Origin of the sequence: Natrinema sp. SYSU A 869, assembly GCF_019879105.1 — an archaeon.
In the GTDB taxonomy this organism is placed as follows: Archaea; Halobacteriota; Halobacteria; order Halobacteriales; family Natrialbaceae; genus Natrinema.
Genome location: NZ_CP082247.1, coordinates 173015 through 403700 on the forward strand (window position 1 = coordinate 173015; position 230686 = coordinate 403700).

At 56.3% G+C, this 230686-nt stretch carries 201 protein-coding genes and 43 pseudogenes (2 of these 244 cut by a window edge); 114 read left to right on the forward strand and 130 right to left on the reverse strand.

Annotated elements, in window-relative coordinates; all coding sequences use genetic code 11:
- The 4 genes from K6I40_RS00645 to lonB form a co-directional block, all read right to left on the reverse strand.
- Window positions 1–1179, reverse strand: the 5' portion of a protein-coding gene (locus tag K6I40_RS00645; RefSeq protein WP_222913114.1) for an RNA-guided endonuclease TnpB family protein. 63 nt of this gene lie to the left of the window's left edge; only the first 1179 of its 1242 coding nucleotides appear in the window; the start codon lies at window positions 1177–1179; its stop codon lies beyond the left edge, outside the window.
- A 4-nt stretch (window positions 1180–1183) separates the two neighbouring features.
- Window positions 1184–1588 (reverse strand): IS200/IS605 family transposase, encoded by a 405-nt coding sequence (gene tnpA, locus K6I40_RS00650; RefSeq protein WP_222913116.1) that lies wholly within the window; start codon window positions 1586–1588, stop codon window positions 1184–1186.
- 286 nt (window positions 1589–1874) lie between these two features.
- The gene (locus tag K6I40_RS00655) at window positions 1875–2726 is read right to left on the reverse strand and encodes a transcription initiation factor IIB family protein (RefSeq protein ID WP_222913118.1); all 852 of its coding nucleotides are present in this window, start codon (window positions 2724–2726) and stop codon (window positions 1875–1877) included.
- A gap of 439 nt (window positions 2727–3165) precedes the next feature.
- The gene (gene lonB / locus K6I40_RS00660) at window positions 3166–5325 is read right to left on the reverse strand and encodes an ATP-dependent protease LonB (protein ID WP_222913120.1); all 2160 of its coding nucleotides are present in this window, start codon (window positions 5323–5325) and stop codon (window positions 3166–3168) included.
- A gap of 316 nt (window positions 5326–5641) precedes the next feature.
- On the opposite strand from lonB, the gene K6I40_RS00665 reads away from it, so the two are divergent.
- Window positions 5642–6670, forward strand: a complete 1029-nt coding sequence (locus K6I40_RS00665) for an LLM class flavin-dependent oxidoreductase (RefSeq protein WP_222913122.1) — start codon at window positions 5642–5644, stop codon at window positions 6668–6670.
- Window positions 6671–6737: 67 nt separating this feature from the next.
- Here K6I40_RS00665 and K6I40_RS00670 read toward each other — a convergent pair.
- Window positions 6738–6923, reverse strand: a pseudogene (locus K6I40_RS00670) (DsrE/DsrF/DrsH-like family protein); the annotation flags it as partial.
- Between the two features lie 233 nt (window positions 6924–7156).
- On the opposite strand from K6I40_RS00670, the gene tnpA (K6I40_RS00675) reads away from it, so the two are divergent.
- The 3 genes and pseudogenes from tnpA (K6I40_RS00675) (at window position 7157) to K6I40_RS00685 (ending at window position 10124) form a co-directional block, all read left to right on the forward strand.
- Window positions 7157–7528, forward strand: coding sequence for an IS200/IS605 family transposase (gene tnpA, locus K6I40_RS00675; protein ID WP_255681399.1), 372 nt, complete (start codon window positions 7157–7159; stop codon window positions 7526–7528).
- Between the two features lie 20 nt (window positions 7529–7548).
- Window positions 7549–8834 (forward strand): annotated as a pseudogene (locus K6I40_RS00680) (transposase).
- 729 nt (window positions 8835–9563) lie between these two features.
- The gene (locus K6I40_RS00685) at window positions 9564–10124 is read left to right on the forward strand and encodes a TATA-box-binding protein (protein ID WP_222913124.1); all 561 of its coding nucleotides are present in this window, start codon (window positions 9564–9566) and stop codon (window positions 10122–10124) included.
- 132 nt (window positions 10125–10256) lie between these two features.
- On the opposite strand, the pseudogene K6I40_RS00690 reads toward K6I40_RS00685, so the two are convergent.
- Window positions 10257–10565: pseudogene (locus K6I40_RS00690) on the reverse strand (DUF302 domain-containing protein); the annotation flags it as partial.
- A gap of 117 nt (window positions 10566–10682) precedes the next feature.
- Here K6I40_RS00690 and K6I40_RS00695 point away from each other — a divergent pair.
- The 3 genes and pseudogenes from K6I40_RS00695 to K6I40_RS00705 all read left to right on the forward strand — a co-directional run.
- Window positions 10683–11339 carry a methyltransferase domain-containing protein gene (locus K6I40_RS00695; protein ID WP_222913127.1) on the forward strand — a complete coding sequence of 219 codons (657 nt, stop codon included), beginning with the start codon at window positions 10683–10685 and terminating at the stop codon, window positions 11337–11339.
- 317 nt (window positions 11340–11656) lie between these two features.
- Complete coding sequence (gene trxA, locus K6I40_RS00700; RefSeq protein WP_222913129.1) at window positions 11657–12016, forward strand: thioredoxin; 360 nt, start codon at window positions 11657–11659, stop codon at window positions 12014–12016.
- A pseudogene (locus K6I40_RS00705) lies at window positions 12013–12191 on the forward strand (thioredoxin-disulfide reductase); the annotation flags it as partial. The gene trxA and the pseudogene K6I40_RS00705, both read left to right, overlap by 4 nt.
- Window positions 12192–12351: 160 nt before the next feature.
- Here K6I40_RS00705 and K6I40_RS00710 read toward each other — a convergent pair.
- The 7 genes and pseudogenes from K6I40_RS00710 to K6I40_RS00740 form a co-directional block, all read right to left on the reverse strand.
- Entirely contained in the window at window positions 12352–13797 is a 1446-nt protein-coding gene (locus tag K6I40_RS00710; RefSeq protein WP_222913131.1) for a hypothetical protein, read from the reverse strand.
- 569 nt (window positions 13798–14366) lie between these two features.
- Window positions 14367–15653 carry a PQQ-binding-like beta-propeller repeat protein gene (locus tag K6I40_RS00715; RefSeq protein ID WP_222913132.1) on the reverse strand — a complete coding sequence of 429 codons (1287 nt, stop codon included), beginning with the start codon at window positions 15651–15653 and terminating at the stop codon, window positions 14367–14369.
- On the reverse strand, window positions 15646–16671 hold the full coding sequence (locus K6I40_RS00720) for a PQQ-binding-like beta-propeller repeat protein (RefSeq protein ID WP_255681400.1): 1026 nt from the start codon (window positions 16669–16671) through the stop codon (window positions 15646–15648). Before K6I40_RS00720 ends, K6I40_RS00715 begins: the two co-directional genes overlap by 8 nt.
- A 365-nt stretch (window positions 16672–17036) precedes the next feature.
- Window positions 17037–17513, reverse strand: coding sequence for a hypothetical protein (locus tag K6I40_RS00725; protein ID WP_222913564.1), 477 nt, complete (start codon window positions 17511–17513; stop codon window positions 17037–17039).
- Window positions 17500–17769, reverse strand: a pseudogene (locus tag K6I40_RS00730) (ArsR family transcriptional regulator); the annotation flags it as partial. The gene K6I40_RS00725 and the pseudogene K6I40_RS00730, both read right to left, overlap by 14 nt.
- Before the next feature lie 186 nt (window positions 17770–17955).
- Window positions 17956–18657, reverse strand: coding sequence for a hypothetical protein (locus tag K6I40_RS00735; protein ID WP_222913134.1), 702 nt, complete (start codon window positions 18655–18657; stop codon window positions 17956–17958).
- 14 nt (window positions 18658–18671) lie between these two features.
- On the reverse strand, window positions 18672–19337 hold the full coding sequence (locus K6I40_RS00740; RefSeq protein ID WP_222913136.1) for a helix-turn-helix domain-containing protein: 666 nt from the start codon (window positions 19335–19337) through the stop codon (window positions 18672–18674).
- 191 nt (window positions 19338–19528) lie between these two features.
- Between K6I40_RS00740 and K6I40_RS00745 the strand changes: the two are divergent.
- Window positions 19529–19832 (forward strand): annotated as a pseudogene (locus K6I40_RS00745) (hypothetical protein); the annotation flags it as partial.
- Between the two features lie 1301 nt (window positions 19833–21133).
- On the opposite strand, the gene K6I40_RS00750 reads toward K6I40_RS00745, so the two are convergent.
- The 7 genes and pseudogenes from K6I40_RS00750 to K6I40_RS00780 all read right to left on the reverse strand — a co-directional run.
- The gene (locus tag K6I40_RS00750; RefSeq protein ID WP_222913138.1) at window positions 21134–21973 is read right to left on the reverse strand and encodes an ArsR family transcriptional regulator; all 840 of its coding nucleotides are present in this window, start codon (window positions 21971–21973) and stop codon (window positions 21134–21136) included.
- A 121-nt stretch (window positions 21974–22094) separates the two neighbouring features.
- Complete coding sequence (locus tag K6I40_RS00755; RefSeq protein ID WP_222913140.1) at window positions 22095–22883, reverse strand: helix-turn-helix domain-containing protein; 789 nt, start codon at window positions 22881–22883, stop codon at window positions 22095–22097.
- Window positions 22884–22992: 109 nt separating this feature from the next.
- On the reverse strand, window positions 22993–23343 hold the full coding sequence (locus K6I40_RS28835) for a DUF2267 domain-containing protein (RefSeq protein WP_222913566.1): 351 nt from the start codon (window positions 23341–23343) through the stop codon (window positions 22993–22995).
- A gap of 584 nt (window positions 23344–23927) precedes the next feature.
- Entirely contained in the window at window positions 23928–24374 is a 447-nt protein-coding gene (locus tag K6I40_RS00765) for a hypothetical protein (RefSeq protein ID WP_222913142.1), read from the reverse strand.
- A gap of 736 nt (window positions 24375–25110) precedes the next feature.
- Window positions 25111–25812 carry a hypothetical protein gene (locus K6I40_RS00770; protein WP_222913144.1) on the reverse strand — a complete coding sequence of 234 codons (702 nt, stop codon included), beginning with the start codon at window positions 25810–25812 and terminating at the stop codon, window positions 25111–25113.
- A 195-nt stretch (window positions 25813–26007) separates the two neighbouring features.
- Complete coding sequence (locus K6I40_RS00775; protein ID WP_222913146.1) at window positions 26008–26217, reverse strand: hypothetical protein; 210 nt, start codon at window positions 26215–26217, stop codon at window positions 26008–26010.
- A 327-nt stretch (window positions 26218–26544) separates the two neighbouring features.
- Window positions 26545–26697: pseudogene (locus K6I40_RS00780) on the reverse strand (IS5/IS1182 family transposase); the annotation flags it as partial.
- A gap of 248 nt (window positions 26698–26945) precedes the next feature.
- Between K6I40_RS00780 and K6I40_RS00785 the strand changes: the two are divergent.
- A pseudogene (locus tag K6I40_RS00785) lies at window positions 26946–28273 on the forward strand (cytochrome P450).
- Window positions 28274–29458: 1185 nt separating this feature from the next.
- On the opposite strand, the gene K6I40_RS00795 reads toward K6I40_RS00785, so the two are convergent.
- From K6I40_RS00795 to K6I40_RS00835, 9 genes and pseudogenes are all read right to left on the reverse strand, one after another.
- Window positions 29459–30136, reverse strand: coding sequence for an IS6 family transposase (locus tag K6I40_RS00795; protein ID WP_222913152.1), 678 nt, complete (start codon window positions 30134–30136; stop codon window positions 29459–29461).
- Window positions 30137–30142: 6 nt separating this feature from the next.
- Window positions 30143–30544 carry a hypothetical protein gene (locus tag K6I40_RS00800; RefSeq protein WP_222913154.1) on the reverse strand — a complete coding sequence of 134 codons (402 nt, stop codon included), beginning with the start codon at window positions 30542–30544 and terminating at the stop codon, window positions 30143–30145.
- A gap of 36 nt (window positions 30545–30580) precedes the next feature.
- Complete coding sequence (locus K6I40_RS00805) at window positions 30581–31138, reverse strand: CPBP family intramembrane glutamic endopeptidase (RefSeq protein ID WP_222913156.1); 558 nt, start codon at window positions 31136–31138, stop codon at window positions 30581–30583.
- A gap of 532 nt (window positions 31139–31670) precedes the next feature.
- The gene (locus K6I40_RS00810; RefSeq protein ID WP_222913665.1) at window positions 31671–31985 is read right to left on the reverse strand and encodes a hypothetical protein; all 315 of its coding nucleotides are present in this window, start codon (window positions 31983–31985) and stop codon (window positions 31671–31673) included.
- A 408-nt stretch (window positions 31986–32393) separates the two neighbouring features.
- Window positions 32394–32609 (reverse strand): hypothetical protein, encoded by a 216-nt coding sequence (locus K6I40_RS00815; protein ID WP_222913158.1) that lies wholly within the window; start codon window positions 32607–32609, stop codon window positions 32394–32396.
- Complete coding sequence (locus K6I40_RS00820; RefSeq protein WP_222913160.1) at window positions 32602–33540, reverse strand: ArdC-like ssDNA-binding domain-containing protein; 939 nt, start codon at window positions 33538–33540, stop codon at window positions 32602–32604. The genes K6I40_RS00815 and K6I40_RS00820 overlap by 8 nt, the downstream gene beginning before the upstream one ends.
- Window positions 33541–33862: 322 nt before the next feature.
- On the reverse strand, window positions 33863–35065 hold the full coding sequence (locus K6I40_RS00825; protein WP_222913162.1) for an orc1/cdc6 family replication initiation protein: 1203 nt from the start codon (window positions 35063–35065) through the stop codon (window positions 33863–33865).
- A 419-nt stretch (window positions 35066–35484) separates the two neighbouring features.
- Window positions 35485–36407, reverse strand: a pseudogene (locus tag K6I40_RS00830) (transcription initiation factor IIB family protein).
- Window positions 36408–36631: 224 nt separating this feature from the next.
- Window positions 36632–37066, reverse strand: coding sequence for a TRAM domain-containing protein (locus K6I40_RS00835; RefSeq protein ID WP_222913164.1), 435 nt, complete (start codon window positions 37064–37066; stop codon window positions 36632–36634).
- A 151-nt stretch (window positions 37067–37217) separates the two neighbouring features.
- Between K6I40_RS00835 and K6I40_RS27560 the strand changes: the two are divergent.
- Window positions 37218–37477: pseudogene (locus K6I40_RS27560) on the forward strand (DNA polymerase I); the annotation flags it as partial.
- 471 nt (window positions 37478–37948) lie between these two features.
- Here K6I40_RS27560 and K6I40_RS27565 read toward each other — a convergent pair.
- Window positions 37949–38271: pseudogene (locus tag K6I40_RS27565) on the reverse strand (hypothetical protein).
- 370 nt (window positions 38272–38641) lie between these two features.
- Between K6I40_RS27565 and K6I40_RS00840 the strand changes: the two are divergent.
- Window positions 38642–39193, forward strand: a complete 552-nt coding sequence (locus tag K6I40_RS00840; RefSeq protein WP_222913166.1) for a helix-turn-helix domain-containing protein — start codon at window positions 38642–38644, stop codon at window positions 39191–39193.
- A gap of 270 nt (window positions 39194–39463) precedes the next feature.
- Window positions 39464–39757: a PadR family transcriptional regulator gene (locus K6I40_RS00845; protein ID WP_222913167.1), complete on the forward strand. Its 294-nt coding sequence runs from the start codon at window positions 39464–39466 to the stop codon at window positions 39755–39757.
- 645 nt (window positions 39758–40402) lie between these two features.
- On the opposite strand, the pseudogene K6I40_RS00850 reads toward K6I40_RS00845, so the two are convergent.
- A pseudogene (locus tag K6I40_RS00850) lies at window positions 40403–42305 on the reverse strand (transposase).
- Window positions 42306–42431: 126 nt separating this feature from the next.
- On the opposite strand from K6I40_RS00850, the gene K6I40_RS00855 reads away from it, so the two are divergent.
- From K6I40_RS00855 to K6I40_RS00880, 7 genes and pseudogenes are all read left to right on the forward strand, one after another.
- Window positions 42432–43067 carry a TetR/AcrR family transcriptional regulator gene (locus K6I40_RS00855; protein WP_222913169.1) on the forward strand — a complete coding sequence of 212 codons (636 nt, stop codon included), beginning with the start codon at window positions 42432–42434 and terminating at the stop codon, window positions 43065–43067.
- Window positions 43060–43970 (forward strand): annotated as a pseudogene (locus tag K6I40_RS27570) (PEP/pyruvate-binding domain-containing protein); the annotation flags it as partial. The gene K6I40_RS00855 and the pseudogene K6I40_RS27570, both read left to right, overlap by 8 nt.
- A gap of 1401 nt (window positions 43971–45371) precedes the next feature.
- Complete coding sequence (locus K6I40_RS27575; RefSeq protein WP_255681436.1) at window positions 45372–45821, forward strand: PEP-utilizing enzyme; 450 nt, start codon at window positions 45372–45374, stop codon at window positions 45819–45821.
- Window positions 45822–46412: 591 nt separating this feature from the next.
- Window positions 46413–47675: an Nramp family divalent metal transporter gene (locus K6I40_RS00865; protein WP_222913171.1), complete on the forward strand. Its 1263-nt coding sequence runs from the start codon at window positions 46413–46415 to the stop codon at window positions 47673–47675.
- 1316 nt (window positions 47676–48991) lie between these two features.
- Window positions 48992–49198, forward strand: coding sequence for a hypothetical protein (locus K6I40_RS00870; protein WP_222913173.1), 207 nt, complete (start codon window positions 48992–48994; stop codon window positions 49196–49198).
- 216 nt (window positions 49199–49414) lie between these two features.
- Window positions 49415–50911 (forward strand): NADH-ubiquinone oxidoreductase-F iron-sulfur binding region domain-containing protein, encoded by a 1497-nt coding sequence (locus K6I40_RS00875; protein WP_255681402.1) that lies wholly within the window; start codon window positions 49415–49417, stop codon window positions 50909–50911.
- Window positions 50908–54366, forward strand: a complete 3459-nt coding sequence (locus K6I40_RS00880; protein WP_222913175.1) for a molybdopterin-dependent oxidoreductase — start codon at window positions 50908–50910, stop codon at window positions 54364–54366. The genes K6I40_RS00875 and K6I40_RS00880 overlap by 4 nt, the downstream gene beginning before the upstream one ends.
- Window positions 54367–54431: 65 nt before the next feature.
- On the opposite strand, the gene K6I40_RS00885 is transcribed toward K6I40_RS00880, so the two are convergent.
- From K6I40_RS00885 to K6I40_RS00910, 6 genes are all read right to left on the reverse strand, one after another.
- On the reverse strand, window positions 54432–54590 hold the full coding sequence (locus tag K6I40_RS00885) for a hypothetical protein (RefSeq protein ID WP_255681403.1): 159 nt from the start codon (window positions 54588–54590) through the stop codon (window positions 54432–54434).
- 130 nt (window positions 54591–54720) lie between these two features.
- Window positions 54721–55425: a DUF2270 domain-containing protein gene (locus K6I40_RS00890; RefSeq protein WP_222913178.1), complete on the reverse strand. Its 705-nt coding sequence runs from the start codon at window positions 55423–55425 to the stop codon at window positions 54721–54723.
- Between the two features lie 53 nt (window positions 55426–55478).
- The gene (locus K6I40_RS00895) at window positions 55479–55649 is read right to left on the reverse strand and encodes a hypothetical protein (RefSeq protein WP_222913181.1); all 171 of its coding nucleotides are present in this window, start codon (window positions 55647–55649) and stop codon (window positions 55479–55481) included.
- A gap of 675 nt (window positions 55650–56324) precedes the next feature.
- Window positions 56325–57311: an asparaginase gene (locus K6I40_RS00900; RefSeq protein WP_222913182.1), complete on the reverse strand. Its 987-nt coding sequence runs from the start codon at window positions 57309–57311 to the stop codon at window positions 56325–56327.
- A 166-nt stretch (window positions 57312–57477) separates the two neighbouring features.
- Window positions 57478–59247: a Na+/H+ antiporter NhaC family protein gene (locus K6I40_RS00905; protein ID WP_222913184.1), complete on the reverse strand. Its 1770-nt coding sequence runs from the start codon at window positions 59245–59247 to the stop codon at window positions 57478–57480.
- A 194-nt stretch (window positions 59248–59441) separates the two neighbouring features.
- Window positions 59442–60206, reverse strand: a complete 765-nt coding sequence (locus K6I40_RS00910; RefSeq protein ID WP_222913186.1) for an IclR family transcriptional regulator — start codon at window positions 60204–60206, stop codon at window positions 59442–59444.
- 1047 nt (window positions 60207–61253) lie between these two features.
- Between K6I40_RS00910 and K6I40_RS27580 the strand changes: the two are divergent.
- Window positions 61254–61682: pseudogene (locus K6I40_RS27580) on the forward strand (IS6 family transposase); the annotation flags it as partial.
- 534 nt (window positions 61683–62216) lie between these two features.
- On the opposite strand, the gene K6I40_RS00915 reads toward K6I40_RS27580, so the two are convergent.
- The 11 genes and pseudogenes from K6I40_RS00915 to K6I40_RS00965 form a co-directional block, all read right to left on the reverse strand.
- A complete protein-coding gene (locus K6I40_RS00915) occupies window positions 62217–63686 on the reverse strand; it encodes an aldehyde dehydrogenase family protein (RefSeq protein WP_222913570.1) in 1470 nt (489 codons plus the stop codon).
- A gap of 29 nt (window positions 63687–63715) precedes the next feature.
- Window positions 63716–64570: a class 1 fructose-bisphosphatase gene (locus K6I40_RS00920; RefSeq protein ID WP_222913188.1), complete on the reverse strand. Its 855-nt coding sequence runs from the start codon at window positions 64568–64570 to the stop codon at window positions 63716–63718.
- Between the two features lie 57 nt (window positions 64571–64627).
- Entirely contained in the window at window positions 64628–65104 is a 477-nt protein-coding gene (locus tag K6I40_RS00925; protein ID WP_222913190.1) for a PTS fructose transporter subunit IIB, read from the reverse strand.
- A 10-nt stretch (window positions 65105–65114) separates the two neighbouring features.
- Window positions 65115–66808 (reverse strand): annotated as a pseudogene (gene ptsP, locus K6I40_RS00930) (phosphoenolpyruvate--protein phosphotransferase).
- 12 nt (window positions 66809–66820) lie between these two features.
- Complete coding sequence (locus K6I40_RS00935) at window positions 66821–67111, reverse strand: HPr family phosphocarrier protein (protein WP_222913192.1); 291 nt, start codon at window positions 67109–67111, stop codon at window positions 66821–66823.
- Entirely contained in the window at window positions 67108–67584 is a 477-nt protein-coding gene (locus tag K6I40_RS00940) for a PTS sugar transporter subunit IIA (protein ID WP_222913194.1), read from the reverse strand. The genes K6I40_RS00935 and K6I40_RS00940 overlap by 4 nt, the downstream gene beginning before the upstream one ends.
- Before the next feature lie 37 nt (window positions 67585–67621).
- Window positions 67622–68812, reverse strand: coding sequence for a PTS fructose transporter subunit IIC (locus K6I40_RS00945; RefSeq protein WP_222913196.1), 1191 nt, complete (start codon window positions 68810–68812; stop codon window positions 67622–67624).
- 246 nt (window positions 68813–69058) lie between these two features.
- Complete coding sequence (gene pfkB / locus K6I40_RS00950; protein ID WP_222913198.1) at window positions 69059–69967, reverse strand: 1-phosphofructokinase; 909 nt, start codon at window positions 69965–69967, stop codon at window positions 69059–69061.
- A complete protein-coding gene (glpR, locus tag K6I40_RS00955; protein ID WP_222913200.1) occupies window positions 69964–70731 on the reverse strand; it encodes an HTH-type transcriptional regulator GlpR in 768 nt (255 codons plus the stop codon). Before glpR ends, pfkB begins: the two co-directional genes overlap by 4 nt.
- Before the next feature lie 177 nt (window positions 70732–70908).
- Window positions 70909–71697 carry a class I fructose-bisphosphate aldolase gene (locus K6I40_RS00960; protein ID WP_222913201.1) on the reverse strand — a complete coding sequence of 263 codons (789 nt, stop codon included), beginning with the start codon at window positions 71695–71697 and terminating at the stop codon, window positions 70909–70911.
- Window positions 71698–72233: 536 nt separating this feature from the next.
- The gene (locus K6I40_RS00965) at window positions 72234–72992 is read right to left on the reverse strand and encodes an IclR family transcriptional regulator (RefSeq protein WP_222913203.1); all 759 of its coding nucleotides are present in this window, start codon (window positions 72990–72992) and stop codon (window positions 72234–72236) included.
- A gap of 532 nt (window positions 72993–73524) precedes the next feature.
- On the opposite strand from K6I40_RS00965, the gene K6I40_RS00970 reads away from it, so the two are divergent.
- Window positions 73525–74916 (forward strand): SLC13 family permease, encoded by a 1392-nt coding sequence (locus K6I40_RS00970; RefSeq protein ID WP_222913205.1) that lies wholly within the window; start codon window positions 73525–73527, stop codon window positions 74914–74916.
- A gap of 164 nt (window positions 74917–75080) precedes the next feature.
- On the opposite strand, the pseudogene K6I40_RS27585 reads toward K6I40_RS00970, so the two are convergent.
- Together K6I40_RS27585 and K6I40_RS27590 are read right to left on the reverse strand one after the other, a co-directional pair.
- Window positions 75081–75536: pseudogene (locus K6I40_RS27585) on the reverse strand (metal-dependent phosphohydrolase); the annotation flags it as partial.
- A 375-nt stretch (window positions 75537–75911) separates the two neighbouring features.
- Window positions 75912–76124 (reverse strand): annotated as a pseudogene (locus K6I40_RS27590) (metal-dependent phosphohydrolase); the annotation flags it as partial.
- A gap of 567 nt (window positions 76125–76691) precedes the next feature.
- Here K6I40_RS27590 and K6I40_RS00975 point away from each other — a divergent pair.
- The 4 genes from K6I40_RS00975 to K6I40_RS00990 all read left to right on the forward strand — a co-directional run bounded on the left by K6I40_RS00975 (window position 76692) and on the right by K6I40_RS00990 (window position 80052).
- Entirely contained in the window at window positions 76692–76985 is a 294-nt protein-coding gene (locus K6I40_RS00975; RefSeq protein ID WP_222913207.1) for a PadR family transcriptional regulator, read from the forward strand.
- Window positions 76986–77414: 429 nt separating this feature from the next.
- Complete coding sequence (locus tag K6I40_RS00980) at window positions 77415–77831, forward strand: VOC family protein (protein WP_222913209.1); 417 nt, start codon at window positions 77415–77417, stop codon at window positions 77829–77831.
- A 349-nt stretch (window positions 77832–78180) separates the two neighbouring features.
- The gene (locus tag K6I40_RS00985) at window positions 78181–78351 is read left to right on the forward strand and encodes a hypothetical protein (RefSeq protein WP_222913211.1); all 171 of its coding nucleotides are present in this window, start codon (window positions 78181–78183) and stop codon (window positions 78349–78351) included.
- 516 nt (window positions 78352–78867) lie between these two features.
- Window positions 78868–80052, forward strand: coding sequence for an aminotransferase class I/II-fold pyridoxal phosphate-dependent enzyme (locus K6I40_RS00990; protein WP_222913213.1), 1185 nt, complete (start codon window positions 78868–78870; stop codon window positions 80050–80052).
- Window positions 80053–80164: 112 nt separating this feature from the next.
- Here the strand turns inward: K6I40_RS00990 and K6I40_RS00995 are convergent, their stop codons facing one another.
- Complete coding sequence (locus K6I40_RS00995; protein WP_222913216.1) at window positions 80165–80656, reverse strand: MOSC domain-containing protein; 492 nt, start codon at window positions 80654–80656, stop codon at window positions 80165–80167.
- Window positions 80657–80915: 259 nt separating this feature from the next.
- Here K6I40_RS00995 and K6I40_RS01000 point away from each other — a divergent pair.
- A pseudogene (locus K6I40_RS01000) lies at window positions 80916–82572 on the forward strand (transposase).
- Window positions 82573–82933: 361 nt separating this feature from the next.
- Here the strand turns inward: K6I40_RS01000 and K6I40_RS01005 are convergent.
- Window positions 82934–84013, reverse strand: coding sequence for a pyridoxal-phosphate dependent enzyme (locus tag K6I40_RS01005; protein WP_222913218.1), 1080 nt, complete (start codon window positions 84011–84013; stop codon window positions 82934–82936).
- 190 nt (window positions 84014–84203) lie between these two features.
- On the opposite strand from K6I40_RS01005, the gene K6I40_RS01010 reads away from it, so the two are divergent.
- The gene (locus K6I40_RS01010; RefSeq protein WP_222913220.1) at window positions 84204–85172 is read left to right on the forward strand and encodes an asparaginase; all 969 of its coding nucleotides are present in this window, start codon (window positions 84204–84206) and stop codon (window positions 85170–85172) included.
- A gap of 38 nt (window positions 85173–85210) precedes the next feature.
- Here the strand turns inward: K6I40_RS01010 and K6I40_RS01015 are convergent, their stop codons facing one another.
- Entirely contained in the window at window positions 85211–86326 is a 1116-nt protein-coding gene (locus K6I40_RS01015; protein WP_222913222.1) for an alanine racemase, read from the reverse strand.
- Window positions 86327–86927: 601 nt separating this feature from the next.
- Here K6I40_RS01015 and K6I40_RS01020 point away from each other — a divergent pair.
- From K6I40_RS01020 to K6I40_RS01035, 4 genes and pseudogenes are all read left to right on the forward strand, one after another.
- The gene (locus K6I40_RS01020) at window positions 86928–88532 is read left to right on the forward strand and encodes a transposase (RefSeq protein WP_222913223.1); all 1605 of its coding nucleotides are present in this window, start codon (window positions 86928–86930) and stop codon (window positions 88530–88532) included.
- Window positions 88533–88901: 369 nt separating this feature from the next.
- Window positions 88902–89096, forward strand: a complete 195-nt coding sequence (locus K6I40_RS01025; RefSeq protein ID WP_222913225.1) for a hypothetical protein — start codon at window positions 88902–88904, stop codon at window positions 89094–89096.
- Window positions 89093–90202, forward strand: a complete 1110-nt coding sequence (locus K6I40_RS01030) for a tyrosine-type recombinase/integrase (protein ID WP_222913227.1) — start codon at window positions 89093–89095, stop codon at window positions 90200–90202. Before K6I40_RS01025 ends, K6I40_RS01030 begins: the two co-directional genes overlap by 4 nt.
- A 173-nt stretch (window positions 90203–90375) precedes the next feature.
- Window positions 90376–91616: pseudogene (locus tag K6I40_RS01035) on the forward strand (transposase).
- A gap of 41 nt (window positions 91617–91657) precedes the next feature.
- Here the strand turns inward: K6I40_RS01035 and K6I40_RS01040 are convergent.
- The 3 genes from K6I40_RS01040 to K6I40_RS28840 all read right to left on the reverse strand — a co-directional run bounded on the left by K6I40_RS01040 (window position 91658) and on the right by K6I40_RS28840 (window position 92960).
- Window positions 91658–91960, reverse strand: coding sequence for a hypothetical protein (locus tag K6I40_RS01040; protein WP_255681405.1), 303 nt, complete (start codon window positions 91958–91960; stop codon window positions 91658–91660).
- A gap of 258 nt (window positions 91961–92218) precedes the next feature.
- Entirely contained in the window at window positions 92219–92656 is a 438-nt protein-coding gene (locus K6I40_RS01045; protein WP_222913231.1) for an ester cyclase, read from the reverse strand.
- A gap of 19 nt (window positions 92657–92675) precedes the next feature.
- Window positions 92676–92960 carry a cytochrome P450 gene (locus K6I40_RS28840; RefSeq protein ID WP_345779364.1) on the reverse strand — a complete coding sequence of 95 codons (285 nt, stop codon included), beginning with the start codon at window positions 92958–92960 and terminating at the stop codon, window positions 92676–92678.
- A 16-nt stretch (window positions 92961–92976) separates the two neighbouring features.
- Between K6I40_RS28840 and K6I40_RS01055 the strand changes: the two genes are divergently transcribed.
- Window positions 92977–93570: a GNAT family N-acetyltransferase gene (locus K6I40_RS01055; protein ID WP_222913233.1), complete on the forward strand. Its 594-nt coding sequence runs from the start codon at window positions 92977–92979 to the stop codon at window positions 93568–93570.
- A gap of 342 nt (window positions 93571–93912) precedes the next feature.
- Here K6I40_RS01055 and K6I40_RS01060 read toward each other — a convergent pair whose 3' ends face one another.
- Window positions 93913–94272, reverse strand: coding sequence for a DUF5946 family protein (locus tag K6I40_RS01060; protein WP_222913235.1), 360 nt, complete (start codon window positions 94270–94272; stop codon window positions 93913–93915).
- Between the two features lie 61 nt (window positions 94273–94333).
- On the opposite strand from K6I40_RS01060, the gene K6I40_RS01065 reads away from it, so the two are divergent.
- From K6I40_RS01065 to K6I40_RS01090, 6 genes are all read left to right on the forward strand, one after another.
- Window positions 94334–95506, forward strand: a complete 1173-nt coding sequence (locus K6I40_RS01065) for an ISH3 family transposase (protein WP_222913236.1) — start codon at window positions 94334–94336, stop codon at window positions 95504–95506.
- A 389-nt stretch (window positions 95507–95895) separates the two neighbouring features.
- Window positions 95896–96234: a metalloregulator ArsR/SmtB family transcription factor gene (locus K6I40_RS01070; protein ID WP_222913238.1), complete on the forward strand. Its 339-nt coding sequence runs from the start codon at window positions 95896–95898 to the stop codon at window positions 96232–96234.
- Entirely contained in the window at window positions 96231–97220 is a 990-nt protein-coding gene (locus K6I40_RS01075) for an SRPBCC domain-containing protein (protein WP_222913240.1), read from the forward strand. The genes K6I40_RS01070 and K6I40_RS01075 overlap by 4 nt, the downstream gene beginning before the upstream one ends.
- Window positions 97221–97358: 138 nt before the next feature.
- On the forward strand, window positions 97359–97565 hold the full coding sequence (locus K6I40_RS01080; RefSeq protein ID WP_222913243.1) for a hypothetical protein: 207 nt from the start codon (window positions 97359–97361) through the stop codon (window positions 97563–97565).
- Between the two features lie 66 nt (window positions 97566–97631).
- Window positions 97632–97790: a hypothetical protein gene (locus tag K6I40_RS01085; protein ID WP_222913244.1), complete on the forward strand. Its 159-nt coding sequence runs from the start codon at window positions 97632–97634 to the stop codon at window positions 97788–97790.
- Entirely contained in the window at window positions 97787–98056 is a 270-nt protein-coding gene (locus tag K6I40_RS01090) for an SRPBCC domain-containing protein (protein WP_255681407.1), read from the forward strand. The genes K6I40_RS01085 and K6I40_RS01090 overlap by 4 nt, the downstream gene beginning before the upstream one ends.
- A 4-nt stretch (window positions 98057–98060) precedes the next feature.
- Here K6I40_RS01090 and K6I40_RS01095 read toward each other — a convergent pair.
- A pseudogene (locus K6I40_RS01095) lies at window positions 98061–98306 on the reverse strand (ABC transporter permease); the annotation flags it as partial.
- Between the two features lie 45 nt (window positions 98307–98351).
- Here K6I40_RS01095 and K6I40_RS27600 point away from each other — a divergent pair.
- The 3 genes from K6I40_RS27600 to K6I40_RS01105 all read left to right on the forward strand — a co-directional run bounded on the left by K6I40_RS27600 (window position 98352) and on the right by K6I40_RS01105 (window position 99178).
- Complete coding sequence (locus K6I40_RS27600; RefSeq protein WP_255681451.1) at window positions 98352–98525, forward strand: hypothetical protein; 174 nt, start codon at window positions 98352–98354, stop codon at window positions 98523–98525.
- 166 nt (window positions 98526–98691) lie between these two features.
- Window positions 98692–98781: a helix-turn-helix domain-containing protein gene (locus K6I40_RS27605; RefSeq protein ID WP_255681408.1), complete on the forward strand. Its 90-nt coding sequence runs from the start codon at window positions 98692–98694 to the stop codon at window positions 98779–98781.
- A gap of 148 nt (window positions 98782–98929) precedes the next feature.
- On the forward strand, window positions 98930–99178 hold the full coding sequence (locus K6I40_RS01105; protein WP_222913247.1) for a hypothetical protein: 249 nt from the start codon (window positions 98930–98932) through the stop codon (window positions 99176–99178).
- An 84-nt stretch (window positions 99179–99262) separates the two neighbouring features.
- Here K6I40_RS01105 and K6I40_RS01110 read toward each other — a convergent pair whose 3' ends face one another.
- From K6I40_RS01110 to K6I40_RS01115, 3 genes and pseudogenes are all read right to left on the reverse strand, one after another.
- A complete protein-coding gene (locus K6I40_RS01110; RefSeq protein ID WP_222913249.1) occupies window positions 99263–99688 on the reverse strand; it encodes a universal stress protein in 426 nt (141 codons plus the stop codon).
- Between the two features lie 261 nt (window positions 99689–99949).
- A pseudogene (locus K6I40_RS27610) lies at window positions 99950–100168 on the reverse strand (MBL fold metallo-hydrolase); the annotation flags it as partial.
- A 280-nt stretch (window positions 100169–100448) separates the two neighbouring features.
- The gene (locus K6I40_RS01115; protein ID WP_222913251.1) at window positions 100449–100697 is read right to left on the reverse strand and encodes a hypothetical protein; all 249 of its coding nucleotides are present in this window, start codon (window positions 100695–100697) and stop codon (window positions 100449–100451) included.
- Here K6I40_RS01115 and K6I40_RS27615 point away from each other — a divergent pair.
- Window positions 100657–100950 (forward strand): annotated as a pseudogene (locus K6I40_RS27615) (heme-binding protein); the annotation flags it as partial. The gene K6I40_RS01115 and the pseudogene K6I40_RS27615 sit on opposite strands and share 41 nt — an antisense overlap.
- Here K6I40_RS27615 and K6I40_RS27620 read toward each other — a convergent pair.
- The gene (locus K6I40_RS27620; RefSeq protein ID WP_255681409.1) at window positions 100937–101419 is read right to left on the reverse strand and encodes a universal stress protein; all 483 of its coding nucleotides are present in this window, start codon (window positions 101417–101419) and stop codon (window positions 100937–100939) included. The pseudogene K6I40_RS27615 and the gene K6I40_RS27620 sit on opposite strands and share 14 nt — an antisense overlap.
- Window positions 101420–101568: 149 nt before the next feature.
- On the opposite strand from K6I40_RS27620, the pseudogene K6I40_RS01125 reads away from it, so the two are divergent.
- Together K6I40_RS01125 and K6I40_RS01130 are read left to right on the forward strand one after the other, a co-directional pair.
- Window positions 101569–102029, forward strand: a pseudogene (locus tag K6I40_RS01125) (DUF2267 domain-containing protein).
- A gap of 297 nt (window positions 102030–102326) precedes the next feature.
- The gene (locus tag K6I40_RS01130) at window positions 102327–103211 is read left to right on the forward strand and encodes a universal stress protein (RefSeq protein ID WP_222913253.1); all 885 of its coding nucleotides are present in this window, start codon (window positions 102327–102329) and stop codon (window positions 103209–103211) included.
- A 139-nt stretch (window positions 103212–103350) separates the two neighbouring features.
- Here K6I40_RS01130 and K6I40_RS01135 read toward each other — a convergent pair whose 3' ends face one another.
- Window positions 103351–103908, reverse strand: coding sequence for a hypothetical protein (locus K6I40_RS01135; protein WP_222913256.1), 558 nt, complete (start codon window positions 103906–103908; stop codon window positions 103351–103353).
- Between the two features lie 271 nt (window positions 103909–104179).
- Window positions 104180–104284 (reverse strand): annotated as a pseudogene (locus K6I40_RS01140) (universal stress protein); the annotation flags it as partial.
- A gap of 632 nt (window positions 104285–104916) precedes the next feature.
- Between K6I40_RS01140 and K6I40_RS01145 the strand changes: the two are divergent.
- On the forward strand, window positions 104917–105342 hold the full coding sequence (locus K6I40_RS01145; protein WP_222913258.1) for a universal stress protein: 426 nt from the start codon (window positions 104917–104919) through the stop codon (window positions 105340–105342).
- A 194-nt stretch (window positions 105343–105536) separates the two neighbouring features.
- On the forward strand, window positions 105537–105986 hold the full coding sequence (locus tag K6I40_RS01150; protein WP_222913260.1) for a universal stress protein: 450 nt from the start codon (window positions 105537–105539) through the stop codon (window positions 105984–105986).
- A gap of 383 nt (window positions 105987–106369) precedes the next feature.
- Here K6I40_RS01150 and K6I40_RS01155 read toward each other — a convergent pair.
- Together K6I40_RS01155 and K6I40_RS01160 are read right to left on the reverse strand one after the other, a co-directional pair.
- Window positions 106370–107657, reverse strand: a pseudogene (locus K6I40_RS01155) (MFS transporter).
- Window positions 107658–107660: 3 nt separating this feature from the next.
- Window positions 107661–108770, reverse strand: coding sequence for an MBL fold metallo-hydrolase (locus K6I40_RS01160; RefSeq protein ID WP_222913262.1), 1110 nt, complete (start codon window positions 108768–108770; stop codon window positions 107661–107663).
- An 89-nt stretch (window positions 108771–108859) separates the two neighbouring features.
- Here K6I40_RS01160 and K6I40_RS01165 point away from each other — a divergent pair, with 89 nt between their 5' ends.
- The 3 genes from K6I40_RS01165 to K6I40_RS01175 all read left to right on the forward strand — a co-directional run bounded on the left by K6I40_RS01165 (window position 108860) and on the right by K6I40_RS01175 (window position 111631).
- Window positions 108860–109594: a helix-turn-helix domain-containing protein gene (locus K6I40_RS01165; RefSeq protein WP_222913264.1), complete on the forward strand. Its 735-nt coding sequence runs from the start codon at window positions 108860–108862 to the stop codon at window positions 109592–109594.
- 81 nt (window positions 109595–109675) lie between these two features.
- The gene (locus tag K6I40_RS01170) at window positions 109676–109930 is read left to right on the forward strand and encodes a pyridoxamine 5'-phosphate oxidase family protein (protein WP_222913266.1); all 255 of its coding nucleotides are present in this window, start codon (window positions 109676–109678) and stop codon (window positions 109928–109930) included.
- Between the two features lie 144 nt (window positions 109931–110074).
- Window positions 110075–111631, forward strand: a complete 1557-nt coding sequence (locus tag K6I40_RS01175; RefSeq protein ID WP_222913268.1) for an AarF/UbiB family protein — start codon at window positions 110075–110077, stop codon at window positions 111629–111631.
- A 207-nt stretch (window positions 111632–111838) separates the two neighbouring features.
- On the opposite strand, the gene K6I40_RS01180 is transcribed toward K6I40_RS01175, so the two are convergent.
- The 4 genes from K6I40_RS01180 to K6I40_RS01195 all read right to left on the reverse strand — a co-directional run bounded on the left by K6I40_RS01180 (window position 111839) and on the right by K6I40_RS01195 (window position 116314).
- Entirely contained in the window at window positions 111839–112738 is a 900-nt protein-coding gene (locus K6I40_RS01180) for a universal stress protein (protein WP_222913271.1), read from the reverse strand.
- A gap of 278 nt (window positions 112739–113016) precedes the next feature.
- Entirely contained in the window at window positions 113017–113679 is a 663-nt protein-coding gene (locus K6I40_RS27625) for a hypothetical protein (protein ID WP_255681410.1), read from the reverse strand.
- Window positions 113680–114535: 856 nt separating this feature from the next.
- The gene (locus K6I40_RS01190; RefSeq protein ID WP_255681411.1) at window positions 114536–115042 is read right to left on the reverse strand and encodes a helix-turn-helix domain-containing protein; all 507 of its coding nucleotides are present in this window, start codon (window positions 115040–115042) and stop codon (window positions 114536–114538) included.
- A 588-nt stretch (window positions 115043–115630) separates the two neighbouring features.
- Entirely contained in the window at window positions 115631–116314 is a 684-nt protein-coding gene (locus K6I40_RS01195) for an IS6 family transposase (protein ID WP_222913274.1), read from the reverse strand.
- A gap of 429 nt (window positions 116315–116743) precedes the next feature.
- Here K6I40_RS01195 and K6I40_RS01200 point away from each other — a divergent pair, with 429 nt between their 5' ends.
- From K6I40_RS01200 to K6I40_RS01220, 5 genes and pseudogenes are all read left to right on the forward strand, one after another.
- Window positions 116744–117454 (forward strand): plastocyanin/azurin family copper-binding protein, encoded by a 711-nt coding sequence (locus K6I40_RS01200; protein ID WP_222913277.1) that lies wholly within the window; start codon window positions 116744–116746, stop codon window positions 117452–117454.
- 523 nt (window positions 117455–117977) lie between these two features.
- Window positions 117978–118334 (forward strand): SHOCT domain-containing protein, encoded by a 357-nt coding sequence (locus K6I40_RS01205; RefSeq protein ID WP_222913279.1) that lies wholly within the window; start codon window positions 117978–117980, stop codon window positions 118332–118334.
- Window positions 118335–118509: 175 nt separating this feature from the next.
- The gene (locus K6I40_RS01210) at window positions 118510–118950 is read left to right on the forward strand and encodes a thioredoxin family protein (protein WP_222913282.1); all 441 of its coding nucleotides are present in this window, start codon (window positions 118510–118512) and stop codon (window positions 118948–118950) included.
- A gap of 100 nt (window positions 118951–119050) precedes the next feature.
- Window positions 119051–119589: pseudogene (locus tag K6I40_RS01215) on the forward strand (DUF1684 domain-containing protein).
- 77 nt (window positions 119590–119666) lie between these two features.
- Window positions 119667–120013: pseudogene (locus K6I40_RS01220) on the forward strand (DUF393 domain-containing protein).
- 248 nt (window positions 120014–120261) lie between these two features.
- Here the strand turns inward: K6I40_RS01220 and K6I40_RS01225 are convergent.
- The 5 genes from K6I40_RS01225 to K6I40_RS01245 all read right to left on the reverse strand — a co-directional run bounded on the left by K6I40_RS01225 (window position 120262) and on the right by K6I40_RS01245 (window position 125441).
- On the reverse strand, window positions 120262–121905 hold the full coding sequence (locus K6I40_RS01225) for an NAD-binding protein (protein ID WP_222913285.1): 1644 nt from the start codon (window positions 121903–121905) through the stop codon (window positions 120262–120264).
- A 95-nt stretch (window positions 121906–122000) separates the two neighbouring features.
- Complete coding sequence (locus K6I40_RS01230) at window positions 122001–123173, reverse strand: inorganic phosphate transporter (RefSeq protein WP_222913287.1); 1173 nt, start codon at window positions 123171–123173, stop codon at window positions 122001–122003.
- A 45-nt stretch (window positions 123174–123218) separates the two neighbouring features.
- On the reverse strand, window positions 123219–123680 hold the full coding sequence (locus K6I40_RS01235) for a DUF6691 family protein (protein WP_222913289.1): 462 nt from the start codon (window positions 123678–123680) through the stop codon (window positions 123219–123221).
- Window position 123681: 1 nt separating this feature from the next.
- A complete protein-coding gene (locus K6I40_RS01240; protein WP_222913576.1) occupies window positions 123682–124179 on the reverse strand; it encodes a YeeE/YedE family protein in 498 nt (165 codons plus the stop codon).
- A 20-nt stretch (window positions 124180–124199) separates the two neighbouring features.
- The gene (locus K6I40_RS01245; RefSeq protein WP_222913291.1) at window positions 124200–125441 is read right to left on the reverse strand and encodes an MBL fold metallo-hydrolase; all 1242 of its coding nucleotides are present in this window, start codon (window positions 125439–125441) and stop codon (window positions 124200–124202) included.
- A 244-nt stretch (window positions 125442–125685) separates the two neighbouring features.
- Between K6I40_RS01245 and K6I40_RS01250 the strand changes: the two genes are divergently transcribed.
- The 5 genes from K6I40_RS01250 (at window position 125686) to K6I40_RS01270 (ending at window position 129152) form a co-directional block, all read left to right on the forward strand.
- Window positions 125686–125931: a sulfurtransferase TusA family protein gene (locus K6I40_RS01250; RefSeq protein WP_222913293.1), complete on the forward strand. Its 246-nt coding sequence runs from the start codon at window positions 125686–125688 to the stop codon at window positions 125929–125931.
- Window positions 125931–126521: a DsrE/DsrF/DrsH-like family protein gene (locus K6I40_RS01255; protein ID WP_222913296.1), complete on the forward strand. Its 591-nt coding sequence runs from the start codon at window positions 125931–125933 to the stop codon at window positions 126519–126521. The genes K6I40_RS01250 and K6I40_RS01255 overlap by 1 nt, the downstream gene beginning before the upstream one ends.
- Window positions 126522–126523: 2 nt before the next feature.
- Window positions 126524–126721 (forward strand): HalOD1 output domain-containing protein, encoded by a 198-nt coding sequence (locus tag K6I40_RS01260; RefSeq protein WP_222913298.1) that lies wholly within the window; start codon window positions 126524–126526, stop codon window positions 126719–126721.
- Between the two features lie 586 nt (window positions 126722–127307).
- The gene (locus K6I40_RS01265; protein ID WP_222913301.1) at window positions 127308–128354 is read left to right on the forward strand and encodes an MBL fold metallo-hydrolase; all 1047 of its coding nucleotides are present in this window, start codon (window positions 127308–127310) and stop codon (window positions 128352–128354) included.
- An 18-nt stretch (window positions 128355–128372) separates the two neighbouring features.
- Window positions 128373–129152, forward strand: a complete 780-nt coding sequence (locus K6I40_RS01270) for an MBL fold metallo-hydrolase RNA specificity domain-containing protein (RefSeq protein WP_255681437.1) — start codon at window positions 128373–128375, stop codon at window positions 129150–129152.
- A 499-nt stretch (window positions 129153–129651) separates the two neighbouring features.
- Here the strand turns inward: K6I40_RS01270 and K6I40_RS01275 are convergent, their stop codons facing one another.
- Entirely contained in the window at window positions 129652–130803 is a 1152-nt protein-coding gene (locus tag K6I40_RS01275) for a hypothetical protein (RefSeq protein WP_222913303.1), read from the reverse strand.
- Window positions 130804–130881: 78 nt separating this feature from the next.
- A complete protein-coding gene (locus K6I40_RS01280; protein ID WP_222913274.1) occupies window positions 130882–131565 on the reverse strand; it encodes an IS6 family transposase in 684 nt (227 codons plus the stop codon).
- Window positions 131566–131702: 137 nt separating this feature from the next.
- Between K6I40_RS01280 and K6I40_RS01285 the strand changes: the two are divergent.
- A pseudogene (locus tag K6I40_RS01285) lies at window positions 131703–132298 on the forward strand (IS6 family transposase); the annotation flags it as partial.
- On the opposite strand, the gene K6I40_RS01290 reads toward K6I40_RS01285, so the two are convergent.
- Entirely contained in the window at window positions 132237–132419 is a 183-nt protein-coding gene (locus K6I40_RS01290; RefSeq protein ID WP_222913669.1) for a hypothetical protein, read from the reverse strand. The pseudogene K6I40_RS01285 and the gene K6I40_RS01290 sit on opposite strands and share 62 nt — an antisense overlap.
- A 313-nt stretch (window positions 132420–132732) precedes the next feature.
- Window positions 132733–133293 (reverse strand): hypothetical protein, encoded by a 561-nt coding sequence (locus tag K6I40_RS01295; RefSeq protein WP_222913305.1) that lies wholly within the window; start codon window positions 133291–133293, stop codon window positions 132733–132735.
- Between the two features lie 231 nt (window positions 133294–133524).
- On the opposite strand from K6I40_RS01295, the gene K6I40_RS01300 reads away from it, so the two are divergent.
- From K6I40_RS01300 to K6I40_RS01310, 3 genes are all read left to right on the forward strand, one after another.
- The gene (locus tag K6I40_RS01300) at window positions 133525–133788 is read left to right on the forward strand and encodes a hypothetical protein (protein ID WP_222913579.1); all 264 of its coding nucleotides are present in this window, start codon (window positions 133525–133527) and stop codon (window positions 133786–133788) included.
- A 613-nt stretch (window positions 133789–134401) separates the two neighbouring features.
- Window positions 134402–134980 carry a helix-turn-helix domain-containing protein gene (locus tag K6I40_RS01305; RefSeq protein ID WP_255681413.1) on the forward strand — a complete coding sequence of 193 codons (579 nt, stop codon included), beginning with the start codon at window positions 134402–134404 and terminating at the stop codon, window positions 134978–134980.
- A 452-nt stretch (window positions 134981–135432) separates the two neighbouring features.
- Complete coding sequence (locus tag K6I40_RS01310; RefSeq protein WP_222913312.1) at window positions 135433–135735, forward strand: HalOD1 output domain-containing protein; 303 nt, start codon at window positions 135433–135435, stop codon at window positions 135733–135735.
- Between the two features lie 514 nt (window positions 135736–136249).
- Here the strand turns inward: K6I40_RS01310 and K6I40_RS01315 are convergent.
- The 3 genes and pseudogenes from K6I40_RS01315 to K6I40_RS01325 all read right to left on the reverse strand — a co-directional run.
- Window positions 136250–136501, reverse strand: a pseudogene (locus tag K6I40_RS01315) (hypothetical protein); the annotation flags it as partial.
- On the reverse strand, window positions 136498–137388 hold the full coding sequence (locus K6I40_RS01320) for a winged helix DNA-binding protein (RefSeq protein ID WP_255681414.1): 891 nt from the start codon (window positions 137386–137388) through the stop codon (window positions 136498–136500). The gene K6I40_RS01320 and the pseudogene K6I40_RS01315, both read right to left, overlap by 4 nt.
- 696 nt (window positions 137389–138084) lie before the next feature.
- A complete protein-coding gene (locus K6I40_RS01325) occupies window positions 138085–138342 on the reverse strand; it encodes a hypothetical protein (protein ID WP_255681415.1) in 258 nt (85 codons plus the stop codon).
- Window positions 138343–138426: 84 nt separating this feature from the next.
- Between K6I40_RS01325 and K6I40_RS01330 the strand changes: the two are divergent.
- A pseudogene (locus tag K6I40_RS01330) lies at window positions 138427–138534 on the forward strand (epimerase); the annotation flags it as partial.
- A 70-nt stretch (window positions 138535–138604) separates the two neighbouring features.
- Here K6I40_RS01330 and K6I40_RS01335 read toward each other — a convergent pair.
- Window positions 138605–139084, reverse strand: coding sequence for an ester cyclase (locus tag K6I40_RS01335; protein WP_222913317.1), 480 nt, complete (start codon window positions 139082–139084; stop codon window positions 138605–138607).
- An 873-nt stretch (window positions 139085–139957) separates the two neighbouring features.
- Here K6I40_RS01335 and K6I40_RS01340 point away from each other — a divergent pair.
- Window positions 139958–140149, forward strand: a complete 192-nt coding sequence (locus tag K6I40_RS01340; RefSeq protein WP_222913320.1) for a hypothetical protein — start codon at window positions 139958–139960, stop codon at window positions 140147–140149.
- Between the two features lie 199 nt (window positions 140150–140348).
- Entirely contained in the window at window positions 140349–140636 is a 288-nt protein-coding gene (locus tag K6I40_RS01345) for an amphi-Trp domain-containing protein (RefSeq protein WP_222913324.1), read from the forward strand.
- Window positions 140637–140966: 330 nt separating this feature from the next.
- On the opposite strand, the gene K6I40_RS01350 is transcribed toward K6I40_RS01345, so the two are convergent.
- The 4 genes and pseudogenes from K6I40_RS01350 to K6I40_RS01365 form a co-directional block, all read right to left on the reverse strand.
- Window positions 140967–141836, reverse strand: a complete 870-nt coding sequence (locus K6I40_RS01350; protein ID WP_222913327.1) for a universal stress protein — start codon at window positions 141834–141836, stop codon at window positions 140967–140969.
- A gap of 345 nt (window positions 141837–142181) precedes the next feature.
- Complete coding sequence (locus K6I40_RS01355) at window positions 142182–142394, reverse strand: hypothetical protein (RefSeq protein WP_222913330.1); 213 nt, start codon at window positions 142392–142394, stop codon at window positions 142182–142184.
- Window positions 142387–142995 (reverse strand): annotated as a pseudogene (locus K6I40_RS01360) (ImmA/IrrE family metallo-endopeptidase); the annotation flags it as partial. The gene K6I40_RS01355 and the pseudogene K6I40_RS01360, both read right to left, overlap by 8 nt.
- 128 nt (window positions 142996–143123) lie before the next feature.
- Entirely contained in the window at window positions 143124–143312 is a 189-nt protein-coding gene (locus tag K6I40_RS01365) for a hypothetical protein (RefSeq protein ID WP_222913333.1), read from the reverse strand.
- A gap of 94 nt (window positions 143313–143406) precedes the next feature.
- Here K6I40_RS01365 and K6I40_RS01370 point away from each other — a divergent pair, with 94 nt between their 5' ends.
- From K6I40_RS01370 to K6I40_RS01400, 8 genes and pseudogenes are all read left to right on the forward strand, one after another.
- Entirely contained in the window at window positions 143407–143688 is a 282-nt protein-coding gene (locus K6I40_RS01370; RefSeq protein ID WP_222913335.1) for a hypothetical protein, read from the forward strand.
- Between the two features lie 66 nt (window positions 143689–143754).
- A complete protein-coding gene (locus K6I40_RS01375; RefSeq protein WP_222913338.1) occupies window positions 143755–144144 on the forward strand; it encodes a hypothetical protein in 390 nt (129 codons plus the stop codon).
- Between the two features lie 584 nt (window positions 144145–144728).
- A protein-coding gene (locus tag K6I40_RS01380; RefSeq protein ID WP_222913340.1) for an IS630 family transposase occupies window positions 144729–145729 on the forward strand; the annotation gives its coding sequence in 2 pieces (ribosomal slippage) (window positions 144729–145221 and window positions 145221–145729; 1002 coding nt in all).
- A 10-nt stretch (window positions 145730–145739) separates the two neighbouring features.
- Window positions 145740–145937, forward strand: a complete 198-nt coding sequence (locus tag K6I40_RS01385; RefSeq protein WP_255681438.1) for a helix-turn-helix domain-containing protein — start codon at window positions 145740–145742, stop codon at window positions 145935–145937.
- 426 nt (window positions 145938–146363) lie between these two features.
- A pseudogene (locus K6I40_RS01390) lies at window positions 146364–146654 on the forward strand (response regulator); the annotation flags it as partial.
- A gap of 78 nt (window positions 146655–146732) precedes the next feature.
- Window positions 146733–147563: an IS5 family transposase gene (locus K6I40_RS01395; protein ID WP_222912741.1), complete on the forward strand. Its 831-nt coding sequence runs from the start codon at window positions 146733–146735 to the stop codon at window positions 147561–147563.
- Between the two features lie 33 nt (window positions 147564–147596).
- Window positions 147597–147779: pseudogene (locus tag K6I40_RS27630) on the forward strand (response regulator); the annotation flags it as partial.
- Window positions 147780–148566: 787 nt separating this feature from the next.
- Window positions 148567–149946: a hypothetical protein gene (locus K6I40_RS01400; RefSeq protein WP_222913342.1), complete on the forward strand. Its 1380-nt coding sequence runs from the start codon at window positions 148567–148569 to the stop codon at window positions 149944–149946.
- 311 nt (window positions 149947–150257) lie between these two features.
- Here the strand turns inward: K6I40_RS01400 and K6I40_RS01405 are convergent.
- Window positions 150258–151258 (reverse strand): IS630 family transposase gene (locus tag K6I40_RS01405; RefSeq protein WP_222913344.1). Its coding sequence is split into 2 segments (ribosomal slippage): window positions 150258–150766 and window positions 150766–151258, totalling 1002 coding nucleotides; the frame shifts between segments, so codons are not numbered across the junction.
- 44 nt (window positions 151259–151302) lie between these two features.
- On the opposite strand from K6I40_RS01405, the gene K6I40_RS01410 reads away from it, so the two are divergent.
- The 3 genes and pseudogenes from K6I40_RS01410 to K6I40_RS01425 all read left to right on the forward strand — a co-directional run.
- Window positions 151303–152085, forward strand: coding sequence for an IS5 family transposase (locus K6I40_RS01410; protein ID WP_222913586.1), 783 nt, complete (start codon window positions 151303–151305; stop codon window positions 152083–152085).
- Between the two features lie 780 nt (window positions 152086–152865).
- Window positions 152866–153123 (forward strand): hypothetical protein, encoded by a 258-nt coding sequence (locus K6I40_RS01420; protein ID WP_222913348.1) that lies wholly within the window; start codon window positions 152866–152868, stop codon window positions 153121–153123.
- 1142 nt (window positions 153124–154265) lie between these two features.
- A pseudogene (locus K6I40_RS01425) lies at window positions 154266–154374 on the forward strand (IS5/IS1182 family transposase); the annotation flags it as partial.
- Between the two features lie 253 nt (window positions 154375–154627).
- Here the strand turns inward: K6I40_RS01425 and K6I40_RS01430 are convergent.
- Together K6I40_RS01430 and K6I40_RS01435 are read right to left on the reverse strand one after the other, a co-directional pair.
- Window positions 154628–155227 (reverse strand): hypothetical protein, encoded by a 600-nt coding sequence (locus K6I40_RS01430; protein WP_222913350.1) that lies wholly within the window; start codon window positions 155225–155227, stop codon window positions 154628–154630.
- A 329-nt stretch (window positions 155228–155556) separates the two neighbouring features.
- Window positions 155557–155811 (reverse strand): DUF2080 family transposase-associated protein, encoded by a 255-nt coding sequence (locus tag K6I40_RS01435; protein ID WP_222913588.1) that lies wholly within the window; start codon window positions 155809–155811, stop codon window positions 155557–155559.
- Window positions 155812–156213: 402 nt separating this feature from the next.
- Between K6I40_RS01435 and K6I40_RS01440 the strand changes: the two genes are divergently transcribed.
- The 4 genes from K6I40_RS01440 to K6I40_RS01450 all read left to right on the forward strand — a co-directional run bounded on the left by K6I40_RS01440 (window position 156214) and on the right by K6I40_RS01450 (window position 158218).
- Window positions 156214–156852, forward strand: a complete 639-nt coding sequence (locus K6I40_RS01440; protein ID WP_222913352.1) for a CHRD domain-containing protein — start codon at window positions 156214–156216, stop codon at window positions 156850–156852.
- A 346-nt stretch (window positions 156853–157198) separates the two neighbouring features.
- A complete protein-coding gene (locus K6I40_RS27635) occupies window positions 157199–157417 on the forward strand; it encodes a nuclear transport factor 2 family protein (RefSeq protein ID WP_255681417.1) in 219 nt (72 codons plus the stop codon).
- A 38-nt stretch (window positions 157418–157455) separates the two neighbouring features.
- Window positions 157456–157602 (forward strand): hypothetical protein, encoded by a 147-nt coding sequence (locus K6I40_RS27640; RefSeq protein WP_255681418.1) that lies wholly within the window; start codon window positions 157456–157458, stop codon window positions 157600–157602.
- Between the two features lie 301 nt (window positions 157603–157903).
- Window positions 157904–158218: a hypothetical protein gene (locus K6I40_RS01450; protein ID WP_222913354.1), complete on the forward strand. Its 315-nt coding sequence runs from the start codon at window positions 157904–157906 to the stop codon at window positions 158216–158218.
- A gap of 281 nt (window positions 158219–158499) precedes the next feature.
- Here the strand turns inward: K6I40_RS01450 and K6I40_RS01455 are convergent, their stop codons facing one another.
- Window positions 158500–158781: a helix-turn-helix transcriptional regulator gene (locus tag K6I40_RS01455; protein WP_222913356.1), complete on the reverse strand. Its 282-nt coding sequence runs from the start codon at window positions 158779–158781 to the stop codon at window positions 158500–158502.
- A gap of 135 nt (window positions 158782–158916) precedes the next feature.
- Between K6I40_RS01455 and K6I40_RS01460 the strand changes: the two genes are divergently transcribed.
- From K6I40_RS01460 to K6I40_RS01470, 3 genes are all read left to right on the forward strand, one after another.
- Complete coding sequence (locus K6I40_RS01460; RefSeq protein WP_222913358.1) at window positions 158917–159222, forward strand: HalOD1 output domain-containing protein; 306 nt, start codon at window positions 158917–158919, stop codon at window positions 159220–159222.
- 105 nt (window positions 159223–159327) lie between these two features.
- The gene (locus K6I40_RS01465) at window positions 159328–159585 is read left to right on the forward strand and encodes a CBS domain-containing protein (protein WP_222913360.1); all 258 of its coding nucleotides are present in this window, start codon (window positions 159328–159330) and stop codon (window positions 159583–159585) included.
- Between the two features lie 1018 nt (window positions 159586–160603).
- Window positions 160604–160822 carry a TRAM domain-containing protein gene (locus tag K6I40_RS01470; protein ID WP_222913362.1) on the forward strand — a complete coding sequence of 73 codons (219 nt, stop codon included), beginning with the start codon at window positions 160604–160606 and terminating at the stop codon, window positions 160820–160822.
- Window positions 160823–161347: 525 nt separating this feature from the next.
- Here the strand turns inward: K6I40_RS01470 and K6I40_RS01475 are convergent.
- Both K6I40_RS01475 and K6I40_RS01480 read right to left on the reverse strand, forming a co-directional pair.
- Complete coding sequence (locus K6I40_RS01475) at window positions 161348–162079, reverse strand: GNAT family N-acetyltransferase (protein ID WP_222913364.1); 732 nt, start codon at window positions 162077–162079, stop codon at window positions 161348–161350.
- 104 nt (window positions 162080–162183) lie between these two features.
- The gene (locus K6I40_RS01480) at window positions 162184–163146 is read right to left on the reverse strand and encodes a transcription initiation factor IIB (protein WP_222913366.1); all 963 of its coding nucleotides are present in this window, start codon (window positions 163144–163146) and stop codon (window positions 162184–162186) included.
- Window positions 163147–164140: 994 nt separating this feature from the next.
- Between K6I40_RS01480 and K6I40_RS01490 the strand changes: the two genes are divergently transcribed.
- Window positions 164141–164548, forward strand: a complete 408-nt coding sequence (locus tag K6I40_RS01490) for a DUF555 domain-containing protein (protein ID WP_222913370.1) — start codon at window positions 164141–164143, stop codon at window positions 164546–164548.
- 303 nt (window positions 164549–164851) lie between these two features.
- Here K6I40_RS01490 and K6I40_RS01495 read toward each other — a convergent pair.
- Both K6I40_RS01495 and K6I40_RS01500 read right to left on the reverse strand, forming a co-directional pair.
- Window positions 164852–165537 (reverse strand): annotated as a pseudogene (locus K6I40_RS01495) (SOS response-associated peptidase).
- Between the two features lie 1189 nt (window positions 165538–166726).
- Window positions 166727–167919: pseudogene (locus tag K6I40_RS01500) on the reverse strand (M50 family metallopeptidase).
- Window positions 167920–168989: 1070 nt separating this feature from the next.
- Here K6I40_RS01500 and K6I40_RS01505 point away from each other — a divergent pair.
- On the forward strand, window positions 168990–169559 hold the full coding sequence (locus K6I40_RS01505) for a PAS domain-containing protein (RefSeq protein WP_222913372.1): 570 nt from the start codon (window positions 168990–168992) through the stop codon (window positions 169557–169559).
- 220 nt (window positions 169560–169779) lie between these two features.
- Entirely contained in the window at window positions 169780–172089 is a 2310-nt protein-coding gene (locus K6I40_RS01510; protein ID WP_222913374.1) for a PAS domain S-box protein, read from the forward strand.
- A 561-nt stretch (window positions 172090–172650) separates the two neighbouring features.
- Here the strand turns inward: K6I40_RS01510 and K6I40_RS01515 are convergent.
- The 4 genes and pseudogenes from K6I40_RS01515 to K6I40_RS01530 form a co-directional block, all read right to left on the reverse strand.
- Window positions 172651–172827 (reverse strand): hypothetical protein, encoded by a 177-nt coding sequence (locus K6I40_RS01515; protein WP_222913376.1) that lies wholly within the window; start codon window positions 172825–172827, stop codon window positions 172651–172653.
- A gap of 120 nt (window positions 172828–172947) precedes the next feature.
- Entirely contained in the window at window positions 172948–173379 is a 432-nt protein-coding gene (locus tag K6I40_RS01520; RefSeq protein WP_222913378.1) for a CBS domain-containing protein, read from the reverse strand.
- 158 nt (window positions 173380–173537) lie between these two features.
- Complete coding sequence (locus K6I40_RS01525) at window positions 173538–173897, reverse strand: nucleic acid-binding protein (protein WP_222913380.1); 360 nt, start codon at window positions 173895–173897, stop codon at window positions 173538–173540.
- Window positions 173894–174688 (reverse strand): annotated as a pseudogene (locus K6I40_RS01530) (thiolase family protein); the annotation flags it as partial. The pseudogene K6I40_RS01530 and the gene K6I40_RS01525, both read right to left, overlap by 4 nt.
- 534 nt (window positions 174689–175222) lie before the next feature.
- Here K6I40_RS01530 and K6I40_RS01535 point away from each other — a divergent pair.
- Window positions 175223–175657 (forward strand): nuclear transport factor 2 family protein, encoded by a 435-nt coding sequence (locus K6I40_RS01535; protein ID WP_255681420.1) that lies wholly within the window; start codon window positions 175223–175225, stop codon window positions 175655–175657.
- Between the two features lie 70 nt (window positions 175658–175727).
- Here the strand turns inward: K6I40_RS01535 and K6I40_RS01540 are convergent, their stop codons facing one another.
- Window positions 175728–176558 carry an IS5 family transposase gene (locus tag K6I40_RS01540; RefSeq protein ID WP_222913026.1) on the reverse strand — a complete coding sequence of 277 codons (831 nt, stop codon included), beginning with the start codon at window positions 176556–176558 and terminating at the stop codon, window positions 175728–175730.
- A gap of 264 nt (window positions 176559–176822) precedes the next feature.
- The gene (locus K6I40_RS01545; RefSeq protein WP_222913382.1) at window positions 176823–177863 is read right to left on the reverse strand and encodes an NAD-dependent epimerase/dehydratase family protein; all 1041 of its coding nucleotides are present in this window, start codon (window positions 177861–177863) and stop codon (window positions 176823–176825) included.
- Window positions 177864–178021: 158 nt separating this feature from the next.
- Between K6I40_RS01545 and K6I40_RS01550 the strand changes: the two genes are divergently transcribed.
- Window positions 178022–178624 (forward strand): cupin domain-containing protein, encoded by a 603-nt coding sequence (locus K6I40_RS01550; RefSeq protein WP_222913384.1) that lies wholly within the window; start codon window positions 178022–178024, stop codon window positions 178622–178624.
- A gap of 526 nt (window positions 178625–179150) precedes the next feature.
- Here the strand turns inward: K6I40_RS01550 and K6I40_RS01555 are convergent.
- The 4 genes from K6I40_RS01555 to K6I40_RS01570 all read right to left on the reverse strand — a co-directional run bounded on the left by K6I40_RS01555 (window position 179151) and on the right by K6I40_RS01570 (window position 181733).
- A complete protein-coding gene (locus K6I40_RS01555; RefSeq protein ID WP_222913386.1) occupies window positions 179151–179468 on the reverse strand; it encodes a hypothetical protein in 318 nt (105 codons plus the stop codon).
- A gap of 95 nt (window positions 179469–179563) precedes the next feature.
- Window positions 179564–179839 (reverse strand): PadR family transcriptional regulator, encoded by a 276-nt coding sequence (locus tag K6I40_RS01560; protein ID WP_222913388.1) that lies wholly within the window; start codon window positions 179837–179839, stop codon window positions 179564–179566.
- A 235-nt stretch (window positions 179840–180074) separates the two neighbouring features.
- Window positions 180075–180494, reverse strand: coding sequence for an ester cyclase (locus K6I40_RS01565; RefSeq protein ID WP_222913390.1), 420 nt, complete (start codon window positions 180492–180494; stop codon window positions 180075–180077).
- Window positions 180495–180896: 402 nt separating this feature from the next.
- Window positions 180897–181733, reverse strand: coding sequence for a hypothetical protein (locus K6I40_RS01570; protein WP_222913391.1), 837 nt, complete (start codon window positions 181731–181733; stop codon window positions 180897–180899).
- A gap of 222 nt (window positions 181734–181955) precedes the next feature.
- Here K6I40_RS01570 and K6I40_RS01575 point away from each other — a divergent pair, with 222 nt between their 5' ends.
- The 3 genes from K6I40_RS01575 to K6I40_RS01585 all read left to right on the forward strand — a co-directional run bounded on the left by K6I40_RS01575 (window position 181956) and on the right by K6I40_RS01585 (window position 184431).
- Complete coding sequence (locus tag K6I40_RS01575; RefSeq protein WP_255681421.1) at window positions 181956–182756, forward strand: transcriptional regulator; 801 nt, start codon at window positions 181956–181958, stop codon at window positions 182754–182756.
- Between the two features lie 228 nt (window positions 182757–182984).
- Complete coding sequence (locus K6I40_RS01580) at window positions 182985–183845, forward strand: IS5 family transposase (RefSeq protein WP_222913395.1); 861 nt, start codon at window positions 182985–182987, stop codon at window positions 183843–183845.
- A 154-nt stretch (window positions 183846–183999) separates the two neighbouring features.
- Entirely contained in the window at window positions 184000–184431 is a 432-nt protein-coding gene (locus K6I40_RS01585) for a cupin (RefSeq protein ID WP_255681422.1), read from the forward strand.
- Window positions 184432–184893: 462 nt separating this feature from the next.
- Here the strand turns inward: K6I40_RS01585 and K6I40_RS01590 are convergent, their stop codons facing one another.
- Window positions 184894–185175 carry a helix-turn-helix transcriptional regulator gene (locus tag K6I40_RS01590; RefSeq protein WP_222913397.1) on the reverse strand — a complete coding sequence of 94 codons (282 nt, stop codon included), beginning with the start codon at window positions 185173–185175 and terminating at the stop codon, window positions 184894–184896.
- Between the two features lie 126 nt (window positions 185176–185301).
- Here K6I40_RS01590 and K6I40_RS01595 point away from each other — a divergent pair, with 126 nt between their 5' ends.
- On the forward strand, window positions 185302–185616 hold the full coding sequence (locus K6I40_RS01595; protein WP_222913399.1) for a HalOD1 output domain-containing protein: 315 nt from the start codon (window positions 185302–185304) through the stop codon (window positions 185614–185616).
- A 60-nt stretch (window positions 185617–185676) separates the two neighbouring features.
- Here the strand turns inward: K6I40_RS01595 and K6I40_RS01600 are convergent, their stop codons facing one another.
- The 6 genes and pseudogenes from K6I40_RS01600 to K6I40_RS01625 all read right to left on the reverse strand — a co-directional run bounded on the left by K6I40_RS01600 (window position 185677) and on the right by K6I40_RS01625 (window position 191584).
- Entirely contained in the window at window positions 185677–186153 is a 477-nt protein-coding gene (locus K6I40_RS01600; RefSeq protein WP_255681423.1) for a hypothetical protein, read from the reverse strand.
- A gap of 267 nt (window positions 186154–186420) precedes the next feature.
- A complete protein-coding gene (locus K6I40_RS01605) occupies window positions 186421–188061 on the reverse strand; it encodes a PQQ-binding-like beta-propeller repeat protein (protein ID WP_345779366.1) in 1641 nt (546 codons plus the stop codon).
- 65 nt (window positions 188062–188126) lie between these two features.
- Window positions 188127–188864 (reverse strand): annotated as a pseudogene (locus K6I40_RS01610) (PQQ-binding-like beta-propeller repeat protein); the annotation flags it as partial.
- A gap of 750 nt (window positions 188865–189614) precedes the next feature.
- Window positions 189615–190049, reverse strand: coding sequence for an ester cyclase (locus tag K6I40_RS01615; protein WP_222913407.1), 435 nt, complete (start codon window positions 190047–190049; stop codon window positions 189615–189617).
- Between the two features lie 24 nt (window positions 190050–190073).
- Window positions 190074–190487, reverse strand: a complete 414-nt coding sequence (locus K6I40_RS01620; protein ID WP_222913409.1) for a carboxymuconolactone decarboxylase family protein — start codon at window positions 190485–190487, stop codon at window positions 190074–190076.
- A gap of 614 nt (window positions 190488–191101) precedes the next feature.
- A complete protein-coding gene (locus K6I40_RS01625) occupies window positions 191102–191584 on the reverse strand; it encodes a hypothetical protein (RefSeq protein ID WP_222913411.1) in 483 nt (160 codons plus the stop codon).
- Between the two features lie 387 nt (window positions 191585–191971).
- On the opposite strand from K6I40_RS01625, the gene K6I40_RS01630 reads away from it, so the two are divergent.
- The 5 genes from K6I40_RS01630 (at window position 191972) to K6I40_RS01650 (ending at window position 194826) form a co-directional block, all read left to right on the forward strand.
- Entirely contained in the window at window positions 191972–192184 is a 213-nt protein-coding gene (locus K6I40_RS01630) for a hypothetical protein (RefSeq protein WP_222913413.1), read from the forward strand.
- 77 nt (window positions 192185–192261) lie between these two features.
- A complete protein-coding gene (locus K6I40_RS01635; RefSeq protein WP_222913415.1) occupies window positions 192262–192504 on the forward strand; it encodes a hypothetical protein in 243 nt (80 codons plus the stop codon).
- Window positions 192501–192905 carry a hypothetical protein gene (locus K6I40_RS01640; protein WP_222913417.1) on the forward strand — a complete coding sequence of 135 codons (405 nt, stop codon included), beginning with the start codon at window positions 192501–192503 and terminating at the stop codon, window positions 192903–192905. The genes K6I40_RS01635 and K6I40_RS01640 overlap by 4 nt, the downstream gene beginning before the upstream one ends.
- A 5-nt stretch (window positions 192906–192910) precedes the next feature.
- A complete protein-coding gene (locus tag K6I40_RS01645; protein WP_222913419.1) occupies window positions 192911–194401 on the forward strand; it encodes a ThiF family adenylyltransferase in 1491 nt (496 codons plus the stop codon).
- Window positions 194398–194826 (forward strand): hypothetical protein, encoded by a 429-nt coding sequence (locus K6I40_RS01650; protein WP_222913421.1) that lies wholly within the window; start codon window positions 194398–194400, stop codon window positions 194824–194826. The genes K6I40_RS01645 and K6I40_RS01650 overlap by 4 nt, the downstream gene beginning before the upstream one ends.
- 134 nt (window positions 194827–194960) lie before the next feature.
- On the opposite strand, the gene K6I40_RS01655 is transcribed toward K6I40_RS01650, so the two are convergent.
- Together K6I40_RS01655 and K6I40_RS01660 are read right to left on the reverse strand one after the other, a co-directional pair.
- Window positions 194961–195428, reverse strand: a complete 468-nt coding sequence (locus K6I40_RS01655) for a hypothetical protein (RefSeq protein ID WP_222913423.1) — start codon at window positions 195426–195428, stop codon at window positions 194961–194963.
- 671 nt (window positions 195429–196099) lie between these two features.
- On the reverse strand, window positions 196100–196486 hold the full coding sequence (locus K6I40_RS01660) for a DUF6141 family protein (RefSeq protein ID WP_222913425.1): 387 nt from the start codon (window positions 196484–196486) through the stop codon (window positions 196100–196102).
- Window positions 196487–196670: 184 nt separating this feature from the next.
- Between K6I40_RS01660 and K6I40_RS01665 the strand changes: the two genes are divergently transcribed.
- The gene (locus K6I40_RS01665; RefSeq protein WP_222913428.1) at window positions 196671–198026 is read left to right on the forward strand and encodes an FAD-dependent monooxygenase; all 1356 of its coding nucleotides are present in this window, start codon (window positions 196671–196673) and stop codon (window positions 198024–198026) included.
- A gap of 389 nt (window positions 198027–198415) precedes the next feature.
- On the opposite strand, the gene K6I40_RS01670 is transcribed toward K6I40_RS01665, so the two are convergent.
- The gene (locus K6I40_RS01670; RefSeq protein WP_222913431.1) at window positions 198416–198853 is read right to left on the reverse strand and encodes a hypothetical protein; all 438 of its coding nucleotides are present in this window, start codon (window positions 198851–198853) and stop codon (window positions 198416–198418) included.
- Window positions 198854–199441: 588 nt separating this feature from the next.
- On the opposite strand from K6I40_RS01670, the gene K6I40_RS01675 reads away from it, so the two are divergent.
- The 5 genes from K6I40_RS01675 (at window position 199442) to K6I40_RS01695 (ending at window position 203150) form a co-directional block, all read left to right on the forward strand.
- A complete protein-coding gene (locus tag K6I40_RS01675; RefSeq protein WP_255681425.1) occupies window positions 199442–200233 on the forward strand; it encodes a CPBP family intramembrane glutamic endopeptidase in 792 nt (263 codons plus the stop codon).
- A 396-nt stretch (window positions 200234–200629) separates the two neighbouring features.
- Entirely contained in the window at window positions 200630–200779 is a 150-nt protein-coding gene (locus K6I40_RS01680; protein WP_222913436.1) for a hypothetical protein, read from the forward strand.
- Between the two features lie 792 nt (window positions 200780–201571).
- Window positions 201572–201844 carry a hypothetical protein gene (locus K6I40_RS01685; protein WP_255681426.1) on the forward strand — a complete coding sequence of 91 codons (273 nt, stop codon included), beginning with the start codon at window positions 201572–201574 and terminating at the stop codon, window positions 201842–201844.
- Window positions 201845–201879: 35 nt separating this feature from the next.
- The gene (locus tag K6I40_RS01690) at window positions 201880–202332 is read left to right on the forward strand and encodes a hypothetical protein (RefSeq protein WP_222913439.1); all 453 of its coding nucleotides are present in this window, start codon (window positions 201880–201882) and stop codon (window positions 202330–202332) included.
- Between the two features lie 122 nt (window positions 202333–202454).
- Complete coding sequence (locus K6I40_RS01695) at window positions 202455–203150, forward strand: class I SAM-dependent methyltransferase (protein ID WP_222913442.1); 696 nt, start codon at window positions 202455–202457, stop codon at window positions 203148–203150.
- Between the two features lie 284 nt (window positions 203151–203434).
- On the opposite strand, the gene K6I40_RS01700 is transcribed toward K6I40_RS01695, so the two are convergent.
- A complete protein-coding gene (locus K6I40_RS01700) occupies window positions 203435–203908 on the reverse strand; it encodes a DUF1330 domain-containing protein (protein ID WP_222913444.1) in 474 nt (157 codons plus the stop codon).
- Window positions 203909–204629: 721 nt separating this feature from the next.
- On the opposite strand from K6I40_RS01700, the gene K6I40_RS01705 reads away from it, so the two are divergent.
- From K6I40_RS01705 to K6I40_RS01725, 5 genes and pseudogenes are all read left to right on the forward strand, one after another.
- Window positions 204630–205232 carry a cupin domain-containing protein gene (locus tag K6I40_RS01705; protein WP_222913447.1) on the forward strand — a complete coding sequence of 201 codons (603 nt, stop codon included), beginning with the start codon at window positions 204630–204632 and terminating at the stop codon, window positions 205230–205232.
- Window positions 205233–207960: 2728 nt separating this feature from the next.
- Window positions 207961–208191: pseudogene (locus K6I40_RS01710) on the forward strand (integrase); the annotation flags it as partial.
- A gap of 251 nt (window positions 208192–208442) precedes the next feature.
- Complete coding sequence (locus K6I40_RS01715) at window positions 208443–208751, forward strand: thiamine-binding protein (protein ID WP_222913448.1); 309 nt, start codon at window positions 208443–208445, stop codon at window positions 208749–208751.
- 739 nt (window positions 208752–209490) lie between these two features.
- Window positions 209491–210282: a helix-turn-helix domain-containing protein gene (locus K6I40_RS01720; protein ID WP_222913451.1), complete on the forward strand. Its 792-nt coding sequence runs from the start codon at window positions 209491–209493 to the stop codon at window positions 210280–210282.
- A 116-nt stretch (window positions 210283–210398) separates the two neighbouring features.
- Complete coding sequence (locus K6I40_RS01725) at window positions 210399–210671, forward strand: HalOD1 output domain-containing protein (protein ID WP_222913453.1); 273 nt, start codon at window positions 210399–210401, stop codon at window positions 210669–210671.
- Between the two features lie 52 nt (window positions 210672–210723).
- Here K6I40_RS01725 and K6I40_RS27650 read toward each other — a convergent pair.
- Both K6I40_RS27650 and K6I40_RS01740 read right to left on the reverse strand, forming a co-directional pair.
- Window positions 210724–211255, reverse strand: a pseudogene (locus tag K6I40_RS27650) (TATA-box-binding protein).
- A gap of 102 nt (window positions 211256–211357) precedes the next feature.
- Window positions 211358–212154 (reverse strand): annotated as a pseudogene (locus K6I40_RS01740) (IS6 family transposase).
- A 177-nt stretch (window positions 212155–212331) separates the two neighbouring features.
- Here K6I40_RS01740 and K6I40_RS01745 point away from each other — a divergent pair.
- Window positions 212332–213207, forward strand: coding sequence for a hypothetical protein (locus K6I40_RS01745; protein ID WP_222913458.1), 876 nt, complete (start codon window positions 212332–212334; stop codon window positions 213205–213207).
- Window positions 213208–213533: 326 nt separating this feature from the next.
- On the opposite strand, the pseudogene K6I40_RS01750 reads toward K6I40_RS01745, so the two are convergent.
- From K6I40_RS01750 to K6I40_RS01800, 12 genes and pseudogenes are all read right to left on the reverse strand, one after another.
- Window positions 213534–214045, reverse strand: a pseudogene (locus K6I40_RS01750) (PD-(D/E)XK nuclease family protein); the annotation flags it as partial.
- A 64-nt stretch (window positions 214046–214109) separates the two neighbouring features.
- A complete protein-coding gene (locus K6I40_RS01755; RefSeq protein WP_222913670.1) occupies window positions 214110–214289 on the reverse strand; it encodes a hypothetical protein in 180 nt (59 codons plus the stop codon).
- 356 nt (window positions 214290–214645) lie between these two features.
- The gene (locus K6I40_RS01760) at window positions 214646–215851 is read right to left on the reverse strand and encodes an orc1/cdc6 family replication initiation protein (RefSeq protein WP_222913460.1); all 1206 of its coding nucleotides are present in this window, start codon (window positions 215849–215851) and stop codon (window positions 214646–214648) included.
- Between the two features lie 648 nt (window positions 215852–216499).
- A complete protein-coding gene (locus K6I40_RS01765) occupies window positions 216500–216763 on the reverse strand; it encodes a hypothetical protein (RefSeq protein WP_222913462.1) in 264 nt (87 codons plus the stop codon).
- A 518-nt stretch (window positions 216764–217281) separates the two neighbouring features.
- Window positions 217282–217437: pseudogene (locus K6I40_RS27655) on the reverse strand (DUF955 domain-containing protein); the annotation flags it as partial.
- Window positions 217438–217673: 236 nt separating this feature from the next.
- Complete coding sequence (locus tag K6I40_RS01770; RefSeq protein WP_255681427.1) at window positions 217674–218015, reverse strand: hypothetical protein; 342 nt, start codon at window positions 218013–218015, stop codon at window positions 217674–217676.
- Window positions 218016–218442: 427 nt separating this feature from the next.
- Window positions 218443–219366, reverse strand: coding sequence for a transcription initiation factor IIB family protein (locus tag K6I40_RS01775; RefSeq protein ID WP_222913464.1), 924 nt, complete (start codon window positions 219364–219366; stop codon window positions 218443–218445).
- A 183-nt stretch (window positions 219367–219549) separates the two neighbouring features.
- Complete coding sequence (locus tag K6I40_RS01780) at window positions 219550–220179, reverse strand: hypothetical protein (RefSeq protein WP_222913467.1); 630 nt, start codon at window positions 220177–220179, stop codon at window positions 219550–219552.
- A gap of 66 nt (window positions 220180–220245) precedes the next feature.
- Window positions 220246–220728, reverse strand: coding sequence for a hypothetical protein (locus K6I40_RS01785; RefSeq protein WP_222913469.1), 483 nt, complete (start codon window positions 220726–220728; stop codon window positions 220246–220248).
- A gap of 2 nt (window positions 220729–220730) precedes the next feature.
- A complete protein-coding gene (locus tag K6I40_RS01790; protein WP_222913471.1) occupies window positions 220731–222761 on the reverse strand; it encodes an AAA family ATPase in 2031 nt (676 codons plus the stop codon).
- Window positions 222761–222916 carry a hypothetical protein gene (locus K6I40_RS01795; RefSeq protein WP_222913473.1) on the reverse strand — a complete coding sequence of 52 codons (156 nt, stop codon included), beginning with the start codon at window positions 222914–222916 and terminating at the stop codon, window positions 222761–222763. Before K6I40_RS01795 ends, K6I40_RS01790 begins: the two co-directional genes overlap by 1 nt.
- 94 nt (window positions 222917–223010) lie before the next feature.
- Complete coding sequence (locus K6I40_RS01800; protein ID WP_222913475.1) at window positions 223011–224420, reverse strand: DEAD/DEAH box helicase family protein; 1410 nt, start codon at window positions 224418–224420, stop codon at window positions 223011–223013.
- 416 nt (window positions 224421–224836) lie between these two features.
- On the opposite strand from K6I40_RS01800, the gene K6I40_RS01805 reads away from it, so the two are divergent.
- The 4 genes from K6I40_RS01805 to K6I40_RS01820 form a co-directional block, all read left to right on the forward strand.
- The gene (locus K6I40_RS01805) at window positions 224837–225790 is read left to right on the forward strand and encodes a hypothetical protein (RefSeq protein WP_222913477.1); all 954 of its coding nucleotides are present in this window, start codon (window positions 224837–224839) and stop codon (window positions 225788–225790) included.
- 1235 nt (window positions 225791–227025) lie between these two features.
- Window positions 227026–227586, forward strand: a complete 561-nt coding sequence (locus K6I40_RS01810) for a hypothetical protein (protein ID WP_222913478.1) — start codon at window positions 227026–227028, stop codon at window positions 227584–227586.
- A 235-nt stretch (window positions 227587–227821) separates the two neighbouring features.
- Complete coding sequence (locus K6I40_RS01815) at window positions 227822–229909, forward strand: hypothetical protein (protein WP_222913480.1); 2088 nt, start codon at window positions 227822–227824, stop codon at window positions 229907–229909.
- A protein-coding gene (locus tag K6I40_RS01820; RefSeq protein ID WP_222913482.1) for a hypothetical protein crosses the window boundary here: on the forward strand, window positions 229906–230686 show its 5' portion. It continues 356 nt past the right edge of the window; the window shows 781 of its 1137 coding nt (coding positions 1–781); its start codon is at window positions 229906–229908; the stop codon falls past the right edge of the window. The genes K6I40_RS01815 and K6I40_RS01820 overlap by 4 nt, the downstream gene beginning before the upstream one ends.

Sequence of the window (230686 nt, forward strand, 5' to 3'; positions counted from 1 at the left end):
CTTTGCAGATACCGAGGTATCCACAGGGAGCGCAGTCTCCACAGGCGTTTGTTCGGAGTGTCCCACTCCTACATCTTCGAGGCCGCGAGAAAGGATGTTCCACGCCGCGTTCGCGTCCCTGTCCGCCTCAAACCCGCAGGCAGGACAGGAGTGTTCACGGACCCATAATGGCTTCTCAGTCGAAACGCCGCACGCCGCGCACTCTTTAGTCGTTCCCCTCGGGTTGACCGCCACGAAGTACGTCCCCTCGCGTTCGCACTTGTACTCAAGTAGACAGAGGAACGTTCGCCACGCCGCCGACGCCGTGTTGCGGCTGTTCGACGGCGATTCCATCATCCCCTTCACGCTCAAGTCTTCAACCGCCACAAGGTCGTACTCTTCCGCATAGTAGTTTGAGAGCTTGTGTAAGAAGTCGCGGCGCTTTCGCTTGAGGTCGGCGTGACACTCCGCGACCCGCCGCCGTTGCTTCTCGTAGTTGGCAGAGCCGTGTTCCTTCCGCGAGAGTTTCTGTTGCTCGCGTTCCAAGCGTTCACGTTCGTCGGAAAGGTCGAGTGACCCGACCGCCGTGCCGTCGGTGTCGTGGGCGTACGTGAGAATCCCCACGTCGATGCCAACGCACTTCTCAGGGTTCTCAGGCGGTTCGGGCGGTTCACGGTCCATTTCGACGCCGAACGTGGCGAACCACTCATCCGTCGGTTCCTTCTTGACCGTAACCTGCTTGAGTGTCGCGTCGTCGGGGATGGAGCGGTGGAGCCGAATCGGTATGTCCGCGAGTTTCGAGAGTGACAGGATAGTCTGACCGCCCTTCTTGTCGAGCTTGAAGCCAGACTGGCTGTACGTGAAACTGCGAAACTTCCGTGGCGGTTTCCACTTGAGTTGGCCAACTCCGTAGCCGTTCTCCTTGAGTTTGGAGAGTCCTTTGAGGTTGTCGAACAGACGTTCGACGACGGTTTGGAGAACCTTCGAGTACACGTCCGAGAGGTCGTCCCACCACTGCTTGAGATCGGGTAGTTCCGACCGAAGCGTGGTCATGGACGGTAGTTCGCCGTGGTTCTCTTGGTACTCGTTGAGGCGGTAGAGCGTGTGGTTGTACAGTTGCCTGCAAATATCGCGGTGGCGGTCCAACTCCTCGCGGTGGGAGTCGGACGGCTTGAGGCGGTACTTGTAGGCGTAGTACATGGCGCTACTCGCGTTGGTTCTCAACGTACTGTTTCAGTACATCCAGCGACACCTGTCCCGTCGAGATGAGGCAGTACGAGTCATTCCAGAACGAGTCGCCCCATAGCTCAGTCTTCAGTTCGTCCGCGTACTCGTTGCGGATACGGCGGGTGGTTGCACCCTTGACCGTATTGATGAACGTCACGAGGTCAGTGGTTGGTTTCGCTCGGAACAGGATGTGTACGTGGTCGTCCTCTCCGTCGAGGTTCGTCAGTTCGGCACCGTAGTTGTCCGTGAACCCGCTGATGACCTCGTAGATGAATTGGGTTCGCTCCTCAGTTAGCACTCCGCGCCGATATTTTGTGGTGAGTATCAGGTGGTAGTGCAAGGAATACGTTGAGTGCGCTCCCGAGTCGAGATCATACACCATTGGGTTCGTTCAATATTATAGTACCCTACTGCAAAGACATTGCGACTGCGTGGGCCTGTGAGGCAGCCACCGAATCGTGTATGAGAACCGTGCGGCGTTGACGAGACATCTCACGTCTCGTTCGCACACCGGAACGCGGAGCGCTCTGGGGACGCTGTATCTCCTCCCTGCTCGCGCCTTCCCTTTCGGTCGGCACTCGCTGAGGAAGGGGGCTTAGCGCCTACTTTCAGCTAAACCGGATCCGTTTCCGTTTCGCAGACGGAACGGTCGTCCCGTTCAAGGGAACTCATCTCTGCTCGAGGGAAGCGATAACGGGGGCTCGGTTCGCACTATCGACGTATTCGACGAATTGCTCGTAGCGAGCCCGAATCGTGGAGTCACTGACTCCGATGATGGTCGCCAATTCCGTCGCACTCGTGTATATCTCGGCGGCGTTTGCAACGTACAACCATGCACCGCCGAGAATTCCCAAACTCCGCTTGTTCCGTGCCCACTCGGTCGTCCGCGCCTCCGTGAGAAGGTCATCGACCAGCGACACTGCCTCGGGAGACGCATCGGGAAACTGGATCTCGAACAATTTGCTTCCCGTCGCCTCGAGGAGGTCGTCTCGTCGTTCACGAAGGGTGGCAGTCGAAACGTCAAAGTGAGCTGCGATATCGGCCTGTGAGAGGTCCACGTCGGTCGGCGAGCAGACGACGTAGAGCACTGCGGCGGTATAGGTGTATGGAGAAACGCCGCTCGTCACGCTAACGTCATCACCGATTCGGGCGAGACGTACGGCCCGGTCCCGAACGGGTTCCGGCAACGCGAGTTCGTCACAGCTTTTCTCGATGAGTCTCTCTGGATCGGCAAGTGGAACTCCAATCTCGAGTTCTCGCGAGAGACGCTGCATTTCACCGAGGATCTGCTCCTTCGAAACGGCTGTCTGATCGGCTATGACGGTCACTCGTACCGGCTCCTCGCGAAGCCGACACGCGGCGAGCAAACACGCAGCGGCAGTCCGTTCCGATGTTGTAACCTGGACATCTCGGTGCTGCACCTCTTCGGCGATTATCGCTGCGTACTGCCCGATCGAATCGTCGGCCTCGAGTTCCGTTGCTATCGCCGTTATCTCCGCCGTAACTGATTCGCGTGTCATTTTATACAGATATTTCGGTAGCGGGTACTTCGTGGTCGTTCGTCCCGGTGACCGTTTCTGTGGACTCGGCCGTAATCTCCGTACAGGTATCCTATTATCATCAGTCCATATGAACTTTCCCTCGCTTTCGTTTCCGCGATTAACGGAGCCCCCGGCGAACCTCGAGCGGATCGATCGCACAGCGGCCGCTACCGTTAGATCTACTCTTCCCCGAGAACGAGACAGATTGCTCGCTTTTCCGCGCCGCATATTTATCGGTATCGTGAGCTTTCATACCGGTCGGATCGTTGGAATTTCGACTGGCGATGGCGGCCTCGTTGACTTGCTCTCTCGATCGAATCTCGGATGGCGTTTCCCATCGCTCGGTCCGGTCGCTCGGTCGTCTCGATTCGTCCAGCGGATAATTGAGTAGCGGACCGAACGTCGCTCGCCGAGTCAGTTACTGGAGACTCGGGTTCGAGCTGCCGGCGGAGCCGACAGTGTTCTGGTCGAACGTCGTTCCTGTGATCGACCTGAGCCGATCGATCAGCGAGTCCTTCTTGGGTTCGCCTATCAGGGCGACGTCCAGGACCTCGCTGATGTTCGAGCAGGGGATGATCTCGATCATCTCTTCGTACTCGTCTTCGATCATCACGTCCTGTTCGTTCGCTTCGGGGATGATGACCTTCGTACAGCCGGCCTTCGCGGCGGCTTCGATCTTGTGGGTGACCCCGCCGACCGGAAGCACGTCACCGCGGACCGACAGCGACCCGGTCATCGCGATTGACTGGTCGATTGGGATATTTTCCAGTGCGCTGATGACGGCGGTCGCCACCGTGATGGAGGCGGAGTCGCCGTCGACACCACCTTCGCCGGCCTGAACGAACTGGATGTGGATGTCCTTCTCCGAAAGGTCGACATCGGAGAACTTCTTGATAATCGCGGAGACGTTCTGGACCGACTCCTCGGCCATCTCCTGAAGCTTCCCGGTGGCGATCACTCGCCCACCACCCTGTGTGGGGGCGATTTCAGCCATGACGGGGAGCATGATCCCGGAGTCCTCGCCCATGACGGCGAGGCCGTTGACGCGGCCTTCGACGCCGCCTTCGTTGACCTGCAGTTCGTAGTCCTTGCGGCGCTCGATGTAGTCGTCGGCGAGCTGTTGCTCGATCGAGCGCGAGCGGTCTTTGGCCCGTAGAACGTCGTCTCGAGTGGTGTGCTCACGTTCCTCGGCGCGGGCGATGTCGCCTGCGACCCGGATCAGACCACCGAGGGTCCGGAAGTGCAGCGTGAGGTGGTTCTTCCGACCCGACCGACGCTTTGCCTCGAGGAGGAGTTCCTCGACGGCGTCGTCGGTGAAGTGGGGTAGGCGGCCGTCACGTTCGACCTCCTGGGCGACGAAGCGGGCGTACTTGCGCCGCATCTCAGGGGTGTCCTCGATGGTGTCGTCCATGTAGACCTCGTACCCGTACCCTTTGATCCGGTTACGGAGCGCGGGGTGCATGTTCTCCATGGCGTCGAGGTTCCCGGCAGCGACCATGATGAAGTCACAGGGGACGGGTTCGGTCTGGACCATCGCACCCGAGGAACGCTCGGACTGGCCCGTGATGGAGAACTCGCCCTCCTGAATGGCTGTCATCAGCTTCTGCTGGGTCTGGATATCAAGCGTGTTGATTTCGTCGAGGAACAACACGCCCTTGTTAGACTGATGGATGGAACCAGGTTCGACCCGCTCGTGGCTCGGGGTCCCCATGCCGCCGGACTGGAAGGGGTCGTGGCGGACGTCGCCCAGCAGTGCACCTGCATGGGCACCGGTCGCGTCCTCGAAGGGCGCGACACGTTGTTCGCCGTTGTTGACGAGCAGGTTGGGAACCATCGCGTCCGCTCCCTGACCAATGTTCCGAAAGATCAGCCAGATGATCCCGGCCGCGAGGATGCCGAGCAGGAGGGGGCCCGCGATGATGGCGTATCCGATGACGGCTGCAATGATGATCCACATCAGGATCGAGCGCCGTCGGTTGCGCTTATCGGCTTCCTGCTTGTGCGCGTCGACGATCTGGTCGCCCTTCCCGGCGGGAACGGTCCGTACTTTCGGCTCGTTGTCGTCGTCTGGATTGTGGTAGACTAAGACATCCTGAAGTTCTTCCTTGGGAAGCAACTGACTCATCGCCTTCGCTAGCATCGACTTGCCAGTCCCCGGCGAGCCGATCATCATGACGTGCCGGCGTTGCTTGGCTGCCTTGATGATGATATCTCGCGCTTCGTCCTGGCCGATGACCTGATCGACGAGTCGGTCCGGGACTTCGATTTCTTCCGTCGAATCGATCTTCAGACCGCCCAGCAGATCGTCTTCGGCGATCTCTTCGTCGATTTCGACGCCGGGATCGACCTCGACTGTACTGCCGAGATCGTTGACCGTCTCGATGTCGTCCTCCTCCGCCTCGTCGGACGACGGCTCGAAGTCATCGATCGGATCGTCGACATCGTTGCGACGGTCACCGTCCTCCTCGAGCGACGACTGATCTCCCTGACGCTCAGGCTGCTCGGTGGGTTCGTCCCCATCGGGAGCAGCGTCCGAGGCGTCTTCGGGAGAGTCGTCAACGTCTGTATTATTACTCATAGAACTCGATTCAGTACCGGATCAGAAGGGATTGCGACAGATATACTTTCTCCATGTAGCAGATCGTAGCAGATGCTGTTACCGGTGAATACAACTGTTACTGTCGGGAAATCGGCCAGCAGCGGTTACTATTTTCTCCAGCTGTGATCGAGACGTTCCCAGACGAGGCCGGTCGAACGGGCAAGGGAACCATAGCGCGAGAAATGGGCAGGGAATGAGTCGGTTCTGAAAGAGTATTGCGGAGTGGCGGATTCTGGTGAGAATGCGGACCTTCTGTGAACCGAACCGTTATCCCTCGTAATCTCCGAGTCCGGATATGGAACTCTCTGCCGTTGACCTCTCTCCAGTTCCCGACGACGGCACCGCGGCCGATGCCTACGCGAACACCGTCGAGGCCGCACAACAGGCCGAACGGCTCGGATACTCGCGGTTCTGGGTGGCCGAACACCACGGAATGGCGAGTACCATCGCAGGCATCGCACCTGAAGTATTGCTCGGGCACCTCGCCGCCGAAACCGACTCGATCCGCCTCGGCTCGGGAGCAGTGTTGCTCAATCACTACAGCCCGTTCAAGGTCGCCGAACAGTTCGGCGCACTGAATTCGCTCGCTCCGGGCCGCATCGACGCGGGTCTCGGGCGGGCGAACGGATCGCCAGCCGCCGACCGCGCCCTCGGGACGGACCGACGCGTTCAGAATCCCGACGACGATCACGCCGAGAAAATCGAGGCCGTCATCGATCACCTCTATGACGACTATCCCGACGGGCACGCCTACAGCGACCTCAACATTCCACGCTCGGGTGAAGACGAACCCGTGCCGTGGGTGCTCGGTTCGAGTCCCTCCAGCGCGGCTATCGCGGGCGAACTCGGACTGCGATACTGTTTCGCGGCGTTCATTCGGCCGCAGTTCGCCACGCGCGCATTCGAGGAGTATCGCGAGCATTTCCAGTCATCACGGTTAGGCGACGGTCTCGACGACCCGGAGGGGATGATTGCAGTGAACGCGGTCTGTGCTGAGACCGATGAAGCGGCGGCACGGCTACGAGCGGTGGCTGAGGCGTCATTCAAGCGGATGCAACGCGGGGAGGTTGGCACGTCACCGTCCGTCGAGGAAGCCATCGACGAACTCGGTGGTGTTCCACAGCCGACGCCTGCAACGCTCGAGCCGGACGAGTGGCCGCGTGCGATCTCTGGGAGTCCGGAAACCCTCGCAAACCTGTTGGAGCAACTCTCCGAGCGCGTCGGCGTCGATGAGGTGATGATCCAGCACGTCGTTGCTGATCACGACGACGCGCTTCGGTCTCACGAATTGCTGGCCGATGGCGTTGGCCTCACGTCTCACTGAAGGCGGGTACCGGTCGCTCAAGGACGCGCAGGTTCGGCGTTAAGAGCGTGACTCAGTTTCGTTCATGCTATCCCAAGAGCTGGATGTCAGATTTGGCCATGTGGTGCAGCGCCGTCGCTGCGCCGACGCCGGTGGGACGCCGTCGTAGAAGGTCATCTTCGTCGTAGTCCAGCAACTTGATCGTCATCTGGCACGCCTGCAGGTCGATGCCGCTCTCGAGCGAGAGGTCGATCAGCTCCTCGGTAGTAGCGGTCATGGCGTTCGACGCTATTGAGTCAACGAGATCGACCGGGTTCGGAAATCGCGCTCAGGTTGACGACGTGCGTGTGCACATCGCCTATCGCTGTTCGATGATACATAGTGCGAGCGCATACCCGCGTCTTTAGGCGCGGGTCGAGCGGTAGGCATAGTGTGTCTATTCTGCGTTGCTACGAACGGCTGTATTTCTCGTACTTTGATATGATTTTAAGGTTCGTCCTGGCTATAGTGTGTAGTACGGATGAAGACCACACGACATACAACCTCAACTACCACATCGAGTGGTTGCCGAAGTACCGCAACTCGGTACTGGTGAACGAGGTTGCCGACCGTGTGTGTCGAATCCTCCACGAAATCGCAGACGAGAAAGGCTTGGAAATTATCGACCTCACCCTCCAAGCCGACCACGTTCACCTGTTCGTGAGTAGCCCACCGAAACACGCCCCGGCCCTCTTCGCCAACTGGTTCAAGGGTATTTCCTCGCGGAAGTACAACCACCGCCACGCGGACCACGACGGCGAGAAAATCAAGTGGACACGCGGCTACTACGCGGGCACAGCGGGCCATGTTTCCAGTGAAACAGTTCAAGACTACATCTAGCGCCACGAGGAGAGAGATACGTGACCGAACTCACCGGGACGCTGGAACTCAAGCTTGTGGAACCGAACACCCACAAGCACCACAAACTCTGTGAGACGAAACAGGCGTACCAAGACGCCCTCAAAGCGGCGTTCAACGCGAATTGCACCACCCAGACCGAAGCGAACGACGTAGTGGTTAACTACGACCTGAGCGGCTACGCGAAGAACGCACTCAAGAAGTACGTCCCACAACTCTGTGGCGGAAGCTACGACGCGAAAGAGCTTCACGACGACCACCCTGTCCGATTCACGAATGAAGGTCCGAAACTCGACCACAACCCACAGAACGCCATCGAGTGGTACGTCAAAATTCCACGCCACGACGGCTACAACCTGTAGCTCCCCGCGCAACCGAATCCCGAACAGCATGAGTGGCTCGAAGCATTGCACGCGGGGGACGCGACGATGGGTGAGTATCGCCTGTTCGACCGAAACGGTGAGTGGTACTTGCACGTCGTCGCAACGCGAAACGTGGAGGAACGAACCAGTTCGGCGGACGAAACGCCGATTGGGGTAGACATCGGGGAAGCCTCTTGGTAACGGTGTGTCACCGTGACGAGCGCGGCTCCCCGGCTACATCCAACCTCTGGAACGACGAAGGCAAGCGAGTTCGACAACTCCGTGAAACATACTTCACGGCGACTCGCCGCCTTCAGAAACGCGGAAGCGAACGTATCGCGGAATCCTACGGCGATTCGCTCTGGCGACAGATTGACGACATTTCCACACAGTCACGTTGGAGGTTATCGTCTACGCCGACCAATTCGAGAATCCTGTGTTGGTTCTGGAAGACCTGACGCACATCCGGGAGAACATGGACTACGGCGCGTTCATGAACCGTCGGCTTCACGGATGGGGCTTCGCAAAGATGCACGCCCAACTCCGCTACAAGGCGGCTGAGAAAGGGATTCGTGTGGAGACGGTGAATCCCGCGTACACCTCGAAGACGTGCCACTGTTGCGGAGAACAGGGCTACCGGCCCGAGCAAGCGACGTTCACGTGTTCGAATTCGGAGTGTTGGGTTTCGGAGTACCACGCGGACATCAACGCCGCCGCAAACTTGTTGCACAAGTTTGCTGCCCGTCAGACGTAGTCTGACGACCGCGCTCAACATTGCAGACCGCTACCTCAGCGGAGAGAGCTATTCAAGAGAACACACGGGTGGCGATGACTCGGCTGAGGAAGGGGGCCGTTTGACCGGTCCACAAGACAGCCAAGCCGATGCTGAATCCCAGCAATTGACGCGTGGAACGTATGCGTCTTGAAACCGAAGGGGCGAATCACTCGGCCTGAAATCCCATGGTGGGATTCCTGCGACTTTAGGCGTGGGAGGAGGTCAAAGAAGAAGCCGATCCCAACGGCGAACACTGCGAGATTCCAGGCGGGACGGACCACGGTCCGGCGACCGACGGGAGACGCTTTACGGGAACGAGTCCGTCGATGCGGTTGTCGCCGCCGTCACTACGGGCTGTTCCGGGAGACTATTCGAGGGGGCGTGCGACGAGCAGCGAGCCCGCGAGCGCGATGGAAAGTACCCAGCCGAGGAAGAAGTACAGTGCACGGGTCTTGATCCATTGTAGTGCACAATATTCACACAATCCGTATACTGGCGCGGTTCCTACTTAGTGACAGTCCAATGGTTAATTCGATGGCAGAATAACTCCAGCATCGTCGAAATCTCGAATCCGCGTATTGAATCCGGTTACAGCGATAGTCGTCCCGCGGATGAAATAACAGCTGTCGTGGATATGATCGTTGGTTTCCGCATCAATTACTGTACGCCTTTCCAGCGAATTTAATAACTTCTATATCATAGAAATGTGTATATTATACATTATTATCCCTAATCCAGCGGACGTTGCTCGGCGTATCGACGAGGCAATCGTCATTGATCCGAGCCAGTACAGTAGTCCCTCTGTGGTATAGAAGGACAAGATGGATCGGATCATAGTACGGAGGTTTATATACCTTAAATACGTCTCTTTTAACGACTTATGGCTGACCCGAAGGAATCCATCAGTATCGAAAACGTGGTGGCATCGACTGGTATTGGACAGGAGCTCGATCTCCAAAGCGTCGCAATGGATCTTGAGGGGGCCGACTACGACCCCGAACAGTTCCCCGGTCTCGTCTACCGCACGCAGAATCCCAAGTCCGCCGCACTGATCTTCCGATCGGGGAAGATCGTCTGTACTGGCGCGAAAAGCACCGAAGCCGTCCACGAGAGTCTGGAAATCGTCTTCGATGAGCTCCGTGACCTCCATATTCAGGTCGAGGAGGATCCAGAGATTATCGTCCAGAACATCGTCAGCAGCGCTGATCTCGGCCGCAACCTTAACCTGAACGCAATCGCGATCGGTCTCGGCCTCGAGAATATCGAATACGAACCGGAGCAGTTCCCCGGACTCGTGTACCGACTCGATGAGCCTGAAGTCGTTGCCCTCCTCTTTGGCTCCGGAAAACTGGTTATCACTGGCGGGAAGAAGGTGGACGACGCCAAACAGGCTGTTGATGTGATCGTCAGCCGTCTCGAGGATCTCGGCCTGCTCGAGTAATACGTCCTCGTCCGTCGCTGAACCGCTTCGCTGGCACTGTTGAACTCTCCACGAAGTGCTAGGCCCATAACCACTTGAAAGTTAGTGCACACCCGATCGCGGGACTGGACGGCGATCGGCGTGTGAACCGTTTCAAGTGGTATTATAGAACCGTGATGAGAAGTACGGATCAGCGTCATCCCCGATGGGATCGAGCTCATCGTTGTCAACGACGCCGATCAGGTGCTGGGTGTCGACAGCGCTGACGATGACATCGCTGTCATCACCGTCGTACACGACGACGGTACGCGGGAGCAATGTCCCGAACTCGATGTCTTCCTCGAGACTTCGATGTGCCAACTGCGGATTGTACGTACCCAGGATCCTGTACTGTCGGAAGTCCTCGTCGAGTTCCTTCTTGAGCGCTTTCTGGACGTCGCTGTCACAGAAAACGCCAAACCCTCGTCCATAGATCCGGAGGGAAATCGTGATTGGGGCAGCAACGGCAAGTTGACGGTGTTTGTCTGCCCTGTTTCTTCGGAGGAAGAATTTAGCACGTCCGAGGTGAACACGTTCCCGATGGTCTCTCGTCGTACATCACGGGTGGCTGTCTCCCTGCTCGGACTCGTTTTGCTCGCCGGGATTAGATATGCACTCCGGTGGCGATCGAACCCGTCACCCTGTCCGTATTCGCAGCGTGTCTGGATCGATCTTCCTCGACCAGGTATCACTCACTCCAAGCTGCGCACTCTTCTCGATCCACGACCCGGAGAACGGATCCTTGAGCTCGGGCCAGGAACCGGCTATTATACGGGGACGATCGCACAGGCAGTCGAGCCGAACGGGACAGTCCACGCCGCCGATGTCCAGCAGGCGATGGTCGAGCACCTGCACGTACGGACACGACAGCAGGGCCATCGGAACGTCGAACCGATACGCGGCGATGGACAGCAGCTGCCGTACCCGGACGACAGTTTCGACGCCGCGTATCTGGTCCTCGTTCTCGGCGAAATTCCGGATCAGGAGCGGGCACTCGGTGAACTCGAACGGATACTGAAACCCGGCGGCCGACTCGTCGTCGGAGAATCGCTTCCCGACCCACATTTCGTCACGCTTGAGACGCTCAAACGACGCGCCGAGCGACAAGGCCTCGAGTTCGAGGACCATGGGGGAACGCGGGTCGGCTATTTCGCCCGGTTCGGTATACAACCGATGGGAGACTATCGTAGCCACTGAAACGAGCGACACGCTAATCGCACAGCTGTCATGCGAATAGGTGTGCAGTGACTGTCTGTGGTTACTGTAGTGCCGACCGGAAGCGACCCCAGTAATCGATAGACCACACATAACCGGTCACGGAACTGGCACACAATTCACGTTGATGACGGGACCATCTGAATAATAAATCGAAGTATTATCGACGATTGGGTGCTAAATCCGATATACCTTCCTTGCACAGATCGCCGACCCTTCGGATCCGCTGTAGTATGCTGTTCTGGTATTGTGCAACACACACAAAATCTTTAAACGGCGTCAGTCGCTATGTAGACGTAATGGCAACTGATGCACACGGCGGCGCTTCCGGACAGTCGATCGACGAACCGCTCCACATCGAGAGCGAAAACCACCTCGAAGACGTCGTTGACGATCACGGGGTCGTCCTCGTCGACTTCCATGCCGACTGGTGTGGCCCCTGTCAGATGCTCGAGCCCGTTCTCGAGGGACTGGCCGACGAAACCGAGGCCGTAATCGCGAAGGTCGACGTCGACGAACACCAGCAGCTCGCGGGTGCCTACGGGGTTCGTAGCGTCCCGACGCTCGTCCTCTTCGCAGACGGTGAGCAGGTCGAACAGCACACCGGCGTGCTGCCGGCGGACCGACTCCGCAGTCTGATCGAGGGATACACCGAATGAACGGAGAACCTAACACAACCACGACCGGTCGCGACGGAGTGACCGTTGGCTCCGGCGTCGACGGCCTCTCAGCGACCGTCTACGCTGCTCAGACCGACTTCGAGCCGCTGGTGCTCGAAGGCCGGAGCCAGGCGGTCAGCTGACGCTGACGACCGACGGTGAGAACTCCCTCGGCGATATCCGTGGCCACGAGATGCCTAGCCCAGCACGGTGGGGATTCGGCTCGGCGATCCAGTCGCGCTTCCCGCGGAGGGATAACTGATCGGTGCTCGAGAGCCAAATCGCCTCCGTGAAGACGGAGGCCACCGATGTCCGACCTCGATACGGGTCTATCGTCAGCCGATCTCGATCTCTCCGCGCATACTCTGGGGGTGGACCTGACAGTAGTACTCGGCCATTTCTTCGGTAGCCGTGAACGTGACCGTCTGTGTGGCCCCTTCTTCGCCGACGAGTTCGGACGCCTGAAGATCCTCCCCGTTCTCGTCTTCGATCGCGAAGTTGTGCTGGAGTCCGTCGGCGTTCTCCCAGACGAGTACGTACTCGGTGCCCGCCTCGAGTTGCATGGTCGGATTCTCCTCGCCCGCGATGGCGTCGGGAGCCGCGCCCTGCCAGGCCGACGCTTCGCCCAACAGTTGGAAGTCAGCGTCTCCATCCGACGATTCCTCGGCGTCCGAAGCCTCCTCGTCCTCCTGGCCGGGGAACTCCCACTCGTCGAACGGTCCCTCGACGAGCTCCTCCTGTTCCCACATCGCATGGATGAACGGTTGGGCCTCGCCGTTCGGTAATTCCATCGCGGTCGGAACGGGGTCGTAGACGGGCCTCTCGGGGGTCGGCCTGATCGGCAGGACAACACCGTGGGTGTGATGGATCCGCCCCGCGATCGTCTCGTCGGGCGCGAGCGGCAGTTCCTCGTCGAGGGGGATTCGGTATCGCTCGTCGCGCACCGTCTGCGTCGTCATGAAGTGGATGACGCGGAACCCGTCCTCGGTGGCCAACTCACCGTTGACATGGACGTTACCGACGCCCCACGACGCGCCGTAGGTGTACACTCGGGGAAACAGCGGTGATCCGGTCCCCGTGATCCCGTGGAGCCAGCCGCCCGACAATACGCCACCGCCTGTCTCGTAGCCGGGAATCGGCGATTGCACGACGTGGTCGTGCTCGAGTTCGTACTCGTTTCCCGCCGGGTCGGTGAACTGCGCGTCGAGATCGACCGAATCAGTCGTATCACCCGGCTCTCCGGGAAGATCGTATGGCTGACGATCCTGGTAAGTGATCTCGAATGAGCCGCTGGTCACTTCGGCGTTGTCGCTGTACAGCGTCGGTTCGGTGAATCTCTCCTGAGCAATCCCGTCCGACTCTTCGTCTTCGATCGGTTCGCGGGCCGCCTCCGGTGCGGCCACGAGCGGCGGCAGGTCCTGGAGAAGTTGCGGAATGGTCTCGTCGAGTGGCTCGGGCATCCCCTTTGCCTGTTCGATCCGCGACTTGAGCAGGTCGCTCCCACGCCGCGGATTCTTGGGCGTTCCGAACACCTGGGGGCTCAGCCGCCGTTCACCCGGGAGCACCCAGTAGAAGGCGTTGCCTGGCTCCTGTCGTACCGTGACGTCGTGGCCCGAATCGGCGCCTCCACCGCCGTCGTCATCCTCGTGTTGGTCGACCGCAGCCGATCCGTTCGATCTCACCCCGACGCGTCCCACGAGCGCCCCGAGCGTCGTAGCGCCGCCGGCCGCTAGTACCGATCGCCGCGCCACGCTGTTAGTCGATTCATTCTTCTTTGTCATGTGCTACCACATCTACCTCTCAGTGATTGGAAAAAAGAAAGGCGCGAATCGTTGTGGCACAGCAAATACTCATTCCCGTAAGATTTTAATTAGAGTTTTTGTGTCTCAGCGATCCAAGCCACAATTGGAACGGGTAATATACTCTTATCAGTTTGAACGACAGCGGAATGATGGCCATCGGTGACCTCCTCACGGGCGTAAACGCCGGGGCTTCCCGTGCCGCAGGGTGGGATATTTGCTGGTTTGCAACCCAGTCGGCATGACGGGCTACTGGCGGGGCCCCACTGCCGTTACTCCTATCCCGGTATGGGACTCGGAGCTATCCCTCCGAGACACCACAGCGGTTCGAGATGGGTGTCTCGAACTTGCTGGTTCCCGGCGTCCCGATATTGCCCGATTAGGTGGGCGGTCATACCGCCTCGGTGTCTGTCACACGACGGAATTCACCCGCTTACATATCCGTACTACCGTCAGAACGTGGCTTGCGGAGTCAAGTGACGCGATTCACGCCCGCCCTGAAGGGCGGGGATTCTCTCGCTGCTCAAAGATAGGCACACAGTAGCTCCAGGTCAGCTCGTCGGAAGCCGCGCCACGCCACCGCGGTCGCGGTAAGAAATGTACAGCGCGCCATCAGTCGTCGTCACACCGATCCGAGACTCCGCATCGTACCGCCACCGGCGCCTCCCGGTAGCAGGGTCGTAGGCGGCGAGATCGTTGTCGCTGGCCGCAAAGAGGATCTCACCGGAACGGCCTAGTGCCTCGACTATCCCGCCGATCGAGATGTCTGTTGTCGTCTCCCATCGCCGGGTCCCATCGAGGGTGAAGGCGTCTAGCCGGATTAGAATGCCACCGTCGGGGTCGTCGACCGAACTCGCAACGAACACACCTTGTGAGGTCGCCGTCACCGTCTCGAGTTCGTACCCGACGGCCCGGCGCCACCGTATGGTTCCCCCATCGCGCTCGATGGCAACCAGCTCGTCCGAGCGATCATCACGGCGGACACGCACGTAGACGTGCTCGCCGAGCCAGATTGGCGGATCAAAGTGGCTAGTCACGTCGCCGTCCACCGCGGTCCGCCACAGGACGTGCCCATCGCGGACCCGGCGCATCCGCACGGTAGAATTGCGGACCGTCACGATCCGGTCGCCAGCAGCCACGACGTAGGGGTAGCCATTACGAGGTGGCGACTCCCACAGCACCTCGCCGGTCGCCGGAGCAAGCGTAACCAGCTTCGTGTCGTCATCCGAGTTCGTGACGGGGAAGATACAGGCCGAGTCACTGAGTGTAGGGAACGGATACTCTCGACCGGACCGCTGGAAGCGGCGTGTGCCGTCGCGCGCATCGTAGCCGGTGACCACACCGCCGACCGGATTGATGCCGACCAGCAGTGAGCCGTGTCGACCGAGCCACCCGTTCCGGGCTTGTCCCTCCACGTGCCATAGTCGCTCCCCCGACAGCCCGACCGTGTAGAGCTCACCATCGGTGCTGTGGACGTGGACTGGGCCGCCCGATGACGGGACAGCCGGTCGTGTCTCGATGGGACCACCGGTTTCGACGGTGAGGATCCGTTCCCCGTCGGCCGTGAACCCGTGGAGGCGTTTGTCCTGTCCACCGACGACGACGTGTTCGTCGGTCGCGGACGGTGGACCTGCCGCTGTTGCGGTCGAGAAGTCACGCTCCCAAAGGGGTTGGACGTCGGACAGCACCGACCGCAGGCTGCACCCTGCTAGCGCGAGCGTGCCCGCCGACGCGAGCGAGGCGAGCGCCTGGCGGCGCGACCAGTTCCGGCTGTCCTGTCGCTCGGTCGCGTGCCGCGGCGGATCGTGCTTGTCGGCAGCGGTGTCGGGATCACGCATCGGTGATCGCCTCCGGAGCGACCCGTGTCAGACCGTCCGTTTGTCCCAGATAGACCGTCTCACCGGCCGCCTGTGCCCATTCGATGCTGCTGCCCTCGAACGACTTGCCATCGAATCGGACTTCACGGATGCGTGTGCCGTCCCGCTCGTGAACATAGAGTACAGTCGGGCTGAACGGGATGGTGCCGCTCGAGCCACGGATGCGGTGCGTCCCGCCGACCAGCGTCACCAAGCGGTCGCCGACCTGCATCGGCCCGTGAGTCACGGCGTTCCCGAGGTCATCGCTCCACAACTGCTGGCTCGAGGCCGGGTCGAACGCCCGGAGGGTGTAGTCCGCGCCGCCGACGTACACCCGATCGTCGGTCACCAACGGCCGTGTGAATACGGTGTTGGCCAGCGAGCCGCGCCAGGCGACTGTGCCGGTCGCGGTCTCCAGCGCCAGCAGCTCCTCGGTGGCGGCGCCGAGGTATGCGGTCCCGTCAGTAGCCCCAACGGCCGACAGCGGAGCGCCAATATCCCGCGTCCATCCGACTGCGCCGGTCCGGTCGAGGTAAAGCACACGACCGTCGACCAGGGGCGCAACCACACCATCGGACGTCGCGCCAGGAGCGCCTGACAGCGATGCGGACAGGGAATGGGTGAACAGCGTCTCACCGTCCGCCCGGGCGACACCGACCAGTCGGTCGGGCACGTCATCTTCGGTGCCTGAGATTGGGACCACGATGCGATCACCGAGCGGGATGGGGGCGAATTCGACGACCCCAGGGTCGGCCGCGTCGATCGGTGCGAGTTGGCGCTGCCAGACGGGCTCACCCGTGGCTGCGTCGACAGCGACCATCGTTTCGGCCTTCGAGATAGCGTAGGCTCGCCCATCACCGACGCCGAGAGGCGACTTCTCGCCCTTCGCGACCGTCACGGTCCAGGTGCTCTCACCGGTCTGGGCGTCTAGACCGGCGACGATCGGCCGATCGCGGAATGGGCTGTGCGAGCCAGCCAAGAGCTGCCCGGCTGCGGTCATGGCGACAGACGACGGATCACGGTAACCCGTCTGCCATGACCGTTGGATGGGGAATGATTCTCTATCGAGGAGACCAGCGCAACCCGCGACGCTGCCAACGAAGCCGGCGACTGCGCCGAGGGCCGCACGGCGTGTCATGGAGGGCATTTGTTCACCGTTGCGACGGCGGTGGTATCAGTCTTGATCTTTGGGCGACAAATGGTGCAGGAGCCATAACAGCACTCTCTACTTGCCCGTGCTCGCACCGTCGTGAGCATCCTATCGGGTAGTGTGAGGAGCGCAGTGGTGGTCGCAGGATGCCGAGCGGCCGAGGGCTTTCAACTGAAGCTGTAGCGCGGAGTCCCCTTCCTCAAGGAACAAATCTGTTAGCGATCGCTCGAGCGAAGATCCTTGATGAACCGGAACCCGTTCACGAACGTCACCGAGTCACCGTAGCCCTCACTGGCGAGTACCGTTTCAGCCCCTTCGCCGGCCGCGATATCGGTCGAGTAGATGTATACTTCAGTCGCCGTCCCCGCACTGAGATGCTGGGCAGCTAACGCTGCAAGCGCGGCGTCCGCCCGCTCGACCTCGTCAGCGGGCCGGTCGTCGACGTTCGCGATGTACCGCTGGATGCCGCCCATCGCCCGCGAGACGATGGGCTCCGAAAACTCGAGCGGTGCCGCGACTGTCACCCATCCCTCGTCGATCGCGGCGTCGACGGGCGGTGCCTCGACGTCGGGGTCGTCGACGGTCAACTCCTCGTACACCTGCTCCGGCAGGACGAAGGTCACGTCGTTCCGGCAGGCGAATCGACGAACAGGCCGGTGTCGGCGATGTGGAGCGCGCTCACGCGTCGTCAGCTGCGTCGCCGTCGATGTCCAACTCGTCAAGCGACGCTCCCGACGCCTCGATGTCGTAGTGCTCGTGGACGACGGGCCGGAGCGCTTGGAGGACGATCTCGGCGGCCAGCGGCGAGATATCGAGGTCTTCGGCCATCAGCCGGTGGGTCACCTCGCCCCGTTCGCGGGCGACCGCGTAGGTGAGCGCCGTCGCGAGGCCGGCGACGCCGTGGCGATCGATGTAGGTGTCGATGTCGCCGTTGGTCTCGCGACGGCCTCTCAGTCGTCGACGAGCGCGTGAGAGTTTACGTCGATAGAGCCCAAGTTTGAGTAGCCCATGAGTCTGGACAAAGCGGTTGAAGAAGCTCTCGCAACGTACGGGATGTCGCGGAGTAAGGAGGCCGAGGAGACAGGCCGAACAGTCGCGACGTTCCAAGACTAGCGCACGCTACGTCCTACGAGACTAGCCATTACCTCGCTCGAGTTCAGTACGTTGTGTCTGCAGAAAGTCGATCAGCGAATCCACGTCATCGACCGGCACCTTTCCCTGTTGGAACACACCCTTGAACGAGTCTGCGAACCCCTCATTCTCAAGCTGTCCCAGAACACCCTCGATCTGTGTAGCGAGGGCATCCGAACTCCCTCTGTGGATGTGTCGGTTAATTCGGTCGAATTCCGCATTCGAACCCACTACCACGAGGTCGCGTGCATCTGCTAGCCGTCCGCTATGGAGCTTGAGAGCGAACAGGAGGGCAGGCTCCGGAATCCTCGCAGCTAGATCTTCCGCCACGTCGAGTGATTCGACGAGACTGTGCTCTTCGAGGTAGCGGTACGACCACTCGGCGTCAGTCTGTCGGCAGCGCAACGCACCAACCAGTGCATCGAACTCAACGGTGTTCTCACCGACTGGTTTCTCGTACCGGACAATCCGCCCCTCGTAGATGTTCGCCACCTCATTATCGAACTCCTTGGTGTAGCCGGCGTTGGTGAGAAGAGCGTCGTATTCATCGAGCGATGTCTCTGGGAGAACCATATCGACATCGGTGGTGAACCGCGCTTGGAAGGCAGATACTGCCCAGCCGCCGACGAGCACGTATGGCAGGCCGGCATCCTGTATTGCACGATGTGTATCAATCAGTTCTGTTTGGCGTTCGGGAAGACTCATGATTGAATCGTTTTTCAGTCCGCAGTCATCCGGTCGTGGTGGCTCGCGTCGATATCCATGTCGTACTCCTCGGTAATGATCTCCAACGCTGGTTCGTAGGCTGGTCGATTGTCCATCATCTGCTCGACCGTCTCATCCAATGGGATAACCGGATTACCGTCGATCCACTCTGTGTCAATACCACCTGCTGTGGGGAACAAGACATAGTAGATATCTCCCTCGACGTTGCTGGCATCGGGGCGTTCGTCGATCGCGGTGTCGATCCCGTATTGTTCGAAGAATGCGATCCAGCGGTCGACGTCTTGGTCGTGAACGTCGATGAACACGGGATAGTCGTCGTGGCTGCGCGCGATCTGATAGCCGCCGTGTGTCCAGACGTAGGCCGCATCAATCTCCGTGTACGCGAACTCCATCCCCGCAAAGTGAGGAATGATATAGGCGTCCTCCTGCGAGATGCAGTCGCGACGGTACAATGCACCCATCATTTCATCATAGTGGCGGCGCATCTCGTAGTCGACGATGTGAATTCCATCATCAGTATTTGCGATAATTCCTGCATCGGTCAACCGCTCGATCCAGTCATATATCCACGAGTACGAAATATCGACCTTCTCCGCAATTCGATTGATGGAATCCCCACGCTGTGCTGCCAAGACGATTTTCGCAGCAGTGGAATCCATGAACTCAGTCATCGACATGATGCGATCCTAGTTATCTCTATCGAGATAGTCCTACAAAAGCGCTCTGCATGTAATCAGCTAGACCCAAGTACCGAAATTCTTCGAGAAGCGTTACAGTCGCAGGAAGTATAGGTCCGTCCCGTGTGGGGACGATCCATCCGTTTACGGCGCTGATTGGGTTTGGCGTCGTTTTGGGTCCGCACGTCGCCTTCGCTGGCGGTGCTGCGGTCCTCGCGTACGCCGCAAGACGGGGCGAAATGAGACCACGAGCCACCTGAGATAATGCGTGGCTTTCTCCATTGCTACTGCCACAGCATCTCCAGCATTTGTCCCGTCGAACAGGAGTTTCGGAACACGTTCATCTGGCTCGGCTGTGGGTTCGATCGACTGCCGTCCAGAGACGCGGTCGATCGGTTCCTCACCGGCTTTGAACACATCGTTGACGAAGTCTTCGACCGACTCGTTGAGCAGGCCGCGATGGGCGGCCTGCTTGACTGGCAGCAAAGATCGGATACGGCTCACAGGGATGGGCTCCGCTATGGAGCCCATCCCGTTGCCTCTGCTGTCACGACTGGTTGGTGGAGTCTGTGAACGCAGACGATTTCACAAAGAAGAGCTCTTTCTCGGCTGCTTCAGCTTGAACAATAGATCAAAATTCATTAGTATACGACGCTGGATGAGATCGTGGAGGAGATTGGACTGGGACAGTATAGTGACGATTCCGGCGACAGTGAGGCATGGTGAACGGTTTGACGACGGATAAGGACATTATGGCGAAGCTGCGGGACGTTGCCACGCACCTCGAGTCTGCCGTTCGTGGAGCGAGTAGAGTCGGCGTCCGATCAGGATGTGGCGGACAAGAAAGAGGTGTTAAAGCGGATTCGGAAGGCACAGTCCGCGATCGGAGGAAAGATCTTGCGGAGAAAGGGACGGCAGCGGACAGAGAGGAGTGAGTGGTGAACGGATACCCACCTCTCCCACACCACCGTTTCCTGAGCTCTTCTCCGACAGCCTACTCCACAGCTATCACATGACGGCTCACTGTTGAGCGCGCCTCGTGCCTCACGGCGCCAATAAACTCGCTGGTGGGAGCACAGTCAAGTCGAAGACACTGCGTGATGCGTACTGGAGTCAGAGATCTATATTCAACAACAGGCTGGAGTACTGACGACTGCTGATTACTTTTCGCCGATCCGTTGACCTGTTCACAGTTGCCACGTTGGCTTTACTCTGAACGTGTCGGGATTCTCAACGGGAGCAGCATGGCTCCGACTCGTCGTCAGTGACGCGGGTCGTGCGAGCCGGTTGATCAGTTCATCACGCACGTCCTGCCGAGACATCGTCTGCTCGTGCCAGCCGAGCCGTTCGTCATAATGGCACTTCCTGAATAGCTGTCCGGTCGTCTCGGCGGCGATGTACCGCGTCAGTTTAATTCCCCAGACGTTCGACGACCGATACTCGGCACCGACATCTGCATGTGTGAGTTCGACAAGAACACACTCGATGAATGAGATGAGTGACTCCCGACTTCGGTCGTTCGGGACTCGCGACTTGAGGTCACACCAGGGTGGGAAAGAGGTCTGTCGATGAGTTGGTGTTCGATCAATACCACGGTCTCGTGGGTGCTGTCGCTCAGAATTCATACGCTCTCTCAGGACAGTTCAACTGCCCCGCACCCTTGTCAGGGGTGATAAATATGACATCACGGTTGCGACGTTATTAGGAGATGTAGCACGATTCCTTCATTCCAAGATACTCGCGGTAAGTACAGGTCAAGCAATTATCGAACTCATTCCTCACAGCGAATATTGGTGGTCAGCTTTCAAACGGAAGATTTCAAGGAGTTCGTCACTCTGGTAATCGAGATGATCTAATCGAGGACCGAGCAGTTCACGGGTCAGGACAACCAAGGGATTGGTCGTTCCTTCACCAATCATTGCAATCTCCGTTTTCGTCCCATCAGTATCTTCGTCCCACAGACCAACGACGACCTTTGTCCGATCAGCGACAATCAGCCGACTTACCTTGGGATAACTCGACTGTTCATACATCCAGTCCATCTGGGGGTCCCATATCGTCGCTTCTGGAAGATGATCTCGGAAGAACTCCCGAGCCTCTCGGCCTTTCATCCCGGCATAGAGTTCAACTCCCCGCTTAATAGCGCTCTCCGCATGGGGGAGACAACTCTCGTCAAGTAGTTCGTCGGAGGTGTAAATCAGAAACAGTTCGTCATCGGCTCTATCAGCCAACTCCCGGCAGTAGTCGTACACCTCTTCGCACCCCTCAAGTCGTCTAACGGTGCTTTCGTCCGTTCTGTGACCTGGTCTGAACCGAGAGAGCAGGTCGTCGAGTACGTCTATATCCATCCACTCAGCATCACTTGTTAAGTAGTTCTCGCTGGTGACGATGTTTTCATCTCGGTCATACTTGATCAGCCCAGCTTCGTCAAGTCGAGGCAGATAGTTGTGATGGAGCGAGATAACCATCTGCTCACTATTCCCTTCGTCCTCTGAAACGAGTTGTTCAGCAATCTCGGTCACAGAAAGTCCGTAGGAAGCATCAGTGAGAACGGTCAAAACCGCCCGATTAGTGGCATCTGTAAGTAGTCGAATGAGTTCTTCGTCCTGCGAATCCATTACCAGCGAATACTTCTGCTTGGTAATAAAGAGATGGTCTCATTTCTCACACACAATTATTGAATTTTGATTTGACAATTTTCGTTGAAGGTTACATCTCCCTAACAATCAATAAGCATGCTCATGCTTCAATATCTAGATTAGCGAGTCGATTATCGAGCAGTTCCCGCATCCATGCAGCGAACCCGTGATCGTGCCCATACGTCCATACTGCGACCTCTTGGGTCACGTCAGGCAGATCGCTCTCTTCGATACTACCTGCGACGATTGATTGCTTATCCACCATGAGAAGTTGGCCCGGCCATTCGGCGTAGACCGAATTCGTGTCCGCGAGATCAGCGGCAATAGTAACTTCGGCGTCCGGTACGGCCTCGTGGAGGCGATCGTGGATGTCTTCGTTTGCCACTTCGATGATTACACGCACACCACGGTCAGTGGCCTGTTGGAGAGATGTGAGAATTCGTTGATCGATAACGTCCTCTGTGGCGATGAGAAACCGTATTTGCTCCTCGGCCTCGTCGAGAAACGTGCAAATACGATCGGTGACGCGGTCCGGTTGCGTAATCGCCCACATCCCTTCATCGTCCTTGGACTCCGGTTCTTCGACCTGATGTAAGGAATTCTCAGCTGCGTTGATACGAGAGTCGTAATCTTCCTTGATTCGTCGCATCGCCATCTCTATCGGGACGGCTTTGTATTCACGCGGCTCGGATTCCTGGGCCACGACGAACCCCCGTTTATTGAGGCGTTCAATGGTATCGTAGACTCGTGAACGCGGGATCTCCGCAACTTGGCTGACCTCCTTCGCAGTCCCCTTCGAAAGCTGAGTGAGTGCAACGAAGCAGCGCGCTTCGTATTCCGTCAAGCCCAATTTTTCCAAGTCAGCAACCGCTTCGTCAGTCGTAGACATAGCTGCGTTACGGCTGATGGTGACAAAAGACCTATTTTAAATGTAGAGGAGGGATCAGTTGCAACTACTAACTGCCACACTTTCAGTATGCGAGTGTGTCCGGTGTTGATCACTCTGAACGTTGTTCTTCGGTGATGGTCTTCTCCTCTTGATCGACCAGTACAAAGAGCTTGTTCCAGTCGTCAGCGGAGGAGATCTGATCACGAAGGTTCTCGATCGCGTTGTCGATGATCGCGTCGTCCACGACATCCATCACGACCCGCGCATGGTGAACAGCATCTGCTTGCTCATCCTCAGGGCTGTAATTTCCTTTCTCGACAATCCGGTCGATGAACTCATCCCATTCGAATCTCTCGACAGTGTCTACATCTGTGAGAAATATCCCAACTTCTCTGGGAAGTTGCGCTGCGAGGTTCTCTGCCTGACCCGGCTCAATGCGCTGGCTGATACTGTCCGACAGAAGTCAATACGAAGTTGATCGCGAATTCGCGGCCATCTCCACGGGCGACGGCCGCAGCGGAGCGACCAATCTTCACGTAGTTCTGTCCGACAGTCTGGGTGACTCAAGCGTGATCCGAGTCGCCGTCACGGCATCCTCGCGCGAGGTAGAGGGATCAGAGATGACAGTGACAGACAGCAATCAGGAGTCGATTGTCGTTGAGTTTTCTCTGTTGGATAGGGGTGCGGCGTCGGGGTAGGTGTGCTACAGCCACGAACGAGAGGTCGAAGGACAACATCTCAGAAATCACTCTTCATTCTCGCCACCAAGCCAGATAAGTACGCTATCCATGGCTGCTAAACAAACCGGCCTACGCTACAATTCTCTCTCGTTGATGGGATGTAAAAAACCCATTCAACAGGGCAATCTGTTGCTCTCTCGAGTCCGGCTCTGCCTCACCGCCTCCCCCGAGGCAGAGTGACGGCCTTGATATTGGTACAGTGAATTCGGGTAGCCCACGATCCGAGGTGAGGAATCGAACTCTCGAATGAGGGGGCCTAGCCGCGAAGATGAGAGAACGTCGAAGAGGTGAGTTGATAGTAGGCTCAGTTATCGTAGTCCTTGACCTGTAACTCCGCCTGGGCTACATATCCAGTTGCACCGGCAGGATGGGGCATCTCACCCACCGAACCTTCCATGATGAGCCAGGCGATCACCTGGTGATTCTGGATGGAATCACCATCGACGTACTGCGCCGGATGGTAGAACTGGAGTTCAGCCTCTAAGTCCTCGGACCGCGTCTTTTGAGAGCCCATTGGTCCGATCTCGTTAGAGTTGGGTTGGACCACGACGAGTTCCAGATCACGATTCATCGGGACGTCGATTTTTTCGCTTCCGTTCGGGTTTGAGAACCGGACCTTCTGTCCAGGTTCACCCTCAAGGTAGAACTCCTCTTCAGGGGTGAGCCACTGGTCACCATCGAAGACTTGGGTCTGGACTCCCTCGGTCGTCCCAGGGGTAACCTCGAGTGCCGTGAAGTGGAGGTACTGCATAACGACATTTTCCTCCCCCTCCCAGTCATCCGGTACCGCGTAGTTCCTGAGCGCCTCAACCTCATGCCCTGGCCCGTGCCGACGCCAGATCGGTATGATGCGTCCATCGCTGAAAATTCGTAGGAGATGTTGTAGTTGTACGGTCCGAACTGTGCCCCCGAGTGGAAGTCGACGCTCCCCCGTCCCTGAGCACCAGTATGGTAGTGGGTCCGGAACTGGAACCCCGACGGGTGACCTCTACGTTCGGGATAGTCGATCTTTCCGAGCTGACCTGGGCCCCCAAACGGGATGCTATGGACGTCCCAGTACAGGTGGTGACCGGTGAACACGGGTTCATGGTCTGGGAAGAACCAGTCGACCGTATTTCGACCCTCTCGGGGCGGTAAGTTATAGCCCGTTGGGGTAGCCATGGCGTTCATGGTCCGAAAGACCGGCTTTCCGTTGTAGTCACCGTAGAACGTTACCCCCATCGTTTCGGGGGGCTCCCATTCAATCTGCCAGTTGTCCTGCTCGAATGATTCCTCGGGCACCAACTCGAATCGATGGTATCCGTTCTGGGCCGTCTTGAGCGGTCGCTTCTCTGTGGGAACAGATGACACCTCCCCGAGGGCTGTTTGATCATCAGGCGAGATCTGTCGGGCCATCTTCTGGACCGGATATCGCACGAAGTCCTCGACGAAATGTAGATCAACCAACTCGGGGTTTGCCGAATCGGTCACGTCGACATAGCCAACCGCTACCGAAACCCCATCTCCACCAACCCCATAGAAGATAAGCGATGAAACCTCACCATGGGGTCTGTCCTTCCAAGCAAAATATCCTCGGCGACCTTGAATAACGGCCATGTGTCTCTGTCCTGCGCGAAGTCTTGCACATCCGGGTTCTCGAGCATAACCCGCACCCGCTGGAGCTCCTCTTGCGAATATTCCTCCTGCCATGACACATCGGTCGGGTCGGTGACTTGGAGTGCGACGAGTTCGTTGCGACGACGATCAACGAGGCCGAATATCGCCTGTCGATTCCTCGCCGTGACCTCCCACATTCCCTGGTCGACCCCACCTTCAACGGCGTAATCTGTCGGGCCCTGAATGCTGATCGCGTCGAGATGATTAGAGAGTGGTTCGTACCCAACAAAATGTGCGATCCACTCCCGTGCAACGTTGTTGACCTCCGGATCCTTCAGAAGGGTTTCGACCGCCTCCTTGCGGCGATGAGCGTGGACGATTTCATAGTTCTCTTCGTGAAAATCCCGTACCGAAAGCCGCTCAGCGCCGGTGATACGCTCTGTGGCGTCTGGTGACTCTTGGACTGCCCTATTTTCGCTTTCCTGTGCCCCAGCAATACCGGTTTGCCCCCCAAGTATCGTGGCTGCTCCGGCCGCCCTCATGAACCCCCGACGATACCACTCAGGTCTGTGTTGAATATTATTATTTGCCACACTAGCAATAATTACCGGAAGGACCATAATGGTTGTACACTCTTATTGGCATAACTGTGTTTACCTATAAGGACATTATCAAGATATAGTAAGTAATCCCCGATTCTGTTTTCGATCTCTTGCATTTGCACTCCGGTTCGGACAACGAAACAGTCGATAACGAGACGGCCACGGTGGCGTTCGAGCGCCGACCAATCATGACTCGTCGCGAAGCTCTTCTGCTCGTTGGGCTAGCTGTTTGAGGATCGGAAGGCGCTGCTGGTGCTGGTTTTCATACGCGACACACGCCCGAAGTGTCTCTATGTCGTTGATCGTCACGATTCCCGCATCAATGAGACGGGGATTCGGTGGTTCGAGACGCTGTTGCGGCGTCAGCGGCTCGTTAGTAGGGTTATGCTCTGACATCGTAGAATCCTCTCACCCCTTGAAGAGAGAAACAACGCCACAAGTCGGTGCCTCTGGTCTGACAACCACTTTGAAGCAGCGAGAGGTTCTCGCCGTTCACGTTCCTAGTGGTGCTTCAACCGTCGATTGATGGATTCAGTATTCTACAAGACTGGGGAGAGGGTCATTATCTGACAGAAACGGCGTGCGAGATATAGAGGATGCATCATTTGTTTCACGCCGAAACAGGTGAACTATCCACTCAGTAGATCTGCGAACTGAACAGCGAAGGCATGGCCGGGGATACTCACCAAACGGCTGTGTTGAATCGCCATACGGCGTTGGATTTCACTGTTTGACGGCCCGCTTGATGTTATAGACGACACACATCAGGGCGATTTCGTGGAACTCTCGATACCAGGTACGCGCTCGCTCGGCTACGCCGTGCGAGCGCTTGATTGCAGAGTTCACGGTTTCAGTCATTGACCGCTGAGCGTACCGATTGTGATCTCAGTGATCCCGCTTCCCAGAGGGAAGCAGCCACCGATGCGTCGGAGGAGGATGATGCCGATACGCAGGACTGGGAACTAGAGCGGTGATCATACAGGTATCCCCTGTGTGGGAACCAGCTTTTTCAGCCGCTTGAATGACCAGCACAGAATCAGCTAGTTCTGTTGGACTCATCTCCAGGAAATCTACTTCGGACACGGCGGATGAGAATTAAGACGGTACACCGGGAAGAGACGACTATGAGTGAGACGGAGGTCCCACCGTCGCCGAAGGGTATCCCGCTCCTCGGTAACGGCCTGTCCTTTTCCCAAGACCCAGTCAGTGCGATGGAATCCTGGGCAGCCCACGGTGACCTCGTTCGCCTTCAGTTTCTGGGAGAGCCCATGTATATGGTCACCCACCCGGAACTCATCAAGCAAATCCTTGTCAAGGATCAGCACAAGTTCACGATCGGCCCGGAACAGCAGGACACCTTCGAGGGCGTCGAAGACAATGCCATGACAACCGCAACGGGCGCCCGGTGGAAACGCCTCCGGCGGGCGGCCCATCCGGCGTTCACCCGTGAGAGTATCACGAATTACGGCGACCGCATGGCGGCTGTGACAGCCCGGTTTGTCGACGAGTGGGACGACGGTGCGGAATTCGCTCTCCACCCAGAGATGCGCCGTCTCACAGTTCAGATCTTAGGCGAGACACTTCTCAACCAGGATATTCGCGGACAGGAGGACGTGGTCATTGACGCTGCAGACGCCTTCGTTGACCGAACAAACTTCCGCAGACCCGGCCAGCTGCTCCCGGACTGGATACCGACACCGACGGAGCGTCGTTTCGTCGCACGGTCCAGCGCCTCGACACGTTCGTCGACGACCTCATTGCCGAACGGCAAGCGGAGGAGACAGATGCCAGCGAGGATGTATGTGCACTGTTGCTCAACGCCTCTGAGGACGGGGAACTGTCATTGGCAGAGGTCCGTCACAACCTCGTTGCGTTCCTGCTGGCGGGCCACGAGTCACCGTCTGGTGCACTCACCCGGATCTGGTATCTTCTGGACGACCATCCCGACGTGTATGAATCACTCCGTGAGGAGTCCGACCGGGTCGTCACCGGTGACCGGTCGTCGATCGATGAGTACGCTGATCTCGAGTACACACAACACGTTGTCGCAGAGACCCTTCGATTGTACCCGCCGACAACGGGTATCAACCGGCAGGCCGTCGAACGCGTGACGCTGGATGGCTACGAGTTACCCGAGGGTGCCCAGTTTCTCATCCCGCAGTGGATCCCCCATCGGGATGAACGATTCTGGGACGATCCCGAAACATTTGATCCTGACCGATGGACCACCACTACTGACCGCCCAGAATATGCGTACTTCCCGTTCAGCGGCGGTCCCCGGAGCTGTATCGGTAACGACTTCGCTCGCCAGGAGCTGACGCTGGCCCTGGCAACAATGGTCGGCCGCGTCACCCTTGATGTAACCGCTGATGGACCGCTCACGTTCATTCCGTCGATTCAGCTTCGACCGGCAACAGAGATCACTGCGGCAGTCCGTCGATCAACACAGTGAGATATCCACACCACTGTCGTACTCAGGCCAGTAACAACCGCTGATCTTGACGGAGTCACCGCTGACGCACTCACCGACCTGTCCAGACCCGCCAATAAAACGTGATCAGCCCCCGCTCCGGTACAAACCATTGTACCAGTCACCGGGAACCAGGCCGATGAGGAGCAGTATCTGCTGGAAGCAAGTGGACATGCTCCCGGATCGGCGGGGTTGATACAGAACGATAGCGCATACCCGCGTCTTCAGGCGCGGGTCGAGCGGTAGGCCTATCCGACCAACTATCGTAGATGGCCGGAACGGATTTCCATCAAAACTGTTTTAGTGTGGTGCGTCGTAGCATAGAGTGCGACGAATACCGTGAGATGCCGTTCCTGAACCACAAAGGATGGCGAACCAGCGGTGGTTCGCACGGCGATGACATGGTATTCGACGGGGCCTGTTTGACCGGGCCACAGCCCTATACAGGGGAGGAAACGAGAGTTCCCCCGGTATGCTGCCGGTTCCCCTTGAGTGCGGGCTGGAACCTCGAACGCCACACCTGGCGGAAATCAGATGGTCGGATTCCACGCCCTGAAGGGCGTGGAGGAGGTCAATGGTGTCCTCGTTCCCCAGTTGCTCTTAGAGTACACCGACTACGGACGTTCCGACTATACGGGGTTACCGTTCTATTTACAGAAATAGCGTTTTCACCACCCCTGAACCCTGTCTGCCGTGAAGGGAACCAGCCGTGTCTCCGTAGCAGTGCACGGCCCCATCATAGAAGGAAAGACATCAGTGACCCAGTAAGGACTAACAACGCGCCAATCCCACTGATCCAAGCGGATCGTCCCGGATCGAATTCCGAGGGGCTCGTCCATTGGAGAGCGGTCGATACAACCAAGACGACCCCTCCTATTACCATAAGGAAGGCACTACGGCTAACTCCCATTGATGAAATATTCCACAGACCGGTTATAGCAAAGACAGTCCCGATAATTCCCATCGACAAATGATAGAGGATTTCCCGATCCATACACCCATTTTGGGCAGTACTGATATATAATACATAGTCTCAAACTCTTGGTTCACACCGATACAGGAACTGAGTCTCCCATAGCGGCAGAAACCTGCGTTCGACGCCACTGTTTTTCGAAATTAGTTCCCTGTGTTAGACACTGTTTGACATCTTACTTCGGAAGGCACTGTCTAGTTTAGTACCTCCGCTGGCGTCTGTCCGTTGAGTGATTGGTGCGGTCGTTGTGTATTGTAATAGTGTGCGAACTGTTCAAGCCAGTCTCTGACGCTCGCTCGACTGCCCACCCATGAGTTGTGGAAGCGGTCAATTCTCATCTTTAAGGTATGAAACCACTTTTCGATCAGGTTTCGATCGACATAGTCGAGCTGACCGCTCAACCCCAATCGAGAGAGGGCAGTCAGATAGCCGTAGCCATCGACGAGAAACACAGTGTTGGAGAGATCGTGTTTCTCGGTCAATTTATGCAGGAACGCAGCGGCTGGATCGGTTCCCCGCCGTCCAAACACTGCAACATCAAGAATAAGCCGTGAGTCTAGGTCGATTGCAGCGTACACCCAATACCAGTCGCCGTTAATCTTGACAGCGGTTTCATCAATAGCGACCCGCGACGGCGAAGCCGACGGCGGGTCTGGGACGCTGTCAGCCAGCCGATGCACCCAGTACCAGATTGCTTGATGAGTGCGTTCTACGCCAATCAAGCGAAGAATTGCTTGTGTCTCTCGGAGAGAACAACCGGTCGCGTGGAGTCGGACGGCGAACACCCTGACGGGCGTCGCCGTCCGCTCACGCTCCCAAGCTTCATCAAATTCCGCCGCGTAGCACTCGCTGAGCAGGTCTGCGAGCATCATTCCAAACTAACTCCACGACCTGCTCGTTCCCCAAACTGGCCTAACTAGACACTGCCCTTCGGAAAGAACTGTGAAAAATGCAACCGTTCCCAGAAACCAAATCAGAAATATGGGGTCAATATCACTACTAGTGTAGTGGCGGCCGAATGCCACGGGGCTGAGACTCAGACCAACGGTTCCGACGCCGTAGCCGAGTTTGATCTGCTTATCTTTGAAGTCTGTAATATCGAGAAGTGGGATCTCTGATGAGAGAGGCGAAGCTGGGGTGGAAAAGAACGCCGCAACCAATTTCTGCTGCTTTCCAGCCTCACAACGGATACCCTCGTCTTCACCCCGCTCTACCGGTTCGGCAAACAGTTGCGACAACGGGTCCGCCGCACCTGATCCAGGCTGATTCTGAACTATCATATCCCTGCGGCCAGTATGATGGATTGAGACTGGTTTTCAGAAGGAGAACGTGACCAGAACGACGTATGCAATGACGTTGTTGAGGAAGTGAAGGAGGGCCGCGCCAGTGAGGTTGTTGAACCGGAAACGGAGGATCGTCGGGAAGACTGCCCACGCGGCCAATCCGACCACTCCTGCAACACCGAGCCAGATATGTGGAATTGCGAACACGAGGATTGTCACGAGGCCAGCGGCGGTGGGCGACAGCCCCCTGTCGAGCAGCGATCCGAGGAGCAATCCCCGGACGAGCGCTTCTTCGAAGATGGGTGCAAGGAGCAGCGGGCCGACGAGCACGCCCGCTGCAATCACCGGGTCTGTCAGGTCGTAGTTCGGCCCTGTAAAATTGAATCCGAGTGGGGCCATTGCCGCCGTCACGAACTGGACCGTGACGAATCCGAGGGGGACGAACGCGAGTGCCCACCCGACTTCGGTCGCGCTTGGGGACCGAAACGGGAACGCAGCCGTCCACTCTCGAGGGTCGAGCCACCACCACAGGATCGCCATCACGACGATCAGTGTGGCTCCAACTATGAGAAACGCAACACCGTCCGACACGTCTGGTGATCCTCCTCTGAATACTGCGATATACACCGTCGTCAGGGCGATTTGAAGCACAAGCCATCCGACAATGGCACCGAACGCAACTGCCACGTGCCCGGCGAGCCCATCGACTGCATCGTCTATCGACGGATGAACGATCCTGACGTTCCGGATCCGACTCCCATCCACAGACATGATTAGAGACCGTTCTCTTGAGTAGTCTCGATCCCGTAAGGGTTGTTCTGAGCCATGCTTTATCACCGCGTACGCTACTTCAAGTGTGCATGCTATTAACAATCGCTGGTTGTCAGCATCGTTGGCGTCCGACGTTCGGGATTGAGATAACTATAACCGGGTCTCCGAGGGCGACGTAAAATGGTTACTCGACGCTATCTACGGCCGCGAGATACACGCCCTAGCGTTTCCAGTGGTAGCTGGCACGGTTCTATCCATCAATTGCTCGACACCAAAGCATACCGGTTGCCATGTAGGTCCAGGATCATTCCGGGGAATCAACCGGCGGGCGCCGGAATCGCCCCCGTATCAGTTACAGGACGAACTGTACCATGAGGACCCAGAGCGTCACAATCAGGACGAACCCCGTAAGGCCGAGAAATGTCAGGTCATCCGCCCGACTGACGAACTCCCCACCATCATGGACGAACCAGTCACGGAGGATAAACCAGAGAACGAGAAGGCCACTGAGCAAGAAAAGCCAAGCCTCTTCGAATCCCTCGTTTACCACATCTATCAGAGCAAGCCCAATTATGGCACCACTGATTCCCAGCCAGACGACAAAGAGGGCAGTAGGACGATTAAACCCGAACGTGGGCTTGCCAGTGCGTTGGGTTTGGTCATTCATAGCATGATAGATATTGTATCTTAATGCTATAAACCTGGTCTCGACAGATAAACATGCTCATTGTTATAATTATCACACTCCTCGGCCTCCCAGCTGACTTAGTACTTTACCATCCCTCGATCGACGTCTATCTGATCGGAACCTTCAACCAGTGGTCGTATTTGCGGAAGAGTATGATGTTTCTCTTCCGAACGCTACGTTCGATCTCGAAGGTGGAGCGATTCTGACAATAACCTTGCAAGCGATGAAAAACCACTATTAGAGTTCACAGTCAGGATCCTCAAGTATCAAGCTGGGGTATTCTGACGAGCAATCAATATGCATACGTACCTACTAGCATATTCTTCCCACTATGGGATGAAATTTAGGGAGTGAACAAATGAGTCGAGGATACCCTAGCTGGTTCTCCTACTCCGGACCCTCAAGGACCTGCACATTGGACTGCGTCACGCAGAGACGAAACTCACCAACCGAGAATCTGACCTCGAGATCGGCACCTGCTGAGTCGACGAGTTGCTTGAGCGCTTCGATGTCGATCACCCGTTGCAATTGGTACTCGTCATGACCGAGCCCCCGCTCTTCGAGTGCAGTGACGATCTCGAGGAGGAGATTTCGCTCACTCATTCACCATCTCCTCGTCGACGACAGTGATGATCTCTGCCGCTGTCGAACTGATCCGTTCGAGTCGGTCGAAGATTGCCGCTGGTTCGTCGCCCTCCCACGCGGCCAGATAGAACGCCGACCCGCTCGTATCCAGCCCGAAGTACCGCCCGACGATATAACCGACTCTCTCGGCCTCGAGTTCGTGTTTCGAGCGGTTAATCTCGTCGGTGACGTCATCGTGCAAGCGCGCGTGGGCGTATTCGTGGACGAGTGTCACAGCGAGAGCTGCGCTGTTCTCACGATTTCGGACCTCGACCAGTGATCGTTCTGCAGGAGAGCGATACTGACAGATGCCTTTGGCGTCGCCGTGAGTCCACTCCGTTGGGGAGACGACCTCTACATCTACGTCGAGTGATGAGGCCACCTCGAGAAGCACTGGGAGCAGTTCGTCGGCATCTCCACTCGCATCGGTCTCGAGTTCGGGGAGTGGCTCTCCCTCAGTTTGGGAAATATCGAAGACGGGCGCTGGCCGGAAGCCCACGAGTCCTTTCGACCACTCTTCGGGTGCTGTCTCGTCGTATTCGCAGTCGCTTTGATCGTGGTACGACGGCGAGTTTTCACACTCGGGGCACTGCTTTGCGATGATCGGTGCCCAGATCCAGATCGCGTTTTCGCCCTCCTTCACATGGCGGTCGAATTCGGTTTGCCACGTCCGATAACCGGCGACACGAGTCGCGTTCGGACACTGGCGAGTAATCAGCAGCGTATTTCGGTAGGAGTAATCGTGAAAGCAACTCTGGACATCGAGCCACTCTTGGAACTGCTCACTTGAGACTGCGTCATCAACCTCGTCGACGGGGTCTTCGACCCAGGCTTCCATCGTACTGTGCATCTCCTCACGTCTGGTGTCCGAATCATCGAAGGACACCGGCGAACAGTCGTTCGTAGTCATTGTTCTTGATGACGGACGCACCATTCCGGAACGCCCCTCACCCCTTAGGGGGAGAAAAAACGAACTCGAATCGACGCTCGAGTGGATCCCGCTGTACTCGCTGCATCTGTTCTCTATTCCGATTTTCAAACGCCCAACATTTAGACTTGTAGCTGGATTTGAGTCAGTTCTAAGGTTCTGATACTGTCCGATAAGCACCTCTCGATTTTAGTGACAATATCTTTCGAGACACGCCTGATTTTCAGTGAAGGGATAAGCACTACACGATGATTTCGAATCACTCTTTCTAGGACTATGACTAAGCGTCCGTAGTCCGCTTAAGCTATTCAAATAATCCATTCATACGCGAATCCTCACGTAATGCCTCTTCTACGAGGTCGGGCCTGATACTGAACTCATATTGGTAGTATGAGCCGCCCTTTGGCCCCTTGTTCTTTTCTTCAACGTCCAAGAAGCCCTTGAGCGTCAATTGCGAGAGCCGATCGTGAACCGTTCGATCGGTTCGCACATCGGCACCGATCTTCCGAGCGGCCATCTGATACCGTCCGTATATCGCAGACCGTTTTGCCGGCAACTCGTCTTCCGCCTCAAGTATCAATAACGCAAAGAGAGTGAGTTTTGACTGTGCAGGTACACTGACCAGTTCTTCGTGAACCTTGTCACGCTCGACCGCCTCGTCAGCGGCACGAATATGGTCTTCTGTGACAGTACCAGATTCTTCGTCTCGAGCAAGATCACCTGCTTTGTATAACCGACGGAGTGCCTGTCGTGCAGAGCCACTACTCTGGCCAGCAAACGCTGCAGTTAATTCAATGACGCCGTCATCGAGGACACCATCACGAAATGCACTATCTGCACGTTGCTCGAGAATTCGTCGTAGCTCATTCGCGTTGTAGGGTGAAAACAGTATTTCCTCGTCGCAGAGTGAATCTTTGACCCGCGCAGAAAGATTATCTCGGAAGGTAAAATCGTTTGAAATGCCAATGACACCGACCTGTGTTTCCTCGACGTGACCGTTATCGTTCGATCGAGGAACCTGGTAGAGAATATCGTCGTCGTTCCCGATTGAATCCACTTCATCAAGGACGATCAAGCAGTGTGTTGTATCGAGTTCAGTGATTGCCGACCACAACATCTGATTGATCATCCCTGATGGATATCCGGTCGTCTTGATCTGGTCGTCTGGAGACCGAAATTTGTTGACCAGATGAGCGGATACTTGATAACTTGACGTGAGTGACTTACAGTTCAAGAAAATTGTTTCAAGCTCAACGTTGGACATCGGCTTGAGGTCTGATTTGAGCCGTTCGAGAACCATGCGAGTCGCTAATGTTTTTCCCACGCCCGTTTGTCCATAGAGAAAGAGATTTTTCGGTTGTGCGCCGTTGACAACGGGACGCAGTGCTGATTGATATGCCTTGAGTTCCTCATCTCGCTCGATCAACGTATCTGGCTGGTAGCCATCTCGGAGGACGTTTTCATCCTGAAAGATTGTTGAATCAGGTGTGAACGGCTCAAGTCCCATCAATAGCATCTGGTTGTAGAATCATCATAAAACCACTGGTTCACGAGTTCATCTGTTTCATGAGTAGTCGGATTAGCCTGTACTCCCACCCCCACTTTTCACGAGTGTTCTCACTCTGAGTAGTCGGAGAACTCGATGAGAATTATTCTGAGAGAAAATTATAAGAGCCTATGGTAGAAAATGGAACCGTACTGCATTATAGCTAGTACATCCCGATTATATGGACTTTGTAGCTATGCCTGTGTTTATTTCCTCAATCTAAGCCTTAGACAAACTCTCATGAAAAGTGGGGGGGGTGGGGGTAAGAGAGTTGTCTGAGTATCACTGTCTTTTGCTGCCTCTCGTGAAATGTAGGGAGTCCTCCCACCAATCCCATCAGCATCGACATATCACAATCGCCTGGCCCGAGTATACCATTCTTAGCCTCTAATCTCGAGTAACTCATCCCGACGGCTTCGAAGCGTATTCGGCGATGTTCCTGCAATGTCGGCGATCCGCTTTGAGAAAGACACAACCCGACCCGCTGGGCAGCGAGATAGAGACACCCCGCTGCGACACCACTCGGCCGGCAGCCGATCGTGAGCCCAGTTTCCCTCGCTCTCTGTGCGAGTTCGAACGCTCGTCGACGAACCTGATCTGGGACCTCGAGGTCCGTCGCAAGTTTCGGAATGCGATCTGCTGCCGAAGTCGGCTGTGTCGGTAACTCGAGTTCGACGTTCATCGCGTCGTAGGCAGTGGTAAGTCTACTCTGCTCACAGCGGGCACTGGACGCAACTTCTGCCCGGGATCGTCCGAGTCCGTTACAGCGAGCGATTGCGTAGACGCTGGCTGCGGCCACTGACTCGAGCGATCGTCCGTGACAGAGGTGTTCGGACTGTGCACGGCGGAAGAGCGCACACGCCTGATCTCGGACACTGTCTGCCAGACCGAGACTCGCGACAATCCGCCGCACTTCGCTGAGACCATAGGCGAGGTTCCGTTCTGCTTTCGACTGCCACTGTGCGCGGGACTGTTCGCGACGCAATCGATTCAGCCGTCTTCGCTTTGTGCTCGAGAGGGTGTTTCCGTTTCCGTCCTGCTTGTATCCAATCTCGGTAGAGAGGCCTCGATCGTGGCGTGTCGGTGTCAGTGGTGCGCCGGTCCGCTTCTGAGAGTCTCCGTCGTCGCTTCGGCCCCAGTCAGGCCCTCGATCCAAGTGGTTGTTCTTGAGGATACGTCCGCAGTCCTCGCAGATCGTTTCGCGGCCGGTCTGTCGAATACGACCGCCACAGTCCGGACAGTCAGTTGCAGTCGTCTGGACGTCTTCGTCGACCGCCGTCGTATAGATGTCTCTCGTTGCCATCGATAACTCCGAAGGGAACAACTGATCAGCCCCTTCACCTCTTCTGGGGCGATAAACATCGCTAAGGTGCTGTTGTCGATCTCCCTGTTGGAACGGCCGCGGATCCCTCACTCACTTTTTCGACTACTTGGTGGGCGAGGATCTCTCTATCAGACCAACTGGAACGGAGCCTTCTCAGCACCAATGGTTTACCGAGAAGAAGGCCGACCTACGGGGGATAACAATTAGAGTGCTCGCGGATCGCTATCGACGATGCCCGCAAACGCGACGTTCTCCTGAACCTGCTCGATTTCGACGGTCGGCTCGTCACCGGGTTGGGAACCGGGGACAATCACGACGTAGCCACGTTCGACTTTTGCAATACCGTCGCCCTGATCGCCGACAGTCTCAATTGTTACATCACGCACTTCGCCTTCATCGACAGGGGGTTCTGACGGGGCGCGACTCACGGTCTCCTGAGAAGGCGGTTGCTGTGGCCCCTGTTGCATCGATGACTCTGTCGAGGCAGGAGACTCAAGAATCGCTACGCGATACGTTTCGTTAGCTGACAACGCTTCATGATCGACTTCACTCGAAGGAACTTCAATAATGTACGTCCCATCTTGCTCTTCGATTGGAGCGCTGAACAGAGAGCGAAGGGAATTAGGGATCTTGACCATTGAGTTTGTAGTACTCAGTACCCACGGGACAAGTATGTTAACCCAGAAGGTTGGCGAGCTCGTGGATATTTTGTTTAAGTTTGTACTCAGTTGAGACGTTAATCTCCTCCCACCCCTTCAGGGGTGGGATTCCCGAAGGAGAGTTGAAGTGTTGAGGCGGTGGCCCGAGGTCAACTACCAACAGCTCGCTAGTCGCTCAACGTACTCGAACTACGGCCGTGTGGGCCACTCTCCAGTGCGGTACAACGTGCCTAGTCGCGCGATTATCGGCGAGTCGACACGTTCTACGGGGGAGACGAACCTCGACGCCGTCCTTGACCTCGTGTCGCGCTCGAAGAAGCCGGTCCAGGAGCTCGCGTGGGCGTCGATCAGGAACGTCCTCACCGCTATCCGATCTGTGAGGCGCACGACCCTCAATGAACTTCTTGGGGCGTCGCCGTAGAAGCAACCCCACCGCTTCCGCTGTTCAATTGACCGGAGATGAGGAGGAGACAGGTAGATGCCAACCCCACTACTTCCGCTGTTACATCTACATGAGTGAAGAGTTTTGGAGTAGACACCCCATCGCTTCCGCTGTTACTGTGGAAAGATTGCCACACCCACCCCACTATTTCCGCTGTTAGGTTGTGAGACAGTCTATCTGAATACCAACTTTGATCACTCCATTCCTAACCTATATCTCTAGTAACATAGAATAGACTTAAGATAGATCGGCAAAAACCACATCCACAGGCTGTTCAATACCGAATACAAATCACCCTCTATAGGAGGAGGGTGATGCAGTTGTTCAATCGCTAACAGCGGAAGTAGTGGGGTGAGCGGGTTGAGTATTTTAGAAGTCTCATCTTGTATCTACCAATATCTAATTCAAGGGTATCTCTTCTACTCATCCGGATTTGCAGGTCTTTTATATTTTATTTAATTTGACTACCTTCCTGCCATTGCCAGTAGTAGTAGTGATTATCGTTGATTCCCTTGATCGTGATCGTTGCCTTCGTTGGGACATCGTTCGGAAGATCGTCGGGTCGCTCTTTGATTTCGTTCTCGTCCGACTCTTCCTCGAGGCGAGCCTCGCGCTCTTTGTATTCGGCTAGCTCCTCGGCGTACGTGGTAACGTCCCGGAGGCGCTCTGGAGTGGACTCGTTGAGCGTGTTAACTACCTCTGTTGGGAGGTTTACCGGTGGGGTCAGTGGCTCGTAGGATATCGGTTGTTCTCGTGTTAACCAACACGGAACGCCAATCCATAGTTTTGTTAGTTAAGACGGTAATGTCGGTTCCCGAATCCGCTGGTTGTAACACTACTCGAAACTTCTGGCACTGTCTAGATAAGAGAAACCGCAATACGGGAAGGTGATGAAGTGACGGTATCGGCTGTAAAATCATCATATTGGATCTGATATAGGGGACTCTGTTCCACGAGCAGCGACAATTCGGCTGCTTCAGCAAATTTCTCATAAGCAGTGACAATCTCAGATTTCACCGGTAATGCTGTAGCAGGCTCTGAAACACTGCTATACGTCGGGATCGAGTAACTAGATAGTGCCTATTTTCTCCAACGGTCTCGTACTGACTGCCATGTCATCACCTGACAGTGAACTGGCCATCTATGAGTGTTCGACCTGTGGCGAACTTCGACTGAGCGACGGAGAAGCGAGATGTTGCGACGGACCGATGGATACCATCGAAACGACAGTCCCTACTGAATTACCGGATGTCGAGGAGATCATGCACGACGTATTCGATATCTCGCCGACCGAACTCGAGGTCTGTCGACAGGTGATGGCTGCCGGTGAAACAACCATCGGAGAACTCACTGAGACAATCGATCGCGATCAAAGCGTCGTCAATCGCCACCTGAATCACCTCGTCGATCTCGGCGTCGTCGCGAAGACATCGCGCGTACTTCCCGAAGGTGGCCGCGTCAACGTCTATTCACCGCGTTCTGAGGAGGCGGTCCGACGCCAGCTCAAGCTCGGACTGTACGCGTGGTGTCTTGATGCAATCGAACTGCTCGAGGAAGTGAACGAGGAAAAGATCGCAATGATGGCCGAGAGCGCAGACAACGACGAAAGCGGCTCCGGTCGATCGATGGTCGATCGATTACTCGCTCGGGGCGACACCTCGTGATTGAGTGTCCAGTCACCATCTCGCCAACAGCCAATCTCTCTGGCGAGTATTCCCTCGATGGGGCTACTTTTTTGACCCGCCCGAAAAGCTGCAGATTGCCTCTATAGAGCCATGCTGAATACAATTCGAACCTGTCGTCTGTAGTTATTGTGCGAAAACGGTTATGCACTGAGAGTCCCGTCAATAGGGAATGTCCCATTACATACGCGGTATGTATATTTACTAAACTCTTTCCGAGAAGCTTATCTGCTGATAAGGATACATTCCGATATGTACGATCTCACTGGTTTCCAGCGTGATCTGCTGTACACGATTGCTGGGCAGGAGGAACCGCACGGACTCGCAATCAAAGAGGAACTCGAGGACTACTACGAGAAAGAGATCCATCACGGGCGGCTCTATCCGAACCTCGATGAAATCGTCGACAAAGGCCTCGTCGAGAAAGGCGAACTCGACCGCCGAACGAATTATTACACGATCACCGCTCGTGGCCGCCGTGAACTCGAGGCTCGACGGGAGTGGGAAGACCAGTACGTTGGCGAGTCACTCTCAGAATCTGAGTGACGGGACTGGTAGTACGCTAATCGATATACTCGAGTATTGCGTGTGCCAGTCGTGAGATCGATCTCTGCTTCGAATCGATGAGATACCGGCACCGTTGGCTCTCGTCTATATTCGATTCCAGTATGTGGTAGAAAAGACGGCATGGCATTGTCGAGATACGGAAACCCACAAGACATGATGTCGGTGATGTTTCGATATCGGGTGTAAATCACCATGCAAAATCTCACACAAAGAGTCTCTGTTCCACAAGCGGCGGAAATTCAGCTGCTTCAACACGCCCCTCATGAGGAGTAACAATTACTGAGATCAGCACTAATGGCGTAATAGCCGTTAAAACGATTTTTGGGCCAGAATCGCGTAACTACAATGTGCCGACAAAATACACATTTTTGACCCACTGACGGACCGTCGGATGTGGATTATTCGCTTCAATTTGCTCGAGCAGTATTCTAGTAACCTGATGTCGGGCAGGTAGCTCTGCAATGCACAACCTGGACGTTCTTTCCAGCCATTTTCTCAACGGCGAAAACCGACGTCTATCAAAATCAGCTCGTTATTTCGCAATCGTCCAACCATGACATGAAACAAAGTGATCCAACATAGTACCGCCGCTCATGAGCTGGGCGAACACGGGAGGATCTGGTGTTAGTCAGACGGATCGAGACCGTACCACTGCTTGGCCACGGTCAGAAACTGGTTCGCATCCACCAGCGGCTTGTAGGTCCTGTTCTCACCGTCGATAGCGAGTTTCACCAGGAGATCGACCAGCCGCCAGACGTTGTACAGCACGCACGCGAAATTGAAAAAGCGGTAGTCGCGCTCGGTCGAGGTCGTCCGGACCATGAAGTGCTTTTGCTTTTTGAAGCCGTTCTCGATGCCCCACCTGTGACGGTATCGATGGATCATCCGCTCGATCATGTGGATGAACGTTTCGCATTCATCCGTTCGTCATCGGTGTCACGGGCGGTCACGTAGGGGTGGTTTGTCTCGAACACCACCGTCTCGGAGGTATTCACATCTCCCTCCTGCGCTTTCCGCTTGCGGGCTTCGACTTCCTCATCGCGGCGGATATCCGCGAGTAACCGCGAGAACGACAGTCCATCGCTCGGTTCACTCACCATATCCTCGAACACCCACTCGCCACACATCTCCTTTCACACCTCCGAGAGGCTGTCGTCCTCATCCTCGTTATCCGGATTTGATCGCTTCGGCAGATACAGCTGCTTGCGCATGGGCGTGTCGTCGTCCATCTCTTCTTCGGTGACGTGGAAGCGCTTGCCCTCGCAGTACATCCATTCGATGGTGTCGGCTTCGTCGCTGCGTTCGAAGATGCGTGTCGGATTCTGGTAGTGAACGCCGTACTTCTCACAGGTCGCTTTGACGCCCTCGCTGTCGAACTCCCGGTCCATCATCACGAGGTCGAGATCGACCATCTCAGTCGCGTGCGTCAGCAGCTGCTCGACGATCTCGTCCTTCGACTGGCCGCGCTCGCGTGGAATGGCGTCGAGCACGAGCGGCACGTCCAGCCCGACGATCTTGAGCATCGCCCACTGGTAGTACTGGTTGCCGTCTTTGTACCCGAGAATGTCGGCTTCGTGGTCCTCTATGTCGCCGGTGAACGGGAAGCCCTTCGTCACGTCGATGGCCGCCCACAGTTTCCCGGTGAGCTCACCGTGCTGGCGAGCGCGGGCGATCAGCATCCGTGTCGTGGTGCGGAGCATCGAGCGAATCTCTGCAACGGAGAGCTTTCCGAGCTGGTAGCGATGAGTCGATTCCGACGGCACTCTCTCGCGAGTTGTATCGAGGAAGAACGAGGCTGGGCCGCTCGCGGCGTACATGTCCTCACGCATCCCCATGTAGGCGTGTTGCTCCCAGAAGGCGTTCTCGTGGATCTGCCAATTCCGCCCACGGTCGAGCGCGAACGCATCGCAGACGAACGGTTTGGCCTACTGCCACACCTCGTCGGTCTTCTGGACGACGAGCTGGTGTTTCGGACAGTCATTAGCCCTTGTTTCGTCCGCTTCGCTGGTGCCGATTCGGTCTGGGAGGGAGACATCGCAGGCACGCGCAGTCTTCACGATCACGTCGACACAGTTCTGTACGGCGTCGCGCAGTTCATCGCTGAAGCGGTGGTTCCACGCCCGCCAGAACGTCGACTGCGCCGGAAGCGTCCCGAACCCAAGACTCCGACGGAGCGAGGGATACGCTCGCAGGTAGTCGTGGAGGGCGGTTTCGTCCCAGCCATTGATATCCTTGAGCAGAGACGCTCGGACATGTGTCGTCATCGGATACGGCCCTGAATACGGCGCTAACGAATCGTGTGCAGCAAACGTGAGATGGTAATCGGTAGCTGACAGACCAACGCTTCGACGTCCGCGTAGGCCTCACAACGCTCGCACTGCGATTGCGCGATGGTCGTAATAGCCGAGATGAATCCGTTCAGATCGCTGCCTGTTCCGTCGGATTCAACGGCGAAACAGCGGGACTGTTCGGGAGTGCTGTCGACGAGACTATCTGACTTATCTGACCGAAACAGAATAATAGTCATATAGCATAGATGGACGCATGGGACCTAAACCAACGTGCAATACTGGCAGTTTGCCCGAGCGACGTCTGCGACACAGAGGGGGGCGCGTACCAACGAATCACCACCTACCAATTCATCAGACTAGCCATGCCGACCTTCACTGATGCGAAGCGCGAGCGAGTCCGCGAGTCGCTCCGTGACGCCGGACGCGAGTTCTTCGGTCGCTATGGTATCGACAAGACCGCAATCTCGGAACTCACCGAGTCGGCAGGAATCGGCAAAGGCACGTTCTACCAGTTCTACGATTCGAAAGAAGAACTCTATATAGATGTTATTAAACAATTCCTAGAAGAGTACATTCCTCGCTTGCTGAGCAATTCCTTCGAAGCGTACGACGACCCAGAAAAGGCGATTAAAGCGTATCTCGAAGAGTCGATGGATGAACTCAACTCCAATCCATTTCTCCGGCAGGTTTTTCTCGAAGATGACGTCGATCAACTGCTTGAGCAATACTCTGACGATGAACTTAGCGAGGGCCACGAGCGGTCAGTCGAATTCTTCCTGCCGTATATCGAACAGTGGTATGACGAGGGTGAAGTTACCGGCCCCGATCCCGAGACGATTGCCCATGCGCTTCGGCTGGTCACTCGCCTCGAATTCTCGAAGGAGCAGGTTGGCCGAGAGCGATACCCCGCTGTCCGGGAGACGCTCATCTCCGCCGTCGCGGCTGGGATAACAGACGGAACCGACGAATCACAGCACACGGTGGACCCTCATGAATGAGAGTGAAGATATACAGAAAGACACGTACATCGTCGGGTTCGACGACGCTGGTGCAACCGACTGCGCGCTCGTCGGTGGCAAGGGCGCGAATCTGGCACGGTTGGTTGAAGCTGGCCTGCCGGTGCCTGCAGGATTCTGCGTGACGACTGCTGCGTATGAGACACTGATCGACGATCCAGCCATCCAGGACGCGATCGACGAGCTCGTAGCGCTCGATCCGGCGGACACGGTGGCGATCGCCGACGCGGGTGCTGCCCTCCGTACTCGGATCGAGGAGTGTGACGTCCCTGAAGAAGTCCGAGACGCGATCGAGACTGCTCTCAACGAGAACGCGAGCGATCCAGAGCAGGCGTATGCGATTCGTTCGAGCGCCACGGTCGAAGACCTCCCCGAGGCGTCGTTTGCGGGCCAACAGGAGACGTTCCTCAACGTTCACGGTGTGGATGCAATCGTCGATCGGGTCCGTACGTGCATGGCGAGCCTCTTCACTGACCGTGCAATCGCGTATCGAGCGAGAAATGAGATTCCACACGAAGAGGTCGCACTGGCGGTCGTTGTGCAACGAATGGTATCCTCGGACACCTCTGGTATTCTCTTTACAGCCGATCCGATGACCGGTAACCGCCACATCTCAGTTATAGAGGGAGGTTTCGGTCTCGGTGAGGCGTTCGTCTCCGGAGAGATGGCCGCCGACACCGTCCGAGTCGATACGCGAACCAAGAAAATTCTCGACTATAAAACTGGTGACCAGCAACGCGCAATACGCACGCTCCCTGAGGGGGCACCGAGACGATCGACGTCATACCCGCAGAACGGACGACCCGCGTACTCTCAGATGATCAAGTACGGAACCTCGTGGACCTGGGTGAGGAAATCGAAGCGATATTCGACCATCCACAGGACATCGAATGGAGTATCACCGACGACGAAATCTATGTCGTTCAAGCACGGCCGATAACGTCGTTGTTCCCTGTCCCGTCGCCCGAACCATCCGATGACCGACTGCATGTCTACGTCAGCATGGGACACATCCAGGCGTTTGCCGAGCCCATGCCGCCGCTTGTGCGCGATCTCTGGATGACGTTCATTCAAACGATGTACGTGGAATTCGGGTTCGGGGCCGATACACAGTGGGCTGCCGAGGCAGGCGGGCGCGTGTATATCGACATGACCTCACAGTTACGAATTGGTGCTTTCCGGGACCAGCTTCCGGACCAGCTGGCAGCGACCAGTGAACCAGCGAGTGCCGGTGTCAAGGATATTTTGAGACGACGTGGCGAGGAGTTCAGTGAAAAGCGATCAGTCGGTGAAACTGTCACAGCAGTGCCCCAACTCGCCGCTACAGCGTGGACGGGCGTGAGGACGGGATATCCACTTGTCTCCGCTCTGCTAGATGGCTTCGTTGGGTCCTATATTGGAGCGCCAGCCCCACCTGAGCACGAGAAAGCCAAATGGGTGGACTGGGGGCAAAATATTGCTGAACAAGTACGTGCCCCTGATACCCCCAAAGAGCGCTCGCGCGCCGTCTTCACTCAATTGGACGACGCCATTCGACTCCCATCCGTCGGTCCGTTGGTTGCTGCGTTCGCCGCAGGAAGTTGGCTCGAACGGTTGTGTTCGAATACCCAAGAAGAGATCGACGCCATCGGGAGAGGCTTTCCGGATGAACTGGTGACACAAATCAATCTCGGACTGGGTGATCTCGCAGACGTGGCTCGTTCCCACCCCGAAGCAGCTGATGCCCTTCGACAGAACGCCACACTGGAGGAGATCCAATCCCTCAAGGGAGGGGAGGAATTCGTGAATGCATTCGAGGAGTACCTCGACGAATTCGGTCATCGCGCGACCGGTGAAATCGATATCAGCCGTCCGCGGTGGCGTGAAGATCCCTCGGTGCTGGTCGAGACAGTTCGTACAAACCTTGACCACGGTGAATCCGGCGAACACCGCGAACATGTAAGAAAGATGGAACGTGAGGCACTGGACGCAGCCAAGCGGCTCGAACAGCGGGCTAGTCACGGATTGTTGGGCGCGATTCGAAAGCGTCTCGTTCACCGACTCATCAGGACCTATCGCGCCTACATCCAGACACGGGAGTACCCAAAACAGGGAATCGCCCACGTATTCGCGACGTGGCATGAGATATTTCAGGAGGCTGGTGAGCAGCTCGTCGCCGACGAGCAGTTGAACAGTTCCGAAGATGTCTGGTTTCTCCGAAAGGACGAATTGTTCGCCGCGCTGGATGGCGATTCGATTGACGTCGATATCGCGGCCCGACGTGCCGAATTCGAGCGTCACGCCACGATGGATGCACCACCAGTGTTGACGAGCGAAGGTGAAGCGCCGAGCGCGGACATCGAGCGTGAAGATGTCCCGGACGACGCACTCGTCGGAACTGGCGTGTCAGGTGGTATCGTCGAAGGACCGGCACGAGTCGTGCACGATCCCGCAGAAGAGACGATCGAGAAAGACGAGATACTCATCGCTCCGTCGTCCGATCCCGGTTGGACGCCGCTGTTCCTGAACGCAGCAGGCATCGTCGTCGAGGTGGGGGGTCGGCTGAGTCACGGTGCGCTCGTTGCACGTGAATACGGACTTCCAGGCGTGGTGTCGGTAGCCGAAGCGACACAACGCATCGAGACGGGCGACCACATTCGGGTTGACGGTACCCGTGGCACCGTCGAACTCCTTGATCGGTCTAAACAATCGGCAGCTATTGAAGATCTCGGGGGCAGTGATGAAGAGGGGCCGTGAAGAGATGCTTGACCACCTCTCTATCTTCTATCCGCTTTACGGTGATTTCAATTGAGGATCTGAAGTCAGGCAGGTGGTTTCCTCATGCACGATGGGAATTGGAATCAATTGATGGTCTAAATTCTACATGGGTCTATACATGACGGATCGACCTAGCCGAGTTCAGCTAGTAACGAGATCACTCATGGACAACTGTACCCGAATCTCGATACTGTCGTCAACACGGTCAACGGCTCCGGCCGTTAGTTGGTATACCGTATCAATATGAAAACCAATCACTATGTAACAAGACTTATCCCTCTTCTATCATTACTAGTGATATATTCCAATCCCGTTTTAGTCGATATTCGGGTAGTACCGTGGTAGAACAGTGTGCAGTAAGGTATAGCTTCTAACGCCTCGTCAGCAGATGCGCTAAGTAGCGCCAAAAATGTCTGTTGAGGCAACCGAATCGGTCGTAATATTCGGAAGAGTAAATATTATGATATATACGGAAATATTGAATAAAACGCAGTCTCGAGGACGGACGCGGGCTTGTATCGGATTTCAATTGCTGTTGCGTGTCGATCGTCGGAAAACCAGTAGCGTCGTATGAGTACGAAGAACTTCACTCCGTTTGCGGACCTGACCGGATTCACACAGAAGTACGGACTAGCGTTCGTGATGGTTGCCAGTTACTTTGGCTCTGGATCGGTGTTCATTGCCAGCCAAGCTGGCGTCATGCACGGATACACACTGCTCTGGGCCGCCATGGGTGCGGCGTTACTCGGATTTGTTGCCCAAGACATGAGCGCTCGGCTGGGTATCCATGGAACATCGCTAATGGTGTTCACCCGCGAAAAACTGGGCCGACCACTGGCGACAACGATCGCACTCTTCCTGTCGATTGGCTGCGTCGCTTGGACGCTTGGGTTGGTCGCCGCGGTCGGCGCTGGCCTCTCCTTCCTGCTCGGGGGTGCCGTCGCCTGGCAGCCCATTGCCGTACTCACGACGTTCGTTGCGATCGGTGTCGGCCTGTTGCGCTACGACACCGTCGAGAACATGATGATCGCGATGATGCTCTCGTTGATGGTGGTCTTCGTGATCGTCGCCCTACCGAGCGGGGCCGATCCGAGCAGTGTTGCGACCGGGTTCGTACCGGACACGGACACACTGGGTGCACTGGCAATGGCAGCGGGACTGCTCGGCACGACCGCACTGTGGCCGAACTTCTTCCTCGAATCAATTCTCGTCCATACCAAGGGCTGGACCGACGAGAGCGACCTCCCAGAGGTTCGGACAGACCTAGCGATCGGCTACGCTGTTGGCGGGATCACAACAATCGCGATCCTGGTCGCCGCAGCGGCACTACTGCGCCCGATGGGCTACACCGAACTCGAGTCGTTCATCACGCCAGGCGAGGCGCTGGTTGACGTACTCGGAACGTGGGCGATGGTGCTGTTCGTCGGCGGCGTGATCGCCGCGGCGTTCAACAGCATCATCCCGATCATGTGGACACCAGCCTACATCATTCCGCAGGCTGCGGGTTACTCTGTTTATAAGGGAGATCGACTGTTCAACGTCCTATTCGCGGGGCTGACCGGGCTCGGCGTGTTCTCGCCACTGGTGAGCTGGTGGCTGGATCTGTCGGTTGTCGACATGGTGATCCTGTTTCCGATGTATAACGGCATCTTCGCACTGCCAGTCGCAGCCATCCTGCTGTTCTGGGCGGTTAATGACCGCGAGACGATGGGCGAGTACACCAATTCTAGACTGCTAAACGGCGTCAACGCACTGCTTGTGCTACTCGCGGTTGTCCTCGCGATCCTGTCCATCCAAGACTTTCTTACACTCATCACTGGTGGTGGGTTCTGACGTTGTGCCCCCTTATTGCTCTCTCAGCACTGCTACCTCCATCGTCGAGTTGGAATAGTGTGGACTATAGTAGCCACTGAAAGTCAATGCACACCCGATCGCACGACGGCTGTGCGATCGGCGTGTAAATCGTTTCAGTTGTTACTATAACGAGTACGTTCTCCGCTACCCCACGAAAACGAGAGCGACTCATCACTCTTGTCTCGAGTTCTGTGACAGCCATAGCGGGCCTACTATCGCGATCGACGAGTCGCGAACACGCCGTTCACTGAGCGAGGAGATGGACGTCCGCTTTGCCACGGTGGACGCTGTCTACAGAGTCGTCAGCGAGAGCGGAAATACCTACGAGTCAACGGTGAGTCAGTGACATGTACCTGTCTAGATATCGAGCAGCGCCAGCCAGCCAGCTGGCGGCTGGAAGCATCTTCGATGTGTCGACCTCGAGATCCACACAGGGCTGGTTCCTGTCCCGGATGAGACAGTCAGTCACTGACTGTGGGTGATCGAGTCGTCGCTCGAGTGCTTCAAATTATCGCCTTCGTGTGGAACCAGCGTATCTGAACCCGACCATTTAATATAACGAAAAGAGACTATTAGAATAGACAGGAAGTGGATCTATGCCCTCGATAGACATCCTCATAGCCCACCTGAGCCACGTATCCCGTTCGTATTTGGGGACATCGCCTATCGCCTGTACAGCGGAACCAAAACCAGCGAGACGAATTATCGGCAAGCGAAACCGTCGTAATCTGGGCAGGTCGACGGAGCGGTGATCCCCAACTACTCTGTACGCGCTCTACTCATCGCTCTCGTCTATCTCACAGCAATGTATCTTGGAGGAGGTCTCCTACTGGATGATCCGACCGCGCCACTTGCTGTCGTGCCAATCGGGTGTGGCGTTTTCCTCCTCATCCACGCGTGGCACACGACTCACCTCTCCGAACTTGGCTACGCAATCATGTGGTTATGGACCGCGATTCTTGCCATCTCCGTCGGAACTGGCGTGCTCACCCACATCATTGTCGTACAACCCGACCCCGAACCACTCAGCGAGCTCACGATCGCTCGTGGAGTCGGAACGGTCGGTCTCAGTACCGTACTCATCACTGCTTACACGCTTCTCATCTGGCGGAACGGCAACGGGTCCCGTAGCGGACCGTCATCTCGGTGAGTAACCGTGGACACAGCTGGATCTGACGCAGGACGAGATGATCCCGAAAATAGGGAACATTCGAGCGTCACAAAGACGACTGCTCGTCTTGGTACTTCCTGGCGCTCGCCAAAATCACTACCCACCTTCGCGTGGTACACCGCGTATGGTCGAACGAAACGCGGAATCGACCGGTGTCTTGAGACTCATCGTCGCGATCGCCCTCTTCGCAGCGGTCGGCGGGGCCGCCTTCTGGGCGTGGCGTCGGACGGCACCCCTCTCGCGATGGTACCGCCAGATGCAGCGACGGCGCGAGGAACGCGATCAACGCGGACCAAACCCTCAACGGAATCCCGGAACGGATTCGATCTGATCAGATACAATGATAGTCACGAGTAGTTTACGGTAAGTCCTATCTTTTCGTACGGTCTTGGTGAACACGACGGTAGTGAGCTACGCAAACGACCCTCACGAATCCCAACCGGTCATTCGTGTCACAGTCGGTCACGGTGAACTGCCGAGCGTCGCCCGAGAGGTGAACGATACTGACGCTGACGAGAATCGCTCTCACCCAAAACGAGGACGAACAGTGCTTCAAACGGCCCGTACCGCTGCCGAAACGGTCGACGTGCTCGAGGTCGGGTCGACCGGCGTTCGCGCGCTCGAGCCGCTCGTTCTCGTCACGAACGATGGGCGGACGGCGTACCATCCGCGGCCCTCCTCCGAGCGAATGCGGACGCTCGTCGAGCGTTCGGAAGCGGGTACCATCGGAGCGGATGACGCCATGTGGGTCGTCGAACACGACGCCGACACCGAGCGATTGCCGATACCGTCCGATGGGCCGCTCGCGGTCGGGACGCGGCGCGTGCTGGGAAGATGCGGGTGGACCGATATCGAAGCCGATGGAACCGCATCCGCGGACGCCGCACAGCATGCGCGCGATGACCCGGAAGCGGCACTCGAGCGACTCGCCGAGATCGGACTCCTCGGACGTGGCCGGGGCGATGCGAGTCAGGACGCCTCCATCGCCGAGGATATGGCCGTCGTCCGCGAGCTGTCGGGCGATCCGGTCGTGGTGGTAAACGCCAACGAGAGCGACCGGCGAAACGAGACCGACCGGACACTGCTCGGAGGGTCACCGGCGGCAGTGCTCGACGGGGCGCTCGCCGTCGCCGAAATCGTCGGCGCGGATCCCAGCGATACCGTCGTGTACACGAACGATGGAGACGACCTCACACGTCATCGGGCTCGCCGTGCGGCGGCCGCCGTCACCGATGCGCTCGCCGAGGGAACGAGCACCGGCGACGCGGACACTCCGCAGGTCGTCGCCGGACCGGACGAGTACATCGCCGGGGAGTTCACCATGGCACTCGAGGCCCTGGAAGGCAACGACCGGCTGGAAGCGCGCTTGCGCCCGCCTGGCCCCGCTCGGCACGGTCTGTACGGTCGCCCGACGATCGTTCAGACGCCCCGGACGCTCGCACAGATTCGTGCCGCGCTCCTCGAGCCCGATGCCTTCGACGCCGCCGATGCCGACCCCGGAACGCGACTCGTCACCGTTACCGGCGACGTGGAGACGCCGACGACCGTCGAGTTGCCGACCGGGAGCTCACTGGCTGCCGTCCGCAACGCCGTCGACGCGACGGACGGGTTCAAGATGGCGTGCATCGGCGGTCAGTTTGGCGGCTTCACTCGGTCCCTCGATCACACGGTAAACGCGCTGGCGCTGCAGAACGCCGACCTCGGTACCGAGGGTGTCGTCGAACTGCTCGGGCGAGGTCGCTGTGTACTTGCGACGACCGGTGAACGCGTCCGGTTCGCCAGCGAGGAGAACTGCGGTCGCTGTTTCCCCGGCCGCGAGGGGTCGAAACAGCTCCTCGGCCTCCTCCGGGAGATCTACGACGGAAACTACGAGGACGACATGATACGCGAACTTACACGCGTGATGGGAACCTCGAGTCTCTGTGACTTCGGCGAGTCGGCGGCCCGGAACGTCGAGACGGCCCTCGACCGGTTCGAGACCGAACTCGAGGCCCACGCGGCCGGCCGCTGCCCGAGCGGTGCCTGTGAGGTGTCCCAGTCATGAGCGCGGACGATCCCGGACCGACCGAGCACAGCCCCGTTGAGCATCTACCCGGCGTCCCCGACCTTGAGGACCCGCAATCGTCGACACCGCTGACCGAGGACTTCCGCACGGGGACGGCGAACGATCCCGATGTCGGCGTCGAGAGCGACGAGATGACGACTGTGACGGTCGACGGTGAGCCCGTTGCGGTCTCGCCGGGATCGACGCTCATCGACGCCCTCGAGACGGTCGACACCGAGTCCGATGTGCCGGCGCTGTGTTACTACGATCGAGATACTGAACAAGCGGACAGTATCGGACCGCGCAGCACCTGTCGCACGTGCATGGTCGAGACGGACGAATACGGCGTCGTTCCGGCGTGTAGCTTCCCGGCCGAGGACGGTCTCGATGTCGCCACCGATGCAACCGATGCGGAGGAAGCACGGGACGTCAACCTCGACCTCGTTCTCGGGAACCACAACCTGCGATGCACGACCTGCGGTCAGAACGGTCGCTGCGAGCTACAGGATACCTCGATCGACCACGGCGTGAACGAGCCTCGATACGGTGTGTTCGATGACCGCGACGCGTACACTCCTATCGACGACACGTCGGTCATCCAGATCGACCGCAACAAGTGCATCCTCTGTAATCGCTGCGTCGAAGCCTGTAACGACGTGCAGAACGCGGGCGTCCTCCGGATGTCCGGTAAGGGCGATGACATCCATATCGACTTCCAGAAGCCCGAGGCTGACACGATGGAGGATTCGACTTGCATCTCCTGTGGACACTGCGCCACCGTCTGTCCGACCGGTTCGCTCGTCGAAGACGGGCTCGTCGACGCGACTACCATTCCGCTACCGGGGTTCACGCAGAAGGTCTCTATTGGCGAGGCACAGGAGGGGAGACCCGTCGAGACGGCTGATACAGCCGAAGCGCCGAACCGCGAGGTGCCGGCGTTCGGCGGGGGTGCGCTCGAGGATCAGCCGGACGACGAGACCCTGCCTGATGACGGGACCTCGCCGGACGCCGAGGCGCTAGATGGCGTCGCGCGATTCATGGCGAAGGCGAAACAGCGAGCGTCGGCGACACCCCGTCGAGCGACCGAAAAAGCAGTCGAGACGGTCGAGCACGCCGCGGAATCGGTTGCCGAAAAATCGCTGACGATCGGACAGCTTTTCGACGCCGCACAGGTCGTCAGCGGCGCTCGAAAGCGGAACCTCAGGGTGGCAGATACGACCTGTACCTACTGCGGTGTCGGCTGCCGATTCGAGCTATACGGCAGGGGTGAGGAGGTCCTTGGCGTCCGTCCCGCTGATCCGGATCAGACGCCGGCCAACGACTTTTCGACCTGCGTGAAAGGAAAGTTCGGCTACGACTACGTCAACTCCGACGGGCGGCTGACGACACCGCTCATTAAGGAAGACGGAGAGTTCCGTGAGGCCTCGTGGGACGAGGCACTGGACCGCATCGTCGAGCGTCTGACCGACATTCGTAACGAGTACGGCGCGGACTCACTGGCCGTGACGTCCTCTTCGAAGGCGACCAACGAGGAAAACTTTCTCGCTCAGAAGTTCGCTCGACAGGTGTTAGAGACGCCACACGTTGACAACTGTACGCGGCTCTGTCACTCCTCGACAGTCGCCGCACTGAAGCAAACGGTCGGCTTCGGTGCGATGACCAACCGTATTAACGAGGACATCGGCGAGACCGACTGCTATCTCATCACCGGGTCGAACACGACCGAGAGCCATCCGGTGCTGGCGACACGGATCGTCCAGAACGTCCGAGACGGTGCCGACCTCGTCGTGTTCGATCCGCGGAAGATGACGATCGCGGACCACGCGGACCAGTATAACCGGACCAAGCCCGGGACGGATATCGCCTGGCTCAACGGGATGATGCACCATATCATCGAGGAGGACCTCTACGACGAGGAGTTCGTCGAGGAACGTACCAGACACTTCGACGACCTGAAAGAGGTCGTCGAGCCGTACACCCCCGAGCAGGTCGAAGAAGTGGCGGACGTCTCGGCATCGGATCTCACGAACGCGGCCGAGACAATCGCGACGTCGGACACCTGCGTCTACGGGTGGGCGATGGGGCTGACCCAGCACGCACACGGCACGCGAAATGCGCTCGCCATCGCCAATCTGGCGCTGCTTTGTGGGCACATCGGGAAACCCCGATCCGGACTCTCACCGTTCCGGGGACAGAACAACGTCCAGGGCGGCGGTGGCGATATGGGACCGATCCCGAACAACCTCCCGGGGTACCAGTCCATCACCGACGACGACGTGTTGGACAAGTTCGAGGACTCGTGGGGAGTCCGGCCGCCGGATCAGGTCGGCCTGCGGATCACCGAGATGTTCAGCGCCGTCCCGGGCGTTGAAAAAACCGTTGTCGGCAAGTCAGGGACCGACGCGTACGGTGGCGATGATCCCGACGACGGCGAGGAGGAACGCGGTACCGACGATCCCGCCGCCGACGAGGGGTACTCCTCTGAGAACACTGACCTGCACGGGATGTACATCATCGGTGAGAATCCCGCCCTGTCCGAACCCGACATTCAGCACGCCGAAGAGGCGCTGTCGGCGCTCGACTTCCTCGTCGTTCAGGAGCTGTTCATGACCGAGACGGCAAAACACGCCGACGTGGTGTTACCGGCGGCGTCCATGGCTGAGAAGTATGGCACCGTCACGAACACCGAGCGGCGGATCCAGCTCGTCCGGCCGGCCGTCGAGTCTCCGGGCGAGGCCCGCACGGACGCCGCCATCCTCCGGGACCTCGTCGGTCGGATGGGATTCGACTGGGAGTACGAGAGCCCCGCCGACGTGATGGACGAGATTAACGACCTCACGCCCATCTACGGCGGCGTCACCTACGAACGCCTTGAGGAGAAGGAAGACGGACTCCAGTGGCCGTGCTGGGACGAGACCCATCCCGGGACGCCGTACCTCTACGAAGAGGAGTTCAACTTCGATGACGGGCTCGCACGGTTCGTGCCGACTGACCTGTCCGACGATCTGCATCCGGTGCCGTCCGAGGAGTATCCGTTCACGCTCACCACCGGGCGAGTACTCTACCACTGGCATACGGGGTCGATGACGCGCCGAGGGATCGCGTCGATGAAGCAGGTTCCCGAGAGCTTCGTCACTATCCATCCGGACGCGGCCGACCGACTCGGCATCGAGGACGACGAGTACGTCCGCGTCGAGTCGGATCAGGGTGAAATAATCGTGAAGGCGAACGTCGAGGAAACGTCGGGTCCAGACGTACTCTTCATTCCGATGCACTTCGTCCACGGTGCCGTCAATATTCTGACAAAAGAAGAGTTCGACCCGCAGAGCAAGATTCCGGAGTACAAGGTGACAAACGTTGATGTAGAGCCGCTCGGAGCGGATCCTGCTGTGGAGCCGACATCGCCCGAAGACTTGGCCGGCGACGAATCCGAGTCCCTCGCAGGCGACGACTGATCGCGCTCACCTTCGGGCTTGTTCTCGTTCTGACCGGCGGACGCAGCCCACTGGGCGGCCGTCAGTCACGTCTTTGATGTGGACGAGGTAAAACAGCCCCCGAGTCGCTCAAGCAGTGCAACGGGGTCGTGGCCTGCTACAGCCGCCCACCCAACATCGAGTTCGATCGCGAGGCCGCCGTCGGTCTCGTCGATGCTGTCTCCTACCGTACGCCAGTGAGACACACAATCGACAATGGTGGGTTTGCAGTCTTCTTCGCCGTCATACCGTGCGAAGCGAGATGATCGACTGCTTCGAAACGTCTCGAGCGTGCGAGTGCCGTCTCTCCGTTGCCCTCTCGCTCTCCAGGATTCGTTATCGATGCTTTCCGATATCTCGTGAGTGTAGTTCGTCCTCAGCCCGCCACGTTCGTGGTCGCACGGCGATGAAGACTGCAACGAGATACAGTGCGACGATGATACCAGTCACGAGGAGGCCGGGTATCGCTCCGATGGAGGCACTGGTCGGCCACGGCGTCGTTACGAATGCGGTGATTCGGATCGCCCACGCACTCAACATAATCGTGAAGAGCAGTAAGTAGATCCGGCGGAGGCGATGCGCAATCGCTTCCTCTCTCGTGATCTTGATAACGGGTGTGCGGTAGTCTTGGCTCAACGTCTCCCGCCATGACGGTTCCTCGAGCCCCGCGGACGGATCTAAGCCGTACGCAAAGACGTTTTTCTGGAGTATCCGAACGCGTCCGCGCCAGAGATCGTAGCCGCGATACCGCTGTGCCTCCATGATCAAGAACGCAGCCAATGCCGCTACTCCCAATAAGAGGATGTAATGTGGTCGATTGCGGCCTGAAAAGCCCCATGTGAGGACCCCGCTCATGACGATAACCGCCCAGTTTGACGTCCGGTCGAGCCGTTCACGCCAAAATTTCATTCGGTGGATCTCGCCACGGTAGAGGTGTGCCATCGACGAACTCGGTGCCATTTCTTCCTCTAATAGTCCCTCACCGACTTCGCGGTGTTCAGCGTCACCGGGGTCGATATCTTTCGCTGATTTTTGGGCCATCGCAGCGATACGCTTTCAACGACCGGGGTAATAGAAGGTATCTCTGGGCCGCTCTAATCGCGTTCGGTGCTCGACCGCGTCGCCTCGAGCGCTATCCGGGTTCGAGTTCCGGGGCGCTCCCTGTCCGCATTCAGCGGCCGCTGAGACTTCATCGACGAGAGCGATACGTCTGGATTGACTAGGACGCCGTCGAAGCCGTCGCGGCTATTGACTGGTATGGGCATCTCTGCTCGAGTACAGTCCATCGTCGCAAAACCCGATCCGTTGATCGCTGAAATCGGGACCGGGTTTCGTTCGTCGCAGTGTGTCAGACGGCGAATGCGTGGAGCCACGATTCAGTAGTTGATGGTCTCGCGTGGCTGAAGCAGTTTGAAAACGAAGGTGTGTGGAATTCTGTCTCTTTAAATATCTTTTAAGGAGTGTTTCCACTTCCTCGGGTTTCGTATCGAAATCGGAGTCCTCGTCGATTGAGCGCTGACTGCCGATATCTCGCTTCATCCACAAGAAAAACGGCGTGTTCGATGTTATAGTTCTCGATTAGCTCTCGCAGGACCATTTCCGTTCGGTATTGTAGTCGTCGAAACGTTCGGAGAGTCGCCATCGATCGGCTGTAAACCGCGCCTGAAAATCCAGTCGTGAACGGTCTTCCACGATCATACGATACCATACTACTCTGATTCTATGACTATAATCGAAAGCGATAATTCAGCGGGATGGAGTCGGATGCTGAGAGCGAAACCGTCGAAAGTATCCTCGCGAATGCACTCGATGTCGGCGGTGTTCTCACCGATGAGTTCGGCAGGCTGACTTTCTCATGTATCCGTGCGATACTCTCCAATCTCCGAATCGTCCCAATACCACGACTTATCGCGGATCGATCTGTTCGATCCTAGAATCAGCTACTGATACCCATGACCATTGAGTTGGCCAGAATCAAACACGTCTCGGATTGTACAGTCCGGTTGCTGTGACAGGGCTACCAAGAGTTTGAGTCGAGCCTTGTGAGCGGGAAGGTTCGACGCGAACAGGACGCCCGTTTCCTCGAGAACTGCGGCTCCTCCTTCGGAACCGTACACTGGTGAGACGACTCCGTCTCGGCATCTCGTCGTAATGACGACGACAACATCATCGGCAACGGCGTCACCGATGGACTCTGCGACGTCTGCAGGAACGTTTCCGAGTCCGAGCGTATCGACGATGATTCCGTCGACGCCGCAATCGACGGCATGAGTGATCTGTCTCCCGTTGGTGTCCGTCGAGGTCGGCACGATCTCGACGGTCGCCGTGACGTCTTGTACGGGGACCGTCACCGACAGGCTCTCGGGCCGACGGTAGAACCAGAGGCCATCCGGTGTTCGTTCAGCGACCGGCCCGTAGTCGCCCGAATCGTACGCATCGGGATTGCTACTGTGGTCTTTCGTCACTGGTCGTGCCGCGTGAAGACGGTCGTTGAAGAAGACGTAGGTTCCCGTCTGCACGTGATCATGACTCGCTGTGGCGAGAGCCCCGCGAAGGTTTGCCGGTCCGTCGGGACTACGGCTATCGTACGGTCGTTGCGCCCCAGTGAGGACGACCGGAACGTCTACGTCAAGCACGAGATCGAGGTAGTACGCGGTCTCTTCGATCGTATCCGTCCCGTGGAGGACGACTACCCCATCGACGCCGCCGGCGACGGCTCGAATGCGATCACTCAGCGCCACGAGGTCGTCGATCGTCAGTTCCGAACTCGGGGACTGTGTGAGTTGTTCCGGTTCGACATCGACGTGATCGAAACTCTCCGGGTAGGCCCGCACTAACTCCCGTACTGACTCGGTCGGGACCGTTCCGGTTTCGCTCGAGGTACTCGCGATCGTGCCACCGGTCGCGATGACGGAGACAGTTGGCATATGTCGTACTGTCCGAACGAAACGTATACCGGTTATGATTAGCCGCGACCGCAGAGATGACGGACCGTTTGTGCCGGTATCGGGTACCAGGAAGTCGCTTGACACCTGAACCCACTCCCCTTCGATCTGCGTCAAAACGCTGCAACGGAAACAAATGACACGCCGGTTAGAAGCCGAACGTTACGAACGTAAAGACGAGACAGAGATACGCGATAACGATACCGACTGCGGTTAGCGGGATCGATTCGACGAAATTGTACCGTCCGTTGATCTGCGTTTCGTCGGTTTGGGTTCCGTTCTCGATTGCATCGACGTCGATTTCTCCGTTATCGATGGCATCAGTAGTCGGCATGACTTCGGGGAGATTCTTGCGGCGAGCATCGAGTTTGTTCAGCGCGACGACAGCGGCTGCGGTGAGGACGACTGACAGCGGGAGCAACACCAGTGCCGACGTCACACCGACCGCGTACAGGAGCAACATCAGCACTGTCACGCCGGCCGCAGTCATCGCGAATGGGGCCTGCGTCGTCACGTGATCGATGTGATCCGAACCGGCGAAGATCGAGGACATGACGGTGGTATCGCTGATCGGTGAGACGTGGTCGCCCCAGATTGCGCCGCCGAACAGGACTCCCATGAGGACCGGGAGGATAGACAGTCCAGACAGTTCGTAGCCGAGTGGAATCGCCAGCGGCGTCAAGATCGCCATGGTCCCCCACGACGTTCCCGTCGTGAACGCGATGAACATCGCCGCGACGAAGATGAGAAGCGGCAGGAACGAGCCAGGGATGCCGCTGTCGACCATGATGTCGACGATATACTGCGCGGTCCCGACCTGTTCGGCTGCGTGACCAATGCTCCACGCGAGGACGATAATCGCGGCCGCGATCATCATCGTCTTGAAACCGCTAATCACGGTATCGCTCGCCTCCTCGAGATCCATGGTTCCGAAGCCGACGGCACCAAGCATGCCGACGGCCAGGAACGCGAACGAGCCGTACAGAAGTCCGAGTGCGACATCGGTTTCCTGGAACGCGGTCGCGATGTCGACGCCAGATTGGTGGCCGCCACCGAGCCACCACATCGAGACGAGCCCGACGATCAGCAGAGACAAAATCGGCGCGAAGAAATTGATCAGCGTCGGGTTCTTCTCGCTTGGTTCACCGACATCGGTCGTGATATCCGAGAGCGGCGTCGCGTCATCTCGGTGCGTCTTCTTCTCTTTGCGCGAACGCCACTCGGCGTCCAGCATTGGGCCGTAGAACCGCTGCGTGATCGAAATGAACCCGACCATGAAGAACGCCAGGAAACAGTAGATGTTCCACGGAATGCTCTGCAAGAAGAGTCCGAACGCGGTAATTCCGACTTCTTCGGCGGTGAACTGGGCGGCCTCGAACCCGACGATGATCATCGAGACTTGATAGCCGATCCAGTTCGACACGGGGCCGAAGGTCGTGACCGGCGAGGTCGTCGAGTCCAGTACGTAGGCATGCATCTCTCGGGAGGTATTGTTCTCCTGAGATAGTTCGCGAGTCGCGTTCCCGGTCACGATGGTGCTCGTATACGAATCAAAGAAGATGAAAATCCCGATAAGCCAGGTCAGTATTTGCGAGTCACGGGCGGTATTCACCCGGTGGCCGATCCAGTTTTGAAGCGCAATGATCCCACCCGATTTGTAAATGAACGCGGCACCGGCACCCATAAACATAATCAGTATGAGGAATTTGGTATCAAACGGCGATCTGACGACTTCGACGATCCAGTCCAGTGACAGCGCCGTTGCAGCGATCGGATTCCAGTCGGCTATCATCAACGCACCGATCCAGACGCCGGCGAACAGCGACACTAACACCTGCCGCGTGTACATCGCGAGTGCGATTGCGAGCAGCGGTGGAGCTAGTGAGAGCGCTGCGAACGGCAACGATTCGTATGACATACATTCTCTACCCTGTCCGATCTACTATTTCAAACTTTGAATATGTCTGGGAAAAGTCGCCATCTACGATCGATCGGAGCTATTACTTGCTGAATGTTCAGAAACAGCGCTTTTCAGGGGCCTGAATAGTATACTATCGCATTATTGGTGGCAGAATATAATTCCTAGTCTGTCGGCTGGGCTGATACACGAGGTCAGAGGAGCCCTTGTGAGTCAAGTTCCGCCTCAAAGTCGGGAACGACCCGGCGGAGGATATCTGGGAACTCCTGATGGAGATCAGCGTCTTCGATTCTGTAGGCCGGTCCGGAGATCGTGAAACCACCGATAATGTTTCCCGACGGGTCCTCGGCGACGGCACCGGCGACTCGCTTACCCGAAATCGACTCCTGATCGTTGATCGCGTAGCCACGCTCTCGGATCCGAGCGAGTTCGCCGTCGAGTTCCGCTCGAGACGTGATCGTCTGTTCGGTAAGCTGCGGTAGCCCCCATTGATCGGCGATTTGATCGACGCGGGATTCGGGTAGTCGGGCGAGGATCGCTTTTCCGATTGCCGTGGTATGCATATACTCGTAGTTGTTGAGCCGCGAACTCGGTTTGGCGGAGCTTCCGACCGAGTCGAACAACGTCACGATTCGACCGTTCTCTTCGATTCCGAAGTCGGACTCCTCGTTCGACCGCTCCGCGAGTTCGATGACGTACTTCCCCGCCAACTCGTATACCTTGCTGCGGTTCCGGACGTACATGCCGATATGGTAGAACCGACCACCGAGTCGGTATTCGTCATCGTTGGCGATGACATAGCCGTGTTTTCCGAGGGTGTACAGGTGTTTGTACACTGTACTCTCCGACAGATCGAGCGCTGTTGCCAGTTCCACCGGTGTCGCCCCGTCTAATTCCTGAATCGTTTCGATTACCGCTAACGATGTTTCGGTCGTCGTCAGGAGTTGACTTTTGGTCATTGATTGGCCATCCTCCGGCGGCCATATAAATCCATGTATCATGGAATGAGGGTTCGATTAGCGTTCCAACTGGTGACTCGATCTCATTGTAGATTCATCTCTGTCTCTCTCGAGCAGTCATTCTCTATACCGTCACTACAAATCGTCTTCGGCGCTCGTGAGTTACTACTAACCTAGTGAATTTCGCAGCACTATCGGTTCTTCACAGGAATGTGTTACAGGCATATGCTCGTAATTACTTGACCTATTTAGTAGACGACCATACTGGCTACTTGTTCTCTTATACATAGAATCATCGACTTTGGCGAAGCACTGTTCAGAGGAGGATAGAGTGTGAGACGGTACGATTCACTAATAGCTCATGACAAATAGATGGCTACATTGAATCTCTCAGTGACATTCAAGCGGATTTTCTGGAGCATGCAGTGACCGCGTGAGTTGATGCGGTGGCATATGCAGCACCATCTGTTCGTGCCCCACTTTTGGATACTATCACGTTTTTGGAGAAGTTGATTTAAGCGAGCACGATCAATGGTCAAGAAGTGAGTACGGAAGACCGATCGGCAGCCGACAGATGGGAGCCGGCCAGATAACAATACACTCGACAGGACGGTGATTCAATTCGACGATCAGCGCTACTAGCTGTACGCCACTATCAGTCTCGATACACGCGAATCTACTATATACGGCCCCATTCAACACGTATATCCGTACTGTGAGATAGTTTCGAATGAACGCAAAGAGAGACATGGCGTCGTGACGCCGTATTTTTCGTCGATGTAACTCTATATCTCATCGCTGTGCTTCATTATTACGGGCACCGGATTCGGTACGAAGAACAGAGGAACGGAACGCCACCGAACATCTATTTCAAGAGAGATAACGACGAACCTCCTCGCTTTGAAACTGTTTCAAAACCCCGATCCAACAACCACCGAAACATGGGTGAGCAATGCATACTGCTAGAAGCGACTCTGAACGATGCCAATCAGTGGGTGGTGTTCAGATACGGATGAAAAGATGAGACGTCGCGCTTTCTGCGTGTCTCTGCTGGAAAACGCTAGCATCAACGGATCTGTCGACCAGATAGACGTTGATTTTGGGGGAGCAAGAAACAACATCGCGACTACTGATGAAGCTTCGTATTCAGTTCTATTTTGCTTGACTCTCGCTTTCGAATACTGTTTGAATTCCTGAACTATTCAGTATCAAACGAGCGCGATCAACAGTCCATAACTGGGTTCACAAAGCCGATCTACAGCCCGATGCTGGCCACACTCCGAATCACGTCGCGGTCGACGAGACCGTGATCCGACTTACCGACGAGCAATAGTAGCTGTATTCCGCTGTCGATCCCAAAACGAACAAATCGCCGCATACAACGCCTGAGCCGACTAGAACCAAATCATTGTACGTTCGTTCTTCCGGGAACTGCTCGAGAAACACGACGTCTCCGGTGCCGTGTTTCTCGTTGATGACGATACGTTGCTAAGATCGGTCACCTTCGCGTGGAACCAGCGTCTCTGAACACAATGGTTTGATAGCTACGAGGGCGAGGAGACGACCGACGTCACTACCGAACACGACGTCTGGTACGTCGACGTCAAGTAGATGCCTGTGACGGTTCACTCTCAAAACGGTGCCTCTCGAGAATCGAAAAACACCAGGTCCAACGGGGGCAGGGGGAATGCCCGTCGCCGGACCACGGTAGGATGCCAGTGGGGCGCTGATTGGATCGCGGTCGGTCGCGCAAGCGGGTTGCGCGACAGATAATCTGTTCGAGGCAACTATTATCAACTTCTACCCGATTCCCAGTCGCTTGAAATCGTCCTGTGCGTTCGAATAACGGCGTCTCCTGGCTTCTACTGCCGACAGCGATCCAAACGTATCGCATAGCAACCAGTCTATCGTAATCGACCTCGAGCGTTCATCGAGGGAGGGTGCTATCCACTGGTTGGGAAGCCTCGGCGTTTACGCCGGGGAGCTATCACGAATGCAAGCGGAGTCTTCCTACAGAATAATGCTCTTTTCGCGCATCATCGCGTGGATCGAGGCGTCGAGACCCTCGCGACCGATGCCCGAGTCCTTGTTGCCGCCGAACGGAACGTCGCCCATCCCGTGGCTCGGCGCGCCGTTGATCCGGACCGCGCCGGCATCGATGCGGTTCGCCATCCGCATCGCACGCTTGTAGTCGTTCGTGAAGACCGCCGCATCGAGCGCGAGGTCCGAACTGTTCGCGATCTCGAGGGCTTCGTCCTCGTCTTCGAAGGTCGTGATCGCAGCGATGGGTCCGAACTGCTCTTCGTCCACGATACGGGCGTCGCGGGGGACGTTCGCGAGCAGCGTCGGCTCGAAGAACTGATTGGCGAGTTCGTCCGGGACGCCATCCGGAGCGCGCCGTTCCCCGCCACGGATGATCTCTGCGCCTTTGTCGACGGCGTCCTCGACGAGTGTTTCGACCCAATCGGCCTGGTCCTCGCTGATCAGCGGGCCGAAGGCGGTGTCTTCCTCGAAGAGATCGCCTGCCTGCCAGGCATCCATCTGGCCGTCGATCAGGTCGACGAGGTCGTCGTGGACCGACTCATGGGCGAGCACGCGCGAGATGGCCGAGCAGCGCTGGCCGGCGTACTTGAACGATCCTTTAGCGCAGTTGCCCGCAACGTCCGTGAGGTCGGCGTCGTCGAAGACGACGGCCGGGGCGTTCCCGCCCAGTTCCATGTGCAGGTTGACCATGCCACTCTCGCGGGCAACGTGTTTGCCCGCGCCCGAGGAGCCGGTCATCGCGATCGCGTTGATCCGGCCGTCTCCGGACAGGAGATCGCCGATCTCGCTGGCTTCGCCAGGGACGAAGTTGAACGCGCCGTCGGGAATCCCGTCGACATCGGCGATGACGTCGGCGAGGATCGCCGCCGAAATTGGCGTCTTGCTCGCTGGCTTCAGCAGAACGCTGTTACCGGCCGTAAGCGCGGGTGCGACCTGCAGCGCCGTCGTGGCGAGCGGGTAGTTGTACGGCGTGATACACAACACTGCGCCGATCGGCTCGTGTTTGACGATCGCCTGCCAGCCCTCGTGGCCCGCCGTCGACCCCTCGCGGTACTCGCCCTTGCTGACGATGTTGCGCGCCTCCTCGGCCGCCCGATCGAAGCGTTCGGCCGCCTGGCCGACCTCGCCACGAGCCGACGAGATCGGTTTGCCGGCCTCCCGGACGATGACTTCCGCGAGCTCTTCTTCGCGCTCGCGGAGTCCGTCGGCGATCGTCTCACACCACTCGGCTCGCTCCACGACTGTCGTCTCCCGCAGCTCTGGTTTGATCTCGTGGGCAGCGGCCAGTGCAGTTCGGGCCTCCGTCGGACTCGCAGCGGCTACCTGTGCGAACGTCCCGCCCTCAGCGAGGTCCGAGACTGACAGCACGTTCTCGGTCTCGAGCCATTCGCCGTCGACGTAGATCTGTCTGGTTTGTACTCCCGATTTTGATTTTATACTCGTCATAACAGTAGTGTCTGATTTCGTTATCCGGATCTCGGTTCTCTGTGATTCTCTACTGTAGCGATCAGGTCAGCGCTGCCGAAGTACGCCGGGACGTGCTGATGGAGGTCCCCCGGATCACTGTCGAGGATTGAACCGTGACCGGTCGAGGACCGGCCGCCAGCGGTCTCGACGATGTGTGCGATCGGGTTCGCTTCGTACTGGAGTCGGAGATCACCGTTCGGACTGGACGACCGTTCGGGATAGCCGAGCAGACCGCCATCGACGAGGAGATGGTCGACATCACCGACCATCGCGCCGGTGTATCGGAGTTTGTGCTCGTAGTTCAGATCCTCCCAGAACTCCTTGATCGGATCCAGCCATTCGTTTGTCGCCCCGGCGAAGCCACAGATTTCATCCTCGTCGGGAAAGACGACGGGGTCAGAATCAACGATTGTCCCATCGTCGATCGTGTATCGAGTCACCTCGCCGTCAACGGCGGCTGTCATCGTTGTCAGCGGCCCGTACAGGAGGAAGGCGCTGGCGACCAGATCACGGCCGCTCGCCGGAAACGGGGCATCGTACACTCCCACGACCGTGCCGACGATGTTGTTCGATCGCAGATTCGACGACCCGTCGAGCGGGTCGACGGCGACACTGAACCCGTCGCCGACGTCCTCGACGGCCTCACGTTCCTCACTAGCGAACGCACCGACGACGTCGAGTGGAGCCAATTGATCACGAATCCGGCGATCGATCCCCAGATCAACAGCCGATTGGGCGTCGCCACTGGGGTTCTCTGACGTGAGTTTCTCGGTCTTGGAAACCATTCGTAACTCCTCGCGGATAGCGGGTGTCACCCCCACGAGTGCATCCAAGATCGGGCGTACGTCAGTCATCAGACCGCCCTCCCATCGACGCCGTTCTCATCTTCGAACCGAATCGGCGCACCTGCATCATGAGAATAACCTCTTCAGCCGGGCGAAGAGTCCCTTCGATGGATCACCCCCGAGCTGTTCGGGGGGCTCTTCGCTCGCTGAATTGGTGTCGGACTCGGACTGTTGTGTGTCCGCAGTCTCCGTCGCAGCGTCAGCGCCGCTGCCAACTTCAGTAACACCCGTTTCGCCGGCTTCCGCGCGTTGGGTTGCCTGTTCGATTAGTCCCGCTGCATCGTTGACAGCGTCCTTGACAGTTCCTTTGACCAGTGGCTTCTCCTCAAAGCGATCGAGGCTGACCGACGTGTCCGCAGCCACGATGACCGTATCGGCGGCCACGATGTCGTCATTCGTCAGTTCGTTTTCAGCGCCCATCGCACCTTGGACCTCGACCTTGATGTCGTGGCCCTGTTCTTCAGCGGTCGTCTCGAGGTTTTCTGCTGCCATCTGGCTGTGAGCGATACCGGTCGGACATGACGTGACTGCGATGAGTTTCATGGGTCGTCAATTACGAGTTGCGGTTCTGAATGTGTTCGAGTACCTGTTCTCTAGTGGTCGCGTCGAGCGCTCGAGACGTATGCGCGGCCGCCTCGTCGGTAGCGATCGATTGAACGGCTGCTTTCACCTCTGGGACGGTGACTGCGCTCATACTCAGTTCGTCGAGCCCCAGACCGACGAGGAGCTCAGTCAGCTCCGGATTGCCAGCCATCTCTCCACACATGCCGATCCACGCATCGTTCTCGTGGGCCGCCTCGACGGCCCGTTCGATGGCCCGCAATACGCTGGGCTGACAGGGGTCTCTAATGTCGGCAACGTTTCCGTTTTCTCGTGCTGCGGCCATAATGTACTGAGTGAGGTCGTTAGTACCCACACTGAGAAAGTCTACCCGCTCGGCGAGCGCCGGTGCGACGAATACGGCGCTGGGCGTCTCGATCATCACGCCGAGTTCGGGGACGGCGTAGTCGACGCCCGCCTCGTCGAGGGCAGCCGCGACCTCGTCGACGGTCTCGAGTGCGGCGTCGAGTTCCTCGACCGTTGCGACGAGCGGGAACATGACGGACAACTGGCCGTCGCCGTCGGCAGCGGCCCGGAGCAGCGCCCGAAGCTGGGTTTCGAAGAGGTCCGTGTCCGGACCGAGCGAGCGACGAATTCCCCGTTCGCCCAGAAACGGGTTCTCTTCGTCGGGCAAGTCGAGGTAGGGAATTGGCTTGTCGCCACCGACATCGAGCGTTCGAACGACGACGCGGCCGTCCGGGAAGGTATCGAGCGCCTCCACGTACGTCTCGTACTGCTCGTTCTCGTCAGGCGGTGCCTCGCGATCGAGGAACAGAAACTCCGTCCGATAGAGACCGATGCCGTCGGCTCCCTGGGCCGTCGCTCCCTCGAGTTCGGTGGGTTGACCGACGTTCGCTGCGACCTCGATCTCGGTTCCGTCAGCGGTCGCGACCGGTTCCGCTCGGATTTCCGCCTCGTAAGCAGTCGCTGCTGCCTCGCGGCGGTCCTCGCTCGGATCGACGACGATCTCCCCGGTTTCGCCGTCGACGACGACGGTCGCACCCTCGTCGATGTCGGACAGTTCATCGCCGACACCGACCACGGCCGGAATCGCCAACGACCGGGCGAATATCGCAGCGTGGGACGTCCGTCCACCGGTCACGGTAGCGAATCCTGAAACGCGTTCAGGGTCGAGTTGAGCGGTGTCACTCGGTGTGAGCCGTTCGGCGAGGATCACTGCCCCTCGGGGAGGTTACCGAGATCGGTCCGCTCGCCACCGGTAAGTACTCGAACCAGCCGGTCACGGACGTCGCGAAGGTCGTCGGCTCGCTCGGCCATCCGCCCCTCCATGCCTTCGAACTGCTCGATCGGGTCGGCGAAGGCCTCCGTGACGGCGTGTTCAGCGGGGAGACCGCTTGCGAGTGCGCTCTCAACGCCGTCGTCGATCTGGGGGTCGGCGAGGAACTGCAGGTGCGCGTCGAATACGTCGGCCTCTTGTTCGCCGACGCGCTCGGCGGTCCGCTCGCGTTCGGACTCCAATTCCGAGCGGGCGGTCTCGCGAGCGGCTTCGAAGCGATCACGCTCGACTGTTCGGTCGACGTCTCTCTCGTCGGGGTCGGGAAGCTCGGTGTCTGGGCTGTACCAGACAACCGTCCCAATGCTCGAGCGGGGCGTCGCGCCAGTTCCGGTGAATGTTCGTCGAGACATCTACTCGAAAGTTCAGGTGTTAACGTCAGCGAGTTCGTCTTCGGAAGTCGTCAGTACCCGTTCGAGAGCGTCCAGCGTCGCCTCCTCGTCGGCACCGTCGGCGACGATACGGACATCTTCACCGCTCTCGACGCCGAGGCTCGTGACGGCGATCATACTGCCCGCGGCAATGAGATCGTCTTCGCCGGGCCGACCGAGCTGAACGTCCGATTCGTGGTCGGTGACCGCCTCGACGAACTTGGCGGCCGGGCGGGCGTGCAGGCCAGCCTCGGGAACGACCGTGACGGTGCGTTCGGTACTCATGCGACCGCCTCCTTCAGTACGTCTTGTACGTCACCGGGCGTCTCTGCGTCGTATAGGTCGTCGCGGACCTCGTCGTGCATAAGCGCCCGCGAGAGGGTACTCAGGATTGCAAGGTGATCGTCCGCGCCTGACTCGGGAACGAGGATCATGAAGATGAGCGACGCGGGCTTGTCGTCCATCGCGCCGAAGTCGATGCCGTCGTCCGAGCGAGCAAACGCTACCGACGGCTGGGTGACGGCGTCCGTCTGGGCGTGTGGGATACCGATACCCATGCCGACGCCAGTTGTCGTCTCCTCCTCTCGGGCGAGCAAGGCCTGCAGAGCGGTCTCGCGGTTCTCGACGCGTCCCGCGTCGACGAGCAGGTCCAGCAGATACTCGATGCAGGCCCGCTTGTCGGCGGGCGGCGACTCGAGCGTGATATGGTTGGTCGGGGCGAGCGTATCGATTCGGTCTTGGTTGAGTGAGTCTGCCATGGTAAGCCTACGGTCTGCGTGTTTACAGTCGAACGAGTTAGCTGATAGTCCTTTGGTCGTCGGTCTGTGCAGCTGTTTGAGTATCCGTGTTGTCCTCGGTGTCGACGTCGGCGACCGTCTGCTCGAAGTCGGGTTTGATGGCCGTCGCGACGATAGCGGTCACGACGGTTCCGAGTGCGATACAGCCGAGGAAGGCGAACGGATTGCTCGACAGCAGGAAGACGAAGATGCCGCCGTGCGGTGCAGGCATCGTGATACCGACCCACAGCGCGGCCGCGCCAGCCGTGGCGCTGCCGATCACACTGCTTGGAATCACACGCAACGGATCAGCCGCCGCGTACGGAATCGCTCCTTCAGTGATGAACGACAGACCAAGCGGTACCGCGGCCTTCGCGTTCTCATACATCTCGGCGGAGTACTTCTGTGGCGCGATGAAGTTCGATAGTGCCAATCCCAGCGGTGGCGTCATGCCGGCGATCATCACCGCGGCCATCGGGCCGTAGATCTGGTCCCCCACGAGTGCGACGGCGAAGACGTAGGCGACCTTGTTGACGGGGCCGCCCATATCGATCGCCATCATCGAACCCAGGATCAGTCCCAGCACGATGGCGTTGGCACCTTCCATTCCCTCGAGGAACGTCGTTAATGCGTCATCGATGATCGCGATCGGAACGCCAAGTCCGAGGATCACGATGGGGGCCAGCAGCGCCGTCGTAAACACCGGAATGATGAGTACCGGCATCATCGGCTTGATAAACCCGGGAGCTGACCATCCCTTCATCCAGCGAGCGACGTAGCCCGCGAGCAGGCCGGCCACCAGCGCACCGAGGAAACCGGCGACCGCACCGTCGGCCGAGAAGCCGACGATGGTGCCTGCAGCTTCAATGATCTGCTCCTGTTGAATCGTCCACGAGAGGATAAACCCCGGTGCGAGTCCGGGTCTGTCCGCGATACCATATGAGATGTACGCACCCAGAATGGGAATCATAATCGTCAGCCCCAGATTTCCGATCTCGGCTACGTACCACGCGAACGTCCCTTGGTCCTCGAATACCGTTTCGGTAGTTGCAGCAGTGAACGGGAGTTCGGCGATCATGAACGCCACTGCGAGGAAGATACCCCCAATCGTGACGAACGGGATCATGAATGACACGCCTGTCATCACGTCCTCTTTGACGGAGGTAACATGAGACCGAAGCATGCTCTCTGCTTTGTCTGTGCCTGCCATACCAGACATCCCCATCTATTATTCAAAAGAATTTTCGAATACGATCGTTTCTGTGCATATACCTGAGAATAAATTACTGGGCGTTCAGAGTGACGCGGTGTATCAGTTCAGGGACTCGGCGTGGCTGAACACTGAAACTGCTGAGACACCCAGTCCAGCGATCAACGAAATATCAATCAGAGATAAAAACGGACTGGTGAGACCCGAATGGAACGCTCATATCCAGTCACGAGCAACAAAAACAGCTTATCTCCGTGAGACGGACACACGATCGATCGCGCGTGTTATGTCATCAAAAGGCGGGACGTCCGTTCCCGGGACTGAGACGACACGCGAGGCGACCGCAACACCTGCTCGAAGCGCTTCCTCGTCCGTCGCACCTCGATTGAGAGCGGAAAGAACGCCCGCCAGCATCGAGTCACCGGCACCGACTGTGTCGACGATATCGGCGTCCAGGGCTGCCGCATGCAAGCATTCATTCGGTGTCGCCATGATGGCACCGTCGACGCCCAACGACGCGAGTACTCGCTCGTAGCCACTCTGGCGGAGCCGTTCGACTGCGTCGTAACAGGCCGCTCTGGAATCGACCGCTATCCCTGTCGCCGCGGCGAGTTCCTCGCGGTTAGGCTTGCAGAGGGCATAGGACGCATCCAGGTCGTGGAGGACCTCGCCACCGACGTCAACGACGGTCTGCCAGTCGCCCGCGCGAGCGATTCGATCAATCGAATCGGGACCGACACCCGGTGGGAGGCTGCCACCGACGACGACAGTATCTGGATCGTAGCGCGCGATGATATCAAGGAGGTCGTCGATCGCACTCGAGTCGACTGTCGGACCGTCGTGATTGATTTTATATTCGGCCTCGTCAGTCAGGATCGTGGTGTTAAGCCGCGTTCGACCCGCGATATCGACGAAGTCGTTAGTGATCCCGTCGTCGCCCAAACTGTCGCGAACGAATCGGCCCAGAAAATCGCCCACGACACCGGTCGCGATCGTTTCCGCGTCGAGTTCGACGAGATATTTCGAGACGTTGATCCCCTTTCCGCCGGGATCGACTCGCGCGGTATCGGTTCTTGCGACCTCGGCAGGCTCGGGAAGGTTGTCGACCTCAAGTGTATGATCGACCGCGGGATTGAGCGTGACCGTCAGAATCACTGCCCAACCCCCTCGACTACCTCCACGTCAGCGGTTTCGAACGGTTCTCGCTGGTCGTCAGAGAGCGTCGTGTCGGTAATAAACATGTCCAGGTCCTCAAAGCCAGCGAACTTGACGAAGCTCTGCTTGCCGAGCTTGGAGCCGTCAGAAACGAGCACGACACGCCCCGAGCTCTCGATCATGAGCGATTTCAGCCGGGCTTCGTCTTCGTTCGGAGTCATCAATCCCTCGGACGACTCGATCGCGTTCGTGCCGAGAAACAAGAGATCGAAGTTCGTCCGTTCCATGAACCGTTCCGCACTCGGCCCAGTGAGCGCGCGGGTCTCGTGGCGTAGCGAGCCGCCAGTAAGTTTCACGTCATCGTTCTGTGTCCCCAGTTCCATTGCCAGAACCGGCGAGTTCGTGACTGCGAGGAACGACCGATCCCGCGGGACGTCCTTGGCGACCTGCATCGTTGTCGATCCGGAATCGAAAAACACGACCTGATTCTCGGTAATCTCCTCGACTGCCCGCTCGGCGATCGCCATTTTGCCGTCGAGGTTCTGGACCTCCTTCTGTCCGTAGGTTTGTTCCTCACCGACGGTCGTTGCCGGCACTGCACCGCCATGAGATCGTTCGATCAACTGTCGCTCTTCGAGATCGGTGAGATCACGACGGATCGTCGCCTTCGAACAGTCCATTTCCTCGGCGAGTTCGGGGACCGAACACTCGCCTCGCTCGGACACCAACTCGACGATCTTTCGCTTTCGCATTGCCGGTAACATAGGTGATTGTTCACGAACGGATAGCACGGTAGCGTTCATATTTCTGTCTGAGTATGATCGTTTTTGACTGCACCCTGTGGAACGATCGAACGCGACGGTTCCAGCGATCACGTAACCAACAGCGGGGTCCGGCCAACCAGTCACGTCGTTTCCTTCCTCCCGTCTCCCGGCGCAGACTCAATCGTCACACACCTCGTCCGCAGTCGCACCGTCGAAGACGACTGCCTCGAGGGCGTCGAGGATGTGCTCGGGATCGTCCCGCTGCCAGACGTTGCGACCGACTGCCAGGCCGCTCGCACCCGCGTCCATGGCCGTCTCGACCATCGAAAGGAATTCGCGGTCGGAGGCCTTTGAACCGCCGCTCAGGACGACGTTCATGTCACCCGCTGCGTCCACCGCATGGGCCATCGCCTCGCCGCTGCGTGGGTACTTCACTTTCGCGATGTCCGCGCCGAGCTCGAGCGCGATCCGGGTCGCATAGGAGATGACCTCGGGCTTGCGATGTGCTTTCAGCGCCTGACCACGCGGGTACGACCACATCGCTACCGGCGTATCGTGCTCGCGAGCCGTTTCCTGTACTGCCTGAAACTCCTCGAACATCTCCGGTTCACGGTTGGTTCCCGGATAGACGGTGTATCCCAGGGCGTCGGCACCGAGTTCGAGCGCGTACTCTACCGAGCAAGTCTGTGGCGAGTACGGCTCGCCCATCCAAAGGCTGCTCGAGCCGTTGAGTTTCGCCAGCAGGTTCACGTCGTCAGCGTAGGAGGGATAGTACGTCTCCGCAAGTCCCTTCTGGACGGCGAATCCCGTTACAGCATCGTGCGTCGCCATCTCGAAAACGGTCTCCGGATCGAGCCGTTCGGGGACGTCACTGAAAGCGGTCGGCCCGTGTTCTAGCCCGTGATCGTGCGCGAGGATGATCGATTTACCGTCCTGAACGATCGGAGTGTCGGCAAGTGGATGCATGCAATCTCAATCAAATCTGAATACGGATAGGAACTAAGTAGTACTCAATACGATTTGTTTCTATCGAACTGTGGTGGATTTAACGAATAGCGGACACGGTGGCCGGGCTGTTCGAGCAATCGGTGGCTCAATCGACACCGTCACGAATCGAAAGACTCCCGACCGGTGGCGGGATCAATCTGAGCGGCACGATCAGTTGCCTGATCGTGGGACGGACGAGAGATCACGCTAGTCGGGACTCGATCTAGAACCGTGCGGGACGGTTCATTGGAGTGAAATGATGCATACTCCTGTGATTGAAGCCGGATTTATCGCCTCCAGAAGAGAGGGCGGGACTGATATCTCTGGACGATCGGCAGAACTGCCTCAACGACTGACAGCCATTCACTATCGGGTGGTTCGATGTTAGTGAGGTAGTGACACACCTAAACGCTCGATGCAACAGATATCTGAAGGGGATCATCAAGTGCGTAGCAAACGGATTATATCACTAATCTGCGTCAGTCCAGACTACTGACTACTGTGTAGTGGAAAGACTACGAGTAGGTCAGATTCACCTCGATAACGTTAGCGCATCTGAGGATCCGTTCTGGAATCTCGTTCGTAAAGCGCTCTTCCTGCATTCGACTCTTCGGTCCGGAGATACTCACAGCCGCTATCGCACGACCGTCATCGTTCGTAATCGGAGCAGCGACACAGCGCATCCCATTCACCCGCTCTTCGTCATCGTAGGCGTACCCGCGTTCGCGGATCTGATCGAGGCGGTTGAACAGTTCGTCCGGATCCGAAATCGTATTCTCGGTCACCTTCGGGAGGCCGTGTTGGTCGAGAACCCCCTCGACTTCCGAGCGAGAACGGAAGGCCATGATGGTCTTGCCAAGCGCCGTCGTCTGAAGCGGGACACGCATCCCGGCGTGCGTGTCGAGTTGGACGGCATCGGATCCGCGAGCCTTATACAAAAAGACGCCGAGCCCGTGTTCCTCGATCATGAGATTCGCGTGCTCACCTGTTTTCTCGGCTAATTCGTCGACTTCCGGGCGCGAGATCTCGAAGACTTTCTTCCGCGAGCGGGCCTGATTGCCGAGTTGCAGAAATCGAGTGCTGATGTAGTACTTGTCGCCCTCCTTGACCAGGTACTCTTCCCGCTCGAGCGTTTGGAGATGGTCGTAGACAGTGCTCGTGGGTTTGTCCAATTGCTGTGCAATCTCGGAGACACCGGCGCCGTTGAGTTGTCGGAGCGTATCGACGATCTCCAGGGTGACTTTGGCTGCCTTAACCGGGACGGTGCTTGTCATACTGTCACATACTGTGGTACCATGACAAAAATCTTTCCGCTATCGCCGGATAGTGAGCGGACTCGCAGTTCCCCATCTCTACCGCTCGAACCAGACCGCGGCCTCCTCAGCGACTGCCTCGCCGCACGCGTCGCGAACTAACTCGGCTGCTTCAGTCGCGTTCCGGGATCATGTCTCAACTAGCGAGGTGTCAGTTTTGGTATGAACACAGCGACGGGGAATTCCTCGTCCAAGTAGTCCGCATTGGGATGAGATCTGGCCGGATGCGAGAAACAAACGCCGGCAGGTAGAGACGCCAGAACGCGGGGAACAGGCCGTTTCGACATATTGCTGATGGATGATTCTGACGGCAATATCTAGATAGTAATTTGAGGAACGAGCAGGGCGCTTATCGAATCCATCTCGGGCGACGAGTAACGCGGCATCGACAAGAGCAACATCGACGAGAATGCCGTTTCGATGCGGCTTCAAATCCGAGACAGAAGGAGGAAAATCACGACGCTTTTCCCATTGTGCTGATGAAAACTGTTCAATGAAACGATCGGAAGCAATCGAGGTGGCTCGATCACCGGGATTCGCGTTCTCGCTCGCCACTGCCATCGCCGTCGCGACGTGGCTGCTGGCCTCGGGGTCGACGGCAACGATGCTTTCGATCACACTCTTCTGTATCGTCCTGTGGGTCCTGACTCCGATTCCGCCGTCCTACACGGGATTGATCGGGATCGGGCTGATCGCCGTCTCCTTCTCGACGGAGTTGGCGCTCGTCGGGTTCCAGAAACCGGCGACGTGGCTTATCGGGTTTGGGTTACTGATGGGCGAGGCAACGCGACAGAGTGGCCTCGCGAACGGGGTCGGGCGATGGATCGCGACCAGAACCATCGGCGACTCGAGCGACACTAATCCGATCCAAACGTATCGTCGGCTGTTGCTCGCACTCTCGATCGGTGCCCACGCGCTGGCGTTTCTCGTTCCCTCAGCGCTCGTCCGTATCCTCGCGATCGCACCGATCCTCCGGGAACTCGGCTTGCTCTTCGACTCCCGGGATGCTCGGGTCGGGATCTATCTCGGTCCGCTATTCGCGACGTTCTACGGATCGTCGGGAATTCTGACCGCTGACCTCCCGAACATCATCATTTCGGGCTTTAGCCAGTCCATCGCCGGACACACTATTTCGTGGTCCGAGTGGTGGCTCCACATGTATCCCGTCATGGGCTTCGTTCGCGTATTGCTGGTTATCGGTATCGTCTACCTCCTCTTTCGACCGCCGGCCGACTCGAGTTTTGAACTTCCGAAAGACGGTAAGCAGACGGAGAGCGCTACCCAACGGCGAATGCTGGCGTTCTTGCTCGTCGGTACGCTGATCTGGGCAACGGACTTCGTCCACGGATTCCACCCGGTGATCGGTGCGATCGTCGTTGTCATCCTCGCGTTCCTCCCAGAGATCGGTATCGCGGACTTCGAGGATATCGGAAGCGATGTCGATTTCTCGATCATCTTCTTTATCGCCGCAGTGTTCGCGATCGGTGACGGATTGACTGAGACCGGATTCACCGATAGTGCGGCGACGTATCTGCTCGATTTGATCCCAACGGACGGACCGCTCGCAGTGATACTCATTTCTGTCTTTTTGATTACGTTTGCGCTTACTTTCCTGATGGAGGGACTGGCCGTCGCGAGCGTCCTCACTCCGGTCCTGATACCGTATATAGACGCCGCTGGACTCCCGTTTACACCCGTCCTGCTGGCGGAAGTGATGGCGCTGAGTTCGTACTTTTTCCCGTATCAGTCGGCAGTCCTCATCGTCATTCTAAACGAAGGTGACCTCGAGGCGCGGGAACTAATCGGCACTACAATCGCGTGTTCGGTGGCAACGATGCTACTTTTACTTCCGATCCAGTTCGGCTTGTTTACGGTCTTCTACTAACCGTATGTGATCGATTGGCTGTTTCAGATCCAGATACGCGCTATACTTCTATATCTCCTAGCGTGAGAGATAGTTTAGAGACTGATATAGTAATCGCTGAATCATCGACCCACTCCCAAGAAGTGAGCTCGTTGGTAGACCGCCGTTCTAGCCACTCGAACGAATCATCTCTCCTTTCCCATCTCTATTTCAGAATTAAATTGTGTAAAGAAATCATTCATGAAACTCCATCGGGACGTTCCAAGACGACGTCCGGGTGGCGTATACAATCGGTCCAATCGCTCTGTTGCCCACTCTCGAAGTAGAGTGATATCTGGAAGATTCGATGTCTTCACTCCAGATACTGATGCGTTATCGATTACCGCGAATTTCTCGCCTGTTCTCCCCGATCTCTCGCCGACAATACAGGCCAGACGGATGAGACCGGATGCGCCAGTTGCATCTAACTTATCTGCATCAAAGAGTAACTTCGCCTCGAGAGTCTCTGGCTCCGGGGAGCTAGACCGAATACTGTGTGTTCGGATACAGTGTTTGATAGCATCGATGCGATCAGTTTCCACCTCTTCGGTCTCAAGAAGATCCGCTGCTTCCACTGTGGCCCATTTGTCGTGATCATTGATACAGAACGATAGCGCATACCTGCGTCTTCAGGCGCGGGTCGAGCGGTAGGCCTATCCGACCAACTGTCGTAGATGGCCGGAACGGATTTCCATCAAAACTGTTTTAGTGTGGTGCGTCGTAGCATAGAGTGCGACGAATACCGTGAGATGCCGTTCCTGAACCACAAAGGATGGCGAACCAGCGGTGGTTCGCACGGCGATGACATGGTATTCGACGGGGCCTGTTTGACCGGGCCACAGCCCTATACAAGGGAGGAAACGAGAGTTCCCCCGGTATGCTGCCGGTTCCCCTTGAGTGCGGGCTGGAACCTCGAACGCCACACCCGGCGGAAATCAGATGGTCGGATTCCACGCCCTGAAGGGCGTGGAGGAGGTCAATTCCCCCGATCGTTCGAGTGGGCGACCAATGTCGTGTAACCACGCTGCTGCAGAAAGGATCTCTCTCTCAACGGTTCCATCACACTCGTTTGCTAACCGAATCGACAAGTCTCGCACCCGTTTCGCATGGAACCGATCGTGTGCGGGGAGGGCATCATCGTAATAAGGCAACGACAGCTCTCGAGCGAGATGTCCTAATTCCTGTGACATATGTAGTGTAATAAACACAGATAAGATTACATAATGGTTGTGGAATTTGCATACTGCATCATAGGGAACTTCGAACTCGGTTCCTCGCGCAAGCAGACTCCGACACGTCCGAGCGTATTCGTGTTGTCGACAACCTCCAGTGGTCATACCTCGCGCCGTCGGCACAGATTGAATCTAGTAGGCGGACGACGAGTACGGAACTGAAACTAAACAATTCGTCGCTACCGAAGACGGTGAGAGCCATATCTCAATGATAAATGTACCGTTCGTTCGTCGACGAACTCGAGCGCAAGGAGATAATCCACACTCGACTCGATGTCGGCTACTACGAAGGAACGACGAGCAGTGCGAATCGACATGCTATCACAACAAATCGAATTCCGATTGCCCAATTTCGCTTCACGACCGTCGCTGGTATCGATAGCGAACACTGGTGTGCCGCCGGATCGTAGTCTCCCTCGAATCCTCATCGAGGAGCGAAGACGGTCCCAAACGCGTCCGACACGTCAGATCTTTTCTATCATCTGGTCTCGGAATCCTTATACACCGATAGAAAGAAATGCCGATATGTACGATCTCACTGGCTTCCAACGTGACCTGCTGTACACGATCGCCGGCCAAGACGAACCACACGGACTCGCGATTAAAGACGAACTCGAGGAGTACTACGAGAAAGAGATCCATCACGGGCGACTCTATCCGAACCTCGACGAGATCGTCGACAAGGGCCTCGTCGAGAAGGGCGAGCTCGACCGGCGGACGAATTACTACACGATCACGGCCCGCGGCCGACGTGAACTCGAGGCACGCCGAGAGTGGGAAGACCAATACGTCGTCGAGTTGCTCTCAGAGTCGGAGTAACGGGACTGGTATCGGCCACCCCGACACGCTCGATTCTTGCGTGTATTGGTCGTGAACTGCCCGCCGTTTTGGAGCACGGAGAGCCGTCATCATCGGCTCTCATCGAGATCCGACTCGAATATGGAGCCAGAAAGAATGCGTACGTGACATCCGTCAGGGGTGTCTGGCGTCAATGTTTCATCAGACTTGCCACTCGTTTCAGCTCGCTGACCGGCTGCGAACACGGAGAAGCCAGGCGTCGTTGCGTTGGGGACGACCTGTCCGCGGCCGTTTTGACGACCTCGGTGACCAGTTCCGCCTACGTTTCGCTTTCCTCGTTGATCCGATAAATCGGTGTGGGAGTGGTTGCTTACGGGAAATAAGACCACTTTCAGTTTGCTAGGTGAACGTATTTGTCGACGAACGATGTTGAGGAAGACGGAGGAGAATATGATTGAAAAACTCCGTCTCACCACCCGTCTCGTCGATGACCAAGACGAAGCGCTGCGCTTCTACACCGAGAAGCTCGGCCTTGTGAAGAAAGCAGACGAGCCATTTGGATCCGATAACCGCTGGGTCACTGTCGCCCCTGAACAAGACGATACCGTGGAGATCGTCCTCGAACTCCCCGGCTGGTCCGAGGACGAGGAAGAGGCCGACCGTCGAGCCGCAATGGTCGGTGAGCAACCGGCACTCGCCTTTACGGTGGATGATTGCCAGGCAACGTATGAAACGCTACGCGAACGTGGTATCGAGTTCACAGCCGAGCCTCGAGAACAGCCCTACGGCATCGAAGCCATCGCACGTGACCTCTATGGGAACGGCGTCGTCCTCGTCGAACATACACCAGAGACAGAGGCAACATAATGCGGTTGCCTACATGCAGGCGCTGTATCCTCGCCCTACTGCGTCCTCAGAACGCTTCGTGTTCTGATATGCGAACGAGAGCGAAGCTCTCGTTAACGCTAGCGGTCACTTCGATCCCTGCGTTGCTCCTTGAGGATGGGGCAGTAGCGCCTGCATGTAGGTAATCGATAACGTCGCGGCCACGTTCGCGTTTATAAGCCTCGGATACGCCATTATCGGTGTGAGAAGGACGTGAGCAGGACGTTGTTTGGCGTCGTCACTGGACTGGCGCTCGTAGGTGCTGGCAGCGGATTCCTCCTGACGAGCGTACCTCTTTGAGTAGTTCCCGTCTCCGCTTGTGATTCGCCCGGTGAGCGATATCGTCGGTCTCGGCGCGACGTTTCTCAGCGTCGGTGTGGTGCTGGCGGGTGGAGCGGTCGCATTCGCTCTCGCAACCTGTACGCCACCGACTGAATCGGAGTTCGAGGCTGCTGAGCAACCGCGTTCGCTGAAAGAACACCCAGCTGATCAGCTCGATTAATGACCTCACAGAGGGACGTCTCTCCTCATTTGTCCCAGACTGTCGCCGATATTTTGGCACCTACCAGAAGTTGAGACCACGTTGTCCAATGCATATGGGATTGGCATTCGTCTATCACTTCATTTTAACAAGTCTTCACTGGAAAGCCGATATAGAGAAAGTGCGAACCTACCGCTGTTATTTCTGTCAGCTGACGCTTCCTCTTGGAGCATACAATGGTTAGCAACCACCGACTCGCTGACCCACGTCCAAGTCGGGTTTGGGGTTCTGGCCATCCTCGCCGGGAACTTCACACCTATCCTTCGCAACTGAGAACAGTCCTGTGAACACCCCTCTAAATCGGGTCTAAGTGGGTCCCGTGAACACCCCTCTAAATCGGGTCTAAGTGGGTCCCGTGAACACCCCTCTAAATCGGGTCTAAGTGGGTCCCGTGAACACCCCTCTAAATCGGGTCTAAGTGGGTCCCGTGAACACCCCTCTAAATCGGGTCTAAGTGGGTCCCGTGGAGAGTATCTGATGACACGACACAATAGCCAATCCGACAGGAATCGATTCGCAACCATCGCAGTCGGCGCAGCTGAAACCGAGACGCACCCTCATAGAGATGGAACGAACGACGTCGTCCCGCCGATCCATCTTTCGACTACGTTCGAGTGGGCCAGCGGGAAGGACGCCAATAAACACGACTATTCGCGCGAGAGCAATCCGACGCGGGCAGCCCTTGAAGAGCAGTTAGCCTGCCTCGAAGGCGGCGAGCATGGGTTGGCGTTCGCCTCCGGAATGGCCGCCACATCGACAACGATGCTGTCGCTAGCCCCCCCGGGAGGCCACGTCGTCTCCTCGGACACCATCTATAGCGGAACCGAAAAGCTGCTCACGGAACACATGGCCGGACATCTCGGCGTTGACATCGACTTTGTTGACGCCCGTGACCCCGACAACGTCGCCGATGTAGTCAACGCGAACACTGACTTGATCTGGGCAGAAACACCGTCGAACCCCTTGATCAGGTTGTGCGATATCCAAACGATAGCCGACATCGCCGATGACCACAATGCCTTGTTCGGCGTGGACAGTACCTTTGCGAGTCCGTACTGCCAAGCCCCGCTCGAACTGGGTGCCGACATCGTTGTCCACAGCACTACCAAGTATCTCAACGGGCACTCCGACTCGATCGGTGGTGCCGTTATCACCGACGATGAGGGAGTTTACGAGCAATTGGCGTTCGCGCAGCGAGTTGGGCTTGGGAATATGCTTTCGCCGTTCGACTGCTACCTCGTTGCGCGAGGCATCAAGACGCTGCCCGCGCGGATGGAGCATCACGAGAAGAACGCAATGGCAGTTGCCCGGTTCCTCGAAAGCCACGATCGGGTCGCTCGTGTTCACTATCCGGGTCTTGAGAGCCACCCGCAACACGATCTTGCGAGTGAGCAGATGTCGGGGTACAGCGGGATGCTGTCCTTCGAGTTCGATGGGACACTCATCGAACTTGAGGCGTTCGTCGAGGGACTTGAGGTATTCACGCCGGGAGCCAGTCTCGGTGGGGTCGAGAGCCTTGTTGAGGTCCCGTCACTAATGATCCCTGATGAGTTCAGTCGGAGTGAGGAGTCAGCGGAGATTCCCGAGACGTTGGTTCGGGTATCCGTTGGCCTCGAAGACGCCGATGACCTCTGCCGAGATCTCCGGACGGCGCTACCGTAGGCGAACGTCCCCGTTCCTCCCGACCGTCCCGATCCGCAAGTTGGTCACTTGTCCACCGGATGTGACAGCCACAAGCGGGAAGCTGAACTGTCTCAAAACAAGAGAGTGCAAATTATTCGAGTGGTTCGATTACGTCTCCGGGGCGAATCATCCCATCCTCGAGAATGTCCACTCGGAGCCCACCTCGGTGAGTAAGTGCCTGCAAGACGCCGTCCTGAGTGATGCGCTGAAGATGATTACACGGTTCACACAGCCGATCACCTCGACAGATGACATCACCGACTCGGAATCGTTGTCCAACGAGATGATTGAGTGCGACATCACGGGTTTCGATGTTTCGTCGGTGTTCTCCCGGTGTGAGTTCGATTCCTGCTTCACGTTCGATTGCTGTTACAGCCTCTTGCTCGATCAACGTGAGGTCGTACCCATCGTGGCGTTCCTCATCTGGCTCCCACTTGACGAAGGTTCCCGTCTCAATCTCGCTAAAGTAGCGATCACCTCGGAGTCCCTTTCCGGCAACTGCTTCAACGTCGGTTTGTTCTTCCATCTCCGCTTCGGCTTCAGGTGCGATAAAAACCCGTTCGACAGTTCCGCTCCCAGTCATGTATGCTATGCGCGTTTAGCACAGCATAAACACTTGGATGTAGGTGCTGTTGACAAGGTAACTCAGCGGTATGTCTGCAAACCATACCGAATGGCTGGTTCATTGACTTCCAAGTGAAACCGTGCGCTGAACTCATCCTCTATATTCAGCAGGCTTCGCTTGACAGCTATCGGAGGAATCGATTGCTGCGCCGTTACCTACTTGACCTGTACTGAGCAGTATAGATAGGCTCTTGCGCTCGAGTCAAAAGCGTTCGCCAATGGCCTCGACACAGGATTCGCGACGCGATGTCTTTCGAGCGATCGCAACGGATTCGTACCGAGAGTGGCCAGCGTACGACACGACAAGGTTGTACGATCGCAGTTCGCTCGGGGCACTCGAAGAAGATATTCGGACTGTCGCATTGGTCTGGTTTGCTCGCGAAGACCACAACTCGGTTGACGAGTTCATTTGTGAACTCCCGTTGAAATACGCTGATCTGACTCCACATGATCAGTACGACGAGCCAGCAACGTACGCAATGCGAACGCTGGCACGGGCGTTTTTGCTGAAAGAAGCCTACGGCTGGGATCATGAAACAGCACTCCTCAAACACCTCAAAAACCGGCCATCGATCCAACAGCAGCTTGGCTTCGAGACGGTTCCCGATCAATCAACACTCTGGCGGACGTGGCACTGCAGGTTCCCACCTGATCTGCGGGAGACAATCAAGAAGAGCGCACGAACCGTTCTCATCAACGCCAACAGGGAAGGCAGCGACGTTCCCAGAGACCCGCTTCGTAACTCTGAGAGCCATGAAGAGACCAGTCCCACCGATTACGAAGTGCTCACCCATGCAGACGAGATTACTGAACAGGTGAGTCATATTGTTTATCCGGCGTTCTCGCTCAATCGCGGAGACAGCTGTGAGATTCATCCGAACGCGTTCTGGGATCTCCAGACGTATCTCGGGCTCCGAGAGAACCTGGCGGCGAACGAAGGAGCACGCAGCTTTCTCTATGACTCTCAGCGGGACCGGACACCGTTGGGACACGCTCATCGAGCGCACATCCGTGGTCTCTCGATCGAGTCGGTTCGCGAGATGTATCACGAGGCATTGCAGCGGCTCATCGACCAAGTGTCGGAGACAGATGCTTTCCACCGTGCTGGATCTGTTGCAATCGATACGACCGAGGCAGAGCCGTTCACAGACGATCGAACGGGCCACGAGGACGAGATTTTCGGCACAAGGGATGGTGACTATGCCTACCAGTGGGCGACCGTACAGTTGGTTGGAAAGGCTGTTCCATTGGTGCTAGATGCCCGGCCGATCCGAAAGGGAGAGAGTCGTCGCAAGATCATTGAGGACCTGCTAGACTCCGCGAAGGACCTTGTTCACGTCGATCGTGTGTTAATGGATCGAGCATTCGACAGTCAGCATATCCTCGAAGAAATCGATCAACGCGGACTCGGATACGTTGTTCGAAGCGGATGCACACGAGTGAACGAGCTCAAGCAAAGCGTCTACTTCGGTGGGATCAAGATCGCTATGTCACTGACCGCAAACTGCACTTGGGAAGGAATGAGTGGCATGAGACGACACTGATCTACGACGACGAGAGAACGCGGAGAGTTCCGATTACACGCAGTATAGCGTTTTTATGACGAACTGTCGTCCAGGAGCAGTTCATTTCTATGATTCGCGGTGGGAAATCGAGAGTGGCTATAAGTGTATCAAGCGGTTCATGGCAGCGACGACGTCGAAGAACTTTGTTCTGCGGTTCTTCTATTTCGCCTTTGCGTGTTTGCTGTATTCGATCTGGCGAGCTGTTGATCTTCTCGTGCAGATCGAATTGACTGGTGAGTACGAGCATACGCCACTGGTAACGGCTGATAACACGCTCACGCTGCTGAAGAAGGAAACAGGAATTGGGTGAGGAGCCACTCTACCCGCGTGAAAGAGCTGTTTCTGAGTGGCGACACTGAAGGGGATCTCGGAAGATCGCCGAACCTATTTTTCTGATTAATAGAAATTAGCGGCTGAGGTGGAGTCTGAAGTATCACCGCTGGACTGTTTTGTCTGAATTCACGCTCTATAGGCCTGCTAAACCTACTGTAGTCTTATCTCACAGCCTCGGAGGATGGATTTGTTGTGCGCCTTTCTTTCGGCGTGATTCGTAGTGGACTACCTGCTCAGTACATTTGCGAATTTACCAGTGGAACTAACCTTGATACAGATTGTGTTCCAAAACTACATTGGAAACAGAGCGCAGACATCTCGATGAATGCTCCGTCAGATTAAGTCTTCATCCCATGTCCAGTGAGGGGCATCACCACGTCTGCATCTTTCGCAAGCGTTCCGCTTTCTCGATACGCCGCAAGTGCCGCAGGTGCGATTGCAGAGGTTGGTTCCACGTAGAACCCTTTCCTGTGGAGGCGATCTAACTCCGTCTGCACGGCATCTTCCGCAATGGCAATCGCATCACCATCGGTCTCAGCAATCGCATCTAGGAGCTGTTGTTTCCGCGTCGGCTCCCGTATCTGGATGCCGTCCGCGACATCATTCTCACCCTCGGGGACCTCGTGGAGTTCGCTCGCAATCGGAGCGTAGCCGGCGGCTTGCGCACCGAGTAGACGCGGAACTGAATCAATCCATCCCGCTTCAGACAATGCCTTGAAACCACGGTACACGCCCAGGAACAGGGTCCCATGACCGAGTGGCATCACAATCGCATCAGGGACGCTCCAGTCACGTTGGAGCGCGACCTCGTACGCGAACGTCGCCGTTCCTGCGAAGAACGCTGGACTCCACGAATGACTCGCGTACCACGCGTCGCCAGATTCGACGGCATCGATGCAGGCATCAGTCACAGCTTGGCGTCCGCCTTCAATTCGAACAGGCGTCGCACCAGCCCGTTCGATCGCTCGGAGCTTCGACTCTTTCACCTCCGCTGGGACGTAGATCTCCGCATCGATGCCTGCTTGGGCGGCGTAGGTTGCGATGGCAGCACCAGCGTTCCCCGACGAATCTTCGACGACTCGATCTGCGCCACACGCTATCGCGTGGCTAATAGTCGTGGTTGCACCCCGATCCTTGAAGCTCCCCGTCGGGGAGACGTATTCGAGCTTGAACTGGGCGTCCCAGGTCGATGATGGGATCAGCGGCGTCATTCCTTCGCCGAGAGAGGGACCTTTCTCGACGGGAATGAACATATCAAAAGACCAGAGTCCGTCTCGCGTGTCGAACTGACCGGGGTCTGGCCGGTCGTACTCCGGAAGCGGTTGCTGAGCGAAGTCGAGGACACCGCCACACTGACACCGCCACTGATCGCTGTATGTCCGGCCACACGAGGAACAGACAAGTTCTGGGGTAGTCATACTCTCTCTTTGTCACTGGGAGTCATATGAACACCGATAGCGGTAGCGCGACGTCTTGACCGAAGACGGAAGGGGTCTCATACTCTGGAGCGGCTCTGGTGGAAAGAGGACGCACTGATCGTTCTCTCCCAGCAACGTCCCGAGTAAGGCAATGAGAGGATATTAGAGATTCGCGTCGAAAGCCCTGGCAATGTCAGTAGTTGTCATTTCTACCGGTGGGACGATAGCTTCAACCAAGGACTCTGGTGGTGGAGCCAGTCCTGAATTGACCGGTGAAGACCTCATCGCAAGCGTCCCAGGGCTGAGCGATGACATCGAGTTGACTACAGACGACTTCTCGAATATTCCCAGTCCACAGTTCTCTATCAGCCAGATGTACAGGCTCAGTGAGCTGGTAGCCGAGTATGACCGTGATGATACAGTGGATGGTATTGTTGTTACACAGGGAACAGACACCCTCGAAGAGGTAGCGTACTTCCTTGACCTCTGTTACGATGGCGAGACACCTGTCGTATTCACGGGCGCGATGCGAAACCCATCGCTGGCGAGTCCTGATGGTCCAGCCAATCTCCTCACGGCCATTCGAACGGTGACGAGCGACGGTGCTCGTGGACGTGGAGTCCTTGTCGCTTTCAATGATCAGGTTCACGCAGCCAAGCTCGTCACGAAGACCCACTCGATGAGACTAGATACGTTCCAGTCGCCCGAGCTGGGCCCGCTCGCCGTTCACGACGAAGAGACGATCCGATGGCGAGCCAGCGTCGATCCGACCCCGACAATCGACGTCGATCCGGAGACATTGACGAACGAGGTCGCTGCCCTCACGGTGACAGCAGAGATGCCCCCTTCGCAAATGCCTGAACCGGGTGATTTCGAGGCGGTAGTACTGGCAACTACCGGTTCGGGCCACATTCCGCCAGGGATCATTCCCCCGCTGGAAGCCCTCGCACGAGAGGATCTCCCACTTGTAGCTACGACGCGTTGCCCGGAGGGGAGACTCGCCAGGTCAACATACGATTACCGTGGTAGTGAGCAGACACTGTTGGACTTGGGCTGTTACTTCAGCGAGCGAAATCTGCAGAAGACGAGAATCGCGACGGTTGTCGCGCTCGCTGGTCGCAGCGTCGAGACCGTGTTTGACCGACCCGCAGGGGAGTAACGATTCGGTGCCGACTAGCCCGAATCCATTCGTTGCTGTTAGCGGACCTTCCCTCTCGCCTGCACCTCCCATAGCTCCTCGACCTGGTCGTCTCGGGCGCCGATGATGAGGTCGTGGAGGTTGATCGTCGTGCAGACGTGGGGGACGATGAACTCCAGCCGGTCGCCCACTGCAAAGGACTCGTCCGAGTTGCTGGTGTCGATCCACCCATGTTCCTCACTGGCGTTGGCGTATTCGATATCGTCCCGATTCTTCGGGACCGGCATCTGTGGTTTGTCCAAGGAGAACGTCTTGCTGCCTCCGTCAACGACGAGCCGGTCGTTGTCCGGCACGGAGATGACCGTAGTGATGACCGTCGCTGCGCAGTCGTCCTTCGATACCTCCCATGGGCGGAGTTCGAGTTCGCCAACATCGTTGAAGGGATACATCCCCGGGTTGATCTCGGTGACCACCGGATGCTTGCCACTGTACCTCGACGTCGCCGTCCCGCCGACCTTCACCTCGTCTACGGGAATTCCAGCGGCCTCGATGTCGTCGACTACGTCCTCGGCAAGCTCCATCGCCTCCCTGCACAGTTCGTCGAATTCCGATTCGGTCTCCGCTTCAGCCTTTACGTGCGACTCGTACGCGAGGATGCCGTCGAACTCCAGATTGGCCGCTTCGTCGATTCGTTCCGCGAGAGCAACGGCCTCAGAGCCAGGAGCGACGCCAGTCCTGTGCAATCCCACGTCGACTTCGAGTATGACGTCGGCCGTTATTTCGTGGTCTTGAGCGGCGTCCTGAAGAATGTCTATCGTCGCGGCTGAGTCGACCGTCGTTGCCAATCTCTCGGCCTTCTGTGAGAGCCAGCAGAACCAGTTGAGTTTTTGCTCGCCGACGACCTGATAGGATAGGTAGATATCGTCGATCCCGTTTCGCGCCATCGTTTCCACCTCGCCCAGCGTTTGACAACAGATTCCACCACCGTCGGTCATCTCGTCCTCGAGTGCTGCGAGTTCGGCGTTCTTGTGCGTCTTGATGTGGGAACGGAGCATTACGTCGTTCTCGTCGGCAAATGCCACGTATTCTTCGATGTTACGCTCCATCGCATCGATGTCGACGAGCAAGGCCGGAGTTTCTAGGTCCTCGACCGGCCGATAAAGCGCCGGCGCCATCTCATCCGTCGTCCAAGCAGGCATAGTCCAAGGTAGAGTGCCTCGAGGTATTAATCCGTAGGGAGACACAAGAGATGTAGAAGAGTTCGTTCGAAACTAGCTTACCGAATTACCTTCAAAGGGAGGAGGTCTCTCCACCGGACACCCCCCAAAACGCCTATCCGGGGGTGGGAGAACGCTCGAGATCCCGAGAATGCGATGTAGCCTTTGAAGATAGCCACGAGCGGAAGAGCTGCTCGGAACGGAGTGGGGTCAAGGGGTAGAAGAATGAATACCATGCCGACGACGCCACCTATCGAGACGAGGAATACTTTCCGGCCTGGTTGTATCGTAACCCGCCTTTTTTCGTCATGAGCGCTCCGACGCCAGCGAAGAGAGCTATGTTCCCCTTCGATATGTAGCCACAGTGTCCACTCTTCGAGCATTGGCATATGTAACACTCAGAGACTAACCTCATACTGGTTATCACGCAACCCAATAGGTCCAGTTCTGATGAATGACTAATACACCCTCTGTACTGAACGAGTCGACAGCATCTCTCGCGGTGGCGGAGTGACCGTGGAGCACGTCGCTTGTCTGACTGGCTTGTTGGGTGACGATTATGGTTGGTCAGAGACGGCTGTTGACTGAAGCGTACCTTGTTGGGGTGGAACTCAGGACGGCGCTCGAAAGCGGGCAATCGTTTTGTAACGATCTTCGAATGCTGAGGGACTCGTTCGATGTACTCGATGACGGCTATCCCGAGTGGCATCCAGCCCCTCATTCCTTCGAGGGGATGGTGCGTTTGTTTCTGTACCGGGAACTCACGGGCGAGAGCTACCGCACGCTCACCACGTATCCCGAACTGGCCGATGCGTTTAGGCTCGAAAAGGTCCCTGACGAATCGGTGCTCTCGCGGACCTGGCGCAACCGATTCGACGATGCCACGAGGACATTCGTCACCACAGCTGCACACTACGTCGTCAAAGAAATTCACGACCATGACATCGACGCCCCCGAGGTTCGGCCAAAAGCAGAGGTCGTGACCTCAAACCAGGACCCGAATACGTTTCCGGATAACGACGTCAAGGACGAATCAAGCGAGTTCACTGACGAGCAAATCCAGCGGACGACCCGCCTGGCTCGTGATCATGGCTTCGACGAATTTGATTCGGGTCGTGCCGCGAACGCCACCTACGAGGATACGCAGTTCTTCGAATTGCAGACGTTCATGGGCATGGTTAGCTGCGGAACACCCCAAGGTGCCAACCGCTTCCAGTATCGGCACGGGCCGGACAGTAGTCCTCATGGTGATACGCATCTCAGAGCAGTCAAGCGATTCGAGCCGGAAACGCTGATCCAGGGTTTCGACGCGGCGACCGAGCAAATTATCTCGGTTATCGACTCTGAAGCATCGTTCCGTCGACCGGTTACCACTGCAATCGACATCACGACCATCCCATACTACGGCGACGTCGAGGGCATGTCGATGGTCAGCGGTACGAAGAATAAGGACTGTCGGGCGTTCAAATTCGCGACCATATCGATTATCGGGCAGAACATCCCGTTGGTCTTGGGAGTAGAGCCGATCAGGGAGAGTTCGGAGTGGGATAGTAATCCATCGAATGAGATTCATCGTGTCGTCCGACGCCTGGTGAAACGAGCCCAGGAACACGTCCCCATCGAGACAGTGCTGTGCGACCGAGAATTCGACTCACAGCAGGTTTACCAGACGCTCTCGAACCTCGGCGTGAACTACCTGATTCCCAAGCGAATCAACAGCACCGAGCGGGAAGTCATCGAGACGATGGACGACGACGAACAAGAGGTCGCAGTAGAATCAGCTTCCGTCCACGTCGAAGCTGGAAACCACCCGATGCGGTTCTTGTACGTGCCCTCGACGAAAGGCGATGGCACGGCGGTTTTCGCGACGAACCTCAGCGTCGGACCAGACGAGGCAGAGACCTTCTGTCGACGATACAGTCGCCGCTGGCAGATCGAGAACGAGTACAAATCGATTAAGAACGATTTCCTCGCGAAGACCTCCTCGAAGGATTACCGGGTGCGACTGTTCTACTTCGTGTTCGCCGTACTGCTCTACAACGTCTGGCGACTCACCGACTTCCTGTTGAAAGCTGACGTGGATGGCCCGATGGACTATGCACCTGTGCTGACTGCTGGTGAATGCGTTGAGATCGTCGTCTCGGCACTGATTCCACCCGACTAACGGACTGAATCCCGCTGGGACTGCTCTCCCAGAGTGGGAACACTGTTCAGCACCGCCAGAAACCAGCTACTATCTCACACTCTATCGATAGTCCCGGCCAAAAGAACTCAAACCACTGCTGAATCGTCGAATAGAATCACAAGCTGGTGGATACTTGGACGAAAACTAGGACATCCTCCGAAACTCTGTTATCTAAACCACCTACCATTTCATATAGCGTTATTCACTTTACTAAATACGATATCACTCCGTAGGCCGACTGAAAGTGTCGAAAACACGCTCCTTAGCCGATACAGCATTTACTTGTTCAAACAGCAGTTTGACCAAGTAGATTTACATGGGTCGACGCTGTACCCCACAGTGAAAATCATGCAAAACGGAAACTCAGGGGGTTCGACCGGTGAAGACGGCGAGAAGAAGCTCGTTATGATCGCGACTGTCGATGAGGGTCCCGAGGACTGTGTCGACGAGTTCATCGAATCAAATGCTGCTCCAGGGAATCGGATAACGATTCTCGGCGAGAACGACCAACTCGAGTCGACATACACGTTCCAAGGCAAATGACAGCCGATAGAACACGCTCTCGAGATCGCAATTCAGCGGGGAAGACCGTCGAAGAGACGGTCGAACGTTACCTCGAGAAGAAACTCGAGTCTGGCGGCAGCCGCGCCACGATGAAACCTGTCCTCAAGGATTTCGCTATGTTCTGTGAGGACGAAGGAATCGAGTTGGTCGCTGACTTAGACTCGGGCGACTGTCGGGAGTACGGCCTCGAGTTGCGCGAGGACTACATCGACGGGGAGATCGCCGGGTCGACGGCGAACACGTACTTTGCCTACGTCCGAGCGTTCCTCTCGTTTTGCGTTCGCGATGAACTGCTCGATACGAACCCCGCACAGACTGAACGCGCCGAGGAGTTCCTGCCCGAAGACAAGCCAACCGGTGAGACGCAGTTCTGGGACCCAGCACAACGCGACCGACTCATCGCCTACGCGAACGAACGCATCGACATGGCTCGTGAGGAGACCATCGACGTCCCGCTTGAGCGGGCCTATCGCGATCGGACCATCGTAATCCTACTCGCTGAGCTCGGACTACGCGGTGCTGAACTCTTTCGCGATCGTAACGACGCTGATCGCGAGGGGCTTTGGTGGGATGATGTTGAGCTCGAGCGTGGCCGACTCGAGGTGTATGGTAAGTCCCGTGAACTCGAACCCGTCGGACTCACTGAGGCTGCACACGACGCATTGTCGCGTCTGCAGCGCGTCCAAGAACCACCGACTGATGACTGGCCACTGTTCCCCACGGATCACGCTGCGAGCAAGTACGCTGCCGTCGACGAGGCCACGGGCGAACGGCCAGAGCCGGGCAGCGATATCGATGCGATCCTCCGCGACCAGGAGATCGCCCCGCCGTCGATCACGAAAGAGGCCGGGCGACAGATCTTGAAACAGTTGACCGATGAGGCTGGTATCGAGGTTGATGGGGACGCTGAGTATCTGCAACCCCACGGTGCGCGGCGTGCGTTGGGTGCTGAATTGTACGAAAAAGGCCACTCCGAACTGGCTCAAAAGGCGCTCCGGCACGAGTCAATTGAAACCACGCACAAGGCTTACAGCGATATCCAGGCTGAAAACGTGGCTGAGAGTATCGACGAGATTCGGGAGTAGTATTGAAATTCGATCCCAATCTAATTTAAAATAGTGCCAGATACAGACGGCTCGAGTTAGCCTACTTTATCAGCGGTACAGGAGAATACCTCGGGGCTTGACCCCGAGGATGAATCCGATAGGCAAGCCGATACAAACCACTAAGTAGACATATTCCAAACACGTAGACAGCGATGGAACACAGTCACCGTTACCGCGCTTACCCAAGCGACGAGGTAGCGATGGCTGCCGAATACCACCTCGACGTTCATCGCCAACTCTACAACCACGTCAAATGGGACTATACGAACAGTCCTGAAGACGACAAGCCAAGCGAATACGCGCAGAACAACAAACTCCCCGACTGGAAACGTAAGTGGTCTGTATTCAGCGAACTTCATTCGAAAGCAGCGCAAGCCACCGTCGCACGCTTCCACCGCAATCTCTCGAATCTTCGAAAAAGAAAGAGAAAGGGTACAAGATTGGTCGGCTCAAACGACAATCTCCAGCCGAGTATCGGAGTGTCACGTACAATCAGTCTGGCTTCGACCTCGATAACAAGAGGGGTCGAGACGGGTTTGCATACGTCCGCTTCAGTAAAATCGGATGGATAAAAATCCGATACCACCGCCCACTCCCCGAACACGTTACTATCAAAGAAATCACGTTCAAGAAAGAAGTGACGGGTGAGTGGTTCGTTTCCTTCAGTCTCGAAATCGACGACGAACACGTTCCAGAGAAAACTGCATTGGACACGCTTGATGCGAGCAACAGCGTAGGAATCGACCTTGGCATCCTGAATTACATCCACACGAGCGACGGTCAGACAGTGGACTGGCTCGACCTCGAAGACAAGTACGAACGACTCCGCCGAGAGCAACGCAAACTCTCGCGGAAAGAACACGGGTCGAGCAACTACGAGAAACAACGACAGAAGGTCGCCAAAGCGAAGCGGGAGATTCGTCGGAAAGTATTGGACTACCAGCACAAGTTGACGACATGGCTCGTCAAAGAGTATGACGCCGTGTTCGTGGAAGACCTCAACGTAGCTGAGATGCTTCAGGGAGACGGGAATGCTCGCAACAAGCAGGATGCTGCGTGGAGACAGTTCATAACACTCCTCGAATACAAGGGCGATTTGTATGGTACTCACGTCGTGCAAGTGCCTGCTCGTGGAACAACCAAAGAGTGTGCATCCTGTGGCGTAGAGACTGCGAAACCCATCTGGGTGAGAGAACACTCGTGCCCTTCTTGCGGATTTGAAACAGATAGGGACGCGAACGCGACGATGAACGTCTTGAAGAGAGGCTTTTCTGCATTAGGGCTGGGATGGCCCGAATCCACGCCCGTGGAGACTGTGACCGCTACGGACACCGCTACTTTCCAGCGAGTGTCTGCAAGTCACGTCGTAGAAACGGGAAGCCCCGCCCCTTGAGGGTGGGGTGATTCACCTGGACAGACTTCGCGAGCACCGTGCTATCGAAGCGGTTCGTCATTAGCTAACTGGCGAGTGCGGAACCGCTCCCAATTCCTGTCCGCCCTGACGAGCAGATACGCGACGACGATTGCGACGGCCAACACGCCGTCGACCATAGCCGTGATTGTGGCGTCTGGAGCATCGCTGGCGAAGGTAAACAGATACGTCGCCGTCGAAGCCTTGTGGAAGATCGCGAGTTCCCAGATGCCTGGGTACAGTCGCGGTCGAGAAGCGAGCAACAGAAAGATTCCGGCAAAGACGAGGAGACCAAAGAGTCGCCAAGTCTCGGCGATCACTTCCACGGGGCTGGCTGTACGGACTGCCGTGATGGAGATCACGAACGCATACACCGCGCCGAGAGCGGCAAGGAGTAAAAGACCACTCGCCGTCCACCGCCGCCAACCCCCAACACCATTCGAGTCACTCCGATTAGGCATGAATCGTGTGTGAATCCGATGGCAGGGACGATATACTTCCCAAACGGCTTCGGGATACCCACGTGATCGGTGTGTCAATATTTCGTGCGCGGGTCAGCGCGACGACAATCGCCACAGCCCGCGTCACGGTTCCGCTCGCCCCAACGGATCGTGACCGATCTGCTGGAGGATTCCGAAGAGATCGAAGTTCGCCCAGCGCTCTGCGACCTTCCCGTCCTTGACGCGGACGACGTTGATACCCATGATATCGATGGTCTCACCCGTTGGTTCGATACCCATGAATGGCCCCTCGTGCGTCCCTGTCACTTGGCCCCAGAAGGCGACGTAATCGTCCTCCTGGATGTACCGATCGACCTCGAAGTGGAGGTCGGGAAACGTCTCGTGATAGCCGAGGATGAACGACTTGAACTCCGAGAGCGGTTCCTCCCCGGACCCCGTCGGGTCGTGGTACACCTGCTGTTCGGTGAGAACGTCCTCCATCGTATCGACGTCAGCTTCGTTCCATGCGGCTTCGACGTAGCGGCGCGCAATCTCTTTGAGGTCCTGTTCATCAGATTGCATGGTCTAACATCGCATCACACTAACAAAACTGTTTCTCCGGCTGTCGTGAGAAAAGGCAGAACGTCACCTCCATCAACGCAAACCGTTCTCCGACGCAACGTCTGAGCCCGGCGCCGAAAGGGAAGTAGGCCAGCCGGGGGAGCGACGATCGAAATTCGTCGGTCCACCGATCGAGCTGGAACGCACCCGGGTCATCATACCACCGCGAGTCGCGGGGCGCGAGTTGACCGACAAGCAGCCGAATCTCCTGATCCGTGAATCGGCTGGTCCGGACGGTTACTTGCGCTTCATATAATACCTTCAATCGAATAGGGTATGCTATGTTCCCCGACTACATCGAGACGGACCGGCTCCATCTCGAACAGATATCGCACAGCTCTGTCGACATATTCGACCTTCATGAGCTCTATAGCGACGGAGACGATGCTGAAGAGATGTTCGAGTATTGGGATACACCTCCCCATCAGACACTGAAAGAAACCTACGACTACGTGGAGAAGGCTGAACAGCTGTGGGACGAGAAAGAAGGTGCAAAGTACGTGATCCGACCGAAGGACGGGGAAGACGGAGCAGGCGCTATCGCCGGAACGACAGGACTGTACCCGGACTGGGAGAAACGGTCTGCCGACCTCGGTATCCTTCTCGACAGACAGTTCTGGGGACGCGGGTACTCGGGCGAACGAGCCGATGCCCTCCTCTCGGTCGCGATTGACCGTCTCGACCTCGAACTCGTCGTCGCTTCACATATTGACGGAAACGAACAGTCTCGACGCGCGATCGAAAAGTACGTCAAGCGGTACGGCGGGCAGTACGACGGACTGCTCCGTAATTGGCTCCCACTGGACGATACCGTCGCCGACGTTCATCGATACACAATTTCACGTGACCAGTATTTCGAGGCGACCGATCAGTAGGTAGACGGTACATCCGGTGGCAGGGTCTGCAAGATTTTCGGTCCCGCACGACTCGCAAGTTCGTCACAAATCACTGATGCGTGTGCGAGTCGCGAGTGCTGTGCAGACCCGTTAGGTTACGTCTCGAAGAACTCCTCCAGAATGGACGCGAGGGCGTCCGTCAGTACCGGAGGCCGACAAACACGGAAACGAGATCGAGCAACCCGACTCCAATGGCGGCGAACGCTCCCTTGAGTCCAATCACGAGCTATCGGTGTTTCTCGTCGTCGATTTCATTTAAAATCTTCCGGGGACCTTGGTAGGGACGCGGACGATACCCGAGACTCGGCGGCGACGCGTGAGTCACGATTGCTCGTGGAGGCTCAGCGGTCGGCCGCTCGATGGGCCACTCTTCGATCGTTCGTGATGGTGCTCCCACGCCGCCCAGGCGGAATGGGCCCACTCGAGAACGAGTTTACTGTGCTCGTCGAGGTCATCCGCGGCCGCAACGTCAACGACCGTCATGTCACCATAGTCAGCTGGTGACTCGAGTCGCGGTAGCTCGTCGCTGTGGCAGTCGACGAGACGATCCAGCACCTCAGTGGCCTCCACTGTCGGCACCTTCCGCTTCAGTTTGAGGGTGTTCCCAACCAGGTGGACATGCCTTGTCGACCACTGGTACGACCTTGAGAGTTCCCGCCGGTTACTATCGGTAGTTCCCATCGAATCAGAAGTTAGTCGAGACTGATGAGGTTAGATTCTCAGGAAGCGTCTGAATGGGTGTATGAAGTGCCTCTACCATCCAGACACCGTTCTTACGGCCTCTGACCTTGAAACCTTAGCGCTTGATCTCCTCTCTGAGATCCCGATCCCCGGAGTCGAAGGCTGCGGCTTCGACTCCGGGATTATCCGACAGACGCTCCTCCAGGCCGCTGTCGATCAGAAATCCATCAAGGCTGTCACTGACACCACTCGTGGAACGTACTCCGATGACTACACGCTTGCCCAACTTCACACGGTCCCGCCTGCTGAACTCGAAGCAATCGCTAACCGCCTTCTCTGTCAGCAGGCGGCGATGATCCTCGGCGCTGGGCCGAGGATCATCTGCCTCGACTTCGTCGATATCCATTATCATGGCTGTCCACACGCTGAACCTGGTGTAATCTGTCACACGAAGCCTCGCGATGGCACCTCCCAGTGCCATCGCTACCTTGCTGGATTTGTTCTTTGTCGGGCCAAACCACTGGTCGTCGCAGTCACACCCGTTCGTGGTGATGAACCGAAGAGCGACGCGGTCGAGCGAGTGCTCGACCACGTCGCGGCCCTCCCCTTTGATGTCGCTGGCGTTCTTGCCGACCGTGGGTTCTACGACGGAACGTCGATCGAGCGACTGAATGCAGTCGCATCAGTCGCTCTTCCAGTCGTGCGGCGCGGAAAACAGATGGCAGAGAAACTCGACACGACGGTGTCCTACTGGACGGAGTACGTGATGTACGAGGGGAGCGAGCGGGAACTACGCTTCCCGCTCGCGGTCTGTGTCTCCTACCAGCAGGGCAATCGAGGTAAACACGGCTTGCTCGTTCGGGCGTACGTGGCGTGCGATCTGACCGATCGCACGCCGAAAGATGTCGAAGCACTCTACCAGAAGCGCTCAGCGATCGAGACAGCTTTCCGAACGATACGTGAAGCGCGTGCACGAACCAGCACGACTGATCCAGTCGTGCGGCTGTTGTTCGTTCTGGTGAGCTTCCTGTTGCGGAATCTCTGGGTGATCGTTCGGTGGGGCGTGCTCGCCACGCCGCAGCGCGGCGGGCGAGCACTGCCTGTCTGGTTCCGGTTCGAGGTCTTCCGCGAGTGGATTGATCACGCACTCGACGACACGTTACGGCGGAAATGGGAAGCACCGACGAACTGTACCGGGATTCCGGCGACCTATAGCCAGCTGGACGCGGGCTGAGATCGCCCGCGTCCAGCGGCAACCCTATACCGGAGCGACGGCCTCGCATCGTGTCTGGCGCGACGGCTCTCTCACTGTCGTGAGATCGCCGTCTGAGCGTGCCGCAGGGAATCACTCGGTCTGATCTCTTTCAGTCCTTCTAAAAATCGAGTCAGCAATCAGGATCGATGGGAACTACCGACTATCGGCTCTTGCTAGCGGACTCGGCGAGTTCGGATTACAGTAGCTGGTCCCGTGAGCATGTATGGCAATCGGGTCACCGACGAGCCCCCTTCGACGTACAACGAGAAGACGGCACGACCGCCGAATCACCCACCGACACCGCGGAGCAAAGTCGACAATCTATTCAACGAAGTAGTTAAATAGACGCGCCTTTAACGTTTAACCAGATGGTTGAACAACAGTCGGACGATCTGGACCTCGACGCGGTCTTCCAAGCACTGTCGCACCCGACGCGACGTGCGCTCATCGAGCAACTTGCCGAGGGCCCAAAGAGCGTCTCGGAGCTCGCAGACCCCCACGACGTCTCGCTGGCCGCAGTGTCCAAGCACCTGCAGGCACTCGAGGATGCGGGCCTCGTCGCGGTCGAGAAGGACGGACGAGTCCGTCGGTGTCACCTAGATGCGGCACCGCTCGGCGAGGCGTTTGGCTGGTTGACTCGCTACCGCGTCTTCTGGGAGGACCGGTTCGACGCGCTGGCCGACCATCTGGAGGCCGACGAAGAATGACACCCGATACGACAGACGAAACCGAGATCGAAACGACGGACGCGAGTCTTACCATCCGACGCACATTCGACGCACCACGCGAGCGCGTCTGGCGAGCGTTCACCGACCCCGACGAACTCTCCCAGTGGTGGGGTCCAGCAAACTGGACGCTGTCAGTGTCCGAGATGGACTTCCGGGAGGGTGGTGTCTGGCACTTCTGCATGCAGGGCCCCGATAGCGAGGAGTCGTGGGGCAAGGTCGTCTACGAGGAGCTCGTCGAGCCCGAGCGAATCGTCGCGACCGACCTCTTCGCGGATGAGGAGGGTGACCGCGTGGCGGACACGCCCAAGCTATCGTTCACGTTTGAGTTCGCCGACCGCGACGGAGCGACGGAACTCACACTGACACACGAGGGTTTCCCCACGGCCGAAATGATCGAGGGGGCCGAAATCGGTTGGACCGGCTCGTTCGATGAACTCGAAACTCACCTGGAGGGACTGATGACTGACAGTGAGACCGTTGGCGGAGACGCGTTCGACCCGAGCGAGTACGACGTGACTATCACGCGGACGTTCGAGGCTCCTCGCGAAGCGGTCTGGGACGCGTGGACGGACCCCGAGCAGGTCGCCGAGTGGTGGGGTCCGACGGACTTCACGGTGCCGCGTTGCGAGATGGACGTCCGTCCCGGCGGTGCCTTCCGCATCGACATGGAGGCTCCCGACGGGACAGTCTACCCGAGCGACGGGAGGTTCGAGGCGGTCGACGAGCCCGAGCGTCTCGTGCTGGTAGACGGCGCCGTCGAGGACGACGACGGGAACTACCAGTTCGAGGTCCGCCAGACGGTCACGTTTGTCGACCTGAACGGGACAACGGAGCTGACGCTGGAGGCAGCGGTCCTCGAGGCGACGCCGGAGGTGGCCAAATACCTCGAGGGGATGGAAGAGGGCTGGAACCAAAGCTTCGAGAAGCTCGACGACTTCGTCGCACTATCCGGAGGAGACCTATGAGATCTATCGTCGTGTCCATGCACACGACTGCGAACGGGAACACCGAGGGTCCGAATCGGGAGACCGACTAGCTGGCCCGGTAGCCGACGAACCACTCCCGGACCAGCGGAGGTCCTATGTTCGGTCGACACGATCCTGATGGGACGCGTGACCTACGAGGGCCTCTCCTCGGTCTGCCCCTTCGAGACCGGTGATTTCGACGATTACGTGAACGGGACGCCCAAGATCGTGTTCTCGAGACAGCCACGCGAGGTTGAGTGGGGTCCTGGGACAACATCCGGTTGGTCCATGATGTCGTCGACGAAATCAGGCGGCTCAAAGGACAGGAAGGCGGCGATATGGTGATCTTTGGCGGCGCCGAACTCGGGAAGAGCTTCACCAACGGGACTGGTCAACGAGTACAGAATCACCGTGGACCCGCTTCTCCTGCACGATGGAACGCAACTATTCGATCGCCTGGAGACGGGCTGTGACCTGACTCTCTTGGAGACCAAGGCCTACGACAGCGGAATCGTCCTTCTCCACTACCGACTCGTGGACGGCGACGAATCGAACGAGGACGGACAATGACCGAAAACACGACGAACGAGACGTTGATCGAAACAAACGGACAAATCATGACCGCCGAACGTCACTTCGACGCGCCGCGAGAGCGCGTGTTCGACGCCTGGACGGATCCCGACCAGGTCGATCAGTGGTGGGGCCCGACCGCTTTCTCGATCAGACCGACGAGACGGACGTTCGACCGAACGGCATCTGGGAGTTCCAGTGGTGGATCCCGAAGGCGAGGAATTCCCGAACCGGACCGTCTACGACGAAACCGAACGACCATTTAGTGAATCAGCTGACTCGTGAACTCGACACGCGTCGCAGCAAGATGACGGCAATACCACCAAGCACGAGGTCAAACACACCGAGTATCACTATCGCTGGCACAATGGTATTCCAAATACCGGAGAACACTGTCACGTCGATTACAGTGAGGACATCCTGGCCGAGCATCAGCGCACGGACGGCATCGACACCGTACGTGATTGGATTGAACATTGCCACGATCTGCATCCACTTCGGTAGAACGCTGATCGGCTTGCAACGATAGAAGACGAAAATCCGAAGATCATAACGTGTACCGTGACAGGTGATGAGACGTGGCTGGCATATCTCCAGTACGAGCCTGAAGCGTTTCAAACAGCTCTTCTCGATCTTTTTGATACTGAGGCGATCAGTATCGACTGGCCGATGATAGAGACTGCCGACGGGCTACAAGTAACATTTTTCGGTGAGATGAAGCCCTCCAGCAGATGATTGCTAGCGTCCCTGACGAAATGGACCTGCGTCTCGAACGGGCAGGAGAGTATCAGCCAGAGATGGATGACCCAGCGGCACAACTAACGGACCGACAGAAAGAAATCGTACGGACAGCGATTGCGATGGGATACTATGACATCCCACGCGTGCAACGCAACGTGACTTGGCGGCCGAGTTCGGACTGTCACAGGGAACGATTGGCGAACATCTTCGGCGAGTCGAGGCGAAGATTATCCAATCTGTGGTTGTGTGACTGTCATCACGTTTCATCTGTATTCTCAGCAAGTAGCTATCACCTATGTGTTCTATAACACGCCGAAAGTTCCTTAACTCACCAGAATATGACATATCGCACACTAACACACGCCAAATATAAGCGGTGAGCAGTAACACAACCCCGTATGGATGACCCTGATGACCTACCAGGCCCTGAGGCTGATCGGTCGGTTGAGCGCGGTGAGACGTATAATCATGCTCAGCATGGTCGCGTAGAGGTCTCCGGAATTTGGAGGGGTGTCAATGAAGTTGATTCGGCGCGTAATACGAATCAGAAAGAGGTTATCATTGTTCGATACTCTGCCGAACAAGAGGGTGAACGAGTGGATGAACTGACGGATACACTCGATGAGTTTCTCGAGGCCATCGAATAACGGGAGACGAACTTGCTTTTACCTTCTCTGATTTCGTCACCTACAAGACAACTTAGTTTCCAGTGATTTCCGATAGTTCGCCATCTACCGGACTACGAGTACGGAAACCGGTGATCGGCGAACGACGTTTTCCGCGACGCTCCCGAGCAGGAGACGCGAGATTCCCTCTTGTCCGTGGCTTCCGATAACGATCAGGTCGACTGATTCTTCCTCCGCTTGCGCGACAATGCGGTGATCCGGTTTGCCAGTGACGACGTTCGTTTCAAGACTGCGGTCGTGCTCGGTTGCAATTTCCGTCGCAGTTTCGAAGATGTCATCTGCGTATTCCTGATATTTCTCGGTAACTGGTATTTGCAGTTCGGGACCTACGAATTGTGCCCAGCGACGATCCGGTATTTCGATGACATACAGTGCCATGACCGTTGCATCCGGAAAGTCTTCGAAGACTAATTCGAGGGCTTTCGTTGCCTGGGGCGACCCATCGTACGGAACGAGAATTCGGTCGGCCATGACAAACGTATTCGATTATTCGGTATAAACTTGCCACCCGGATTCGAAGGGTGGAAAACGGTTTCTGATAATACGACAAGCAGTCCAATGTACTGCACTATACGGTAAGCTATCAGCAAGACGCACGGTCAACATTCACAGTTACCATCCTAAATTGATATTAAGGCGTAGTATCACTACCATATCACCACGATCATACTATCAATCAGTGAGTCAGGCCGCGCAGTTGTTTGGGCTAAGTTCAAGCTCCAACGCTTCCGATTAGTCCTTGGGAGACTCCGTGCCCGTGTTGATTTCGATTACCCGCTCATAGTTCGGAGGCGGCTCCGGTACATTCTCGACGGACCGGTTCACGAACTCGTCTTTGTTCAACCCGAGCAGATCGAGTTCGTCCCGAAGTTCGCTCAATTGAGCGCTAATCAACTCACCTGGTGAGCCGACCTCGTATCGATTGTCCTCCGTGACCGACACGTGTTCCGGATAGTTGTGAATTCACGTCGATCGAATGTGCCGTCTGTACGATCGTCTCCTCATTCCGACGAGAACACTTCAGTGATGAGATGGTCGCCGGTATCGAACCGCTCCCCGGCGGTGTTCTGGACGGGATAAATGGAGCGCTACTCATACTGTCGGACAGAACTAGTTGACTATCGATTGCTGACTTCGTCCGTCTCCACAGTCGACGGACGATCTTTCGTGATCGACTCTGCAGTGACTTCTGTCCGACAGTATCAGACGTGGTTTCGGGACAGCGCGGCCATCAGTAGGGGCGTTCATTACGCCTGTGCACCTTCCCGGCCCGGATTACGATGCCGCTCTCAGACTGCTTGAGGGTGTCGAGTTCTGCTATCCGATCGACGCCGACGAACGGGAACTGCACCAGCGGTCGGAGGAAATGAAACGGTATTACGAGAAACTCACTGACCGACTCGCGGCGCTCCAACAGGGAGAGCAGCCGATCGAGGGACGCGCCCGTACGAACGGGATCCGATAGCGGTGACGTGACCATGGCTTTCTACCTCCCGTCGACGTACATGCCCAACACCACCCCGACGCCGACCGACTCTGACGTTCGGCTCGTCGTCGAACCGCCGCAAATGGTTGTAGCGCGCCAGTTTTCATGGTATACGACGGACGAGCGCGTCGCTCAGGAGCGGATTCGGCTGCTCGCGGAGCTCGCCCGACGGGAAATCGAGACACGCGGTGAACCGACGCTGCTCCAGTACAATGATCCGTGGACGCCACCATTTATGCGATCGAACGGGACGGTGTTTCGTACACTAATCTCGTCCCGACTTCGGTGTTGTCGTACCCGACGGCCTCGAGCGCCGAGTCGAGGACGGCGTTGCCCCGTTCGGTCTGCGTTTCAACGATCTGCTCCAAGGCCGTCCCCTGAAACGCTGCCGGCCTGTACTCGAACGGGAGGGTAACGGCATGGAAGATCGTAATTCGACCGTCGGGAAACTGGTCGCTGGCATATCTCAGCGCGTCGATCGACTGTTCCGATCCGTCGACCGGAACCAGAATCTGACCCGGTAGCTTGTGTTCGCGCACCTCTGAGAGCGAGCCCGGCACAACGGTCGTCGACACGGGAATTCGGCGGAGGACCGCGTGGCTCACGCGGCCGAGAAACGGGCTGGTGACTGACGATTCGCTATGGCTCCCCATCACGACATGGTCAACGCTGTGATCGACGGCGTACTCGCCGATCTCGTGATGGGGACTCCCCATCTCGATGGCTGTTTCGATCTCGCGGTCGTACTCCGCCGCGATCGCAATCGCGCGCTCGAGCGTTGAACACCGGTCATCGTCAGAACGACAACTGATACGACCGACGAGAGGGGTTTATACTGCTGAGCGGTGTGTGATCCTCGAGTGCTATGAATTTCGATGAATTCACTGGCGAGGTTCAGCACCGACTCGAGCTACCCGGAACGGGCGAAACCGTTCGCGCGATCAGAGCCACGCTCGTGACGCTCGGACAACGGATTCCGGACGGCGCAGCCGAGGATCTCGCGGCCTCGCTTCCGATGGAGATCCGCTGGTACATGACCGGCGCCGTCGACGAGCACGGCCAGCGATTCGACTGGCGGGAGTTCGTTTCGCGAGTGAGCGAAATCGAAGGGAACGACCCGTCCGAGGCTGCGTACCACGCCCGCGTCATCGTCGATCTCGTCCGGACGCAGGTTCCAGAGTCGGATTTCAGCAACTCCGCGATCAGCTCCCCGAAGACAAACGGGACGAGAACTGGGAGAAACTATTCGAAGTCGTTGACGCTGGGGGCTGGGGTGACGCCGAAGAGGCACAGACAGGTGGTGGTCCGCAACCTGAGAACGGGTGACCGCCTGACCCAGCCTGTGAGACAGATACCGTACACTCCGTCTCTGAGTTTCCCAAATGACTCGAGACAGTAGGAATCGCTTCCGAACGATTGTGCGTCCATGACGTCGTACTTGAACGCGGAGAACCGCTCGAGTTCGTGCGTGAAGTTGTGTTTTCCCTATGTACGCGTCCGCTGAGTCTGCAAACTCCGTAGCAGTGCCCGCGTGACGACAGTTCGAACGGAACGCCTGCGACGAGTAGCGTCATCTTGATCCGCTGGCGAAGAACGAAGAGCGTGGGAATCGAAGGTCGGGGCATGTACGACCGGATTTTGATCGCCGTCGATGGGAGCGACGAGGCCGAGCGGGCGGCGGAACGCGGACTCGAGTTCGCTCGCGTTTTCGACGCGACTGTTGCTGTCTTGCATGTCGTCGACCAGAAGTCGCTCCGACTCGCGACTTCCGCCGACGAGAAGGAGCGACTCCGAGAGCGCGGTGAAACCGTTCTCGAAGAAATCGAGGAACTCGCGTCTGCTATCGGCCAGCCAGTGACGACGGAACTGACGGAGGGGAAGCCCGCGATCCGGATCGCTGAATACGCAGCCAAACGAGACGCGGGGCTGATCGTTGTCGGAAGACAGGGACTAACGGGGCTCGGAAAGCGACTCCTCGGCGGCGTCACGGAACAGCTCCTCCGCCGAAGCGACGTCCCCGTTTTCGTCGTCCCGAAGAATGCCTCGGACGCAACGACCGACTACTCCGACCTGCTCGTTCCCACTGACGGAAGCGAAACCGCTACCGTCGCTGCTGAACACGGTGCCGCGGTCGCACAACAGTACGGATCGACGGTCCACGTGCTCAACGTCGTCGATCTGCAGGCTGCGGGAGGTGCCTTCAACGCGGGCGGCCTCGAGCGCGAATTCGTCGATCGACTCGAGGCGGACGGCAAAGCGGTCGTCGAGGACGCGGCGACGGAGATCGGAGACGCGGTCCCTGATGTCACGACCGCCGTCGTGCGGACGACGTCGTTCGAAGGTGTCACAGCCGGCATCTGCGAGTACGTCGACGATACCGATATCGATCTCGTCGCCATGGGGGCGCGTGGCCGGTCGAATCTCGGTCGTCACGTCCTCGGCAGCGTCACCTCGACCCTCCTGCGGAGCGTCGACGTACCCGTACTGGTCGTGACGCGGTCGCGGTAATGGAATCGCTGTGCCGTCCGATCCTCGTGAACGCGGTCCGTCAGCACCGTCGGAGCAGTATCGGTTCGACCGAGCCAGCATTCCACTCGAAGCAGTCCAAGCTGTCGCGTGAACGTCCTTGCGACGGCAGGCGATTCGATCACGCGTCGGCTTCGAGATCACCCAGGACGCGGTCACCGAGTGCGAGCACGAGTAATGCACCGATCAGATCGAAACCGAGGTCGAGGACGGTGTCTTTCGTTCCGTACGAGACGAGAACCGGTTCGAATCCGAGGCGATTCCCCGCGGTGTGAATGGCATATTCGACGGTCTCCCAGAGGAGTCCGAGACAGACGACGGCGGCGACGACCCGGGGACGGGGATCGCGACCCCGTCTCCGGCTGATCGCGAAGACAGCGCCGCCGAGGATCGACGAGGAGTGCGTATGTGTGAGGTGATCCCACCACCAGACATCGTCGTACGGACCGAGCATGCCGACGGCGTGGGTGACCATTCCGCTACGCACGTACATGCGTTGCCACGGACGGAGTTCGATACTGTATGCCCGTTCGGCGAGATCGGGAAGGAATGCTCCGATCGCCGCGGCGACAGCGTTTGCAACCGTTCCTGGGTCACGTCGTCGTACTCCGAGGACGAACACTGCAAGCAATGCATACTGGATCCCGTGTTCTGCCCTCTGCTCGGCCAATGCTTTCATCGTCTCAGTTCGTAATGGATATGCGGAATACATAGGGATATCGGCCCGCGCTCTGCCCAGTTCGTTCGGACCCGATTTCAGTTATCGACCGGTCTCGATCTAGAGACGATTACACGGCTGGCTCCTCGTCATCGCTATCTGAAACTATCTTGAACACCGACGTACCCTGCGACCCGAGTCCGACAATAGTGATGTCTTCTGCCTTGACGGACTCGGTGATCTCTCGTTCGGGCACCCTTTTTTTTAATCCGGTCCACGAGCGTCACGTCCCGCTCTGACTCTCGGCGTCGACGACGGACAGGACGTGCAGTTCGGCGTCGTACCGTTCGGCGGCATCGATGGCGTGGCCAATTGCCCGGTCGACATCGGGACTCATATCGGTCGGGAGCAGCAGTCAATCGGATATTGAATAGACGTTTTCCCGAGAGTGGGATAAATCAGGAGTGCAGTTCTATCGGTCTCGGAGCACTCATTGGATTCAAGTAGACCGCGCGCTCTGTGTTTGGTACTGAGATGACAGCGACAGGCTATCGACCCATAATTGTTTGAACTGTCGACTTCTCCACTTTCTGGCGGCGAGGCTGTGTGGTGGTGGCTACGCTGTTAACTAGCCGTCACGATAGAAATCGTCGTGGGGCTTGGCCACATCAAGTCTCGGATCGGTATAGTATCGGAATTACAGCATATTAGGTCACACTTGTCTCGACAATAGCTTATTTCCGGTAGCCAACTGTTACAATAGTATGTTTGTAAATATTCGCTACTCTACCGACATATAGTGGAGAAGCAGGTCACTGCCACTGAAGCAATTGAAACAGTCAGTAATACGCCATGAAAATGACAGTATGACTTTCTATTGTGTCGAGTCAGATCTTACTCGGCCTCGAGAGTGATCCACTCGAGGGACTGGATAGGTATACTGGTTAGCAGAATATGATGTCGTCGATAGTCGTATGGTGGTTTGAACACGGTCACAGTATTATACCGATGGGTCGCGTGTAGACTCGTATGAGTGACCGACTCCTTGTTCCGTACGACGGTTCTGGACCGGCGAAAGACGCACTCGAGTACGCGCTCGAGAAGTTTCCGGATGCGGACGTAGTCGCCTTATATGTCGCCCCGGTTCCGGAAGGGTACTGGGTGGCGTTCCAGGATCCCGAAGAGCGGATTCCTGCCGCTGACCGGGCCCGCGATAATGGACGTGATATCCTCGATGAAGCGGCCGAACTCGCCGCGGATCACGGCCGTAATCTCGATACCGAAATCGCTACTGGGAAACCCGACCACGAGATCGTCGATCTGGCGGAGGAGGAAGCGTACGATACGATCATCATCGGAAGCCACGGCCGTGAGGGAATTTCGCGCATCCTGCTCGGAAGCGTCGCGGAAAACGTCGTCCGCCGATCGCCGATCCCCGTCATCGTCGTCCGGTAGCGTCGACTCCGATTCGAGACGAAAGCCGAGCCGACCGTGGTCAGGGACCGGTGTCAGGGGAAGCCAACGGTGACGAACGGGCCGCAGATATCGTGTTGCAGAACATCATGTCCCGTTCCGTACGAGCCCTGGTGCGCTTCTGGCTCAGGGATCTCCGGATAGTATTTTGGGACTCCGCGAGGTATGCCAGTTCGATGTCTCGGCAACTACTGGTTCCCGTCGACGGATCACCGCTGTCCAAGCGAGCACTGGAGCGCGCGTTCGAGGAATATGACGATGCTTCCATCGTCGCACTCCACGTACTCGATCCCACGGATCCCGGGTACAGTTCTCCGACCAACGTTGACGTCAGAAACGAACCGCCCCACGGTTCCGAAGAGTGGTACGAGCGGGCGAACGAAGAGGAGGAGAAAATTTTCGACGACGCACGCGACCTGGCGAGCGAATACGGCGAGGAGCTAAATACCGAAACCGCAGTCGGCGAGCCCGCACTCGAGATCGTCGACTACGCCGAGGAGAACGAGATCGATCACATCGTCATAGGCAGCCACGGACGAATGGAGGCGACGCGACTGATGCTCGGCAGCGTCACCGAGTTGGTCGTCCACCGGTCGCCAGTCTCTGTCACCGTCGTCCGTGACTGAACCGATTGATAGTCGTTGCCCGTTCGCTCTCGGTACTGATTCGAGTCGCAGACGGGGTCCACACTGGTCGCCGTAGAAGTCTGCGGAACGACGCCGTGCTCGTCCACGATATCCTCGAGATAGCTTGCATTCTCGATGGAGAGCAATTCATCAATCGAGCGTCGAGGGGATTCGATCGGGTAGTCGTTTTATACTCGCACTCAAGGGAGAAGGCACTGATACGATGGTATCGTTTCTCGTCCTCTACGACACTGGTGAGGGACAGACGGTCGAGACGGCGTAGCCAGGCGACTGCGGGTCGCTCGGCGGATGCCGACGGAATCGGACTGCCGTCGCGTCACCCGGCAGCACGTTTCGCATTGACGATCGAGAAACCGCGTGGCTCAGTCCTCGAGAGCCGCACTATGAGGGGATTCCGGTGCTGGTGCCGGTGGTTCGTGGGTGCCGAACTCGGGATGGGTCTCCTCCATCCACACGTAGACGACGGCACCGGAGAGGAACATCAAGACCGCGGTCATGTAGAACGCAGCTTCGGCGTTCACGAATTCCATCGAAAGGCCGATCAGAATCGCGCCGACGCCGTAGCCGGCGTCGCGCCACATCCGGTAGACGCCCATTCCGGCCGACCGCCACGTCGGGTGGGCCGCGTCGCTGGGGACGGTCATCAGGTTCGGGTAGAGAAGCGCCATCCCGAGCCCGGAAATTCCGGCCAGGGCCACCCATGTGAGGTAACTGTCGACAAACACCATTCCGAGGACGCCCGCGCCGGCGAGGAACATCCCCGCGATGACCGGCGGACGGCGGCCGATGCGGTCGGCAAGGCCCCCGGTTCCGATCTGGAGGAAGTACATCGCGCTGTGGATGCCGACGACGACGCCGACGGCCTGGATCGCGAGCCCCTGACTCGTGAGATAAAGCGGCACCGCGATCCAGAACAGCGTGTCCACAAAGTTCTCGATGTGGCCGGCCTGGGCCGCCGCGAACAGCGTCTTGTCGCCGTAGGTCGCTCGCTTCAGCACCTTGTTGAACGGGAGGTTCGCGTCGCGGTGGTCGTCGTCGGCCTCCATCTGTGCGAGTTGGACCGTCTCTTTGATGAGGAAGACCGAGATGAGGAACGCGAGCACCACGACGGCGGCGAGGAAGTAGAACGGTTCCGGTCGAAGGCTGGTCTGGCCGGCGATGACGCCGGTAATCCATGCCCCGCCGCGACACCAGTGTAGCCGAATGCCTCGTCGATGCCGACGGCGAGCCCGCGCTGGTCGGGGCTCGCGAGATCGATCTTGGCGTTGATCGCCATGCTCCAGGTCAGCGCCTGATTGATCCCAAGCAGGATGTTCCCGGCGGTGATCCAGCTCCAGCTCGGCGCAAAGATGAGGATCACCGGGATTGGCAGTGCGGTGAGCCAGCCGAGCACGAGCACCGGCTTGCGGCCGTACTCCTCGCCCCATTTACCCGCGTAGAGGTTGAGAAGCGCCTTGACGAAGCCGAACGAGACGACGAACGAGCCGATGACGAAAACGACTCGACCCCGAGCACATCTTCGCCGAGGACGGGGACGACGGTCCGCTCTGACCCGATCGTCAGCCCCGTCGCGAACACCAGCAGGACGTGCAGTGAGAACTGTCCGAGGTGCTCGCGAATGCCCTGTTTCAAGTTAGCTTGCCCACTCATTGATTACTCGGCCGCACAGCGGTTAGGGCCCAGTTCGAGCTCGGACAGTTCTTCGTCGGGGACGTCCTCCTGCCCGACGTTCGTACGCTTGACGCGCTCGAAGTTCGGTGGATGGTCCGGGATGTCCGAGGCGAGCGTCTCGATGAACTCCTCGCGGTCACGCCCGAGGTCCTCGTTTCGTTCTTTGACGTCACCGAGTGTCGCAATCACCGGTGGCTCGGGTGATCCGGGGTCGTGTGCCGGGAGGACGACCGCATCGTCTGGACGGTCCAGCAGGCGCTGGAGGCTCTCGTAGAGCGTCGCGGCGTTGGCTTCGATGTCGGACTCTTCGATACCGGCTTCGACGCCGAGTTCGACGCGGCCGACGCTCTCGTGGAAGAGCGTATCGCCCGTGATGAGCGCCTCGCCGTCGACGTCGAACGAGACGCTGCCATCGCTGTGTCCCGGCGTGTGGATGACCTCGACGTCGACGGTCCCGACTTCGATCCGCTGTCCGTCTTCAGTCGGAGTCGCGTCGATAGCGAGCGCATCCTTCGGATGGAGGGTGTATGGAACGTCGTGACGCTCGGCGAGTTCCGCACCACCGGAGACGTGGTCAGCGTGTGCGTGCGTGTCGAAGACACCGATGAGGTCGGCGTCGTGCTCGTCGAGGATTGCATCGTACTCGTCGAGGTAGTGGGAGGGATCGAACACGGCGGCTTCGCCGTCGGAGATCAGGACGTGCGAGAGACAGCCCTTCCCGGGACGGGCGACCTGAACGAGCGTTCCGTCGAGGTCGGTCGGGACGGGGGCGCTCCGGTGAACGCGACTCCACCCGTTCATGCCGTCGGTGAGCGTCCTGGCGTTGTAGCCCATCTCTCGAAGAAGATCTGTTGCTGTCTGCGAAATGATCCCCGCAGCACAGACAGTGGCGATCTCTTTCACGTCCGGAAGGTCTTCGAAGGCATCCGTCGCCGTCTCCGGGTCGGCGGACAGTTCGTCGTAGACGTCGACGTTGGTGCTGTCGGGAATGTGCCACTCCTCGTAGTCGTCCCGGTGGCGGATATCGAGCACGAGTACGTCTTCGTCGTCGCGTAACCGATCACTGAGTTCGGTCGGACTGATTTCCGTCATCGATGTTTGTTCGTATGGACGGGACCGGAATAGCAGTGGTGCGGGACATGACCGGCACCGTTAATGAGAACGAGCCCAAACAATGGTGTATGAGTCTGTACGAGGCCTCGTTCCGATTGAAGCACGAGTGTCCCTACCGGGAGATCTCGGAACGCTATCCGGTCCTCACTATTCGAGAGTGGTACCTGAGCGACTGTCAGGTGCTCGAGATCACCTCCGCGGAGGCACCGACCGATGACCTGCTCGAGGAGGTCAACGGGATCGGAACAGTCCTCCACAAGTCGATCGATGATTCGGGACTCCATGTCGTCACCCAATCCTGCCTCTGTTCGCTCGAGGAGTCTATCTTGGAGCGGTTCGAGGCGCACAATTGTCTCTACCAGCCCCCGACGATTCACCGTCAGGGCTGGGAGCATTATACGGTGATTGCGTTCGACGAAAGCGACGTTCGGGCGCTGGTTCAGGATCTCGAGGCGGATCGGAATATCGAACTGCTTTCCAAGACCGCGATCACGGAGCAACAAATCCCGCATAGCATGTTGGCGCCGGTCGATCGACTCTTCGAGGACCTTACCGACCGCCAACTGGCAGCGTTACAGTTGGCACTGGAGAACGGATACTACGAACAGCCGCGGCAGACGTCGCTTCGAGAACTGGCCTCGCAGACGTCGGTGGCCCGCTCGACCTACGAGGAACACCTCCGGAAGGCGGAGAACAAGTTCCTGACGAACGCTGGCACGTATCTGCGATTGGTGATGTCGGGGTCGGCAGCGAATCCGCTGCAAGCGGGTCGGTCGGGAACGTCCGAACAGAGCGCTGACTGATCGCTCGTCGAACACTCGGCTGTGTTTCGTTCACCACGTGTGGCACACAGCTTCATACTGTTTGTGAACCTACAATCCTCGATGGATCGAATCGAGCTCGTCTACACGTTCGGGATGGACGATACAGAACTCGAGGACCACCTCGAACGTACTGACACTGGTGCCCTCGCACTCGCAGCCGACAGCGCCGCGTACGCGTTTCCCATCGCTCACTACTACGAGGACGAGACGCTGTACGTCCGCTTGTCGACCGACGGATCGAGTACGAAGTGTCGTGCCTCGACGATACTGATTCCACTCAACGAGGAGGGCATCTTCTCGGAGTCTCGCCAGTGACCGTCACTGCTGTCGAGCGGTGTGTTCGGTGAAAGACAGCTCGACGGGTGGCCGCGTCCACTGGATCAATGACATATTTGTGTGCGCTGTTCGAACACGACGTATGGACGACCGCTCGACCGAGTACTACGGTGCCGTCGACCGATGAACGGGTACTATCTCCGATATCTCCAGGTTCTCCTTCGGTTCTTCCCGCTCGCGATTGCGTTCTTCAGAGATCGGCGGCGGTTTCTGCTGTTCGGACCGACTCGACAGGTTTCGATCGACGTCCACCGGCACCGTGCCGAACGACTCACCGAGACGATGCTCGAGCTCGGGCCGGCGTTCATCAAGGCCGGTCAGGTGCTGTCGACGCGGCCTGATATCGTCCCGCCGACGTACGTCAAAGCGTTCGCGACGTTGCAGGACGAGGTCCCCGAGGGCGCGGGCGGGGATCCACTGACGGTCGTCGAATCGGAACTCGGTGACGACCTCGATCTTGACACGCTCGAGCCGGTCGCTGGGGGCTCGCTCGCGTTCGTCTACACCGTCGAGTACGAGGATGAACGGATCGCCCTGAAAGTCCAGCGGCCCGGGATCGCCGCGGTAATCGAGCGCGACCTGCAAGTTATTAGGGGTCTTGTGCCGCTGCTCTTGACGTTCGCCGACGAACGACAGCGGTATTCAATCGAGAATCTCGCTGACGACTTCGAGGAGATCATTCTCGAGGAGCTGGATTTCGAGCGGGAGGCGGCGATCATGGCGGAGATCGAGGACAACTTCGCGGACGACGACCGGATCGTCGTCCCGACCGCGTACGCCGCGCTCTGTTCGGGCCGTATTATCGCGATGGAGCACGTCGATGGCCGGAAAATTACCGACGAGCGCGCCCTCGCCGACGTCGGAATCGGACGCACCGAGATGGCGACGGTGATCGCCCGCACGTACCTGAAAATGGGGCTCGTCGACGGCGTCTTCCACGCGGATCCACACCCTGGCAATCTCGCGGTGACCGACGACGGTCGGCTCGTCATTTACGATTACGGGATGAGCCAGCGCCTCTCGCAGCAGGAACAAGACGACATCACGAGCCTCTACCGTGCCCTCGTCCGCCGTGACGTCGACGGTCTGCTGAACACGCTTATCGCACTCGAGGTCCTCGACACGTCGGTCGATCGGGCCGCCGTTCGACGGGTCCTCGAGTTGGTAATCGAGAACCTCGAGGGGCAGTCCGATATCTCCTGGCGGGAGATCATCACGGAACTCTTCTCGACGCTTCACGAGTTCCCGTTTCGCATTCCGCCGAACGTTATGTTGCTCATGCGAGTCGGCACGGTCAGCGAGGGCGTCTGCCGGACCCTCGACCCTGAGTTCGACTTCATCGCCGTCACGCGTTCATTTCTCGTCGAGCAGGGCGTCATCGAGAGCGAGATCAAAGCGCTCCTCGAGGACGTTCGGAACGACCTCCGGGCATCGGCACCCGTACTGGCGCGTGCCCCGGCGCGGTTCGATACCGTCTTCGGCCAACTCGAGCGGGGCGAACTCGTCGTCAGGACCGACCCTATCGAGTCAACGAGCGGCGGGGACCCTGGGATCGGGTACGCTATCATCGCCGGTGCCCTGATCGTCGCTACAGCCGTCCTGACGTTTCACGAACAGCCGCTTGAAATCGTGAGTGCGGCGCTGGCGGTCGCGTTCTTGGGGCGATACGCCCTTCGATGAGATCGCGGATGACGGTCGGCGCTCCCTCTGAACACCGCTACAGCCTGTCTCGGTCACGACGTGCTGTCGGACGCCCGACTCCTGTCGCGCGTTCCCCGAGCCCAGTGATCCGGAGGACGGACGGCAGCCCCATTCCCTGGACGAGGAGCTCGAGGACGCTGTCAGAAACTAGTACCGAGGTCAACATAGAATACGATGCGACCGCGACTACGATCTCCTCGCCGTCGATTCACGAACTGTCAGGACGGGAGCCGGAGCCGTTCGAACGAGGTGCTCGGTGACGCTTCCCAGTACGTACCGATCGAAGCCCGTCCGTCCGTGGGTCCCGACGACGACAAGGTCGATGTCCTGCTCCTTGATATATGAGTGGATCGCCTCGTGGACCGACGACTCGTACGCGACCGTTTCGGCAGCCGGTTCGATGCCGTTGGTCTTCGCGACCGACGACGCGTCGTTGAGGATCTCCTCCGCGGCCGCCTCGAGCATCGCCGTCTTGATGTCAGAGCGGACGTCGACGCCGACGCTGACGACGTCGACGACCGTGAGGAGGTGAAGCGCCGCGCCAGTTATGTTAACGATGTCGACGCTCATTTCGAGCGCGTCTCTGGCACACTCACTTCCGTCGCTCGGGGTCAGCACGCGTCGGTACGGATACGTGAACGAGATCTCAGCGCCCGGCCGAATAGTCAGCACGGGGTTGTCAGCGCGTCTAACGACTCGCTCGGTGGTACTGCCCAGCAGGAACCGCTCGAGTCCCTGGCGTCCGTGGGTCGGCATGACGGTGAGATCAATCTCGTGCGCCGCTGCGTAGTCGATAATCTCCCGATACGGCTTCCCTTTTCGGACCTCGGTGACCGTCTCGACCCCGCGTTCCCCCGCGCGGTCGGCGGTGTCCTTCACGATTCGCTTGCCCTCCTGCTTGAGGGCGTCGCCGCCTATCTGAAACGGGCTATACAGTGCCGTCTCCAGCGCGTTGAGGACGTGAACCGTCGACCCGTGTTCGGTGGCAATATCGAGGACGTGATCGAGCGCGACGGCTGCCCCCTGACTGCCGTCGGTGGGAAAGAGGAGGTGATCGAACGTCGCGTTCGTCTCGGAATCGGTCATTCTCAGACACCTCCTGTCCCATTCCGGAGAGTCTGTCCGATTCTCGCCCGTGACGGTCGTACTTCGGCCTCGCGGGGTTCCATGTGTGTCTGATACGTCGGAAACAGGGATAAACGGAAGGGGGCGCCTCGAAAAAGCGGAGCGACCGGTGAGCAGGTGTGTTCCGGATCCGGATCGAGTTCCGTCATCGATCGCAGGTGACCTCTTCGTGCGGTCGGAGCAATAATCCCCTCGTGCTCACGGAGCCTGTTCCGGACGCGCTGGACATCGGCGGGGAGTTATCTGGTTCTGTAGAGACGCCGAATCATCCCAGCGTCGGCGACTAGGTCGATTGCGATCCTCGGCCGACCCGCGACGCGGCGCATCACTGTCGCGGGTCGGCGCGTGATGTCGTCGATTGTCAGACCGTCGAGCGCTTCCGCGACGGATGCCAACAGCTCGGGGTCTTCGTGTTCGATCCATACGCCGCGCATCAGTTGTGCGAGTCGGTACTCGGACTGCATCTGCACGGACAGTTTCCGCGGATACGCGGACTCGTTCCCGTTCGCGATGAGGTCGGCGAGAAGGTACGCCGATCTGATCCCCTGACAGATCCCTTCTCCCTGATATTGGTTGGCGATTCCGGCCGCGTCACCCACGAGAAACACGTTTTCCTCGGGGTGAGACACGTGGGCGGGATCGAGGCTCGGGCCTCTTGGAATGGTGGCGATGTTCACGTCCGCTCGGTCCGGAACCGGGAACGAATTTCGCTTGGCGGCGGCCTCGAGTGCGCTGTAGTAGTCGTCGGGTCGCCGGTCGCCCGCCCAGCCGATTCCGACGTTCGCGTGGCCGTCGGACTTCGGGAACGCCCAGGCGTAGCCGACGTACCCCTCGAAGAAGATGCGCGGCCAGTTCTTATACGCCGAAAAGTCGCCCTCGACCGTCGCGTTGAGGGCGACCATGTCACCCGTGTACGCTTGCGTCTCCCCATCGCTTTGAGCGTCAGGGACGGCTGCCCCGACGCGTCGACGACGTAATCGTGCGACTCAACGATCTCAGCGTACTCGTCGGACGAGACAGATCGGCCGGTCCGGAATTCGACGCCTCTGGCTTCGAGGGCTTCCGCCCACCGTCGCTCGACGACGTCTCGCTCACAGATGTATCCCGGCTCGCAGCTCACGTTCGACGTCGCCAATGGTCGCGCGTCGAGTGGTCGATTAGTACCGTCGTACACGCGGAGCTGGAACCCGTTGACGTCGTTGACGAACCCGTTTTCGGGCGTCTTTTCGAGCGGGATCAATGTCGTATCGTTTATCGCCTCGCCGCAGTCGACCCGTTTCTCGTCGTACTCCTGTCGCTCGTAGACGGTTACCTGGGAGAGATCCGCTCTTCGGGTCAATCCGGTCGCTGCCGCGAGCCCGGAGACGGAGCCACCGATTATCGCAGCCGTCAACTGAGTGTCGTCCATCGCTATGCTGTCCCTGACTAGTACCAAATCCGTCAATGGTAATGAGACTAGCCGATACACCACGAATTTGGGACACTCAGGGTTCGATAGTGATGTTTTTCGTCGGTCTACTCCCTCGAGGGCCGACCAGTTCGAGCCGCCGTCGACGCCGCGGCTCGTCAGCGACCGACGCTCCGTCGCCGCGAGGTGTCGGCAGCGGAATCTAGGAATGTTTTCGTAGTAATTACAATACTATACACAAATGATACTGCATATCGATCCCGCCCAAACCGATCCGGATGACATCGGCGCGAAACAGACGACGCTCGAGATGGACCACGAGGACGCGATCGAACACGTTCGCGAGGTGTTCACCGACGCTCGTCAGGAGACTCTGTCAGCAAGACGACCTCGAGAGCGGTTCGAGGAGAGTGAGAGTAAGAGTGAGAGTGAGTATCGGCTGTTGGATGATTAGCTCTGGGGGGGATCTCGGTGTCGGCCTCGACGTGTTCGTACTTGTCCTCGAACTCCTGGATGAGTTGTCCCATCTTCGCGTACCAGTCGTTCAGCTTTCGCTGCATATCGTTCGCGATCTGGGTCGGGTCCGTCGGGTAGTAGACGTGATAGTAGCCGCCCTGATCGTAGTTGATTTGCTCTTTCTGGATGAAGCCGCTCTGGAGCAGTCGCTGAATCGATCGGTACGCGGTCGAGCGCTCGCGGTCGACCCGCTCGGCGACCTCATCGATCGTCAGCGCTTCCTCGCTCTCGACCATCACGCGGAAACAGTCCTTGTCGAGTTGCTTGAGCCCATGGATACACTCGAGTAGTCCTTCGCATTCCATATCCTGCTGCAGTTGTTCCGACATCGAATTAGGCATTGTACTATCTCAGGATAGGGACCGCGTCGGTATAAGGGTTGTGTGAATATTGTGCAATGTCGATGAGCCGGTATTGGAACGGTGCGAGCGGCGTCGGTAGTGTCAGTCCGCGGACGCTGCAGACACGTTCGACGGCGCTCGTATCGACGGACTCGTCCCCGGGAACCGTCTCCCGCTGATCGTCGGACCGTGGCCCGTCCTCGCCTGGAATCTCGCGGTGTTCGCCATCGGAATCGGCTTCTTCTATCAGGATCAGTCGTGGTCGGTGTTACTACACGGCCCAGGATTCTCTATCCTCCTCGCGCTCTAGGGCTACTATCTGTTCAAAATAATCGACCAGCGTTGGGCGAGGCACGCACGCACCTCGGCGACTTGAGCTCGATTTCCGGGTACGACCGGTTATGAAGCGCTGTACGCGCCGCTATCGGAAGGCTACGGTGACGAAAGCCGTTTAGGTGGCAGCCCGCGTTATTAGAACTCCTGCTATAGTAGCCACTGAAAGCCAATGCACACCCGATCACACGACAGCTGTGCGATCGGCATGTAAATCGTTTCAGTTGTTACTATAGTTGACCGGGCACTGTCTAGTCAACGATTCTGCACCTCCTCAACAGGCGTGCGGTTGTTGAGCGCCTGGTTTGGTCGCTGGAAATTATAGTAGTAGACGAAGGCGGCGAGCCAGCGCGCAGCGCTGGCTCTGCCGCCCATCCACGTCTGGTGAAATCGGTCGATCCGCATCGCAAGCGTCTGGAACCACTTTTCGATCAAGTTCCGGTCGACGTAGTCGAGGTGACCGCGTAGATCGCACCGCGCGAGCGCGGTCAAATAGCCCATCCCGTCCACGAGAAACGTCGTCTCCGAGAAGTCGTGTTTCTCGGCCAGCTGGCCGAGAAACTCGGCGGCTGGGTCCGTTCCTCGCCGTTCTAAGACGACCGCACCGAGCAGTAGCTTCGTCTCGACGTCGATTGCGGCGTACAGCCAGTGCTGCTCGGTGCCGATTTTCACTGCGGTTTCATCGACCGCGACCCGCGACGGCTCTGCCGTCGGCGGGTCTGGGACGGTTTCCGCAGTGCGGTGAACCCACTGCCACACCGCCTGATGTGACCGGATCACGCCGAACTGCTCCAGCGCGGCGGCTGTTTCACGAAGCGAAATTCCCGTCGAGTGAAGCCGCACCGCGAGCGCCCTCAGAGCGCTCGCGGTGCTCTCGTCGTCCCAACACGCAAGCGGATTCGGCTCCAGAGAGACGGTAAACAGTTCTTGAGCGGCCATGGCATCCGTCTCTAAGAACTGTCCGCTCTTTGGCTAGACAGTGCCGTTGACCGTGATTCGTCGGCGAAGTCGGCTCAGACAGAAGCGCTTCGATCTACCGGAAGGAGTAGAAGCGTATCGAATCAATTGCCTGAGGTGTGATATCGAGATTCGCCGGCAGGGGACTGCTAACTGCCGTGAAGACGCCACTCTGGATGACGGAATCCCGGCACGAACTGCACGGAAGTCGTTCTTGACCCATTGAATTCGATCCACCATTTCGCCTCGGGTGGGGAACGAGTTCCCGTAAGTTATGGACAGTGTTTTTCCCTTCGTTGGCGGTGAATCCGCCTACCAGGGAGGTACTGAGTTCGGAGACAGTCGACCTATCGAACATTATCCGCTGAATAAGGAAAGCGAAGTAGGCGTATCACCATCTCGACGACAACGATGAATGACCAGCTATCTCGACGGACTGTACTTGGCGTAACCAGCGGTGCAATCGCGACCGGGCTTGCTGGTTGTTTGACTGGGAACGACCAACAGGAGAATAACGACGGTCAAAACTCGGATGCCGCTGGCCAGACTGACGAGGAGGACGGTCACGATGATTCTCACGAGGAGGATGACCATGGAAGCCATACTGAGGATCTCAACGGCCCCTCGGCGGAAGCGGAGGTGGCGATGACCACTACCGATTCAGGGGACCACTTCGAACCGCACGTCGTTTGGGTCGAGAGCGGAGGGAGCGTCAACTGGACTAACAAGAGCGGCAGTCACTCGACGACCGCCTATCACCCGGAAAACGACGAACCGCAGCTCGTCCCCGACGAGACAGCCGCCTGGGACAGCGGCGTTCTTTCGGAACCGGAAGCGACTTTCGATCGCGCGTTCGAAACCGAGGGCGTTTACCATTACTACTGCACCCCCCACGAGACGGCTGGAATGATCGGGAGCATCATCGTCGGTCACCCTGACTTGGAGGCCCAACCCGCACTGGAGGAACCACCTTCGGAGAAATCCGATGCTGTTCGTGAAAAGCTTACAGGTCTGAATGAGACGGTGAGGGGCACACTCAACGGCGATAATACCGATGATGACAATCACGCTGATAACGATAGCCACGCTAATGACGACGGCCACGACGATCACAATCACTGAGGACAGCCTGAATCGGGTAGAAACGACTGGAAAGCTGAATCTGACGTTCACATCCAGCTAGAGCGAACTGCTACTTGGGACCCATCGGGTCAGTACGGTTCCAAAACCGTGACGTTCGGCGTCATGCTATTCATCAGAAGTCTCTCGATGACGAGCAAAATGATCAGTCACACCTCCGACATCGAACTATTGCATACGCTCAGCGTGACGCTTCTCTTCGGAGGGGCGCTGGTGATAAGTGCGATAATTCTCTTTCTCGGAATGCGAACCATACGCGAGGAACAGTTATCTGCAGAAATTCTAGACTGGAACTTTTCTCAGACTAATCGGCTAAACGCACTACTTAGATCGGTAGTTCAAGAGAGACTGCAGACGGCCGAGACCTTCGTGCGGAATTCTCCCCGATGCTCGAGAACGGCCGTCGCAGGGGACCGATCGATTCGGCGGTAGCTGACAGTTAGTCTGCTCCCAGTAAATGGTTCCCACCCCACTGTTCAATATCGAGGGGTCCGAATTATAGCGCATGGCAACCGACGATTCTCTGGTTCGGACGCTGTTGATCGTTATCGCCGCGATCCTGCTCCTACCGGTTCTCATGATGGCGCTCGCGATTCCCATGATGGGCGTCTGGGGCGGGGGTCACATGTGGAACGGTGGGATGTGGGATGGCACCGGGGCCGCGTGGATGTGGCTCCTCATGTCGATTATTCCGTTACTGGTGATTCTTGGCCTCGGATATCTCCTGTACAGCGCGGTTCGCCAGTCCAGCGTGCAACGGACAGACCCCGCGCTCGAAGAACTGAGAGCTGCCTATGCCCGTGGTGACCTTACGGACGAGGAGTTCGAGGAGCGCCGTGAACGTTTGCGACGAGAGGAGTAGTGAGGGGATGGAAACGACTTGTGAACGATTCGTTCCTAGTCCGCTCGTCTCGAACGAGCCGAGAGTCGGTCGTCGATCTGCGATGAGATCGGTGAAAGGTCTGAACGGACCGACCACCTAGTATTGTTAGATATGTGCAAAACCATTAGTATCGCGGAGTCCGTACCTGCGATCGATGAGCGACACTGGCGACGGCGAACGGCAACGGATCCGCGAGCAGAAAAAACGGGAATTGCGCGAACGCCTCGAGAACGGATCCGTCTCGGACACATCCGACGTCGGTGGACAGGCTAGCAGTCCGGACGAGCCAATCGATATCGAAGGGAGTGACCACTTCGACGAGGTCATCAACGACCACGACGTCGTCCTCGTCGACTGTTATGCCGACTGGTGCGGCCCCTGTCAGATTCTCGAGCCGACGATTGAGACCCTCGCTGCGGAAACAGACGCTGCGGTAGCGACGGTCGACGTCGACCGCCACCAGCGACTCGCCCAACAGCTGGGCGCTCGTGGCGTCCCGACACTCGTCCTCTATGCCGACGGCGAACCAGTCGAGCGGATGGTCGGTGCCCAAGACTGCGCAACTCTCGAGAGGCTTGTCGAGCAATACGCGTAACGAGTCGAATTCAGTAGTCACGCCGGTCGACGGCACTCGGCCGCGACCGGGCTCCCCGTGAGGAACCGGCGGGACGACCACGACTAACATCGATTCAGCTATGTCCACTGACTGGAGACGAGCGATCGAAACGCAACGCGAGGAGAAAGACCAGTATTTCGGCGACAATCCGCACTCGCCGATCCCGGACGAGGACCGCGAGTCGTTCGACGGCTTCGAGTACTACCCGATCGATGAGACCTACTGGGTCGAACTCCCGCTGCACGAGTACGACGATCCCGAGCGGCTCACCGTCGGAACGAGTACGGACGGCGAGCAGGAGTACCTGCGTTGGGGAGAGTTCCGGTTCATCATCGACGGCGAGGATGTCGCGTTACAGGCCTACAAGTCGGATCCGGACGATGAACGGCTCTGGGTCCCATTCCAAGACGTAACCAGCGGCGATGAGACCTACGGGCCGGCCGATATATCGACCTCGAATACGACAGCCATCGGACGAGCGACGGGAACTGGATTCTCGACTTCAACGAGGCGTACAACCCGACGTGTGCGTATTCCGCCCAATACGAGTGCCCGCTCCCGCCGCCAGAGAACTGGCTCGAGGTCCCGATCGAGGCCGGAGAGCGGGCGTATCGATGATCTCCTCACCGCTCATGGGGGTTCGAACCGTGACTCCGGAAACCGACCACGTCCCGACCAGAAAATTCGATCCTGAGATGACTGTGCCGACGCTCATCTACGACGACGATTGCGGAGTCTGTACGCGCGCGCGGCGCGGTTTATCGATCGCCGCGCGGCCGTCGATATCGTCGGCTTCTCGGACCTGACTGCGGAGTTACGGGACCGCCTTCCCGAAGGGTACGAGCAGTGCGCTCACCTCGTCACCGAGGGGGCCGTCTATTCCTGTGGGGAGGCGATGGAACGCGCCTACGAACTCACTGGGTTGCCACCATCAGGCCTGTTACCGCTATTCCGGGAAATTCCCGGGTACGAGTTCGTTCGCGAGGGCGTTTATCGGATCGTCGCTGAGAATCGACCGCTGATCAGCCGGCTGCTCCCGTAGATCGTCCTCGAGAGTGGGTATTGCGCGTCAGCCGAGGCCCGTGCGGACGTAATACCGAGTTTGGACTTCCGGGACGAGTTCAGGGCCTCGAGCGTCCGGATGATGAGATCGGTCTCGAGTGGCGCCGTGAGATCGAAATCCAGCGCGAAGAGAGAAACAGTACCGCCGCCGATCGAGGCCGGCGAGCGGGCGATGGCTGATCTCGCTCGAGAGAATTCAAGCGGTTTCAGTCGGCGCCGAATCAGCGGTCACTCCTCCCTGAGGAACATCGTTTCAAACCGGTGGACGCTCTCGTCCGTCCCCCCGATGACGACCTCGTCGTCCGGTTCGAATTCGAAGGTGGCGGGATCGAACTCCGCGATCGTCTCCCCGTCGCGAACGACAACGAGGACGATGCTTCCGGTCTCGGATCGGATGTCGGCCTCGGCAAGCGTTTGGCCCGCCAGCCGTCCGACGGGCAACTTGACGACGTCGATCTGTTTGTCCACTGCCAACACCGACTCGTCCTCGAATATCGTCGATGCCAGCATTCGACCGCTGACCGTCGCCAGAGACTGGACGTATGCCGCGCCTGCCCGGTAGAGTTTACCCTCGCTCTCCGGTTCGTTCGCCCGCACGATCACGTCGACGTCTGGGTTCAGATCGCTGACGATCAGCGTCGTGAAAATCGCCGTCGTGTCGTCGTTGAGGGTGACTATCACGGCCGATGCGCCGTCGACGCCGGCCTCGCGAAAGATGTCCGGGTCCCTGGCGTCTCCCACGACGTCGACACCCTCCTTCTCCTCTCGATCGATTACGGTTACGTCCGAATTCGTGTCGGCGAGGGCGTCAGCAGCGGTCGACCCTGCCTCGCCGTACCCGGCTATGAGGACGCGCTGGGACGAAAATGATTGGACGGACGACGTCGCTTCCTCGCGTAGGGCCGCGATCTGCTCCGGTTCGCCGGCGACCAACAGTCGAACGTCGTCGTCCAGTTCCATGGCCGGATCGAGCGGACTTTCGAACTGCCCGTCGATCCACACGCCGACGACGTCGACACCGAACCGTTCCCGAAGCTGCGCCTCCTCGGCGGTCCGGTTACAGAGGTTACTCCCCGCCTCAATGGAGAGTTCGACCAGCTCCAGATCATTCCCGAGTTCAACAGCGTCATCAATCACTGTCGTGACGGCCGTCGGGACTTGGTGAGCGAGGCTCTCTCCTAAGAGTTGTCGGGGAGACAGGACGTCGTCAGCACCTGCGATCCGGTGGTACTCATCGAGTGTCACGTCTTCGACAAGCGTTACGATCCGGACGTCCGGGTTTACCTCCTTCGCGGAGAGGACGATACTCGCGTTGGTGTCGTCGGCGGCATCGGCCACGACGGCCGTCGCCCGCTTGACGCCCGCGTTCTCAAGTGCCTCGGTCGACTCGGGATCGCCGTGAACGATCCGATACTCGTCCTCATGGAGGGCCGTCGCCCGTTCGCCGTCGGGTTCGACGATCACGTATTCCCGACCCCGAGATTCGAGTTCCGAGATGAACGCTTCGCCGCGCGGAGAGTACTCACAGATGATGACGTGATCCTCCAGATTCGTCGCCATTGGCACCGACGGCGCGAGCGCGTTCCGGAGCCACGGAACTGCGAACACGTCCGCGGCGGTGAGAATGAGCCCGATTCCGGCGAGTTGCACCCCGATCATCAACAGGTTCATCTGCGGCGTCCGCCACGGCGCATCCTCGCCGTATCCCGTCGTCGTGTACGTCTGAAAGACAATCTGGAGGGATCGATACAGCGGCTGCGGGCGGTCTTCCCACGCGGTCATGCCGTAGTTGTACAGGAGCGTAAAGAAGACGGTCGATACGGCAACCAGTACGAAGTAGTAAACGGGACGACGAGATTTCCACAGCGACATACGTCTATTACCCAGAGCCGACGTGTTGAACCCAGATCCGACGTGTTGAGCGTATTGGATGATCGGAACGGTTGACTATCTCCTACGGGACATCGTCAGCTACCCGCGAGTAGCATCGATCCGTAGCCGAGTCCGAACGCAAGAACGAACGATCCGACCCAGGCGACGACGGTGACTCCTAGCTTTCGGGGGCTGATACCGTTCCCGCCAGCGACCGCGAACCCGCTGCCGACGATGGCACTCACGATTATCTCGTTGAACGAGACCGGCACCCCTAGCAGGACCGCGGTCTGTGCGATGAGAAACGAGGGGACGAGCGTCGAGATCGATCGGCGCGGCCCCAGCGACGCGTACTCCTGGGAGATCGACTTGATCATCCGGGGTGCACTCGTCCAGGAGCCGACGAGGATCCCGACACCGCCGCCGAGCAGGACCGCGATCGGCGACACCGTCGGCAGATCCTCGAGCAGCGGGAACAGCGGCCCGACGGCTAGCCCGACCTGACTCGCTCCCGCCGAGAAAGCCACGAGCGCCCCGAGTGATAGCAGGAACCGTCGCAGTCCGCCAGCCTGATCACGCCTGACATCCCAGCGGACGATGGCCGCGGTGAGCGCCCCGAACCCGAGCGAGATCGCGATCGTTGCGATGGCACCGTCGACGGAAACCAGAGTGGTCCCGGCAGCGGCGAGCGTTCCCCCGATCGATGAGAGAAACACAAACTCGAGATTCGCGACGACGGTGCCGACGATTCCAGCGAGTATTGGAATGCTGACGTCTTCGGGAACGTCTGGTCGCGGAAGGACGCTCGCGATTCCGTAGGCGATGCCCCCGCCGACGAACGGCGTGAGCACCCAGACTGCGCCGATTTCGGCGTACTTCTCCCAGGCTGGATCGCCGCCGAGTGCGAAGCCGACGCCGATGACCGATCCAGTCACGGTGAACGCGGTCGCGATCGGATACCCGGTGTAGATGCCGATCGTCATCAGTCCGGCGCCGATCAGCAAGACGACGATGACACCGACAACCGGGAGGCTGATTCCCTCGACGAGGCCGTTGCCGACGGCTTCGGAGACGTTCCCACCCTGGGTCACTGCACCGGCGAAGCCGAGAATTCCAACGAAAAACGCTGCACGCATCGTCGGAATCGCGTTCGCGCCGACGGCTGGTGCGAAGGGCGTCGCGCCGCTCGAGCCGGCACCGATCACCCAGGCCATGAACAGGCTCGCGACGGCAGCGGTGGCGAATAGTAGTATCGTTGTGGGTTCCATTAGTGTCTGAAAAGCTGTGTCACAGTTTTTGAAATTCGAGCGGCGTTAGTCGGCACCTGCCGGTGCAGTTTCGGCCGCGGTGCGCTTGCTACGCCAGACCCCCTGCAGGTAGGCGCCGGCGAACATGCCAACGAGCGCCCACAGGATGGTGACGTTCCCGATCCCGAGGCTGGCGTAGGCCGCACCGGGGCAGATCCCCGACAGACCCCAGCCGACGCCGAAGATCCCGCCGCCGATCAGGACGTTTCGGTCGAACGGCTTTAGCCGACGACCGTACACGTCGCCCGTCAGCGGTGCGATATCGCGTATCCGGGGCATGACCGCGAAGGCAATTCCGGAGACGATCGCGGCGCCGAACATGACGAACGGCAGGCCGAAGTCGTCGAACTGGAGGAAGTCCAGTACGACTTCCGGCCGGGCCATGTGGCTATAGGCGAGGCCGAAGCCGAAGATGAGGCCGCCGAGGAGGATCAGCGGCATGAACAGGGGATGACGATTTCTACTCATCTTACGGACTCACCCCCATGGTCTGCACGAACTGGGCAGTCACGATCGCGACCGTCAGGAACGTGATCACGCCGACGATCGACGTCCGGGAGGCCGAGCCGACGCCGCAGACGCCGTGGCCCGACGTACAGCCCTTCCCGATGCGCGTCCCGATCCCGACGAGGACGCCGCCGAGCAGCAGTCGCCAGGGCTGGACGTCCGTCGTCCACGCTCCGCCTTGCCAGACGACGGCGTAGACCGCCCCTCCCAGGATGATTCCCAGCGTGAACACGACGCGCCAGTCCCGGGAGGCACGGTACTGCTTGAACCGCGACTGATCCGAGACGTACGACAGCGTCGACTCGAGGAACGTGCTCGCGCCCGCGGCGATTCCCGTCCCAAGGTAGATGACGACCGCGCCGAGGCCGACGAGCAGTCCACCGATAGCGTACCGGGAGATTCCGTTTGGAAACGGCTCGGCGGGCACTACCTGGCCCAAGGCGACGAGTTCGGCGAGCATTGCGATTTCGATCACAGTGATTAGTCACCCGCCAGCGATTCCTGGCTGGCCGCGCAGTTGTTCGGGCCGAGCTCGAGTTCGAACGCTTCCTCGTCGTCGGCCGCCTGCTGCCCGAGGTTCGTGGGAATGATGTCCTCGTAGTTGGCCGGACGGGGCGGCATGTCCGAGAGGATCAGCTCGACGAACTCGTCTTCGTCCATCGTCAGGGCATCCATCTCTTCCTTGAGCTGGCCGATCGGTGCCGTGTAGGTGCCGTCGTTGGCGGGCTCGGCGGCGTCGCTGAAGTGAGCGCCGCCGATGAGCGTGTCGTTGGGCAGGGTTAGCACGCGCTCCTGCAGCGTCTCGTAGAGCTGTCGCGCGGCGTCTTCCGCGCCCTCGTCGCCCTCCTCTAAGTCGGGGCGGGCGACGCTCTCGACGAACAGCCCGTCACCCGTTGCCAGCAGTTCGCCGTCGATCAGGTACGAGGTCATCCCGGAGGTGTGACCGGGCGTGTAGACGGTCTCAATGGTGGCGTCACCGACTTCGAACTCGTCGCCATCCGCTGCGAGAGTCATCTCGTCGGCGTAAGTGACGCCGCGGTCGACCGCCGCCTCGGGGATGACGCCGTCGACGCCCTCGTTGTCGAGCGCACGAACCCCCGAGATGTGATCCGCGTGGACGTGCGTGTCAATTGCGTACTGGAGGTCTGCACCGACCTCGTCGGCGTCCTGCCGAGCTTGCGAGGCAGGGCTCGCGGAACCCAGTTCCGCGGTGTCCTCGAGGTATCTAGCGGTGAACGCGCGCAGCGGGTCGATCACGGCCGCCTCGCCGCCGTCGACGATGAGGTAGCCGAGACAGCCACTCGAGGGACGCTGGTACTGGTAGAGCGTCCCGCTCCCGTCGTAGCGCTCGACTTCGACGCGCTCATAGATACGCGCCCAGCCGTTCATCCCGTCCTCGAGGTGATCGACGTCGTAGCCCCGCTCTTTCAGCGTCGCGGCGACGTATTCGCTGGAGCTGCCCTTCGCACAGAGGGTTGTAATTTCGCGGTCGTCGGGAATCTGTGCAAGAACGTCGTCGTCAACTTCGTCGTCCAGGAACTCGAAGTACGGGATGTTGATTGATTCGACAGTCTCACCGTCGATTTTCCACTCGTCGTACTCCGATTCCATGCGGGTATCGAGGAGCGTGACGTCCTCGCCCGCGTCGATTCGGTCCTTCAGCTCGTCTGGGCTGACTGATTCGATCTCGACGTCCGGCATTGGAAGATCCATGTCGTCCATGTTGTACAGTTCCCAATATCGGCTACTGGCACTTAAGGGTTTGTGTAGTATTTCCTATTGCACACAATACAGGCTCGATCAAATTCAGCTATAAACCTTGTTATACGCGCATATGGGCGATATAAACTAGTTATTTGGACTCAGAAGGAGAAGGAGATGTTTGTGTATTGCACAATAATAGATAGCCTTTTATGAGAGCGAGCAATATTGTGTGATAGCTCCAATACAGAGCACAAAACAAACCATGAGTTCAGAATACCAGACCACGGAGACGCTGGACGTGAAAGGACAGTCTTGCCCGATGCCCATCGTGAAGACCAAGCAAGCGATCGACGATCTCGAGGCCGGCGATGTTCTCGAGGTCGTCGCGACGGACTCGGGCAGCATGAGCGATATCCAAGGGTGGGCCGAAGGCACCAATGGTGTCGAACTCCTCGAGCAGGTCGAGGACGGCGATCTCTACACCCACTACGTGAAGAAGACGAAATAATGAGCACGGACAACCAAACGACGTCAGTCGACGACACCGATCCCGAGACCGACGCCGCCGAGCTGCAGGCGCTGCGCGAGCGCGTCGAGGAACTTGAAGCGTCGATCGCAGCGGGAGACACGAGCGACGATCAGAAGAAGATGACCATCGTCGCGACGCAGGGCAGCTTCGACATGGCGTACCCGCCGTTGATCCTCGCGAGCACGGCGGCCGCCTTCGGCTGGGATGTCGTCGTCTTCCACACGTTCTGGGGACTCGACATCCTCCACGAGGAAAAGTCGAAGGACCTCAAGCTGAGCGCCGTCGGCAACCCAAACATGCCGGTCCCGAACGCCATCGCTGCACTCCCCGGCATGGACACGATGGCCACGAAGATGATGCAGAAGAAAATCGACGACAACGGGACTGCCACCATCGAGGAGTTGATCGACCTCTCGCTCGAGAGCGGCGTCGACCTGCAGGCGTGCCAGATGACGATCGAGTTGATGGACTACGACAAGGACGACTTCCACGACGGTGTCACCACCGGCGTCGGAGCGGCCACCGCGCTACAACACATGGCCGAATCCGACATTCAGCTTCTGGTCTAGTCATGAACAACACCAGGTCCACGCTCTCGAAGCCGAGCCTACGCATCCTCGAGGATATCACTGACACAGAAGACATCTCCCCGGCTGATCTCGAGCAGTCGCTCAACGACATCGTGGACCCCACTGCGCTGAATCAGTTGTTCGAACCGACCGCTACTGACGACTCTGCCCGAGCGGGTGCGTTTCGTTCACGTGTCTAGGATACAATGTAATTCGGCTCGTTTGTTGTTTCCTTCGGGTTTGTCACAGCACTACTCAATCTCTATTAGGTTCGGGTGGTGTTCGTAGCGTTGTGCTAAATACAAGGTGTGTATAGGTTGCGAATTGGTACAGAATCGTTCGGCGTAGAAACGGTATCTAACTGTGCGAAGGGTATCATTGTCCGAGCGGAGAATCTAGGGGTAAGAAGATGGTCTCTAGAGTTCGAGAGGATCTCGATACAGCGATGCCCGGTCAGAGCCACTCCCCGCCCCAGCTGGTGCAGATAACTGAAGTGACTGCCAAACCCTCTCGGTCGGGTCGACAGACACAGGGAAGTGCTGGGAAACACCGATATTATACAGAAAGTGTGGCTGAATGAGCTGGGAAAACGGATGCTATCCCCGGCGTGTGGAAAATGGATAGTATTGCGTCATACGCGGAATCATACCGATCGTTGAATGGGGTACTGTCGTCGATCGACCGGTTTCTCCCTGCGTTGTCCGAGAGAGACGTGATCCAGTCACTCTCATTTAGGGGGCAACGTGAAACCCGTGAACGGTTCTATGCTGAGGAAGTGATCCAACAATGACCGATAACGGTAACGGACAAGTCGCATATAAAACGACAACTGTAGATGAATATGCGGAAGACGATGTTCCTCTTGAGGTCGATCCCGGGGACGGCACCCCGTTCGTCGTGATTCCGCGCGGTGGTGTACAGGAAGTGGGGCGAAGCTGCTATCAGCTTGAAACGAAGTTCGGTACCTATCTCGTTGATGCCGGACTCAATCAGGGTGATGGCGGTCAGTTCCCTGACTTCAGGGGGCTCGACGAAGGACAGATCGATGCTGTGTTTCTGACTCATGCACACATCGACCATATTGGAGCAGTTCCGGTGATTGAGAGCCGACATCTCCTCTCGCCTCGTGCACCAATTATTACGACCCGACCGACCGAAGCGCTTGCCAGCACTCTCCTAAAAGATTCATTGAAGATCCACAAAGAGCAGGCAGAGAAGCCAGGACGAGAACAGCTCTATACGGAAACGGACGTGAGAAAGGTGCTCGATAGGTTTGTTCCCCGAGGATATATCCGGGGCGATATTCAGGACTACGTCCCAAACCTCCCGGAACAGGAGACCCTGACGTTTGACTTCGGGAATTCTGCCCACCTTCTGGGAAGTGCCTGGATCGCCCTCGAGACATTGGGGTCCCGAGTCGTGTTCTCCGGGGATATCGGCGGCCGATCAAACCATCTACCCGATTTCGATGAGCCGCCCAAGGCAGACAGTCTATTCCTGGAGTCCACCTATGGTGGAACGGAAAACCATGACTCTGCAAGCGATATCCGAACTGATATTTATACTGATGCAATCTCTGCAGTACGGGATCAAGAACCGGTCCTGATCCCCAGTTTCGGCGTCGGCCGTTCACAGGAACTACTCTACATATTCAAGAACCGACTCCATCAGCTCGATAACGATACCCGGAGCCAGATCCAACTAATCTACGACGGGATGTCCGTCAGCTCCACAAACACCTACAATCAGCACGCCCACGGGGAATTCGCTTCTGAATCCATCCGAAACCTCCGGGTCAGCAACGGTGAGGACCAACCGTTCCTCCCGGAGTAGGCTGAAGCAGGATATCATATCGATCGGCAAGACGCTCTCGACAATGCGCGCACCCCCATCATTATCGCACCGTCCGGAATGCTATCAGGGGGCTGGGCCCCATCCTACCTCGTTGATTTCGCAGAACGCTATGATCAGGCGCACGTCTTCCTCTGTGGATTCCAGGCAGATGGGACTCCAGGCCGGCAACTAGAAGAGGCGATCGGCTCAGATGAAGAAACGATCGAGATAACTCTCTCGGCGTTCGGTCTCGGTGAGGGAGTGCCCGATAGGGATGAAGGAACGATCGTCAAGATCCCGACCGACTGGATTGCACGATATAGCGGTCTCTCTGCACATGGGGCGCGGGATACGCTCCGTGAGTTCGCGAGGTTGGTCTCGCCTGAGGAAATAACCCTCGTCCATGGTGAACCGGAACAACAGCGAGCTCTTGCCGCAAATCTCGCTGACAAAGTTGAAACCGTCTCCGGTATCCGGATCGGCGGCATGATGGAAGCCATTCCCGTTCGCCCGAGGACGGATGAAAAGACAGACTCTGCTCTCACTGATCGGCCGGCCACGAAACTTCTCGATGAAGCCGAGCACGAGTTGACCTTTGACGAAGCGTCGGCTGCCGCCGATCTGGACCGTTCCGATTTGGTAGATCGGATGGACTCCCTCGAGATGGCCCTTCGAACTATCGATGCCGAACTGGGTGTTGCTCGCCACGACAACCACCTCTCTCAAACAGAGATACGATCTATCGTCCGAGACGAAGTGAAGTCCATCTTCACCGAAGAGGGTCTTATCGACAACTGACCCTTGGCGAAAGTACGGTTCATAATCCAGCGGTTAGGAACTTGGTGGTGGTCGGTGATCCAGTTCTCTCCCGAGCGGATCTGAGGTCCGTGGCCCGTGTTAATTCGCCCCCTGATCGATAGAATGTGAGGAAGGGACTCGTAGAGAACTCGGTAATAAGCAGTAGGCCATCAGCTCGAACCAGGGGGACGCTCCAAAACCGTTTATAAACACGATGCCGATACACAAGCTATGGGTGATCGGCTTGACGAGATCGACAAGCGCATCCTCTACTATTTAGCGCAGGATGCACGAAACGTCTCAGCGATCAAATCGTCCACTTCTTGCGCGATCTCTTCGTCAACAGCAACGCCGAATTTTCCTTTGCCATGTATGTAACGCACTAAGAACGGCGTTCACCAAGTATACGGCGTTTTCAAGTCGTTAACGATGACTCATAAGACCATGTGAATCGTTCTATGACACCCTCTCAACCAGAGGGAAAACGAGGCGATTGTCCCTATGAAAACGGGAGCTCAATATCTTCTTCGTTGCTCACCCACTCGCCCTCAATGTAATTTTCTACTGATAACGGCTCTTCAGGGAAAGTCTGTTCGAGAGTAGATGACGACAGTTCCTCCGCCGACGCCGTATCTGCATCAGTGGTCTCTTCATTGTCGGTAGAGGCAATCTGGCGTTCAACAATGGTCCCATTGGCACCGACTGCGACGTGGTACATGTCTCCTCGGGAAACACCATTGAGTACTGCCTCAACAGGGGTTTTGAATCGTTGCCATTGTCCTGCGGATTGGCGCTCATATACTTTACCATTGTCGCCAGCTGCGAGTCCCTCAGATCCCTCACGAGCAACAGCTCGAATTGCCTCGCGCTCATCGTCAGCGACATGGGGAGTCCACCGGAAGCCATCGTACCGGTAGATGATGCCAGGCCCAGCGGCAACGTTCACGTCGTCTTCGGCTTGGCTTGCGATATCGAAAAACGAGCCACCAGCGAAGTCGATACCGATCTGTCCCCACGTCTCGCCCCCATCGTATGTTTCCGCGACGAACTGACTGGTGCTACAGACATGCCCCTGCTCCCGCGTGTTGAAATCAATTCCAGGAATCGTCGAGCCACCACCAGGCTTAATTACGTCATTATACTGGACGGCCCCGCTTTCCTGGCGGACACCTACGAGCAGCTCACCAGACCCGTTGACGAAATACAGGCGCTCATTCTCGTCGGCGTTCCCCCGCACAGCGCAGTCCTCCCATGTGCTTGTCATTTCCATCGGTGCGGAGTAGTTCGTCAGCGTCTGGGTCGTGACGTTGTATTCGCCAATGACGCCGCTTCCACCGACAAACCAGACAGCTTCGCCGTCGTCAGTCACATCAATCCCGGTTAGCCGCCGACTTCGAGCTTGGGGACCGTACTCGACGACGAGTTCCCAGCCGCCTTGAGTCCGGGCGGCAACATTGCCATTAGCCCCGCAAGCGAACGGACCTTGGGCAGTATTGACGGCGTCGTTGAATGTCGCCTCAGTAGGAGAGTCTGCTTCCTTCCAACCGTTGTCGGTCGATTCCTGCGTGGATGCCGCGCTGAATCCGGTGATCCCAACAACTGTCGTTGCTGCTCCTAAGCACATGAATTCACGGCGCGTATGATCAGTCATCGTCAATTACAATTCAATATATCGACTTATAATAATATTCGTGCTAGATTATAATTTGACATGAATGGCACTGTCTAGTCAACGATTCTGCACCTCCTCAACAGGCGTGCGGTTGTTGAGCGCCTGGTTTGGTCGCTGGAAATTATAGTAGTAGACGAAGGCGGCGAGCCAGCGCGCAGCGCTGGCTCTGCCGCCCATCCACGTCTGGTGAAATCGGTCGATCCGCATCGCAAGCGTCTGGAACCACTTTTCGATCAAGTTCCGGTCGACGTAGTCGAGGTGACCGCGTAGATCGCACCGCGCGAGCGCGGTCAAATAGCCCATCCCGTCCACGAGAAACGTCGTCTCCGAGAAGTCGTGTTTCTCGGCCAGCTGGCCGAGAAACTCGGCGGCTGGGTCCGTTCCTCGCCGTTCTAAGACGACCGCACCGAGCAGTAGCTTCGTCTCGACGTCGATTGCGGCGTACAGCCAGTGCTGCTCGGTGCCGATTTTCACTGCGGTTTCATCGACCGCGACCCGCGACGGCTCTGCCGTCGGCGGGTCTGGGACGGTTTCCGCAGTGCGGTGAACCCACTGCCACACCGCCTGATGTGACCGGATCACGCCGAACTGCTCCAGCGCGGCGGCTGTTTCACGAAGCGAAATTCCCGTCGAGTGAAGCCGCACCGCGAGCGCCCTCAGAGCGCTCGCGGTGCTCTCGTCGTCCCAACACGCAAGCGGATTCGGCTCCAGAGAGACGGTAAACAGTTCTTGAGCGGCCATGGCATCCGTCTCTAAGAACTGTCCGCTCTTTGGCTAGACAGTGCCGGCGATGCCTAACTATCAGAAGTGCGACGGCATCGTCTCGATGGCACTGTCTAGTTGAGCCAGTTTGAGAAACGAGCAGGTCGTTGAGTGAATTGGATAGAACGCTCTCAGACCTGCTCAGAGAGGTCTATGAGGCGGATTTAGAAGAATTTTGGGAGAACGAGCGGACGGCGACGCCCGTTAGGGCGTTCGCCGTCCGCCTCCACCAGACCGGTTGTTCGCTTCGAGGGACAATAACGATTCTCGCTGAATTAGGGATTGAACTGCCTCATGGAACGGTCTGGAGTTGGATACATCGGCTGGCTGACAGCGGACGCGACCCGCCAACGGAGACCCCGTCGGGGTCGCTGTTGACGAAACCGCTGTCAAAATCAACGGCGAGTGGTATTGGGTGTATGCTGCAATAGATATTGGGTCAAAGTTGATTCTCGACGTCGCGTTATTTGGTCGGAACGGCACTGATCCGGCGGCTGCATTTCTCCAGAAACTCCGCGAGAAACACGATCTCTTCGAGGCTGAATTTCTCGTTGACCAATTCGGCTATCGGACAGCTCTCTCGCGGTTAGAATCGAGCGATCGGGTCAACTATACCGACCGAAACCTTATCGAAAGGTAGTTTCATACCCTCAAAATTCGCGTTGACCGTTTCCATAACTCGTGGGTGGGCAGTCGGGCGAGTGTTCGCGAGCCTCTCGCTGGGCCTGCTGTTCGAGTTCACCTGCCCGTTGAGAGTGCTCGTCACCGATTTCGTCGACGATGGCGTTATCGATCGTGAAGCGCTTGCCACGGTGATCAACCTGTTCGAGCATCAGTATGCGTCCTCTTGAGAAGCGTCTCGAGCGTCCGCCCGCAAGTGATCGTATCGGACTTCACACTTGTCTGAACAGAACCGTCCGGTGTATCCTGCTTGATCGCGGGCGAGTCTCGTACAGGTCGGCAGTCGGCACTCATTGCGGTCGGTCATCTGGCGATACCTCGATTCAGAAACCGAGTCGTCTCACTGTCTGGCGACGCTGGTACTCCATCAACTATATTCATGGATTGCTGCGATGGCTCTGTTCGAGCCCCCGCACCCCTTCTGGGGCGATAAACTGTCTCGAGCAACGACTCAGTCGCCCATCGTCAGTGACTGAATGTCCCATCCGGAGCGGGAACCAGCCCGGTGTGGATCTCGAGATCGAGACGCCGAAGATGCTTGCAGCCATCGTCTGGCTGGCGCTTCTCGAAGTCCGGACAGGTGCACGTCTCTCCCTCGATGTCGACCTCGTAGGTATGTCCACTCTCACTCACAACCTCGTAGCGAGCGCCCGCTGTGGCAAAGCGGACGTCCATGTCCTCACTCAGTGCACGGCGAGTTCGTGGGTCGTCGATCGAGTAGCCACCTTCCTCGAGTGGGGTCGATGGTGCTGGTGTTTCACACTGGTCTCTGAACTTGTCGCGACGATTGCGTTCTTGGCCACAATTCCGGCAGCGCCAGTAGCGTGTACGATACTCGTAGCCATCGGTGAGATCGATCTCGTATGGTGTTGGTTCCCTGCCTGGTAACCACTTGTCAATGGCGATGAGTTCGTGCCCGTTCAGTCGAGCGACGCCACCGGAATACCTCTGCTCTCGGTCAGTGGTGTCGCCGCGATCGTGGTGGTGCTCCTGCTGCTCGTGATGGATTGGTCGATCTATACTCATGGGTACTCTCGAGGCACACGTCGTCGCGCCTCACCCGTCAGGCGCGAAAAGGCAACTCAGATTTTAGGTCAGGGAATCGGTTGTGAGGAGATAATTCTGAGTAGGATCGCAGTCTCCGTTTGTTCGAAGGTGTCCCCCGAGACTGGTTGGTTCCTCACGGAGTCAGCCCTGTCCCCCGCTGAGGAATACTCTTAAGCAAGCCGATAGCAAAGAGTGGAGTACAACGTCGAGATGACCGATCTCTCTGATCCACAGCCACCGCTTCCAGAGTGGATCTTGGACACGTACGATGTCCTTTGTACTCACAGTCTCAACTTGGCTGAGCAGGAAGACGTCCAGTCGATCCCTCGAGAGCAAGCGCTCGAGGTTCTCCACAGTACTGATGAATTGGCCCTTGAACCCGAGGATGCGACCCATGCACTTACCCGGTTGATTGAGCGAGGCTACTTTTACGAGGTTGACGGCGACCTTCGGGTGACGACGCCGGAAGACTAACTCACGCTCTTCGAAGCACAATACTGGATTTGGAACGTAATCGCATCTCGGTTTCCGTGATCGTTCCTTCACCGATATCCGCTGGATCGGTAGAAACTACTCGCCTTCGCGTTGATTATGACAAGAAGGAGTCATAGAAGAGTTCTCATGCTCTCTGTGCGGGCACCCGACGAATGATAAGTATAGGCGAACAATGGAACGCTGTAAAGTGCCCTCTGACAAGTCACTGCCAATACCTATATGATAAATAATATCTACGATGTCACTCATCGGCTGCGGTGGTGATGATACGCTATTAGTTATGGTTCTGTGATTCAGCTAATGGGATTAAAGGGGATTCAATACCTCTGGAGTGATGCGCCCTGTTAGGTGTCCGTATGGCAAAAGCGCATCTGTTGAATGAGGACCTGATGCAGTCAGTTGGTACTGAACGGGGTAAACGTGGCCGGGAGTTGTCACCCCCTTTGTATGGCGTGGTCAAAGTACCAACGTCATGCGATTCAGACATACGGGGTGAGAAATGAGCTTGATCGCTGAGTTCAGCATTGTCTCTCCGCTAATGAGAGAAACAGAAGCAGTCCCAGAGATGGTGTTACACACTGAGGACATACATATGACGCAGGCGGGGGAGGAGAAACACATCTTCTGGGCTTCTGGTGACGATTTCAGCACCTTCGAATCAGCACTCCAAGCCGACCCTACCACCAAAGAGTATGCCTGTCTCACTGAACTCGACGACCGACGTTTATATCGTGTGACGTACCCCGAAGACGCTGTACAGGAGTCATTGTATCCAAAAGCGACTAAGCATGATATAGTGTATCTCGATATTACAACCACACATGAGGAGTCCCGCTTTCGTGTTCGCATCCCAACTCTGGAAGCACTAAAAGAATATCGTGAAGCCTGTGAAGAGGAAGGGATTTCGTTTCACCTTCACCGTCTCTATCAGGAACAGCCTGATGACCCGGCTGAACGGTTCGAATTGACTCCTGCTCAGCATGACGTACTCGTTCGAGCACATGAACGTGGCTACTTTAACGAGCCACGCTGCATCACACTCGAAGAGTTGGCAGAGGAGGTCGAGGTTACCTCGTCTGCACTTGGGCGGCGGCTGCGGCGAGCACTAGACACACTCGTTGAACAGACGGTCCGTTCAGATGCCGACGTTGTCACTGATACAGAACGATAGCGCATACCCGCGTCTTCAGGCGCGGGTCGAGCGGTAGGCCTATCCGACCAACTGTCGTAGATGGCCGGAACGGATTTCCCTCAAAACTGTTTTAGTGTGGTGCGTCGTAGCATAGAGTGTGACGAATACCGTGAGATGCCGTTCCTGAACCACAAAGGATGGCGAACCAGCGGTGGTTCGCACGGCGATGACATGGTATTCGACGGGGCCTGTTTGACCGGGCCACAGCCCTATACAGGGGAGGAAACGAGAGTTCCCCCGGTATGCTGCCGGTTCCCCTTGAGTGCGGGCTGGAACCTCGAACGCCACACCCGGCGGAAATCAGATGGGCGGATTCCACGCCCTGAAGGGCGTGGAGGAGGTCAATAATCTCCATCTGAACAAGAGGGCACTTAAACACGTAGCTACTGACTACGGAGACTCACACGTATGGAGTGCTCAATAGGAAATAGATGTCAAGCACAGATTCCCCTGTCAAGTATACTTACAGTGAGGATGCCCCCGTCAGCCAAACAGTCATCGCTGCTGTTGCAGAAGCATCAAATCGTGATCCGATTGAGTTGGATCCGCTCTATGAATATATCGACCCTGATGCCCTGAACACTCTCTTTCATCCCCACTCCAGTGATGAGGCGGATCAAGACGAAGTGTATCTGGAATTTACCTATACAACGTATCGCGTCGCAGTGACCGCCAACTACGTTCATGTCTCTCAATTAGAAGGAGCGGAGAGCAGCAGTATAGTCGACCTGTGACACACTTCATGACAAATGAACAGCCAATTGATAACACTGAATCGCTTCGTTCCGCTCTCCAAGCGATCTTAGAAGAAGCAGCAACAAACGATGTCGAGATAGAAGGGAGCCTACGAATCCGAGCGACGGCTGATCATCCGAATTGGGAAATCCAGATTTGGAAACTCGAATGAGCGATAATTTCCAGTATTCATATCAATGAGGGAGGATGAGTGTGTCTGTACAGGAATACAAGCGGTGTCTGAACTGTGGCACGGTGGAAAGAGAGATAATTTATACGTACTGCGAGACCTGTGCGACGCCTCTCGTCGAGTCGTACAATTGTGGCGAACCGCAAGATTAAGTAAACGACTGTTTACAGCGATCAATACGCAGGTGTAGTGAACAGATAATTCATTTCGGTCGATGCGAAAGAAACGCCATGCGAATCGTTCTATGACTCCCTCACCTGCTGTTAGTCGTCCTCGAGCCACTCGTCCAGCTCGCCGAGCGCGCCGTCGACGACGACCAGGTGATCGTACTCGTCACCGAGGTCAGTAACTTCCTCATAGCCGAGGTCGTCGAGTACCCCCATTAAACGGCGAAGGGCCGCCTCTTCCACAACGACGAGATCGATATCTTTGGTCGTGTCCTTGAGAGACGGCTCGTGAAGTGACATTGCGCCACCTCCGATGAGATACGTATCAACGTCCGTCTGGAGGTGATCTGCGATTTCCTGGAGTTCGGTCTCGATATAATTACGACCGAATCGTTCACGAGAGCTCATACAGTGATCTCATAGTCTCTGGCCGTTTGTTTGAAGTCTTCCCATTTGGGCAATTGCTCAGTTGTTGTGGTTCCGTCTGTCTCTAAGTATTCGATGAGTTCATCGACGATAGCGCACAGATCGTTTGTTGCTTCGGGGAGATAGTGTTCAGCACGCTCCCGCAGTGCCGTTCGTTCGATGTCCTGTTGTTGCATCAATAAGAGGCAGTACATTCGGTACCGGGGGCCGTCATCGATCAGCAGTGTGTGACAGACTAATTCTGCGGGAGTGATCTCGGAGAGTCGATCCGTCCGGAAGTAGTGTCGCCGGTCCCTGGTGAGAAGCGGGACATCGAACGCTTCAAACAGGGCAGGCCCGGTCAAGTAAAATCCGTCGGCAGTAACGTCACTATCGCAGGCGAAAAGGAATTCGTCGTGTGTTTCCCAGAGAAAGTTAAGTCCACTTGCGTGTCGCTGTGCTTCACGACGATGTTTCTGGTGGAGCAGCCCTCGAGCAATCGGGGCCAACACTGCAAACGGATCATTGAGACGATACTGGGACTTCGATTTTCCAATGACACCAACGTGCTGAAAGTCATCTAACCGACGGTATATCGTCGCCTGACTAACACCACTCAGTTCGGCTAACTCGGTTGCGGTCCGCCCTTGATCGAGATAATAGAGCACGAGTAGCCCAGCGCCAGCAATGAGATCGGGTAGATCCATGTGGCTATATTCCGTGAGAAGCCCCTCGAGTTGCTCGATTGGTTCGATATCCGTAGGAGAAACCAACTTTTGTCGACCGCTTTGCTTGGTTTGGACGTACCCGTAGGCTTCTAATTCGGAGACAACACGTGAGGTGTGGCCAGCGCTCCAATCGAGTTGATCAGCGAGCGTACTGATACCCACTTCCGGCCCACCCCTCACTATAAGATATGATAATAGGCGAAAATGACTCTTTTCTACCATGTGGTCTCATATTACGCAAACAATTTATAAAACCCTTTCGTTATTTGAGACGATATGGCTGAAATCCAATAAGTGAGGTTCCAAACATTACTGATAGCTCACCTATACAATAGCTAGACGCTTTATGATGAAAACAGTTGACACCAAGGGTGATATCACCGACGGTATCGAGGCGCTTGGTCGGGGCGACGTGAACCCCTTATTCCGTACATTCCTCGATGGTAGCAAGCACGAGGGGCAGAACTCGGAGAGGATGAAACCGATTCTCGCCTGGATGATGAGATGGTGGCATCAACGTTTGAACGTTGTCTGACCCACTGTCTGATACTTTAATTTCTTCCGTGTCAGGGAGATGTGTCCATCGGAGGAGTGGAGATGCACCGTTTGCCCGATTCGTCTGATACGTGATGATGAAATCCTTTGTCTCGTACCATCGAACCTCGAGAATGCCAGGTGCTGTCGGCGAACCTCGGTCACTAACAGTTGCACGTACCAGACGCGGATGAGATCGGTGTGGCTCGAGGCTGACGTTCTCGATCCCCTCACGACGACTCAGAAAGCGGTGAATCACTTGCAGGGATTCCCTATCCGGATTGGTGTCCCAGCGCTTGATCGTCGGGACGTGGTTCGTGGTCGTCATTGCGACTCGAATGATGCATGGTCATTGGTATGGGTCTCAACGAACGCCGATATCAGACGACCGTCGTTCTGTTGGAGCTGGCGTGCTGCTTCGTAGAGGCGGATATTCCGTTGAATACCGTTCCATGTACCGATCGCCTGCATCAGTTCATGTGTTGGCCGATCACTGTCTGATCTGTATACCGAGGCGGTATCCGGTCCTTCGACGCCGAATTCTTCTTTTAGTTCGGCTTCTTTCGCTTCCAGCTCACGCACCTGCTCGACGAGATCCTGGACCGAGTGACCTTCCGCGATCTGGGTTACCTCCCGCCATTCTAGGTACGCGTCGTTCCGACTGTCGCCATGGAACGGACAGTCACAGAATCCATCGCGAGCGACCGTGACGGCAGCGCCCACGACCCGGGTCGTGACGCCGAAGAACGGCTCCTCGAGACGCTTGCTGGATGAAAAGCGCGTAGTCAGGACTGAGTCGGCGTAATCGGCGTAGTCGGCGCAGAAAGAGGGGACACGCTACAGGTCAGAGGATGTTCCGGATCGCGCCACGTGCGAGCGTCGGAAGCTGGCCGACGATCGCGGGGAACGTGAGCCCGAGCTGTTCGGCCATCGACGACTGGTCGAAGTAGACCCTGAGGGACTCGATCCCGTCCTCGGAGACGGTAAAGACGTCGACACCCTCGAGTTCGACCGTGTTCCCCGTCGACGGAAGTCCGTTGAACGGCCCCGTGTGAGTTCCGTGCAGGGTCCACTCGAGGACGAACACGCCCTCGACGTCCGTCGACAGTAGATCGTGGTCGCCAAAGTGAACGTCCGGAAACCCTCTCACAGTCTCCACGACCCACTTACCAATCTCGGTACCCGTCCGCGGTTCGTCGAACGGCGGGGCGGTGACGGTTCCTCCGGGTGCGAACGCTGCCATCACCGCTTCCGGGTCGTGGTCGTCCCAGCCCTCTACGTAGCGGTTGCAGTATTCGTCCGTGTTAGTAGTTGCCACGGCCATGGTATCTATACGAGATGGATACATAAAATCCGTGTTAACGCCGAGAGCAAGCGCTCGAGGTTCTCTACAATATCGATGAATTGGCCCTTGAACCCGAGGACACAACCCATGCACTCACCCGGTTGCTCGAGCGAGGCTACTTTTACAAGGTTGACGGCGACCTTTGGGTGACGACGCCAGAAGACTAACTCGTGGACGCAGTTCGAAATGCCGTGCAATACTGGATTTGTAGTATAATCGTCTCTCGGTTTCCGTGATCGTTCCTTCACAGAATCCGCTGGATCGGTAGAAAACGGCTCGTCTTTGCGTTGTGGATCACGCCGATCCAAAATATGTGGCAGCGGTAGTCTCAATCGGCGTCGATGATTGAGTATTCCTCAGAGGTCAGGCGACGCGACTCGACAGCCACACGGCGCCGCGACATGCTCCATCGGACCGCGTGTGTGTACCAGAATCACCGCTTTCCCACAGTGCGGACACGATGGCAGCGACCAGTCTTCTTCCTCTCCTGACTGTGTCTTCTCGCTCATAGCCACCTCGAGCGGTGACTGTCGCGACCGACGGCTACTCGAGTGCGATACGACTCTCGTGCGGGACGTTTATATCCCGTTAGAAGTAAGCGAAACATGGCTTTCGAGCCTCGCGGCTGGAAGCCACGTCTCGGGTGCTAGAGACACCCGGGACATTTCAACGCATGCCCCCGCGACAAGGTGGAGCGCGGCTTCCATCTTGATTAATGATACCTAGTTACTTATAGCATTGGGATTAGCACTCGAGAGAAATAGTTTGGTACCCATCTTGCTCGGTGACTTTTTGCCGGTGTTCTGACCCTCATGCTATGATTTATATACGATCAGGAGGCCACTGTCGGCGATGTCTGAATCCGAATACAGAGATGATCTTCTCATCGCTGTCGCACTGACTGAGTTCAGCGTTCAGTACGAGCAGGCTGATCCTGAACTAGCTGAACATGCGTGGCAACTGGCTGCCACCCGTCTCATCAATCACGATATTCGGCCTGCTAGGGCTGTCGACGAACTCGAGATTGGAGCATCAAGAGAGTAACTGACCTGATTAGAGAATCTAATCTTAGCTATCAGAATTAATGAGAGCTGATGCTAAGTACAGGGAGCTCAGGTATCGATCGATCCGTTAAATCACTCGGCCTCTGTCAAGAAAGACGTGCGAGATACAGAGCGTCTATTCAGTAGAACGGTTCCGACAGTAGAGTACAGTTATCAGTATAGGCGGTGTGTATCTCTCTATGCCCGAAGAAGTGCTGTTCAAATCGGAAAGCGATCAGAGTCGAGAGGAGATTGCAGCGTATCTTCGCCGTGTAGCCGAGAAGTTGGAACAAGAGAACGCGATCACGCTAACATCGGGGGCCGAGTCCGTGACGATGGAGCCGCCAGCTCGCACGACGTTCGAGGTTAAAGCCGAACGTGAGGGGCCGACAGGTGGATCCGGTGAATTGAGTGTCGAGTTCGAACTCGAATGGGACGAGAACGGCAGTGAGGGAGACAGTGGGAACGGCCAACTAGAAATTGAGTAATAAACTAGTGCTCTGTATGGAGTACAATCGCTGAAACCGGGCACGAGCTGAGGATTCTAAATAAAGCCATTCGGCCTTGTTTAGACGCTAGCGAGAGGAGTTCTATGGCTAGATTGTGACCACTGAACGTGAGATGTGGTCGAGAGTTTGCTAACTGGACACTCGGTGTCGATTCTACACTCTCGGAAGAACGGCTGAGACGTCGACGTTTTTGAGAGGTGTTCTTGGACATCAACGACATTTCGGACAGTTATATCGCTACTCACGCACAACAGGATCTCTATCCCGCGAATTTTCGCGTCTAAACACGGCCAAGCCATTCCTTTCGAGTTACTCGCCGTGTCTAACTGTGATGACGGGAACCGGCGCTGAGCGGGCGGTCTTTTCAGCGACGCTCCCAAGTAGTATTCGATCACTTCCGCGCCTCCCAGTCGTTCCCATCACGACAGCGTGGATATCGTTCGATTCGATAGTGTCGAGTATCACCTCGATAGGGGATCCGTGTTCGACGTGCCGGACAGTGTTCGAAACGCCGCGTGTCTCCGCCTCGGACACAAGGTCGTCAACGGCATCGGCCCCAGCCTGTTCACTTTCCCCTCCCAAAATAGTTGAGCGAACGTCCAGACCAAGCGATGTATCGTCGACGACAGACAGTACGTGAACAGTCGCATCGAGAGCCGCTGCAAGTGAGAGGCCATGCTCGGCAGCATGAACTGCACTAGCACTCCCGTCGGTCGGTAGGAGGATGTTCTCGTAGGGGAACACCAATTGTTCATCGGGCTGCATCCGTGCCGTCAGAACGGGGACGGAAGACAGACGGATGACTTTCTCCGTGACGCTTCCGATGAGGTATCGTGACACCCCCTCCCGACCGTGCGTTGGCATTACGATCAAGTCGTAGTCGTATCGCTCAGCGTATTCGACGACCGTCGGCGCTGGGTTCCCTTGGACGACGTCAGAATCGTAGTTTACACCGAGTGTGTCCAGTGTCTTTTCCGCTTCTTCGACGACGCTCTCGCCTTCCTGAACAAGTGCGTCAACGACCTGTGTTTCGACGACTGTGACACTATCGCGTGTCGTATCCGCGACAAACAGAACGTGGATAGTGGCGTCGGCCCAGTGTGCGATCTCAGCAGCGTGATGTAGTGCCTCCGCAACACCATCGCTTCCATCGAACGGGAGTAGAATGTCCTCGTACATATGTATGACTGACTATGAGAACCACCGTCAAATGGTTTGTCACCCATTAGATTTCGGCTCACGCACACACATCACCGGGACTGGTATCGTTTGGGCGACCTCCATACCCACACTACCCGTCATGTATCGGTTGAAATCCGTTTCGCCATGCGTATCCACAATAGTGACCTGTGCCTGTACGAGATACGCGTGCTGTATCTCGTACGGCTATCGGAACACCTCGCTGAACTGGAAGAACTCTCAGTGGTCAGTACGCATATACACTTACCAGACTATTCATATCGATTAGGAATGAAATTTATATGGTACACAAACGGACAGAGGAGAACCAGATAGGCTCTCCTACTACGGACTCGGAAGGACCTGCACATCGGACTGCATCACGCAGAGACGAAACTCACCGACCGAGAATCTGACCTCGAGATCAGCGCCTGCTGAGTCGACGAGTTGCTCGAGCGCTTCGATGTCGATCACCCGTTGCAATTGGTACTCGTCATGACCGAGTCCCTGCTCTTCGAGTGCAGTGACGATCTCGAGGAGGAGATTTCGCTCATTCATCCACCATCACCTCGTCGACGACATCAACGATCTCCGCAGCTGTCGAACTGATCCGTTCGAGTCGGTCAAAGATCGCCTCTGGTTCGTCGCCCTCCCATGCAGCCAGATAGAACGCTGACCCGCTCGTATCCAGCCCGAAGTACCGCCCGACGATATAGCCGACTGCTTCAGCCTCGAGTTCGCGTTTCGAGCGGTCAGTCTCATTGCCGTCACCATGCAAGCGTGCGTGGGCGTATTCGTGGACGAGCGTCACAGCGAGAGCTGCGCTGTTCTCACGATTTCGGACCTCGATTAGTGGTTGTTCCGCAGGAGAGCGATACTGACAGATGCCTTTGGCGTCGCCATGAGTCCACTCCGTTGGGGAGACGACCTCTACATCTACGTCGAGTGATGAGGCCACCTCGAGAAGTACTGGGAGCAGTTCGCTGGCATCTCCACTCGCTTCGGTCTCGAGTTCGGGAAGTGGCTCTCCCTCAGTTTGGGAAATATCGAACACGGGTGCTGGCCAGAAGCCTACGAGCCCTTTTGACCACTCTTTGGGCGCTGTCTCGTCGTATCCGCAGTCGCTTCGGTCGTGGTACGACGGCGAGTTTTCACACTCGTGTTCGAGACGTATCCTGTGGCCCAAGACGATTCATTCCCCGTCCGCGTGGAAACCGGAGGGAGTTCCGATGAACGGACCGTCACTGCGTATGGGACAGAGTCATAGAATACGCTGACTGGACTACGTCACAGCTGCTGTTCAGGTGTCCGTGATTCTTGGAGTTCGAGGTGGTCGCTCTCCTGGATCTCCGCCAGCCGCATCTGGAAGTGTGATGGGCAGTAGTATTGCATCTGTTGCGCCCCATCGTCTGTGTCCTGAACGACGAGTTGGGCGGTGGCATCTCGGACACACGGCTGCCACCAGTCGCAGTGCATACGTGTCTTGACACCGTGATAGGTGATAATACAACAGGATGATGTTCGATATCTGCACCGCCATTTCTTACTGGTTGCGCCTGTATACTGGTATATGTCCCAAGGGGAGGAGAGCTACGAGGTCCGGGTGTATTCGAACATGGTACAGGTCGGTGAGAAGGAGACGTTCGGGGATGTCCGGAGCTGGACGTATGGTATCTCGGAGGATGCGCCGCCGGGTGCGGTGCACAAGGACGGCGATCGCAATGTGTTCGATGATGAGGACGTGGTTGCGGAGGAGTTGGGGACGCCGCTGATTGGCTGGGTGATCGTGTTTGAGGAGCCGCCGCTGGAGGACTACTCATACTACCGGTATCCGCAGTTTGAGGGCGAGTGAGCGACGGTCCCATTGATTCTCTTTTACTCCTGTAGAATTATGCGGGTTGTTCTCGTACCACGCGGTATGAGTACGGAAGAGCCACACTGGGTTGGTGTCCTGGAGCAGGATGCGGAGAATCCGGCAGTAGGCACGTTTCCAGCGACGGTCTCGACATCCGCGTTCGATGCGGTCACCTTCAACGATCTCATCTATTGGGGGTACTGGAAGGAGCGTGATTATCTGGTGGCGACACGGCACCTATCCGTGTACGATGGTGATCACCGATTCACGCAGCTCGGCCAGTCACTGCTCGATGGTGACGGGTCAACCACGTTGCCGCCACCGGTGATCGACCGGATCACACAGTGGGGAACAGAGCAGGTACACTGCCTCGGCGACCGATCGATTCCGATAGTATGCTTCCTGGTGTCGGACGAAGCGTACCGACTGGCGACAGAGCAATTCGAGGAGTGACCGGTTACGATGCCTTTCGAATCGTCATTGGGAACGATGCCGAGCAGATAATCCGCTGGGATCTCGTAGATGGACTATGGTCATACTTCTTGAATTCAGTATTGCTGCCGAAGACTTCGTTGTCGGCAGTATCCTTCAACAGGTGATTGGTGTCAAATCCGTCGAGCTCGAGCGGGTGATCCCGCTGGGGGAGCATCCGGTCCCTTTCCTGTGGGTGACAAGCGACGATCTCGATGAGTTTGAGAAGGGGGTGCTTTCACATCCGCTTGTGAAAACGGTCCATCAGCTGGAGCAGATCGGTGATCAAGGACTCTACCGCATCGAGTGGGCGGATAACCCTCCCAACAATCTGCTTGCAGGTATCCAGACCAGTGAGGGGACTCTCCTTGAGGCGTACGGCGATGAGAACTGGTATTTCCGTCTCCGGTTTCCGACTCACGATTTGGTCGGTGAGTTCTACAATTTCTGTATTGACCATAGTATTACAATCCATATTGAACGGGTGGTTCCGTTGGCTGAGATCGGTGGGCCAGGGCCTATAGTAACCGTTAGAACTTTCTACTCAGAGATTGTTGCTAAGCGTAGTGGATCATCTCGACGAAATCTCTGTCGAGGAATTGCAAGATGCCCTCGACAACGTGGAGGGGAAGAAGCCGACACAACGGCTCTTAGCGGCAATAGCGTTCAAAAACGGCGTTACACAGACTGAACTAGCCGAGTGGTACGACGTTCAGCGACGCACGATCTATAGCTGGCTCAAGCGACTCGACACCGACGAGTCGCTTGAGCAGGCTGTTACTGATGCTCACCGATCTGGGAGAAAACGAAAGCTCTCAGAAAAAGAGCAACAAGAATTCGAGGAAGTTGTCCACGACTCACCCGAGGAAGTTGGGGTTGACGCGCCGGCGTGGACGCCGGCGCTCGTCCAGCAGTATCTCGACGAGACCTACGATGTCGAGTACTCAATCCCGAGTTGCCGGCGGTTGCTGAACGAGGCGGGATTGAGCTACCAAAAACCACGCCGCACAGCCGCTGAAGCTGAGGCTGACGAACAAGAAACGTTCTACGACGAACTCAAAAAAAGCGGCGGGAGATGGACGCCACAGTAGTCTGTATCGACCAAACCAAGAAATCCGTGCAAGTTGAGCCGCGTGCCGCGTGGTTTCCGCGCGGCACGCGGCCCTCTGTCGAACTCTCTGGCCAACGCGACTGGACGTGTCTGCTGGGCGCGATCACCGAAAACGGTGATCGCTTTTTCTCCCGATTCACTGAGTACGTCACCGCCGAACACACGAAACATTTCATTTTAGCATTATGCAGAGAATTCGAAGGTAACTTGATTGTCGTCCTAGATGGTGCGCCATATTTTCAGGCGTCAGCCGTCACGGACCTGGCGGCCCGTGACGACCTCGCCTTCGTGACGTTACCGTCGTATTCGCCGGAACTGAATCCTGTCGAGGAGTGCTGGAGACAGCTTCAAGCGTCCCTTAGCAACCGCTTCTTTGATTCACTCGACGAGCTGACGACAGCGATTGATACAGCTCTCGACCAACTCTCAATCCCAAAGGTGAGTAACTATTTCTAACGTCTACTATATCTTTGATGTTACGCCTGAACAGCGGGAGGCCCTGTTGTTGGCGCTTGAACGAGGTTATTTCGATACACCGCGGAAAGTTACATTGACTGAACTCGCCGAGGAATTTGATATCTCGTCACAAGCACTCTCTGATCGGATTCGTCGAGGTGTTAAAGAAGTGCTCGTGAAGTCTTTGGCCGCAACAGGTGATGAATGAGACAAGAGGGGGATTTAACTATGCTGTTGCAGCAAGACGAAGTATCTCCCGGCGCACCGGTTTCAGTTGCAGGTAATGAGTGATGAGATTTCTGTTGATCCTGAAGCAGATCAATTGTTTGAATGTCTTGCCAGTTATCGTCGCCGGTTCGTGCTTCAGTTCCTTGCGGAAGAATCCAACCCGGCTACCGTAGATGAACTCACAACTGCTCTCTTCCGCTGGGAAGCAGACAGCGATGATCCATCGGATGCGCTCTTCGAGAACATCCAGATCTCTCTTTTTCACCACCATCTCCCGAAATTAGCTGAGGCCGGGCTCGTCATCGTTGCTGGCGAGCAGGTGTCCCTCGTAAACTGGTCTGTCCTCTCCGTGATCGAATCGATGGCGGAGTCCACCGGAGGTTCAGAGGAGAGTCGTGATGTGCAGCTGGAGTTTGAAGATCCTTCTGTAGAAGACCCTGGCGCTGATATTCTGTTAGTCGAAGATAATCTGGGGGATGTCCGGTTGATGAAAGAAGCGTTTTCTGACGCGCAGATTGCGAACTCGATCTATGTCGTCGGTGATGGGGAGGACGCCCTTGACTTCATCTATCATCGCGAGGAGTATACGGATGTACCGCGACCGGACCTCATCCTGCTCGACCTGAGTCTTCCCTGGATGAACGGCGATGAGGTTCTCGCTGAACTTAAAGACGACCGCGAGCTGAAACACATCCCAGGGCTGTGTTGAATCACTAGACAGCGGCGGAATGGTTCGCTAAATCGAAGGTCTTGAAGCGGGAGACTTCAGTTGTTCATGACCCAAATCTCCCGCTTCATTGGGGCAGTTGTGCCGATTGCTCAAAACGTTACTGGCGATGGAGACGAATCCGCCGCCCCGAAAGGTGGCGGCGGATTCACCGACTATGCCCTCGTTTCCCTGCATTGTCTGCGGATTTACCTCGATACGTCCTATCGAATGACGATCGATCTGCTGAAGGAAATGCCGCAAATAACAGGGGAGATCGGCCTTGATACGGCCGATCTCCCCGCACCATCTACGCTGTGTAAGGCGTTTGATCGGATCGAGATGAGCGTTTGTCGAGTGTTGCTGTGCCAGTCGGCGCAGCTACACGACCTCTCTGAGCACGCTGCGATCGACGCTACGTTCTATGAACGAGATCGTGCAAGCCGTCACTACTGTCAACGAACGAATTATCGCGTTCAGACGCTCAAAGTAACCAAACTCGTCGATACAGCAACGCAAGCTGTGCTTGATCTTCACTGCTCGACGACGTTAGAAGGCAGCGACGCAGATCTCTGTGAGCAGATCGCCCGCCGGAACGCGGGCGATCTGCGGTCTCTAGCCGCTGATAAGGGCTATGACAAGCAACAACTCCGCGAACGACTCCGTGAACTCGACATTCGCCCGCTGATCAAACACCGGATCTTCGCTCCGTACGATCACGCACACAACGCCCGCATTGATGAAGATCGGTACGCTCAGCGGTCAATGGCCGAAACCGTCAACTCAGCCGTCAAGCGCTCGCTCGGCTACGCCGTGCGAGCGCGTAGCTGGTATCGAGAGTTCCGTGAAATTTCTCTGATGTGTGTCGTCTACAACATCAAACGTGCCGTCAAACAGTGAAATCTACCGCCTTACAGCGATTCAACAGAGCCCATCCCAGTGATCGTGTTGACGGGGTCAAAAGCGGAGGAAGACATCATCAAATCCTACGATCTCAACGCGAACGCGTATCTTGCGAAACCAGTTGAACCAGATGATTTTATTGAACTTGTCAGCTCATTGAATCACTTCTGGCTTACGCTCGTTCGGTCGCCGCCTCACTCTCATGGCGATTAACTTCTGTGACTGGATCAGAAACTCTCGCTTCGAATGGTGGTCAAGGTAAAGGGTTCCTTCTTCTTAGGGTTCATCCATCTTTCACAAAACTGGTAAAAAGATCGGATTCCAGACAGTGTTCTGTGCCTGCGGCGGTACTAGCTGAGTCCGCGTTGTAATGCGGTGGAGCCGAGTTGGTTACTAACCGGCGAGGGACGCCATTGACCCGGTTATACTGCTTCGGTGACCTGGGACCTTTGTGAAATAGCGGGGGCAACCCGAGGCGCGAACCAATTGATCAACGGGTGCTATCCCAGATACTCGCGACTGGGACGCGGTTGCTAGCGCCGTGTTGCGCCAAAACCCGCCGAGGCACGGGCCATTTCGGCCCATGCTTCTGATCGATGGCTGGCTGTTGGTCATGGCTGTAACTGGCCAGATTCTCATTATAGGGAGTGAAGACCTATGAGGTAGTATATTCTGGCAAAGAAATGTCCGAGGTGTAAGAAGCGCAAGTTGAAGAAAGTAACTAGCAACTGGTCGTATACGTACTGTTTGGGACGGGAGAAGTGGATGCGAGATATGAAACAGAAGTGCTCGGGCTGCGGGCACGCTAAGGCTCTTAACGCGGATACTCGTGGTTTGAAGCCCTGGTCTTCGCGTTTCACGGATTCAGCTATCTAATCAAAGGCGTTTTCGTTAGCGGAATATATACTATGAATTCAGATAGAGTGGTTCTTTGAATATACTGTATTCAATGAAAAAAGATTCATGTCTTCTACTGTCCTCTATAGAGCATAGTAGAACTATGTCCGTTCAAGATCGGGATTTGAATGCTCCGACACAAGAGGAACGGCAACTATCCCGATTTCTACCGAAGAAGAGAAGTGAACTTAGAGATCTCTTCCAAAAAATCCCGCCTTATATTTTCTCAACAATCAATGGACTCCGTACAAGAGAATTCACCTACTTTACCGTATCTCTAAATAAAGGGTTAGTTCGTACCGGTATCTGCCTCTATCCTGGTGATACAGTCGAGATCTTGGCTGGCAAATCCAATCAAATCATACAGGACTGGCCATTTGGGGGATCGGTTACCGACTCTCCGGACCTCAACTACGCGTTCGTCCCTTTTGAGCGGTCAGTCAATGATGTTCCTTGGTTCGTATATGATGACGGAGTAGGGCGCGATCGACGGTTCCCAATTACGGTTGCCCATCGGGACGATCAGGTTCAAGGGGGAGAGGGCCAGTTTATTGACGGGACTGCGTTCCCGGCTTCCCCTCGGTTGAGTGGTGAGTGGCTCGGAGTTCGAGACCGATCAGACTCCGGTCCTGACAAATTTTTCTGGGACCTGGAGGAGAATCAGTCACCTCGGAAAGGGGCTGAACTATTCTTACATTCGTTTGAAGATAACCGTGTTTGGATCGCGGTGAAAGTTACGTACTCGTCTTTGTTCCTCGATATCTACCGTGGTGAACAGAGGGTGAAAGAGATTACGGGGGGATATGGCTCCGGTGTCATTGCCACGATTGCCGACAACTCTGATGCTCGCTTATCTATTGAGTATCCAACTGTATCATTTAATCCACGGCACCTGTTGTTTGATATGGCTGGAGGCCGTGTTCGTTCGCTACGATCTCATCTTTCTGGGGGGTGTGAGGGAAGTTTCGGTACCGAACGGTCTCCTACTCCGAGGCCGGTAGCCGGTGATTGTGCGATCACTTCGTCTGCAGTGTTCCAGGAATTGCCTATCGTGGTCAATATGTTGGGGCTGGAGCCGGTTGCGCGGATTCTTCAGTGGTATGGGATTGATACGATCGGTTCGTTTGGAAATGAGGCGTCTTCTGACGGGCGGTTGTATTGGCTAACTGGGGAGGGAAAAGTACCGGAGGGACCACCAGACTATTACTCTTTCAAGAAGTTTGGGTTTGCAACTATCCGTCAGTTTGAAGAGGTCATTCGTATATTTAGTCCGGATGACCTGAGAGTTATAGAAAGTACGGTGGGTGCTGCGAATGGTGGAACCGTTAACGAGTGGGCGCTTACTGATGGTAGAACGATTATCTGGCGGTTCACCGGGAGATATGAGGCGTATCGTGCTCAGGAGTTCATTGAAGAACATCGTTTGACGCATGTGTGCCGGTTGGCAGATGCTGTAGAACCGTTTTTCTATCTCCGGAAGTAAGGGGGTGTCTATCTCTGCTGGAGCAGGTTTTTAACCGCTATTCCTCTTGATGTTCTCTTCGGTTCTGTGTGGAAACCCGATTCTTTAATCCTTTGGTGCTTGCGATAAGATTCAGGAGTTATCGTTGGCGTATTTTACATCTGGATACCTCGCTGTGCACCTTGTCCAAACCTACGTTTTGCTGCCGTGTTGAATAGCGATCTAATCGGTTGATATCGCGGGTTAGAAAGGTGAAGTCGAAGAAATCGATTCTGTCCATGGAAGTCGATCTCCTCGACTTCGTTGAGCAGTGTCGCCACCTATAGTAGACATTAGAAGTAATTACTCACCCTAGGAATAGAGAGTTGGTCAAGAGCGGTGTCGATTGCTATTGTGAGTTCAGTAAGTGAATCAAAGAACCGATTGCTAAGATCCGCTTGGAGTTGTCTCCAGCACTCCTCGACTGGATTGAGTTCAGGAGAGTACGCCGGTAACGTGACAAAGGCGAGGTCGTCGCGGACCGCTAGGTCCGTGACGGCCGACGCCTGGAAGTACGGCGCACCATCTAGCACGATAATCAAATTGTCTTCGAACTCTTTGCATAACGCGAGAATGAAATGTTTTGTGTGTTCGGCGGTGACGTACTCTTCGAACCGGGAGAAAAAGCGATCACCGTCCTCGGTGATCGCGCCCAACAAACACGTCCAGTCGCGTTGTCCAGACAATTCGACGGATGGCCGCGTGCCGCGCGGAAACCACGCGGCACGCGGCTCAACTTGCACAGATTTCTTGGTTTGATCGATACAGACTACTGTGGCGTCCATCTCCCGCCGCTTTTTTTGAGTTCCTCGCGGAACGTTTCTTCCTCCTCAGCATCTGCTTCAGCGGCTGTACGGCGTGGTATTTGATAGCTCAATCCCGCTTCTTTGAGCAACCGCCGGCAGCTCGGGATTGAGTACTCGACATTGTAGGTTTCGTCGAGATACTGCTGGACGAGCGCCGGCGTCCACGCCGGCGCGTCAACTCCAACGTTCGCTGGTGATTCGTGGACAGTTTCTTCGAATTCTTTTTGCTCTTTTTCCGAGAGCTTTCGTTTTCTCCCAGATCGATGAGCATCAGTAACGGCCTGCTCAAGCGACTCGTCAGTGTCGAGTCGCGTGAGCCAACTGTAGATTGTTCGTCGGCCAGTGTCGTGCCACTCTGCTAGTTCGGTCTGTGTCACACCGTTTTTGTACGCAATTGCTGCTAGTAACCGCTGTGTCGGCTTGTTTCCCTCGACGTTGTCGAGAGCATCTTGAAGTTCTTCGACAGATATTTCGTCGAGATGGTCCATTAGTATACGCAACATTCCTTGGGCGGAAAGTTCTAACGGTTACTATAGCCAAACAAGCGTTGGGGAAGCACGCGGGCGAGCCCGCCAGCGGCGGGTTCGCCCGCTGGGTCCATGTCGTACTGCACTGTTTTCGACTCGAAGAGGGCCACAGCTACCGCGAAACGCCGAATCGACTGGAGTACATGACTGAGATTCGTGATATACTCGGCCTAGATCGGGACGATCTGCCGGAGTACACGACGATCTACAAGTCGTTCGACCGGCTGAAAATGTGGGTATGGCGGGCGTTGCTGCGCGTTTCCGCGCAGCAACACCCGCAGTCTGGCCACGCAGCACTCGACAGCACGTTCTTCGACCGACGTTCAGCCTCATCGTACTACCGCCAGCGGTCGGGAAGTACCGTTCAAACGCTGAAAGTGACGACATTAACCGACAGGGAGTCCCTTGCTGTTCTTGACGTCCATATCTCGGCCCGGTGGAAACACGATACGAAGACCGGGCCGCAGGTCGTCCGCGTTCCGGCGGACGACCTGCTGTCCGTCGCGGCGGACAAAGCGTTCCACAACTGGGTCACAAAATATGAGTTCTACGCGCTCGGTGTCGATCCACTCATTTTACAGCGTGGATCGAGACCGCTCACGGTAGGACATAACGCACTCATCCGGGCAAAAGGCTACTCTCAGCGCTGGATGGCTGAAACCTCGTACTCAACAACGAAGCGCTCGCTCGGCGATGCCGTGCGAGCGCTGGGCTGGTATCGACAGTTCCGTGAGATCGTCTTGATGTTCGCCCTCATCAACATTGAACCGCTGTGTGAATCGCTCTAACCATGACTCAGCATCTATTCAACACGGCAGTTCTATGACACCCTCTAGAACAGCAATTCAGTAGATATGCGTATGCACCAGTCAAGGGACACTAGACGACCGATGCAGCGAAAGTTTGTTCTCAGTGACCACCGCGAGGCCCCGACCGGGAATCACCCGGGCGTGGGCACCCCGGGTCCTGTCGGCGTTTCCTCATCGTCCCCATCACCACGATTGAGGATCGCGTCGCGAACGCGCTCGAACGGTGACTTGTCCGTGCGGATAGTAGGGCGATACATTGTATGTTCATGTTAGTTCTTGACACACTTGGGGCTTGTGGGAGCAACCGTTTGACGAAGGAGTTCGTAACAGACCAGCCGTCCATTCGGCTGGCCAGTGTCATTTGAGCGTGATAGATACGCGCTCTGTACTGACCATCACGGGGTAGAATTCATCACTTACTGAGGATTTCAACAGAGCCATATCTTCGAATTTTATAGTAGCAGTCTACCCTTTGTCACCAGTCCATTCATAATCTGTCCTCGGGTTACTCTCGCTCTCGACTCGAAACGTATTCTCCACCCGAAGTACTCGAACCAGCCGAAACGTAGCTGACAGACGTCAGCCGTGCGTCTGACGCATCCTGATGAGGATGCGAGTGTGTTCGTTTGAACATGCAACAGATTACGCTCCGACTCTCCGAGGACACGCTTGAATCCCTCGAGGATGCGGCTGAGGATGCGGGGCGATCACGAAGCGAACATACGAAGTGTAATCGAATCACGAGAGGATGCCGATGAAGTGCGCTCCGAATACGAAGAGAAGGTGGACGAACTTCGCACCGAACACGAAGCGGAGTTAGACGAACTTCGCACCGAACACGAACAGGAGGTGAACGAATTACGCCGGGATGTGAAGCGATTACGCAATGAGAAGCAGGCACTCATCGCCGATCGCGAAGAAAAACGGGAGCTGGTCAAGTACGTCGAAGACGAGCAATCCTACCGAGAAGCTCCGTTGACAACGAGACTCCGCTGGTGGGTGTGGGGCAAAAACTGAGCGTCACTTCGCGAAGAATTAGTATATATGGAGATAGTCAGTGACTGATACATAGTAGATACTAACCCGCCCGTTGGTGGTTACTTCTTAGCGCTCTATTCAGCGCTCATGCTAATATTCACGCCATATGCCGCAATAAAAGTGGCATTAGATGGTGAGCTGGGAGTAGCAGCAGTATTATTGGTCGGAGGAATCGTAATGTGGTATCTGTTTATAAAATGGGGGCTTCGTCTGAATCAAGAAGCACGTGACTTTCGCAGATGGCTTCGTGCTGAGCACCACTGGTTGTCGTCTCTTGGCGTGGTGACTCGACTAGGATTTCCTGCGCTTCTTGGGGTTGCTGTTTTGACCGACTTCATATTTTTCGACCCAGATCCTTTAGCACAGCTCATAGGAGTTCTCGGCGTGCTCGGAATCGCATCAATGTTCTCTGTATTTATTTCGGGTATAGGGAACACAATCAGAGGTCAACCAGATTCGTCAGAACCCACTCGAGCGCGACGTTCTTTAAGAGCGCTTATTATGACGCGAGAATTTTTCTCTCAGTACAGGGAGGCACCGCGTCGACACACCACCAGTCATCCCCTCACCCCCCCTCCCTGTTGAGGGGGACTTAAGCTACCTCGGTTACCACTTCCCGACGTAGCTTTTCAGTGCTATCGACAGGTCGAGGAGTCCCCGTTCTGCCTACACCTGACTCGTTAGAGTGTAACTTTATTACCCATGATAGTGTTGAATGGTAACATGGCGGGTGATCCATCGAACTGAATGATATCCCGACGCATTGTCCTGCACCGCCTACCATCATCCCGCCCAACCTACCCTTTCGATACGATAGATCCCGCTCGCGGAACCCGGTTCTCCCTGCTTGTACCCTACCTCGAGGACCGAGAACAGGGTTGTAGATGCGTCTATCCAGCCAAATACGGGAAAAGTAGACGTCTAAAGCAGGTCTTTCTTCTGAAGGTGCGCTTCGGTACTGAACCTTCTTACGAGTGGCAACGCCGTCGCGTCGGCGGCTGACCGCCGCCGACAGCGACGACTCTGCTCGATCTTCGGTCAGAACTACTATCAATCACTACCGGTCAGGATGAAACTGCGGCTTCAGCCCAAGTAAGTAGAGACGCTTTGTGAGGTACTGAGGATACGATTGGCAGCAATTACGTGAGGAAATGTGCAAAGGAGGTGTGAGACCGCTGATCAAACATCGTGAGTTTCGCTCCATCGAGCACCGCGACAAACTTACGAATCTCGTCTCTTAACCCGGATCAGCATGCCGAAGCTGACCAGGATAACGAGCAGGAGTATGACGAAAGCACTGGCATAGTAGGGGTTATCCAGGTTCAAGTCCCCACTTCCGCTCAGATAAGGGAAAAATAGGAAGAAGAGAGCTATAATGGACGACCAGATCGTGATTTTGATTGACTGCTCTTTGGAGATGTGTTCTGAGGTCATGGAAACTGTCAATGGTGGGAGAACTATTGTACTTTTCGGTGAGACCACGCTACTGGGAGCGTATCTCGTAGATATCGAGATCAGCGAGGTTTGGTCCGTGGAACCAGAGTTTTACGCCGCTCCCCTCGTTGTTCGCTGAGATGAGGGTTGCGCCGCCCCCCATGATGATGCCTGCACAGGCTGCAACCGCAGCTGCCCCTTGCCCCACGCCGGGGACGGCGTTTGCTATGACGGCAGCGACTTCGGACACAACCATGCCACCCAATAACTTGTTTCGGAGCTCGGTGGAGGTGCAATCGTCGAGCCAGAAGATGTGGCGCAGGCCCTGCCAGTGAAGTTTGTTCTTGTAATCGTTTTTCCCCTTACAATAGAGGGCGGAAACGGACTTTGACGAGTCCGCCGGGATAATTGTGACTTGGCCGTTCTGCTCTTCGAAACGGATTTCGCCGCTGTCTTTGGCTTCGTTGAAACCGTCGACAGCGTTTGCCAGATAGTTGTTCTCCCCCTGATCGGGGCCAACGTAGACGATGTCTCCGACGTCGTCGATCTCGTAGTACGTGTTCTGGGACTGAGATTCTGCTGCGCGAGAGCGTGAGGCCGCTAACGGGATGACAGAGAGGCTCCCGATGCCAGCCACCGATCGGATCATGTTTCGCCTTGTCTTTGAAGGATTGTTTTTAACGGCACTGTCTAGATAAGAGAAACCGCAATACGGGAAGGTGATGATGTGACAGTATCGGCTGTAAAATCACCATATTGGATCTGATATAGGGGACTCTGTTCCACGAGGAGCGACAATTCGGCTGCTTCAGCAAATTTCTCATAAGCAGTGACAATCTCAGATTTCACCGTGAATGCTGTAGCAGGCTCTGAAACGCTGCTATACGTCGGAATCGAGTAACTAGACAGTGCCTACAACGTCAATCGGGGTCGTTACCTAACCATCCGGTGTCTCGTGTGATTCCGTATTGTCTCCATTCACCCGTTACCACCTTTCTCGCGGCAACCTTGGAGAAGTTCTACACGGAACGTCTTGCCGCGGAAGCGTTTGGGGAGGAGGATGTGGGCGCTGTTGCCGCAGGCTTTGGCTTCCAGTGTCTCCCGCCACTGCTTCTCTTCGGCTACCAGTTCTGCCTGGAATGGTTTGCCGCGGAATCGTTTTGGTACCCGGATGTGTGCGCTGTTCCCGCACTGGTCTGCGTTCCGGGTCTCCACCCACTGCTCCGTCGCCATGAGTACATACTATGTAAGAACATTTAAATAAGTGATTCAGTCGCTTAGAACTCCGAACGTTTGTATATCCGTTCCCAGCGACTACTCTACAGCCTTTCCGTTACTATATCGCATCCTCAATAGGCGGTAAGTCTACTGCCAACACCAGACCGAAGACGAGTGTACTCTCGTATTCTATCGGTAGATTATCTTCGTAGGAGGAATACTTGCGACAGTTTCGCTACGCAACGTTCTGCTGTATTACCGTAAACTGCGGTGGCTCTCCGGTAATACCGAGTAGAAGAACAACAGTCTGTATTAACGTCTGAAACAGATGCCATAGCATGTTAATAACTAAAATTATGATCCTCTGTTGTCATCTGTGGCGATTACACCGCCATACTCCAGACGGAGGAGAAAACCATGATAGAGAGACGCAATGCACTCAAGCTCACCGCAGGTACACTACTCGGAAGTCAGTTTGGCACTGCGGCCGCAAAGAGTGATCAAGATAGGGCAAGGAACGACCAGGGCGAACAGCAGGACATCGGGATGTATGTCGCAATACCAACAGGTGAACAGCAGGTTCCGCCAGTCGAGACGGCGGCCCAGGGCGCAGCAGCATTTGCTGTCACCGAGGACAGGAGCGCAGTTCATTACGGGCTTGTTGTTCAGGCGATCGAAAACCTCACGCAGGCCCATATTCATCAGGGAAGTCCCAACGAGAACGGGCCAGTCGTTGCATGGCTATACCCGGGTCCTGAAGCACAAGAACCGATGCTGATAGAAGGACGACACGACGGCGCCGTCGCTGACGGCACGATCACAAGTGAGAACTTGACGGGACCGCTCGAAGGTGAGTCGATCGAGACGCTTCTGGAAGCGATGGCTACCGGCAACGCCTATGTTAATCTCCACACTGAGCAGAATCCAGCGGGCGAGATTCGTGGCCAGATTGCTCCCGCGATGGCAGTAGTTGAGAGTCTTGGGCTCGGACAACAGCCGACACCGACACAGGAAGAGGAGACACAACCCACTCCGGAAGAGAACATGACCGGGTGAGCTGGTAACCGGTCATCTCTAATCCACATGCAATTTTCACTGCACATCTTCTGGATCCGAACAGTCTGCCGTCCACTCCTTGACCGTCCCCGTTACTTCAGAGCACCCCCGACAGGCGGCGCGATGATGTTGACACAGTAGATAGAGGCCCAGTACACTCTAGTTAGAGTGTTAATCAGGCAGATAAACATCTAATACAGTTAGACAGAAAGCTATCAGCAGCCGGGCTCCACTGATCTCAACGAGTGTATGGAATAGTGGTCAGTGTCTGTATTCAAACCTTCCTGTTGGATATATTATAACTATTTATCCTTGCGAGTGGATTGCACGCATAGGGGGACAACTAATGGCAGCGACAGAAAAAACCAACGTCGAGATCGCGGAGGAACTATACGAGGCATTCAACCAGGGCGACATCGAGACATGCCTGGCCGGATTCGCCGACGACATCACGTGGACCGAACCCGAGGAATCACCGATGATCGGGGGACACACCATGGCCCAGATGCAGTCCTGGAAAATGTGTTTACGCCAATCGACGAGGAGTTCGACTCCTTCGAAGTAACTGTTGACTGATTCATCGACGGCGGCGACACCGTCGTGATGGAAGGTGCACACAGAGTCACCACAGCGGACGGTGATGTCATGGAGATTCCTGCCGTCCATGTCTCTGACATGGAGGACGGGAAGGTCAAGAAATTCACCGGCTACGAGGATACCGCACTCGCCCAGCAGCTGATGGACGAGTGATCTCCGTCACTTCATCCATCAACCATATTACAAATTTTCGGTTTTTCTCCATCGCCGAACGATCAGTACAGGCTAAGCACACATCGCTCAGTAGAGATGAGAGAATGACCAGTGGTAGGCCCAGAGTGTGATGATATGGGTGAAAACCATTCTTATAGGTCTGACGCACGTCTGACGATACACAGTGTGCGTCCGCTTTAACAAGCAGTGGACATCTCGTTGACGGCGTGCTGCCGTCCATTCCCGTGTTTTCCACGTGGTTCGCATACAGAACTCGCACTGGAACAAGCGAACCCCAATAATGGAACAACAGAACTCACTACACCCTAAGAAGAAGGACGAACTGCTGACTATACTTGCCAACCATCACCGACGTATTATCCTAAACTACTTCCAAAACTTGTCGGATAACGTAGCCTCAATCCAGGACCTTGCAGAGGAGATTATTGAGCAGGATAATGGAGGGAAAAAACAGGTTACTCTCCAACTCCTCCACTCGACCCTCCCTCGACTGGCAGATGTCGGTGCCATTGAGTACGACCAGAGGAGCAACACAGTCCGGTATCAGGGGCACTCTAAGTTAGAAATGATGATGGGTTCCATTGCGAATCTCTGACCAATAGCAGACATTCAAAGCAATAAGGTATGTTGTTGAAGGAGGCCGACGCTGACCGGTTTTCTTCTCTGTCCGGTCTCTCCTTCACGTGATAGGGTGTCCAGCCTTATCTTAACTCTGTAGAGGGAATTTGAATGAACGTCCAGTTTCACGAACTTATAGCATATATATGTGGTTTGGATGTCACGAGCAGTTCGCAGGTGTAGTGACCGGAAGCTCCACGAGATTAGATAGCTAAAGAAGAGAATTGCTATAGAGCCCTTTGATCTGAAGCTCGGTCTTCACAGAAGATCAGAAACGTACTGGTCTTCCCAGTCGCGTCGGGCCTTGATCTCGCGGGTTCCTCGTCGCGTCACCGAGTACACGTTCGTCCGGCGGTCGGCCTGCTCCTTTTCGAGAAGTCCTTTATCAACGAGTTCGTCCAGATTCGGGTAGAGTCGGCCGTGATGGATCTCCTTCTCGTAGTAGTCCTCAAGTTCTTCCTTGAGCGCGAGGCCGTGCGGTTCATCCAGTCCCGCAGTTACGTACAGGAGATCTCGCTGGAAACCGGTCAAATCGTACATATCAGACCTCATGGTGATTAGCACCATAAGAATAGGGATGACAATCCTCCGTCAAACATGAAAGACCGTGGCTCATTCAACAGAGTTTGCAAATCCTTTTCTGGTAGACTACTTCACTTCAGGGTCCATGGGAAGATGAGCACACAGGTTAATACGGATGACTCTCAAGCTGAACTGACTCTATCTACTACTACTGAATGGAAGCAAGATACCGAGAATACGCCTGTCTATGCGGTTGTTTCGGCGGTTGCAGAAGCGTCTGGTCTGGATATGTTCGAGTTACCGTCACTCTATGAGGCGATCAATCCGGACGCGTTGAACGAGTTGTTCACTTCTCGATCTGAGCCTGCTGTCGGCAAAGTGTCCTTCGAGTACGCGGGATACGATGTCGTCGTACGCGGAACCGGTGTGGTCGAGGTTCAAACGACGGACGACGACTGATCCCGGATCGATTCCCGGCCGTGACACGGATTCGGCGTACCGGTTCTTACATTTGAAGTGTGAGATAGTGTAGAGGTCTTCAGCCAGCATCGGATCGCCCGTGTCTTGCTTCTGCAGCAGTTCGAGGACCTGACCACCAAGGACATTATGACCGACGACGTGTTCACGGTGGACGGCGACTATGAACTGTTCGACGTATTCGCGGAGATGGACGAAAACAGCGTGCGCCGCATTCCGATCGTGGAGGACGGGCAGCTCACCGGCATTATCACACTTGACGATCTGCTTGCGGTCCTCCACAGCAAGATGGGGAATGTGACAGAGGTCGTCATGGCCGAATCGCCGCCACACCTGGCCCTGTGAACCGACCAGGACACACGAGACAGGACAGACGATCCTGGGTTCGTACCGCAGCTATTTTTCGGTTTACGTGTTCGCACTCAACAAGGGACGCTCCGAAGGAAATCCATCAACCACTGCAACACCGATCTGCCATGCTACGTACTGGTCTGCATCATCCGTCACCATGATGCGATACTGGTGGGCGTAGACAGTGAGAAAACACGGGGACGAAGACCACGATTTGGATCCGAACGAGAGCACGTTTCTGCAGCCCTTCGGCCCTGGGTATCTGCAGTTCACGAATCTCACTTACGCGAGATCCGTTACTGAGCCTTCTCACTCGACCACCATGGTGGACGAGTTATGGGCCGCGTTGGTCTCCTTGGAGGCGTTCACCTTGTTCCCTGTTACGGGGGCTTTGGTTGTACCTCTAACTCGACCTTTCCTGCCCTGTATGGACATTCGAATCGAGTCGTTCGGTGGATCCTCGTGACTTCGCCCGGTATCATGTTGTATGCTACCATAGAACATAAACCTTCCCACCTTCAACGTAGCTGTCATACGATCAGAGCAACGATGTCGTCACCTCCCGTTCCGCCACTGACAGGTTGACACAACGCTCTCACTATCAATATGAACGTAGACAGAAGTACGAGTGATGGCCACCTTGCACAAGCGCTGGTGCGGTGACCGTCTGGAATCGGGATGGTGGATTGTGATGCATCCAGCGATACGATCCAGTCCACGTCCACCGCTGGTTGGCCTGGGATCACAGCGGATGACGCGCCGGGACTGCATGCGTCCTCGGTTTAAATCGACTATTCATTCTTTCTGGCTCAGTTGGAAGATTGGTCGGTCAAGACGCTGTTCGTTGCCTCTGAGAAGGGGGTCCCGAACTAGACAGTCAAAGGTCGTAGCTCTTGGAAACTGTTTCAGACACGCCAAGCCAGCAACCGCTAAAATGCGATACCAGAGCGACTACTGGAACCAGCTAATCTGAAACCGAAATAACAATGTATGTGTCGTGCTAACGTCTAGTATGGCTCCCATTGAACCCGGTGACGAGTACCGTATCCAGATTACGGAGTTTGGTGCGGAAGGAGACGGTATCGGGTACATCGACGGATTTGTTATCGTCGTTCCTGAGGCCGGCATCGGACAGTGGGTTACGATCACGATTGATGCTGTGTACGAGAACTTTGCACTCGCGTCGGTAACCGAGACAGATCTCTTCCTGGGCCAGCCACCGGAAGCGTGATCCACATCCATCTGGCGTGAGCCTCCTGTGTCGCAATCTTACCAGCCACTGATGGTTACGCAGTAACGGCTTAATCCCTTGTACAGACGGGTAGTCTGATCTACATGCTTAGCTGATCACACAGCGGAGAGAGAGAGGCTGAGGTGACCGGTGACGGCCACTTCACGAGAGGTATGCTAGTTTGTCACCGATATCCGTAGGTTTGATACCGTCCCACTCCGGTACGAGGTGCGGTGGTGCATGTTCCATCTTCCAGCCGCATACTCCTGCCACTCACCTATCCTGTAACTGCCAGTCCCATCGGTTGCCGGATCGCAGCAGGGACATCACTCCGTATCTCCACTGCTAGCTTCGAGTACATCCAAATGACCAGCCGCCGCTGCTACTGTAGTAGACCTCTGCGATCTTCCGATCAGTGCCAGGCAGTTCGTCGAATCTGGTGTTCCGTCCTGCCGCTCTCTACCAAGCGCCGTCGCTGAGTCTATTTTCTGCTCAAGAATGGTAACGTGACGTCGGGGAGTGTGATTAGAACGTGTATGCCATCATCACCTCGTCGACAAGCTGGTCACCGATCGTGTAGTGTTCCTTCCGGATCGCCTCAATAGTCCAGTCATGGGCTTCAAGGAACGCGATAGCTGCCTCGTTGGAGGCGGGCACGCTGTTGTACACCTTGCGGTAGCCGGTCGCCTCGGCCCAGTCAAGCCCCTGCTGCAGAAGGTTGCTGCCAACGCCTGCCTCACGGTACTCTTCGCGCACACCAACCGTTAGCTGGGCAGTATCTTGCAGCTTCGTTGTCTGGGGCAGGGTGAGATGCGTCCAGCCGATCACAGTCTCGTCAGCCGTGGCCACAAAGAACACGCGTGATTCGACGGTATTGTGCCGGGTGACCGCATCTTCGTAGAGCAGTTGCTCGGCGACGCTTTCAGCGACGATATACGTCTCTTCGCTCGTGACATCCCGGATTGTCTCGACAATACCGTCAACGTCAGTGTGGCGTCCTGGGCGGATGGTATAGGTGAAATCATCCGCCGTATATTCTTTTTCGGTGCCGATATCAACCGTGATCTGGAGCGATCCGCCTTCTTCCGTGATATACCCCGCTGCTTTCAACTGCTCCAGTTCGCTTCGAAATTGTTCAGGCGGCAGCGAAACCGTTTCACGGACCGTATTCCGAGTTGCAGGCCCATTCCGCTCAACATACTGATAAAGCTGTTCACCGGCTTCGCTCTCGAACGTTGGACGCTCAAGCGCTTGCATATCGGTAATACACGAGCATAGCGTTTATCCCTTGCCATCTAGTAACATACAACATTGTATGGCGAACTGCGATATCGGACGGACATCAATTAGTGTGGAGCACATTATGAGTCAGTGATCGCCTCGGCCTGCTCCTGGTACCGATTTCGAACGGTCACGACCGTTACTTGTGCGACGTCCGCAACCGCTTCTTGAGAACGGTCCTGGCCACAGCGGCGGGCAGCGAGATAGATGGCTGCAGCCGCAACACCGGCCGGCGACCTGCCGGAGTGGAGCCCCTCCTCGGTGGCGACGCCGAGAATCGCCTGTGCCTCCTGGTGGACGTTCTCTTCGAGATTGAGTTCCGAGCAGAACCGGGGCAGGTATAGTTCGGGGTCGACCGGTTCGACTGTGAGTTCGAGTTCCTGGGCGATGTAGCGGTATGCGCGCCCGATCCGCCTGCGATCCACACGGGCCACCTGTGTGACCTCGTCGAGAGTACGCGGGATCTCTTCCTGGCGACACGCCGCGTACAGTGCTGCTGCAGCGATCCCCTCGATCGACCGTCCCGGCAGCAGGTCGGCGTCCAGTGCTTGCTGATAGAGCGTGCTTGCGACCTCTTGGACTGGCCGAGGGATTTCCAATGCGCTGGCCATCCGGGCGATCTCTGTGAGTGCCTGCCTGAGGTTGCGCTCACCGGCGTCGCTGGTCCGTGCACGGTGCTGCCATGTCCGCAGCCGCTGGACCTGACTCTGCTTCTCGGGCGTGATCGCCTGCCCAAACGCGTCTTGGTTGCGCCAATCGATGGTCGTCGTGAGCCCTTTATCATGCAGCAACGCTGTTGTCGGTGCCCCCACGCGCGACCGTTCCTCCCGTTCAGCCTGGGTAAACGCACGCCACTCCGGCCCGTAGTCGATCGTCTCATCGACCACAACCAGCCCACACGCGTTACAGACCACCTCATGCCGGTCACCATCGTGGATCAGCGTCTCTGACTCGCACTCCGGACACGTCGTGCGCTCACTGGCGTCGGCAGCGTTCTCAGCCTGTCGCCGCTCCGACTGTGGGTCTGTCTCGTTCGGTAACATCAGCCCGGGGGTTGGGTACGTTTTCGCTGCTCTCACAGATGTCAATTTCAGGGGAACTCACCCATTAGAAGGATTTATTGAATCGGGGCAGTCCGCATCCTGCCTCCGCATCTGGGGCAGAACGGTGGATGTGACTTTTTGTTCGTGGTGTAAATACAGTCCCGACATTCGAACCGGGGTTCATCTGGTGCAGACGGGTCTCTCTGAACCATACGTGATGATCACGGTACTACGTGTTAAATGTTAACACTTGACGTTGTATCTGGGCCCGTCACCTGACTGATTCGAAAACAGGTGCTGCTGAGCGAGTGCTATGCTTACAACGCCAGTCACCGATACCCATCTGCAGCTCCTCCAATTCGAGGTAGAGGTCGTCCGTTTCTGGGTCATAAATGGATGTCGCGATTCGGGTCCTATTGTGCATCACCAGACAGGTAAGCTGGACGGCGACCAGACTCGCGTTTGGATCGCGATACACTGCTGTAACAATGAGTTCTGCCCCACAATCAGGGCAGGTATCAGGCACCTCTGCCGACTGTGACCCAACAAACGTCACGCCATCAGTGAACGTCCAGCCATCACCCTCAGCCGCAAGTTCATCAATCCGTGTCCGGAGCGTGAGTGGCACCTCAGAAGTACTGCCTGTCCATGGCCACACATTCAGCATGAAGTGGCAAAATACAGATACCTCATCGGTACAGGGCCGGCCACCGGGGGCAAACAGTAACGCTGATCTGTCCACACCAAGGGTTGTTTTCCCGCCAGTTCAAAACCACAACAGGACCCCTGATATCATATCCATCAAGGAGAGAATGATAACCGAAGATACCGCCCAACAGGGCGCACCAAAAACAGTCCACCTGCTGATACGGTTTCAGACGTTGCTCTTCTGTAGAGTTGCGGAAGAAGATTCGATCACGGAATTTTAGTTCATTCTATCCAGGACAGAATCCACTATGCGAAAGATCATGCATGTGTTCCTCTAACAACCACCATGGACTACAGAGTCGCCGTCGATGCCGCAGTGCCGGTATACAATATCGATACAGCGGATGAGGCTATCCGGATTGCCATCGCCAAGACCGGGAACATGCTCAACCCGGATCTCAGCTATGTCGAGATCACTCCCGGCTCCCGGGTGTCGGCCGGCGAGGAGTTGCCGCCGGTGTTCGTCGCTGCCGACCAGGCACTGGTCGCACTGGAACTCGAACTGGACGTGTTCAACGTTACTACCGAACACCACGCCGAACGGATCACACTAAAAGAAATCGGCCAACACGTCGACAATACCCCGCTAAAGGTACTTACTGCCGATATCATTGAAGAAGAGGAAGGAACCGAGACAGACCCTGAAGGCGATAACGGCGGCGAGACCGCCGCTGTTGAAGACGACGTTCTATGACGTGATCGGCACCGGTCGGTCCCTACCCCGAGGAGCTCACAGCACAGTCGGAACCCAACGCGCATTTCATGCAGCGCGGCCGCACTCACATTTCTGCAGTTACGTTGAGGGCGTCGCCAGCCTGACTGATGGCGGCGCAAACCAGCGAGAGTCGTCTTGTTGATCGACCGGGTGCAGGAACTGGAACAGGTGGCTGCCCGCCTCAGGTAATCCACCACATTCCGTACTCCGAACGTTCGGAATTTCGATCCCAGGATAATCACCTACCGCCTGATCCCTTTAGACAGCAGTTCTCTCCGGATCTTACATGAACTCATCGAGATCCGATTGGTCCGTGTCGAGCGGTTCGATAACGCGAGCGTCATCGGTCGCCGGATCGTTGATACGCGGTGCAATCGGATAGGCTGCGAGATCGTCGCCCGGATACGGACGGTACAGCTCCTGGCGATCGTCCGGCCCGGCGGTGAGCCACGTCTCCTCGTCGTCCCGGGAGAGAACAACCGGCATCCGGTCATGGATCGGTTGGACGATATCGTTCGGGTCGGTGGTGAGCACGGTCACGGTCCGCAGCCGTTCGCTGTTGTCGCCGTGCCACTCCTCCCAGAGGCCGGCCATGGCGAACGCGGGATCGTCCTCCCGGTAGATGCGGTACGGTTGCTTCGGACCGCCGTTCCGGCGCTGCCACTCGTAGAAGCCGGAGGACAGCACAAGACAGGGCCGCATCGCCCATGCATCCCGGAACGACGGCTTCTCGTGGGCGGTTTCCGCCCGGGCATTGACGAAGCCCTCGCCGGGATCGTCCTGCCAGTGCGGGACCAGTCCCACGTGTACCGGTCGATCTCGGTGGGTGCCTCGTTCGTGATGACCTCCAGCGGCTCCCCCGGTGCGATGTTGAACCGCGGCCGATACCCGCCGTCTGCCACGACACGGACATCAAACCGCTCCTCGAGATCTGCCTGTGCGATGAACAGCGAAGTACGGCCACACATACGTGTTCTACGGCTGCAGACGCGAAAAGGCTCGCGGCACCCCCTAAAAGTCGAATGACTCTAACACGCTACACGCTCGCTGCCTGCTCGAGCGAGTGGGCCGTGTCCGATTGAATCCATGTATCTGGGTCTCGCTGGCAGGTCTCCGCGCTGCGTCGCAGGTTCTTCGTCAGTAGATCTGTTCGTTTGATGCTGGTTCGAAGACGTATCGTCCAATGCCATCTGTTTCTGCGGTGTTTCCACCGTTGCGTGTGAACCTCTATCACTGAGTTTAAGCCTTCCTATTATCCGAATATAGTTGTAATAGGCCATCCTAGCCTACTACAGTCTGCATTCAGATTACGACCTTGTTCGGTCAAATCTATAGCATGGCTGCAGTTTCTTGCAGGCCCTACATCTGTCACCACTACTCAGAACAATCTGAAACAGAAGATGTTACCGAAGAACGGGGTGAGGACACCGTCTACGAGGAACCGCTGACGAAGACGCCTGATACCTGCCTCGTCGACCGGCTGGTACAAACAGGCCACGGGTCAACCTCAGTGGCTCTACTGAACTCACGAACTGAAATGACAGACATCGCGCAGTTCAGATATCGCTACTCTCAGCATTACCAGCTTATCTCAACACACTCGTTACTGAAGCAACTGGTATATACTCGTCAGAATTTCTCCCCGGCACTAATCGCCGTCGATCACCGCGCCGTTTTCTTCAAAACTGCACCGGACAGAAAGAACTCTCTAGATTGACATCAGCCACCGCGCTTGCTCCTTAATTGACGGTCTGTTCGACCGAGACCTTGGCTTCCATATGGAAGATCGGGGTATCACACGGCGCCTCCAGACCGGGATGAGTGTCTCCGCCAGTTCAGTTTGTGTTTCTTTTGTCCCCTCGAACAGTGCTGTACCCATACAGTGCTTCACCTGCGCCGATGAACCCGGTTGTGGACCGTTGGTGGCGTACTCCAGTCAGCGGTATATTGGCATCCAGCGCTTATTGCCATCTACTCTTTCCTGCTCTTTTTACCAATATGTGCAGGTTCCTGTGAGTCGCCTATCAGGACGTCCACGATCTCGAAGCCCTGCCGCTCGTCATCCTGCTGGATCTCCGGACAGGACACGCCACCTACGGTGCGGCCGTGCGCCTCCCGGTTCGGGATCAGCGTCACGACCGGCTGTTGCGCAGGTTATCAGCGGGGCTGGCGACGGGACAGGTCGTCCTCGGTGTTGAGGGTGCGATCGGTGTCCGAGTCCGGTGACCCGGCCGCCTGGAGAATGGTAAATGCCCGTATTAGATCTGTTCGAGAGATGAGGCCCACTAGGTCCCCTGCTGGGTTGACCACCGGAAGCCGGCCGATGTCGTGCTGTTGAATGTAGTGGAAGGCCTCTACTGCCTCTGCGTCAGGAGCGATTGTGACAACTGGTTCCGTCATCACGTCCTCGACAAGAGAGGCGTCACGTTCGACCGTCCTGACGTTCCGGACATCGTTCAGAGTCACCATCCCGATGACACTGTTGGCGCAGATAACCGGGTACCCGGTATGGCGCTCGTGGAACATCCGTTCCAGCAGCTCTGCGATCGTGGTATCCGTCGTGACGACGTGCAGGTTCTCGCGAGGTGTCATAATGTCGGCGACTGTGACGCCTTCAAAGGCAGCTTTTACCGTCGTCTGCCGGGCTTCGCCGGTGGCGGCGATGTAGACGAAAACGCCAGGAGGATGAGGATGAAGTTGAACGCGAGCAGGCCCAGCACCCCCATGAGGAACGCAAAGCCCTTGCCGATCTCAGCCGCCTGCTGCGTGGCTTGTGCGTGAGGTTGGGTGCGGCTGAGCAGTGCCCGAAGCACCCGGCCGCCATCCATCGGAAACGCGGGCAACATATTGAACGCCGCCAGAACCACATTGAGCACAGCGAGATACCCCAATACGAACTGGGCCTGATCGAGATTCGGCGGCGTCAGGAGGAAGCCAAGATAGCAGATGCCCCCGACCGCGATGCTCACCACCGGGCCGGCCACCGCGATCCAGAACTCGTGGCGCCAGTGCTCGGGGACCTCGGTGAACGTGGCGAGGCCGCCGAGCAGCCACAGCGTGATCGCATCGATCTCATAGCCATACTTTAATGCGACCAGTGAGTGGCCGAACTCGTGGAAAAGCACGCCGACGAACAGCCCTACCGCCGCAACAAACCCAAGTACCCATGGCTGCCAGGCCCCGTCCAGCACAGCAGGATCAATCCCCGCCTGGAGCACGGTATCGAGGAAAACCGCGAGCTGGACGATATCCATCCCGATGAGACCGGTAAACAGCGGGAGGATCACCAGAAACGTCCAATGCAGCCTGATCGGGATGCCGACCACGCGCCCGATGGTAATATCCTTCATGATATTAGGCTCGCTGAGAGGTGATTCCCGGCGTGCATGTGGCTATGGCCGGGATGCTGGCCGGTCCCCCTGAAGATCGCGCGTGGTTGCATACGGCGCATGGGGCCGGCTGACGCCGTCACTGTACTCGATCAGTCCGTCACACCAGAGACAGACACTAAACGAGATCGGATTCCCTAACGAGTCGTAACCCGACCTGTAGACCGGAGTCTCCTCAGTACAGTGGGGACAGGAACGCAGTTCGGCACCCTGATCCAGCATCTGCTTCCCGACTCCGCAGTTGAGTCGATACCACCGGACTACGTACTGGATCAGGCTCATGAGCCCTCATTCACATATTGGCGGCACACACCCGTAATCCTTTGGGGAATGCTACCATCCAACTCATCCAATGCAGATAATAATCAGAACCCAGCAATTCTTTCCAGAATCCATGTGCGAAGAAGAGATTGTAATCTCGAACCGGGTCGCTGCGACCGCTACTTCCCGACAGCATCACCGATGACGGAGACTGAGGACCTCACCTGTCCTTGTAGTTCTCGAGATTGATTTCGGCAATCTTGTGGCGACAACATTTGACGACCCGATCTGTACAGAGACCATGTGCCCGGCATGTGACGCGCTTCTCGAAGTCATCCTGGAGTCAGCGCTTCCTGACGCGCTCGGGGTCGATGCCCGGATTGAGGGCAAGACGGTCAACGAAGTCTCAGTAGACGAATGAGTGCCTGACCGAACGCTACGAGGGCTGAGAACGGAACCTCTGGAATGGAAGTGCTCCTAACCTTTGGTAGTAGTGCTCGAGACATGGATGAGCTTTGTCCTGGTCTTCAGATCGGAGGACGGCGCGCTGGAACGGATCATTCACGAGACGTTTGTACTCTCCCGTGCCTGAGATACCACTCTTAATCCAGGCCACCGATAACACCCATTGCTTGACAACTTCACCGGCGGTGAGATTGGTTTGACCAGGGTAGAGACAGTTCCTGGATGAGGAAATACTGGGCACAATCTATGAGCATTCTGTACAGTACCGGTGATATTTACCGGAGAGCGGTCCGTACTCCTAGGAAATGACCAGAGAACCAAACCCAGTTGAGCCCCCCGATAGTACGGCACGCGTCTTCGACCGGATCACCGACGGCGTCTTCGCGCTGGACGACGAGTTCCAGTTCACGTATCTCAACGACCAGGCAGAAGACCCCTTGGCGGCCGATACCGACGAGGTTCTCGGCAGGCAGATATGGGATGCGTATCCAGCCGCCACAGAGACAGAACTCTACGATGCGGTCCATGACGCACTCGAGACGCAGGAGCCTGTTGAGACCGAACTGTACCTCGACTCACTCGATATCTGGATCAGCGCCCGTATCTATCCGTCCGAGTCAGGATTATCTGTCTATTGTCATGATATCCCAGAGCAGCGGGAACACAAGCGCAAACTCGACTTCAGAACCGCACTGTTGGAAGCGCAAACGGAGACAACGATCGACGGACAGCTTGTCGTCGATCAGGACCGCAATATCCTCTATTACAATCAGCGGTTCGCCGAGATCTGGGGGATTCCCGATGAAATCTTGTCGGAGTGGTCGGACGAACGCGCCCTTGAGTACGTGCTGGATCTGCTTGCCGATCCCGATTAATTCCTCGAAAAGGTTGAAGACCTCTACGACAATCCCGAGGAGGAGAGTCGGGATGAGATCAAACTCGCGGATGGCCGCTGGCTTGATCGATACTCTGCCCCGGTCATCGGCGAGGACGAGACCCACTACGGTCGGCTCTGGACGTTTCGCGACATCACTGACCGGAAAGAGCGTGAACGGCAACTCGAGCAGTTCCATGCACTCACGCAGGCCGCCAACGATGCCATCATCACGATCGACGAGCACGATCCAATCGGTGAACCCGGCCATCGAAGCCATCTTCGGATACGAACCTGACGAACTCCTTGGCGAACCACTTACCATCTTGATGCCTGATGAGCGTGCAGAGCAGCACCGCCAGGCGATCGCACGCTATTTGGAGACGGGTGAACGGTCTCTCGACTGGGAGTACGTCGAACTGCCCGGCCGCCGCCGCAATGGAACCGAGGTCCCGCTCGCGATCTCGTTCAATGATGTCGACCATGAGGGCGAACGCTTTTTCACCGGGATTGTGCGAGACATCACCGAGCGAAAACGTATCGAGGCGGAACTCCGGGAACGCGAGGAGCGCTTCCGCCAGATCGCTGAAAACATTGAGGAAGGGTTCTGGATGACACCGCCCGATAAACAGGAAGTACTCTACATGAATCTGGCCTACGAGGAGATCTGGGGTCGGAGCCGCGAGAGCCTGTACGACGAGCCGCTGTCGTTCCTCGATGCGATCCATCCGGAGGATCGTGATCGGGTCCGGGACGCCCTCGACACGCAACCCGAGGGCGAGTACGACGAGCAGTATCGGGTTGTCCAGCCCAATGGCACGGTCCGCTGGGTCCGTGACCGGGCGTTCCCGATCGAAGACAAAGACGGTGAGGTCGCCCGGATCGTTGGGATCACTGAAGATATCACCGACCGCAAGGAATTCGAGCAGCAGCTGAAAGCACTCAACGACACCGCCCAGCAGCTGTTGACCACCGCAACGCGCGAAGAGGTCAGTGAGAAAGTCGTTACTACCGTAGCCGACGTCCTCGATCTCCCGCTCGTTGCGTACTACCGCCATGATGACGATGAGAATGCCCTCGTTGCAGACGCGCAAACAGCAACGGCGGAGTTCTCCGGCCAGCAGTTCCCGACGCTTCCGGCCAAGGGGAAGAGTCTTGCCGCTGCGGCCTATGCCGGCGGTGAGCGTCGCCACTACCATACTGAGACCGAGTCGTCCGAGGTCCAAGTGAATACGAGCGGTACCGAGATGCGAAGCGGGCTGTACGTCCCCGTGGACGATCACGGTGTCATCGTTGCCGGTGCCTGTGAGATTGGCATGATCGGGGTCCAACAGCGGCAGTTCGTCGATATCCTGGCGATGACCGCCCAAGCCGCGTACGATCGGGTCGAACGTGAACAGGATCTCCACGATGCCAAGCAACGGTTTGAAGCCGCGACCGAGGCCGGTGGAGTCGGCACCTGGGAGTGGCATGTTCAGGAGGATGAAATGGTCACGGGTCCCGCGTTCGCCAGACTGTTCGGCGTCGATCCTGACGCAGCTCAGGAGGAGGTCTCGCTCGATCGGTTTGTTTCTTCGATTCATGAAGACGACCGTGGTCGGGTTGAGGCAGCGATCGAAGAGGCACTCGAGACCTGCGGGGAGTACAAGGAGGACTACCGTGTCTGGAACGCAGACGGCGAACTCCGATGGGTTGTCGCCCAGGGCCATGTCGAGTGCGACGATGACGGCAACCCTGTCACATTCCCAGGCGCGCTCACCGATATCACAAAGCGATGGGAATACCGCCAGAAAGTGGAGGAATCTAACGAACGGCTTGAGCAGTTCGCCTACGCCGTCTCACACGACCTCCAAGAGCCGCTGCGCATGGTCTCGAGTTATCTCCAACTCCTTGAGGACCGGTACCGAGACAAGTTGGATGACGATGCTCAGGAATTCATCGACTTCGCCGTGGATGGGGCTGACCGCATGCAGTCGATGATCGAAGGACTGCTCGCGTATTCGCGGGTCGAAACACAAGGTGAGTCCTTTGAGCCAGTCGAGCTTGAGGCGGTACTTGATGATGTTCTCGACGATCTCCAACTCCGGATCGAGGAGAGTAGTGCCGAGATCACAACGGAGTCGTTACCTACCGTCGATGGCGATCGAGACCAGTTGTACGAGGTGTTTCAGAACCTGGTAAGTAATGCCATCAAGTATGCGGGCGATGCACCGCCACGCATCCACATTACCGCCGACCGAAACGGAAGGAAATGGATTATCTCTGTCACGGATAACGGCATTGGTATTGCTCCTGATGAGCAGGAACGCATCTTCGAGGTGTTTGAACGGCTTCATACGCGCGAGGAGCAGTCTGGGATTGGAATGGGGCTTGCACTGTGCCAGCGCATCATCGAACGCCACGGCGGCGACATCTGGGTCGAGTCCACGCCAGGTGACGGTTCGACCTTTTTCATCGCATTTCCAGCTGCGGAACGAAAGTCTAATGCTGGAAATCATCCAGGAGTCAGAGAAAAGATCGACGACTATTGACCCCCTCCACGCCCTGAAGGACGTGGAATCCGATCATCGGATTTCCGCCGAGTGCGGCGTTCGAGGTTCCAACCCGCACTCAAGGGGAACCGGCGACACACCGGGGGAACTCTCGTTTCCTCCCCTGTATAGGGCTGTGGCCCGGTCAAATAGGCCCCATCGAATACCATGTCATCGCCGTGTGAGGAACAGACTGCGCTCCTCACCATCCCTTGTCTGTTCGGGAACGGCCTCTCACGGTATTCGTAGCACCCTATGTTACGTGCTATCACACTAAAACGATTACGATGGAAATCCGTCCCGATCACCGGCTGCGGGTGACACGCTGCGCCTACCGCTCGACCTGCGCCTGAAGACGCAGGTATGCGCTCGAAATTCGTATCATCGAGACGATCAGATTGCCGTTCTACGTGGTAAGAACGCCCATCTCGCTCCCGATACCTCGTCTGGTCAGCAAGTTTCTTTCCTACTCAGTTTTGGAGCATGACTGGCGAAAGGTGGCCACATTCAGTCGGCTGTTTCCATCAGCGTGAGGACTTCGGCAAGTACTGGCCACTCATCTTAGAACATGTCTGCGGCATTATGGCGGATATGCCAGTCATACTCAGCGAGGGCTTCAACGAGACACCCACACGCGGCCATCTCCGGTTGACCGGTACCTCCACTGAGGTCGACCGCCTCCCAGACCGTTTGCAGATTATGCGGATGAAACATCTCCTCGAGGATGTTCCCGTCCACACGCTCACGGTACCGCAGTTTTGCGCCGTTCGCAAACCAACATGTCGTAGCTCTTCCAATATGTAGAAAATATGAGTAAATATCAGAGAGGCGATTAAAAAAACGTGTAGTTGCCAGTGCTTACGATGTCTCGTAGGCCGGTGACTCAGTTCGGACGACGTTGGAGAGATTGCTCATTTCGTCGTCGAGGAGAACCACCAGATCATCGAACGTAACGATTCCAGTTAGTTTCTCGCCTTCGACGACGGGCATCCGGCGCACACCGTGTTCAGCCATCGTCGCACACAGGTCGAAGACGCCGTCGTCGGTTGATACCGTGTGGGGCTCGCGATTCATGATGTCTTCGGCCGCCAGATCGTCGAGGGTTTTCCCCGCACTGAACGCCATTGCGATGTCTCGGTCGGTAATGATCCCGGCGGGTTCCTCGTCTGATTCGATCACGACACAACCGACCCGCTTGTCGTCCATGAGCTGGCAGATCTCTCGGAGTGACGCTGTCGGTTCGGCTGATACCAATTCCTCGCGTGGACGGGCGATGTCTTTGACGGGCATGGACTCTCACCTCCTCTCCGCAGGCGCTAACGTGGCCTGTGTTGTTCGTTAACACTAGCCACGCTCATATCTAACACGGGAAAGAGGTAAATAGCTTCTCCTACTGGAATGCGAGAATCGCGGAATCGTATCGATCTAAAAGACAGATTGAACTGGAATCAGACAGGTTCGAACCGGTAGCCGTCCCACTCCTGGCTCTCGGGTTCGCGGATGCCGGCGCCGGGTTCGCGGAGTTCATCGACGTAGACGGGTTCGACCTCGTCGCCGGTTTCGATTTCGTCGGTCGTCGCCTGGCCGAGCGCGCGGACCGTCTCGCCCTCGACCCCGAATTCGACGATCGCGAGCGTGTTGGGTTCGCGGACACCGGGCGGGGTCGCCGTGCTGGTCGTCCAGGTGACGACCTCGCCGGTGTACTCGCTGAGATCGATCGTGTCGACCGGCTCCGCGCCGCCGGGACCGCGCGGATGGCCGGGGTAGCTGATCGAACCGTCCTCGTACCTGTACGCTTCCATAGTCATTGTCCCGCCTCCATGATGGTCGTGATGACGCAGTTACCGAAGCCGCCGACATTACAGCAGAGCCCGACGTCCGCGTCGACCTGTCGCAGACCCGCCTCGCCGACGACCTGTTCGTAGATTTCCACGCCCTGTGCGACGCCGCTGGCGCCCAGCGGATGGCCCTTCGATTTGAGCCCGCCGGAGGTGTTGATCGGCAGTTCGCCGTCGCGCTTCGTATAGCCCTCTTCGACGAGTTTCCACGCTTCGCCCTGTTCGGCGAAGCCCAGCCCCTCCATCTGGAGGAACTCGAGGATGGTGAACATGTCGTGGAGTTCAGCAACGTCGATGTCGTCGGGCCCGTAGCCGCTCATCTCGTAGGCTCCTTTCCCGCTCTCGACAACGCCGTCCATACTCGTCGGATCCTCGCGCTCGTGGACAACGTGGGTATCCGTGGCGCCATCAACACCGGCGATCACGGCGTAGTCGTCAGTATATTCCTGGGCGATTGACTCTGGACAGAACATGAGTGCGGCCGACCCGTCCGTGACTGGACAGAAGTCGTACAGCCGTAGCGGGTCGGCGATGATCGGCGACTCCAGTACCGTCTCGAGATCGACCTCTTTCCGGAACTGGGCATTGGGATTGTCGACGCCGTTCTTATGATTCTTGACGGCGACCTTCGCAAGGCTCTCGCGGGGGACATCGAATCGCTCAAGGTAATGACGCGCCGTGAGGCCCGCAAATGACGGGAGGGTGACCCCGTGTTTGTACTCGACAGGGTGGCCGATCGAGGCGATAATATCGGTCGATTGGCACTGTCTAGATAAGAGAACCGCAATAAAGGGAGGTGATGAAGTGACGGTATCGACTGTAACACTACCATATTGGATCTGATATAGGCGGACTCTGTTCTACGAGCAGCGATAAGTCGGCTGCTTCAGCAAACTTTCCATAACCAGTGACAATTTCAGATCTCACCGGTAACGATGTAACAGGCTCTGAAACGCCCCTATGCGTCGGAATAGAGTAACTAGACAGTGCCGATTTCTGGATGTTCTGGAAGGCTTCTTGCTTCTCCCTCATTCCGAACGTTCGGAGTCTACTTCCCACGAACTACCTGTCTCCGTCCTTACCTCAGAGCGCCTCCGCCAGGCGGCACAACCACTGCTGACACAGTAGATAGAGACACAGTGCCCTATAGAGCGTCAATCTTCAAGATGATTATCTCACGAGGTGACACGGAAAACTATCAGCAGCTTGGTCCCGCTGACATCAACGAGTCTCTGAAATAGTGGTCAGTGTCTCTATTCAGACCTTCCTGTTGAATCCGTGATAGCTATTTGTCCTTGATAGCCGTTGCCACAGATAGGGGTACCATGGCAGCAACTGAGAAATCCAACGTCGAAATCGTCGAAGAACTGTACGAGGCATTCAACCAAGGCGACCTCGAGACATGCTTAGCCGGATTCGCCGACGACATCACGTGGACCGAACCCGAGGGCGCACCGATGATCGGGGGAGTACACCACGGCCCAGACGCCGTCCTAGAGAATGTGTTCACGCCTCTAGACGAGACATTCGATTCCTTCGAAGTAGATGTCGACCGGTTCATCGACGGCGGCGACACAGTCGTAATGGAAGGATCACATAGAGTCACCACAGCGGACGGTGATGTCACGGAGATTCCTGCTGTCCACGTCTCCGACATGGAGGATGGAAAGGTTAAGAAATTCACCGCCTACGAGGATACCGCACTCGCCCAGCAACTGATGGACGAGTGACCGACACCACCTCATCCGTCACACCCGTCACTCATTTTGGCTGTGTTGAATCGCTGTAAGGCGGTGGATTTCACTGTTTGACGGCCTGCTTGATGTTATAGACGACACACATTAAGGCGATTTCACGGAACTCTCGATACCAGGTACGCGCTCGCACGGCGTAGCCGAGCGAGCGCTTAACGGCTGAGTTGACAGTTTCGGTCATTGACCGCTGAGCGTACCGATCTTCGTCAATACGGGCGTTATGTGCGTGATCGTACGGAGCGAAGATCCGGTGTTTGATCAGTGGGCGAATGTCGAGTTCACGCAGTCGTTCTCGGAGTTGTTGCTTGTCATAGCCTTTGTCAGCAGCAAGTGACCGCAGATCGCCCGCGTTCCGGCGGGCGATCTGCTCGGCGAGGTCTGCGTCGCTTCCTTCTAACGTCGTCGAACAGTGGAGATCAAGAACGGCTTGCGTTGCTGTATCGACGAGTTTTGTGACTTTGAGCGTTTGAACGCGGTAATTCGTTCGTTGGCAGTAGTGACGGCTCGCTCGATCTCGTTCGTAGAATGTCGCGTCGATAGCAGCGTGTTCAGATGGATCGTGTAGCTGCGCCGACTGGCGCAGCAACACTCGACAGACGCGCATACTGATCCGGTCGAATACCTTACATAACGTGGATGGCGAGGGGAGATCGGCCGCTCTGAGGCCGATCTCCCCGGTTATTTGTGGCATTTCCTTGAGCAAGTCAATCGTCATCCGGTAGGACGTATCGAGGTAAATCCGCAGACAATGGAGGGAAACAAGTGCATAGTCGGCGAATCCGCCGCCTCCTTCCGGGGCGGCGGATTCGTCTCCATCACCAGTAACGCTTTGAGCGACCGGAACAACTTCCCCAATGAAGCGGGAGATTTGCGTCATAGACACTCGCAGCCTCCCGCTTCATCACCTTTGATTTAGCGACCTATCCCGCCGCCATCTAGCGATTCAACACAGCCCTCATTTTCGTTTTCCCTATCGCCGAACGGACAATACCAGGTAAGGAATTCCAGTCGGCTATCTCGACGAATGATGTCACAAATAGGGTCTTGAATGTAGAGAACATCTGCAGTAAGAGGGTGTCAGAGAACCCTTACTACACTATTTGTTTCCCCGATTGTCACGGGCTGCCCGGTTCTCCGTTCTTTATACTGCCTTGTCCGGCGTCGTTTCCTGCGTTGGTTGTTGGCCCAGCTGCTCGTCCATACCGAGTTGATCTACCTCCCACGCAAGATAGTCACGCAGCCCGTCTTCCAACGACCGGAATTTGACACCGAGGTCGCGCTTAGCCTTCGAGGTGTCAACATTGAATTGTCTTCCGGCTAAGAATGCAAGGAGTTCTGCTTCGAGGCCCTCCGGTGGCGTGGTGACACGCTCAACTCCCCGCATGATGGTGGCTAGCCCACCAAACACTGCGTCCGGCACAACGCGTGGGGCTGGAATCCCCGTGATTTCCTCAGCGCAGCCGAATACCTCGGCCATCGTTCGCGCTTCGCTAGCAACGATGTACTCCTCGCCGGGAACTCCCTCGTCCATCGCTCGGATATGCGCCTGCGCGATATCTTCAGCATGATCCATCGGAAGGGCCCAACTGCGGGGAATCATCGGGAGGTCGCCCGTCAAGTAGTCTCGAAACACGGCCCGCCCCGACCCGTAGAGTTTGTCGTGCGGGCCGTAGACGCCGCCCGGCTGCACGATAACGAGCGGGAGACCATCCTCCATCAGAGGTTTCGCAACCTCGAAGTGTGCCTTCCACTTCGTGCGGAAGTACTCAGCGTAGGTTGGACACTCAGGATCGATGGATTCGTCGAGTGTCTCCCCGCTATTCCCCGGGTAGACGCCTACTGTACTGGTGTAGACCCCTTTGGAGATGTCAAGTTCATCCATTAGTTCGAGAACGTTGCGCGTCCCCTCCACGTTGATGCGTTCGGCCTTTTCGACGTTGCGTGGGCCGGGGCCGACGTAGAACCATGCGGCGATATGGAACACCCCATCGACGTCGGTCATTGGCTCGCGCAGACTCGCCTTGTCCGTGATGTCGCCCTCGACCACCGTAACCTCATTTGGAAGGTGATTCGCATTCGAGCGTGAGCGGGTCAATGCAACGACATCGTGGTCTTCGTCCACTAGTTGCTCGACTAGGTGAGTGCCGATGAGCCCGGTCGCCCCCGTGACAAAGTACTCCATGTATTGGCATATGGTAACAAGTAACAAGCAGTTTCGGGTGAGAGCGCAAGTAGTTCATACCTCCCCCACTAGGGGATCTAGTGTGTTAGTCTTCACCAAGGAGATAAGTGGAAGGTTTGCTAAGACTAGCTGGTGCACGAATCGCATCGGAAGCGACTATGACAGAGAACACATCGACCTTGACAGACGTCAACCCCCTCGATATCGTGAAAGGAGCTGACGAGACGGATGGCGAGTTCGTACGCGTTGAGTATACAGCGCATCCGTCTCTGGATGTATCAGACGCCGAAACCGTTCTCCCTCACGCTCGGTGGGCCGCTGATATTCAAGACGAGCACGTGAATCCCCAGATAAAGGAGACCTTCAAGGTACTTTCGGGCGAACTGAAAGTCGTTGCTGGGGAGCAGGAGCAACTGCTGACAGAAGGTGACGAGATCACGATTTCCGGCCGCTATCCTCACCGCCACTGGAACCCAAGCGAGAAGCCTGCACGCATCCGCTACGAGGCACGGCCTGCTCTCCATATGGATGAGGCACTCGAAACTGCGTTTGTGCTTGCCCAGGCTGGCAAGGCAGATGGACACGGAAATCCAGACCTCCTGCCGATTGCGGTGTTCCAAGATGCCTATCCCGACCACTTTTACTCGACCGACCTCCTGATTTTCGTCCAAAAAATACTGTTCAAAATCCTCGCACCCATCGGTCGGTTGGCTGGCTACCGTGCGACGTATTCACGCGAGGATATCGCTGATCTCCGATAACGATAGTACAGGAACTGACCATGTGGTTTGAGAATCAGGATATTTCGAACAATTGGGTCTGACGTTTTGGATGGCCGTCGGCTCACTCCCTGAATTTGTATGGAGGAAACCATAGCAGAAGAACTAGTAGTTCCTACGTAGATGGTCTGTTTCCTCGCCTATTGCTAACGCTTAACACGCGCCTTGTCGAATTCGACAATAGGCGTTCGGGTTTCAAGAATGACAGCCTGTGCGCCAGAGGAGACGCCGACAATGGCCACCCAAACCTCAAAGCGGCTTCGGCGGAACCAGACCGACCGGGGTACATCCAACACGGATACACCGCAAGCAAATATGTCCTTCCGAACAATCTTCCTTCTCCTTCTAGCAGCAGGCTTTTTCACCGTTCTAATAATGGCTATAGCTATTATCAGGGTGAGTTACCGGCCCTACCGAGGATGCTAATAACTATCACTACTAGTCTTTTAATAGTATTAAAAAATACAATTTGCTGAAATAACCGCTCATGGCGGTTCCTACGACTGAATTATCGTTTAGTATTGTCTTCTTGAGCGAGAACGCCGTAATTGATGTGAATCTCCGGAGTACTCGGTGATTCCGGTGCAGAAACACCATTCCAATCGACGGCGTGCACGTTCGTCATTTCGCCGGAGAATCTGAACCGGTCGACCCCCGTTTCGATTGCTCCCTCCGCTGTCTGTTCTGAGACGATCACTGCCTCTTCCTCTGAGTTGGCATCGACCATCTCGATGGTGCCGTCAACGCTAATTTCGTAGTTCGATGGTACTCCCCTGCCAACGATTGTAATGAGGTTTGGTAGCGTATCGTCAACTTCTGTCGGCATAATCGGAGAACACGATTCTGCCAGTATAAGCCTTCCTGTCGACGGAATAGTCGGGCTGAGAGACCATGCCGAGCGGACGAATACGAGCCTTCTCCTTAGAGTTCAACGTACTGGTTCTCCCACTCTCGTCGCTCCTGAATCTGTTGTTCGCCGGCGTCGGTGATGGCATAGTAATTTGTCCGGCGATCGAGCTGGCCTTTCTCTACCAGCTCTTTGTTGACGAGGGTGTCGAGATTGGGGTACAATCGGCCGTGATTGATCTCTGAGTTATAATATTTCTCAACTTCATCCTTGACGCTTTGGCCGGACGGCTGGTCGGCACCTGCGATGACGTACAGGAGGTCGCGCTGGAAGCCGGTCAGGTCGTGCATCTCGCGTGAGACTTCAACGAATCTGTATTTGACTTCTTTTCCGAGATTGATTATAGGTATATAAAGCGTGAATGTCTTGTACTGATTGATGACAGAGGGGGTTCTTCTCGGGTGATTGAGGCGCTTTTCTCGTACCATTTTTCAATCCTGTGAAGGATAGAGGGTGAACTTCCTATAACCGGTCGGAGGATGACGTCACGAAATGCAGAGCGACGGCAAAGAAAAAGATGGAACCTTACTCAAGGACGCCGAGCTGTTTGAACGCACGCAAGAAGTTGGCGATGATCCACTCCTCGGCGATGAGTCCATCCTCGAGTCGGTAGATGGCGACACCAGCAACTTCGACTTCCTCACCCGTTGGCGGAATCCCTTTCAATTCGCCTTCTTGGGTACCAGTCATCGTATACCGGACAACCACCTTCTCGTCGGTTGCGATCGTCTCATCGATCTCCTTATGTAGGTCAGGAACGGCGGCACGCGCTGACGCCACGAGGTCTTGGAACTCCCCGAGTGTGTGGTCTTCGTGAGTCCCAAGTCTCGTCTGCACGCGATACTCATCTGCGAGGAAGTCTGTATCGAACTCCCCCTGATTCCAGACGCGGTCAAAATGTTCTCGGACGAGACGCTCGTTTTCCTCGACTGATGTTGTAGCCATTGTTCTCTCCTGTGACGTCCTCCATCCCCAAATCGGTGTCTCCGCCCAATCCTCAGATAGGGACGCCTATGATCTGATTCAACGCATCGTTTGTTAAAAGCTACCAAGATAAGAATACCTATAGATACGTATCTATTGTTACTGCTTAGTACAAGTCCAGTAAGTAACGGAGCGGCGACTGATATCTCCAGAATGTAGCAGAAAAAGTACTAGATACAGAGATTTTATCGGTCAATGCCGACGCCGACTTTCTCCCAAACTGTACTGTCTCACGCACACGGAAATTAAAGTCGGCACTGTGGAAGCCAACAGCCAACCACTGTCGGCTGCCGGTTGGTCAAGCCTTATTCGCTCAGTACCGGGAACGACCTAAAATCGGTGAAGAAGATGGAGATATCACTGTCACCGGCGAGGTCCAGGCACTGGCGCTGGGAACGACTTGAAATCAGTGAGCAAGACGGAGATACCACCGTCATCGTCGGGTTGGATCACGTACGACGTTGGGTACTTGTCAGCTGCAAGGTACCTCGTCGGTGTCTTCAACGAAGTATCAACCGTGGTAGTGAGTTGGTCAACGTAGTCGATCGTAACCATCGGCTCGAATAGGGAGATTCGTCCCAAGCCACCACCGTCTGGTCCAGTGGCACCGTAGATATGCGTGTGAGTGAATTCACCGTCCTCTTGATGCTCCGACGCACTCGGATCGGCGATCGGCTCACCTCGACCTGCCTCAACGAGTGGTGTATCAGGTTCTCCGTCGTTGGTGGTATCGACCACAGGTGGACGGATGTGATCCTCAGGCATCTGGGCCTGCGGAATCGAATAGGTCGCTGGCCGTTCTTCGATCCCCGCGACGGTCGACTGGTCAGGCATGAAGAACTGGGTATCCAAGTGGGGCACGTCGTAGACTCCCTCTGGCCAATGCCCTTCTGGCAGGTAATCGAACTGCACGAAGGTGAACTGATGGCAATCGAGGGCGTCACCGCCGGCTATCTCCGATGGGAAGGCAAGCGGGACTGCCACCTCCTCCTCACCTAACGTATCAATTACGGCCTTATCGAAATGCACGCCGAGTGACGAGAGAGCGCCGTCCGACGCCGTTGTTGCGTATGCCGTCACCATCCCATTGCCGACCGCGGCCGAGTCGCCTCTGTGGACCTGTTGTGACTCCGACGCAGACGCGCTAGCGGTCCCGGTCACGAGACTGCCACTGGCTATAATCGCCGCCGTTTTCAGCATCCTTCGTCGGTCAATACGTCTCTGCTGATTCGCTGGTCGTGACATTCGTTTCCCTCCCGGCCCCCGTGGGCCGTGGTTACAGATAGCGGCGATTGATCCATAGTCCTACTCGAGGAGAAATTTCCGAGACCTTGCGAACCTTCCCACCCCTGCAAAGGTATTTGCAACTGCTCGGACGTAGCGTACGACATGGCCAACCATCGTCACGCGCTACCAACAAACATGGAATCGGCACTGGACGCGATCCAGTTCTTCGCCGATTCAGCGAACAGCGTGCGCGTGTTCGAGGCACTCACCGCCGGGCCGATGAGGAGCCGCGACCTCGCAGAGCAAACCGGCGCCTCACGGTCAACCGTCGCACGAGTCCTAGACAAGGGTGAATCACGAGGGTGGATCACCTCCGAGGGGAGCCAGTACGAACTTACAGAGGTAGGTGAGATCATGATCGCTGAGTTTCGTGTCTATCTGCAGACTCTCGAGGGAATCCAGCATCTCAGTGACGCTATTGAGTGGCTTCCAGAACCTGTTCACTCAATTGATTACCGCCATTTCCGTACCACAGAGATCATAACGCCGAAGACACCGGCCCCAGCCGAGCCGTACGATCACGTGGCAGAGAAGATTCGCGCTACAGATGAGGTCCGCTCACTTGTTGAGGTCACGCTGCCTCGATATGTGAGGCTTATCTATGAGGAGGTTAACGAGCGGCAGTTGGAGTCTGAACTCGTGATCGACGCGGACTGGATCAAGACTCTCTCTGCGGGGTCAGAGCAGTTGCCGCTGTTGCAGGCCCGTGCAGAGCGGGGTAGCATCTGGACCTATGAGGGGGAGATTCCACTGAATATGCACCTCTTTGATGACTCAGTGGCAATTTGGTTAGGTGAAGAACTTGAGGGCGAACGGGTTGTTCGGGGATTATTGGTCGCTGAGGCCTCAGCCGTTATATCGTGGGCGGAAGAGCTGTATGAAGACTATCAAGCCGAAGGGGAGCTGCTTGACCCAGAGACGTTACCTGCGGAGTGAGCAGTCTGCTAATAAAGACACGCTCTTTCTCCGACGAACTTCCCAACGCTGTATTGAGGCTGAGTAGGTAATAGGGGCAGCAATCGACCTCACCGATAGCTGTCAAGAACAGCGTGCTGAATATAGAGGATGGGCCTTGTTTAGACGCTCAAACGTTAACAGTGTAGAGCCGATCGAACTCGTATCGTCGTACTAGTAGCTCGGAGAAAATACCAAATCTACTAGGAAGTGAAGCGGGACGGGTTCGTTGTGCACACGAAGACCTCCCGCTTCACAGAGAAGGTTGTATCGCTCGCCCAAAAAGCCGTCGTTGGCACGCCAGCTCCGGTCTACCGTCCGGGAGAAGAAGGCTACGCTGACTGGGTGATTCTCGCCGTTCAGGGATTGAAAGAGTATCTCGGCCATCCGTACCGGAAGCTGATGGACGTCCTCCGCGAGATGCCGAGAGTGACGAAATCACTCGGATTGACGCCTGAAACGGTCCCACACTTCTCGACCGTGTGTACGCGAAAGCAGGCGATTCCGATGAAGCGGTGGCGAGCGATCCTCGATCGGTCCGTCGAACTGTATGATCTCGGTGATGTGCAGGCGGTCGACGCAACCGGTGTCGATCGCGTCCAGGCCAGCCAGCACTACGCAAAACGGACGGACTACACGTTCGAAGCGGTGAAGACGACGCTGCTCATTGATTGTGAAACCAGTGCGATTCTCGATATACATTGTTCGATGAAACAGCCGCACGATACGCAAGTCGGCTGGAAGGTGTTAGTGCGGAATCTCGACGATTTGGCGACTGTCGCTGCCGATAAGGGCTACGACTGGGAGGAGCTTCGCACGAGGTTGCGTGCGGAAAGTATCACGCCACTGATTCCGCAGCGAGATCCTGGGATGCGGGGGTGGGCGAGAAATCTGCTCATCAAGGATCGGGCGTACCACCAGCGCTCGAACGCTGAATCGGTGTTTTTCGGGCTCCGACGCAGATACGGCGATACGCTCTGGTCAAGAACCTGGTTCGGTCAATTCCGTGAACTTGTCATGAAATCCGCGGTCCGCAACATCGAACGCGCCATAGAGAACTCACACCCGTGAAATCACGCGTTCAAACAAGGCCCAGAGGGTCTATTCATCAGAACAGGCCATCAGCAGTGTACAAGGTGGAAACCGCTGGCGTATGTAGCGTCAGTAGCTACCCGGGCGGTGGATTTTTCAGGGTAGCCATCAGATTTGCTAACAAGTGACACACATGGTCGATAATTCGCTAGTGATCAGAGAGGGGGACCTTGTCCCTGATGGGGGGTCGGCGAGTCCCGAGTTCGTCACGCCGGACGATCTCCAATCTGCTGCCGAGACGCCGGGTGTTGACAGAAAAATGGCCTTCAAGACCGAGAAGAACGTGATGGTGCAATCGCGCGTCGCCGGAAACACAGCAACCGACTGGCACCACCATGGAGACCGTCACGTCTACATCTATCTGGTCGAAGGGAGCGTGGTTCTTGAGTACGGTCCCGACGGTGACCAGCGACTCGAAGGGACCGCTCCTCTATTCGCGCAGATTCCGCCTGGGATCGTCCACCGTGATATCAATCCCGCCGACACAGAGCAAGTGAGTATCATCAACTTTGTCGGCTCGGGCCCGCTCGTAGTGAATGTCGATGGTCCGACGGCTTCCGAGTGAGGGGGTTCTATCGAGTAAGTAGCCGACCGGTCACTCGCATCAGTTGGCTCTGCTGAATTTGCGCTGTGGGCCTTGTTTAGACGCTAGCGAGAGGAGTTCTATGGCTAGATTGTGACCACTGAACGTGAGATGTGGTCGAGAGTTTGCTAACTGGACACTCGGTGTCGATTCTACACTCTCGGAAGAATGGCTGAGACGTCGACGTTTCTGAGAGGTGTTCTTAGACGTCAACGACAGTTCGGACAGCTATATTGCTATTCCCACATAACAGGCACTCTATCCCGTGAGTTTTCCCGTCTAAACACGGCCTGCGCTGTGTATTCAGCATGGATCCATCAAAATAAGTGGTATTTGACAGATGAACCGCGTTAGATTCGCATGTCTTAGTGACTGGTGGCTTCACAGACTTAGATAGCGAAAGAGGAGAACAACAACAGAACTCTTTAATTTGAAGTTCGGTCTTCAAAGGATATCAGAAACGTACTGGTCTTCCCAGTCGCGTCGAGCTTCGATTTCCCGTGTGCCTCGTCGCGTCACCGAGTACATGTTCGTTCGACGATCGGCCTGCTCCTTTTCGAGAAGTCCTTTATCAACGAGTTCGTCCAGATTCGGGTAGAGTCGGCCGTGGTGTATCTCCTTCTCGTAGTAGTCCTCAAGTTCTTCCTTGAGCGCGAGGCCGTGCGGTTCATCCAGTCCTGCAGTCACGTACAGGAGGTCGCGCTGGAAACCGGTTAAATCGTACATATCAGACCTCATGGTAATTAGCACCATAAGAATAGGGATGACAGTTCTCCGTCAAACATGAAAGACCGTGGCTCATTCAGCAGAGTTTGCAAATCCTTTATGGTGGACTGCTTCACTTCAGGGCCCATGGGAAAGATGAGCACACAGGTTGATAATGACGACTCTCAAGCTGAACTGACTCTATCCACTACTGCCGAATGGAAGAAGGATACCGAGAATACACCTGTCTATGCGGTTGTTTCGGCGGTGTCAGAAGCGTCTGATCTGGACATGCTTGAATTGCCGCCACTCTATGAGGCAATCAATCCGGACGCGTTGAACGAGTTGTTCACCTCCCGATCTGAGCCTGCTGTTGGCGAAGTTTCCTTCGAGTATGCGGGGTACGATGTTGTTGTGCGCGGAACTGGTGTGGTCGAGGTCCGGACATCGGTTGACGCCTAATCGCGGATCTGTTATCTAACTGCGTTCGTGGCTGGCCAGTTCTACCAGTATCTCTACCATCTACTCGGTGATGCTGTCGTCAGTCAGCTTCCAGCCCCAGCCGGGTTCGTACTTAACTTGGTCCTTCCCGGCCATGACGTACAGCTCGTCTTCAATCCGCTTCCGGATCAAGTCATCCATCGCCCCGGACTCCACAATCTCCTGTAGCAGTTCGGACTGCGTCTTGTAGGTGTCCTCGAGATAGCGTTCAAGGAACCTCGCATCGTCGACTTCGACGCGAGCACTCCGTTTCACTTGTTCCCGTTCCAATTTATTCTCCAGTAGTTCAACTTCCGTCTCTAATTCCTCGATCCGCTCCTCACTGCTCCGATCCGCGAACACACCGTGCTGCCGGTACGCCCGTGCCTCCTGGATCAGGATATAGAGATATTTGGATTGGCTGCTGAATCCCGCTTTGGCAGCCTCTTTACTCCAGATTTCGCGTTCCTTTTTGCTACACGTGAGCGTGATCTGTGTCGATCCCTCTGCCAAACCCATCGATCCTCCCATTGCGGTCTATCGGTCATCAACCATTACATAGGGCGGCCAGACCTTGTATCAGCCGTGCGATCTATCTATATAACAGTGATATGTCATAAATGTGGTGAACCACTACAATCAAATTAGACGTTGTTGATGGCGCCGCTTTCGATCAGGGAATGAAGCCGGTGGGTGATGACCAAGAGTGTCAGGAAATAGTGGTGGTTCACCAAGACCGTGTCGATCCGCCACTCACTAACTGTACGTAACGAGTCAGGGGAGCAGTTAACACGAGAAGCCAAATGTCACTCGAGCCGGTTCTCGCAGCAATGGACACGAGTGAAATCCGATCTGGGCAATTCCAGCCGAGATGTGTTCGTCATCGAGCTCCTCACTCGTTTCTACGATTCCTGCCCGCCCGTCCTCGCGGTATGACGCCTCCTCGCCAACATCGAACATCTCGGTCACGACCTCAGAGTCAACAGCGGATTCATCGATGAAGAGAACGATAATCTGCCTCTGGACGACCGAGCCTTCGACGAGGAAACTAGAGGCGAATCCGAGGAGATCCGAGGCTAATCCACTACCATCCGCGGAAGTCGTCTCAGACGATCCTACTCTAAGTACTGCGGCATCACCTGCCTGACCCATGAGGTCAGCGAAATGCTCGTGCGCCTCGTGAAACCGCTGCTCGTCGCCCGTGCCTGCGTCGATGACAGACCGAGCCGTCTCAGTCATCTCTGTTGACGTATTTCCTCGCGTTCCTGGGATAACGATGGTACCGTCACCGACTCCGATGACTGTATCGCCGTCGGAATATAGGGTAAACGAGTTGTACTGCTCCTGTCCAAGCTGGTCGCGGTCTAGATGGAGTTCAACCTCTTCGCTACCGAATGATCCCCTGATAACCTCGAACGCGATGTCATCGCCGTACCGGACCTGAATGAAATCGCGTTCAGCCTCCGGAGTAACGAAATTGTACGGTGAGGCCGCGGTATGGTACTCACCGAAATCGATGTCGTCGCGGGAGACGTTCTGAGTAATCTCGATCACGTCGCGGAGATCGTCGAATCCCCGGTATGCGACACCGATGTCGTCTTGCGGGGCGTCGTTCGGGACAGGAATCCAATCGATCCAAGAGGTGAGTTCGGTTCGGACATCGCCGTCGCTGATCGCGTACGCGTGGCCGACGCTGGCGCTGCCACTGCCCACGTAGATTGTGTCATCGGCGATTGCCGGCGATCCGACTACCGGGGTACCGGTCTCGAAGCGTCCCTGCTCGTCACCTGATGCGGCGTCGAGCGCATACAGGTAACCATCGTCCGAGCCGACGTAAACGGTGTCCTCAACCACTACTGGTGAACTTCGCACCGTGTCCTCGGTCTCGAACTGCCACTGTTCGTCGCCGGAGCGGGCTTGTGCATAGACGTGGCCGTCGTTGTTCCCGACGTAGACGGTATCGTCGACCACTGCCGGCGAACTCCACACCTCGTCGGTTTCGAACCGCCAGTCTTCATTGCCGGACCCGGCATTCAGCGCGGACACAGCGCCCTCGTTCTCTGCTCCTCTTGATCCGACGAAAACAGTGTTGTCAACGACCGTTGGCGAACTGAAAACCTCCCGGTTAAGTTCTTCAGACCAGCGAGCTTCACCTGACCTGCCATCCACCGCGTATACGTGCCCGTCGTTGCTCCCGATGTAGGCGGTGCCGTCGACCACCGCTGGTGAACTCCTGACTGCGTCGTCGGTTTCGAAGCGCCACTGCTCTTCACCCGCTGCATCTAATGCGTACAGGACCCCATCGTCCGAGCCAACGTAGATGGTATCGTGGGCCACCGCTGGTGAACTCCACACCTCGTCGGTAGTCTCGAAGCGCCATCGTTCCTCTCCCGAATCCGTGGCCAGTGCGTAGACGTTGCCGTCCAAACTCCGACGTAGACAGTGTCATCAGCCACCGCCGGCGCCCCCTCAACGTTGGCCCCGGTCTGGAAGTCCCACTGGACATCACCCGTTTCGGCGTTCAGCGCAAACACACCATCCGGGTCGACCGTCCCAATATAGACAGTGCCGTCGGTCACTGCTGGTGAACTTCCTCCAATTGCGCCGAACTCGACATGCCACTTCTCGTCGAGATTTGTGGTCGGCGGAGCTTCGGGTGACTGCGGCGTTCCGGTATTAGCGGTGTCGAACTGGAACTGCGGCCATGTATCGTCAATTGCGGTTCGCACAGGTTCCACCTCGAACACACCCCGGGCGGTTGCGTAGCGAACCAGGGCAACGTCGCCGGCCACCAGCACGCCATCAACGTAGAGGTCGATCGCTTCGGTCGCGCGAAGGGCAATCCCTTCGAACGACTCCGGTGTGAACGCGAGGGCCTTGACATTGTCGACGACATCCGTCCCGATGCGGTTGTCGTCGGTGTCAATGGTTCCATCCCATGTCCCGCCGGGGACCAACGCGTCTGCAGCCAGGTAGCCGATCGCCGTAACGGTCTCGTCGTTGCCATCGGAACCGAATCGGAGCACGCCCGTCTCGGAGTTGATCGCGAGCGTTCCGGAGGACCGGTCAAGATCGGTGTGCTCGTCGTCGACGAACTCCTCCTCAGGATCCGAAATATCTCGTGTGAGTATCTCTGGTGCCGGTTGACCCAGCAGCAATCTCCTCTCTATCCACCTGTTACTTGTAGCCGTCAGCCCACTTCCGACAGCGAGGAAATTTCGGCGCCTCATATTTCAAACCGCCACCAATTGAATGCTTAATTCTTTCAGTGAACGTAGGATACACTCTGTATATAGAACAGGAAGCGTACAATCGGCGGGGACTGAACGACCGCGCCAGCCCAAGATCCTGCACTTTTTGAAGGACCCATACTCTGCCTACGACAGATTCCTATCCATTCATTTAACTCGAGAGACTAGACCATCTGAACCCAACTCATCCGCCACACCTGTGATGATCCACCACATTCGTAGCAGTTTGCCAGACCTATAGAGAAGTATTACATTCGTGAAAACTGATATCAGTTTCGTGGTCTGGGAGTGTCGAGGCCCCATTTCTGACGTCAGGTTTTTCGAGATAAAATCAAATCGTCCAGAAACGTAGAGCCTTAGCACTCATTTCTGACGATGTTATAATGATCTATTTCTATATTATCTGAATTTAATGTGTTACGGACTGTTTCGATCCGTATGCGGCCATAGGATGGGAATCTGACGTCAGTTCCGTTGGACCGTCGATGCATCATTGTCTTATTACTGGCTGCTGATCACAACGCCGTATGCCACTTACTCACAGGGACAGCACAAAAATACTACCGGGTATCTCAATTGACCGGCCTCGTCACTCTAATACTACGAAAGCAACCGGATACTCGTTAACTCCCGTCCACTTTCCGAATCAGACACAATTAGCAGATTCGCTCCGTCTTGCACTGGGAGCGGAAACGCCCACAAAGAGGTAGCAAAAATACGGAGTCGTTGCTATTCTCCAGGCTGCTCGATTACACCGAGCTGTTGCATGAGTCCGAGCATGTCGGGTTGGACCCAGCGTTCGACAATCTGTCCATCCTTGACCCGAGTAAACACCATGTTCACGACTTCGAACTCGGTGCCAGTCGGATCAACACCCATGAACTCACCCGCATGGGTGCCCTGTAGGGTTACCCGCATTGCAACGAGATTGCCTTCAGCGATCACCTCCTCGACGGTCGCCGAGAACTCGCCAAACGCGGTCTGTAGCGACTCGAGGTGATCTTTCAGTTCGTCACGGCCATGTATCTCGCCGAGCGGGTTATGGCCGATCACATCTTCGGCGCAGATTTCGTCAATGAGATCGACCTTGCCCTCGGTCGCGACCTCCTCTGGGAAGCGCCGGGCAAGACGCTTGTTCTCTTCTGGTGTGGTTGTTGCTGCCATTGGCTCCTCCAGTCACTATGCTCGTCAGTCGTCACCCGCGGCCATCTGCTCTTGTAGGTGTTCAGCGATCTGTTCGGTTTCCTCTTTGAAGACGTCGATATCGTAGTCCTGTGCCTGGATCAAGGCGCTGTACCGAGGCGTGTAGCTTGCGAGGAAGAACAGTTCCGAGAGTTCCTCTTCAGTTGCGCCATGCAGTTGGGCCGCACCCTTGTGGAAGTGTCTGCAGTACTCACAGCCAATCGCCGCCGCCATCGCGAGGCCGATAAATTCACGGGTCTTCGGATTTATCTCCGTCTCTCCGAAGAGGAACCGCTTCAGATTCGGCCACTCGTTCACCAGTTCCTGTTCTGGAAGAGCCTCTAAGTATCCTGGAAGAAGCCCGAACGTTTCTTCGATATCTGTCACCGTTTCATCATACAGCTGTTGTTGGCTAGCCATGGTTCCTCCCTCCCATTCGGTCTTCCGGTGACCGAATATTGATACCTGGTAGCACAGCTAGTGGTACCAAGCATCAATACTAGTACCACGATACCTTACTTATCGTTTTGGTTGAAATTTACTCATAACTGTATCAAAGCGTCTATAGGAAAATCCAGTCGTGGAACAACCGACAGTTCCCTTCTCTTGCACCTCCGCTTTCGCCCATCATCTGTCTTCCTGAGGGGTGGTGGTGAGGACAGAGGCACACTGGAGGTCCGGCAGGTCACCGTCTAGTTTAGCACCTCCTATTGAATATCTGTGAGGAAGGATGATTTAAATCGTTAATCGACTGCTGGATGCCGATCCGCCGCAAGTGTGGTGATTCGTCACGAACGTGTAAACTAATATTGGTTTCGTGGACTGAGAGTGCCGAGGCCATGGAACTAAGGGTAGTTCTCAGCGGAAAACCTTAGTTCTTCTCATACCCCTTAAACCAGGATAGACATATGTCTCCTACTGCATCAGTAATGCAGAATACGTTATTTTGGCACTGTTCTAGTGGTTAGAGGATGATAGGATGAATCCTACCGACGATAAGTATAGGCGGATCACAGGGCAGTCGATCAACTGAGCTACCCATCTCTTGCTTCCCGATGAGCTCTTATCTGCTCCATCGACTCCTCGGTATAGTTTCGTTCCATGAGAGGGATGTCATATTCGTAGAACCAGTATGTCACCAGCGATGGATGGACACCAGTCAGTATTCCAATCCACCATAGCGTCCGTTCTCGCTCCCAAAACAGTTCTCTTAATCGTTCTCCAGTAGGACGACGCGTGACAATTGAACGGTATTCGCTTCCTGTATCGTCGTCACGGGGAGAGATGATCTCGTTCTTCTCAAGCAAATACGCAGTGATGAATGGCTCCCCGAGATTGGGGACTGTTCGATCTACATCATCGTCGTACAAGGCATCGTGGATGGTTTTCACCGCGTCATAGGGGTCTTTATCGTGTACTTCCCCTTGCAGTTGGTTAACCATCTCTGTCACCTCTGACGCAGGGGGACCAAGGGCAGCCTCGCTTGTCTCCCACGAAACGGGGTCAAAATTGCCCATGCTCTGTTCACCGGACGTATCTACCTGCTGCCCTGTTGTAAAGGTGGTACCAAGGAACGCACTACTTGACCGCTCAGTTCGTACCTAGAATGTACGGAGATTTCGCTTGTCAGTGGGAGGAAATCAAGCAAGGCTACTATTTTCAATACCAGATTCCTCTCCTCTTAAATCCTGATTGTGACAGTAATCGCTGGTGCTCGCGATCATCGTTCTGCTGGTCAATCTGCACGTCGCTGACGAATCTCTTCACACTCTGACGCATCGCTTCTCCCCTGACGGATCTCCCCCGCGCTGACGAATCTACAGGCTATAGAGTACTGCTAAATGCTGCTAAGTGGGTGCCGGCCGTCGGTCCCGATGCAGCGTTGAACGCTGCTGAGATAGCCCATGTTCGGCCCATTCGACGAGACCGACCTGGAACCGGACGACTCGGCGATGTCCGAGTCCGAACTGAACACTGAGCCCACGTACGGGGACTACGACGATCCCGGGGATAACTGGTTCGGCGACAGCGGCCCCCAGAACCCGAACCCCGACGGCTGGACCCGGTACGATCCGTTCAAGGAGGAGGACTACGAGAACGAGCTGCTCGAACCGTAGCCTCCGGATCTCCTTCCGCACAACCCCGTAACGGCCAACAAACACCATTCTTTCACGACGCATACAGGAAAAATATCATGGGAACTGAACTGTACATCGACGGCGAACGCACTGAAGTTGAAGATGACCGCACCGTCCAGGATCTGAAGCAGGCCGCCGGCTTCCCGGCAGATGATACGGTCGTCTACACGGCCGACGGCCCCGAGCAGATCGCGGTCAGCGACCACGACACAGTGGAGACGATTCCGGACGGTGCCACCGTCGCAAGTCAACCCCAGCGCGGCCGCATCTTCGGTACCGACCGGTGGTCCCCGCTATGAGCCGGTACCAAGCTATGAACGAGGATCGCATCATCACCGAGGCCCGAGCCTTAGCGGACCTCTGCCCCGCGGTCGACTTCGACCTCACGACGGGCGAGATCATGCTCTACGACTTCCCGCTGCCCACCGGCTGGAATCAGGACCGGACCCGGCTCTGGTTCCAACTGCCCGAAGAATACCCGGCAACCCAGCCGGACGCCTACCTGCCGGCGGACCTGCGGTACCAAGACAAGAAGCCGTACGTCCTGCTGTTCGGTAGAGGACCGGACGACTGGGCGCAGCACTGCATCCATGAACTCCATGACTGGGAGCCCCGCCGCCACACGCTGGTTACGCTCACCCGGATGATCGCCACGTCACTCTCCCAGCCGAACTCCAGCAACCCGCTGGAACAGACCTGATCATCATGCAACTCGTTCTTTCCACGTCACACGTCCAACAGCTCCGGGACCACCTGTTGCAGGACGACCAGGAGCGGATCGCCGTCGTCCATTGCAGTACGTCCGGCGGCGACCACGCTCACCGCGAAACGCGGCTGCTCGCCACGGCGGTCCACCCGGTACCGGATGCTGACCTGGAAACGCAGAGCCGGTCGGCATGCCGTCCCGCGCTCGACGTGGAACGCGACATCACGGCGGACTGTCGCCGTCACGGCATGCACCCGATCGTTATCCACAGCCATCCCTTCGACGCGACGCCGACGTTCAGTCGCAGCGACTCCGACATGATGGACGGCTACCGGGAGTGGCTGACCGGGCTCTACCCCGATATGCATCTCGGTGTCGGCGTCCTCGGGACCCACGGCCTCGCCACCGTGATCGTTCCTGCGGCTGCGGACCAGTTCACCGACCTGCCTGTCACAGTGGTCGGCGACTGGCTGCTCGACCCACCGCTCACCACGGGACCCGCCTGCGATACTCCAGAGACAGACACGGTGAACGGTGGCACCCCCGGTTCGATCGACCGGGAACGGTACGACCGCAGCATCCGCGCCCTCACCACATCCGGCCAACACCGGCTGGCCACGACCCCCATCGCTGTCGTCGGCATAGGCGGCCTTGGATCGATCATCGCCGAGGAACTTGCGCGGTACGGCGCTCACCGGCTGACCGTGGTCGATCCCGACGTCATCGAACCGTCGAACCTACCCCGGCTGTTCGGCTGCCATGCAGACCACGTCGGCGACCCGAAAGTCTCGGCCATCAAACAGCACCTCGAGCGTCTCAACCCGCAGATGGAGATCAGTGCAGTCCAGGCCATGGCCGAAGACGTCCCGGACCTGCTGAAGGCGGTGGATCTCATCGTTGCCGGTGTCGACCGTGTCTCCGCACGGATGTGGCTGAACCAGTTCGCGGCTCGCCACCTCGTCCCCTACGTGGACGCGGGGATGGTCATCGACGTTGACGACGACCCGGACACGCAGCAGATTACTGCGATGGAAGGCTACATCCAGCTGATCGCACCGGGTGCCACCGCCTGCTTCGACTGCCTTGGCCGCGGTGACCCGGAACAGGCCCGCATCGAACACCTGTCCGACGACGCTCTGGCCGAGGAGCTGGACCGCGGCTACATCACGGCAACCGACTTGGCGCCGGAACCGGCCGTCGTCCCACTCAACGGAATTATCGCGTCGAAAACAGTTCAGTTACTGGCCAAACAGATCACGGGGTACGATGATCCGGCGGCATCCCTCCGGTTCGAGGGCCTTGATAACGTGCTGGTGGAAACTCGCACGATACCGAGCGACAACTGCCCTACCTGCGGCGGCAACGGCATTCTCGGGCGCAGCGACACCACTGCGACCAATCCAGACCGCATCGATACCAACGACCTGGACCTCAGTCTCGCTCTAGAAACCGAGCCCACCGGAGGGAAGGACACGGAGGAACAGCCATGACGGGCTCACTGCTGATCCTGGAAGAGGAGTTCATTATTGTACTGGTGATCTGGCTCGTGGTTCTCCTCCTCGCACCGCTGGAGTGGGCCAATGGGTTCTGGATGGGTGGTGCCCTCTGGCTGCTTGGCTCCGCAGGTGCCGCCATCATCGGACCCGGGATCACGAGCGACACGATACTCATGGTTACCGGCCAACTGTTTGTCTGGCTCCTCCTCTCCATAATCATCTTCGTCCGGGACTACTTCGAGCACGGTCCCGGCGATGATCGTAGTGCCACAGCCCGGATCATTGGCATCCTCGCGTTCATCGGCCGCCTCGTCGCCACTGACCCGGACCAGGAACAAGCCCCAGCGGCAGCAACGCCGCCAGCAACACCAACCACCGTGGCAGCGAGAGCAGCAGCCCCGGCAGAACACCCGCCGTAGACCCGACCGCGACGCCGCGGCCGGCCAACCGGAGGACAACGGCAACGTGTTCGCTGGCCTCGATCTCGACACGGGCCCACTCCGCGACGACCATGACCGGTGACCGCTATCGACCCCGCCGGACCGGTGCCGGATCATCCCCGGCTGTATATCGCCTCGAAAAAATCAGCACCCATTGAGACACCTGATACACCGCTATGGACCCGACCAATCCCGAACTCCGTGATTGCGGGCACGTCGGCCACTATACCGGCGTCTGCCAGTACGAGGGCTGTGCAAAACAGCTCTGCGCGACCTGCGTCCAGTCCTGCGAGACGTGCGGTATCCTTCAACTGGGCGCGTCGCCCCTCTCCCGTGTCGCGTCCTAACCGGGACAGCTGTTCAAGCTGGTCGGTGTACCGGTCGATCTTCCACTCGAGTTCGTCGACAATCTCTGCATGGAGCTCATCCCGCTCGGCCAGTTGCTCGGCAATCCGATCTAGTTCGTCCGTCAGCCGGTCGTGCTGCTGGCGTTGTGATCGCTCCAGGAATCGATCAACAGCCTCAGCCCAGTCCGTATCCGAGCCGTGCCCATTCCATGCACTGTAATCAACGTAATCCATGCCCCCATTCCATCAACGGGGACTGGTGCCGGATGGGCGTTCGCCCTCACCCCGGTTCGCAAGCCATCGCGGCTCCTCTCTTCCAGGGCTACGATCCGGTTTGTGAGTCTCCATTGCTCGCCGGCAACCGATCTGCCTGTAATTTGGTCCTGCGATACGCCCACCTAGAAGATATATAAATACACAGAACTAATGCATAAAGAGGCACTGTCTAGATAAGAGAAACCGCAATACGGGAAGGTAATGAAGTGACGGTATCGGCTGTGAAACTACTATATTGGATCTGACAGAGGTGAACTCTGTTCCACGACCAGCGATAATTCGGCTGCTTCAGCAAATTTCTCATAAGCAGTGACAATACCAGATCTCACCGGGAATGCTGTGGCAGGCTCTGAAACACTTCTATACGTCGGAATCGAGTAACTAGACAGTGCCCCTCCGTCTGATCCATATCTAGTCCTACATAGACTAGGGGTCTGCTGGTGAAAATCACTCTGTCTAATTACATTGGGACTGGATGGCCGGGCACCGGGTCACGGTATCTTTCCTGACAACATTCTCTCAGATACGCTATTTCACGTCCTCTTGGCTCATTTCGTCTACATGCGTACCGGGATAGAAGTACAGTCGATCAGTGGGACGACCGGTGATTTGACGGGAAGCAGTCGACACTATTCTTGGGGAATCGCTGACTCAAAGGCATGGGTAATCGCAGTTTCGAGTTCTGTTGGGTGTTCCGTACCGATGAAGATCCGCGTTCCATCGGTCAGCGTAAGTTCTACACCGTGATCTCCCCGGAGTCGATATACTGTGTTTCCTCCTGGAGTTTTCCGTAAGCCCCAGTGCCAGCCAGCGTATGTCGTCGAAGAATACGTGGTCACCTGAACCTCGTCAATATTCTGGAGCGGGATATAGCGGAATGATCGCTGAATCGGTCCAAGCCGAAGATAGACGCCGTCATGCCGTACTTCGATAACCAGACGGAGCACCCAGAAGCGTTCGATCGTCTCCCGGTAGATACGTGTGCGGTCCCTCTCTCCCCTATCGGGTGCCACCATACCGCTAGAACGAGCAGGAATGCAGTAAAAGATATTTCATCACCGCGTAAGCGACCGACCGAGTAATCAGAACTAGATATCGTGCCAGCGGTGGACCAAGTGAGAGTGCTACCTCTCATACATCTTTCTCATTTTACCATGATAAGTGTTAACATTATTCCCACCCAAGATCCACAGAGAGGTCATGACGTTAACAAGTGTGGCGAGGTACGAGCCCGAACAGCTCTCCTCGGTCGGCGACCATGCTGTTGTCGTCGGGGCAAGCATGGCCGGCCTGTGCGCGGCCCGGGTCCTCGCTGACGGATTCGAGGATGTCACGGTGATTGAGCGCGATCCATTACCTGATGAACCGATCGCCCGCCGTGGTGTCCCACAGGCCAACCATATTCATGTCCTGCAGGAGGCCGGCCGAGCCACACTGACGGATCTCTTCCCGGATTTCGGTGAAAATCTGCTCTCGGCCGGCGGTCTAGTGCTTGACGGGACACGCGATCTGAAAATGTATGACGAAGGAGATTTCAACGCAGATAGTCCTCACCGCATACCTGTATATAGCGCGACCCGGCCGCTGTACGAGTCCGTCGTTCGCCGGAGCGTCACCACTCTCGACAATGTCCAGATGCGTTCAGAATGCCAGTTAATAACCTTCCTTACTGATGAGGAAGTGACGGCCGTGGAAGGAGTGATAGTGAAACCAGCAGGCAGGCAGTCCGAAGAACTCCCTGCTGATCTGGTCATTGATACGACTGGCCGTACGAGTCACACACCAACCTGGTTGAAGGAACACGGGTATCCGTCGCCGCCTACAGACGAGGTACGGATCAACGTAACCTATAGCACCACCTTTATCGAACGTCCTAGCGATGACCGCCACGGGATTCTCGTTGTCCCTTCTGCACCACGCACTCGTGGTGGGGCGTTCCTTCCGGTTGAAAACGACCAATGGCAGGTAACCTTATTCGGTATGCACGGTGATCATCCGCCGGCCGACCTCGATGGCTTTCGGGAGTACACAGCGAGCTTTCCGATACCCCATCACAAACGACTACTCGACGAGTATCCACAAACCACTGAAGAGATCGTTCAGTATCCGTTTCCATCCAATATGCGGCGCCGCTACGAGGACCTTGACCGGTCCCCTGACGGGTTAGTCGTTCTTGGAGATGCGATCGCCAGCTTCAACCCGATTTACGGCCAGGGGATGTCAGTGGCGGCACTCGAGGCCCTGGAGCTCCACCACGCCCTTGCAGCAGGTGGTCGTGAGGATCTCCCGTCCCGGGTCTTTGAGCGGATCAAGCAGACGGTCGATATTGCGTGGAGCATGGCCGTCGGTGCCGATGTTCAGTTCCCGCAAACTGAAGGCCCAAAGCCCCGGAGCGCGGACGTTCTGAACTGGTATTTGACCCGCCTGATCCGGAAGGCACACACTGACGGCATGCTGTTTGATGCCTTCTTCCGCGTCCAAATGATGGAACAGCCCCCTAGCTCGCTATTCCGGCCCAGAATCATGTGGCGGGTACTGAGACCGACTGGCGGATGACTGGCAAGAAAAGGGGTCACTGGTGACCCTGACCTCGGAATCCGCCAGAACGTCGCCTTCACTATCACCAGATTCGGTCGCCCCTTCTGGCTCAGCTTGTGTACCGGAGTCTCGCGTGCCAAGAACTGGTATGGGTGTGTGAAGTGAGAAACCTGGGATCAAGATATGAAGCGATTAAACCGTGTTTCAGGCCAGATCGAGGGAATCATTCATAGCCTCCGTTAGGGTACACGGTTTGAGACCTGCCTAGTTAGGTGCCGCACAGATACCTTTCTCTGCCTCTACTGTCAGTATGGAATACGCGGATCGTGTAAATCGGACTGTTGCTGTTTGTCTAGAGTGCCGATCACCGTACGCTGCCCGGATCTGGCCAGATGGTGAGATCAGACTCATCGGTACTGGACATGAATGCCCATGTGGCGGGACAGCTTTTCAGATGCTTGAATGACCAGCAGAGGATTAGCTAGTTCTGGTAGACCCGTTGGTGCAACTTTCCCTGAGGCATCGAACTGTCGCAGGACCGGATACCTGCGTTCAACCCACTCAACAATCGAGGCAAGTCGATCGCTACGGGGGATTGACGTACTCCGAAGGACAGAGACCACTGTCCCAGTAAGGAACAGCACGGCGAACAACGCAAGGACTAGCCCGGCCATGACCCATTCGGCGGCTTCCCCAAGCATCGCCAGGAGGATGAACTCCTCGCCGTAGGACATCCCTCCAGAGAGCACCGACAGTGCATCCACGAGACCCATCAGACCAGCACCGACCAGCAAAACCGCGGAGATCACGAACCCACTGAAGTACAGCCAATGACGAGACACCATATTTCGGATAGTGGGGCGAGAAGATGTTAAACGTACGGAACCCTGGAGATGCCACCCAACTTTCGCTAGTTTCCCTGTTCAGTCTTTATGAAGAACATGCCTCTCACGGCAAATGCCTCCTCTCCATTACCCGGAATGTTTATGCGACTATTATTATGATACCAACGTGATGAGGATAAAATTTGCGGTCGACGCGGGCATTTTTGCAGCCCTTAGCGCAGCAGCCGCTTTATTGATACAACCCACATTCATAGAATCTCAGGTAGCACACGCAACTCTCGACGGTCTTTTCGTCGGAGCAGCCGTCTACATTGGTCTCAAAATTCTCAAACGAACTACGGATCCACAGTAGGTTACCCAGTCAGTTGTCGTTCACTACAATGAGTCCCACCTAGGGGCCAAATGGAGGTGTTCACTCCCTGATCAAACACGCTGCTACCGTGAATCTCACTCGTACTAAGTAGACGTCTCTCAACTAAGGGAGATAATGGACGAACACTCTGGTCGAACGATTGGCAATACTGAGATCGAACTGTCGAGTCCCTGGGTGTTCTTTGCTGTCACGTTCGCTATCACGTGGGGTTCTGGGTGCCAGCCATCATCTTCGACCTTGCGTTCGATAACGCTCTTGGACTCGCATTACTGTTGCTAGGTCTCCTTGGCCCTGGTCTTTCAGGAGTTGTGTTCATGAAACTCCAGTACACGGAGAGTGCGCAGAAGGATTTCTGGGATCGTGTTACCAATCTCCGCCGAATCGGCCTCCAGTGGTATCTTGCCATTTTTCTCTACGCACCGGTACTGTTCGCCATCGCCGCCGGAATCGACATCGCACTCGGTGGAACAGGCTACTTTGTGGCCGATTGGGTATCCCAGCTCACGTCCAATCCCGCTGCTTTCCTCCCGACCCTGCTCTTTTCGACCCTACCGCCAGTTCTCGAAGAACTCGGATGGCGTGGCTATGCACTCGATCAACTGCAACGAACCCGGACAGCGCTAGCCGCCGGATTGATTCTGGGAGTGATCTGGGCCGTCTGGCACCTCCCGCTCTTCCTGATTGAAGGAACAAATCAGCATGACGCCGTCGGCTTCCTGACGACACGATTCTGGCTGTTCATGATCGGCGTCGTGGCGCTTTCGGTAGCGTTCACCTGGATACACAATGGGACAGGAGGAAGCATTCTTGCCAGCATCCTGCTCCACTCGTGGACAAACTTCACCCTCCAGACCTTCGAGGGAACTCTCCGAACAGATATCCTGTTCTATCTCGGTACGTTGTGGGGGTTTGTCGTGGTCGTCACCATACTCTATGGAGCAAAAACACTGGCCCGTCACGACAACATACCACATCCCGCGCTCAAATCAGAACCAGCAGTAGAATAACTCTCGATACTCCGGGCCACCATCGGGAACACCGTGACGGAACGAGCACGAGCCGTCTGGCAGATCGTTCCTGCTCACGCGAGCATACTCGTCAACTTGATACAGAACGATAGCGCATACCCGCGTCTTCAGGCGCGGGTCGAGCGGTAGGCCTATCCGACCAACTGTCGTAGATGGCCGGAACGGATTTCCATCAAAACTGGTTTAGTGTGGTGCGTCGTAGCATAGAGTGCGACGAATACCGTGAGATGCCGTTCCTGAACCACAAAGGATGGCGAACCAGCGGTGGTTCACACGGCGATGACATGGTATTCGACGGGGCCTGTTTGACCGGGCCACAGCCCTATACAGGGGAGGAAACGAGAGTTCTCCCGGTATGCTGCCGGTTCCCCTTGAGTGCGGGCTGGAACCTCGAACGCCACACCCGGCGGAAATCAGATGGGCGGATTCCACGCCCTGAAGGGCGTGGAGGTGGTCAATAATGCCGTAGCGGTCATCGTTGGAGGACTGGTCTCCCTCGGAATTGCGACCGCTCTCGGTGCATAGGTGGGTGGATTGGCGGCAGGCTCGCCGAATGAGACCTACTGAGAAGTTAATCTATTAGCAGACGTATTTCCCGTAGTTTCTGTGTCCGTGAAGTCCGTCTTGGGTATATTCAGTCAGCGGTAAGTAGAGAGGACACAGTTATCGCAGTTGGTATGCTTCTCGCTTAGAGTACGACTGAACCTATCGGCCAATCATAAGGCAATTAATCCTGAACCATGTTGTGAGTTATCCAACACCAAGGCTTATGCGATGTACGGCCTTCTGTTTAGGAGAAATGAGTACTCTCAAAGGAATGCCACAAACAGAGGGTATCTGTGACGAATGCGGAGCCACATGCAGAGTTCGGCTTTGGCCAGATGGCAAACTCCGTGCGGTCGGAAATGGCGGGGAGTGTAAGTGTGGTAGTCTCTCGTTCCACTAACTTGGCTGGATTCTACTGCCGTCTCATCTAGCATTCTTGAATTAGTATTTCCAGCGTATCTTGGAGCAAGTGAGTACTCAATCCGCATCTGTGGTTACCGTGGAAGTCAGCTGATTTCAGGTAGATAAACCGACTGAGCAGTTACCGTGTATACTATCAAATGAGTTACATCAGTCCTCCTCTGGTCCCGGTAGACTACAACTGCTCTTTCAGTCAGGAGAGCAACTAAATAACCTGGAAAGGTACTGACGCATATAGTATCTGCACTCACTGCCGATCAAAAATTCGATCTCACTATTGTCACCGGTGCCTTTATCGCCCTGTACTGGATTTTGTACGTCGATCCCCTGACCGGTGAATTGCTTGGACTTATGCTCGGAAGTATACCGATACTCGGTGGTGTCTACCGCTATGTCGACCCAGACCAGTATATCATCCAGGGGCTGACCGGGCTGGCAGCCGTCGCCCTCGGTGGTGCCGCCCCGGCCACAATCCTCTACCAGACACCGGCCGGCAACTGGCTGGTCGGCAGCCAACCACTCCCCTTAGCACTCGGCCTCATGCTGGTCGTCGTTATCGCGACACTCGTCGGCCGCCGATACCTCCATGGGGCAATCACGCCACACGACACCGCTCCCGCCTGACCCAGGCCAATCGAACACAGGACCGCACTGAGACTATGCCTGACCCCCTTCGTCGACGGACCTTCCTCCGACTCGGTGGTGTCGCTACTCTCTCATCCCTTGCAGGATGTAGCACCATCCAGGCGGAACTGGGACTGCGAACACAGCGGCTCGGACGGGTAATACTCACAAACAGTAGTGACGAATCGGTCGAAGTAGAGGTTGAAGTTATCCGGGAGGGAACGATCGTCCTCGCCTCGACGTATCAGCTCTCTTCTGGCTCGTCCAAGGAACGGCCACAGATTGAGCTCAACGAATGGAACGACAATCTTGCCGCACAGCGGTGGGAGGTCCGGGCAAAAACACCTGCCAGCGAATGGAGGAACGCCGAATTGACGGCCGCAGCAGGTGACCGCGACGATTGCCACCGCGTCCACATCGTCACGGGCAACTGGCCCGAATCTCCTCTTCTTGTCCTCCCAACAGACTGCAAGCGTACGCTCGAATAGGAGACGGTTTCTCAGTAAGTTCGCAGAGACGGTGGCTGCTCAGTACAGGGAGCGCATCGACCGACGATTCATTGAAGTGCTCAGTGACTAACAGTTTTCTGCTGTCCCGTTAACCGCCAAATATGGGCACAGACTGCCGAACGGGTGTGTCAGAAGCGAACGACGCTGCCGCCAGTGACCGTGGCGAAAAGTATGATTTACACCTTGCCCGGAGTCGCACAGTGTGGGATCGCTGGAGCAACCATTATGGGTTGAGTGAGAGCGATTTCGAACCAATGCGCGAGACGGCCATTGACCATCTTGACCTCCAGCCGGGTGACCGCGTTCTTGATATTGGTTGTGGTCCTGGCGTCAATTTCGAGTGCATCCGACACGAAATCGGCGAAGATGGTGAACTTGTCGCCATCGATTACAGTCCAGAGATGGTCGAGAATGCACGACAGCGTGTCACCGAGCACGGCTGGAACAACATCGATGTAATTCAGGCGGATGCGACGATGGCCGATCTCGGGGAGGACTTCGACGCCGCTATCGCAACGCTGTCGATGAGCGTTATGCCCGACATCCATAGAGCAATCAGGAACGTCTATCGGTCGCTTGCGTCCGGTGGAACGTTCATCATCTTCGACCTTCGGACAATCCCGTCAGGACCGGCTCGAATCCTGAATCCGCTTCTCTGGCGGTTTTTCTACTGGTTCGCCAACTGGAACCCTAACGGGGATACCATCGACTCACTCACGGCCATCTTCGAACAGGTCAAGATCGTCGAAACATACGCTGCTGGCGCAGCTTACACCGCTCGCGCCAGAAAACAGTAATCCATGGTCAAGTAAACACACACCGACTAAGAGTGCGTGAATTTCGACGGACAAAACGGTCAGGTCGCATGTTTACACGGCGAATTGTAATTCTTCTTATCTATGAATTTATACTGCTTCCAACCTCGAGTGTAGGGAAAGCATGGTACTAAATAGGTGATTTTCTCGGAGAAGACACAGAAGAGGGTGAAGTGAACTTTCACGTCTCACTGGGAATTTCTCTCCTGCTTCACGTGGAGCGGGTGCTTCCAATTTCCCGGGAGAAAAGAAGATGGTGGAATTCCTTACGCGCGACCTTCAGGGGAGTACTGAGAGGTGACGATTTTATTGGAGTAGGCGGTAGTCTCGCGGCGAATCGGCCGGACTTCTTGCAAGGCATCATCGGCATACCACTCCCTCGCTGCTTGAACGGATGGGAATTCCAAGACGATCGTCAGGTCATGGCCCCATTCGCCGGCAAGCACGGTCGGATCAAACGAGATCACGAGCGCCTCGCCGTCATGTGCGGCAGTTGTCTCTGCAGCAACAGGGAAATACTCGTTCATATATCGGTCCCTGTCGGTTATCCCGTCGACAGCAATCACGTATCCCTTCTGGGATTGGGCAGGCTCGCTTGTGGTCGTTTCGTCAGTCTGCGTCTCATTCTCGCTGCCACTAGCGGTTGCAGACGGGAGCATTCCGAGTGCGCCCCCTATGACCGCCCCCGCTTTCAACAGTGTTCGGCGCAAGACACGGTCTGAATTCGGTTCGTTGGTCATTGCCACAGCCTCACACGGCCACCACTCATTCTTCCCACCGTACGTCGGGTTCTGTTCTCCATTTTCACGGCCTCTTGTCTGATGATACGAATTTCGAGCGCATACCTGCGTCTTCAGGCGCAGGTCGAGCGGTAGGCGCAGCGTGTCACCCGCAGCCGGTGATCGGGACGGATTTCCATCGTAATCGTTTTAGTGTGATAGCACGTAACACAGGGTGCTACGAATACCGTGAGAGGCCGTTCCCGAACAGACAAGGGATGGTGAGGAGCGCGGTCTGTTCCTCACACGGCGATGACATGGTATTCGATGGGGCCTATTTGACCGGGCCACAGCCCTATACAGGGGAGGAAACGAGAGTTCCCCCGGTGTGTCGCCGGTACCCCTTGAGTGCGGGTTGGAACCTCGAACGCCGCACTCGGCGGAAATCCGATGGTCGGATTCCACGTCCTTCAGGGCGTGGAGGAGGTCAATGCACCCTCTGTAGTGTGGTCTGTGACGACCGTTGCTTCCTCATGTGGATCGGCACTGGTCAATTCGATATCGCCGTTGACGGCAAGTTCATGAGTGGAGCACTCACTCTCTCCCACATCGATCCGCCCCATAATGGACTGATGGGTGGCCGCTGGCCATCGGCTGGAAACAGGTGTGGCACTCTGTACCAGGACTATAAGTGACCTGTCCACCAAGGCTAGGTAATGCACGGGCCGCATCGAAGGCCACTATGACAGAGACCACATCAATCCTGGCGGAGGCCAACCCTCTCGACATTGTGAAAGGAGCCGATGAGACGGATGGCGAGTTCGTCCGCATTGAGTATACGGCACAGCCATCCCTGGATGTTCCACACGCCGAGACCGCTCTCCCTCATGCTCGGTGGGCAGCGGATATCCCGGATGAGCACGTGAATCCACAGGTCAAGGAGTCCTTCCAAGTACTTTCGGGTGAACTCCAAGTTGTCGCTGGGGACCAGGTGTATCTGCTGACCGACGGTGACAAGATTACGATTTCCGGCAAGCATCCTCACCGTCACTGGAATCCAAGCGACAGGCCGGCGCGCATCCGCTACGAGGCACGGCCCGCCATCCATATGGACGAGGCGCTCGAAACCGCGTTTGTGCTCGCACAGGCCGGCAAAGCGGATGAACACGGAAACCCAGACCTGCTGCCGCTTGCGGTATTCCAGAATGCCTATCCTGACCACTTCTACTCGACTGACCTCCCGATCATCGTCCAGAAACTACTGTTCAAAGTTCTCGCACCCATCGGTCGGCTAGCTGGCTACCGGCCGACGTATTCACGCGAGAATATCGCCGACCTCCGGTAACGCTGCCAGCGTCACCCTTGCCGGCCTTCCCTCCCTGAAAGAATCTCTCGCGGCAGCGAACAGCCGGCTAGCGTCACAGGTCGATGCTCTTGTTGAAAGTCCGTTCTGCATTGCCTCTCAACTGGTGGCCTGGGACGACCTCTGGTTAGCCACTCAGAAGGCCATTGTCCTCCCCGGTCCGGCCACTTCTACTGATGCCACGGTTTCTCTGGCGATCCAGGCCGATTTCCACCGCTTGGAACACCTGCTGGCCATATCCGTGTCCGTCCTGGAATCACCACTGGAACCGTGATGCCGACAGGTTCGAGTGGTCGGAGCCCGTTCGATATCTGCATCCCAGACGGCACTATCTAGGAACTGCCCATCTCCTGTGCGACACAGGATCTTCCCGACCAATTGGGGCTGGTATTTCCGACGACCGCCGGCTCCCTCCCCTGAACTTGTGTGGAGCGTACAAGAGACGAGGAGTTCCCTCAGTAGATGGTCCTTCTCCCTGATGGTTGGTAACAATTAACACGCTGCTTGTTGAATTCGTCGGTAGGCGTTCGGGTCCCACGTGTGATCGCCTGCGCGCCAGAGGAGGATGCCGACAATGGCCAGACAATCCACGAAGCGGCTTCGGCGAGACCAGATCGACCGGGGAACGTCCAACACGGAGAGTCCCCAAGCAACCATCTCCTTGCGAACTATCGGACTTCTCGTTCTGGGAGCCGTCTTCTTCGTCGTTCTCGCAACAGTTCTAGCTACTCTCTGGGTGAGTTACCGCCCCTACCGGGGATGCTGAGAGCTTGCAAGGTGTTCACTGATTTCTGGTACCCCTGGAATTTTTGCTGAACTCCCTCGCTCGCAGCGGTTTCTGCGACTGTCTTATACAGAATCGGGGAGAATACCTGCGGCTTTAGCCGCAGGATGAATCCGACAACCCATGTCACCAACTACGCTCGACGCGCCAGTTCGAGTTTCCAATCCATACTTTGAAGTGCTAAGAACCGCTATACTGCGGTAAGGTCAGGTCGGAACGGAGCGGATTCCGAACGACCGTCGGAGGCGGCCAGCCCGCCCACGATAACGAGGCAGTATCCGAAATGCCGACGCGGTGAACGCGAATCCTCGAAGGGTTCGCCTTGTGCCCGTCGGCCTGAGCAAGCCCGACGATAACTCCAAGTCTGGCGACGTGTCAGTGACTCCCTGCTGGCAAAACAACAGATGGGGGGCAACGACACCGAGGATAGGAGTAACGGCGGTTTGGCACCGGCCTCAGAACGCAAGGCGTTCTGATGGGCTGCACGAGAGCTTCGCTCTCGTGAACGCCAGTCAGCCACCGACCACGATGGCTGGGTGAGACGCGGACTCCCGTGAAGTGGCGGCGTCTGTGGTTGCAGACCTGAAACTCCCACCGCTCGGGATTCCTCCGCGTTCACGCGGAGGAGGATGTCAATGTTTAGCTGTTGTCTTCTCGAGTCGGATGATCGAGAGCCTTCCATGTTCGGTATGGGAGCTCCATCTTCTCCTGTGATACGAATTTCGAGCGCATACCTGCGTCTTCAGGCGCAGGTCGAGCGGTAGGCGCAGCGTGTCACCCGCAGCCGGTGATCGGGACGGATTTCCATCGTAATCGTTTTAGTGTGATAGCACGTAACATAGGGTGCTACGAATACCATGAGAGGCCGTTCCCGAACAGACAAGGGATGGTGAGGAGCGCGGTCTGTTCCTCACACGGCGATGACATGGTATTCGATGGGGCCTATTTGACCGGGCCACAGCCCTATACAGGGAAGGAAACGAGAGTTCCCCCGGTGTGTCGCCGGTTCCCCTTGAGTGCGGGTTGGAACCTCGAACGCCGCACTCGGCGGAAATCCGATGGTCGGATTCCACGTCCTTCAGGGCGTGGAGGAGGTCAAACTCAATGCCGATCATCTCTGCTGTGGCCACCGTCTTTCCCCGTCCTCAACTAGATCATACTTCAGTGCCATGCGTATTCCCCATCTGCGGTATCTGCTTCGGTTGTCGGTCCCGAGAATGGCCGCCGTAGGGCTCACACGGATAGGAGAGTAGCCGGCTGGGGGAAGACATCACCTCCATTTTCACGACGCCGCTCCGGCGGACCATGCAGCGGAGAGATCAACCGTGCATGGCCCGCGACAGGTGTTGACAGAGAAGCCGGGATTGATTTTGCATGGTGAGCATTGGAGCGGCTATGGTTCTCGAACGACCTGCTCCTGTTGGCCTCGATCGCATGGGACGCGATTAGCCGTAGGACAGGTCATGTATAAGGTATGTAGCGGTATAGATGGCTATTGGCCTGACAAATTCAGGTAGTTGATGGTGGAATGGTCCTATACACCGTGGTGAATTCTAGTAGCTTCTTTTGATTTGTGGGCCTCCTTAAATTCTCGTTCCTGTACATCTCGCAGGGGAAGCATGTATCAAGAGATCAAACGGCTGGTTTCGTGATCGTTGATCGGAGCACTGTTCATCGGTATATTGTCCCTGCAAAATCCGCCAAGAGGAAGTCGGTCGCTCTAAAATACGTCCACACAACCCGAGACCGATACCGGTTCCCTCGTACTCCCTACGGCTATGAAGCCGATCGAAAACTTGTCGAACTTGATCGAGACTAAATGCGACAGATCCGGACAAGGAACGCTACTTCGGGATTCCCCTTTAGTCATGAAGGGGGTATCGGCCGGAAGTACCCCCGTGATTCGATGGACAAGTGGGTCTGTTGATAATGGAGGAAGGTGAAACCCGGTTCCAGAAGAAGTTCACACCGCATACCTTCCGAACCGTGTTCACCACACTGATGCGAAACCAGGGTATGAAGGATCACTTCCTGCAATATATTCGAGGGGATGCTGAGCAGGAGACGATGGACATCTCCACCCGTGTCGACCGGGATGAAGCCCGCACAGAATACCTGAAATACATCAAACAGCTAGATCTGATGATTATTTCCTGACTATCCTCTTCAATTTTCGAGCTTAGAGGTTCTGGGAGGACGGTAGGCAGGAAAATCTGTCTCTGACACGGCTGGTAGACGGGGTATCCCTACAGCTATGCGGTGTTTTAACAATGTATCTAAAAGGCCTTAAATGAGATATACAGACAGAAGTTTTGATGGCTCCGAATCTCTATTGACACTGTTCTCGTACTACAACCGTGCTCCGTGGGGTAGTCGACCCCACCATGCACATTTAGAGGTGAAAGCTCATGACTGTCATCGCCAGATTCGAGGTCATCCCAGTCCATGACGGAAGTCTGTCCGAAGACATCGCACAGGCTATCGACGCACTGGACGAGTTCGATATCTCATACAAAATGACCGCGACAGACACGGTCATCGAAGCCAACGACGTCAATGAGGTATTCGAAGCAATCCAAGCGGCACACAACGCAGTTGAGGCCGATCGAATTATCACATCCGTTGAAGTCGATGACCAGGGAAGTGATCAACGCGCCGAGGATCGCGTTAAATCCGTGGCTAGTGTGCTTGGCCGCGACCCAGAGAAGAACATGTAGCGTGGATCCGGCAGCCCTGAGAGGCCTCGTGCAGTACGACGCTGCTTCTTTTCCACCCCCGTCTCAGTTTGATAGGGTTATGTCTGTTTTGACGACACACCGCTACCCACCTGTAGTTCGCGGTAGGTCATACAGTTCGGGCAGCCGTGGACCTCGCCATCGATACCAAATACTCGGATAAAGTCACGCGTGATGAACGCGTCACAGTCACTGCAGTAGGGCATGTGTTAGTCTTCCATGCCAATCCTTGTATAACGTGATGAGATCATGAGTTTGAGAGCAGCGTTATACTAACCTTCAGGTCTCAGGGGCCACACCAAGTCTCATAGCGGTGAGCCTGTGGAAGTACTGATGCCGGATGTGATTTGTTGTTGTGTTTGGAGACCTGTATGGAACCGCTGAACAATCTCTGACTGGTGCTCCGGACATGCCATAGCTACAATTGCTCCCTCTTGGACCGGAACCATGTGATGGGCTAAATTATACGGTGCGAGGTGACAGCTGGGGCAAGAGATACCGCCAGCTGGTCGGTGATTCAGTAGATCAGCTGTGTCTTCGGTGGTTAACTCACAGATCGAGGTAAACTGCTTAAGATGGTCGTCACAGCTGATAATGGGGATTGTAAGTTGATCCAGTAGTAGAAATGAGATGGCCTGTTGACTAGCAGATTGGAGGGCAGACCTGCACTCCTTACATTGGATGACCGGCTCTGGCTGCTGGAAATCTACTGGAGGCATCTATGGATTTGATAGTTCGCCAAACGGGTAAGCAATGGGTTGCCCTTCAACCCCTCAGGATTTTGTTCTCTGTGAAAACAGGAGCAATAGGACTTCAAAATACTTTTCTTGCCCCTCGCTGCCACACCACACGTATGGCGGCAAGCCACATTGCTGAGATCACGGTTAAACATCCAGATCTTACGTTAACTCGAACACTTAAGGCCGTACCAGATCTGCATATGGAAATTGAGTCTCAACCAGCAACATCCTCTGATTTACCAGGGTTATTCTACTCAGTAAAGACATCCTCGTATCAAAAATTCGAATCAGAACTGGACTCAGACTCTACAGTTGCTGAATGGGAATGTGTCTCCGAATTTAATGCTCACCGTATCTACCGAGTACGTCTTACTTCCGAAGTGAAGATTATCACACCGAAAATAACTGAACATGGTTTGCGTGTTCTCGCTGTAACCAATTCTGATGGTGGCTGGCATCTCCGATTACATGCACCTGACAGGAGCCGGATCGCACACTTTCAGACGTACTGCCAACAGGAAGATGTAGAGTGCCAGATTCACAAATTGTACAGTGCCGATAACCAAATTGATACTGGAGAAACAGGTGTTCATCTACAACTTACTGACCGTCAGCATGAAGTCGCTCAAACTGCAACAGATATGGGGTATTTTGATCAAGAGGGGGCCAGCTCTGAAGAGGTAGCCAAGGTACTCGATATTACGCCATCAACCCTGTCCTCGCATCTTAGAAAAGTCAAAATGAAGATGTTCAAACAACACTTTGGCTCATAACAAGCAGGTATGACTTCTCGGCTTCCACAACGTGTATCTCTTTTCACTCCCCATTTGAATGACCGCGTATTGCTGCGGTAGGCTTGAGAGTACCTGTAGCGAAATATCTCTTGTTAATGTCTCAAGTCACGCATCACCAAGAGCAGTCTACACCGAATCTGGGTGCGGAGATCGTTGAAGTGATTGCTGACCGAGAAGGAACGAATCCTACCCAACTATCGCCGCCTCTGCATTCTGTGATTGACCCTGACGCGTTGAATTCACTCTTTCAATCGATAGTCTCGGAAGATTCCCACCGTGAGGGGAGTGTTTGTTTCACTTACTATGGCTATGAGGTACAGGTTGACAGTGATGGTAACATTATCGCCGAATTGCTTGACAGAGAATAATACGATGGTAAAACAGGGAGATCCTATTCTCTAACTCAGTCTCAGACGGATATCACTCAAACAAGCCTAAATCCGTGAGTCTGGCCTCAGTGGCGTTAGTTGCCTCGGTCACATCATCAGTGGTTTTCGCACCAGTGATAACGGCTTTCCCACTTCCAAAAAGCAAGGCGACGACTGATGGTTCATCAAGACGGTATACCAGTCCAGGGATCAAGACGGTATACCAGTCCAGGGAACTGCTCTGGCTCATACTCGATATTCTTGAGTCCAAGACCGATGGCGATCGCATTCAGGTTGAGACTGTGACCGAAGTCAACACTTGCAACAATATTCTGCACCTCGATTAGAGGAGATTCAGCAACATCAATTCCGAGATCTCGCAAAGTATCGAAGACGATACTCAATGAGCCGCGTGATGCCTCTTCGCTGTTTGCTCCAGTACAGACAATCTTCCCTGACCGAAAAATAAGGGCAGCAGCTTTCGGATCCTGTGTCCGATATACAACCCCCGGGAAGTTCTCAGGGTTATAGTCGGCCTCATCAAGATCGTGTGCTAACTGGTCGAGATTTAGTTCTTGATCGATACCTGTGGATGTGACAACGTTTTAGATCTCAATAGTCTCTGCGGACTCAACCATGTTGCAGAGGTATCTCTAGCGAACCAGTATCAAACTAGCACTCTCTAATTATGGGAACTGTTTAGTTCTGCACTCCTCGACTGGCACGTTTCCGTCGAGAGCGTGATGCGGTCTTTGGTGGTTGTAGTAATGCACGAACTGTTCAAGCCACTCGCGGACGCTTGCCCGACTGCCCACCCACGAATTCTGGAAGCGGTCGATGCGCATTTTGAGAGTGTGAAACCACTTTTCGATGAGGTTTCTGTTGATATAGTTGACCTGACCGCTCAGTCCGACTCGAGAGAGGGCAGTCCGATAGCCAAATTGATCGACGAGAAACTCAGCCTCGGAGAGATCGTGTTTCTCGCGTAGTTTCTGCAGAAACGCAGCCGCTGGATCAGTGCCATGTCGATGAAACAATGCAATGTCAAGAATCAACTTTGTCTCGATGTCTATTGCAGCATATAGCCAAGACCACTCGCCGTTGATCTTGACAACGGTTTCGTCGATAGCGACCCGCGACGGCGATGCCGTCCTCAGAACGCTTTGCGTTCTGCTGTCGAGGCGAATCTTCGATTCGCCGACCATTGGAGCGCTTTGCGCTCCAAGAGGCCGCACGAGAGCTTTGCTCTCGTGAACGTCGGCGGGTCGCGTCCGCTGTCAGCCAGCCGAGGAACCCAGTTCCAGACCGCTCCGTGAGAGCGTTCAACGCCTAATTCCGCGAGAATCGTTGTTGTCTCCCGAAGCGAACAACCGGTCTGGTGGAGGCGGACGGCGAACGCCCTGACGGGCGTCGCCGTCCGCTCGTTCTCCCAAGATTCTTTTAAATCCGCCTCGTAGCTCTCGCTGAGCAGGTCTGCGAGCATCTTGGTCGATTAACTCAACGACCCGCTCGTTTCTCAAACTGGCTCAACTAGACAGTGCCAGGGGAATGTGTCTCCGGAATCACGCAGAACACAACTGCCAGCACAACGCTTTACATATAATTCTCCTGTTCAACAAACTGGGTTAATAAGTACTGACGAAAGAGTATAGCCTACCAGATGGGCCACGTCTACTACCACCATCCCGGTGACAAGCAATTCTCTCTTGACTTCGTACATCCGGACCCTGTTGAAATCGTCTCGCAGATCGTCGGTTACGATGACGACGTCGCAGTGAAGGTCCAGGCATACGATATCGACGAAGAATTCTACGTCGTCTATACGTCCCGCGTCGGCGGTGGGCCAGTTCGTGAGATTGATTTCAACCTGAATGAATCACTCGCGAAGATGAGCGAGGATAACAGCACCATCGTCGTTCGGCTGCTTGAGATCTACCGCGCCCTCATCGCTCAGAACGAGGAGGAAGAAGGTGTTCCTGTCGAGGCGTACAAGAAGATCGATGTCGACGCGCTGTCGGACGTGCTCGATCGGACGTCGTGGGAGGGATCAGCAACAGCCGTTGCAGGTCGGCTTGCCTCGAACCTGATTCTGAAACACGCACTTCCGAACGCCAACCACCGGACGGCTGTCGCACTGATCCAGTTCTACCTCCGGCGTCTGAATCCGAACTTCTCCATGCCGGAAACGTCTATAGAAGTCGATCCAGAGACGTACGACTGGCGAGAGTGGGTTAATGAGTACATCAACGAATCGAAACGGCTGTTGACCGTTCGACGGAAGAACGTCCTCTTCAAGCACTTGTACCGCTTCGGCGCGAGAACACTTGAGCGGAAACACGCAGTCGAAATCGACTTGACCGCATACGAGCTGGATATGTACCCGAGTGAGGCGAAGATCGTCTATGCGGAGCAGCACGAAGAGCTATGGATCGAGTTCGTCGAGGAGGCCGTCGAACGCGCAGGGTATCCAGACCTGAAGGAAACGCCAGGGCTATCGAAAGCAGAGTTCGCTGAAAAGATTCGGAACCTCGACTAAGGAGTGTCGTTAGTCTTGGAGTGTGGCGACTGTTCGGCCCGTTTCTTCGGCCTCTTGGCTGCGCGACATATTGTACGTCGCGAGCGCTTCGTCAACCGCCTCATCAAGACTCATTGGTCAACCTAATCTTGACTCTTCTATCGTATAAACGCTTGCATGGCTCCAGACCAAGCATCAAACAGCCACAGTTCACCTCTATCAGTGCTGAGTGCGCAGATGTTCTTCTCTACTCTGAAGAATCCGTCGCCGTCGAACAATTTGTTCCCGAACAAAGTCCAACCATGTTCGAAGACGTTGTGTAGGGGATATCTGGATTTGCGGTAAGACTACTCGACAACGCTGGCTTCCGAACGCTGTTCTTGACCAATCAGTGCGGCTAAGTCCGCTTTCGTGAGTGGGTCGATGTTAACGCGATCCCCTTCGGCGGTATAGAAGATCCCTGCAGTCACGTCTCGGCCGGGAACCATTCAGCCAACACATGATAGTACACGCTGAGTTGCTTCCGATACTCATCCTCAGCGTGTCGTCCGAGGTCAGTCTTGAAGTCGATGATCTCGACGGTATCGGAACGAATGTGAACGAGGTCGACGATTCCTGAGATGGTGACCTGTTCGCCATCGACAGTGAGCGGGAGATAGGCGTCTTCCTCGACTCGGAGTTCTCCATCGAGGGAGTCCAGGAACGACTTGATGTGACGCTCGTCGTCGTTCGAGGGTTCGACGTCCCCCTCCAGTACGTACCGCTCAGCGAATTCGTGGGTCTGCGTTCCGAACGCGGTCCCTCTTCCGTCGTCGACGTCCTCGAACACATCGTCGCGCATGAGCGTGTGCGGCGAGTGTCTTGCCCAGCGCCCCGTGGAATTGCCAGCTCGCCCGCTCGAAAGCTTCGCCAGTTGAGCCGTCTCAGTGCGGGAATGCTGAGTGGCCGCTCACCTTGACGGTCCACTCGCGTGGCTCTTCGAACGGATTCTCGAGTTCGACGATCTCGATCTCTTCTGAGGATGTGGCGTCGTAGCGACCGAGCTTCATAAATCGGCGACCGTCCTCGTGGTCGAACAGCGTGATCGCGTCGGCGGTCGTCATGCTGATCGAGCCTCGGAGACCGGTCGGTAGTTGTGACTCTGTCCGCCTCTGCTATCGAAGGGGTGTATGCAGTTTCGCATCGTTCAGCGACGATTTGCGACCGTCTATCAATACAGTCACACGATTTGACTATAAATGTATGAGCCTCCAAAGCGCATAGAGATAGCTACACAGCAGAGAATTCGGAGGATTTGAAGAATCCACGTTCTTCCTTCGGACGAGATTTGAGGTAGCCACACCCCACGTTTCCGCTCTATAGCGAGAGCCAGATAGTAACAGAGAGACGAACAGGGACACCCCACGTTTCCGCTCTATAGTGTGAAACTGAGAGTGAGGGGAAGCTTGATGGTAGAGAATCAGTCATTCGGTTCGACTAACTTGCAGGCTTCAAGGGTTTTCTCAGGATCATCTACGAGTGTTATTATGGTTCGGCTGCCCTTGGCCTTCCCCGCAGCTTTGGTATTCCGAGTTATGATTTCAAGGAACTCTGCCTCTTCTAAGAGATCCCGGACTCGGCGTTCCGAGAGTGGGCTTGCTTCTTCGATGGAACATTTCCTCTGGTAGAGATTGTAGGCCTCTGTCGTGGTGATCGGGTTCTTCTCAGTGTCACGATCCGCTGCTAGTGCTGCAACAGATTGAATCACGAGTGTTGAGTGATGGGGCAGAGTAGAGATAACCTCAAGAATTTCGTCGCGTTCGGCGCGTTCGAAGGCCTCATCGATGAACTCATCTTTGACGGTTTCAGATTGGTTTTCGTTAGCTATCTCGCCAGCATATCTGAAAATATCCATTGCTTTTCTTGCGTCACCGTATTCTCGAGCGGAGAGAGCTGCAACTCTCGCAGTGATCCCCTCCTCTAACACACCATCATAGAACGCATCTTTGCGCGCTTCTAAGATTTTCTTCAGTTCATTCGCTGTATACGGCGGGAAAACGTGTCGGCGTTCACCAAGACTTGAAACCGTTCTCTCGTTGAGTTTGTCAGTGAACCGTGGTTTGTTGCTGATGCCGATCACACCGAGCGACGAATCAGTTAGCTTGTTGGCCTCACCCGCTCGAGAGAGTGTCATTAGAAGATCATCATAGGCGTGGTGTTTGTCGATCTCGTCGAGGATGATCAGCGAGATATCGTGGATTGCATCCATTGCTTTCCATGCCCGTTGGTAGAACTGACCAGTAGATAATCCAGTATCTGGAATATGGACGTCGGAGAGGTCGGGATCGTTCAACTGCTTTGCAATACGAATGACTGCGTCGGTTTCGCTCGAACTCTGAGAACAATCGACGTATGCGATTCCAACTGAGTACCCGTTCTCCCCAGCTTTTTCCTTGAGTTTTTGTGTTATGAACTTCACAGAGAGGGATTTCCCAGTTCCCGGTTTCCCATAAACGAGGCAATTAGATGGCTTTGACCCGTTCGTTGCTGGATACAAGGACTGAGCGAGAGATTCAAGTTCTTCATCCCGACCAATGATGCGATCTTCATCGACAACATAGTCGATCTGCACCATATCCTTGTCTTTAAAGACCGACGAGATCCCCCCGAAGAAGTCCTTTGGCATACCTTGTTCATTGGGTGTGGGTGAGATAAAGGTTCGGAAGGGAGGCCACCTTTCCGCTCTATAGAATTAAAAACCATACTTTGAGGGGATATAGAGGGGTTATAGAGCGGAAACGAGGGGTGATTTGCTGGACCGTGTTTCCACTCTAACGAGAGTGCGAATTGGTCGATCGGATCAGACGGATACTCTAGAGACACACCCACCCCACGTTTCCGCTCTATAGAGGTAGTATACTCCCTCAAACACTCTTTGAGATCGGTTTTACCTTCAAACAGGTTCTACTGCGGATTGCTATGGCGGAATTCTCCACACCGTATTATATCTATCTATAAAGGCAAATTCTACTACTAGGGAACTATACCCAAAGTGCTACGAGAGGCTGTGTATCACAATATCAGAGATATGTGAGACCCCTGTAAGTTCCTTATAGGTAAGTTCTTTATTAGCAGTCCAATGACTAGAATCGTCAAATGCGGATCTCTAAGGTTTCTCGATGGCCTATAGAGCGGAAACATGGGGTGTGTCTGTTCGATCTATTCACGAAACTACACGCTCGAAGGTGGATCTATAGAGCGGAAACGTGGGGTGTCCCCGTTGTCGGTTTCAGATGGCTTGAGGTGTCTTGGCCGGAGCCGGCCTCCCCGGACATCACTGATCAGTCTCCGGCCCGACTCTCCGGCTGTATTCGACGATCGTGCGTTTTTGGACTGTCCTGAACGGGTGGACTTTGAGGATAACCGAGTGGTGACGGCGTCGGTCAACTCTCTCGACAGTGGCCGTTTCGTCGGTTCGAAGCGTTACTTCTTCGCCCGCTTCGGGAAAGGAGATCGCCTCTGCGATCCCATTCACTGGTTCGAGATGTGATTTCTCGTCGGAGTCCATCTCGCTCGAGAACTGCCCCTGATCAGACATCGGCGGTCACCTGCTTGTTTTGAGACCATGACTCGAGTCAAGCGTCGTCGAACCGATCTGCAGCGCCTTTCGGTTGCGATCAACTGAGCCGACAGGACAACTCTCGTTAGCACATTGTACTAACCGCTCAGACACCTGGTTCAGTTCCACAGTGCACGAGTGCCAAATCTGGGACGACTGTTTACCAGATACACGCTCGAGTCGGATCCCCGCATCTTCCGCTGCGTCGATAAGACGGCGGTTGAACGTCGGAATTAACCACTCTCCGAGTTGCGGCCCTTTACTGTAACTCGCAACATCCGTGAACGACTGTCGGCCGCACCGATCGGATTCCTCGAGTGCGATCACTGGCTGAGGATAGTAGTGTCAGTAGTCGACCACCTCGTCTACGGCCGCATTGACGAGTTGATCTGACTCTTTCCCGAGTTCGCGAATGAGCCTGAGACACTGGACAAACTGGGGTGTCGTGCGAGTGCTGAAATGGCCGTGAAGACACTGGACACGATGGGGTGTGAACACTGGACATCGAGCCACTCCTGGAACTGCTCACTCGAGACTGCGTCGTCAACCTCGTCGACGAGGTCGTCGACCCAGGCTTCCATCGTACGTTGCATCTCCTTGCGTCTGGTGTCCGAGTCGTCGAAGGACACCTGCGAACAGTCACTTAGAATCATCGTTCTTGACGACGGACGCTCCATTCTGGAACGCCCCTCACCCCCTTCGGGGAAGAAAAACACACTCGAGGGAGCGCTCGAGCGACTCCATTACAGTGGATAGTAGCACAGTTTCTTTATTCAGAAGGTCGCACGAAAACCACGTTACGTATAGAGCAACCACCTAACGGTTGGTTCAGTAGTGGAACTGCCAGACTAATAGGATTCCAATAGAAGCTGTCGGCCAAGTCTGACGGTCAGTTATTGAGTTTTGGGTACTCTAACTGGAGTTCTCCATTGAGCGTGTAGTCACTTTCGAGGACATCACTACTTGTGAGTTCGATTGTCGTGTGAATAGTGAGTTTGGTGGCGGTTTCTGCTACCGGCTTGACGAGAAGGTTGAGGATACTGATAGTCTCATCTGCAAGGTCATCCAAATCAAATATCTCTATGACTGTTCCGAGAGCACGGTCAGGCGTGTAGAGCGCCACTGAGGGTGGTGGCGAACTATCTCCTTCTACTGGCGAGGCGAGAGCGACCTTTGGGGATGATTCCGTCGCTACTTCGGGCATCCACACTCTGAGTTTGATGGACTTCACAGCCGTCCCCTCGCGGTGCCAGATCTCGATTGGTACATCGATTACCCCAGAGTCAACATGGCCAGTTACCCCAAATTTCCCGACTTCCCCATTGGTGTTTGTAAAGACGAGCGTCTTTCGCCCGCTTGAGTCCCCATTAACGGTCGGAGAGTATTTGTTCACTTCGTATTGTGCTACACCCCGCCGTTGCGACGACTCCAGTACTACATGCTGCCGCGAGATACTCACGTCTATTCACATTATTGACAGTCCTACGGTTGGTGAACTATTTTTTGGTATTTAATGACCTTTCTTAACAATTCACAATTGATATGTATGAACACATAGTTACCAAATTACCAAATTCTTTCTCAGCCGGATTTCTGAATAAAGAAACCGCGCTACCAACTACTGGTTGCAAGCGTCCTATCTAAGTTGTCTATCAGGCCTAGGTATCGATCTCGAGTAAGTCGTCTCGCCGACTGCGGAGCGTGTTTGGCGATGTTCCTGCGATATCGGCGATCCGCTGCTGGGAAAGACACAAACCGACTCGCTGGGCCGCGAGATAGAGACAGCCCGCTGCGACGCCACTCGGCCGGTAGCCGATCGTCAATCCGCGTTCGCGTGCCTCCTGTGCGAGCTCGAGCGCTCGTCGACGAACCTGGGCTGGTACCTCAAGTTCTGTCGCAAGCCTCGGAATGCGATCTGCTGCTGAAATCGGCTGTGTCGGTAACTCGAGTTCGACGTTCATCGCGTTGTAGGCGATGGTGAGTCTCTCCTGGTCATAGCGTGCACTGGCTGCGACTTCTGCCCGTGATCGTCCGAGTCCGTTACACCGAGAGGTTGCGTAGACGCTGGCTGCGGCCACCGCCTCAAGCGAGCGACCCCGACAGAGTTGTTCGGATTGGGCACGTCGGAAGAGCGCACATGCTTGGTCACGGATACTGTCTGCCAGACCTAGACTAGCTACAATCCGCCGCACTTCACTGAGTCCATAGGCGAGGTTCCGGTCTGCTTTCGATTGCCACTGTGCACGGGACTGTTCGCGACGCAGTCGATTCAGTTGTCGTCGCTTTGTGCTCGAGAGGGTATTTCCGTTTCCATCCGTCTTGTATCCAATCTCGGTGGAGAGGCCTTGATCGTGGCGTGTCGGTGTCAGTGGTGCACCGGTCCGCTTCTGGGTTTCTCCGTCGTCATTTCGGCCCCAGTCTGGCCCTCGGTCTAATTGGTTGTTCTCGAGGATGAGTCCACAATCCTCGCAGATCATTTGGCGGTCGGTCTGTCGAATATTGCCATCACAGTCCGGACAGTCGGTTGCAGTCGTCTGGACGTCTTCGTCGAACGCAGTCGTGTAGATATCTCTCGTTGCCATTGCTGACTCCGAAGGGGACAACAGAACAGCCCCTTCACCCCTTTTGGGGCGATAAAATACAGTTTAAAAACCGTCTTCCGAGCGTCTGCATCGAGTCTACTACCTTTGAGTCTGCGTGATCGATACCGAAGGGTGTGACCTCACTGATCGTCGTCCGTGTTCCATTCCGGCGGTAGCTCTGATCTACGTAAACTCCTCGCTAAGATGTGCATCGAGTTCATCATCGAGCGTGGCTAGTTCTCCTGAGATGCCGTCATCGACATCGTCAGCTTCCACAGTCACGTTGACTCCCTCATCGAGAGACAGTTGCTCATCGATCACCGCTCGTTCCTCTTCCCAGTCGGAAACGCTCTTGATCGCATATTTTTGGCGTCGCCGCCACTCCCCGTCTTGTTTTTGCCAGAGGTAGACCATTCCCTCGTTAGTCTCGTACGATCCTTTCTCGACGATATTGACGATGGCTTTCCACCAGTTGTCGTTCTGGAAGAGGGTTTCGCCGACGCCAACAGTGTAGTAGTCACTCACCGGAAACGCCATCGTTACGTCCGACGGCGGGTCGCTCCGAATATACTGGTCGATTATCTCGCGGTCTGTCGCCCAAGCTTCCGCGGTTTTCACGACATACTTGTTCTTCCGCGTCCAGCTATCGTCGTCCCGATGCCAGAGATATACTGCAGTCTCGTTGGCGTCCGAATTAGTGTCAAACTGATAGGTGACGACTGCTTTCCACCATTCGTCAGTCCGATACAGACTGGTTGCCTCGAGCACCTGAAGCGAGTCGTGGACGGGAACGTCTGTGTTCGTATTACTCATATGGCACCGTCAGGACGAGGGCGATGAGCCGTCATGTGAGTGTGGTCGTTCCATCCTGCCCATTACTTATCGTCCCATCATTTCGTCGTCGAAGCTCTCGACGATCGCGCCCAGTTCTCCCTCGATAACGTCATCATCTTCTTCTTCTTTCCGAGACTCGATGTAGTTCACAATGGCGTCGGTCGGGTCACCCGCGTTCTGACCGAATTTCTCCTCGGCGAATTCGAGCCCACCGGCAGCGTACTGTGCGATAACGCGTTTATGCTCCTCTTTGTCGACGAGAGCCTCCGGTTTACCGGTGTCTTGAAACGCGAGACAGGCCGCGACCGTGTGAAAGAGGTCCCGCGAGTGGACGTTCTGGAGGCCTGCCTCGCCATCCGTCTCAGCATCCGAATCGCCCTTGAAGTCCTCTCGTCTCACTTCGCCTTCCCGGTAGCCGACAACGGCAAGGAACAGCAGTACCTCGTAGTAGTAGTCGAAGACTTCGTATTCGTCGACAAGCTGGTTGTACAGTTCACCCTGTTCGTACTCGATGAGTAGTTTTCCCATGATCAATTACCTGCCGTTGCGGTCTGTTCGGCCTTGATTTGCGTCTGCGGGGAACGATCTTCTCCATCACCCTCGTCGAAGTCAAGCCAGTACTGTTTCCCGGCAATGTCTCTCATCTCCTCTTCGACAGGTCCCTCCCACTGAGAGTCGGTTGCGAAGACCATAACCTGGGTCGCCAGTTCTGGAAGGATTCGGCTTACTTCGCGTCGGTGGTCCTTGTCGAGCGCACCGAACGGCGAGTCCATAACGAGCGGATAGATGCCGCCGGTGAAATACTCCGTATTGGAATCATCCTCGTAGCGCCGCCTAGCGATTTTGACGAGGCTCCCGACGAATGCGAGGCTGGCGATCTGCCGCTCGCCGGTTGACTTATCGACTTCGACGCGATCGTTGCGGACGGACTGCCAAATTTTGAGTTCGAAGTCGTCCGTAATTTCCGCCTCGAGATCCTTACTCGCTATCGCACCGAAGGTCTGATTCACCTCCTGATTCGACCAACTCCGAACTCGGTCCTTGAGCGTCTCGAATGTGCTGGTAAGCTCTGTCTGGACCTGTTCGGCCGCTTGCTGGCGTCGCTGTGCGAGACGTGTCTCTTCGCGCTCGTCGCGCTGGTCGGAGATATCGTCTTCCAACTGCTCGATTTCCTCCTCGCGGGTCGAAATTTTTTCATCAATTCCGCCCTTGTCAGCGATCAGCTGATCTTTCTCTTCTTCTTTTCGCTCGCGCTCGGTCTCAAGATCACTGATCGACTCCCCATCGGGAGTGGTCCCCTCAAGGTCCTGGAGTTCCGTGCTGATCTCGTCGATTAACTCGACTAATTCGTCGATTTCCTCGTGTTTTCCCTGTCGTCGTTCGATTAGCGCATCGACCTCGTCGAAGAAGGCAGCGTGTCCGTCAGAAAACTGTCGGAGATGACCGACGATACGCATAGCACCCTGTTCGACTCCGTCCGATGCGACCTCGCCGCGGAGCGAGGACACTTGACTGTATGGCGCCGTCTCCGGCTCCAGATCGCGACCACAGATACACTGTTCAGCCTCGAGCAGCGAGTCGAGGAAGTCGTCGCTCAGTTCCGACGGGATGACCCCATCTTCTCTGAGTTGGTCAATCTCGTCGGCCGTGTCCCGTATCAACGGCATCGCGAGCGGGATGAATCCGTGTTCCGTAACGGTATCCTTTATCTGACTGTTGATCTCCTCGACATCTGCTTCGAGTTTTTCCTTCTGCTCGCGGTACTCGCTCCGTTTCTCCTGAAGTTGAGCGCTCTCGTCGAGCCGCGAGAGCTTCTGCTTGATGTCGGAGATTTCTGTTCGAATGCGATCGATCGCACGATCTTTGTCCTCTTTCTTCCGTTCGAGCTGTTCAATGTCCGATTTAATTGATTGCTTCTCGTCGATCAGCTCTCGGAGTTCCTCACTAGCACTCTCTTGGACCTGCGACTCGAACCGACCGGCGACCGTCTCTAGGTGTCGCGTCGCCCGTTCAAGGATGGTCAGTCCCATAATGTTCTGAATCGCCTCCTGAATTCGGTCTTGATTATCGATGCCGGCCAACTCGTCGATGTCCTCTCCGTCGAAGAAGAACAGCTCGCTTAGCCGTTCCGGAATAATCTGACTGAGGACGTTCCCCGGATTATTCAGTTTCGTCGGTCCGCTGCCGTCATCGTATCCGACAGCGAGGGTCACGTCTTCTAGCGTCCCATCGAAATCCGTCGACGACTGCTTCTCGTAGACGGCCGTCCGAGTCGCCGTGTATTCTGCCCCATCATGGGTGAACTCTAACGTGACCGAGACGGTCACCTCGTCGCCTGCATTTGCGCCGGCCATCGCACCCTCGCTCGCTAACCGGTCGGGCCGCGTATCGAAGTCGACGTCCTCGTACAGGAGCCAGGTGAACGCGTTCAGCAGAGTGGTCTTACCGGATCCGTTCGATCCGTGGATCACAGTCACATTGTTCGTCTCGCCGCGCGCGAATTCAATCACTTCGTCGCGGAATTGTCTGAAGTTCTGGAGTGAGAGTTGGCGAAGTTTCATCAGTTAATTTCTTCTTCGATAATCGTCTCGATGTCGTCGTTGATGCCCATTGGATTGTCGAGGTTGAGTTTCTCCTTCTCGGCAGCCAGTACCCGTTCACGGATTCGCTTTCGCGTTCCGTCTGGGATAGATATTTCGTCTCCGCTGTCAGTCATCACTCCTACCAGAGTCTGACATCACTTATATCTTATAACGAACGAACGCCTTGCTGTCGGGTGATGAAATAGTCTCCGTGAATGACGACTGACTCTATGCCCCAAGGAGGTCGTACTGGCGTTTGAGCCGCTGTAGTGATCCGTCGGTTGTCAGAACCCCGTCGATGTCGGCATCGGGGTGATTGCGAGCGGCGTCCGCGAACGTCGAGACGCGCTCGAGTTCGCTCTCGAGCAATCGACGCTCTGCCTCGTATTCGTTACCCGAGAGAAACGCTGGCCGGCCGTTGACACTCGGTACGGTGATAAAATCGTGAATGACAGCGAACTCCTTGCCCGGATGTGTGCGGAGAATCCGGCCACGGCGCTGGACGTACTGACGCGGATTACTCGTACTCGCTAAAATGTACGCGCTTCTCGTTGCTGGCACGTCGACACCTTCGTCGAGACAACGAATCGAGGTGAGGACGTCGATTTCACCGGCATCAAATCGCTCGAGTAGCCGCTCCCGTTCGGGCTGTGATTCTCGTGCTGTGAATCGCTCGACGGTGAGACCAGGCATTGTCCGAAGTCGGTCGGTTGTCGCGTCGACGTGTCGTTCGCCGGTACCCGATTCGACACCGGTTGAGCCATCGCTACAGTAGACGAGTGTGTGGCTCACCCCCGACTCCTGCTCGAGTAGGTCGACGAGGATATCGAGTTTTCGCCGCGCCGTCCCGATCAATCGCGCACGTTTAAACAATGTTTGTTGGAGCGCTGGATTGTCTTCGAGCGCAACGTCGTCGGAGCTGGACGCCGATAGGCGGCCGACCTTCGCCGTCAGTCGTCGGTATTCTTCAATCTCCTCTGCAGTGAGTTCGACGATGTGCGGAACGTAGTAGTATTCACATAACGCGGCGGCGTCGATTGCCTGCGAAAGTCCATACTCGAACACCGTCTCGCCGAAATACTGTCTGAGGGCGAGTGTCCCCGATTCATCGTACCACCGTTCTGGTGTTGCCGACAGCCCTAGTCGAAAGTTGAACGCTTGAGAGAGTCCCTTGCGCATTTGTTCGGCGCCAAGGTGGTGGACTTCGTCGCCGATGATCATCATCGGTCCAGTAGCTCGCTGAAGCGTTCGTTGTGCCGGATCCATCGAGAGCGTTCGGTGCGTGGTAACGACGACACACAGCGACCGGGAGCCGTGATTGAACTCGAGGAGCTCGCGCTCGAGACGGGGCTGCCAGTCTGCACGCGACTGGTAGGCCAGTACTGGACTGACGCCGAATGCCTCCAGCTCTTCTGTCCACTGATCGACGAGGTGCTGGTATGGGACCGCGATGACCAGAAAGAGTCCCTTATCCAGCGAATTAACGACCTGGGTGGCCGAGAGAAGCGCGGTAATCGTTTTTCCGGTCCCGGTTGCCATGTTGAGGATTCCCTGGCCGTCAGCATCGACCCACCGCTGGATGGCTGTCCGCTGATACGCTCGCGGTTCGACCCAGTCCGGTGGCTCGAGTGCTGTCATCGTTGCTCTCGAGTACCTGTGGAATTCTTTTGGTTCATGCTATCCCGTGTTTCAACTCCGCTGCTGTCTCTTCCTTCGACCTGTCTGACGGTACGGTATCAGCCACGTGGACCCGTTCATTGATACTAACGAGATGTTTCGCCCGGTAATACTTACCCTTCTCGTCGGAAGGTCACGCACGACGAAATTACGAGAAGATGCGATAAACGGAATCGTCATCAGGGCGCTTCCGATTGGAGATTGTTTAAATGGTCTATCAGACTAAGGAAAAATTTTCTCATATAACAAGACGGGGCTGCTGTCGCTAAACCCCTATCTCACTGTGCATATATCAATTGAACACACAATATGCAACGATCAAAATTTAATTGTATCGGTGGATAACCAGGTATACACTATTAGTTGGTCAACTCAAAATGACAGAGAAAATTTTAAAGGAAATTGATGGCATCATCAATGAGGAACTTCCTGAAGACCCGTCCGAAGTTACGGAGGAACTCAACGCTGGACAAAAACAGGAACTATTACAAATTTTACAGCATTCGGCTGATGAGCTTGGCAAATCACCGACTATTAGCGAATATAACTCACTGGGTCTGAAAACCTCCGCCTCTACAATCCGTCGTGCGTTTGGGACATGGAATGAAGCAAAGAGAGAAGCTGGTCTCGAAACGTGGCAACGAGGAACTGTGGTTTCCATTGACGAGAGCTATTTCCAGCAAATTGATTCTGTAGAAAAATCTTACTGGCTTGGCGCTCTTTTTGCCCGATCTTCTTTGCAGAAAAATGGCCAGACAGACAATAAAGCTCTCAATGTGGGACGAGCAGAGTCAAAAGATTACTTCGTGAGAGAGTTCGCTACTGCTATAGAGAGTGAATATCAGATCAATAAGCATTCGAAAGAGGACGCACCGAATCAACAGGACACAGTGCAACTCCACATCTCTAATCCCAATTTTGTGGAAAATCTCATTTCCGCTGGTTACCCTCTCTCGGACGACGATATTGCTGGTTTTCCCTCTTTCAAGAAATCGGAATACCGTTCTGCGTTCGTCCGTGGCTATCTCGAGTCAGCAGGATACTTCTCGACACAGGGATGGAATATATCTATAGACAGCATAGAACGAGCCGAAACATTACAAGAATGGTTCAAGGAAGCCGGGGCTAAACGTCCAACTCTTTCGAAAAAGGGCACTGATGCAGCGAAAGTTAGAGTTGCAAATGTGTTCGATATTAGGTCAATTTTCGATATGTATTGGCCTGACCAGATGGAGACGGAGCCAAGTTGGAAACCCTACCCGGAAAAAGTGATGAGCCATTTGAAGACCGAGTATCCGTACCCAGAGAACGTCCCGTACCTCCCCGAGTAGCGATATTCCAATACCAGCGGTGAGTAAGGACCACTACAAGCACCTATCTATACTACGCTAGTCTGCTGATATCGACGTGGAAACCAAGTAACCCCGAAAAACTATGTAGATTGTCCGGTAATTCGTGTCAAATGAGCATTGAAACGGACTATCCTGTTACACTACTACTTGAGGGCCCACTGTTTAGGGACGAACTCGAAACGCAGCCACAACACTTCATGTGCGACCATGAAATCGAGAGCCTGCGACTCATCCCTTCAAAGTCAGCTGCGACAGGGGGTCATACGATCTATTTTAGTCCAGAACACCGCCATTGGGCTCGTGAGACTCGCGACTCGCTACCGGGTCCTGTTTGAGAGTTAACTCTAGCGGGGCATGTCCGGCAATATCAGTTGCTCCAACAGGAGTTCACACCTTCCGATCTCGAATTCTTATCGGATATTCTCCTGCAGCCACCGACGAAGTATAGTCCGACCGTCTACGATATGTTATGGCTCGTTGGGCACTGTCTAGATAAGAGAAACCGCAATACGGGAAGGTAATGAAGTGACGGCATCGGCTGTAAAACTGCCATATTGGATCTGACAGAGACGGACTCTGTTCCACGAGCAGCGACAATTCGGCTGCTTCAGCAAATTTCTCATAAGCAGTGACAATCTCAGATCTCACCCGTAATGCTGTAGCAGCTCTGAAACCCTTCTATACGTCGGAATTGAGTAACTAGACAGTGCCGCTCGTTGCAACGTATGATGAGTATCTCGCTCTTGTTGGCGCGATGATCAACCGAGAGACGTTCATCCCGCAAGAACTCCCTCAATCAACGGTTAAAACGACTGTCTAGGAGTCGGTCCACCTCTCTGAGAGGAGCCGAAACGAACTCTGGGAGGCAGTCCGTGACGTTCTCATCGCGATGGACGACACTCATGGACGCGCAAGCGGTCATATCTGGTCCTCAAGTCGGTTTGAGTAGTAGAGTCAATTGCTGGTCAGTGGACTCCAAGCCCAGTGATTCTTCGCCCGAAATACGTCAAACATCAAAAATGATTGGGTTACTGACATAAGCAGCGATCCCAGCTCCTATCGCCTAATGAAAACTCGAAATCAACAAATGATGATCTAGCCACTGCTATACTCACTCATTTCAACTGTGCTACGGTTCCACTCTGTTCGCAGTGATGACGGCCGAAATTTGGTTGATCGATGAATTAATATCCTCTATTCGATGTTGGTTGGGTATGGAAGACAACGATGCAGAACTTGACAAACTCATCGACGAGATAGACGAGACGATAGCAGGGAATAGTTCGAGCTCAGAAGATGCCACCGCACAGACAGAATATGACGAAAACTGGATTGAGACAGGGGATATTGTTGGGGAGTCAGACACGGTACGAGCCGAGTTACTCGCATACGATGGGACATTCGATGTTTCAGAGGTTGGGGGGAACATGAATTCGAAACGACGAACCGTCGTTTATCTAGCAATCGAGAACAAGACCGACGAACAACTGCGAATCTACGATGATGAGTTCGCGCTAATTGGCCAAGACGACTTCGTATACGAGTACGCTGAGAGCCCTAGACGAGAACTCCCATCGGGAATTCTCCCACCCCACTACAAGTTTAGTAACGGATGGACGGATATTCCGTCGGGCAGTAAAGTTAGATATTTGATCCTCTCGGAACCGCTTCCCGACGAAACGGAGATTCGGTCCATCAACTACGACAACAATCACGAATTTACACTTTCGATTCCCGCGGATGCACCCCGTGTTATCGGCGATCCGCCAATGTAACTGAGCGAAACTTCAATTTATATATCATCGACTTACTGGTTGAGTGCGATGATTGCATTGACGCAGTTCGATTACAGTGGCGGTGCGTCACTCGCACGCGCTATAATGTTGTCACTCTCCTGGGGGTTGTCACTGTCTCAATCAGTGGCACAAACCTATATGTGGTATCACTGGCAACAACAGCGCAACAACCTGTGTGGGAAATCATCACGCCGCACGTTCATTTTTAGAGGCTATGGCGAACGATCACACTAGTCCATTCGAGAAACAGATGGACAGCGGAGCAGCGTTCAAGTCGGATTTGCTCAGTGGGCTTGACAAATCGGAGTGGCCGGGCCGTATTGACTACGTTGCAGGCCGTCTCACCACTGGCGAGTACGCCATTGGACTGGGATCGTCGAGCACGAAATATCTGACCGATGGTTACGATCTAGAACAGGCGGCCCGGGACTACTACCTCAGGGGAATTGCAGCTCTGACTGGCGATAGGGCACGACAGTCGGCGTTGCCCGACGATTTCCGGTTAGGGAACCTCCTCGTCGAGTTTGTCGGTCTTCGAGACGGTCTCAAAGACGTTGATCGCCGAGATGTGCCACCTGGCGAAATCCTTTCACGGATCATTACACGTACCATCCAGCGACAGGCCACCGAACAGAACGCAGAACTCGCTCAGCAGTTGCGCGCAGATACGGAGACACCCCGTGAACTGGTAGCCGAACTTACAACAGTTCCAGAACTCGCGCGGATGGTCGAATGGGCACTCCCTAAACCAGAGGATCCAGCGACACTCACGACGAAACTCGCGTCGCTGGATCTAACGACCGAACTCTGGGATCACCAACTCGAGAGTCTTGCCCTCTGGTTGCACCATGATATGAACGCGTACGTCGACATGGCGACGGCAACAGGGAAGACGGTGCTCGGTCTGGCCGCTGTTGCGCACGCCGTTGACTCGGGCTCACTCCATCCAGCCGACCAGAAGCGGCTGGACGACATTTTCAATGGTGACCTTCCCGAACCCTACCGTGATCGTCCGAACGATGTACTCATCGTCACCACCGACGACCTGCTCAGCGTGCAGTGGGCGCGACTGTTTCAGGACCACTGTCACACGCCGCCGGCGTTTACGACTGTTGATGAAACTGGAATCCAGCTCCCGTGGGGGCAGATCGATATTCGGTCGGCGAGCAGTCTGGCCGACGTTGACCCGAGCGATTACCGATTAGCAATCTTCGACGAGGTGCACAACTACTCGGGTCGATCCGGCTGGGGCGACCACCTGCTCAAGTTCGTGGAGTCGCCGTGCCCGATTCTCGCACTGACCGGGAGCGTCACCGACCAGCTGGAGTCACTGGTCTCACAATCCGACCGACCGTTCCCGCTCGTCTACCGGTACACGCATGAACTCGCACTCGCCGACGGTGTTATTCCCGACTTCGAGTGGACGCTTTCGTTTACCGATATCACCGACTCCGACGCGCTCACCCAGTTCCGAGAGACGGCGGAGCGTTTCGATCAAGTGGCAGACTACGACGCAGGTAGCTACCGGCTCGAACCGGACGCACTCGCCGATATCGCGCCCGAACTCACGGAAGACGAGGTGTCGACGATGGCCGGCGAATACGTCTCTGGATCAGCACTTGCCAAGGGACTGCGAGAATCCAACGACGATGGCACCGCACCGACGGACTCGCTCGAGTTGTTGGCGGGCGGCATAAGCAACCGGACCATCCACCGGCTTAACCTCAGGGCCGACCTCAAACCCGTTATCGAGACTGCCGAAGAAGCACTTGCAGAGGAACGCCCAGTACTCGTACTCACGCGGTCGTACGGCGAAGCCAAGGAAATCTGGGAAGCACTGTACGATCGGGACGATGACCGCTACGTCCAGAGACTCAAAGCTGGCGGGTCTGCGACAGACCATGATGACACTATTCGTGCATTTGACGAGGTCGACACAGACGAGAAGGTTCTCATTGGTCCTGGCAAGCGCATCGGACAGGGCAACGACATCCAGTCCGTTGAAGTTGGAATCAACATTGCACGTCCCGGTAGCGGCGTCAACGCGTCGCTTGTCCAGCGTCTGGGGCGGCTCCTCCGAGACGCTGGTGGGAAAGACACCGTTGAGTTCTACCACGTGGTTGGCGTTCCGCCGGCCGATGCAACTATCGAGCCCGATGGCGAGTCGTTCGTCCGGACCGTCGCGGAGTTCTTTGGACAGGTACTCGAGCCCGACACTGACGGTATTCTCAAACCGCCATCGATTGGTATCGAGGACGGTATCGAGTCGGATGTCGTCGCGCTCGAACAGCAGGGGGAGTGAGTATCTATGGTGATAACCAGTCCACCGTCATTGAATCAGCTTACGCGGCCGCGATCGACGAGCAAAGTGAGGGTGACAGTCCTGCTGTTGCCACGGACTGGTTCTCCGCAGCCTTCGGCGACGAGGCACAGCCCTCTGTCCGGAACGAAGCGAATACCGGGCGAGTTGGTCGGACCAGCGACGATGGAACCGATGCACCCGTTTCTACGCAGGATCCGAATTCCGAAGTCGACGGCTTCACAAGTGGCGATGGAAACTGTTCGGATGAAGCTGGGGGGTCAACTGACGTGGGCAAAACCGTCGAGGATGGAGATGCTGTCGACGAAAGCGGTGCGGATGGCCAAATCGAAGCGAAAGCGGATGTCGATGACGGTGTATCGCCGATCGCCGAGTACTATGACGCGTTCCGCAGCCTCGGCATTATCCACAAGGCTCTACTCGAGTCTGCTGAATCGGATATCCCGGATTCGGATCCTCTGAGCCGCTGGATCGTGGATGTTCGGTCGATCATTACCGAAACGGGCTACGGCGATCAAGAGATCGGCTACGGGAAGCAGCAAGTAGATCGAAGCGAGATTTCGATTCATAACTATCGGGAGAAGTACGGGACGGGCGACCGCGTGACTGACTTCAATTTCGTCTCCGTCCACCACACTTCTAGTGCGGTTACGGTGCTTCTCAATGACTCGCTTTCGGAGCTCTCGTCGTGGGTCATACCCGTCGCACCCGAAAGCGAGGTTCCGCTGCCGGTACTCGTCGAATCCGAGGCGGAACTCG

What these genes read in the sequence shown, in the direction of transcription:
- tnpA (WP_222913116.1), bottom strand. Translation starts at nt 1,588, where the DNA reads ATGGTGTATGATCTCGACTCGGGAGCGCACTCAACGTATTCCTTGCAC.
- K6I40_RS00655 (WP_222913118.1), bottom strand. Translation starts at nt 2,726, where the DNA reads ATGACACGCGAATCAGTTACGGCGGAGATAACGGCGATAGCAACGGAA.
- lonB (WP_222913120.1), bottom strand. Translation starts at nt 5,325, where the DNA reads ATGAGTAATAATACAGACGTTGACGACTCTCCCGAAGACGCCTCGGAC.
- K6I40_RS00665 (WP_222913122.1), top strand. Translation starts at nt 5,642, where the DNA reads ATGGAACTCTCTGCCGTTGACCTCTCTCCAGTTCCCGACGACGGCACC.
- K6I40_RS00685 (WP_222913124.1), top strand. Translation starts at nt 9,564, where the DNA reads ATGGCTGACCCGAAGGAATCCATCAGTATCGAAAACGTGGTGGCATCG.
- K6I40_RS00695 (WP_222913127.1), top strand. Translation starts at nt 10,683, where the DNA reads ATGGTCTCTCGTCGTACATCACGGGTGGCTGTCTCCCTGCTCGGACTC.
- trxA (WP_222913129.1), top strand. Translation starts at nt 11,657, where the DNA reads ATGGCAACTGATGCACACGGCGGCGCTTCCGGACAGTCGATCGACGAA.
- K6I40_RS00710 (WP_222913131.1), bottom strand. Translation starts at nt 13,797, where the DNA reads ATGACAAAGAAGAATGAATCGACTAACAGCGTGGCGCGGCGATCGGTA.
- K6I40_RS00715 (WP_222913132.1), bottom strand. Translation starts at nt 15,653, where the DNA reads ATGCGTGATCCCGACACCGCTGCCGACAAGCACGATCCGCCGCGGCAC.
- K6I40_RS00720 (WP_255681400.1), bottom strand. Translation starts at nt 16,671, where the DNA reads ATGACCGCAGCCGGGCAGCTCTTGGCTGGCTCGCACAGCCCATTCCGC.
- K6I40_RS00735 (WP_222913134.1), bottom strand. Translation starts at nt 18,657, where the DNA reads ATGAGTCTTCCCGAACGCCAAACAGAACTGATTGATACACATCGTGCA.
- K6I40_RS00740 (WP_222913136.1), bottom strand. Translation starts at nt 19,337, where the DNA reads ATGGATTCCACTGCTGCGAAAATCGTCTTGGCAGCACAGCGTGGGGAT.
- K6I40_RS00750 (WP_222913138.1), bottom strand. Translation starts at nt 21,973, where the DNA reads ATGGATTCGCAGGACGAAGAACTCATTCGACTACTTACAGATGCCACT.
- K6I40_RS00755 (WP_222913140.1), bottom strand. Translation starts at nt 22,883, where the DNA reads ATGTCTACGACTGACGAAGCGGTTGCTGACTTGGAAAAATTGGGCTTG.
- K6I40_RS00765 (WP_222913142.1), bottom strand. Translation starts at nt 24,374, where the DNA reads ATGCAGTACCTCCACTTCACGGCACTCGAGGTTACCCCTGGGACGACC.
- K6I40_RS00775 (WP_222913146.1), bottom strand. Translation starts at nt 26,217, where the DNA reads ATGTCAGAGCATAACCCTACTAACGAGCCGCTGACGCCGCAACAGCGT.
- K6I40_RS00795 (WP_222913152.1), bottom strand. Translation starts at nt 30,136, where the DNA reads ATGATGCTCGCAGACCTGCTCAGCGAGTGCTACGCGGCGGAATTTGAT.
- K6I40_RS00800 (WP_222913154.1), bottom strand. Translation starts at nt 30,544, where the DNA reads ATGATAGTTCAGAATCAGCCTGGATCAGGTGCGGCGGACCCGTTGTCG.
- K6I40_RS00810 (WP_222913665.1), bottom strand. Translation starts at nt 31,985, where the DNA reads ATGAATGACCAAACCCAACGCACTGGCAAGCCCACGTTCGGGTTTAAT.
- K6I40_RS00815 (WP_222913158.1), bottom strand. Translation starts at nt 32,609, where the DNA reads ATGAGTGAGCGAAATCTCCTCCTCGAGATCGTCACTGCACTCGAAGAG.
- K6I40_RS00820 (WP_222913160.1), bottom strand. Translation starts at nt 33,540, where the DNA reads ATGACTACGAACGACTGTTCGCCGGTGTCCTTCGATGATTCGGACACC.
- K6I40_RS00825 (WP_222913162.1), bottom strand. Translation starts at nt 35,065, where the DNA reads ATGGGACTTGAGCCGTTCACACCTGATTCAACAATCTTTCAGGATGAA.
- K6I40_RS00835 (WP_222913164.1), bottom strand. Translation starts at nt 37,066, where the DNA reads ATGGTCAAGATCCCTAATTCCCTTCGCTCTCTGTTCAGCGCTCCAATC.
- K6I40_RS00840 (WP_222913166.1), top strand. Translation starts at nt 38,642, where the DNA reads ATGTCATCACCTGACAGTGAACTGGCCATCTATGAGTGTTCGACCTGT.
- K6I40_RS00845 (WP_222913167.1), top strand. Translation starts at nt 39,464, where the DNA reads ATGTACGATCTCACTGGTTTCCAGCGTGATCTGCTGTACACGATTGCT.
- K6I40_RS00855 (WP_222913169.1), top strand. Translation starts at nt 42,432, where the DNA reads ATGCCGACCTTCACTGATGCGAAGCGCGAGCGAGTCCGCGAGTCGCTC.
- K6I40_RS27575 (WP_255681436.1), top strand. Translation starts at nt 45,372, where the DNA reads ATGGATGCACCACCAGTGTTGACGAGCGAAGGTGAAGCGCCGAGCGCG.
- K6I40_RS00865 (WP_222913171.1), top strand. Translation starts at nt 46,413, where the DNA reads ATGAGTACGAAGAACTTCACTCCGTTTGCGGACCTGACCGGATTCACA.
- K6I40_RS00870 (WP_222913173.1), top strand. Translation starts at nt 48,992, where the DNA reads ATGGTCGAACGAAACGCGGAATCGACCGGTGTCTTGAGACTCATCGTC.
- K6I40_RS00880 (WP_222913175.1), top strand. Translation starts at nt 50,908, where the DNA reads ATGAGCGCGGACGATCCCGGACCGACCGAGCACAGCCCCGTTGAGCAT.
- K6I40_RS00890 (WP_222913178.1), bottom strand. Translation starts at nt 55,425, where the DNA reads ATGGCCCAAAAATCAGCGAAAGATATCGACCCCGGTGACGCTGAACAC.
- K6I40_RS00895 (WP_222913181.1), bottom strand. Translation starts at nt 55,649, where the DNA reads ATGCCCATACCAGTCAATAGCCGCGACGGCTTCGACGGCGTCCTAGTC.
- K6I40_RS00900 (WP_222913182.1), bottom strand. Translation starts at nt 57,311, where the DNA reads ATGCCAACTGTCTCCGTCATCGCGACCGGTGGCACGATCGCGAGTACC.
- K6I40_RS00905 (WP_222913184.1), bottom strand. Translation starts at nt 59,247, where the DNA reads ATGTCATACGAATCGTTGCCGTTCGCAGCGCTCTCACTAGCTCCACCG.
- K6I40_RS00910 (WP_222913186.1), bottom strand. Translation starts at nt 60,206, where the DNA reads ATGACCAAAAGTCAACTCCTGACGACGACCGAAACATCGTTAGCGGTA.
- K6I40_RS00920 (WP_222913188.1), bottom strand. Translation starts at nt 64,570, where the DNA reads ATGACTGACGTACGCCCGATCTTGGATGCACTCGTGGGGGTGACACCC.
- K6I40_RS00925 (WP_222913190.1), bottom strand. Translation starts at nt 65,104, where the DNA reads ATGAAACTCATCGCAGTCACGTCATGTCCGACCGGTATCGCTCACAGC.
- K6I40_RS00935 (WP_222913192.1), bottom strand. Translation starts at nt 67,111, where the DNA reads ATGAGTACCGAACGCACCGTCACGGTCGTTCCCGAGGCTGGCCTGCAC.
- K6I40_RS00940 (WP_222913194.1), bottom strand. Translation starts at nt 67,584, where the DNA reads ATGGCAGACTCACTCAACCAAGACCGAATCGATACGCTCGCCCCGACC.
- K6I40_RS00945 (WP_222913196.1), bottom strand. Translation starts at nt 68,812, where the DNA reads ATGGCAGGCACAGACAAAGCAGAGAGCATGCTTCGGTCTCATGTTACC.
- glpR (WP_222913200.1), bottom strand. Translation starts at nt 70,731, where the DNA reads ATGTTACCGGCAATGCGAAAGCGAAAGATCGTCGAGTTGGTGTCCGAG.
- K6I40_RS00960 (WP_222913201.1), bottom strand. Translation starts at nt 71,697, where the DNA reads ATGCATCCACTTGCCGACACTCCGATCGTTCAGGACGGTAAATCGATC.
- K6I40_RS00965 (WP_222913203.1), bottom strand. Translation starts at nt 72,992, where the DNA reads ATGACAAGCACCGTCCCGGTTAAGGCAGCCAAAGTCACCCTGGAGATC.
- K6I40_RS00970 (WP_222913205.1), top strand. Translation starts at nt 73,525, where the DNA reads ATGAAACGATCGGAAGCAATCGAGGTGGCTCGATCACCGGGATTCGCG.
- K6I40_RS00975 (WP_222913207.1), top strand. Translation starts at nt 76,692, where the DNA reads ATGTACGATCTCACTGGCTTCCAACGTGACCTGCTGTACACGATCGCC.
- K6I40_RS00980 (WP_222913209.1), top strand. Translation starts at nt 77,415, where the DNA reads ATGATTGAAAAACTCCGTCTCACCACCCGTCTCGTCGATGACCAAGAC.
- K6I40_RS00990 (WP_222913213.1), top strand. Translation starts at nt 78,868, where the DNA reads ATGACACGACACAATAGCCAATCCGACAGGAATCGATTCGCAACCATC.
- K6I40_RS00995 (WP_222913216.1), bottom strand. Translation starts at nt 80,656, where the DNA reads ATGACTGGGAGCGGAACTGTCGAACGGGTTTTTATCGCACCTGAAGCC.
- K6I40_RS01005 (WP_222913218.1), bottom strand. Translation starts at nt 84,013, where the DNA reads ATGACTACCCCAGAACTTGTCTGTTCCTCGTGTGGCCGGACATACAGC.
- K6I40_RS01010 (WP_222913220.1), top strand. Translation starts at nt 84,204, where the DNA reads ATGTCAGTAGTTGTCATTTCTACCGGTGGGACGATAGCTTCAACCAAG.
- K6I40_RS01015 (WP_222913222.1), bottom strand. Translation starts at nt 86,326, where the DNA reads ATGGCGCCGGCGCTTTATCGGCCGGTCGAGGACCTAGAAACTCCGGCC.
- K6I40_RS01020 (WP_222913223.1), top strand. Translation starts at nt 86,928, where the DNA reads ATGGTTGGTCAGAGACGGCTGTTGACTGAAGCGTACCTTGTTGGGGTG.
- K6I40_RS01025 (WP_222913225.1), top strand. Translation starts at nt 88,902, where the DNA reads ATGCAAAACGGAAACTCAGGGGGTTCGACCGGTGAAGACGGCGAGAAG.
- K6I40_RS01030 (WP_222913227.1), top strand. Translation starts at nt 89,093, where the DNA reads ATGACAGCCGATAGAACACGCTCTCGAGATCGCAATTCAGCGGGGAAG.
- K6I40_RS01045 (WP_222913231.1), bottom strand. Translation starts at nt 92,656, where the DNA reads ATGCAATCTGATGAACAGGACCTCAAAGAGATTGCGCGCCGCTACGTC.
- K6I40_RS01055 (WP_222913233.1), top strand. Translation starts at nt 92,977, where the DNA reads ATGTTCCCCGACTACATCGAGACGGACCGGCTCCATCTCGAACAGATA.
- K6I40_RS01060 (WP_222913235.1), bottom strand. Translation starts at nt 94,272, where the DNA reads ATGGGAACTACCGATAGTAACCGGCGGGAACTCTCAAGGTCGTACCAG.
- K6I40_RS01065 (WP_222913236.1), top strand. Translation starts at nt 94,334, where the DNA reads ATGAAGTGCCTCTACCATCCAGACACCGTTCTTACGGCCTCTGACCTT.
- K6I40_RS01070 (WP_222913238.1), top strand. Translation starts at nt 95,896, where the DNA reads ATGGTTGAACAACAGTCGGACGATCTGGACCTCGACGCGGTCTTCCAA.
- K6I40_RS01075 (WP_222913240.1), top strand. Translation starts at nt 96,231, where the DNA reads ATGACACCCGATACGACAGACGAAACCGAGATCGAAACGACGGACGCG.
- K6I40_RS01080 (WP_222913243.1), top strand. Translation starts at nt 97,359, where the DNA reads ATGGGACGCGTGACCTACGAGGGCCTCTCCTCGGTCTGCCCCTTCGAG.
- K6I40_RS01090 (WP_255681407.1), top strand. Translation starts at nt 97,787, where the DNA reads ATGACCGAAAACACGACGAACGAGACGTTGATCGAAACAAACGGACAA.
- K6I40_RS01105 (WP_222913247.1), top strand. Translation starts at nt 98,930, where the DNA reads ATGGATGACCCTGATGACCTACCAGGCCCTGAGGCTGATCGGTCGGTT.
- K6I40_RS01110 (WP_222913249.1), bottom strand. Translation starts at nt 99,688, where the DNA reads ATGGCCGACCGAATTCTCGTTCCGTACGATGGGTCGCCCCAGGCAACG.
- K6I40_RS01115 (WP_222913251.1), bottom strand. Translation starts at nt 100,697, where the DNA reads ATGGTCACGTCACCGCTATCGGATCCCGTTCGTACGGGCGCGTCCCTC.
- K6I40_RS27620 (WP_255681409.1), bottom strand. Translation starts at nt 101,419, where the DNA reads ATGGGGAGTCCCCATCACGAGATCGGCGAGTACGCCGTCGATCACAGC.
- K6I40_RS01130 (WP_222913253.1), top strand. Translation starts at nt 102,327, where the DNA reads ATGTACGACCGGATTTTGATCGCCGTCGATGGGAGCGACGAGGCCGAG.
- K6I40_RS01135 (WP_222913256.1), bottom strand. Translation starts at nt 103,908, where the DNA reads ATGAAAGCATTGGCCGAGCAGAGGGCAGAACACGGGATCCAGTATGCA.
- K6I40_RS01145 (WP_222913258.1), top strand. Translation starts at nt 104,917, where the DNA reads ATGAGTGACCGACTCCTTGTTCCGTACGACGGTTCTGGACCGGCGAAA.
- K6I40_RS01150 (WP_222913260.1), top strand. Translation starts at nt 105,537, where the DNA reads ATGTCTCGGCAACTACTGGTTCCCGTCGACGGATCACCGCTGTCCAAG.
- K6I40_RS01160 (WP_222913262.1), bottom strand. Translation starts at nt 108,770, where the DNA reads ATGACGGAAATCAGTCCGACCGAACTCAGTGATCGGTTACGCGACGAC.
- K6I40_RS01165 (WP_222913264.1), top strand. Translation starts at nt 108,860, where the DNA reads ATGAGTCTGTACGAGGCCTCGTTCCGATTGAAGCACGAGTGTCCCTAC.
- K6I40_RS01170 (WP_222913266.1), top strand. Translation starts at nt 109,676, where the DNA reads ATGGATCGAATCGAGCTCGTCTACACGTTCGGGATGGACGATACAGAA.
- K6I40_RS01175 (WP_222913268.1), top strand. Translation starts at nt 110,075, where the DNA reads ATGAACGGGTACTATCTCCGATATCTCCAGGTTCTCCTTCGGTTCTTC.
- K6I40_RS01180 (WP_222913271.1), bottom strand. Translation starts at nt 112,738, where the DNA reads ATGACCGATTCCGAGACGAACGCGACGTTCGATCACCTCCTCTTTCCC.
- K6I40_RS27625 (WP_255681410.1), bottom strand. Translation starts at nt 113,679, where the DNA reads ATGGTCGCCCTCAACGCGACGGTCGAGGGCGACTTTTCGGCGTATAAG.
- K6I40_RS01190 (WP_255681411.1), bottom strand. Translation starts at nt 115,042, where the DNA reads ATGCCTAATTCGATGTCGGAACAACTGCAGCAGGATATGGAATGCGAA.
- K6I40_RS01195 (WP_222913274.1), bottom strand. Translation starts at nt 116,314, where the DNA reads ATGGCCGCTCAAGAACTGTTTACCGTCTCTCTGGAGCCGAATCCGCTT.
- K6I40_RS01200 (WP_222913277.1), top strand. Translation starts at nt 116,744, where the DNA reads ATGAATGACCAGCTATCTCGACGGACTGTACTTGGCGTAACCAGCGGT.
- K6I40_RS01205 (WP_222913279.1), top strand. Translation starts at nt 117,978, where the DNA reads ATGGCAACCGACGATTCTCTGGTTCGGACGCTGTTGATCGTTATCGCC.
- K6I40_RS01210 (WP_222913282.1), top strand. Translation starts at nt 118,510, where the DNA reads ATGAGCGACACTGGCGACGGCGAACGGCAACGGATCCGCGAGCAGAAA.
- K6I40_RS01225 (WP_222913285.1), bottom strand. Translation starts at nt 121,905, where the DNA reads ATGTCGCTGTGGAAATCTCGTCGTCCCGTTTACTACTTCGTACTGGTT.
- K6I40_RS01230 (WP_222913287.1), bottom strand. Translation starts at nt 123,173, where the DNA reads ATGGAACCCACAACGATACTACTATTCGCCACCGCTGCCGTCGCGAGC.
- K6I40_RS01235 (WP_222913289.1), bottom strand. Translation starts at nt 123,680, where the DNA reads ATGAGTAGAAATCGTCATCCCCTGTTCATGCCGCTGATCCTCCTCGGC.
- K6I40_RS01240 (WP_222913576.1), bottom strand. Translation starts at nt 124,179, where the DNA reads ATGCTCGCCGAACTCGTCGCCTTGGGCCAGGTAGTGCCCGCCGAGCCG.
- K6I40_RS01245 (WP_222913291.1), bottom strand. Translation starts at nt 125,441, where the DNA reads ATGGACGACATGGATCTTCCAATGCCGGACGTCGAGATCGAATCAGTC.
- K6I40_RS01250 (WP_222913293.1), top strand. Translation starts at nt 125,686, where the DNA reads ATGAGTTCAGAATACCAGACCACGGAGACGCTGGACGTGAAAGGACAG.
- K6I40_RS01255 (WP_222913296.1), top strand. Translation starts at nt 125,931, where the DNA reads ATGAGCACGGACAACCAAACGACGTCAGTCGACGACACCGATCCCGAG.
- K6I40_RS01260 (WP_222913298.1), top strand. Translation starts at nt 126,524, where the DNA reads ATGAACAACACCAGGTCCACGCTCTCGAAGCCGAGCCTACGCATCCTC.
- K6I40_RS01265 (WP_222913301.1), top strand. Translation starts at nt 127,308, where the DNA reads ATGACCGATAACGGTAACGGACAAGTCGCATATAAAACGACAACTGTA.
- K6I40_RS01275 (WP_222913303.1), bottom strand. Translation starts at nt 130,803, where the DNA reads ATGACTGATCATACGCGCCGTGAATTCATGTGCTTAGGAGCAGCAACG.
- K6I40_RS01280 (WP_222913274.1), bottom strand. Translation starts at nt 131,565, where the DNA reads ATGGCCGCTCAAGAACTGTTTACCGTCTCTCTGGAGCCGAATCCGCTT.
- K6I40_RS01290 (WP_222913669.1), bottom strand. Translation starts at nt 132,419, where the DNA reads ATGCTCGAACAGGTTGATCACCGTGGCAAGCGCTTCACGATCGATAAC.
- K6I40_RS01295 (WP_222913305.1), bottom strand. Translation starts at nt 133,293, where the DNA reads ATGAGTATAGATCGACCAATCCATCACGAGCAGCAGGAGCACCACCAC.
- K6I40_RS01300 (WP_222913579.1), top strand. Translation starts at nt 133,525, where the DNA reads ATGACCGATCTCTCTGATCCACAGCCACCGCTTCCAGAGTGGATCTTG.
- K6I40_RS01305 (WP_255681413.1), top strand. Translation starts at nt 134,402, where the DNA reads ATGACGCAGGCGGGGGAGGAGAAACACATCTTCTGGGCTTCTGGTGAC.
- K6I40_RS01310 (WP_222913312.1), top strand. Translation starts at nt 135,433, where the DNA reads ATGTCAAGCACAGATTCCCCTGTCAAGTATACTTACAGTGAGGATGCC.
- K6I40_RS01335 (WP_222913317.1), bottom strand. Translation starts at nt 139,084, where the DNA reads ATGGCCGTGGCAACTACTAACACGGACGAATACTGCAACCGCTACGTA.
- K6I40_RS01340 (WP_222913320.1), top strand. Translation starts at nt 139,958, where the DNA reads ATGTCTGAATCCGAATACAGAGATGATCTTCTCATCGCTGTCGCACTG.
- K6I40_RS01345 (WP_222913324.1), top strand. Translation starts at nt 140,349, where the DNA reads ATGCCCGAAGAAGTGCTGTTCAAATCGGAAAGCGATCAGAGTCGAGAG.
- K6I40_RS01350 (WP_222913327.1), bottom strand. Translation starts at nt 141,836, where the DNA reads ATGTACGAGGACATTCTACTCCCGTTCGATGGAAGCGATGGTGTTGCG.
- K6I40_RS01355 (WP_222913330.1), bottom strand. Translation starts at nt 142,394, where the DNA reads ATGAATGAGCGAAATCTCCTCCTCGAGATCGTCACTGCACTCGAAGAG.
- K6I40_RS01365 (WP_222913333.1), bottom strand. Translation starts at nt 143,312, where the DNA reads ATGCACTGCGACTGGTGGCAGCCGTGTGTCCGAGATGCCACCGCCCAA.
- K6I40_RS01370 (WP_222913335.1), top strand. Translation starts at nt 143,407, where the DNA reads ATGTCCCAAGGGGAGGAGAGCTACGAGGTCCGGGTGTATTCGAACATG.
- K6I40_RS01375 (WP_222913338.1), top strand. Translation starts at nt 143,755, where the DNA reads ATGAGTACGGAAGAGCCACACTGGGTTGGTGTCCTGGAGCAGGATGCG.
- K6I40_RS01395 (WP_222912741.1), top strand. Translation starts at nt 146,733, where the DNA reads ATGACCCAAATCTCCCGCTTCATTGGGGCAGTTGTGCCGATTGCTCAA.
- K6I40_RS01400 (WP_222913342.1), top strand. Translation starts at nt 148,567, where the DNA reads ATGTCCGTTCAAGATCGGGATTTGAATGCTCCGACACAAGAGGAACGG.
- K6I40_RS01430 (WP_222913350.1), bottom strand. Translation starts at nt 155,227, where the DNA reads ATGATCCGATCGGTGGCTGGCATCGGGAGCCTCTCTGTCATCCCGTTA.
- K6I40_RS01435 (WP_222913588.1), bottom strand. Translation starts at nt 155,811, where the DNA reads ATGGCGACGGAGCAGTGGGTGGAGACCCGGAACGCAGACCAGTGCGGG.
- K6I40_RS01440 (WP_222913352.1), top strand. Translation starts at nt 156,214, where the DNA reads ATGATAGAGAGACGCAATGCACTCAAGCTCACCGCAGGTACACTACTC.
- K6I40_RS27635 (WP_255681417.1), top strand. Translation starts at nt 157,199, where the DNA reads ATGGCAGCGACAGAAAAAACCAACGTCGAGATCGCGGAGGAACTATAC.
- K6I40_RS27640 (WP_255681418.1), top strand. Translation starts at nt 157,456, where the DNA reads ATGGAAGGTGCACACAGAGTCACCACAGCGGACGGTGATGTCATGGAG.
- K6I40_RS01450 (WP_222913354.1), top strand. Translation starts at nt 157,904, where the DNA reads ATGGAACAACAGAACTCACTACACCCTAAGAAGAAGGACGAACTGCTG.
- K6I40_RS01455 (WP_222913356.1), bottom strand. Translation starts at nt 158,781, where the DNA reads ATGTACGATTTGACCGGTTTCCAGCGAGATCTCCTGTACGTAACTGCG.
- K6I40_RS01460 (WP_222913358.1), top strand. Translation starts at nt 158,917, where the DNA reads ATGAGCACACAGGTTAATACGGATGACTCTCAAGCTGAACTGACTCTA.
- K6I40_RS01470 (WP_222913362.1), top strand. Translation starts at nt 160,604, where the DNA reads ATGGCTCCCATTGAACCCGGTGACGAGTACCGTATCCAGATTACGGAG.
- K6I40_RS01475 (WP_222913364.1), bottom strand. Translation starts at nt 162,079, where the DNA reads ATGCAAGCGCTTGAGCGTCCAACGTTCGAGAGCGAAGCCGGTGAACAG.
- K6I40_RS01480 (WP_222913366.1), bottom strand. Translation starts at nt 163,146, where the DNA reads ATGTTACCGAACGAGACAGACCCACAGTCGGAGCGGCGACAGGCTGAG.
- K6I40_RS01490 (WP_222913370.1), top strand. Translation starts at nt 164,141, where the DNA reads ATGGACTACAGAGTCGCCGTCGATGCCGCAGTGCCGGTATACAATATC.
- K6I40_RS01505 (WP_222913372.1), top strand. Translation starts at nt 168,990, where the DNA reads ATGACCAGAGAACCAAACCCAGTTGAGCCCCCCGATAGTACGGCACGC.
- K6I40_RS01510 (WP_222913374.1), top strand. Translation starts at nt 169,780, where the DNA reads ATGCCATCATCACGATCGACGAGCACGATCCAATCGGTGAACCCGGCC.
- K6I40_RS01520 (WP_222913378.1), bottom strand. Translation starts at nt 173,379, where the DNA reads ATGCCCGTCAAAGACATCGCCCGTCCACGCGAGGAATTGGTATCAGCC.
- K6I40_RS01525 (WP_222913380.1), bottom strand. Translation starts at nt 173,897, where the DNA reads ATGACTATGGAAGCGTACAGGTACGAGGACGGTTCGATCAGCTACCCC.
- K6I40_RS01540 (WP_222913026.1), bottom strand. Translation starts at nt 176,558, where the DNA reads ATGACGCAAATCTCCCGCTTCATTGGGGAAGTTGTTCCGGTCGCTCAA.
- K6I40_RS01545 (WP_222913382.1), bottom strand. Translation starts at nt 177,863, where the DNA reads ATGGAGTACTTTGTCACGGGGGCGACCGGGCTCATCGGCACTCACCTA.
- K6I40_RS01550 (WP_222913384.1), top strand. Translation starts at nt 178,022, where the DNA reads ATGACAGAGAACACATCGACCTTGACAGACGTCAACCCCCTCGATATC.
- K6I40_RS01555 (WP_222913386.1), bottom strand. Translation starts at nt 179,468, where the DNA reads ATGCCGACAGAAGTTGACGATACGCTACCAAACCTCATTACAATCGTT.
- K6I40_RS01560 (WP_222913388.1), bottom strand. Translation starts at nt 179,839, where the DNA reads ATGCACGACCTGACCGGCTTCCAGCGCGACCTCCTGTACGTCATCGCA.
- K6I40_RS01565 (WP_222913390.1), bottom strand. Translation starts at nt 180,494, where the DNA reads ATGGCTACAACATCAGTCGAGGAAAACGAGCGTCTCGTCCGAGAACAT.
- K6I40_RS01570 (WP_222913391.1), bottom strand. Translation starts at nt 181,733, where the DNA reads ATGCTGAAAACGGCGGCGATTATAGCCAGTGGCAGTCTCGTGACCGGG.
- K6I40_RS01575 (WP_255681421.1), top strand. Translation starts at nt 181,956, where the DNA reads ATGGAATCGGCACTGGACGCGATCCAGTTCTTCGCCGATTCAGCGAAC.
- K6I40_RS01585 (WP_255681422.1), top strand. Translation starts at nt 184,000, where the DNA reads ATGGTCGATAATTCGCTAGTGATCAGAGAGGGGGACCTTGTCCCTGAT.
- K6I40_RS01590 (WP_222913397.1), bottom strand. Translation starts at nt 185,175, where the DNA reads ATGTACGATTTAACCGGTTTCCAGCGCGACCTCCTGTACGTGACTGCA.
- K6I40_RS01595 (WP_222913399.1), top strand. Translation starts at nt 185,302, where the DNA reads ATGGGAAAGATGAGCACACAGGTTGATAATGACGACTCTCAAGCTGAA.
- K6I40_RS01600 (WP_255681423.1), bottom strand. Translation starts at nt 186,153, where the DNA reads ATGGGTTTGGCAGAGGGATCGACACAGATCACGCTCACGTGTAGCAAA.
- K6I40_RS01615 (WP_222913407.1), bottom strand. Translation starts at nt 190,049, where the DNA reads ATGGCAGCAACAACCACACCAGAAGAGAACAAGCGTCTTGCCCGGCGC.
- K6I40_RS01620 (WP_222913409.1), bottom strand. Translation starts at nt 190,487, where the DNA reads ATGGCTAGCCAACAACAGCTGTATGATGAAACGGTGACAGATATCGAA.
- K6I40_RS01625 (WP_222913411.1), bottom strand. Translation starts at nt 191,584, where the DNA reads ATGGGCAATTTTGACCCCGTTTCGTGGGAGACAAGCGAGGCTGCCCTT.
- K6I40_RS01630 (WP_222913413.1), top strand. Translation starts at nt 191,972, where the DNA reads ATGTTCGGCCCATTCGACGAGACCGACCTGGAACCGGACGACTCGGCG.
- K6I40_RS01635 (WP_222913415.1), top strand. Translation starts at nt 192,262, where the DNA reads ATGGGAACTGAACTGTACATCGACGGCGAACGCACTGAAGTTGAAGAT.
- K6I40_RS01640 (WP_222913417.1), top strand. Translation starts at nt 192,501, where the DNA reads ATGAGCCGGTACCAAGCTATGAACGAGGATCGCATCATCACCGAGGCC.
- K6I40_RS01645 (WP_222913419.1), top strand. Translation starts at nt 192,911, where the DNA reads ATGCAACTCGTTCTTTCCACGTCACACGTCCAACAGCTCCGGGACCAC.
- K6I40_RS01650 (WP_222913421.1), top strand. Translation starts at nt 194,398, where the DNA reads ATGACGGGCTCACTGCTGATCCTGGAAGAGGAGTTCATTATTGTACTG.
- K6I40_RS01655 (WP_222913423.1), bottom strand. Translation starts at nt 195,428, where the DNA reads ATGGATTACGTTGATTACAGTGCATGGAATGGGCACGGCTCGGATACG.
- K6I40_RS01660 (WP_222913425.1), bottom strand. Translation starts at nt 196,486, where the DNA reads ATGGTGGCACCCGATAGGGGAGAGAGGGACCGCACACGTATCTACCGG.
- K6I40_RS01665 (WP_222913428.1), top strand. Translation starts at nt 196,671, where the DNA reads ATGACGTTAACAAGTGTGGCGAGGTACGAGCCCGAACAGCTCTCCTCG.
- K6I40_RS01670 (WP_222913431.1), bottom strand. Translation starts at nt 198,853, where the DNA reads ATGGTGTCTCGTCATTGGCTGTACTTCAGTGGGTTCGTGATCTCCGCG.
- K6I40_RS01685 (WP_255681426.1), top strand. Translation starts at nt 201,572, where the DNA reads ATGCTCGGAAGTATACCGATACTCGGTGGTGTCTACCGCTATGTCGAC.
- K6I40_RS01690 (WP_222913439.1), top strand. Translation starts at nt 201,880, where the DNA reads ATGCCTGACCCCCTTCGTCGACGGACCTTCCTCCGACTCGGTGGTGTC.
- K6I40_RS01695 (WP_222913442.1), top strand. Translation starts at nt 202,455, where the DNA reads ATGGGCACAGACTGCCGAACGGGTGTGTCAGAAGCGAACGACGCTGCC.
- K6I40_RS01700 (WP_222913444.1), bottom strand. Translation starts at nt 203,908, where the DNA reads ATGACCAACGAACCGAATTCAGACCGTGTCTTGCGCCGAACACTGTTG.
- K6I40_RS01705 (WP_222913447.1), top strand. Translation starts at nt 204,630, where the DNA reads ATGACAGAGACCACATCAATCCTGGCGGAGGCCAACCCTCTCGACATT.
- K6I40_RS01715 (WP_222913448.1), top strand. Translation starts at nt 208,443, where the DNA reads ATGACTGTCATCGCCAGATTCGAGGTCATCCCAGTCCATGACGGAAGT.
- K6I40_RS01720 (WP_222913451.1), top strand. Translation starts at nt 209,491, where the DNA reads ATGGATTTGATAGTTCGCCAAACGGGTAAGCAATGGGTTGCCCTTCAA.
- K6I40_RS01725 (WP_222913453.1), top strand. Translation starts at nt 210,399, where the DNA reads ATGTCTCAAGTCACGCATCACCAAGAGCAGTCTACACCGAATCTGGGT.
- K6I40_RS01745 (WP_222913458.1), top strand. Translation starts at nt 212,332, where the DNA reads ATGGGCCACGTCTACTACCACCATCCCGGTGACAAGCAATTCTCTCTT.
- K6I40_RS01755 (WP_222913670.1), bottom strand. Translation starts at nt 214,289, where the DNA reads ATGACGACCGCCGACGCGATCACGCTGTTCGACCACGAGGACGGTCGC.
- K6I40_RS01760 (WP_222913460.1), bottom strand. Translation starts at nt 215,851, where the DNA reads ATGCCAAAGGACTTCTTCGGGGGGATCTCGTCGGTCTTTAAAGACAAG.
- K6I40_RS01765 (WP_222913462.1), bottom strand. Translation starts at nt 216,763, where the DNA reads ATGTCTGATCAGGGGCAGTTCTCGAGCGAGATGGACTCCGACGAGAAA.
- K6I40_RS01775 (WP_222913464.1), bottom strand. Translation starts at nt 219,366, where the DNA reads ATGGCAACGAGAGATATCTACACGACTGCGTTCGACGAAGACGTCCAG.
- K6I40_RS01780 (WP_222913467.1), bottom strand. Translation starts at nt 220,179, where the DNA reads ATGAGTAATACGAACACAGACGTTCCCGTCCACGACTCGCTTCAGGTG.
- K6I40_RS01785 (WP_222913469.1), bottom strand. Translation starts at nt 220,728, where the DNA reads ATGGGAAAACTACTCATCGAGTACGAACAGGGTGAACTGTACAACCAG.
- K6I40_RS01790 (WP_222913471.1), bottom strand. Translation starts at nt 222,761, where the DNA reads ATGAAACTTCGCCAACTCTCACTCCAGAACTTCAGACAATTCCGCGAC.
- K6I40_RS01795 (WP_222913473.1), bottom strand. Translation starts at nt 222,916, where the DNA reads ATGACTGACAGCGGAGACGAAATATCTATCCCAGACGGAACGCGAAAG.
- K6I40_RS01800 (WP_222913475.1), bottom strand. Translation starts at nt 224,420, where the DNA reads ATGACAGCACTCGAGCCACCGGACTGGGTCGAACCGCGAGCGTATCAG.
- K6I40_RS01805 (WP_222913477.1), top strand. Translation starts at nt 224,837, where the DNA reads ATGACAGAGAAAATTTTAAAGGAAATTGATGGCATCATCAATGAGGAA.
- K6I40_RS01810 (WP_222913478.1), top strand. Translation starts at nt 227,026, where the DNA reads ATGGAAGACAACGATGCAGAACTTGACAAACTCATCGACGAGATAGAC.
- K6I40_RS01815 (WP_222913480.1), top strand. Translation starts at nt 227,822, where the DNA reads ATGGCGAACGATCACACTAGTCCATTCGAGAAACAGATGGACAGCGGA.